We start from the raw sequence: 230686 nt of genomic DNA, 5'->3' as shown, positions 1-230686 counted from the left end.
AGCGACGGGCTCTGGTCCTGAGCCGGTGAGGGAAACGGGCTCAGACCTCGAGACCGTTCTCGACGCGCTTCAGGGAGTGCCGGGCCAGCGCCAGGTTGCTGCGGGAGCGGTCCAGCGCCAGGTAGAGGAAGAGCGAACCCTTGCTGCTGGTCAGCGGGCGGATCAGGTGGTACTGCCGGCCGAGGGTGATCAGGATGTCCTCGATCACGTCGTGCATGTCGAGCGAGGCCAGGGTGCGCATCTTGGAGCGCACCACCTCGGTGTTGCCGGCCGCCGCGAGTTCGAGGTCGAGGTGCTGGCCGCCGCCGAGAGTGCCCAGCGACATGCCGCTCTCGTAGTCGACCAGCGCGACGCCGATCGCGCCGTCGATCGTCATGGCTTCCTTGAGCGCGGTCTCGATGTTCATATTGCTGCCCCAATTCCTCAGTGCTGCTGACCGGTCACTGTCCGGCCAACTACGATCGAACGCGTGTGACTCACCGGTCACAAACATCAACTTTGTCGTGTGTTATGGAAGTTGGCGTTCAAAGTACTGTGCGGCGCGTGGACGTGGAGGGCGAATGGGGGGACTTGGGGAAAGGGAGTCGGCACTCCAGGCCTCCCTGGACCGGCTTCTCGACTCTCCCGGCGTCACCGGAGTCGCCCTGATCGACGCGGTCACGGGTCTGACCTACGCCGCGGCGGGCGACGCCACCCAGGCGGGGACCGGGACCGAGTGCTCCGATCTCGTCACCCTCATCTCCGAGCGGCTCGGCGCGGCGGGAGCCGAGGGGGAGCTGGAAAGCGTGGTCATGACCAGCAGGAGACGCCATCAGGTCCTGCTCTCCGTGGACCGGTCGGCCGGCGACCCGCTGCTGCTGGCTGCCGGTCTCGACCGGGACCGGGCGAATGTGGCCCTGGCCCTGCGCAGCCTCGGCGACCGGGCCCGAGAGGTGCTGGCGTGAAGACTCCCTCGGCGCGCAACGTACCCGCGCTTCTGCAGGCGCTGCACCAGGAGGGCTACACCGGTACGGTCCGGGTCTCCGGCTCCCCGGGGGGCACGATTCACCTGCGCGACGGTCTGGTCGGCGCGATCGAGACACCGGGCGCGCCGACCGCGACGTCCGCGCTGCTCGCCTCGGGCCGGATCGACGACGACGCCTGGCTGGCGGCCTGCGCGGCGGAACCCGACGCCGACCGGCTCGGCTTACACCTGGCGGCCGCCGATCTGATCGGTGCCGTCGAACTGGAGATCGTCTGCACGGCGGCCGTGTTCGACGGGGCCTTCGCGATGGCCCTCAGCCCACCCGGCGCATGGGAGCTGACCGAAAGGCAACCCACCCTCCTCGCCCGCCCCGGCGTCGAGCCCCGGCCGCTGGCCGAGGAGACCACCCGCCGTATGGCGCTGCTGTCCCGGCTGTGGGGGCCCGCGGGCGAACTGGCCCGCGTGCGGCCCGAACCGGTCACCGGTGGCCCCGGCACCCCGGAATTCGACGGCAGACTGACCCGACGTCACCGCGACCTGGTCGAGAGCGCCAACGGACGTCGTACGCCGCGTGACATCGCCTTCTCCCGGGGGCGCGGACTCTACGCGGTGATGCTGGACCTCATCCGTCTGGAGGCGCTGCAGGCCGTCCGATGGGAGACCGGGACCCCACCCGCCGGTCGGCCCAGCACCGCGCCCCGCTTCCCGCAGGGGCAGTCGGCGTCCGAACCGTTACCGAGAGCCGGTCCCCTGCCCAGACGCAGACCCGGTGGAGGTTCTCCCCACGGAGACCTCGGAGCGAAGGGCGGGTAGTGAGCCCCCACAAAGACCCGGCCCGCAAGCGCCGCATACGCAGCAAGGCCGCCCGCCTCCGACGGCGTTCGGTCCCGCCCGCAGTCGCGGACGACCGCCCGGTCCCGCCCGCAGTCGCGGACGACCGCCCGGTCCCGCCCTCCGAAGCCCCACCGCCCGCCGCACCCGTCCCCACGACCGCGGCACAGCCGCCGGCCGCCGAGCCCGAGGGCACGGCGGCCGCACCACCACCGTCCACCGCGTCCGGCAGCACGGCGGCCGCACCACCACCGTCCACCGCGTCCGGCAGCACGGCGGCCGCACCACCACCGTCCACCGCGTCCGGCAGCACGGCGGCCGCACCTCCACCGTCCGCCGAGCCCGGTGGCGCGGCCGCGGAACGGCCGTCGTACGCCGAGCCCGGTGGCGCGGCCGCAGCGTTGCCGCCGTTACCCGTGCGGGGCGCGGCACCGACTCCCGCAAGCGCCCGGGACGACGCGTCGGAGAACCCGGCCGTGCCGCCCCCCATCCCGCCCCTCACTCTGCTGTCGGCCGAGGAGATGCTCGCCGACCAACCCTCCGTCGACATGCTGCGGCGCGTCCGTCGCGGGCTGCGGGCGCTCCCCGAGTCCGACCGGCGCCTGTCCGACTGAGCCGCCCGGACCGCACACCCACCGCAGACGTCTGGACCAAGGAGCACGTTCCCATGACCGCACACGCATCGACCGAATCGCTGACCGGCATCCTGACTTCGCTGCGTGACCGGGTGATGGGCGTGGCCGAGAGTGTCCTGTCCACCGTGGACGGGCTCCTCGTCGTCGCCGACGTCGACAAGGTCCACCCCGAGTCCGTCGCCGCGCTCGCCGCCGCCACCCTCGGCGTCGGCCGCCGCATGGCCGACCAGTCCGGTGCCGGCGCGCTCCGCGAGGTCGTCGTCCGGTGCGGAGCCGGGCACGTCATCGTCGTGGCTGTCGGCGAACGCACCCTTCTGACCGTCATGGGCGACGACGGCCTCGACATCGCCGCCTTCCAGCGCGAGTCCCCGGCGACCGTGGAGCAACTCAACAAGGTGCTCGCCGCGGATGTGGCGCACTGAACGACGGGCCCGACGCCGGGTTCCCGGCCACGGATCTCTGCCGGCACCGGCTCCCGTGACCGCTTTCAGAACGGTCGTCACAGGAACGTCACTTCACTCGAAGGAGTTAATCCGGCCATCGTGGCCCCTTTGATTCACCCGTAGCCGCCCCCGCCCGCTCCGACCCGTCCTAGGCTCCGGAGCCTGAACTCGGGAGGGGTGCCATGGGGTCGGTGCCGACATGGGCACGTGTGTACGTCGCCTGTGTCGTCCTCGGCGCCCTGGCCTGTCTCGCGACGCTGCCGTACGTCCGCGTGCCGTGGCCGGCGGTGGCCCTGCTCGCGGCGCTGTACGCCGGGTGCGAGCAGATCACCCGGTGCCCCTTCCTGGGCCACCGCGCACCCAAGGACATGGGCACCTTCTTCCCGGTCCTGCTCGCCGGGGCCTTCCTGCTGCCGCCGGCCGCCGCCGCGCTCGTGGCCGTACCGGGGGCGTTGGCCGCCCGGGTCGAGCAGCGGCCACGAGGGCTGCGGCGGGTCTGGCGTGCGGGGCGCCTCGCCCTCGCGGTGGGGGCCGCCTCGTACACGCACGGGGCGCTCGGCGGCCGGGACGCGGTCACCGGCCCCGACTTCCCGTACGCGCTGCTGCCCGCCGGGGCCGCGGTGCTGGTGTTCTGCGCGGTGTCCACCCTGCTCGACGGCGGCGTCCTGGCACTCGCCGTGGGGGCACCTCCGACGCCCTTCAGGCAGTGGGGGAGGGTGCCCGTGCGGGGCGTTCGGCAGGGGCACTTCGCGCGGTCGCTGGCGCCCGTCGCCGTGCACGGGCTCGCCGGGCTGATGATGGCGGTGCTGTGGCGCAGTCCGTACGGGCCCGTCGCCGCGCTGCTCGTGCTGTTGCCGATGTACGTGTCCTGCTGGGTGTTCGCGCAGTACCACCGGGAACGGGTCGCGCACCAGGCGACCATCCGCGCGCTCGTCCAGGCCGTCGACATCAAGGACGGGTACACGCGCGGGCACAGCGAGCGGGTCGGGCAGGCGTCCCTGCTGATCGCCCGGGAGCTGGGCATGGACGACGAGCGGGCCGAGGTCCTCCGCTTCGCCGGGATCCTGCACGACGTGGGGAAACTCGGCGTCCCCACCCGGCTGCTGCGCAAGGACGGGCCGCTGACGCCGGAGGAGCGGCGGGTCGTCGAACTGCATCCCGAGTACGGCCACGAGATGGTGCGCGGGATCTCCTTCCTGGGGGAGGCCCGGGCGGCGGTCCTGCACCACCATGAGCGGCTGGACGGGAGCGGGTATCCCTACGGGCTGAGAGGCAGCCAGATCCCGGAGTTCGCCCGGGTCGTGGCGGTCGCGGACGCCTTCGACGCCATGACGTCCACCCGCTCCTATCGGCGGGCCCGCCCGGTCGCCGCCGCACTGGCCGAACTGGAGCGGTGCGCGGGGGCGCAGTTCGACCCGGTGATGGTGGGGGCGCTGACCCGGGCCTTGGACCGGAACGGCTGGCATCCGACGGTGACCGCCGACCCCTGCGGAAACGTACCGCCACCTGGGGCGTCCGGGGCCGGCCCGGTCGTAGGACAGACGGGGCCGGCACGGGCGGACGCGGCACAGATACCTGCGGGGCACGCGAAGGCCGGACATGAGCTTGCGGGGCAGGTGGACGGGGGACGAGCGCTTGCGGGGCAGGTGGACGGGGGACGAGCGCTTGCGGGGCAGGTGGACGGGGGACGAGCGCTTGCGGGGCAGGCAGGCGAGAGACGAGCGCTTGCGGGGCAGGCGGACGCGGGACGGACGACGGTGGGGCGGGCTGTCTCGGAGCGGGCGGACGCGGGGCAGGCGAGCGAGGCCCAGTCGAGCGCGAGCAGGGCGAATGCCGGGCGGGCGGACGCCGGGCGGGCGGACGTCGGGCGGGCGGACGCCGGGCGGGCGGACGTCGGGCGGGCGGATGTCGCCGGGAAGCGGGCCCCGTGGGCCTTCTGATCCTTCTCCGCTCCGTCGCCGTCCTCCTCAGCCTCCTCGCCCTCGCCCACACCCTCTGGTACGGCCTCGACGAACCCGGTGTCGCTCTCGCGTTCGGGGTCCTCGTGGTCGTGGGGGAGCTGTCGCGGTGGAGCGGGGCCGAGGGGCGGGAGTCGGCGCCGCTCGGGGCGGCCGGGGCGCTGGCGTACGCGCTGCTGGGGGAGAACGGCGGGCGGCCGACGGATCACGGGGTGCTCCAGGTGGTCGCCGTGGTCGTCGCGGCCGCGCTCCTCGGGTGCGTGCCGCATGTGGCCAAGCGGTGCGAGTCCACCGTCGATCACCTCACCCGGCGCGTGCTCATCGTCGCCTTCGCCGCCGTCTGCTTCCAGCCGCTGTACGACCGGGGCAGGCTGCTGGAGTGGAGCGGCCCCTCGTACGTACTGCTGCTCGTCGCGCTGCTCGTGCTGACCGCGCTGTGCGACGCCGTGCTGGCGGCGGCCATGGCGCACGCCCGGACACGGTGGCCGTTCGGTCCGTTGCTGAGGGAGGAGCTGTGGGCGATGCTGGGGATCGGGTCGGCGGTGTGCGCGACCGGGGTCGTCATGGCGCTCGCGGCCGGTGTCGTCGGGCTGTGGGCACTGCCGGTCTTCTCACTGCCCCTGCTGCTCACCCAGCTGTCGTTCCGGCGGTACGCGGCCGTGCGGACCACCTACCGGCAGACCATCGCCTCGCTCGCCCGGGCCACGGAGATCGCCGGGTACACCCCGGCCGGGCACGCCCGGCGCGTGGCCGCGCTCAGCCGCGAGGTGGGGCGGGAGCTGGGGATCGGTGAGCCGGAGCTGACCGTGCTGGAGTACGCGGCGCTGATGCACGACATCGGCCAGCTCAGCCTGGTCGACCCCGTGCCGGCCGGGGCCACCGCCGGACTCCCGGCGGCCGAGCAGCGCCGGATCGCGCTGCTGGGCGGCGCGGTCGTACGGCAGACCGGGGTGGACGCCGAGGTCGCCGTGGTGGTGGAGCGGCAGGCGGATCCGTACCGTGAGCAGCCGGTCGGCGCGCGGATCGTGCGGGCCGTGAACGCATACGACGAGAAGGCGCGGGCAGCAGGGCCCGGAGGACCGCTCAGGGCGCTGGAGGAACTGCGGCGGGGGACGGCACGGGACTATCACCCGGAGGTGGTGGAATCGCTCGCGAAGGTGCTCTCAAGAGCCGGTCTGACCTTGCCCTCAGTGGGGTAACCCATGGGTAATGAGCGGCCCTCCATCCGTCCATGGTTGGATGCGAGAGAGAGGGTGTACCGGGGGCGACGGCCAGCCCACTCCGATGGAACTGGCAGGCGGGAACCGTAACTGGCAGGCGGGAATCGTGAGGATCTTCGGCAAGGGACGGCATCGGCCCTCCGCCTCTTGGCGGCAGGCCACCGATCGTGCGTTCACGCTGATCGGCGACGGTCGGTACGAGGACGCGGGCGCGCTGCTGACACGTGCCGCGGACCTGGAGCCGTGGCTGTCCGAGTCCTGGTTCAACCTTGCCCTGCTGCACAAGTTCCGGCACGACTGGGAGCAGGCGAGGGCGGCCGGTCTCCGGGCCGTCGCGCTCCTGGACCGGGAAGCGGGGGCGCCCGACTGGTGGAACGTCGGCATCGCCGCGACCGCCCTGCAGGACTGGCCGCTGGCCCGCCGGGCCTGGCAGGCGTACGGGCTGCGGGTGCCGGGAGGCGCGGCCCGGCCGAGGCCCGGCGGCCCCGGCGACTCCGGGGAGCCGGTGGGCATGGATCTCGGCAGCGCGGCCGTACGGCTCTCGCCGGAGGGCGAGGCCGAGGTCGTGTGGGGGCGGCGGCTCGACCCCGCCCGGATCGAGGTGCTCTCCATTCCGCTGCCGTCGTCCGGGCGGCGCTGGGGCGAGGTCGTCCTGCACGACGGGGTGCCGCACGGGGAGCGGACCACGGCCGCGGGGCACGCGTATCCGGTGTTCGACGAGATCGAGTTGTGGGCGCCGTCGCCGGTGCCGACGTGGGTGGTGCTGCTGGAGGCCGCGACCGAGGCGGACCGGGACGCGCTGGAGCGGCTCGCGGCGGACGCCGGGTTCGCCGCGGAGGACTGGTCGTCGTCGGTGCGGTTGCTGTGCCGGCTGTGTTCGGAGTCGCGGATGCCTTCCGATGAGGGCGACGGGGACCATCTCGATCCGCACGATCACAGTGAGCCGGGGCATCCCGGGCCGTTGGGGCATGTCACGGACGGGCAGTTGTGGGCGCCGGAGCGGGAGTGCGGGATCGCCGCGCCGGCTTCGCTGGTGCGGGGGTTGCTGGACGGGTGGGTCGCGGACAGCCCGGATTCTCGTGACTGGCGGGATCTGGAAGAGGTTTGTTAGGGGCCTTGCCGTCGTGGGTCGACTGCGGGTGGGTGGGGGCTGGTCGCGCGGTTCCCCGCACCCCTTACGGGGCGCCCCTTGGGCGGCGCGCTCCCCGTACCCTGTATCAGCAACTTCACCCCGTTGTTGTTTTGAGGAAGGCGTACGTCTGTCATGGCCCAGCAGGACACCGATCAGCAGCACGTGGGCGTGCTCCCCGTCGATGACGAGGGGTTCGTCGTCGACACGGAGGACTGCGAGGAGCGCGAGCAGGCGTATCGGGAGCGTGGCACGTCGCTGCCGATCACCGTGGTCGGCAACCCGGTGCTGCACAAGGAGTGCAAGGACGTCACGGAGTTCGGCGACGAGCTGGCGAAACTGGTGGACGACATGTTCGCCAGCCAGCGCACGGCGGAGGGCGTGGGCCTGGCCGCGAACCAGGTCGGCGTGGATCTGAAGGTGTTCGTGTACGACTGCCCGGACGACGAGGGCAACCGGCACGTAGGTGTGGTCTGCAACCCCAAGCTGGTCGAACTGCCGGCCGAGACGCGCCGGTTGGACGACAGCAACGAGGGCTGTCTGTCGGTGCCGACCGCGTACATGCCGCTCGCCCGCCCCGACTACGCCGAGGTCACGGGACAGGACGAGAAGGGCAACCCGATCAAGGTGCGCGGCACCGGTTACTTCGCGCGGTGTCTGCAGCACGAGACCGACCACCTGTACGGCTACCTGTACATCGACCGGCTCTCCAAGCGCGACCGCAAGGACGCCCTGCGGCAGATGGCCGAGAACGAGCCCCGCTACCCCGTGGTCGCGAACGACTGAGACAGCGGACGGCAGCTGAGGCGCGAGCCTCGTCCGCGCCGGGTCCGCCCTCAGGCGGCCTCCGGGCCGCGGAACGTCCTGCGGTAGGCCTGCGGAGTCGTGCCCAGGGACCGTACGAACTGATGGCGCAGGGCGGCGGCGGTGCCGAAGCCGGTGCGCCAGGCGATCGTGTCCACCGTCTCGTCCGTCGCCTCCAGCAACCGCTGGGCCAGCAGTACCCGCTGGCGCAGGATCCAGCGGTACGGGGTGGTCCCGGTCTCCTGCTGGAAGCGGCGGGCGAACGTGCGCGGGGACATGTGCGCGCGGGCGGCGAGCTGCTCGACGGTGACCTCCTCGTCGAGGTGCTCCTCCATCCACACGAGCACCTCGCCCACCGTGTCGCACTGCGAGCGCGGCAGCGGCCGCTCGATGTACTGGGCCTGGCCGCCGTCGCGGTGCGGCGGTACGACCATCCGCCGGGCGATCCTGTTGGCGACGTCCGGCCCCTGCTCCTTGCGGACGATGTGCAGACAGGCGTCGATCCCGGCCGCCGTGCCCGCCGAGGTGATCACCGGGTCCGCGTCCACGTACAGCACGTCCGGCTCGACCACCGCCCGTGGATACTGCCGGGCCAGCTCCTCGGCGTGCCGCCAGTGCACCGCGCAGGGCCGCCCGTCCAGCAGGCCGGCCGCGCCGAGCACGAACACCCCCGAGCACACGCTCAGCACCCGGGCGCCCCGGTCGGCTGCCCGGCGCAGCGCGTCCAGCAGCTCGGCCGGGTAGATCCGGCGCACATAGCTCTCGCCCGCCGGTACGACGACGAGGTCGGCCTCGTCGAGGCGGTCCAGGCCGTACGGCGTGGAGATCGTGAACCCGGCGTGCGTCCGCAGGGTCGGGCCCTCCGCCGACGCGACCGCGAAGTCGTACACCGGCAGGCCCTCGTCGCTGCGGTCGAGGCCGAAGACCTCACAGACGACGCCCAGTTCGAAGGGATGCACACCGTCCATGAGGATGGCGGCCACATTCTTGAGCATGCTGCCAGTGTGCATGGGAAGTGGCAGTAATTCGAGGGGGGGCGGCAGTCCTGCCACTGTTTGTCAGGAGTGTTCGGCGCGACAGTGGTGTCCATGGATACGACACAGCTGCAAGGACTCATCGGAACACTGGCCGTTCTCGGGTTGCTCGCCCTGGTCGTGCTGCCCTCGATCATCGGCATCGTGCACGACCGGCGCATCGACCGGCAGCTCAGGCAGGCGGAGGAACGTGCCGCCACCCTCGACGGGCCCGGCCCGGAGCGCCACGTCCGCGGCACCTCCGCGCACGCGCACCGCATCGCCCGCGCCGCCTGATCGACGGGCAGCGCGGGGAAGCCGTCACGCTCAAGTGACCTCGGCGGTCTAGAAGTCCTCGTCCAGGTCGACGGTGCCCTCCACCGCGACCTGGTACGCGGACGGACGCCGCTCGAAGAAGTTGGTCAGCTCCTGGACGCCCTGCAACTCCATGAAGGAGAACGGGTTCTCGGAGCCGTAGACCGGCGCGAAGCCGAGGCGCGTCAGCCGCTGATCGGCGACGCACTCCAGGTACTGCCGCATCGACTCGGTGTTCATGCCCGGCAGGCCGTCACCGCACAGGTCGCGCCCGAACTGCAGCTCGGCCTCCACGGCCTCCTTCAGCATGTCCGTGACCTGCTGCTGGAGCCGGTCGTCGAAGAGCTCCGGCTCCTCCTTGCGCACGGTGTCCACCACCTCGAAGGCGAAGGACATGTGCATCGTCTCGTCGCGGAACACCCAGTTGGTGCCCGTCGCCAGACCGTGCAGCAGGCCCCGGCTGCGGAACCAGTAGACGTACGCGAAGGCGCCGTAGAAGAACAGGCCCTCGATGCACGCGGCGAAGCAGATGAGGTTGAGCAGGAAGCGGCGGCGGTCCGCCTTGGACTCCAGGCGGTCCAGCTTGTCCACCGAGTCCATCCAGGTGAAGCAGAACTCCGCCTTCTCGCGGATGGAGGGGATGTTCTCCACCGCCGCGAAGGCCGCCGTCCGGTCCTCCGGGTCGGGGAGGTAGGTGTCCAGGAGCGTCAAGTAGAACTGGACGTGCACGGCCTCCTCGAAGAGCTGACGGCTCAGGTACAGCCGCGCCTCGGGGGAGTTGATGTGCTTGTACAGCGTCAGCACCAGGTTGTTCGCCACGATCGAGTCGCCCGTCGCGAAGAACGCGACCAGGCGGCCGATCAGGTGCTGCTCGGCTGGGGAGAGCTTCGCGAGGTCGGTGACGTCCGAGTGGAGGTCGACCTCCTCGACGGTCCAGGTGTTCTTGATCGCGTCCCGGTAGCGCTCGTAGAAGTCCGGGTAGCGCATGGGGCGGAGAGTCAGCTCGAAGCCGGGATCGAGGAGATTCTGGTTGCTGGGCATTACTGGCAGGCCTCGCAGGACTCGGGGTTTTCCAGGGAGCAGGCGAGGGCCTCTTCGGAGGTCACCTGCTGGACGGGGATGGTCTTCTCAGGCTGGGTCTGGGTCTGGGCCTGTGCCGCGCGGGCGATGCGGGTCGCCGGGCGGGAGCGCAGGTAGTACGTCGTCTTCAGGCCCGACTTCCAGGCGTACGCGTACATCGAGGAGAGCTTGCCGATGGTCGGCGTCTCCAGGAACAGGTTCAGCGACTGGGCCTGGTCCAGATACGGCGTGCGGGCGGCGGCCATGTCGATCAGGCCGCGCTGCGGGATCTCCCAGGCCGTGCGGTACAGCGCCCGTACATCGGCCGGGATCCACGTGAACTCCTGCACCGAGCCGCCCGAGTCGCGCAGCGCCTCGCGGGTGCGGGCGTCCCAGACGCCCAGCTTCTTCAGGTCTTTCACCAGGTACGAGTTGACCTGGAGGAACTCACCGGACAGGGTCTCGCGCTTGAACAGGTTGGACACCTGCGGCTCGATGCACTCGTACACCCCCGCGATGGACGCGATGGTGGCCGTGGGCGCGATCGCCAGGAGCAGGGAGTTGCGCAGGCCGGTCGACGCGATGCGCTCGCGCAGGGCCGCCCAGCGCTCCGGCCAGGTGAACTCGACGCCGTAGTGGTCGGGGTGCAGCACACCGCGGGCCGTACGGGTCTTCTCCCAGGCCGGCAGCGGGCCGCCCCGCTCGGCGAGGTCGGCGGAGGCCTCGTACGCGGCGAGCATGACGCGCTCGGCGATCCGCGTGGAGAGGGCCTTCGCCTGGGGGGAGTCGAAGGGCAGGCGCAGCTGGAAGAAGACGTCCTGCAGGCCCATCGCGCCGAGGCCGACCGGGCGCCACCTGGCGTTGGAGCGGCCCGCCTGCTCGGTCGGGTAGAAGTTGATGTCGACGACACGGTCGAGGAAGGTGACGGCGGTGCGGACGGTCTCGTCCAGCCGCTCCCAGTCCATGTCGCCCGTCGCCCGGTCGACGAACGCGCCCAGGTTCACCGAACCCAGGTTGCAGACCGCCGTCTCCCCGTCGTCCGTGACCTCCAGGATCTCCGTGCAGAGGTTGGAGGAGTGGACGACATGGCCCGGCTCGGCCGTCTGGTTGGCCGTGCGGTTGGCCGCGTCCTTGAAGGTCATCCAGCCGTTGCCGGTCTGCGCGAGGGTGCGCATCATACGGCCGTACAGATCACGGGCCGGGATGGTCTTCTTCGCCAGGCCGTTCGCCTCCGCCTCGCGGTACGCGGTGTCGAACTCCTCGCCCCACAGGTCGACCAGCTCGGGCACATCGGCCGGGGAGAACAGGGACCACTGCTCGTCGGCGTTCACCCGGCGCATGAACTCGTCCGGGATCCAGTGCGCCAGGTTCAGGTTGTGCGTACGCCGGGCGTCCTCACCGGTGTTGTCGCGCAGCTCCAGGAACTCCTCGATGTCGGAGTGCCAGGTCTCCAGGTAGACCGCGGCCGCGCCCTTGCGCCGGCCGCCCTGGTTCACGGCGGCCACCGAGGCGTCCAGGGTCTTCAGGAATGGCACGATGCCGTTGGAGTGCCCGTTGGTGCCCCGGATCAGCGAACCGCGCGAGCGGATGCGGGAGTACGACAGACCGATGCCGCCGGCGTGCTTCGAGAGGCGGGCCACCTGGTGGTAGCGGTCGTAGATGGAGTCCAGCTCGTCCAGCGGGGAGTCGAGGAGGTAGCAGGACGACATCTGGGGGTGGCGCGTGCCGGAGTTGAAGAGGGTGGGGGAGGAGGGGAGGTAGTCGAGGCGGCTCATGAGCCTGTAGAGCGCGGCGACTTCGTCGACGGCACGGACGGTGTCGTCCTCGGCGAGGCCGGCGGCGACGCGCAGCATGAAGTGCTGGGGCGTCTCGATGACCTTGCGGGTGATCGGGTGCCGGAGCAGATAGCGGCTGTGCAGGGTGCGCAGGCCGAAGTAGCCGAAGCGGTCGTCGCCGGCCGGGTCGATCAGGGCGTCGAGACGCCCGGCGTGGACACGCGTGAACTCCGCCGTGCGGTCGGCGACGAGGCCTTCACGGTGGCCCACCGCGATGGACTCTGTGAACGTCGTGACGCCCTGCGAGGCGGCCTCGGCGCGGATGCCGATGGCCAGCAGCCGGGCGGCCAGCTTCGCATAGGCGGGGTCCTCGGAGATGAGGCCCGCGGCCGCCTCCGTGGCCAGCTCGCGCAGTTCCACGGCCATTTCGGCGGAGGCCGCACGCGAGGACCGGCCGCGCAGCGCGGCGGCGGCGACCCTGCCGGGGTCGGCGTCGGGGAGGTCGGCGGTCAGCTCGGTCAGGGTCCGCAGCAACGCGGTACCGGGACCGTCGGTCTCCGTCGCCGGGGCGGCTGAAGCCAGTTCGGCTGAAACCGGGTCGGCTGGCGCGATGGTCACGTGGGGGCTCTCCCTCGCTGAAGCAAGGGGCCTTGCGGAAGGCAGGCAGCAGCACACGAGCGCACCGGGGCGTCGCGTCCACCGGCCCATTCCACGAGGCCCGGACGTCAGGGCACCCGGACCGGACGGCCGGGCGCACTGTCGGCAGGTGTTCGGACTGAACAGGCGTGCGCGATGGAGATGAACGCACGCAAGTACACCGTTGCGGGACAGTTCCGGATTCGCACCGGATTCCCCTGCGACGACAGCGAGCATGAGCATACATCTAGTGCCGAGGCGCGGCGCCACCCCCACATGTTGTGTCGCATTCGGTTTCCCAGGGTGTCAGAGCGTCAACTCGTAGGTGATCAGCGTGAGGTCGAAGAGGTCGGGGAGGGGCTTCCAGTCGCGCTCGGGTGTGCGAGCGAAGCCCAGGCGTTCGTAGATGCGATGGGCGGCGTGCATGGTCCGCTGGGTCGACAGGACGACGCGTGCACAGCCCTCCACGGCCCGGGCGCGCTCCAGACAGGCCCGTACGAGCGCCTCGCCGGCACCCCGCCCACGCGCTTCCGGAGCGACTGCCAGCATCCGTATCTCGGCCTCTCCCGCACGGGCGATGTCGGCCATGGGGCCGCCCGCCGGGACGAAGGTCACCCCGCCGAGCACCCGGCCGTCCGCCACCGCCACGAGCACCTCGGCCGCGGCGGCCCGCTTCGCCACGTCACGCAACTCGCACAGATACTCGTCGCTCTCTCCGAAGTCCAGCAGTCCGTCGCCGAGGTAGGCCTGTGCGGTGATCTCGCCGAGCGTGGCGTACTCGTCGGGGGAGATCTGCCTGATGGTGATGTCCATGGCTCGCAGTCTGCCGCAGCGGTGGGAAAGCGGGTCCGAGGTTTTCCACAGGGGCGACGACTTGTCCGATGATCAGCCAGGTGCCGCCGCTCGGCAGCGAACCCGCTCAGCCCACCGCAGGCCACCGCGGCAGCGTCGCCACGAAGTCCTCGCTGAAGTCGCGGGTGCCCGGGCCCAGGGCGACGCGGCCGGTGGCGCGCAGGCGGGCGGTCAGGGCGGGGGACTCGGAGTAGTAGACGCGGCGGGCGGCGGCCGGGACGAACACGGTCTGGCCGCGCGTGAGTTCGCTCGCGCACTCCACGACGACGGCGCCCTCGGCGGCCTCGACGAACGCCTCGTCCCCGCAGACCCCCACGGCCAGCGGATCGTGCAGCGGGCAGGTGCCGTCTCCGCCGTGGCGGGTGTAGGCGTCCATGTAGGTGCGCATGAGCCGGGCGGCGAGGGCCGTGCCCGGGCCCGCGGCCTCCAGCGCGGCGAGGTCCGCGGGGCGGAACAGCCAGCGGTGCGAGGCGTCCAGGTCGACCATGGTGAACGGGATGCCGGAGGAGAGGACGATCTCGGCGGCGACGGGGTCGGCCCAGATGTTGAACTCGGCGACCGGGGTGAAGTTTCCCGGCACCTGGGCGGCGCCGCCCATGAACACGAACTTGCCGACGCGGCGGGCGAGGTCCGGGTCCTCCAGCAGTGCGATGGCCACGTTCGTGAGCGGGCCGGTGGCGCATACCGTCAGCTCGCCCTCGTACTCCCGGGAGAGCCGCAGCAGGGCCTGCGCGGACGATTCCGTGGGGTGCGGGGCCGACGAGTCGGGGAGGGTTTCGTGGCCGAGGCCTGCCGGGCCGTGGAAGGCGGAGGCCTCTCGGTAGGGGAGGCGGGACAGGGGGCGGCCCGCGCCTCGGTGTACCGGGACGTCGGCGTCGATGCGTAGGGCTCGGGCCAGGGCGCGGGCGTTGGTGTAGGTCGCCTCGGCGGGGAGGTTGCCGCCGACCGATGTGTAGGCCTTGAGGTCCCAGAGGCCGGTGCCGAGCAGGTACTGCAGGGCTACGGCGTCGTCGATACCGGGGTCGCTGTCCAGGACGATCGGTGTGCGGGCGGTCACATGGCCAGCGTAACCGGATGTCTTTCGCCCCCGCCGCCCCTACCCGTCCCATCCCAGGGGCTGCGCCCCTTCGACCCCCATCCGCGGGTCCGGTGGGGCTTCTCGCGCAGTTCCCCGCGCCCCTGAAAAGCAGGGGCTGCGCCCCGTGCTTTTCGGCCCGCAGGGGCCGTGTCTTTTCAGGGGCGCGGGGAACTGCGCGACCAGCCCCCACCCACCCGCACCCGACATCGCACCCCCTCGGGGTCGAAGGGGCAGCGCCCCTGGGGATGGGACGGGTAGGGGCGGCGGGGGCGAGGAAAGGCCCCGCGCCGCCCCGGAACCCGGCGACGACCTAGTGGCTCGCCCCCGCCGTCGCCGGCGGCAGTTCCACCTGGACGCCCGCGTCGCCCGCGTCCGCCGTGTAGTCCTCCGGCTTGGTCTCGTCGATGCCGTCGGGGGCCTTGGCAGCCCGCAGGACGAAGGTGAGGACCACCGTGACCACGAGGTTGAGGACGAAGGCCGTCAGGCCGATGTAGCCGATCTCGCCGATCCCGGGGATCTCCGCCGAGGAGCCGCCGAAGTGCTTCTGGGTGGGGGAGGCCACGCCGTACGCGGCGATCGTGCCGTAGAGCATGCCGACCGCCCAGCCGGCGATGAGGGCCCAGCGGTGGAACCAGCGGGTGAACAGGCCGCCGACGAGGGCCGGGAAGGTCTGGAGGATCCAGATGCCGCCCAGGAGCTGGAAGTTGATGGCGACCGTCTTGTCCATGGTGAGGACGAAGGCCAGCGCGCCCACCTTCACCAGCAGGGACACCAGCTTGGAGACCTTGGTCTCCTGCGCGGGCGTGGCGTCCGGATTGATGAAGTCCTTGTAGATGTTGCGGGTGAAGAGGTTCGCCGCCGCGATGGACATGATCGCCGCGGGGACCAGCGCTCCGATACCGATGGCGGCGAAGGCGACGCCCGCGAACCAGTCGGGGAACATCGTCTCGAACAGCTGCGGGATGGCGAGCTGGCCGTTCTGCACCTGGATCCCGGCCGCGATCGCCATGAAGCCCAGCAGGGCGAGCAGGCCCAGCATCAGCGAGTACAGCGGCAGGATCGTGGTGTTGCGGCGGATGACCTCGCGGCTCCTGGACGACAGCGTCGCCGTGATCGAGTGCGGGTACATGAAGAGCGCCAGCGCCGAGCCGAGGGCCAGCGTCGCGTAGGTCCACTGGTTGGCGTCGCCCGGGACGAGCGCGCCGCGCGGCTTGTCCGTCGCCGGGTTGGTCTGGCTGTACGCCTCGCCCGCCTTGGCGAAGATGTCGTCGAAGCCGCCGAGCTTGATCGGGATGTAGATGATCGCCACCGCGATGACGATGTAGATCAGGGTGTCCTTCACGAACGCGATCAGCGCGGGGGCACGCAGACCCGAGGAGTAGGTGTAGGCCGCCAGCACGCCGAAGGCGATCAGCAGCGGCAGGTCCTTGATGAACCAGTTGGTGTCCTCGCCGCCGCCGACACCCATCACGTCCAGCACGGCCTGGATGCCGACGAGTTGGAGCGCGATGTACGGCATGGTCGCGAGGATGCCGGTCACGGCGACCGCCAGGGACAGGCCCTTCGAGCCGAAGCGGCCGCGTACGAAGTCCGAGGTCGTCACATAGCCGTGCTTGTGGGAGACCGACCACAGGCGGGGCAGGAAGGTGAAGATCAGCGGGTAGACCAGGATCGTGTAGGGCACCGCGAAGAACCCGGCCGCGCCCGCCGCGTAGATCGCCGCCGGTACGGCGACGAAGGTGTACGCGGTGTAGAGGTCTCCGCCGAGCAGGAACCAGGTGACCCAGGTGCCGAACGACCGGCCGCCCAGACCCCATTCGTCGAGGCTGTGCTCGTTCTCGGCCTTGCGCCAGCGCGCGGCCAGGAAGCCCATGACCGTGACGGCCAGGAAGAAGAAGATGAAGACGGCGAGTGCCACGCCGTTCACGCCGTCCTTCACTGCGCGGCACCCCCACTCCGGGCCTCGGACGTGCGGGCGCGCTGGTCACGCTGCCACAGGACGTACGCGGTGGCGGTGAGCGCGGTGGAGATGAGCACCCAGGCCATCTGGTACCAGTAGAAGAACGGGATGCCGATGAACGCCGGGTCCGTCTTGGCGTACGAGCCGACCCAGAGCATCGCCGCGAACGGGGCGAGCAGGCACAGGGCGATGACCACCCGGACCGGTGTCACCACCGGTCTCGCCGGCGGCTTCACTTCAGGCGCGTCTGACATACCACGGCTCCGTCCCCTCACTGATGACCTGTGATCACGCGTGTAATGCGCAGGAAATCTAAGGGACGGTTCCGTCTTATGGAACCCCTGTCCGCATAACGGATGTGTGCTGGTTCCGGGGAGGAGCCGGGCCGCCGAACGGGATCCCTTCCCCGCTCAGCAGCAGCGGAACCCCTGCCGCGGATCCGTTTCCTGCCGGTCCGTCCGCATGCGCTCGAACTCGCGTCGTGACGGCACGGGCGCGTCGGGGTCGTGGTCGCGCAGATGCTCCACATAACGGTCGTACGCCGACTCGCCGGTCAGCTCACGTACGTACCAGCGCACGCCCCTGGCCGCACTAACGACCCCGAGCGCCGCCCTGCCCAGCACCGACCGCATCGCGCGCCGCCTCCTCCTTCTCCTCCTTGGTCGGGATCAGCCCGGCCGGGGCGACGATCTTCGACTCGACGTACGTGGCCTCGCTGAGCGTGGACAGCGCGGGACGGCGGACATGCCGTACGCAGACCCGGGCGGCGTCCGCGATCACCACGATGATCAGCAGGGCGAGGAGCGCCGACAGCACACCGTCGACCGTGGAGTTGGTGACGATGGTGTGCATGTCGTCCATGCTCTTGGCGGGGGCGATGACCTCGCCCCGGTCGATCCCGTCCTGGTAGACGTCGCGCTGCTTGAAGAAGCCGACGCGCGGGTCGCTGGAGAACACCTTCTGGTAGCTCGCGGTCAGGGTGACCGTCGCGTCCCAGGCCAGCGGAACGCCCGTGATCCAGGCCCACTTCAGCCGCCCCGACTTCACCAGCAGCGTCGTACAGACCGTCAGCGCGACCGCCGCCAGCAGCTGGTTCGAGATGCCGAAGACGGGGAACAGCTGGTTGATCCCGCCGAGGGGTTCGTGGACGCCCACCCACAGGAAGTAGCCCCACAGCCCGCACACGATCGCGCTGGTGATGACCAGGCCGGGCTTCCAGCTGATGTCCTTGAACGGCCGGTAGAGGTTGCCGAGGGTGTCCTGGAGCATGAACCGGCCCACGCGGGTGCCGGCGTCGAGGGCGGTCAGGATGAACAGCGCCTCGAACATGATCGCGAAGTGGTACCAGAAGGCGCGCAGCCCGTCGCCCGTGACCTGCGAGAAGATCTCCGAGACCCCGACGGCGAGCGTGGGCGCGCCGCCGGTCCTGGACAGCAGCGACGCCTCCTCGACGTTCTTCGCGGCGGCCGCCAGCTCCTCCGGCGAGATCGAGTAGCCCCAACCGCTCACCACCTGGGAGGCGTTCTGCACGGTGTCCCCGATGACCCCGGCGGGCGCGTTCATCGCGAAGTACAGCCCCGGGTCGATGATCGAGGCCGCGATCAGTGCCATCACGGCCACGGACGACTCCATCAGCATGGAGCCGTAGCCGATCATCCGGACCTGTGTCTCCTTCTGGATCATCTTCGGCGTCGTACCGGAGGAGATGAGGGCGTGGAAGCCGGACAGCGCCCCGCAGGCGATCGTGATGAAGACGAACGGGAAGAGCGAGCCCGCGAAGACCGGCCCGTCGCCGCGCGAGGCGAAGTCCGTCACCGCGTCCATCTTCAGCGTCGGCAGGGCGAAGACGACCCCCAGCGCGAGCAGCACGATCGTGCCGATCTTCATGAAGGTGGAGAGGTAGTCGCGGGGCGCGAGCAGCATCCACACCGGCAGGATCGAGGCGATGAACCCGTACGCCACCAGCCAGATCACAAGTGGCTCAGTCCTGCGGCCGCTTGAGCCTCGCCACGAACTTGTACCGGTCGCCTCGGTACACGGACCGCACCCACTCCACCGGCTGCCCGTCCTTGTCCAGCGAGTGGCGGGAGAGCATCAGCATCGGCAGGCCCACGTCCGTGCCCAGCAGGCCGGCCTCACGCGGGGTGGCCAGCGAGGTCTCGATGGTCTCCTCGGCCTCGGCGAGATGGACGTCGTAGACCTCGGCGAGTGCGGTGTAGAGGGAGGTGTACTTGACCAGTGACCTGCGCAGCGCGGGGAAGCGCTTGGCGGACAGGTGGGTCGTCTCGATCGCCATCGGTTCGCCGTTGGCCATGCGGAGGCGCTCGATGCGCAGGACCCGGCCGCCGGCGGTGATGTCGAGCAGCCCGGCGAGGGTGTCGTCGGCGGTGATGTAGCCGATGTCCAGCAGCTGCGAGGTGGGTTCGAGGCCCTGGGCCCGCATGTCCTCGGTGTACGAGGTCAGTTGCAGCGCCTGGGAGACCTTCGGCTTGGCGACGAACGTGCCCTTGCCCTGGATGCGCTCAAGGCGCCCCTCGACGACCAGCTCCTGCAACGCCTGCCGCACGGTCGTGCGCGAGGTGTCGAACTCGGCGGCGAGCGTGCGCTCGGGCGGCACCGGCGTGCCGGGCGGCAGCGTCTCGGTCATGTCGAGCAGGTGCTTCTTCAGGCGGTAGTACTTGGGCACGCGTGCGGTACGGACGGTCGCCCCGTTCTCGTTCTCCGCACTGCTGACGTCGGTGCTCATGCTCCGCCTTCCCGGCTCCTCGTGGCGTGATCCCTCTGTATACCTTCGCAGGCCCCGCTGGTCTAGTCCACGGTGCGATCCCCGTTGGTCTACTCCGCGAAGGTGCAGTGGTCTACCCGGAGAGTGTGGCTCAACCGCGCGGTTTTCGCTGGCTTATTACATAAAGGTTCTTGCATATGTAGGTCGCATAACGGCTGGTGGGAGGGGGTTCGAGCACCCTTGACAGAGTGAATGGTCTCAGCCAAGCTCCGGCGTACTGGTCTACACCATTGGTCCAGGTCCTGGCCCCATGGGCGGTACGTCTGTCACCGCGGGGAGCAGGGGGGTTTGTGGCATCCCTGAGCAATGGCATCCCTGAGGAGGGTGGCGTGAAGAGGAAGCTGACGACCGCGATCTGTGTCGCGGGCATGATGGTCTCCATCGCGGCGTGCGGGGGCGGCGAGAGCGGACGTGAGAGCTCGGACACGGGTGCGGACACCAAGGAGCTGACCGTCTGGCTCACCGTGGACGCGCAGAACAACTGGCCGGAGCTGGTCAAGGCCGCCGACGCGGCGATCGAGAAGAAGCACCCCGGGATCACGATCAAGCACGAGTACTACGGCTGGCCCGACAAGAACGCCAAGCTCGACGCCGTCCTCGCCACCGACAAGGCCCCCGACGTGGTCGAGATGGGCAACACGGAGATGCTCGCCTACATGGTCAAGGGCGCCTTCGCCCCTGTCGACCCGGCGAAGTTCGACGGCTCCGACGCCTGGCTGGACGGCCTGAAGGCCTCCGTCACCTATGAGGGCAAGACCTACGGCGTCCCGTACTACGCCGGCGGACGTGTCGCCAACTGGCGCAAGGACCTCTTCGCCGCGGCGGGCGTCAAGTCCGCCCCGAAGACGTACGAGGAGCTCACGGCCGCCCTCGACAAGGTCCAGAAGAAGCAGGGCGACAAGTTCAGCGCCTGGTACCAGCCCACCCGCGACTGGTACGCGGCCATGTCCTTCGTCTACGACGCCGGCGGCTCCATAGCGGTCGAGTCCGGCAGCGAGTGGAAGGCCAACCTCTCCTCCCCGGAGTCCATCAAGGGCCTGAACGAGTTCAAGAACGTCGTCGACACGTACATGCACGGCGACAAGACCAAGGACGAGTCCGACCGTTACATCGTCTACGGCCAGGGCAAGTCCGGCATGATCTTCGCCCCCGCCTGGGAGGGCGCGACCGCCGCGGCCAAGGAGAACGACAAGACCGGCAAGCTCGAAGGCAACGTCGAGAACTTCGTGATGCCCGGCCCGTCCGGCAAGAACCTGCCCGTCTTCCTCGGCGGATCGGACCTCGCCGTCCCGGTGAAGTCCGACGCGCAGACCGTCGCCGCCGAGTGGATCAACGCCTTCACCGGCTCCTCCGGCCAGAAGGGCCTGATCGAGAAGGGCAACCTGCCCAACAACAAGACCGACCTCGCCACCCTCAAGGACGACCCGGCGACGGCGGTCCCGGCCACCGCGGCCGAGTCCAACTGGTTCGTCCCGATGGCGCCCGGCTGGGGCCAGGTCGAGAAGGCGCAGATCCTGCAGACCATGCTGCAGTCCATCGGCACCGGCAAGCAGTCGGTCGAGGAGGCCGCGAAGGAAGCGGACGCCGAGATCGACAAGGTCATCAACACCAAGTGACGGTGACCTGCCGGTCGGGCCTGGCCGTGGTGGCCGGGCCCGACCGGGAGGTGCCGCGGTGGCCGGCCGGTGGGTGACATCGGTTCGGCCGGTGGTGATTTACGAAAGTGCCGCGATGGGGTGTCGGGTCGGTGCCGGTGCGTCGTGGCTGGTCGCGCAGTTCCCCGCGCCCCTCTGGGGGGCGCCTGCTGCCGGCCCCTCCTTTAGTTGCTTAGGAGCGCGATGAGTGCCGCAGACACGACTGCCCCTGCGAAGATGCCGCCCGCGCGGCCCGCACCCCCGCCACCGTCGGCGGCCCCGGAACGGCCGGGCAGAAAGCGGACTCCCGGCGGCGCCGCCGTCCCCTGGGCCCTCCTGGCCCCCTGCCTGCTGATCCTCGCCCTCGTCCTCGGCTATCCGCTGGTCCGGCTCGTCACCCTGTCCTTCCAGGAGTTCGGCCAGTCCCAGCTGTGGGGATTCAAGCCCGCGGAGTCGGTCGGCTTCGACAACTTCTCCAAGGTGCTGGGTGACAGCGAGTTCTGGACGGTCGTCGTCCGGACCATCGTCTTCGCCGCCGCCTGCGTCACCTTCACGATGGTCATCGGCATGGCGATCGCCCTGCTGCTCCAGCGGGTCTCCGGCTGGGTGAAGACGCTCATCAACATCGCCCTGGTGGCGAGTTGGGGCATGCCGATCATCGTGGCCACCACCGTCTTCAAGTGGCTCTTCGACTCCGACTACGGCGTCCTCAACGCGCTCCTCAGCAAGCTCCCCGGCGTCGACATGATCGGCCACAACTGGTTCGCCAGCGGCGCCGAGGGCCTGGCCGTCATCACGCTCCTCGTGGTGTGGGGCGCGGTGCCGTTCGTCGTCATCACCCTCAGCGCCGGACTCACCCAGGTGCCGAAGGAGTTGGAGGAGGCCGCCCGCCTCGACGGTGCCGGCGCGTGGGGCGTGTTCCGCTACGTCACCCTTCCCATCCTCAAGCCGATCATCGTGATGCTCACGACCCTGTCGGTCATCTGGGACATGGGCGTCTTCCCACAGGTCTTCGTGATGCGGGGCGGGCACCCGGAGGCCGAGTTCCAACTGCTCACCACCTACTCGTACGACAAGGCGTTCGTGGTCAACGACTACGCGCAGGGCTCGGCGATCGCCCTGCTGACCGTGCTGTTGCTGCTCGGCGTGATCGGGGTCTACATGCGTCAGATGCTGAAGATCGGAGAGGTCGAATGAGTACCGCCACTGTCTCCGGCCCCCGGAGGTCCAAGCTCGGCTGGAACCTCCTCGGTCTGTTCGTCTTCGTCACCGCGGGCTTCCCCGTCTACTGGATGCTGAACACGGCATTCAAGCCCGCCAAGGACGCGATCGACCCCGACCCCAGCCTGCTGCCGACGTCGATCACCTTCGCCAACTTCGGCCGGGCACTGGACATCGCCGACTTCTGGGGCCCGGTCGGCCGCAGCCTCGTCGTCTCCCTCACGGTCGTCGTGGTCGGCATCGTCGTCGGCATGCTGGCGGCCCTCGCCATCTCCCGCTTCGCCTTCCGCGGCCGCAAGGTGGTGATCGTCGGCATCCTGGCGGTGCAGATGGTCCCGCTGGTCGCGATGATCATCCCGGTCTTCCTGCTCCTGAACGACCTCGGCCAGTACGACCGCCTCAGCGGCCTCGTCCTCACCTATCTGACCTTCATCCTCCCGTTCACCGTGTGGACCCTGCGCGGCTTCATCGTCAACATCCCGCGCGAACTGGAGGAGGCGGCCATGGTCGACGGCTGCTCCCGCACCACCGCCTTCCTCCGTGTGGTCTTCCCGCTGCTCGCGCCCGGCATGGTGGCGACCTCGGTCTACGGCTTCATCCAGGCGTGGAACGAGTATCTGTACGCCCTGATGCTGATGAGCCAGGAGAAGCAGACCGCGACCGTCTGGCTCGGCAACTTCACCACCAAACACGGCACCGAATACGCCCCGATGATGGCCGGCTCCACCCTGATGGCCGTGCCGATCGTCGTCCTCTTCCTCCTCGTCCAGCGCAAGATGGCCGCGGGCCTCACCGCGGGCGCCGTGAAGGGATAACCCCACCCGATGACGACATTCGCCACTGGCCCGACCGGTTCACATTCGGGACAGGACGCTCTCACGCGCGACGCGCTGACGGTCCTCCAGCCCGGATTCACGGGCACCACCGCCCCCGACTGGCTGCTGCGCCGCCTCGGCGAGGGCCTCGCCTCCGTCGGCCTCTTCGGCCGGAACATCACCTCGCCCGAGCAACTGGCCGCCCTCACTGACCGGTTGCGCGCCGAGCACGAGGACGTCCTGGTCGCCATCGACGAGGAGGGCGGCGACGTCACCCGCCTGGAGGTCCGCACCGGCTCCTCCTTCCCCGGCAACCACGCCCTGGGCGCGGTCGACGACGTGGACCTGACCAGCAAGGTCGCCTTCGCGCTGGGCCACCGCCTGGCGGAGTGCGGCGTCAACTTCAACTGGGCCCCGTCGGCCGACGTGAACGCCAACCCCGCCAACCCCGTCATCGGCGTCCGCTCCTTCGGCGCCGACCCCGAGCTGGTCGCCCGTCACACGGCCGCCTATGTCACCGGCCTCCAGGCCGCGGGTGTCGCCGCCTGCACCAAGCACTTCCCGGGCCACGGCGACACCGCCGTCGACTCCCACCTCTCCCTGCCCCGCATCGACGCGGACCGCGCGCTCGTGGACTCCCGCGACCTGGCCCCCTTCCGGGCCGCCATCGGCGCCGGATCGCGCGCGATGATGAGCGCCCACATCCTGGTCCCCGCCCTGGACCCCGACCTCCCGGCAACGTTGTCCCGCGGCATCCTGACGGACCTCCTCCGCGGCGAACTCGGCTACGACGGCCTCATCGTCACCGACGGCATGGAGATGCGCGCCATCGCCGGCACCTACGGCATCGAACACGGCAGCGTCCTCGCCCTCGCCGCCGGAGCCGACGCCATCTGCGTCGGCGGCGGCCTCGCCGACGACGAGACCGTCCGCCGCCTCCGTGACGCCCTCATCACCGCCGTCCGCACCGGCGATCTCCAGGAAGAACGCCTCGCGGACGCGGCCGGCCGGGTCCGGGCCCTGGCGAAGTGGACCCGGTCGGCCGCCGGGGGAGCGCGGCGCGGCGCCGGGACAGACCACGAGGTCATCGGCGACACCGAGGAGGCCGCGAACCTCGGGGGAGTCGGCCTCGTGGCCGCCCGGCGCGCGCTCACGTCGACCTTCGCGGAGCCCTACGAGCCGCCCACCCAGCCCTTGTACGTCGCCGCCTTCACCCCCGTGGCGAACATCGCGGTGGGCGACGAGACCCCCTGGGGCGTCGGCGCGGAACTGGCCCGCCTCCTCCCGGGCACCGAGACGGGCACCTTCGCGGGCGACAGCGCCGGCGCCTCCGCGCTGGCGGTCGCCGGCACCCGCCGTATCGTCGCCGTCGTCCGCGACGAACACCGCCACCCCTGGATGACCACCGCCCTCGACACCCTCCTCAGCACCCGCCCCGACACCATCGTGGTGGAGATGGGCATCCCCCAGTCCCCACCCCGCGGCCCCCTCCACATCGCGACGCACGGCGCGGCGAGGGTGTGCGGAAGGGCGGCGGCGGAGGTCGTCGCGGGAGTGCGCTAGAGGATTCCCCGAAGTACACGTAGACGCCACGGCCCTCCCCAGGGCCGTGGCGCCTACGACGTACTCAGTAGCCCTAGATCCCCTGCCAGGCCGGCTTGTTGTCGTACGTGTGCCGGAAGTAGTCCGCCAGCTTCAGCTTCGACGCGGCTGCCTCGTCCACGACCACGGTCGCGTGCGGATGGAGCTGCAGCGCCGAGGCCGGGCACACCGCGGCCACCGGTCCCTCCACGGTCGCCGCCACGGCGTCCGCCTTCCCCTCGCCCGTGGCCAGCAGGATCAGGTGCCGGGCCTCCAGGATCGTGCCTATGCCCTGGGTGATGACGTGGTGCGGCACCTGCTCGATGTCGCCGTCGAAGAACCGGGCGTTGTCGATCCGGGTCTGCCGGGTCAGCGTCTTGATCCGTGTCCGGGAGGCCAGCGACGAGCACGGCTCGTTGAATCCGATGTGCCCGTCGGTCCCGATGCCGAGCACCTGCAGATCCACACCCCCCGCCTCCGTCAGCGCCCTGTCGTACGCCGCGCTCGCGCCCGCCACGTCCTCGGCGGTCCCGTCGGGCCCCATGAACGCGTCCATGCCGAGCCCCAACGGCTCCAGCACCTCCCGCCGCAGCACCGAGCGGTACGACTCGGGATGCTCGGCCGGCAGCCCCACGTACTCGTCGAGCTGCGCGACCCGCGCCCGCGAGGCGTCCACGGCACCGGACCGCACCTTCGCCGTCAGCGCCTGATAGATGGGCAGCGGCGTCGACCCCGTGGCCACCCCGAGCAGCGCGTCGGGCTTCCGCCGGAGCAACTCCGCCATCGCCTCGGCTATGAGCTCGCCACCCGCCTTGGCATCCGGAACGATGACAACTTCCACGCTGACCCCGCCGATCTGGGAAGAAGGACTCAAGAGGGCTCAACCGGAATCTACCGGGCTCAAGCACCTCCCATGTGGTGTAGACCAATCTACCAGGGGATGTCGCCGGCCCGGCCGGCATTCAGGCCCACCCCCGGACCGTAGCGGGCTACTCTGCGGGTAAGCCGTCGGCAGATGTCGGACGAGGGAACAACAACAAACATCCGCCAACGCATGGACACACGCAGTGGTCTAGTCAACAATGCGTAGTGGGGCATGTGATCGATCAGCGGCCCGGCCGCGGCCGATCACATACGAACGAGAAACCAAGCCTCCGCTTTCCCCGCACAGGAAGGCGGACCGAGGACCCGGCGCTCTCTGCCCTGACTGCTCCGGATCCTCATCCTTCGGCCGACCGGGACCGCACACCCCACGGCCGATGTTGCTCCGGGCTGCGGTGCCGGGAGGGCTGAGGGTCCCTCTCAGGCGCCGCGGCCCGCGGGTGTCCCCGGGGCCGTGCCGAGGCACGGGCGGCTGTTCCTGGCCGTGTCCGTACCGCCAGGTACGCTCGCACACGTGCCCTCCATGAACGAACTCGTCCGCCAGCACACCGCTCTCAGCGACTCCGACCTCGAGTGGCTGCATCTGCTGGTGTCGGAGTGGCAGCTTCTCTCCGACCTCTCCTTCGCCGACCTCGTCCTGTGGGTCCCCACACGCGACGGCACCCGCTATGTCTCCGTGGCCCAGATGCGCCCCAACACGGGCCCCACCTCGTACCAGGACGACATGGTCGGCCACCTGGTCCCCCGCGGCCGCCGCCCCCTTCTCGACGCCGCCCACGACGAGGGCCGCATCGTCCGCGAGGGCGACCCCGAGTGGCGCGAGGAGGTGCCCGTACGGGTCGAGTCCATCCCCGTGCGCAGGGAGGGCCGCGTCCTCGGTGTCATCGCGCGCAACACCAATCTGCTCACCGTGCGCACCCCGAGCCGCCTGGAGCTGACCTACCTCCAGAGCGCGTCCGACCTGGCCCAGATGATCGCCGCCGGCGCGTTCCCGTTCCCCGACCAGCAGGTCGACATGGACGCCTCACCGCGCGTCGGCGACGGCCTGATCAGGCTCGACGCCGACGGCATCGTCCAGTACGCCTCGCCGAACGCCCTCTCCGCGTACCACCGCCTCGGCCTCGCCGCCGACCTCGTGGGCTGCCACCTCGGCCGTACGACCGCCGAACTGGCCCCGTCCCGGGGTCCGGTGGACGAGGCACTGGCCAAGGTGGCGAGCGGGTGGGCGCCGCGCGAGTTCGAGATCGAGTCCGTCGACGGGGTGATCCAGTTCCGCGCGATCCCCCTCAAGCCCAAGGGCCCGCGCATCGGTTCGCTGGTGCTGCTGCGGGACGTGACGGAACTGCGGCGCCGCGAGCGTGAGTTGATCACCAAGGACGCGACCATCCGGGAGATCCACCACCGGGTGAAGAACAACCTCCAGACCGTCGCCGCGCTGCTGCGTCTCCAGGCCCGGCGCATCGAGTCCGAGCGCGGCCGGGAGGCCCTCGAAGAGGCCGTACGACGGGTCGGATCGATCGCCATCGTGCATGAGACGCTGTCCCAGAATCTGGACGAACGCGTGGAGTTCGACGAGATCGCCGACCGGGTGCTCGCCATGGTCGCCGAGATCTCACCCGGCAAGGTCATCGGCCGGCGCACCGGACGCTTCGGCATCCTGGACGCGGAGGTCGCGACCCCGCTCTCCATGGTCCTCACCGAGATCCTGCAGAACGCCCTCGAGCACGGCTTCCGTGAGGGCGACACCGGCAGCGTCGAGGTCTCGGCCGTACGTGGCGGCACCACCACCAAGGAGACCCGCCTCCTCGTCACCGTCCAGGACGACGGCATCGGCCTGCCCGAGGGGTTCGACCCGCATCGCTCGGGCAATCTCGGCCTGCAGATCGTACGGACGCTGGTGGAGGGCGAGTTGGGCGGCACCTTCGACATGGTCCCCGCCCCCGAGCGCGGCACCCAGGTGATCCTCGACATCCCGGTGCGCGCCCAGAAGTAGCGGTGGGGGAGACACCGGCCACCGGAATACGTCGGACGCATGCTTCGCGGTCACCGCGACCGGCGTAGGGAATTCGGCATCGCAAACAGCACCGAGCCCCGGACCATGGTGTGGTCCGGGGCTCGGGCTCGTGGCTGATTAAGCGCACCGGGGGCACTGCGCGCTGCGGCTCGGGGGCGGGAGAAGCGCACTCGCTGTGCGCGCCGCCAAGCTCAGGCTATTGCTGGGTGGGATGTCAGGCGGATGCCTGACGTGCCCGGTTGCGGGCGGCGCGGCGCTTCATGGCGCGGCGCTCGTCCTCGCTGAGACCACCCCAGACGCCGGAGTCCTGGCCGGACTCAAGCGCCCACTGCAGACACTGCTCGATAACCGGGCAGCGACGGCAGACAGCCTTGGCTTCCTCGATCTGCAGCAGCGCAGGACCGGTGTTGCCGATGGGGAAGAAGAGCTCGGGGTCTTCCTCGCGGCAAACGGCGTTGTGACGCCAGTCCATGGCTGCTACCTCTCCTTGGTATTACATGCACGTTGCTTGTGAATGTGAACGCTTTCACGAATCCCTCAACAAGTGAAGGGCCGATCACCAGACGGACTGGTGTGGTCCTGTGATTTGAGGAGGGGTTCCGGCGCTCTTTGCGGAGCCGATGTTGCGGGCTGTCCCGAGCGCCACGTAGAGACTCGCAAACCTCAGCGGCGGATACAACCCCTTCCGGAAAGTTTTTTTTGATTCCTCGGTGTCGACTGTGTCACAGCCGTACTTCCATGGGGTGGACCCTGGCCTAAACGTTCGAGTGGAAGGACTTTTGCCCGTTCCGCTCACACAATCACACGCAGTGCACGGCGTACGCCTGTGAACGTCACGCTCGTACGCAGTCCGAGGTGGTCGCCGTCCATCTGGAGGGGGAGGGGGGCCTTCGAATGCAAGGTGAAGTCGGTCAGGTCATGCAGAGTGGTGGCGTGCTTGCCGCGAGGTCCGCGCTCGGGGGACGAAGTGAGCAACTGTGTGCCATATCGGGCGACCGCGGGCGTCGACATGCGGCTGAGACCGAGCACGTCGAGGCCTTTATCGAACGAGGCCTTAGGCGACGCGTACACCGGGCGATTGCCCAGAAACGTCCACGGGGACGTGTTGCAGACTATGGACAGCACAAGATCGGAAATCGGTTCTTCGCCGGCCCGCTCCAAAGTGATCGTGCCGAGCCTGCGGTGGGGCTCCTCCAGGAACTGCCGGAATACCTGACGCAGGTAAAGAGCGTGTGTGGATTTCCGTCCGCGTTCCCGCTGTTGCTCGACCCGGCCGATCACACCCGCGTCGAATCCGAGGCCGGCGCAGAAGGTGAACCAGCGGGACGGCACCGCCTCGTCCTCCGTGCCCGGGGTGCCCGAGGCCATACCCAGGCCGACCGTGCGCTCCCGGCTCTCGCGCAGCGCGTCCAACAGGACGCCCGTGGCCTCCACCGCGTCGTTCGGCAGGCCGAGGGCGCGGGCGAAGACGTTGGTGGAACCGCCGGGGACCACGGCGAGACGGGGGAGGCGGTCGGGGTCGGGTCCGTGGTGCAGCAGGCCGTTGACGACCTCGTTGACCGTGCCGTCGCCGCCGAGCGCCACGACGAGCTCGATGTCGTCCTTGCCCTCCGCCGCCCGGCGGGCGAGGTCCCGGGCGTGACCCCGGTACTCCGTGGTGACCGCCTCGAGCTTCATCTCACTCGCGAGAGCGTGGATCAGCACATCGCGCGTACGTGCGCTTGTGGTGGTTGCCGCCGGATTGACCACGAGAAGTGCACGCATGGATTGCAGGGTACCTACTGGGTGGTACTCGCCCCATACCGAGGTGCGGATCAAGCGGGAGATCGGGTAGTGACGATGAGCACGTGAGGGCGCGCGGCGGCACCGTGTGTGCCGGGCGCCGGAGCGGGTACCGGGGCCGGGGCGGGCCCTCGGGCGACGGCTACCCTTCAGGGGTGAGCCCTGAGCAGAACCCCACACCGGACACCTCCGACGCCGAGCCCCGCCCCGGGCGGCTGACCGCCGCGGCCGCGCTGGCCGCGCTGGAGGGGGTGGCCCTGCTGGTGGGCGGCGGAGCGATGCTCGTCCTGGGCTTCACCGGCGACTCCGGCGACCTGAGCACCGGTGTCACCGGGGGCATCACGCTCATCGCGCTGGCCCTGCTGCCGCTGATCGCCGCCCGCGGGCTGCTGCTGCGGCGCGGCTGGAGCCGGGGGCCCGCCGTGATCACCCAGATCATGGCGCTGCCGGTGGCCTACAACCTGCTGCGCGCCGACAGCCTGTCGATCCCGGCGGGCATCGTGCTGGCCGCCGTCGCCGTCGCCGCACTGGTCCTGCTGATCAATCCCGCGACGACCCAGGCCCTCGGAATCCAGGGGCCGGGCCGGGCGGAGGAGACGAAGCGATAGCGCTCCGCCGGAGCGCGGCAGGGAAGCGGCGACCGTCGGTGGCTGCGCGCGCCCGCACGGTGGAGCCGCGCGCCGATACAGCCCCACGCCCCTGACGGGGCGGGGCCGCTACTCCTCCACCAGCAGCTTCTCGCGCAGCTGTGCCAGCGTCCTCGCCAGCAGGCGGGAGACGTGCATCTGGGAGATGCCGACCTCCTGCGCGATCTGCGACTGGGTCATGTTGCCGAAGAAGCGCAGGAGCAGGATGCGCTTCTCCCGGGGCGGGAGGTCCTCCAGCAGCGGCTTGAGGGACTCGCGGTACTCGACGCCCTCCAGTGCCTCGTCCTCGGCGCCGAGCGTGTCCGCGACGGCCGGTGACTCGTCGTCGGTGTCGGGGACGTCCAGGGACAGCGTGGAGTACGCGTTGGCCGACTCCAGGCCCTCCAGGACCTCCTCCTCCGAGATGGCCAGCTTCTCGGCCAGCTCGTGCACCGTCGGGGACCGGCCGTGCTGCTGGGACAGCTCGGCCGTGGCCGTGGTCAGCGCGAGGCGCAGCTCCTGCAGCCGGCGCGGCACCCGCACCGCCCAGCCCTTGTCGCGGAAGTGCCGCTTGATCTCGCCGACGACCGTGGGGGTCGCGTACGTGGAGAACTCCACGCCGCGGTCCGGGTCGAAGCGGTCCACCGACTTGATCAGGCCGATGGTGGCGACCTGCGTCAGGTCGTCCAGCGGCTCGCCGCGGTTGCGGAAGCGGCGTGCGAGGTGCTCCACGAGCGGCAGATGCATCCGGACCAGCCGGTTGCGCAGCTCCGCGTACTCGGCACTGCCGTCCGGCAGGGCACGCAGCTGTACGAACAGGGCTCGCGCCCCGCTGCGGTCCTGAGGGTCGTGCTGCGTGCTTCGCACGCTCTGCGCGCCCGCCTCGTCGTGTCGCTCGTGCTCGCTCATAGTCCCGCCCGCCGTCACCGTTCCCCCAGCTCTCGACTGTGCTCGAGCGGGGGAGGCCCCAGTCCGCCCTCGTGAGGACGTGGTGCTCCGTAGGGCACTCTCCGGATCCCGTTGCCCGTCGGAGAGCGCCTCGCGCTCCTCGCCGTCGGCCGGCTCCGCCCACCGAGACGCTCCGGCCGCCGCCGAGGAGTCGTCCTCCGGGTGCGGCCGGGCCTGCTCGGGGATGCCGTCGACGCCGTCCGCCAGATGCGCCGGTCCACTCGGACCGCCGTCATCCTCCGCGGGAAGTTCCCGTGTGCCGCGTTCTTCGTCCCGCACCGGACCGTCCCCGTTCCTCACGCCGGCCCGGGTCCCGCGCCGCGCTGTTTGTAGAGGCTGATCGAAACGGTTTTGTCGTCGGCGACCGCGGAGGAGACCTTGCCCGCCAGGGCCGACAGCACGGTCCAGGCGAAGGTGTCTCGTGCGGGGGCGTGGCCGTCCGTGGTGGGGGCCGACACCGTGACCTCCAGCGAATCGTCGATGAGGCGGAAGGTACAGCTCAGCACCGAGCCGGGCACGGCCTGCTGGAGCAGGATCGCGCAGGCCTCGTCGACCGCGATGCGAAGGTCCTCGATCTCGTCGAGGGTGAAGTCCAAACGGGCCGCGAGGCCGGCCGTCGCCGTACGCAGCACCGACAGGTAGGCACCCGCGGCCGGCAGCCGGACTTCCACGAAGTCCTGGGTCCCGGGCTCGCCTGCGATCTGGGACACCCTCACCTCCAAGGTGGTACAAGCTTCTTCGGGGGCCGAGGGTCGCCCCCCGGGTAATGCGCTACGTGGTTCAGCGGTGACGCTATCGCGCTCCCGAGTGCCGTGTCCTCAGGGTCCTGGAGACCCCACCCCATGCTGTCACTCATAGTAAGCCTATGAATACGCTCGGTGGCTAGAGGTCTGCGGGCCTCAAATAGGAAGAGCGCGCGCCGGATTGACGTACCCAGGCGTCGGACTGCCGAACCTTGTCACACGAGTACGTCGACGTGTCACGGGGTGACATGGTTCCGTCGTACGACGTCGCGGACGTGTTCGGAGGGGTCCTGTTCGGGTCCGATCGGCTCCTTCGGGTCATACGAGTACATGGTCGACGAAGCACCAGCGCCAGGACTCGCCCGCTTCGAAGGTGCGCATGATGGGATGGCCGCTCTCCTTGTGGTGCTCGGTCGCGTGCCGCATCGGCGAGGAGTCGCAGCAGCCCACGTGCCCGCACTCCAGGCACATCCGCAACTGCACCGGGTGGCTCCCGGCGGCCAGGCACTCCGGGCACGTCTCGCTCAGGGGTTCGGGCTCGGGGTGCGGCAGCGCGTCCGCGTGCGTGCACTGTTTCATGATTGCCAGGTTACGACGGGTGCGCGAAACCTCGCGCGGAAACGAAGACGGCGGGAAGCGATGCACTTTTTGCCCTTGCTGTTGCTGGTCGCGGGGAGCGCGACGGTTGCCGGAGCCGCCCGGCGTACGCCGGTGCCCGCCCCGCTGCTGCTGGTCGCGGTGGGGCTCGTGGTGTCGTACCTGCCCGGCGTGCCGCACTACGAGCTCGACCCCGAGATCGTCCTGCCGCTGATCCTGCCGCCACTGCTGTACACGGCCGCCGGCGACAGCTCCTACCTCGATCTGCGGGCCCAACTGAGGCCCGTGGCGCTGCTGTCGGTCGGCTACGTGCTCTTCGCCACCCTCTCCGTGGGCTGGGCCGCGTACATGATCGTGCCGGGGCTGCCGCTGACCGCCGCGCTGGTGCTGGGCGCGATCGTGGCGCCGCCGGACGCGGTCGCGGCGACGGCGGTCGCCCGGCGGGTGGGGCTGCCGTCGCGGATCACCACGATCCTGCAGGGCGAGTCCCTGGTGAACGACGCGACCGCGATCACCGCCTACCGGGTGGCCCTCGCGGCCGCCGTCGGCGAGGGCGCGAGCTGGACCGGCGGGATCGTCGAGTTCCTGGTGGCGGCGGTCGGCGGCGTCGCGGTGGGCCTGCTGCTGATGATGCCGATCCACTGGCTGCGCACGCACCTGAAGGAAGCGCTGCTGCAGAACACACTCTCCCTGCTGATCCCCTTCGTCGCCTACGGGCTCGCCGAGTGGGTGCACGCCTCCGGCGTGCTCGCCGTGGTCGTCGTCGGCCTGTATCTCGGCCACCGCAACTGGCAGGTCGACTTCGCCACCCGCCTCCAGGAGGAGGCCGTCTGGAAGATGGTCGCCTTCCTGCTGGAGTCCGCCGTGTTCGCCCTCATCGGACTGCAGCTCCAGGTCGTCCTCGAAGGACTGGGCGAGTACGAGGGGGTGCGCGCCGGCTGGTACGCCGTGGCCGTCTTCCTCGTCGTCGTCGCGTCCCGGTTCATATGGGTGTATCCAGCGACCTTCCTGCCCCGGATGCTGTCCCGGCGGATCCGGGAACGGGAGGGCAATCCCACCTGGAAGGGGCCGTTCGTCGTGGCCTGGGCCGGCATGCGGGGCGTCGTCTCGCTGGCCATCGCCTTCTCGATCCCGCTCACGGTGCACGGCGGGGAGGACTTCCCCGAGCGGAACCTGATCCTCTTCCTGACCTTCACGACGGTCATCGGGACGCTGGTCATCCAGGGGTTGACCCTGCCGCCGCTGATCCGGGTGCTGAAGCTGCCGGGACGCGACCAGCAGGCCGAGACGCTCGCCGAGGCCAACGCCCAGGCCCAGGCGTCCCGGGCCGCCGAGGCCCGCCTCGACGAACTCCTCGCGAACGAGAGCAACGAGCTGCCGCCGCCGCTCGTCGACCGTCTCCGTACGGTCCTGGAACGGCGCCGCAACGCGGTCTGGGAGCGGCTCGGCGCGGTGAACCCGGTGACCGGGGAGAGCGTCGACGACGTCTACAGCCGCCTCTCCCGGGAGATGATCGGCGCCGAGCGCGAGATGTTCGTGAGGCTGCGGGACGGCCGCTACATCGACGACGAGATGCTGCGCACGCTGCTGCGGAGACTGGACCTGGAGGAGGCCGCGGTCTACCGCGAGGCGTCCTAGAACGGGCGCCCTGTGATCACCGCGGTGATCGTCGTCCCGCGCGGGAAGACGCCTTCCGATGTGAGGGTGACAAGTCCGTGGAGCAACTTGGCGACATAGAGACGTTCCACGGGGAGGCCGTGGCGGGTCTCGAAGTCGGCGGCGAAGGCGTCCAGCTCGGGCGTGGTGCGGGCGTAGCCGCCGAAGTGGAAGCGCTCGTCGAGCCGCCAGTCGCCGCGCGGGCCGCCGAAGGCCTGGTCCTGGAGTCTTCGTATCTCCTCTTCGAGGAAGCCGCCCTTGAGGACGGGGATGCCGAGGGCGCGCTGGTCGGGGGCCAGACCGGCGGCCAGACCGGCGAGGGTGCCGCCGGTGCCGCAGGCGATGGCCACGACGTCGGCCCGGCCGCGCAGTTCCGTGCCGAGATCCTGGCAGCCGCGTACGGCGAGGGCGTTGCTGCCGCCCTCGGGGACGACATAGGCGTCCTCGGCGCCGGCGGCGCGGAGCACGGCGGCCAGGGTGGCCGGGTCGGTCTTGTGGCGATACGTCGATCTGTCGACGAAGTGGAGCCGCATGCCGTCGGCCGTGCAGCGGGCCAGGGACGGGTTGAGGGGGCGGTCGGCCAGCTCCTGGCCGCGGACCACGCCGATGGTGGGCACGCCCAGGAGGCGGCCCGCGGCGGCGGTGGCGCGCAGATGGTTCGAGTAGGCGCCGCCGAAGGTGAGCAGCGGACGGCCGGCCGCCGCGCGCAGACTGGGGACGAGCTTGCGCCACTTGTTGCCGATGAGCTGCGGATGGATCAGGTCGTCGCGCTTGAGGAGCAGCCGGACGCCGTGGCGGGCGAAGCGGTCGTCCGCGACCTCCTGGAGGGGGGACGGCAGCCGGGGGCGCAGGGCGGTGGCGGGGTCGGGGTCGGGGGCGCGGGGATGGCCGGTCATCCGCCCATTGTCGGACACATGACCGGCCGGCGCCGGGGGCCGCCCACGATCGGGTCCCTACTTCAGGCGGGCCCGTATTCGCTCTCTCATGGAGGCCATGGTGAAGCCCCGGGGGTCGACCTTGCCGGGCTGCCATTCGAGATGGCCGATGACGGACCGCTGGTTCCAGCCGTGGTGACGGCAGATGGCTGCGGAGACCCTCTCGATGGCGTCGAGTTGGGCCTTGGGCCAGGGATCCTTGCCGTCGCCGAGGTTCTCGCACTCGAAACCGTAGAAGTGCCGGTTGCCGTCGGTGTTGGCCTCGTTGTCCAGCGGGAGGGCCTTCTCGGCGATCACGGCCCGCAGGACGTCGTCGTCGCCGAAACCGGCGTGATTGGCGCGGCCGTAACCGACGAGGTGGACCCGGCCGTCCTTGGTGATGACGCCGTGGCACAACGGGCCCGGCAGGCCCGAGTAGCCGTCGCGGCAGATGCGGACGGTGCGTTCGCTGCCGGAGGTGACGGTGTGGTGGATCATCACGCCGTGGACGGGTCCCCAGGGGCCCTTGTGGTTGCGGTTGTGATGTTCCCAGTCGCCGACCTCGACGACCCGGACGCCCTCGTTCTTGAGGACGGTGAGAAATCTTCCCGCGGACATGGGTGGGGCCATGGCCGACTCCTTCGTACGGTGCGACGGCCGCTGGTCGTGGCCGCCTCGTACGCAGGCTTGTACTCCCAACGCCCGGTGGGAGCCAGTTGACGGTGGGACGTGCGAGTCGATCCGGTCAGATTCGGCGAGGAGCCCGCCCGGCGCGCGGATCGTCGACAAAGTCCCCTGATATGCCCAGACTTCTAAGATCCATTCCCGCTCTTTCGGGTAATAGCACCGGCACATTCCGCGGTGGGAGGCTGGGTCGCGAGATCGGTGACCGCGATATCAGTGCACCCGGAGGGGAATCCGTATGTCGGTAGGCGAAGAGGTTCGCTCGCAGCAGGACAGGCCGCAGCAGAGTCTCGGCACGGCCGCTGCCCGCAACCTGGCCACCACCACGAAGTCCACACCACAGATGCAGGAGATCAGCTCCCGCTGGCTGCTGCGCACCCTGCCCTGGGTGAACGTGCAGGGTGGCACATACCGGGTGAACAGGCGGCTCACCTACGCGGTCGGCGACGGCCGCGTCACTTTTGTGAAGACCGGCGACCGGGTCGCCGTCATCCCCGCCGAACTGGGCGAACTGCCGGCCCTGCGGACTTACGAGGACATCGACGTGCTGGGCGAGCTGGCCCAGCGGTGCGAGCAGCGGGAGTTCTCGCCCGGTGATGTGCTGGCCGAGTTCGGCAGCCATGCCGAGGAGGTGTTCCTGCTCGCGCACGGCAAGGTCGAGAAGATCGGCACCGGACCCTACGGCGACGACGCGGTCCTCGGTGTGCTGGCAGACGGGGCCTACTTCGGCGACCAGTCGCTGCTCGACCCCGACGCGATCTGGGAGTACACGGCCCGCGCGGTCACCGCGTGCACGGTACTGGTCCTGCCGCGTGCGGCCGTCGAGCAGATCTCGGAGCGCGCCGAGACCCTGAGCGAGCACCTTCAGGAGCAGCGTTCCATCCCGTCGCAGCGCACCAACAAGTACGGCGAGAAGGAGATCGACCTCGCCGCCGGCCACAGCGGTGAGCCGGACATCCCGCACACCTTCGTCGACTACGAGGCCGCGCCGCGCGAGTACGAACTGAGCGTCGCCCAGACCGTGCTGCGCATCCACACGCGCGTGGCCGACCTCTACAACCAGCCGATGAACCAGACCGAGCAGCAGGTCCGGCTGACCGTCGAGGCGTTGAAGGAGCGCCAGGAGCACGAGCTCATCAACAACCGCGAGTTCGGCCTCCTCCACAACTGCGAGTACGACCAGCGGCTCCAGCCGCACGACGGCGTGCCCAGCCCCGACGACCTGGACGAACTGCTCAGCCGCCGCCGGGGCACCAAGCTGCTGCTCGCCCACCCGCGCGCGATCTCCGCGTTCGGCCGCGAGCTCAACAAGCGCGGACTCGTCCCCGAGACCATCGACATCGCCGGGAACCGCATCCCGACCTGGCGCGGCGTGCCGATCTACCCGTGCAACAAGATCCCGGTGACCGAGGCCAGGACCACGTCGATCATCGCCATGCGTACCGGGGAGGAGGACCAGGGCGTCATCGGTCTGCGGGCCGCGAACATCCCGGACGAGATCGAGCCCAGCCTGTCCGTGCGCTTCATGGGCATCAACGAACAGGCGATCATCAAGTACCTCGTGACGGCCTACTACTCGGCCGCGGTCCTGGTCCCCGACGCGCTCGGCGTTCTGGAGAACGTCGAGATCGGCCGCTGGCGGTGACCTTGTCCGACCGGACGCCGTGTCCCCGCCCGTCAGGGCGGGGACACGGCGGGACTCTGCAAGGCGAGATCCCGGAAAGGCGGAGCCCCATCACGAGTCCCGCAGACCCGACGGGAGCGGTGGGCTCGGCGGGAGCGGCGCGATCGGCGGGAGTCGGTGAGCCGGCGAGGGCCGTGGATCCGGAGAGCGGCGGGGATTCGGCTGGAGTCGGTGAATCGGCGGAGGGTGGGGAGTCGGCCGATGCGGTGGGGCCGGTGATGCCAGGGGCTGCTGCCGGTGTTCGGGGGCCGGTCGGTCGGTCGGGGGCGGTGAGTGCGTTCGACGGGCAGGAGGCGGCGGAGATCCTGGAGCAGGCGCGGGTGTCCGTCGACCCCGAACTGCGCCGGGCCGTCGGGTCGTTGCCCGGCTCGATGCGCCGGGTCGCGCGCTACCACTTCGGCTGGGAGCACGCGGACGGCACACCGGCCGCGGGGAACGCGGGCAAGGCGATACGGCCCGCGCTGGTCCTGGCCGCGGTCGCCGCGCTCGGCGGCCGCGAGTCCGCCGCCGTACGGGCCGCCGCGGCGGTGGAGCTGGTGCACAACTTCACGCTGCTCCACGACGACGTGATGGACCGGGACACCACCCGCAGGCACCGGGCCACCGCGTGGACCGTGTTCGGGATCCCCGACGCGATCCTCGCCGGGGACGCGCTGCAGGCCCTGGCCCAGCAGCTGCTCGCTGAGGACCCGCATCCGGCGTCGGCGGCGGCCGCCGCGCGGCTCGCGTCCTGTGTCGTCGAACTGTGCGCGGGACAGCACACGGACACCGAGATGGAAGGACGCCGTCCGCAGGACGTCACCCTCGACGAGGTGCTCGCCATGGCCGAGGCGAAGACGGGCGCGCTGCTCGGCTGCGCCTGCGCGCTGGGGGCGTTGTACGCGGGGGCCGGTGAGGAGGACGTCCAGGCCCTCGACGCGTTCGGGCGGGAGGCCGGGCTGGCCTTCCAGCTCATCGACGACGTGATCGGCATCTGGGGGGACCCGAGCCGCACCGGCAAGCCGGCCGGGGCGGACCTCATGGTCCGCAAGAAGTCCCTCCCGGTGGTCGCCGCGCTCGCCTCCGGCACCCCGGAGGCCGCCGAACTCGCCGAGTTGTACGGGCTGCCGTACGAGGAGGGGGACCTGGAGCGTACGGCGCTGGTCGTGGAGCGGGCCGGTGGTCGTGACTGGGCGCAGATCCAGGCGGCCGATCGTATGGCCCGGGCCATGCACGAACTGTCCCGTGCGGTACCGGACCCGGAGTCGGCCGGCGGGCTTCTCGCGCTGGCCGAGTTCGTGACGCGTCGCAGCAGCTGAGGTGGGGCCGAGTGGCCTCCACGACCGCCGGTGGCGCGGGTGCGAACACCCGCCCGCTTGAGGCTCCGGAGGCGCTGGCGCGGTGCTGACCTGACCCGGTGCCGTGCCGGTGCCTTCGGATGGCCGGCGGGTCCCGCACATCCCCACGGTGTGCGGGGCCCGCCGGTTTTCGGGTTCGCCCCCGCCGCCCCTACCCGTCCCATCCCCAGGGGCTGCGCCCCTGCGACCCCCTTCCCCTTACGCCTCAGAGCTCGGGGGATGTGGGTTGTTCGGCGGGTGCGGGTGCGGGTGCGGGTGCGTTGTGGTTGCTCGCGCAGTTCCCCGCGCCCCTTTCGGGGCGTCAGTGCTCGGGGACGATCGATTCCACGATGCGTTCCATCAGGCCTTCGGGGGCGGGGACGCCGGGGAGGGCGTTGTCGAGGACGTCGGGCAGGGTGAGGTGTTCGAGGAGGAGGCCCTGCATGGCCAGGTAGAGGACCATGACGGTCTCGTCGCCTCCGGGGAGGCCCGCCTCGCGGTGGAAGCTCATCCCAAAATCCAGCTCTCCGCGCACCGACTCGGTGTACGAGGCGTGCAGGGCGGGGCGGCGGGTGGCTTCGAGGCGCAGTTCCAGATGCGCGAGATAGCCGGTGCGGTCCCCGGTCACACGGGCCAGTAGGTCGCGCATGAAAGCCATGACCAGGGAGCGGTCCTTCGGCGCCTTGAGCAGTTCCTCGACCACGGCCGGGTCGGGGGTCAGCCGCTCCTGCAGCCGGGTGTCGATCTGGTGGAGCAGGGCGTCGCGGTCGGCGAAGTAGTTGGACGCGGTGCCCACCGGCACGCCGGCCTCGGCGTCCACCGCGCGGAACGTCAGCCCGCGCGCTCCTTCCCGCGCCAGCACCGCCACCGCCGCGTCCAGCAGAGCGGCCCTGCGTTCCGGGTTCCTGACCATCCGCGCTCCTCAGTTCCTGGAGTATCTGAATCCCTTGCAACCACTACAGTTGAAGTACTATAACTGACGTGGTTGAGTGAGTGGCTCAGGAGCACTCACCTGTCGGACGAGGGAAAGAGACCGGTTTGCGCAAGTTGACGTACCTCATCGCCTGTTCGATCGACGGCTTCATCGGGGACGCGGACGGCGACGCGTCGTTCATGTACCCCTTCGTGGTGGGCGACTTCGCCGAGTACCTCAAGGCGGAGCACCCGGACACCAACCCGACCCAGGTGCGCCGGCTCATCGGCACCGACGGTCTGGCGAACAAGGACTACGACACGATCATCCAGGGCCGCGCCAGCTACGACGTGGCGCTGAAGGAGGGCATCACCAGCCCGTTCGCCCATCTGCGCGAGTACGTCGCCTCGCGCACGCTGAAGGAGTCGCCCGACCCGAACGTCGAGATCATCTCGGACGACCTGGTCGGCAAGGTCCGCGAGCTCAAGGCGGAGGACGGGGGACTCGGCATCTACCTGTGCGGCGGCTCGGCCGTCGCCGGCGCGCTGGTCGACGAGATCGACGAGCTGATCATCAAGACGTATCCGATCGTGCTGGGCACCGGTATGCCGATGTTCGGCTCCGGGTTCGCCGTCTCCGAGTTCACGCTCGACGAGGTGCGGAGCTTCGACAACGGGGTGCTGGTGCGGACGTACAGCAGGAAGCGCTGACGGGGCGGGGTCGCGTCGGCCGGCGGCCTGGGCGGCCCAGCGGCCGGGCGGGCGATGGTCGCCTGGCCGGTCGCCGATGGTCCGTGTGCGGCGGGGAGCGCCCTGGCGCCATCGGCAATACCCTGGACGCATGGGCATCGACGAACAGGTCTGCCCGGTCTGCGGACAGCCGGTGGCCACGGTCGTACGGCGGCACAAGACGCTGGGCGCGTGGGTACCCGTGTGGAGTCCGGGGCCGTGCAGAAACCCCAAATGTGAGGCGTACGTCGACGAGGCCGTCGAGGCCCAGACGGCCGCCGCGGAGAAGCCCCGGGCCGTGGCCCGGCGGACGCACGGAAGCCATGGCGCGCATGGTGGTCATGACGCGCATGGTGGTCATGACGTGCACGTGGGGGAGGCAGATAAGCAGGTCGAGGTGACCGCTGAGACCGCTGAGACCGCTGAGGCGAGCACCGAAAAGAAGGCCTGACGGGATCCGCCGGGGCGGGGTTGCCCCCGCTGGCGGCGCCCTACCCGTCCGCGTCACTCGGCCCTGGGTGGCAATCCGCCCGTTTCCGGGTCGCGGCCCGTCAGGCAGTATGTGCCGCCCGCCGGGTCTCGCATCACCGTCCAGTGCGGGTGGCCGGCCACGAACGTGGCGCCGAGGTGTTCGTGGCGGGTGCGGGTGGCGTCGATGTCGGCGCAGGCGAGGTCGAGGTGGGCGGAGGCGGGGCGGGGGGTGTCGAGGCGTTGGAGGAGGATGCGGATGGGGAGACCCGTCGGTGGGCGCAGGACGTGGAACTCCGGGAGGGAGCCCGCGCGGGAGTCCCAGCCCGACAGGGCCGCCCAGAACGCGACCTCGCCGTCGAACTCGGCCGGTGACACGTCCAGGCACACCTGATCCAGCCGGCTCCCCTCGACCACCGGCGTCCGTACCGACTCCCCGTGCCACGGCACCACGCAGAAGAGATGTCCGGCGGGCGAGCGCAGCACCGCCCAGCCGTCGTTCGGGGTGACCACCTCGGCGCCGAGCCGGACCGCCCGGTCCACGAGCGCGGGTACGTCCTCGGCGGCGAAGTCCAGATGAGCGCCGCCGTCACCGGACGCGACCCCTTGCGCCTTCACGCACGCGTCGCCCGTCTCGGGCAGCAGGGTCACGAACTCACCCCGCTCGCCTCGCGGTTCGGACAGCTTGGCCGCCGTGACGGCCGTCCAGAAGGCACAGGCCCGCTCGAACCCGGCCGCCGGCCGGTCGACGAAGGCGTACGTCCACCGGATCGCCCCGCCCGCCCCGTCCGCCGGGCTTCCACCCTCGCGCGCGTCCCCGTGACCGCTCCCGCTCACTCCACCCACAGCGCCGCTCCCTCTCGCACGGTCCAGCCCCTCCGACTGAACGACTCGTACGGTCTCCCGCCGCCCCGCCCCACGCAACGACGTTTCCGTCGGCCCGCCGGTCACCCCGGCCGGTGTCGGCTCAGGGCCGGCGTTCCATGAAGCGGAGCATGTTGCCCGCCGGGTCGCGGAAGGCGCAGTCGCGGACGCCGTAGGGCTGGTCCGTGGGCTCCTGGAGGACGTCGGCGCCGGAGGACTCGACGCGGGCGTAGAGGGCGTCGCAGTCGGTGGTGGTGAAGTTGACGCCGCGGAGGACGCCCTTGGCGAGGAGGGTGGCGATGGTCTCGCGGTCGGCGGGGGAGATGTCGGGGTCGGCGGCGGGTGGCTCCAGGACGATCTCGACGTCCGGTTGGAGCGGGGAGCCCACGGTCACCCAGCGCATCCCCTCGAAGCCGACGTCACCGCGGACCTCCATGCCCAGCACGTCGCGGTAGAAGGCGAGCGCCTTGTCGTGGTCGTCGACGGCCAGGAAGCACTGGGCGAGCTTCACATCCGGCGCCGGGAGTCTGGTCATAGCGTGGGGATCGTTCGTAGCCATGTGCTCACGCTAGGACGCTTCGCCGGGTTCCGCCGTGCGTATGCGGTGCCGGGCGGGCCGGGTCAGACGCTTCGCCACGCACGCGGGGATCACCGCGCTCTCGTCGTGCGAGCGCGCTCGGTACGCGCTCGGCGTCTCGCCGACCAGCTCCGTGAAGCGGGAGCTGAAGGAGCCCAGTGACGTACAGCCCACGGCCAGGCACACCTCCGTCACCGTCAGGTCGCCGCGGCGCAGCAGCGCCTTGGCGCGCTCTATGCGGCGGGTCATGAGATAGCCGTACGGGGTCTCGCCGAAGGCCGCGCGGAAGCTGCGCTGGAAGTGGCCGGGGGACATCAGCGCGGTCCGGGCGAGGGCGGTCACGTCCAGCGGCTCGGCGTACTCGCGGTCCATGCGGTCGCGCGCCCGCCGCAGCCGCACCAGATCGTCCCGGTTCATGCCCACAGCATCGCACCGGCCACTGACAATGGGTGGCCGATGGGGTCCGCCGAGGGAGGGTCGGCTCGCTGACCTGGCCCGATGAGCATCGAGCGTCGAGCCGACCTTCCTGTTCCCCGGGGCACCTCTCGCGACCGGGAGCCACCGGGAGCCACCGGGCCCCGGATGCGGGCCCTGCTCGTGCCCCTCGCGGACGATCCGCCCCCGTCGCCGGCCTCACTACCGCCCCCGCCCCCGTGCGCGGTCAGCCCTTCACCGCCGAGCTGGCCACCCCCTGCACGAACCACCGCTGGAAGAAGGCGAAGACGATCAGGACCGGCAGGACGAGGAGGACGCCGAAGGCGAGGATCTGGCCCCAGTCCGGGGGCTGCTGTCCCTGGAAGACACTCATCTCCAGCGGCAGCGGACGTACGGACGGGTCGGAGACCATCAGCACCGGCCACAGGAACGAACCCCACTGGGTGAGGAAGGTCAGGATCGCCACGGAGGCGAACGCCGGCTTCGACATCGGGACGATGATCGCGAAGAACGTGCGCCAGGGGCCCGCTCCGTCCAGCCGGGCCGCCTCCTCGATGCTCGGCGGGATCGAACGGAAGAACGTGTGGAACTGGTAGACCGAGAAGGCGTTGGCGACGAAGGGGAGCGCCTGTATGAAGAGCGTGTTCCGCTGGTCGTTGAACATGTAGAACAGCGGCACGGCCACCGACTCGAACGGCACCAGCATCAGCAGCAGGACGAGGGTGAAGACGGCCTCCCGGCCCCGCCACTTCAGGCGGGAAAGCCCGTATGCCGCCATCGAGTTGATGAAGAGGCCGCCCGTCACGACCACGAACGCCAGCAGCAGCGAGACGCCCATGAACTGCCAGAAGTAGCCCGTGCTGTCGGAGTTCAGGCTGTCCAGGACGGCGGAGTAGTTGTCGAAGGACAGATGGGTCGGCAGGAAGCCGGACAGGCCGTCCAGGACCTCGTCGGACGGCTTGAGGCTGCCGAGGAGGAGGTAGAGGACGGGCAGCGCGAAGACGAACGCCAGGACGGAGAGGACGGCGTAGTCGAGGAAGCGGCGCAGGGACCCGCGGGAGAGACCGGTGCTCGTGCTCGTACTCATGTCTGAGTCAGTCCTCGTTGTCGGGCCGTACGAGGCGGCGCTGGATCAGGGTCAGGACGACGACGATCAGGAAGAAGACGACGGTGATCGCGGACGCCTGGCCGATGTTGTTCTGGTCGAAGGCGGTGGTGACGGCCTGGTACATCACCGTGCGGGCGGCGTCCTCGTCGAGCCCGCCGCCCTTGACCAGGACGTAGACCTGGTCGAAGACCCGGAAGGACAGCACCGAGGTGAGCAGCGCGACGAAGACGAGCGTGCCGCGGATGCCGGGCAGCGTTACATGCCGGAACTGCTGCCAGGGGGACGCCCGGTCGAGCTCGGCGGCCTCGTAGAGCTCGCCCGGGATCTGCTGGAGTCCGGCGAGCAGGATCACCATCTGGAAGCCGACGCCCTGCCAGACGGAGAGCACGATGATCGAGGCCATCGCGGTCAGCCCGTCGCCGAGCCAGTCGAACGCGCCCCAGTTGCCGAAACTCACCGCGTCCAGCGCCGAGTTGAGCATGCCCTGGTCGCTGCGGGCGAGGATCAGCCGCCAGATCACGGCGACCAGGGCCATCGGGAAGACGACCGGCATGAAGAAGAGTGACCGGAAAAGACCGATCGCCTTCAGTTTTCGGTTCAGGAGGATCGCCAGGCCGAGGGCGAGGCCCGTCTGGAGGGGGACGACGACCACGGCGAAGGTCAGGTTGTTCAGCAGCGCCCGCAGGAACGGGCCGGACAGGTCGGGGTCGGTGAACAGCCGCCGGTACTGCTCCACGCCGAAGAAGGTGGGCTCCAGCGGGGAGCCGAGGCGCACGTTGTAGAAGGAGAGCACCACGGCGTAGCAGAAGGGGATGCCGACGAAGGCGATGAGCCCGGCGACGGCGGGCGCGGACATCAGCAGTCCGTGCAGCCACTCGCGGTTCCGGCGGGACGGCCGCCGGGCCGGTGCGCCGACGGGTGAGGCCTGCTTCCGGCCAGGGGCCGCTGCGGGCGCGGGTTCCACGGTTTTCACGGGGGGTCCTCTTCCCGGCGGGGCGGGCGGCCGCGGAGTGCGCGCCCGCCCCGGCCGATGGGTTCGACTGAACCCGATGGGTCCGATGGGTCCGATGGGTCCGATAGGTCCGACTGAACCCGACAGGTCCGACAGATCCGACAGGCTCGATGGGCCCGATGGGGCGCGTTCCTACGGGATCTCGTAACCGGCGTTGTCCGAGAAGTCCCGGTCGATGGCGCGGGCGGCCTCGGACAGGGCGTCCTTCGGGTCGGTGCCGCCGTAGATCGAGTTCACGGCCTCGCTGAACTTCGCGGTCACCACGGGGTATCCGGCAGTCACCGGGCGGGTGACAGCGACACACGACTCGCTGATGTCGCTGTCACCGCAGGGCTTGGCGAGCTGGTCGGCGAAGAGCTGGAGCGGGCCGCCCTGCTTGTACAGCTCGCTCGCGGCGAGCGCGGACTTGGTGGCGGGCGGGGCGCCGTTGGCCTTCGTCATCGCGCCGACGCTGGCGTCGTTCAGGAGGAAGTCCAGAAAGGTGCCCGCCGCCTTGGCGTTCTTGCTGGCCGCGCCCACACCCCAGGCCCACGAACCCTGGCCGGTCTTCGGCCCGTCGCCGAAGTCGGGCAGCGGCAGTACGACCAGGTCGTCGCCGAGCGCCTCGCTGTAGGCGGGGTACATCCAGTGCCCGACCCAGCTCAGGGCGACCCGGCCCTTGGCGAAGGCGTTGCCGTCGGTGTTGGCGTCCGTGTACGTCTTCCAGGACTGGAAGGTCTTCATGGCCGACACCACGGCCGGGGTGTCGAGGGCGCCTTCCGCCTTGCCGTCCTTCAGCAGGGAGCCGCCGGCCGACCAGACGATGGGGGCGAAGCCGTAGGTGCCCCACTCGTTGGCGTAGCCGGTGCCTTCCTGGAGGTCGATGACCTTGCCGTCGGAATCCTTCGCCTTCAGCGCCTTGAGCGCGGCGTCGAACTCGTCCGCCGTCCAGGCGTCGTCCACGCCCTTCGGGTACGTCACCCCGGCCGCGTCCAGCAGCTTCTTGCTGCCGTACATGCCGAGCCCGGAGTCGAACATGCCCAGGCCGTAGTGCTTGCCGTCGATCTCGCCCTGCGCCTTGCTCGCGTCGGTGGCGTTGTCGAGGGTCTTGGCGGAGACGTAGTCGTCGATGGCGGCGAGCTTCTTGTTGTAGACGAAGTTCGCCATGGTCGGGCCGTCGAACTCCAGTACGTCAGGCAGCTTGTCGGCGTCCGTGGCGGTGATCGTCTTGGTGTAGTCGGTCTCCGGTATCAGCTTCAGCTCGACCTTGACCTTGTCCTGCGAGGAGTTGAACGACTCCACCGCGCTCTGCAACGCCTCCGACTCGCTCTTCTGGCCCTGGTGGGCCCAGACGCTGATCGTGCCCTCGCCGCTGCCGGCCTCCGCGGAGGTGTCACCGTTCCCGCCCCCGCCGCAGGCGGCCAGTGCCGCCAGGGGAAGGACCAGGGCCAGGCTCGTACGGGCCGTACGGCGGAACCTTCCGCGGGCCGAGCTGTCGACCGAATTGCCGGTCGAATTGCCGGTCGAGCTGCCGGTCGAATTGCCGGTCGAATTGCCGGTCGAGCTGCCGGTCGAGCTGCCGGTCGAGCTGATGGTCGGGCTCATGGTCTGTGCCTCCGTGCGGACGAGGGTGCGGGGTGCTTTCCGGCGTGGGGGAGTGGAGCTCAAGAGAAGTGAGAGAACGGGGACTTAGGGGACTTACTGGGGCCCGCGCGGGCGCGGCGGCGCCGTCGTCTCGCGCAGGACGAGTCGGATGGGCATCTGCACATGGCCCGGCTGTTCGACGTCCGGCTCGTCCAGGCGGCTCAGCAGCAGCCGGGCGGCCTCCGCGCCCTGACCCGCGACCGGCTGGGCGACGGTGGTCAGCCCGACCACATCGGCGAGCTCGTGGTCGTCGAAGCCCACCACGGACACGTCGTCCGGCACCCGGAGACGGTGCCGCCTGAGCGCGCGCAACGCGCCCATCGCCATCTCGTCGGACTGGGCGAACACGGCGGTCGGCGGCCGGGACGCGGCCAGCAACTCGGTCATCGCCCGCTCGCCGCCGTCGACGGTGTAGTCGCCGTCCGCCACCAGCGCCGGGTCGTGCTCGATCCCGGCCTCGGCGAGGACGTGCAGATAGGCGGCGCGGCGGTCGACGGGCGTGGTCCAGTGCAGCGGACCGCTGGCCCCGGAGATCATGCCGATCCGGCGGTGGCCGAGGTTCACCAGATGCCGTACGGCGCTCTCCGCGCCCGCCCGGTCGTCGATGCCGACCACGGTGAAGCCGGGCCGAGGGCCCCCGACCGTGGAGGCCAGCGGCACCCCGAGCGAGCGCAGGGCGGCGGACTCGTCCTCGTCCGGGATCAGCAGCGACAGCACCGCGTCGACCCGCTTGCGCACCGGCAGCTTGGTGAAGAAACGCTTGCGCGCCTCGGCCGAGCCCAGGTTGTAGAGCAGCACGTCGTACCCGGCGGCGCTGAACACCTGCTCGGCGGCGTCCAGCACGGTGCCGAAGAACCAGCGGCCGATGTACGGGGCGACGACCCCGATCGTGTACGTGCGCCCACTGGCGAGGCTGGACGCCGAGCGGGACGCCGTGTAACCGAGTTGGGCGGCGACGGCCGCGATCTGGGTGCGCACCTCGTCCGAGACGCCCGGCCGGCCGCGCAGGGCGCGGGACACGGTGGACGCCGAGACACCGGCGGCGCGGGCGACATCGGTGATGCGAGCCGTCACGGCGGATTTCTCCCATCGGTTTCACGTCGGTGTGGTCTGTGGGGTGACGTGACCGTAAACCCGGCCTCCTTGTTGCGCAAGCGTTTGCGTTCAGTTTTACTGGCGCTGATTCTCAAGTGAGACCTTCCAGATTCATGGTCAGCGCACGCGTTTGGGCGCTGCGAGCCGACAGGACTGCTGCGCATGCGATACGCCCCGCCCGGCCTCTGCGTGAACGACTTCGCCCTGCTCCGCGACGACGACGGCACCTACACCGTGCTGCATCTCCAGGGCCCCTGGACCGCCGAGTTCGACCATCTGCGGATGGAGACCTCCTACGGCCGGGCCACCTCCGCCGACCTGGTCCACTGGCGGCCCGAGGGCACCGCCTTCGGCAACGGCCTGCCCGGCCGCTTCGACCAGCAGGCGGTCTGGACGATGCACCCCTTCCGCCACGGCACGGGAATGGCGATGTTCTACACGGGCGTGAGCGGACTGACGCCGGAGGGCTGGCCGCTCCAGTCCGTCGGCCTGGCGTACGCGGACCGCACCGACGGCACGGGGTGGCGGCGCCACGGCACCGGACCCGTCGTCGAGGCGGACGCGCGCTGGTACCGCACCGGTGAACGGATGGGCTGGCGCGACCCGTTCGTCGTACCTGACGACGAGTCGGACGGCTGGGTGATGGTGATCTGCGCCGCCGACGCCTCCCTCCCCGTCGAAGTCAGCGGCTGCGTCGCCCTCGCCACCTCCCCCGACCTGGAGCACTGGACGGTCCACCCGCCGCTGATCTCACCCGGCGACGTGGACGAGTTGGAATGCCCCGTCCTGGAACGCCTCGACGACGGCACCTGGCTCCTCCTCGGCTCCATCGGCGCGACGCGCGGCTTCGAGGCGTGGACGGCCCCGCGCCTGCGCGGCCCCTGGACCCGCCGTGGCCAACTCGGCCCCACGGGGGCGTACGCCCCCCGCGTGATCCCCGCGCCCGATGGCTCCCGGGTCGTCCTCCACACCACCCCCCGCCGTGTCGGCCTCACCGACACGGGCGACCGCTGCCGCGGCATGCTCGCCCAGCCCAAGTCCCTTGTCGTACCGGAGGATTCCGCCCCACACCTGGCCTGGTGGCCGGGACTGGAGGCCTGGCTGGGCGAGGAGACGATCGCCCCCACCCTCCACGCGGTCGGCGACCTGGAGGTCCCCGACCACCCCGTCGACATCACCCTGCGCGCCGCAGCGCCGGGCTCCGACCGCCCCGCCCTCACGGTCGCCTGCGACGGCAAGAACCTCCGGGTCACGGGCCCGGCCGGCACCCCTCTCGCCGAGACCGTCCTCCCCGAATCCCCCACGGCCCTGCGCATCCTGACCATCGGCGAGTACATCGAGATCTACGCCGACGGTATCTTCGCCCTGACCACCCTCTCCTACTCCGGCCACCCCACCCCCTGGACGGCGGTCACCGAGGGCCACCCCCGGACCGTCCCCGTCCGCCCCCTCCGCCTCCCGGACCCCGCCCGCGACGACGCGTCGGCGATCTGGCCGGGCCCGTCGCCGACCTGAGCCCCGCCGAACCGGTCGCCCTTCACTCCACATGGCCGCCAGGACGAGTTGGTCGTGCTGAACGGGCATGCGGTGCCCGAAGACAACCGCACCCGGCCCGCCACACCGCCGTACGGGACGGCGGCAAACGGACCGGGTGCGGTCGAGAGGGGCCGGGTCAGGCCTTCTTGGTCTCCTAGTAATGGGCCGGGTCGGTGACCTGCGGGGATCTTTCCTGTGGGTCGCTGACCTGGTTTCTTGGCGATTGGTGGCGATGGGGTGCGACGGTCTTGAGCGGGTGTCTTGCGGACTGTGTACGGACTGCCGCATCCCCACTGTGAGGGGAGTCAGTCAAGGAAGGCTCCCCGGACGAAGCGTTCGTCTGATGCCAGGGCATCGTAAGCCACGCCTTCCCACCCGTTCCGGTGTACCGCAAGGCGGGTGTGCGCCTCGGAAGCAAGATAGTCGCGGACCATGGTTTCGCCGCCAGCTCGGAATTGAGCAGTGAGAATTTGTCGGATGTTGGCCAAGGTCCTGTTGGCTTGTACGGCGTACAGACTTCCCAGTCTGAGGAGCGCGAAGTGATGGTCGACCCGCGACGACAGCAAGTCGTCCCATCCGGTGGGGGGAAGCGCGAAGAATTCCAGCCGCACTATTTCATCGTGAATCACCCGCGCGTGGAGCCATCTCTCGCTATCAATCCTGTCCACATATGGGTGTAGCAGGGTGTTTTCGGCGCATGTGGCCTCGTAGTCGCCTTTGAGGGTATTGCAGTCGCTGCAAGCTGGCACGAGGTTGAGAGGGTCGATGCAGAGCGTGGGGAACTTGCTCTTTGGCATGACGTGATCAAGCTGTCGGACAATTCCGTGCCCGCACATTGGGCAGCGCTCGTTGGTGGGTGCAGCCATGAGCTCGTCGTAAATCACGCGACAAGGGCCGCCCTTGCGTACCATCCCGTTGACGTATAGCCACTTCACGGCATCCCTTGCGTCCACTTCAGGGATCTGGAAGTCGGACGACTGGAGATCATGAAGCCTTCCGGAGAATGTGAAGTCGCGAAACGTCCTTGAAGATTCTTTGACTGTTTCGGCGGCTTCGATTAGCCTAGTTTTGCGTCTTTCCTCACCGAATTGACGGACCAGGGATATGCAGATTCTGTAGCTCTCTTCTCCAGTCCGTGAAGGTGGATCTAGGGGCCACATCAACGGCGTCCCGGGTTGCTGGCCTTCTCGGCAAGCAGGATTCGCACCAGCCCCTTTGCTTCCCCGCCAAGGTGCCCCCCGAAATGAGCCAGGACCTCTTCGTATGTGTTCAGCTCGTCTACAGCTTGTTCAATCTCGGCATGAAATCCGGACTCGCGGACTTCGAGTCCGAATATCTCGTGCGTAAGCACACCTACATTCTCGCCAAATGTTTCGATGCGCGGCCTTTGGGGTTGCGCGTAGGGGCGAATTATCTTCCAGACGCAAGAGCTCGGTACTTCCTGGAGGACCACGGGGGAGTGGGTGGCGACGATGGCGACGCCATTCCGGAGGTTCATTAGGTCTGACAGGGACCTAATGAATGCCGAAAGCAGTGGTGGATGCAAGTGGGCTTCCGGTTCATCCAACAGGACGAGGGACTGCTCGGCCACGGTCTCAACGAGTCGCGTGATGGTGAGCAGGACGATCGCGTGCCCGGAACTGAGCTCCGAAAAAAGCTGTCGGGCGAAGTTCTTTAGGTACTCGGAATCGGCATTTGCGTCGGTGAGTTGACTGGCAAGTTCGAGGACTGCGGAATCCGAGAACTGAGGGTCGCTGCGGAGTCGGTGAAGGGCGGAAAGCCAGTGCTTCATGAGCCCAGATGCGCGAATCTCGACGGCTGATCGAGCGAATTCGTGCCCAAGGTCGAATGGTGTCTTCCTACCGCCCGAGTGGCTACTGTTTCCGAGGCCGATGTAGACGTGGTTGACGCCGGAGCTTCCGCCGCTTGGGATGTTCATGAAGGGGTCGAAGGCGCTGAATGTGACAGATACCACGTTGACGAATCGTTCGCTGGCGATCCCGCCGTTGATGGGCAGATGGTCGATATTTCCAAAGACTGGCAGATGGATAGTCGGAGGCTTGACGGATGCCTGTGCAATGTTTTTCAGGAGCGTCGTCTTGCCGACGCCGTTTCTGCCTATTACGACGTGGATGTTGCTAGGTGGGTTAGAGTGTGGAACTACTTCAAAGTCGAAGAAAGAGGGCGCTCGTGAGGCTGAATTCTGATGCGAGGTGTACCGAAATCTGTAGCCAGTAAGTACCCGCCCCCCTCTTGCGGCTCGCCTAAATTGAGTTAGGACGGTTTGGGTCTCGATTCCTCTCAGGAGTGACGTCTCAGTTACTTGCTGAGTTGAGGCGGCCAAGAAAGCGTCGTGACTGAATGCAATATCCCCTAGACTCCCTAGGATGTCCTCCCTGACAGCGGGGCCGAGATGCTGCAGCCTTTCGTAGTAATCGAGATCGCCGACTGAAAACCACTGGGGTGGCTCGTCATGTGAATTGAGGGATCTGAATGCCACGCCCTGAAGGGGACTTGGGCCGGTCGGCTGTCCGACGCATGCGATCTTGACCTTGCCGATGTAGAGAGGAACACTCCCGTCGCCGCTGGTGAACCAGAGGTCGAAGGTAGTGCGGTAGCCGAAGTCGTCCCATGCGTCTGGAACGAGAGTCACGACACGTGGACCCACGGTTGAGGGAGTTCTTCCGTGATCCACGACCACGAATTGCATGGGACTCCTCGGCGTGTGCTGTTGTGGGGACGGCGGCGAGCATAGAAACCCTATCTCGCTTGCGCCAGAGTTAGTTGTTGCCGCTCGGCTACTTCCGCGGGGGCGGTCAGCTCACACCAATGTCTCGGCCGAGTCGCTCGATCTCGATGGCCAGAGCGCCTAGGGCTTCCTTCTCGGGGCCGTAGATCGTGCGGATGTTGGCAAGTTGTTGGTCGCGGGTGGCGGTGGGGTTGACGTTGGGCGGGCCCTCGCCGTCGAGGAGGGCTTCGAAGTCGGGGTACTCGGTGACGCGGAGGACCTGCACGTCGCAGGTCTCATCGGTGGCCTTGATGCGGAAACGGATGGTGTCGCCGGCGGCGAGGTCGGCGAGGCGCGGGTATTTCACCCGTACCTCGATGGTCTTGGTGCCCGCGGCCACGAGGTCGAAGTACTGGCGGTAGAGGTTGAGTTCGTAGACGCGGGCGGTGGTGTCGGTCATGGGGCGGGAACGCTCCTGGTGACTGGTGTGGGCATCATGCGGCCGATCTCGGAGGCCGAGTACGAGCGGAAGAAGTGCCGGGGGTCGGACAGCAAGGTATCGGTCACGGCCAGCAGTTGTTCGGCGTACTCCGGGACGGTGCCGGGCCACTCCCGGGTATCGAGCATCCACTCGGCGGCACCCTCGGGCAAGGAAGCGCGCCCCTCGCGGATCAGCGACTTGGACAGCTTGGCGCCGGTGTCGGTGACGACCTGCGGGCAGAACAGGCGGGCGGGGAGCTGGGCGCGGGTGAGACCGACGGCTTGGAGGGCTTCGTCGACCAGGTGGGAGCCGAAGACCCAGTCACCGCCCTTGACCATGATGTGCAGCGTGCCGTGGGGGTCGGACACGGAGAGTTCCTTGACCGCATTGCGGTACAGGGTGGCCAGGTCTAGGTAGGCGCCTCCGGATGGCGTGATCGTCGCCCGGTAGGGGCCGTGGTGGAGGCAGACGGCAGCGACTTGCACGGTCTCGCGGTCGGTGAGGTGGACTCGGGTGCGTTCGGCGTGTTTCTCGGCCCAGCCACAGTCGGGGTGCGAGCAAGGGATGCGCAGGTGTGGTGTGCCGGTGGAGGGGGCGAGCCACCAGCGGGCGGCGTCTAGGCGGGGCAGGAGGCGGAGCCAGGTGCGGCGGAAGTGTTCGCCGGCCTGCTGCTGGCTGTAGGTCTCAATCCGGTGAGGGATGCCCAGGCGTCGAGAGAGCGCGGTGAACAGGGGTTGGTAGAGGGCGGTGACGAGGTCGGTCAGGGCCTTGTGACCGAGGGCTTGAGCGTAGGCGCGCTGGTAGCGGTGGCCGCTGACCGGGTCGGTGGTCAGCTCGTAGGGGGCGTTGTCGAGGGCGCTGAAGAGGACCTCGGTGGGGATGCCGAAGCGGTCGCGCAGGCGGTCGGCCATGGCGAAGGCGAGGGACTGCACGAGCGAGGTGCCGATGTGTGGGGCGCCGTTGATCTGGGTGCCGACGGCCAGCACGATCCGTTCGGGTGGGGTGGCCAGGATGCGCGGGGTCAGGATGTCCTCGGCGTGGTGGAGGGCGTTGGCCAGGACGGTGTTCGGTGAGACAGGGTGGGGCGTCACGGGATGTCCCCCTGGGGTTGGTTGGGGCTCACTCAGATCGGGTGTGGCCGAAGAGGAGGCGTTGGCGGAGCGTGGCGCGGTCCAGGTAGGCGTCGATCTCTGCTGGTGTGGCGCTGCGGGAGAGCGGGTCGAGGCCCAGGACAAGGGCCACCGGGGTTCCTTGGTCGAGCAGCAGGGCCCATGCGCGGCCTGCGGGGATGCGCTTGCGATACGGGGTGCCGTCGAAGCGCAGGGCCACCTCGGTCGGGCTGAGTAGGCGCAGGCGTGGCCCGATGTCCGGCGGGGGGACGGTGCCCTGGCCCAGGCGCAGAGTTTCACCGACTGCACGCATGCGCTGCTCGATGACGGTCGGCGTCTCGTAGACGCTGCGGGGAGGTTGGGGCACCAGAAGGAGGAAGCACAGCGCAGCGCCGGTTGGGGTGGCGTCCAGCCATGTGGTGGTGGCCAGGGAGGCGATCAGACCGGCGGACGGCATGAACGACTCGGTGCGGGCAGGCGTCAGCATGCGGGCACTACCCCGTGATGGAAGGCGGCCCAGACGCATTTGCCGGGGCCCTGGCGTTCCTCCACGCCCCAGTGATCGGCGATGGTGGATACGAGCAGCAGGCCGCAGCCGTCGGCCGCTGTCTCCCGTGCCGCCCGCTTTTCAGGTCTGGCATTGCCGCCGTCGTGCACTTCGATGCGCAGCACGGTGGCGTGCAGTTCGACGCGTACGAGGACCTGACTGCCTGCAGAGGCTCCGTGCAGGACGGCGTTGGTGGCCAGTTCGGAGGTGCACAGCCGGATGTCGTCGAGGCGTTCCGTTCGGCCCCACTGGGTAAGGGCCTCGGCAACGAAGGAGCGGGCGGCGCTTGGAGCGGTCCGGCGCCGGTCGAAGAGCATCGTTTCGTGCTTGACGGCGCCGTCGAGGGCTTGGCCCGGTGCGAGGGTGTCCGGCTCGTCGGGCAGTGTGCTGGGCATGGCCAATAGCCAACCTCCGTCGCTCGTTCGGGTCGGGAGCCAGCGTGGGGGCCATATCGGGGGCCACTATGGGGGCCAGGGTTCAGCGCGCTCCGGGGAGAGGGATGGGCGACACGGGGATCGGCGCGTTGCTCGTTCGGCTGCGCACCACGCGCGGCTGGACACAGCAGCGAGTAGCTGACGAGTACAACGCCCTGGAGGGGCGTGCAGCCAAGACCGGCAAGGAGATTGGGCGTTACGAGCGCGAGGCGCGTATCCCGGTCCCGTACACCCGGAAACACCTGGCGCAGGTGTTCGGCGTCGATGTCACCGTCCTCGACCGCGCCGTGGCGGTTACCAAGAGCCGCCAGGGTGGGGACGGCACCACAGGGTCCTCGCCGACGCGGTCTGCGGTGCCTTCGAGCTCTGGTGCGGGTGCCGTCTCGGCGGACGCGGTGATGTCGGCCGACTTCGCTCGGTTCATCGCGCTGCGCAACGCCGACGAGTTCGTCGTCGAGCAGCTGGAAGCAGATGTGGGTCGGCTCGCCCGCGCCTACGTGAGCCATCCGCTGCTGGAGCTGTACGTCGAGATCAAGCGGTTGCGGGACGGTGCGTTCGAGTTGCTGCGCGGGCGTCAGCGTCCTCGGCAGACCGTCGATCTGTACGTCGCGGCCTCCCGGCTGTGTGGATTGTCCGCGCATGTGTGCTTGGACCTGGGCGACTACGACTCAGCGGCCACGCACGCCCGCACGGCCCGGGCGTGCGCGGAGGCGGCCGGGCACGAAGGGATGTTGGCCTGGGTGCGGGCCGTGGAGTCCCTGATCGCCTACTGGACCGGGCGGTACGAGCAGGCGGCGCGGCTGGCGCAGGCCGGCCGCCACTACCGGGCTCGCGGCAGCATCGGAGCCCGACTGGCGAGCCTGGAGGCGCGGGCGCTGGCCATAGTCGGAGACCGGGTGGGAGCGGTGGCCGCTCTTGCGGACGCCGAGCGTTTCCGCGAGGCGCTGACCGGCTACGACGAGGTGCCGGGCATCTTCGCCTTCCCGGCTGCCAAGCAGTTCGCGTATGCCGGGACGAGCCACTTGGCCGTGGGCGGGCGGGAACATGTCCAGCAGGCCATCGCCAGCGCGGACACGGCGATCCGGCTCTACCGCAGCGCCGAGGACGACGATCAGTCCGTCGGTGACCTGTTCGCCGCCCATGTCGATCTCGCCCGCGGCCATCTGCTCCTGGGTGACCTGGACGGCACCGAGGCGATGCTCGGCTTCGTCCTCGGCTCCGCTCCTGAGCGCATGTCGGCCAGCATCGTGCGTCGGCTTATCGCTCTCAGCCAGGAGCTGAGCGGGTCGCAGTACGGTGGAGCCGCGCAGGCCGTACACCTACGCGAACGCCTCCAGCACACGGCCGTCCTCGCGGCCTCACCCGCCGCCCACCCTCCGGAGCTGCCGACATGACCGAACTGTCTGCCGCACACGACGCCGCCGTCACCGACCGGGGCCGCCTCGCCGGGAGCGCCTACAACAGCGACCGGGACCTGGCCGCCCGCCAGTCGCTCTACCAGTGGCAGAGGCCGCGCTACGACCTGCCTGGCATCGTTGCCGAGCAGCTGCGCGGCGTGCGCGGGCGCGTGGTCGATGTCGGCTGCGGCAACGGCAAGTTCATCCAGCGGCTCCACGAGGACCGGCCCGATCTGGCCCTGCTGGGTCTGGACATCGCTCCCGGCATCCTCGCCGGGGTGCCCGGTCCCGTCGCCGTGGCGGACGCCACTCGCCTGCCGTTGGCGACGGCGAGCGTCGACGCTGCCCTGGCGCTGCACATGCTCTACCACGTCCCCGACATCTCCCAGACAGTCAGGGAGCTGTCCCGCGTCGTCGCCCGTGACGGGCTGGTGATCGCCTCCACCAACAGCGACCGGGACAAGGCAGAACTCGACGACCTGTGGCAGCGGGCGGCGGGTGATGTCCTCGGCACCGGACGAGGCCCGGCACGCATCTCGCTCAGCGCCCGTTTCTCTCTGGAGAAGGCCGTGGCCTTCCTGGGGGAGGAGTTCGGCCGCGTGGAGACGATCGAACTGCCCGGCACCATCACGGTGCACGATCCCGAGCCGGTCATCGCCCACATGGCTTCCTATCGGGCGTGGGCGGATCAGCACGATGTGCCGTTCGACGCGACGATCGAGCGGGCCCGTGCCATCCTCGGCGGCCACCTCGTGCGAAACGGGGCGTTCGAGATCCATTGCATGGGCGGCATCCTGGTCTGCCGTCGTTGAACAGCGGTGGCGGCCGCGGGCACGGGCCTTGTTCCTCCGTGGTACGGCCGCCGAAACACAACCGCACCCGACCCGTCACACCCCCGTACAAGACGGCGGCAAACGGACCGGGTGCGGTCGAGAGGGGCCGGGTCAGGCCTTCTTGGTCTCCCAGAAGATCTTGTCGATCTGGGCGATGTAGTCGAGCGCCTTCTGGCCCGTCGCCGGGTCGGTGGACGCCTTGGCGGCCGAGAGGGCCTTCAGGGTGTCGTTGACCAGCTGGTGCAGCTCCGGGTACTTCTCGAAGTGCGGGGGCTTGAAGTAGTCGCTCCACAGCACCGAGACGTGGTGCTTGGCGAGCTCGGCGCGCTGCTCCTTGATGACGGTCGCGCGAGCCTGGAAGTGCGGGTCGTCGTTGGCGGCCATCTTCTCCTGCACGGCCTTCACCGACTCCGCCTCGATGCGGGCCTGGGCCGGGTCGTACACACCGCAGGGCAGGTCGCAGTGTGCGCTGACCTTGACCTTGGGGGCAAACAGGCGGGAAAGCATGGAGCATTCCTTCCTCGTGATCGTCTTCTCAGGTGGGACATTACTCCCTGCGAGAGTGGTTTTCGCGAGTGCCCCCATGGGCTTAGGACAAAAGTCCGGGGTCAGACTGGACTGGTGGAGGAACGTACCGGGGAGGTGCCGGGTGATGCCGGAGCTGTCGCAGGAGAGCGAGCGGGGGAAGGTCCTCCTGCCCTTCGGGGTGGCCGAGGTCACGGGACCCTCCATGGTCCCGACGCTGCGCCACGGGGACCAGCTGCTCGTCCACTACGGGGCACGCCTCGGGGTCGGTGACGTGGTCGTGCTGCGGCACCCCTTCCAGCAGGACCTGCTCGTCGTCAAACGGGCCGCCGAGCGGCGCGACGGCGGCTGGTGGGTGCTCGGGGACAACGCGTACGCGGGTGGGGACAGCACCGACTACGGGGTCGTGCCCGACGAACTGGTCCTGGGGAAGGTGCGGTTCCGTTACCGGCCCCGGGCCGCCGGCGGTCAGCGCTCGCCGTTCGCGCTCGCCCGCTGGGCGCTCTCGGCCGCCCGTCCCGTGCTCGGCGACCGGTCCGCCTCCAGGCGTTTGCGGGCGCGGTAGGCCGCCACGTTGGCCCGGGTCGCGCAGCGGTCCGAGCAGTAGCGCCGGGAGCGGTTGGTGGAGGTGTCGAGGTAGGCGTTGCGGCACGGCGCGGCCTCGCACAGACCGAGCCGGTCCACGCCGTACTCGGTGAGGTGGAAGGCCAGGCCCATGGCCGCGATCGCCGCATAGCCCGCGGTCGCGTTCGAGGGATGGTCCGCCAGGTGCATGTGCCACAGCGGGCGGCCGTCGTCGTCCCGGAAGTCGTGCCCGGAGATCTGCGGGCTCACCGGGAACTCCAGCAGGAGCGAGTTCAACAGGTCCACGGCGAGTGTCTCGTCGCCGTCGTCCGCCGCCTCGAAGACCGAGCGCAGCCGGGCCCGCACCGAACGGAACCGGGTGACGTCGGCGTCCGTCGCGCGCCGGGCCGCCGACTGGTTTCCCCCGAAGAGATCGCGGACGGCGTCGACCGAGGTGAGCGCGTCCTTGCCCCGCGCCGGCTCCTCGGTGTTGACGAGGCGTACGGCGTAGTCCGAGTAATAGGCCAGTTCCACTTGTAGTCCTTACCGTGGCGCTCTATCGTCGTGGTGCGGGTCAGGTAACAGCTGCTCGTGCTTACAGGGTATTACGCGGTATGGGGAAGAAGCAGTACGCGGAGGAAGGGGCCTGTATGACCACCACGACCGGAACCGACTGGCACGCCTGGCAGGAGAGCTGGGACCGGCAGCAGGAGTGGTATCTGCCGGACCGCGAGGAACGGTTCCGCGTGATGCTGGACATGGTCGAGGCCTTCGCCGGCCCCGAGCCCCGCGTCCTCGACCTCGCCTGCGGTACGGGTTCCATCACGTCCAGGCTGTTCGAACGGTTCCCGAAGGCCGTCAGCACCGGCGTCGACCTCGACCCCGCGCTCCTCACCATCGCCGAGGGCACGTTCGAGGGCGACCGGCGGGTCACCTTCGTCACCGCCGACCTCACCGACCCCGACTGGACCACGCGGCTGCCGTACGACTCGTACGACGCCGTCCTGACGGCCACAGCCCTGCACTGGCTGCACAGCGAACCCCTCGCCGCCCTCTACGGTCAGGTCGCGGAGCTCGTCCGCGACGGCGGTGTCTTCATGAACGCGGACCACATGATCGACGAGTCGACGCCCCGGATCAACGCGGCGGAGCGCGCGCACCGCCACGCCGGCATGGAACAAGCCAAGGCGAGCGGTGTCGTCGACTGGGCCGAATGGTGGCAGCTCGCCGCCCAGGACCCCGTCCTCGGCGCGCCGACGGCCCGGCGGTTCGAGATCTACGGCGACCACGCCGACGGCGAATTCCAGAGCGTCGACTGGCATGCCCGCGTCCTGCGCGAGAAGGGCTTCGCCGAGGCCCGCGCGGTGTGGCGCTCGCCCTCCGACGCGATGGTGCTGGCGGTCAAGTAGACCGCCGGGCGCGGGAGCGGTGACGTAGGCCGGCCGGGCGCGAGTGAGGGGCGGTACGGGAATCCGTACCGCCCCTCACCCATGAAACGTTCCGTCAGGGGACCTTGGAGAGCGTCAGAGGACCTTGGAGAGGAACGACTGCGTCCGCTCTTCCTGCGGGTTCGTCAGCACGTCACGGGGGTTGCCGGACTCGACCACCACACCGCCGTCCATGAAGACCAGGCTGTCGCCGACCTCGCGGGCGAAGCCCATCTCGTGGGTGACGACGACCATGGTCATACCGGACTCGGCCAGGTCGCGCATGACGTCGAGGACGTCGCCGACCAGTTCCGGGTCGAGCGCCGAGGTCGGCTCGTCGAAGAGCATCAGCTTCGGCTCCATGGCCAGCGCCCGGGCGATCGCCACACGCTGCTGCTGGCCGCCGGAGAGCTGGGACGGGTAGTTGCCCGCCTTGTCGCCGAGGCCGACGCGTTCGAGCAGCTCACGGGCGCGCTCGCGGGCCTGGGCCCTGCTGACGCCCTTCACCTGGACCGGCGCCTCCATGACGTTCTCGGTGGCCGTCATGTGCGGGAACAGATTGAAGCGCTGGAACACCATGCCGATGTCACGGCGCTTGAGCGCGACCTCGTTGTCCTTGAGCTCGTACAGCTTGTCGCCCTTCTGGCGGTAGCCGACCAGCTCGCCGTCGACGTACAGCCGCCCGGCGTTGATCTTCTCGAGGTGGTTGATGCACCTCAGGAAGGTCGACTTGCCGGAGCCGGACGGGCCGATGAGGCAGAACACCTCACCTGTCTGCACCTCCAGGTCGATGCCCTTCAGGACCTCGACGGGACCGAAGGACTTGTGGATGCCCTCGGCCTTCACCATGGCGGTCATGCCGAGACTCCCTTCGGGCGGCGCACGGGCAGCACGGCCGCCTTGAAACGCTGGACCGGCGTCGGCGGGAGGGTCCGGGAGGAGCCCTTCGCGTAGTGCCTCTCCAGGTAGTACTGCCCGACGCTGAAGACGCTGGTCAGGATCAGGTACCAGGCGGCGGCGAGGAACAGCATCTCCACGATGGCGCCGGAGCCCTGGCCGATGTCCTGGGCCGCTTTCAGCAGGTCCACGTACTGCACCGTCGAGACGAGCGACGTGGTCTTCAGCATGTTGATGACCTCGTTGCCCGTCGGCGGCACGATCACGCGCATCGCCTGCGGGATCACGATCCGGCGCAGCGTCTTGGTGTGGCTCATGCCGAGCGCGTGCGACGCCTCGGTCTGGCCCTCGTCGACCGAGAGCAGACCGGCGCGGCAGATCTCCGCCATGTACGCGGCCTCGTTGAGACCGAGGCCGAGCAGCGCCGTCAGCAGCGGCGTCATGAACGAGGACCAGTAGTCCTTGTAGATCGGGCCGAGGTTGATGTACTCGAAGACCAGGCCCAGGTTGAACCAGACGAAGAGCTGGACCAGGACCGGTGTGCCGCGGAAGAACCAGATGTAGAACCAGGCGATCGACGAGGTCACCGGGTTCTTGGACAGCCGCATCACGGCGAGCAGGATGCCGCCGACGATGCCGATCACCATGGAGAGCACGGTGAGCAGGAGGGTGTTCAGGACGCCCTCGATGATGCGGTCGTCGAAGAAGTAGTCGGGGACCGCACCCCAGTTGATCTTCTTCGCCTGCGCGAACGCGTAGACGATCGCGCCGAGGAGAGCGAGCGCGATGGCCGCGGACACATAGCGCCCCGGGTGCCGGACCGGGATGGCCTTGATGGCCTCCGGTCCGGCGGGGGGAGTGTCCGAGGGACCGTCCGTCTTGCTGACGTCAACAGTCACAGGTGGTGCCTTTCAGAACCGAGCCGAGAATCAGGAACCGCCGTTGATCTTGGCCTCGGTGACGGAGCCGTCCTCGACGCCCCACTTCTTGATGATCTTCTCGTACTCGCCGTTGTCGATGATCGCCTGGACGGCGGCCTGGAGCGCGTCACGCAGCTCGGTGTTGTCCTTCGCCACGGCGATGCCGTACGGGCCCGCCTCGACCTGGTCGCCGACGATCTCGAAGTACTTGCCGCCACCGGAGGTCTTCACCGAGTACGCGGCGACCGGGTAGTCGGCGGAGACGACGTCCGCGCCCTTGGAACGCATCCGGGTCTCGGCCTCGGGGTTGGTGGCGAAGTCCTCGATCTTGAGTTCCTTCTTCTTGTCGTCCTTGCACTTCGTCGCCTGCTCCTTGGCGAGGTCGTGCGAGAACGTGTTGCGCTGCACGGCGATCGTCTTGCCGCACAGGTCGTCCCAGCTCTTGATGGACTGGTCGTCACCCGCGTTGGTGTACAGCGAGACACCCGCGGTGAAGTAGTCGACGAAGTCCACGCCGGCGCCGACCTTCTTGCCGGTGTCGGCGTCGACGCCCTCCTGGCGGTCCTTGGTGTCGGTCATGGCCGACATCGCGATGTCGTACCGCTTGGCCGCCAGACCACCGATGAGGGTGTCGAAGGTGGCGTTCTGGAACTTGAACTCCACACCGAGCTGCTTGCCCATCGCCTCGGCTATGTCGATGTCGATGCCGACGACCTTGCCGGAGCTGTCCTTGTACTCGACCGGGGCGTACGCGATGTCCGACCCGACGTTGATCACGCCCTTGTCCCGGAGCGCCGCCGGCAGCTTGTCGGCCAGCGGGGCCGCGCTGGTGGAGGCGGTGTCGGAACCGTTGTCCTTCTTGGTCTGGTCACCGCAGCCGGTGAGCAGCAGGGCGCCCGCGACCGCGATCGCTCCGACCGCGGCTGTCCGGGAGCGCAGGCCGGTCGTACGACAGGTGGTGCTTGCGGTCATGGTGGGTTCCTCCGGCGGGGTGGTGTGGAGTTGCCGACAGGTCGACGATTAACACGCGTCTTCGAGTGTGGCGACCTCGTGTGATTACGGCATCTTGCCATTCGTGCATGTGCATTCAGATGGCCCCCCATGTCAAAATCGGATAACGGGTGACCCCCGAATGGCCCCATGAACCGCTGCGGACGAGGTGATCACGCCGGATCTTGTGCGGGAATCCCCCCTTCCGGCCGGAAGATCTTCGGCGCATCTCAGGATGCGGTCGGCCGCGAACTCCGCACTCGCGCCTGTACCGGATTTGTCATGACGTGATCCGACTTGTCCCGTCATCCTTCGATGAGTCGAACCACCCGTGATCGTCTTCAATTGACCTTCGAGTTGTGACCTTCGAGGTATGAAGACGTGTGCACTCGTCGTCGATGCCGTCCGTCCGGTAAGAAGGTTCCTTACACCCCTCATCCGGGGCCCAGGGCGCGTGTGCGGCGCGCCCGTCGCGTCTGAGCCCGCAGGCGTCGCCGTACGTATCGGTGACCTGGGCCTTACGCGGTGCCCGCCCGCCCCCGAACCGGGAGCGGTCACCCTCAAACCATGAAGACCTAAGGGGTACAACAAGTGGCAGCGGAGATTGTCAATCCTCGCACCGAGAGCAGCGACGGCAGTACGGGTCAGGAAGGCGGCGGGGAGCCGCTCAATTCCGTCGACTCCTTCGACCCCTTCGACCCCGCTTTCGCGCTGCACCGCGGCGGCAAGATGGCCGTGCAGGCCACCGTGCCGATCCGTGACAAGGACGACCTGTCCCTGGCCTACACGCCCGGCGTCGCGCGCGTGTGCACCGCCATCGCCGAGCAGCCGGACCTGGTCAACGACTACACGTGGAAGTCGTCGGTCGTCGCCGTCGTGACGGACGGTACGGCGGTCCTCGGTCTCGGCGACATCGGCCCCGAGGCCTCCCTCCCGGTGATGGAGGGCAAGGCGATCCTCTTCAAGCAGTTCGGCGGCGTCGACGCGGTGCCGATCGCGCTCGCCTGCACGGACGTCGACGAGATCATCGAGACCGTGGTCCGCCTCGCGCCCTCCTTCGGTGGCGTGAACCTGGAGGACATCTCGGCGCCCCGCTGCTTCGAGATCGAGAAGCGGCTCCAGGAAGCCCTGGACATCCCGGTCTTCCACGACGACCAGCACGGTACGGCGGTCGTGACGCTGGCGGCTCTCCGGAACGCCGCTCGGCTGACCGGCCGTGGGCTCGGCGATCTGCGGGCCGTGATCTCCGGCGCGGGCGCGGCGGGCGTCGCCATCGCCAAGATGCTGCTGGAGGCCGGTCTCGGTGACGTCGCGGTCGCCGACCGCAAGGGCATCGTCTCCGTGGACCGCGAGGACCTCACGCCGGTCAAGCGGGACCTCGCCGAGCTCACCAACAAGGCCGGGCTCTCGGGCTCCCTGGAGGACGCCCTCGCGGGCGCGGACGTCTTCATCGGCGTCTCCGGCGGTACGGTCCCGGAGGCGGCGGTGGCCTCGATGGCCGAGGGCGCGTTCGTCTTCGCCATGGCCAACCCGAACCCCGAGGTGCACCCGGACGTGGCCCACAAGTACGCGGCCGTCGTCGCGACCGGGCGCTCCGACTACCCGAACCAGATCAACAACGTCCTCGCCTTCCCGGGCATCTTCGCGGGCGCCCTCCAGGTGCGGGCCTCCCGGATCACCGAGGGCATGAAGCTTGCGGCGGCCGAGGCGCTGGCGTCGGTCGTCGGGGACGACCTCGCGGCCGACTACGTCATCCCCTCGCCGTTCGATGAGCGGGTCGCTCCGGCGGTGACGGCGGCGGTGGCCGCGGCTGCTCGGGCGGAGGGTGTTGCTCGACGCTGACTCCGGGGGCGGTGCGGGGTGGTTTCTTCGCCCCCGCCGCCCCTACCCGTCCCATCCGCAAGCTGGGGGCTACGCCCCCAGGCCCCCAGGTGGGTTGGTTGTCTGCGGGTGGGTGGGGGCTGGTCGCGCAGTTCCCCGCGCCCCTTAAAAGCATGGGCTGCGCCCCGCTTCAAGGGGCGCGGGGAACTGCGCGAGCGACCACATCCGACCCGCACCCGCCGGACAGCCCCTCGCACCCGAGCTCGAAGGCGGAGCTGGAGAGGACGGGACGCGTGTCACAGCGCTCCCCCGTTCCATCGCCCCCGGCGTCCCCCTATGGTCAGGCGCATGTTCGCTGCCTATGCCGCCCGCATCGACCGTGACCAACCGCTCAACGGACTGGAGTTGGGCGACCGCCCGGCACCGGAACCGAGGCCCGGCTGGACGACCGTCAAGGTGAAGGCCGCCTCGCTGAACCACCACGACCTGTGGTCCCTGCGGGGCGTCGGCCTCGCGGAGGACAAGCTGCCCATGATCCTCGGCTGTGACGCCGCCGGTGTCGACGAGGACGGCAACGAGGTCGTCCTGCACTCGGTGATCGGCCAGACCGGCCACGGCGTCGGCCCCGAGGAACCCCGCTCGATCCTCACCGAGCGCTACCAGGGCACCTTCGCCGAACTCGTCTCCGTCCCCACCTGGAACGTGCTCCCCAAGCCTGCCGAACTCTCCTTCGAAGAGGCCGCCTGCCTGCCCACCGCCTGGCTGACGGCGTACCGCATGCTCTTCACCAACGCGGGCGTACGCCCCGGCGACTCCGTCCTCGTCCAGGGCGCCGGAGGCGGTGTCGCCACCGCCGCGATCGTGCTCGGCAAGGCGGCCGGTCTGCGGGTCTACGCCACCAGCCGGGACGAGGCCAAGCGGAAGCGGGCCCTGGAACTGGGCGCGGTGGAGGCGCTGGAGTCGGGGGCGCGGCTGCCGCACCGCGTCGACGCGGTCATCGAGACGGTCGGCGCCGCCACCTGGTCCCACTCGGTGAAGTCGCTGCGCCCCGGCGGCAGCCTCGTCATCTCGGGCGCCACCAGCGGAGACCGCCCCTCCCACGCCGAACTGACCCGCATCTTCTTCCTCGAACTCAAGGTTGTCGGCTCCACCATGGGCACCAAGGACGAACTGGAGGACCTCCTCTCCTTCTGCGCCGCGACCGGTGTCCGCCCCGTCATCGACGAGGTACTGCCCCTGGACCGTGCCCGCGAGGGCTTCGAGCGCATGGAGTCCGGCTCCCAGTTCGGCAAGATCGTGCTCACCAACCCCTGACAGATTCTTCCCTGACAGATTCTGTCGATACGACCTGACGGCCGGCCCGGTTCTCCGGGTCGGCCGTCGTCATGTCTCGGGGTCGGCCACCGTTATGTCAACCGGGGTTGACGTGCTGGCGATGTCAACGTAAGTTGACGTCATGACCGAAGCAACGGATCTCGCCGAGCGCGCGGGCGACCGTGACCCCCGGATCGGGCTGCGGGCCGTCGCCGCGCTGCGGAGGCTGCTGGAGCAGCTGGAGTCGGTGCAGGTGCGCAGCGCGCGCAACCAGGGCTGGTCGTGGCAGGAGATCGCCACCGAACTCGGAGTGAGCAGGCAGGCCGTGCACAAGAAGTACGGGAGGCATTGATGTTCGAACGGTTTACGAAAGACGCCCGCGCCGTGGTCCTGGGAGCGGTCGACCACGCCGAACGCTCCCACGCGAACGAGGTGAACGAAGAGCACCTTCTTCTCTCGCTGCTGGACCGCAAGGCCAGCCGCGCCTCGTTCGCCCTGGCCGCGCTGGGGCTGGCCGACCGCCGGGACTCCGTGCTGCGGGCCCTCGCCGAGGCGCGCCGCCGGGGTGGTCTCTCCCGCGCCGACATGGACGCCCTCTCCGGCCTCGGTATCGACCTCTCGCAGATCGTCTCCCGGGTCGAAGAGGCCCACGGGGTGGGTGCGTTGGAGTCGGGCGGGAAGGGCAACCGCAATGGCTGGGGGCTCCGCCTGGGCCATCGCCCTTTCACCCGCGACGCCAAGGACGTCCTCACCCGCTCCCTCCGCACCGCCCACGCCCACCGCGACCGGCACATCGGCGACGAACACCTCCTCCTCGCCCTCACCACCCGCCCCGGCGTCCTGGCCGAGGTCCTCGCGGACCATGGGGTGACGTATGAGGCGCTGGAGCGGGTCCTTTACGGCGCCGGGGAGGCCAAGGCGGGGTGAGGGGCTCCAGGGTGCGTCGTGCGTCAGGAGCCAGGCGTCAGGCGTCAGGCGTGGGCCTGGGCCTGGGCCTTGGAATGGCCGCGCCTGACCTCGGCTAGGCCTTGGGTACCCGCAGCACCGCTCCGATGTGGGCCGCCGCCGTCGACAGATGGCGGCGGGCGTCGCGGAGCTGGTCCTCTGTGACGCCGTGGTCGCGGGCCGCGTCGCGGATGTCGTCGCGGAAGCGGTCCAGAAGGCGGTCGAGATCGCGGGCCGGGTCACCCGTGGGGGTCTCATGCACCCAGGCGGGCTCGTAGTCGGCCGGGAAGTCCTCGGGAGTGGTCGTGTACTCGGGCTCCCCGACGCCCGCTCCTGCCCCCGCACCATCCTTCGCGGCGGTGGCTCCCGAGCCGGACTCCGCCCCCGTGCGGCCGAAGCCGAAGTCCTTGCCGAACTCCTTTCCGAAGTCCTTCCCGAACTCGCCGAACTCCTTGGCCAGTTCGGTCAGTCCCTCACGCACCCCGGTCGGCCAGTCGCCCCGGGTGAAGTGGTCCTGGACGTGGTCCTGAACCCGCTTGGCGATGCGCTGCAGCTCGTCCTGGGCCTGGGTGCGGGCCCGCTCCTGAGCCTCCTTGGCCTGGCGGCGGGCGCGCTGGGCCTCCTCGCGGGCCCGTCGGCTCTCGTCCTTCGCGCGCCGGGCCTGTTCCTTCCACTCCTGCTTGACGCGTCGCATCTCCTCCTTCGCGGCGCGCCAGGACTCCTTGTCGCCGTACTCCCCGAGCGGCCCCTGTTCGCCGTCACCCGTCCCGTTGCCCTTGCGGGCGTCGGAGGCCGCCGCCTGCATCTCGCGGCGCAGGTCGCCCGCCGCGCCCCGTACATCGGCCCGGATCTCGGCGGCCAGCTCGGCCACCGACTCGCGGATCTCCAGCTCCAGGTCGGCCAGCTCGCCGCTGCGGTCGGCCAGTTCGGCGCGGCCCGCGTCCGTGATCGCGTACACCTTGCGGCCGCCCTCGGTGGTGTGGGTGACCAGGCCCTCGGCCTCCAGCTTGGCCAGGCGGGGGTAGACAGTGCCGGCCGAGGGGGCGTACAGCCCCTGGAAGCGCTCCTCCAGCAGGCGGATCACCTCATAGCCGTGGCGCGGCGCCTCGTCCAGCAGCTTCAGCAGATAGAGCCGCAGGCGTCCGTGGGCGAAGACGGGAGGCATGTCAGAGCACCTTCTTGTCGGTCGTGCGAGCGGTCGTACCGCCGGAGCCGCCGTCGTCCGAACCGGCGCCCGAACCCTCCGGAGAGGTGTCGGCGGGCCCAGCGGGCGCCGCGTTGCGGAACCGAGGAGTCCGTGGACCACGCACTATCGCGTTTTTCACGATTCACGATATGTCGCGGTCACGGAAAGTCAAGACACCCGTTCTGGTGAACGGGTGAGGACGAGGCGATGCGCAACTTCGCCGCCCGCCTCGGCCTGGATCCGGTCCTTCGGCCTGGATCCGGTCCTCGACGCGCAGCCGCTGGACGCCCTCACGAAGCCCGACCCGGCGGCGGACGGCCGCGCCCGCCTGCTGGGCCTCCTCGCCGTCCTCACCCGCGCGGGAGTGAACGCTCCCCGCCGGCCTCACCCCGGGCGAACCCGTCGACCGGCTCCGCGAGGTCGCTCGCGTCCAGCCCGGCGTCCAGCGCATCGAACGGACCGGCCGGCGCGGAGCCGTCCGCGCAGAGCGGGAAGCCGTCGAACGGTGCCACCTCGGCCCCTGGCTCCCCTGGGCCGGCACCCCCAGTGCCCGCGCCCTGGCTACCGCCCAACTCCTCACGGGCCTACCGCTCACCGCCTGGGGCCTGTACCGCCGCAGCGGCGGCTGGCTCGTGGCCGGCGGTCTCCTGATCGCCCACGGCGCCGTCGGCCTGCTGTACGACCTGGCCCCCCTCGCGACTGACCAGCCCCGCCCGCGGCGGCTACTCGTCCTCGTCCTCGTCGTCCAGCCGCGCCAGCCACGTCGCCAGCCGCTCCACCGGTACCTCGAAGTCCGGATTCAGATCCACGAACGTCCGCAGCTGCTCGGCCAGCCACTCAAAGGTGACCTCCTCCTCGCCGCGCCGCTTCTCCAGTTCCTCGATGCCACGGTCCGTGAAGTACATGGGTCAAGGATAAGTGCGGGGAAACGGCCGGGCCGCACCCCCTGGAGGGGGTGCGGCCCGGTTGCGTACGGTCTTCGGGCGCTGTTACGCCTCGAACACCTCACGCACCAACTGCTCCTGCTCGGCCTGGTGCCGCTTCGCCGAGCCCACCGCCGGCGACGAGCCGTGCGGACGCGAGATGCGACGCAGGCGCTCGCCGTGGGGGACCTCCGCGCCGACCGCGAGGTCGAGGTGGTCGATCAGGTTGAGGGCGATGAACGGCCACGCACCCTGGTTCGCCGGCTCCTCCTGGGTCCAGAGGTACTTCTCGGCGTTGGGGTACTTGTTGACCTCCGCCTGGACCTCGGCGCCCGGCAGCGGGTACAGCCGCTCGATGCGGATGATCGCCGTGTCCGTGACGCCGCGCTTCTGGCGCTCGGCCTCCAGGTCGTAGTAGACCTTGCCGGCGCAGAAGACGACCTTCTTGACCGCGGCCGGGTCGACCGACGCGTCGCCGATGACCGGGCGGAACTGGCCGCTCGTGAACTCGTCCGCCTTCGACGCGGCGGCCTTGAGGCGCAGCATCGACTTCGGGGTGAAGACCACCAGCGGCTTGTGGTGCGGGTTGTGCACCTGCCACCGCAGGAGGTGGAAGTAGTTCGACGGGCTGGTCGGCATGGCGACCGTCATGTTGTTCTGCGCGCACATCTGGAGGAAGCGCTCCGGGCGGGCGGACGAGTGGTCCGGGCCCTGGCCCTCGTAGCCGTGCGGCAGCAGCAGGGTGACGCCGGACGTCTGGCCCCACTTCTGCTCCGCCGACGAGATGAACTCGTCCACGACCGTCTGGGCGCCGTTGACGAAGTCGCCGAACTGGGCCTCCCACATCACCAGGGACTCGGGGCGGGCGAGCGAGTAGCCGTACTCGAAGCCCATCGCCGCGTACTCGGAGAGAAGGGAGTTGTAGACGTTCAGCCGCGCCTGGTCCTCGGAGAGGTACATCAGCGGCGTGAACTCCTCGCCCGTCTCACGGTCGATGATCACCGCGTGACGCTGGCCGAAGGTGCCGCGCTGCGAGTCCTGGCCGGCCAGGCGGACCGGGGTGCCCTCCAGGAGGAGGGAGCCGACCGCGAGGGTCTCACCCATGCCCCAGTCGATCGTGCCGTCCTCGACCATGGCCGCCCGGCGCTGCAGCTGCGGCAGCAGACGCGGGTGGGCGGTGATGTGGTCCGGAACGTTGACCTGGGACTCGGCGATGCGCTTGACGGTCTCCGCCGTGATCGCGGTGTTCACCGCGACCGGGAAGCCGTCCTGCGGGTCGTGGACCTCGCCGGACGCCGGCTGCGAGGTGGCCTCGCGGACCTCCGTGAAGACCTTCTCCAGCTGGCCCTGGTAGTCCTGGAGCGCCTGCTCGGCCTCTTCCAGGGTGATGTCGCCGCGACCGATGAGGGACTCGGTGTAGAGCTTGCGCACCGAGCGCTTCTTGTCGATCAGGTCGTACATCAGCGGCTGGGTGAAGGCCGGGTTGTCCGACTCGTTGTGACCGCGGCGGCGGTAGCAGATGAGGTCGATCACCACGTCCTTGTTGAACGCCTGGCGGAACTCGAAGGCCAGACGGGCGACGCGGACGACGGCCTCGGGGTCGTCGCCGTTCACGTGGAAGATCGGGGCCTCGATCATGCGCGCCACGTCGGTGGCGTACATCGAGGAGCGCGACGACTCGGGAGCCGCCGTGAAGCCGACCTGGTTGTTGATGACGATGTGGACCGTGCCGCCGGTGCGGTAGCCGCGCAGCTGCGACATGTTCAGGGTCTCGGCCACCACGCCCTGGCCCGCGAAGGCCGCGTCGCCGTGGAGGGCCACCGGCAGGACGGTGAAGTCCGTGCCGCCCTTGTTGATGATGTCCTGCTTGGCGCGCGCGACGCCTTCCAGGACCGGGTCCACGGCCTCCAGGTGCGAGGGGTTCGCGACCAGGCTGACCTTGATCTGCTCGCCGTCGAGGCCGGTGAAGGTGCCCTCGGCGCCCAGGTGGTACTTCACGTCGCCGGAGCCGTGCATCGACTTCGGGTCGAGGTTGCCCTCGAACTCCCGGAAGATCTGCGCGTACGACTTGCCGACGATGTTCGCCAGGACGTTCAGGCGGCCGCGGTGGGCCATGCCGATGACGACCTCGTCGAGACGGGACTCCGCCGCGCTGTCGATGACCGCGTCGAGCAGCGGGATGACCGACTCGCCGCCTTCGAGCGAGAAGCGCTTCTGGCCGACGTACTTCGTCTGCAGGAAGGTTTCGAAGGCCTCCGCCGCGTTCAGCCGGCGCAGGATGCGCAGCTGCTCCTCGCGCTCCGGCTTGGTGTGCGGGCGCTCGATGCGGTCCTGGATCCACTTGCGCTGCTTCGGGTCCTGGATGTGCATGAACTCGATGCCGGTCGTACGGCAGTACGAGTCACGCAGGACGCCGAGGATGTCGCGGAGCTTCATCAGGGACTTGCCGGCGAAGCCGCCGACCGCGAACTCGCGCTCCAGGTCCCACAGGGTGAGCCCGTGCTCGGTGATGTCCAGGTCGGGGTGCTTGCGCTGGCGGTACTCCAGCGGGTCGGTGTCGGCCATGACGTGGCCGCGGACCCGGTAGGAGTGGATCAGCTCGAAGACGCGGGCGGCCTTCGTGACGTCGTCGTCGTGGCTGGCGTCGATGTCCTTGAGCCAGCGGACCGGCTCGTAGGGGATGCGCAGGGCCTCGAAGATGTCGTCGTAGAAGCCGTCCTCGCCGAGGAGGCGGTTCGCGACCATCCGCAGGAACTCGCCGGAGGCGGCACCCTGGATCACTCGGTGGTCGTACGTCGAGGTCAGGGTCATGACCTTCGAGATACCGAGCTTGTTGAGGGTGTCCTGGGACGTGCCCTGGAACTCGGCCGGGTAGTCCATGGAGCCGACGCCCATGATGACCGACTGGCCGGGCATCAGGCGGGGCACGGAGTGGACGGTGCCGAGGCCGCCGGGGTTGGTCAGGGAGACCGTCACGCCGGTGAAGTCGTCCATCGTCAGCTTGCCGTCACGGGCGCGGCGGACGATGTCCTCGTAGGCCTGCCAGAACTCGAAGAAGTTCAGCGTCTCGGCCTTCTTGATGCCCGCGACGACCAGCTGGCGGTCGCCGTTGGGCTTCACCAGGTCGATGGCGAGGCCGAAGTTGACGTGCGGCGGCTTGACGAGGGTGGGCTTCCCGTCCTTCTCCGCGTAGTGCCAGTTCATCGACGGCATCGTCTTGATGGCCTGCACCATCGCGTAGCCGATCAGGTGCGTGAAGGAGATCTTCCCGCCCCGGGCGCGCTTCAGGTGGTTGTTGATGACGATGCGGTTGTCGAACAGCAGCTTCACCGGGACGGCGCGCACGGACGTGGCCGTGGGCAGCTCCAGGGAGGCGTTCATGTTCTTCGCGACCGCGGCGGCGGGGCCGCGCAGCGTGATCAGCTCCGGGCCCTCGGCGGGCGCGGCCTGCTTCGCCGGGGCGGCAGCCGTCGGCTTGGCGGGCGCGGCGGCCGCGGGCTTCGCGGGAGCCGGGGCCGGCGCGGCGGCGGGCTTCGGGGCCGCCGGAGCGGGTGCGGCCGGGGCGGCCGGAGCAGCCTGGGCCGGGGCGGCCGGAGCCGCGGGTGTGGTGGTCGCTGCGGCCCCCGTGGCCGCAGCACCCGCCGGAGCCGGGGCGGCAGCTGCGCCCGGCTTGTAGTCGGCGAAGAAGTCCCACCAGGCTCGGTCTACCGAATTCGGGTCCTGGAGGTACTGCTGATAGATCTCGTCGACGAGCCACTCGTTCGGACCGAAGGCCGCGGCGGGGTTCTTACCCGCTTGGTCTGAGTCGGTCGAGATGCTCGAGTTACTGGGGGACTGTGGCGACACGGCGGCAACCGCCCTCTTCCGCTTCACAAGGTGATGGACAGCGGGAATAAAGGCTACGCCTCCGTGGCCGGGAAGGTCAGGCCGGGCCCGCTCTTCGTCGTGTAAGTCACATCGGAAAGCGGGTTTCGGGGGTGGAAATGGCGGGAAACAAGCGAGGTTCCGGGCCGGAATGGGTGTGGTGAGCATGTATCGGGCATGCGTCCGGCGGGGCCTGCGGTGATGCACACGCGGCCCAGTGGGCGAACGCACCTGATCACACGTGTCCGACTGTGCGGATCTGCCATGGATCTTGTGGCTCCGCTTCGAACTTTACGTCAACTTGGCAGAGAAGTAAGCCCCGAGAGGATGAGCGATATTCAGCAACGGCGGGGGGATTCAGCCAGGCACGATGTGGGTATCCCGTGATTTTTCGCCCCCGGCTGTGCGGATGGGCGTTCGGCTGCGGGCTGTGTGTGGTTGCTCGCACAGTTCCCCGCGCCCCTCAAGGGGCGCGGAGGGCACCCTGGGGCGGGATGCCCGGCAGAACCACCTGGATGCGGCAGCCCTTCGGGGACTCGGCCACGCCGATGCGGCCGCCGTGGAGGTCCACCGCCCAGCGGGCGATCGCCAGGCCGAGGCCGGTGCCGCCGTCGCTGCCGGGGCCGTGGGGGGAGCTGACCGCGCCTCGGTTGAAGCGCTCGAAGACGCGGTGCCATTCGGACTCGGGGATGCCGGGGCCCTCGTCAAGGACTTCGAGGTCCAGGGACTCGGGGGTGGGGCCCCGCCGGGCCTTCACCGTGACGCGGCCGTGGGCCGGGCTGTGCTTGACCGCGTTGTCGATGAGGTTGGCGACGACCTGGTGGATGCGTTCCGGGTCCGCGTTGGCCGTCAGCTCCGGCGGGTGGACGTCCAGATGCAGGTGCACGTCCGTACGCGTGTGCTTGCCGGAGTCCGAGGCGAAGCCGCCGCGCGCGGAGGCGACCATCTGGGCCTCCTTCAGGACGCCCGAGAGGTACGGCCAGACCTCGAAGCGGCGGCGGCGGAGCGGGACCACGCCGTTGTCCAGGCGTGAGAGGTCCAGGAGGGTCTCGACCAGGCGGCCCAGGCGTTCCGTCTGCTTCAGGGCCGTGCGCATCGTCTCGGGGTCGGCCTGGGTGACGCCGTCGACGATGTTCTCCAGGACGGCACGGAGGCCGGCGATGGGGGTGCGGAGCTCGTGGGAGACGTTCGCCACGAGCTCCTTGCGCTGGCGGTCCTGGGCCTCCAGCTCGTCGGCCATGAGATTGATCGTGTGGGCGAGGTCGCCCAGCTCGTCCCGGCGGTTCTCGCGGACCCGCCGGGTGTAGTCGCCGCGCGAGATGGACCGGGCGACGGCGTTCATCTCGTCCAGGGGGGCGGTGAGCGAATGCGCCACGAACTGCGTAATCAGGAGTGTGGCGATCATCGAGAAGACCGTGATGAAGCGCAGCTCGGTCTTGGTGTGCACCGCGATCATCGACAGACCGGTCGTGATCAGGACCGAGATGACGACGAGCGCGCCGAGCTTCGTCTTGATCGAGAAGGGACGCAGACCGCCGAGCGGTTCCGCCCCCTCCCGTGACTGCGCGTCACCGAGGTTCCGCGACCGTGGGTCACCGACTCCGCTCATCACGCCACCAGTCCCCTGTGTCTACGTGCCTGCGTATGCCCTCCGCACGCGAAGCGAGTGCCGGTGTCAGGGGGTCGGGGTCTCCAGGGCGTACCCGACACCGTGCACCGTGCGGATCCGCTCCGCGCCGATCTTCCGCCGCAGCGCCTTGATGTGGCTGTCCACGGTCCGCGTCCCGGACGCGTCCGCCCAGTCCCACACCTCGGCGAGCAGCTGCTCGCGCGAGAGTACGGCACGCGGGGTGTTCGCGAGGCATACGAGGAGGTCGAACTCGGTGGGAGTGAGGTGTACGTCCTCGCTGCGCACCCGGACGCGGCGCTGCGCGTGGTCGATCTCCAGCTCGCCGAGGCGCAGGATGCCCGAGCGCGGCGTGGTGGCGGCCAGCGCGGCCCGCTCCACCCGGCGCAGCAGGACATGCACGCGCGCGGCCAGCTCACGCATGGAGAACGGCTTGGTCATGTAGTCGTCGGCGCCGACGCCGAGCCCGACCAGCATGTCCGTCTCGTCGTCCCGGGCGGTGAGCATCAGCACGGGGACGGGCCGCTGGGCCTGGACGCGCCTGCACACCTCCAGGCCGTCGAAGCCGGGCAGCATGATGTCGAGGATCAGCAGGTCGGGCTGCCAGGCCTCCGCGGTGTCGACCGCGGCCGGCCCGTCGGACGCGGTCTGTACGACGAAACCCTCGGCGCGCAGGCGGGCCGCGATGGCGTCGACGATCGTCGGGTCGTCCTCGACCACGAGCACCCGGCGCTGTGCGCCAGGCGTGGCCGTCGTGCTGCTGTGGGAGGTGTGTGTCTGCTCCATCGCCCGCCCCTGAGTTGCTTTCCGGAATCCGTGGGGTGATCCCTTGACTGCGCGTGGCTGCGCATGACTGCGATTGACGCTTGAATGATCGGCGCCAGGCAAGCAGGGTACGGGCAGTCACCACGCCAGGGCTATCCAGGTCGGACCGCGAGGTGCACGACGTCCGGAACTCCCCGGGCAACCGGGATCTCTTCGGTACGCACCTGTTGGAACCCGGCATTCCCCAAGGTTTCCTCGAATTCCGCAGATGGCTGCGCGGACCACACGGCCAGTACCCCACCAGGGCTCAACACCCTTGCGCAGCTTGCCAGTCCGGCCGGTGAGTACAGGTTCTCGTTGCCCTCGGAGACCGTCCAGCCGGGCCCGTTGTCGATGTCCAGGCAGAGCGCGTCGAACGTGGCGGATGTCTCATTGACGTAGGCGACGAGGTCCGCTTCCACGATGTCCGTGCGAGGGTCCGCGAGTGCTTCGGCGGACACGGCGGCCAGCGGTCCCGTGCGGTGCCACTCGATGACGGAGGGTTCGCGTTCGACAACCGTGATCCGGCCCCAGCGTGGATCCGCTGCCGCGTGCGCGAGCGAGAAACCGACGCCCAGACCGCCGATCAGCACACTTGGCTGAGAACGGCCGGTCAGTGCGTCGAGGGCGGCGTCGACCAGCAGGCGCTCGGAGCGTCCGTCCGAAGTGTCCATCAGGAAGCACCCGTTGGCGATGATCTGCAACAGCTCTCCGTGCCGCCGCAGCACGACCTCGCCGTAGGGGCCCTCGCGCCGGTCGATGACTTCGGGTTCGTCGGTGATGGGCATACGCCCATTTTCACGTGTCCGTGACGTGAGGGAGGCCGAATGACGACCGCCCGGCGACGACTTGGCGTGATCAGAGCGCCAGGCCGTGGCCGTACGGGAAGACCGGGTCCTCGGTGTCGCCCGGCACGTCCGGGCGGGACGCCTCCACCGCCGCCATGGAACGCGGCAGTTCGAAGGGCAGCCGGCCCTCGGCCCGCGCCCGCCCGAAGGCGACGTCGAGCAGGGCCGTGTCGGAGGCCCCGTAGTCGGCGACGAGCGCCGCGGCCTTCGCGGCGATCTCCGGGAGTACGGCGGGCCGTTCCAGATTGACGCAGACCAGCGTGGGCACGGCCTCCAGCAGCGCCAGGATCTCCTTCAGCCGTTCCTCGCCGAACGCCAGCGACCCGGAGTGGAAGAACGACTCGAAGAACCCCGGCCGTTGCTCGTAGGGCGTGCGCAGCCGCAGTACGGCCACGTCCGCGTGGGCCGGATCGGCCACGACATTGCCGTAGAGGGACGCCGTCTGCGCGCCCACGCCCTCGACGTACAGGTTCGGGCGGTCGGTGAGGGGGAGCAGGGAGTGGTTGGTCAGGACGGTGAGCGAGCGGCGCTGGGCGGCTTCGCCGAGGGCGGTGAACTCGCTCGCGCCGACGGTCTCCTCGGCGCGGTTCGGGTCGACGTACCGGTGCTCGAAGAGGCCGAGGACGAACTTCTCGCGCAGGAGCCGGCGTACGGAGGCGTCGACGCGCTCCTCGGAGATCCGGCCGGAGCGGACGAGCTCCACGATCACCTCGGGGCACTGTTCGCCGCCGAACTGGTCGGCGCCCGCGTCCAGGGCCTTGGCCGCGCGTTCGGTGACAGTGAGATGTTCGACGCCCCAGGCGCGGGCCTGGTGCATCTCGTCGCCGATGGGGGAGTCGGTGAGCAGGCCCCAGTCGGTGCAGACGATGCCGTCGAAGCCGAGGCGTTCGCGCAACAGCCTGGTGAGGACGTCCCGGTTGAAGCCGAAGCCGACCTCCTCCCAGTCGTCCACGCCGATCGGCTGGCCGTAGGACGGCATCATCTGCGAGCAGCCGGCCTCGATCGCCGCCTTGAAGGGCGCGAGGTGGTGCTCGCGCATGCCGCCCGGATAGATCTGTTCCTTGCCGTGCGGGAAGTGCGGGTCCTCGCCGTCCTTCTGCGGGCCACCGCCGGGGAAGTGCTTGACCATGGCGGCGACGGAGCGATGGCCGAGCCGGCGTCCCTGCAGGCCGCGTACGTACGCCCGTACGAGCGCGCTCGTGACCTCGGCGGACGAGCCGAAGGTGCCGGACTGGCGGGACCAGCGGGGCTCAGTGGCGAGGTCGATCTGCGGGTGGAGGGCGACGCGGAAGCCGACGGAGAGATACTCGCGGCGGACGGTGTCGCCGAACTTCTCCACCAGCTCCGTCTCGCCGATCGCGGCCAGGCCCAGGGGTTCGGGCCAGGCCGAGAAGGCCCCGGAGCCGAAGGACGCGCCCGGGTTGTCGGTGAACGCGTGGCGCGGGTCGGTGGAGAGGGTGACCGGGATGCCCAGCCGGGTGTCCGCCGCGAGCGCCTGGAGCCGGTTGACCCACTCGGCCGTCTCCCGGACCCCGTACTGGCCGAGGAGGTTGAAGTGGGTCAGGTGCCCGTCCGTGACCAGATCGGTGGTGCCGCGCCGAGGGAACGGGCCGCCGGCCGCCTCGGCGAGCGTTCCGTCGCCGTTCATCGTCAGCACCGCGTGGAAGAGCTGGCCCGCCTTCTCCGCGAGGGTCATCCGGGCCAGGAGGTCTTCCACCCGTTCGTCGACGGGGCGGTTCGGGTCGCGGTACGGGAGCATCGGGGTTCCTTGTACGTGGGGCCGTGGGGCCGTGGGGGCCGGGGCGGGGCTACTTGACGGAGCGGACGAACTGGACGGCGACAGCGCCCACGATCGCGGCGGCGGCGCCGAAGAGGAAGAGGGCGCTGTAGTTGGAGCCGCTGCCGCCGATGGCCAGCAGGCCCGGGGCGATGATCGGGACGAGGGACTGGGGGTCGGGGGACGGAGCGGTCGCCTTGCCGAGCAGGCGAGTTCAGGGAAGCAGCAAAACCGAGTGGCTACTAGGTATTGGGCAAGTTGCCACAATCACGCGGCAGATGGCTTGAAAGAAGGGTGGGGTTGACTCGTGTAACCGCCGGTTCCGCACGGACCTGCGAGGGCACGCCGCAGGGGGGCGCAGGGCCGTTAGGGTGGCGGACATGGTGCGGAACCGGAGGTCGGAGGGGTCCGGCGGGCCCGAGCCGGATGGGGGCGGCACGCGGAGACCGGACGGGGTCGGTGCGCGTGGCTCGTACGCCGTCGGTGACGAGCGGCGACTGCGCATTCTCGACGCGGCCGTCGAGCACTTCGCCCAATGGGGCTTCCACGCCTCCTCGCTCGCCCGTATCGCCAAGGACGTCGGCATCACCCAGGGCGGGCTGCTGCATCATTTCCGCGGCAAGGAGGACCTTCTCGTCCAAGTGCTGGGGCGCATGGACGAGACCGACCGGGAACGGTTCTTCTCACGGGAGTTCGAGTCGGCGGCCCAGATGTTCGCGGCGCTCGTGAAACTCGCCGAGTTCAACAGCACGCGGCTCGGCCGCACCCGTATGTTCAACGTCCTGGCCGCCGAGGCGGGCGACCCCGGGCACCCCGCCCACGCGTACTTCGTCAAGCGGTACGCCGAGGTCGTGGACACCGTCGCCGGGGTGCTGCGGCGGGGCGTGGACACCGGTGAGCTGCGGGCCGACACGGATGTCGTGGCCGTCGCGCAGGAGCTGGCCGCCGTGATGGACGGGCTGCAGATCCAGTGGGTGCTGGATCCGAAGGGGTTCGACATGGCGGGGCGGTTCCGGGCGTATGCGGAGCGGGTGTCGCGGGGGATCGCGAGGAACGTGCGGGATCTTCCCTAGGGCTGTCAGGTTGCTGTGAATCGCGCAGAGGGTGGCGGGGGTCACAGACAGGGCGTACGGGGGCGTCGAGGGTGGGGTGAAACGGAGGGAGCACTTCACCGTGGATGCCGCCGAGCGTGTGGAGGCCCCGGAGGGGGGCGCCGGGGCCGACGTGACACCGTCGGTGGCCGGCCCCGTCCTCGACGGAATCCCACGGCAGCCGGGTGCGGCGCCCGTGCGGACGGAGGAGCGGGCGCCCGCGGGGCGGCTCGGCCACCACAGCCCTGCCCGGATCACCCACTCCCGCCTCCGGCGGCTGCTCCCCACCCCCCAGGGCACGCCCTTCACCTTCTTCTACGCCGCCGTCCTGGTGCTCACCTCGGTCGTCGCCGAGTACGCCGATCCCGCCCTGGTGCACGCCCTGCACCAGGGCTCCAGCACGGACGTGGCGCACCTCGTCCGGACCCCGGTGCTCGTGCTGTTCGCGAGCGCGCTGTGGGTCGCGGGCGGGGTCGGTTCGCCGTACGCCCTCGGGTTTCTGCTGGTGCTGACCGCGCTGGAACGCCGTATCGGCGGGTGGCGCACGGCCGGGGTCTTCCTGCTGGGGCATGTGCTCGCCACGCTCGCGACGGAGGTCCCGGTGGGCCTGGCCGTCCTGGCCGGCCACCTTCCCGACAGCTCTCTCCACCGCCTCGACTACGGCATCAGCTTCGGGGTGGCGGCGAGCGTGGGGGCGCTGGCGGGGCTGCTGCCGCCGTGGCTGCGGTGGCCTGTTCTGGTGGGGTTCGGGGGCATGCTGGTCGACGACCTGATCGCGTTCACAGACCCGATGACGAACTGGGGGCATCTGATGGCCTTGGCGATCGGGGTGGCGACGTGGCCGGTGGTGCGCGGGTGGTGGAAGGCGGCTCAGGTCGCCACGACCGCCGCGTAGCCGCCGGCTGCGTCGAGTGCGTCGAGCGGGCCGTGGAAGGCGACGCGGCCGGCCGACAGGACGGTGACGTCGTCGCAGGCGCCCTCGACGTCCTCCATGAGATGCGTGCACACGACCGCGCAGGCGTTGCGGCCCAACCGCCGTACCAGCGCGTGGAAGTCGGATCGCTGCCGCGGATCCAGCCCGGTCGTCGGCTCGTCGAGCAGGAGCAGCGTCGGTGAGTTGACGATGGCCTGCGCGATGCCGACACGTTGTTTCATGCCGCCGGAGAGGGTGCGGAGCTTGTGGCCGAGGCGGTCGTGGAGGTCGACGGCCTCGGCGGCCTTCTCCACCGCTTCCGGGATACGGCGGCCCGGCATCTCGCGCAGCCAGGCGGCGTAGGACAGGAACTCCCGGACCGTGTAGCTCCGGAACACACCGAATTCCTGGGGGAGGTAGCCCAGGCGGCGCCTGATCTCCAGGCGCTGGGCCGGGACGCGGGGGTCGCGGTCGAGGAGCGTCACCGCGCCTTCGGTCGGGGCGGTCGCGGTGGCGAGCACCCGGAGGAGGGTCGACTTGCCCGCGCCGTTGGGGCCGAGTACGGCGTGGACGCCCGGGCCGAGGGTGAGGGTGACGTCGTCGAGGACGAGGGCGCGACGGTGGCGTACGGAGAGACGGGTGGTGTGGATCATCGGGGGCCTCGGGGAGGGCGTCGGTCGCCGGGGGTGGGGGTGCTGAAGGCGTAGCGGCGGAGGAAGAGGAGTTCTACGAGGACGGCGGCGCCGATGGCCCAGACCGTTTGGGCGGTCTCGCCGAGAAGGTGGTTCAGCGCGCCGATCAGTTCCTTCGGGTGCAGGCCTGTCACGGGGTGCTTCTGGTTGTGCAGACGGGCGACCGCCGCGACGACGAGCAGCCATCCACAGCTGGTGGCCAGAGCCGCGGGCCGGCTGTCGACGTAAGAGCTGAGCAGCAGCGTCGTCAGGGTGAGGAACAGACAGGGGAGGAGCCAGCCGGCGGGAGCCACCTCGAGGTCGTCGTGCGTGGTTTCCTCGGCCCGGGACAGCGTGAACGTGGCGGCCGCCAGCAGGGGCACGCACAGCGCCAGTACCTGCCCGGTGCGGATCAGCAACAGGCGCAGCCCTCCCCCCGGCGTCGTCCGGGTCACCTCCACGAACGGATCCGCCCTTCCGCCGTAGCTCGCGGCCACGCAGAGCAGCGGCAGCAAGGGGGCGAGGAGGAGCAGTACGGGGAGGGTGTCGTCGTCGCTGTTGAGGTGGGCGAGCCCGACACCGGCCGCACACACGCCGAGCACGGCGAGCAGCCACGGCAGGCGCAGCCCGTGCACGGCGGCCAGCCAAGGGGGCTGTCGCCACGGTCGGCTGTCGCCTGGGGGCACAGGTCGCGGTGGGTCATCGGGTGGGGACCCGCCCAACCGGTTGAACAGGGCTCCGCGCATGGCGTCGAGGCGCATTCCGTGAGTTCCGTTCTGTACAGAGGAGTTGACGGCGGAGGCGCATCGGCGGCATGCGAGGAGATGAGCCTCCGTGTGGGTGAGGAGAGTGGAGGAGAGAGTGCCGTGGGCGTAGTCGGTGACCCAGGAGGGAGGCAGGTGGCGGTCGTCGGTGCGGGGGAGGGTGCGGGCCAGGGAGGAGCGGTCGGTCATCGGCTGCCTTCTGGGGGTTTGCGAGGGGGAAGCGTCTTTCACCGGGAGCTGTCCCATGCGGAGGCGGAGTGGAGGCCGTACGGCACGAACCAGGAGACGGTCAGGGCGGCGGTGAGGAGCACGGCACTTCGCCATCGCCGGGCGCAGAGCAGCAGGAACACGGAGGCGGCGAGGAGGTAGTGGGCGGCGACCAGGCAGTCCAGCAGCCGCTCCAGCACCACGGACCACCACGTGCCGTTCGAGGATCCTCGGACAGGGCCGGCGTACAGCTCCCATCCGCCGCGGAGGCCGACGGGGGGCAACAGCCAGGGGGAGAGGGACCACATCGCGAACGTCAGCAGGGGAGGTACGGCGCGCAGGGGGAGCACCCGCCCCACACTGAACCCCAGGGCACAGCAGGGGACCAGCTGGGCAGCGGACCAGAAGAGCAGCTGATACGTGACCAGGTCTTCGGGGTGCCCCGAGGAGGTCACCGACCACACGGCGAGGAGCAGTACGGCATTGCCTGCCAGGGCCCAGAGAGCCCCGGGCGACATGGCGAGCAGGATCACCGCGGGCCGTCGGCGTACGGACGTGTCCGCGAGCCACCGTGTACCCGAGCGCGATTCCGTGCTGCCGGACCAGCACGAGAATCCCATGGCCACGGCCGTGCCGACATCGGTGAGTACCTCCAGGCCCGCGTCGGAGACGCGGAAGTCGGTCAGGCCGGGTGTGATGCCGTACGCGACCAGTACGAGTGAGGCCACCACGAACACCAAGGCTCCCAGGGGCCCTGAGCCCTGACGCAACCGTGCCCGCAGCACCATCAGATGGCCCCGTTTCCGGAGCGGGCGCCCGGGTGGCGACCCCTCGTGCACCTCACGCGCGAGGGCTCGGAACCCGGCCCTTCGTGCCGCCACCACCGTCACCCTCCTCCCCGCCGTCCGGCTGCGCCAGCAACCACTGCCGCAACTGCGCACACCCCCGCGAAGCCCGTGCCTTGACCGTCCCCTCCGCCACGCCCAGCCGCTCGGCGGTCTCGCGGACGCTGTAGCGGTGGACGTACCGCAGCTCGATGACGTCCCGCTGCGCCGGCGGCAGCTCCGCGAGGGCGACCGCGACGGCGGTGTAACGCGGGGAGGAGGCGAGGAGGCAGTCCTCGGCGGAGGGGGCGATGGTGTCGGCAGGTGGCGCGGACTGGACGCGCTCGTCGAGGGCGGCGCGGCGGCCCTGTTCGCGCACCAGGTCGAGGGCCCGCCGGTGGGCGATCCGCATCAGCCACCCGATGGCGTTGCCCTCGTGGAACGACGACGCGCCCTTCCACGCGGACAGGAACGCCTCCTGTACCGCTTCCTCGGCGGTGTCGGGGGAGAAGCCGCGGTTCAGGAGGTACGCGAAGACGCTGCCCGCGTGGCGGCTGAAGAGTTCCGAGAGGGCTTCCCGGCTGCCTTCCGCCATGGCGTGCACGAGGTGGCTGTCACAGGGGGCGTCGTCCTCGGGGGAGGGCGCGGACGGCGGGTCGGTGCAGGACCGGCACCCGGGAAACGTGGTCATGCGGCCTCGTCGGTCGAACGGGCCGCGAGGTCCCCAGGAGCGGCCACCAGTGTCATCACGTTCAGTTCATCGGTTGATGCATTGCGTGAGGTTGCGTGGGTGGCGGTTGTCGCGTGGGGCAAGGAGGCGTGCCGGTGGCGCGAGCGGCGCCCGCGCGCCGGTCAGGGGTGCGTGGTGGGCGTGTGCGCCTTTATGTGGTCCAGGAGGGCTGTGAGTTGGGGACGGTGGGTGTGGAGTACGACGGTTGGGGTGTCGCTTTCGCGGAGGGCGAGGGTGGCGTAGGCGGTACCAAGTTCGACGCAGTTGTTGCCCCCTGAGCCGGAGTGGGACGACTTCCGCCAGGCGAGTTCGAGGCAGGAGGCGCCGTCTCCCTGACCGGAGAAGGACGACTTCAGCCAAGCTATTTCGGACATTCGGCTGCCTTCACAGACGCTGGGCCACGTTGTCGATGACGTTACGTGACTCCTCTGGGGAAAGCGCCACTTGGGCGGTGCGCTCCAGGACGCCCCGGTGGTTGGCCAGTTGGGCTTCCGCGTCGAGGAACAGAGAGCCATGGGCGGTGTCGAGTTGCACCGTGTCGAGCTGGGGTACGGCCCCGCAGGCATAGGTGACGGAGACCCCGGCGACGGGGAAGCTGCCGCTGCCGACGGGGATGACTTGGACGGTTACGTTCTTCCGCTCGGACGCTTCCGCGAGGGCGGCGAGCTGCTCCCGCATGACCGAGGGTCCCCCGACCTGCGTGCGCAGCGCGGCCTCGTGGAGGGTGAAGTGGCACTCCGGTGGCTCGTCCCGGTCGAGGATGTCCCGGCGTTTCATCCGGTGGGAGAGACGTCGGCGCAGTTCGGGGGGCGACCAGGGCGGTACCGCTTCGCCCAGTACGGCGCGTGCGTACGCCTCGGTCTGCAACAGGCCAGGAAGGAAGATGAGTTCCACGACGCTCAGGCGCGACGCGTGGTACTCCAGCTCGGCGAGGTCCAGGCCCCCGGTGGCGATGAGCCCCCGGTATTCCTCCCACCAGCCGGCCTTGCGGTCGCGGGTCATGTCCGCCAGCGCGTTGACGTATGACTGGTCAGGCGTGCCGTAGATCGACGCGAGGGTGCGGACGCGCTGCTCGCTCACCCCGAAGCGGGCCAGCTCCACGTTGGTGATGTGTGTGCGGTTCACGCCGAGGGCGGCGGCCGCGTCGCTGATGCTGAGCCCTGACTGCTCGCGCATACGTCGCAGTTCGGTTCCCAGGCGCAGCTGCCGCGCGGTTGGCGAAGTCCTCGGTGGCATGGGCGGCAGTCTCTTCCGTTACACACGAACGGGTCCATCTGTACCTGGAATTAGGTGAATCGGTAGTAGATGTTAGGCCTCTGCTCTACGGTTGGCGACAGGTCGGTCACGCGGCCCTCAACGCCTGTACGTCGTCCGGGCGTTGCCATGCATGAATCCCTGCCCCAGCCCCCCTTCGAGTGGGAGTACACCCTCCACGTGCCCCACGATCCCCTCGCTCCCGCCATCGCACGAGCCACCGTCAAACTCGTCCTCGATGGCCACGGACTACACGAACTCACCGAAAACGCAGTCCTGTTGACCTCTGAGCTGCTCACCAACTCCTGCGCTACGCCCCCGGCCCTGCCTTCGTGCGGCTGAAGTGGGCGGACAAGCGGCTCAGGGGAAGTGTGTGGGACACGGGTCCACTGCTCCCGCGCCCGGCGGGGTGCCCGGTGTCGCCTGATGCGCTCGGTGGCCGGGGGCTCACCCTGGTGGAGCTGTGCGCCGACGCGTGGGGGAGCTTCGCGCTCGGGCAGGCCTGCGGCAAGGTGGTGTGGTTCGAGTTGGCGGGCGTCGGGAGTGACGCGTTCACGGCCGCCCGGTGAGTCCACGGCTCGGCCATTGACCGATGAGCTCGATCGGCGGACTGCACGGCTCGACCAGGAGATCGCCGCCCGGCTCGCCGACGATGCGGGCTACTGGGTGATCCAGCAGATCGGCGGGGTCGGGCCGGTGCTGGGGCCGCGGCGTTCGTCACCGCCCGCACCTTGCGACCGCTGTCCCAGGGTGGAGCTCAGGTGGTCGGCTCCATGCGGTAGGCAGTGCGGGCCACGGTGACTGCGGCGGCGAGTTGGGCGGGGTCGGCGAGGGGTGCGTTGCGGGCGCGGTAGGGGCCGATGGCATCGGCGGCGGGGTCGCGTGTGATGAGGTCGCGCGGTATGCGGTACGGCCGGGACCGTCCGTACAGGCCGTCGTCGCTGACGACCCATTCCGTGTCGGCCAGTTCTATGACGGTGCCGAGGTCGCGGCCGTCGCCGGTGTGGGCCTCGACGGCGAGCCGGAGAAGGGCCGCGAGTTGATCGAGGGGAAGGCGCTGTATGCCGACGCCGTCCGCACCGAGCCCCTGGGCCACGGTGTTGAGCCGTCGGCATATACGCCGTTCGTTGTCGCCCGCCTTCCATAGTTGCCACGGCGATGCCGTCACCGTGTCGTCCGCTTCGGCCTCGATGCGAACGGCGACCACCGCCGGCGCGTCGTCCGCGACTCGGAAGCGCAGCCGGGCAGCGGTCGGGCCCTCCGCCCGCACCCGCACCCCGCCGGCGGAGACCGCGCCGATCGCGTGGGCATCGCGCAGGGCCTGCCGGATGGACTGCTGGTCGCGTCGGCTTTCGGCTGCCCGCAGCGCGGCCTCGCGCTCGTTGTAGCCGTCGTCGACCGTCATTCGGCTCAGGTGCCGCACCTGCTCGGCGGTGCGCCGCATCTGCTCGTTCATGCGGGCCAGGCCCTGGTTCAGGGCCTGGGTATTCTCTTCGGCGCGCTGCAGACGTCGCTCCAGCACGGCGATTGGGATCACCAGGAGCAGCGTCACGCCGACCTCCAGCAGAAAGCCGGGAGTGTAAGCCGCTCCGTCCATGAGCCAGCCGCCCGTGATCAGGCCGGCGCCGACTCCGCTGGCCGCCCAGACCACCCATTGCCGCCGCATCCTGTGCCCCCCGTACCTGTCCTGCTACCCGCTGTGCTCCTATCCTGGCACCGGGGGTCCATGCCGCAGTAGACCTCCCGGGGGCGGGGGAGGCGGGATGTCTGGGCCGGACGGCTTCGCGCGGCGCAGAAGGGCACGGACGCTCAACGAGCGTCCCGCGTTCGGGATCCACTCCTTCAAGGACCGCATGGAGGAACTGCTGCGCATCCGAGCCCTGCTCGCTGATCCGGCGGTGCGGATCATCACCCTGCTGGGGCGGCGCGGAATCGGCAAGAGCCTGTTGGCGGTCCGTGCCGCCAACAGCATGGCTGAGGGCGTATGGCCCGACGGTGCCCGCAGCGAACCGGTGGACGCGGTTGTGTACTTCGGACAGCGCACGACCGGGATCACCTTCGAACGGATCTACTTCGACTGTCTGCGCCTGCTCGACGACCAGGAGTCGGAGCGGCTGCACCGGATCTGGGCGAGCGGACGCCGGGCCGCAGACAAGGCGAGTGAATTGTTCGACGCACTGGCCCCGCTCCAGGTGCTGTTGCTGCTGGACAACCTGGAGGATCTGCTGGATGAGGAGGACAACTTCCGGGAACCGGAGGTGATGGCCATGGTGCGGGCCCTGCTCACCCACGAGGGCGGGCCCCGCCTGCTGATCACCAGTCAGGTACCGCTGGCTCTGCCCGCCGAGTTCGTCCGTGCCGAGCGCCGGATCGTCCTGTACGACGGGCTGCCCGAGCAGGACTCGGTCGCCCTGCTGCGGGAACTGGACCCCGACGGCCGGGGCGGGATACGAGACGCCGACGGCGCGCTGCTGGCGGAGACGGCCGAACGGGTCTATGGCGTTCCCAGGGGTCTGGAACTCATCGCCGGTGCGCTCCAGGACGACGCCAACATGCGCTCACTGCGCGAGTGGCTGCGCGACACCGCCGCCGTTACGGGCATTGTCGACGAACTGGCCCAGCGTCGCTACCAGCAGCTTGACGAGGACCAGCGGCTGGTGATGGACAGCCTGGCGGTTTTCGGCACCCCGGTCGTTCCCGAGGCCGTCGAATGGGTGCTCAGCCCCCTGGCCCCGAACCTTCAGGTGCGCTCCGTTCTGGTGGGCCTGGCTCGGGGCTTTCTGGCCAGGGCGGATCGCCGGACCCGTACGTACGCCCTGCTGCCGATGGACACCGACATCGCCTGCGCGGACCTCGCACGGCGTAATCCACGCCTTGCGAGACGGCTGCACCGCCGCGCCGCCGACTGGTACGCCCGTTCCGCGAAGCCCCGGGAGGAGTGGCGCAGTCCGCCGGACGTCGCCCCGCAGCGACACGAGTTGGAGCACCGCATGCGGGCTGAGGACTACGACGAAGCCGCCCTGCTCCTCGACCGCTTCGCGGCCTTCCTGGTGTGGCAGGGCTCGGCCGGCGCGGTGCTGTCGATCTGCACGAGCCTCACCGGGCGGTTGACGCAGCGTGAGGCCCGCCTGGCGAATCTGGTCGCCCACGGACACGCCTACGTCCTCATCGGGCCGCTGAGCAGGGCGGCCGAACTGCTTCGGGAAGCCGAGACGCTGGCCACCGGCCCGCAGGACGACGCATGTCTGCAACGGATCCTCTTCCTGCTCGGCGACATGGACCGCACCGAAGGACGCGTCGAGGACGCTGTCGGGCGGTACAGAAGGTCCGCCGACATCGCCGCCGGACTCGGCATGATCGAGGAGCAGGCCCACGCTCTTCTCGGCCTCAGCCTGTCCCACAGCTATGCCAACCGGCCCGAGCTCGGCCTCGACGTGGCAGCCGAACTGACCCGGCTGTCCCGCGATACCGGCCTGCCCATCGTCCGTGCCCGCGAGGGCGACGCTCTGGCCTGCGCCTATGTCACCATGCGGGACTGGCCGCGAGCGACGGACACCATCCGGGACGCGATCATCGCCTATGAGGAGTCCGGCGAGAGCGAGGCTCTGGGTTTCGCCTGGAACGGCCTCGGAATCGCTCGGGTCGGTACCGGTGACCTGGCTTCGGCCCTGGACGCCTTCGACACGGGCGTGGCCGTCAGCATCCAGGGCGACATGCCCCGCCCGGAGGCGCTGTGCTCCTTCAACCGGGCCTGGACGCTGTGGCGTACCGGCAGGTCGGCGGAGGCGGAGACCGCCGCCCGCCAAGCGCTCTCCGCCTACCGGCGCTGCGGCGCCAAGGACGAACTCGCCGCCGCCGCCCTGTGCGACGCCCTCGCGGCCGACCGGGCCGGCGACCAGGCGCTTGTCGCCCAGCATCTCGACAGCTGCGCGGCGCTGGTCGTCGGCAATTCCGACCTGTGTCCCCCGGAGTGGTTCCGTTCCGCAGCCGACCGGATACGCACTGCGGGGAGCCCTTCGACCAACAGCCCCTGAAGGGGCGGTCCCCGAGCGGAAGGAACCGACCATGCGCACCGCCGACGAGGCGTTCCACCAGTACACCCAGGCGTTGCGTGCCTTCACCGAAGGAAACTACCGGGACGCCGTGCGCGGCGCCCGGAATCTGCTGCCCAGCCTGCGCACGGCGCGGGACCCCGCCGTCGTTGAAGTCAGGCTGGAGACCATCCGCCTGCTGCTGGACGCTTCCGAGCTGTGGTGGTCCACCGGCAGCAGCAGTGGAACCGAGCCGGAACCGGCCCACGACGACCTGGTCGACGAAGCCCGCCAGGTCGCAGTGATCCTGGGCAACCAGCGGTCCCGGGCTGTCGCCGCCCTGCTCAGGGGCCGCCATCTGATCGGATCCAACGGCCTTGGACGGGCCGTCGCCGCCTTCGCCGAGGCCGCCCGGCTGGCCGAGGACGCCGGCGATGATCTGCTGCTCCTGGACGCCCTGACACTCCAGGGGCACCACACGGTCGGCCGGTCCATCACCAAGGGCGCCGCCCTGTTGGCGGAGGCCCAGCGAATCGCGGAACGGATTGCCGACCGCCGTGGCCCCGATGCGGCGGGCCCGGCCTTCGCACACTGGACGCTGCGGATCGCCAAACTCGACTGCGTACGTGGCGTGGCCGAGTTCGACCTCGGCCACTTCGACACCGGCGAGCGGCTGCTGCGCCAGGCCCTTGTCGTGGCCACTGCGGCGGACCTGCACGACCAGCGCGCCACGTCCACCAACTACCTGTGCCAGCTCCTCATCGCTGCCGGCCGCTTCGGCGAGGCGGAAGCCACCCTCACCCGGGAGATCGACCTCCTCGGCGGCTACGCGGCTGACAGCCCCCACCAGGCGTACAACCGCGCCCTGCTCGGCAAGACGCGGATCGAGGACGCCCGGCCCGACGACGCCGGCCCCGAGATCGAGATCGCCTGGGGCCTTTTGGAGAAGCGTCCGCACCACGGCATCCTCACCCTGGTCCGCAACTACCTGGCGGAGCTGTTGCTTCAGCCCCGCTACACGGGCCGCGACCTCGGCACTGCCGAAAACCTGCTGCGCGAATCGATCTGGGAGTGCCGCCGCACCGACTTCCAGCGCAGCGAGGTCGCAGCCCTGTGCCTGCTCTCCCTCGTCCGGCAGGAACTCGGCGACAGCGCGGCGGCGGTGCGCCACAGCGCCGGGGCCGTGGAGCTGCTGGAGGCGGCGGGCGGCACGATGCCCGCGCTCCGTACCGAGGAGGTCTACCACCGCCACTACGTGGCGCTCAGCGGCGTCGGCCGGGAGGTCGACGCGGCCGACGCTCTCCGAAAGGCCCGGCGGTGCATCCTCGCCAAGGCGGACAGCATCGCTGACCCGGGGCTGCGCACCACGTTCCTGCAGCGGGTGCCGCTCAACCGCGCCGCGCTCACGGAGGGGTGACCCCGGCGCGCTGGGCGGGTGGAGCGAGGCGCGGGCGACTCGCTGTACGCGGACGGAACCCTGCGCGCCGTACCGCGTGATCTCCAGGCGGCCAAACGCTCCTCTGCCTCCGCCACACGCTCGTTCAACGAGTCGATCTCATGCCCGGACTGGTCGTCGAGCCGGCCCGCGCTCCGCGGGCTGCTCGGGCGCTCCGGGACGTCTCCGGGCAGCGGACATCGGCGTCGGCTGCCGTGTGGACGATCGGCGTTGTCCGCGGCGGGGGCTGCGGCCTACGTGTCAACGGCAGCGGGCGGAACTCACGGCTCACGGACGCCCGTGAACCGCGCGCTCGTCAACGGCGCCACCACCCCCCACCCCAGCGACTCGTACAGCGCCCGCCCGTCCGGCGTTCCGCCCAGCACCCCCACCTCCGCGCCCTGGTCGAGGGCGGTGTGGGTGAGGGTCCGCATGACGAGGGTGCCGAGGCCGCGGCGGCGGTGGTCCGGGGACGTCTCTATCTGGTCGACGACCGCCGTCGCCCCGGTCGGGGCGATCTGGCCGCGCGCGGCCAGGGAGCCGTCCGGCGCGGCGACCATCACCCGGGTGACGCCACCGCGTGACCAGGTGCGCAGGCGGTAGCCGTCGGGCACGGCGGCCGGGGCCTCGTGGGACCTCAGCCGCACGGACATCAGGTAGCCCGGCTCGGGGTCGACCCACCAGCCCTCGCCCAGCCAGGGGGTCACCGTCGACGGCGCCGCGAAGACCTTGAGCCAGGTTCCGGCACCGGTGACGGCGCCCGCGACCTTGCGGACCGCCGCCTCCTCCACCTCGTCGTTCGTCGTGCCGAAGACATGGCGGGTGACGTGCTGGGCCATCCCCATGTCGATCGTGCACCCCCAGGGCTCCTCCACCGGCGGCGCCGCACCTCGCGACACGACCCATCCGTCGACCCAGGCCCGCACGACCGCGTCCACCGCAACCCCCGTGTTTGTAATAGGTGAGATTGCGATAAGACTATTACGGATGTCGGGGTGGGGGCGACCCCCGGTCGGTACTTCGGCGGGCGCCGTCGACGCTTCGCGGGGCGGGCGCGGGTCCTGCGGCGGCGCCGTGAAACCCTCGGACAGGTCCAGTGGGAAGGGGGCACCCGGCGCGTGCGGGTCCCAGCCGCCGGCGAGGGCCCGCCGGATCGCGTCCGCGACAGCCGACGGGAGCACGGGCCGCGCGGGCCGCCCGAACCAGTTCCCGGCGTGCGGCTGGTCCGTCGTGACCACCAGGGTGGCGCCGGCGTTCTCGGCGAGCGTCACCGCGTACGTGCACGGCGACCAGCACAGTGCCTGGCTGTACGTCGGCCTCCGACGCACCCGCCGGCGGTAGCCCACACCGTCGACCGTGATGAGCCGTGCCCCCTTCTCGCCGATCGCCAAACCCCTCCCTCGTGCCCTGCGGATGCCCTCCGCCCACTCCGGTGATCGCCCACAGCGAACGCCCCGCCCCTCGGGGAACATTCAGCGGCTCATGTGCATTGAGTCGGCATAGCTCAACTTGACTGCCGAGGGAGAGATCATGGCTTCGACGTCCGCACCGCTCACCCTGCCCGTACTGCCGCTCGACGAAGAGGTCGTGCTGCCCGGAATGGTGGTGCCGCTGGACCTCAATGACACGGATGTACGGGCCGCGGTGGAGGCCGCGCAGGCGGCGGCGCGGGCGGAGCCCGGGAAGCCGAAGGTGCTGCTGGTGCCGAGGATCGACGGGGCGTACGCGAGCACGGGTGTGCTCGGGACCGTCGAGCAGGTCGGAAGGCTGGCGGACGGAGACCCCGGCGCGCTCATCCGCGCACTCGGACGCGTGCGGATCGGGGCCGGGACCACCGGGCCCGGTGCCGCCCTGTGGGTCGAGGGGACACGGCTCGACGAGAGTGTTCCGGACCCACTGCCCGGCCAGGTCACCGAACTCGTCAAGGAGTACAAGGCCCTTGCCACCAGCTGGCTGCGCAAGCGCGGCGCCTGGCAGGTCGTGGACCGCGTGCAGGCCATCGACGACGTGTCCGCGCTCGCCGACAACTCCGGCTACTCACCCTTCCTCACCACCGAGCAGAAGATCCAGCTCCTGGAGACCGGCGACCCCGTCGCCCGGCTGAAGCTCGCCACCCAGTTGCTGCGCGACCACCTCGCCGAGCAGGACGTCGCCGAGACCATCGCCAAGGACGTCCAGGAGGGCGTCGAGAAGCAGCAGCGCGAGTTCCTGCTGCGGCGGCAGCTCGAAGCCGTCCGCAAGGAACTGCGCGAGCTGAACGGCGAGAAGGACGGCGAGGAGTCCGACGACTACCGGGCGCGCGTCGAGGCCGCCGATCTGCCGGAGACCGTACGGGAGGCCGCGCTCAAGGAGGTCGACAAGCTGGAGCGGTCGAGCGACCAGTCGCCCGAGGGCGGGTGGATCCGGACGTGGCTCGACACCGTCCTCGAACTGCCCTGGAACGAGCGGACCGTGGACGCGTACGACATCCAGGGCGCCCAGCGGGTGCTCGACGCCGAGCACGCGGGTCTCGAGGACGTGAAGGAGCGCATCACCGAGTACCTCGCCGTGCGCAAGCGGCGCGCGGAGCGGGGGCTGGGTGTCGTCGGCGGGCGGCGCGGCGGTGCCGTGCTCGCCCTCGTCGGGCCGCCCGGTGTCGGCAAGACCAGCCTCGGCGAGTCCGTGGCGCACGCCATGGGGCGCAAGTTCGTCCGGGTCGCGCTCGGCGGCGTACGGGACGAGGCGGAGATCCGCGGCCACCGGCGTACGTATGTGGGCGCCCTGCCCGGCCGTATCGTCCGCGCCATCAAGGAGGCGGGATCCATGAACCCCGTCGTCCTGCTCGACGAGATCGACAAGGTGGGCTCCGACTTCCGGGGCGACCCGGCCGCCGCGCTGCTCGAAGTCCTCGACCCCGCCCAGAACCACACCTTCCGGGACCACTACCTGGAGGTGGAGCTGGACCTGAGCGACGTCGTCTTCCTCGCCACCGCCAATGTGCTGGAGGCGATCCCGGAGGCGCTGCTCGACCGGATGGAGCTCGTCCGGCTGGACGGGTACACCGAGGACGAGAAGGTCGTCATCGCCCGGGACCACCTGCTGCCCCGTCAGCTGGAGCGGGCCGGGCTCGGCGCCGACGAGGTCACCCTCGACGAGAGCGCGCTGCGCAAGCTCGCCGGTGAGTACACGCGCGAGGCGGGTGTACGGAACCTGGAGCGGTCCGTCGCGCGGCTGCTGCGCAAGGTCGCGGCCCAGCACGAACTGGGGCAGCGGGACCTGCCGTTCACCGTCACGGACGGCGATCTGCGGGGTCTCATCGGGCGCCCGCACCATGTGCCCGAGGCGGCCCAGGACCCGGCGGAGCGGCGTACGGCCGTACCGGGTGTCGCGACCGGACTCGCGGTCACCGGTGCGGGCGGCGACGTCCTCTACGTCGAGGCGTCGCTGGCCGACCCGGAGACGGGCGCGGCGGGGCTGACCCTCACCGGCCAGCTGGGCGACGTGATGAAGGAGTCCGCGCAGATCGCGCTCTCCTTCCTGCGCTCGCACGGCGCCGAACTGGAGCTGCCCGTCGCCGACCTCAAGGACCGGGGCGTGCACATCCACTTCCCGGCGGGCGCAGTCCCCAAGGACGGCCCGAGCGCCGGAGTCACCATGACGACGGCCCTCGCCTCGCTGTTGTCCGGCCGGCTCGTCCGTACGGATGTGGCGATGACCGGTGAGGTCTCGCTGACGGGGCGCGTCCTGCCCATCGGCGGTGTGAAGCAGAAGCTGCTCGCCGCGCACCGGGCGGGCGTCACCACCGTCATCATTCCCAAGCGCAACGAGGCCGACCTCGACGACGTCCCCGCCGAGGTCCTCGACAAGCTCGACGTCCACGCGGTCACCGATGTCCGCCAGGTCCTGGAGCTGGCGCTGGCCCCGGCGGCGGTGGAGGTGCCCGTGGCCGCCTGACCCCGGGCGGCGGTTCCCCAAGGCTCCGGTGGTGGCGTGACGGACACCACCGGACGGAAGGCCCGGCTCCCGTGAGGGAGACCCGGGCCTTCCCCGCGCACGGACGCGCCCGCCGAGTACGGGCCGGACCGGGCGGGCGGTCGGCGCCGACCCGCGCCTGCGAAATACTGAGCGGCGCTGCCCGCAATGGCAGCCTTTGGCGGAAACCTTCAGGAACCCGGAATCGAAAATCAGGAGCGCTGACGTGCACGACGAGGGCGGAAACGGCGACCGCGGCGGTGCCGGGGCCGACATGCCGGCGAGTGGTATGGACCAGGCGTTCCTGGCGCTGGAACGGGAGCTGACGGTCCTGCTGCGGCGGGCCCGCGCCAAGTCCGGCGAGATGGCCCGGGCCGTCCACCCCGACCTGGAGTCCGCCGCCTACGGCCTCCTCGCCCGCCTCGACGAGACCGGCCGACTCCGCGCCACCGAACTCGCCGCCTACATCGGCGTCGGCAAGGCCACCATGTCCCGTCAGCTCCGCGCCCTCGAACACCTCGGCCTCATCGCCCGCGAACCCGACCCCGCCGACGGCCGCGCCTGGCTCGTCCACCTCACGGAGGAGGGCCGGGCCCGCTTCCGGGCGGTCCGGGACGCCCGGCGGGGGGCGTACGTACGGCAGCTGGCGGGATGGGACCGCGACGAGGTGGCCGAACTGGCGCGGCTGCTGCACCAGTTGAACCGGGGTGTGGAGGGCTGAGGAGGAGGAAGGGGAGCCCTCACAACTCCGCGAACACCACGCTCGCGTCGTCGTGCGTCTTGCTCCGGCCCAGGAACTCCCGCTCCGCATCGGCGCGTTCGAGTTCCCGCACCCGGTCCACCAGCGCCCCGGCCCCCTTCCTTCGTACGAAGGTGAAGCAGTCCTCCCAGTCGCCCTGCCGGAACGTGTCCACCCACCGGGTGGCGCCGTCCGTCAACGCGGCCAGTGCCCGGACCTTCTCGCGCGGGACGATCCCCGTCACCGCCCGCTCGGCCACAGCGGGATCCGCGGCCGCCGTCCAGAAGCCGCCCTCCTTGTTCCGGACCGTCGAGTCGGCGATCGCGGCCGTGGCGAGGGAGGCGCGCGGCAGCCTCGACAGACGGTCGTCCAGCACCGCCGTCACCACTCCGTCCGGCCCCTCGAACAGCAGCGCCGAGTCGGAGAGGACCAGGTACTCCACCGCCTCCGTCGACCAGCGGGCGAGGACCACTGTGGCCTGTGGTGTTCGCGGGTGAGAAAGGTCACAGGTTTGGGCGTGGGTCTGGGCGGTACGAGAAATGGCCTGTGAGAGGACGGTGACCAGCGGTGAATCCCCTTCCGAAACGGACAGTTCGGCCAGGTCGTGACCGAGGCGGGAAGAGAACCACGCGACCGAATGTCGACAGCCGTAGTCGGTGGGCGGCGGCGTCACGCCGTCGAGGAGGACGAGGGTGCCGCCCTGTCCTTTGGCGGTAAGGGCGAGCCGCGCGAAGTCCTCGTTGGGGCGGAGGGGGTCGCCGGGCTCCGAGACGAGTTCGGTGCGCATTCGGCCAGTCTGCACGAGCCCTTCCCGAGATCGACGAAAGGCCGACCATGGTTGCCGTACGACCCGGACCCTCCAGGCGAGGTGCCGGGTTTGGCATGGAATGATCGTGAGCGGTGAAGCGCGGCGGCGAATACTGTCAAAGCGCGTCGCCGACGTCCAACCGGCCCACCGCGCGGGACATCGGCGCGAGCCGGAGGAACTTGCCCGCCAACTCCTGGGGGATGTTCACTCCTTCGGGTGGCGGGACCGATGATGCGGGACCACCGCCCACCGGCACTGGGAGGGTCGGGAGCCGTACCGGGGGGACGCTCACAAGTTGACGGAACGTCACCCGGGCCCATGGGTACACGAGTCAGGAATGCGAGCACCGGTGCAGAAGACGCGGCCTCGGCGCACAGGCAAGCAGGCAGCTTCGAAGGCCTCCGCGGCCTCCCCGAACCAGCAGGGGACGGCACAGGCAGAGGCCCCCACCGTCGGCACCGGACGGAAGGCGCACGTACGCAACCGGCTCATCGTCGCCGTGGCCGTCGTCGCCGCCGCCATAGCGGGCGCGGGAGCCCCCTCGATCCTCGCCGCCTCGGAGCAACTGCACGACACCCAGAGCCTGGTCACGCTCGCCGGGCGGACCCAGGAGACGCTCACCCTCGCGCACGCGCTGGCCGACGAGCGCGACGAGGTCGTCGCGTACATCGCCGCCGGGCGGCCCGAATCGGCCGCGCCCAGCGAGCAGCGCGGTGACCGCGTCGACCGCCAGGTCGAGGAGCTGAGCGCGGACACCGACACCTCCGCCGCGCGGCGGGAGACCATCGAGAGCGCCCAGTCCATCGCCGGCGTACGGGAAGCGGCGCTCTCCGGGAAGAGCACCGCTCTCGAAGCGCACCGGGCGTACACCGCCGTCGTCACCGAACTCCACGCCCTCGCCGAGGAACTGGCCGAGCAACTGCCGCCCCGCGCGGGCGGCGGCGCGTACGCCCTCGCCGAGCTCGACACCGCCGTCCAGCAGGCCGCCGCAGCCCGCGGTCTGCTCGTCGCCGCGCTCAGCGTCCCGACGACCACCCAGACGGTCATCGACCCGGTCACCGGGCTGCCCGCCACCACGACCGGCGCCTCGGCCGCGGACGAGAAGCAGCGCGACGCGCTCACGGCCGCCGCGCAACAGGCCCGTGTCCGCTCCGACGCCGCCCTCGCCCACTTCCGCGAGACCGCGCCCGCCGCCACCCGCTCCTCGTACGACGCCACGGTCACCGGCCCCGAGGCCGACACCGCCGACACGTACCTGACGAACCTCACCGACCAGCCCACGCTCTCCGACAGGGAGGCGGGCACCAGCGCGAAGAAGGTCGACGCGGCGCTCTCCGCCCGCGTGGACCTGATGCGCGGCGCCGAGTCCTCCCTCTACGACCGGCGCACCAAGGACCTCGCCCAGCTGCGCGACGAGGACGTCACCGCGCTGGAGATCCGGATCGCCGTCCTCGGCGCCCTGATGCTCCTCGCCGTCGGCGTCGCCACCGGCATGGCCCGTTCCCTCACCCGCCCGCTCGCGGTGCTGCGCATCGGCTCCGCCCGGGTCGCGGGTGATCCGGCGGCCGAGGAACCGGTCAAGTTCACCGGGCGCAACGACGAGTTCGCGCAGGTCGTGCGCTCCGTCAACGCGCTCCACGCGCACGCCCTCGCGCTGCACGAGCGGCTCGCGCCCCTGGAGGGCGACCGCAAGCACCTCATCGGCCAGCGCCAGACCATGGCCGACGACCGCGACCGGCTGCGCGCCGAACTCGCCGAGGCCACCGCGCACCTGAAGAAGGTCCAGCACAGCGTCCACGCCACCTTCGTCAACCTGGCGCTGCGCACCCTCGGCCTCGTCGAGCGCCAGCTCGCCGTCATCGAGTCCCTGGAGGAGCGCGAGCAGGACCCCGACCGGCTCGCCACCCTCTTCAAGCTCGACCACTTCGCGACCGTCATGCGCCGCCACAGCGAGAACCTCCTCGTCCTGGCCGGCCACGAGCACGTCCAGCACCACGCCGGAGCCGTCCCGCTCGTCGACGTCGTCCGCGCCGCGGTCAGCGAGATCGAGCGCTACGAGCGCGTCCGCATCGCCGCGCTGCCGCCGGGCGCGCACGTCGCCGGGTTCGCCGCCGACGACCTCAGCCATCTCCTCGCCGAACTCCTGGAGAACGGCACCTCGTTCTCCCCGCCGGAGATGTCCGTCGAGGTCTCCGGCTGGCTGATGGAGAACGGCGAGATCACCCTCTCCGTCCAGGACGGCGGCATCGGCGTCGTCCCCGAACGCCTCGCGAAGCTCAACGCCCGCCTCACCGACTTCGACCCCGAGGCCCCCTACGACCAGGAGAACGGCGAGGGACTCGGCCTCGGCCTGTACGTCGTCGCCCGCCTCGCCCACCGGCTCGGCACCCCCGTACGGCTCCAGGAGCACGGCGCCGGCGGCACCGCCGCGGTCGTCGTCGTACCCAAGGGGCTGCTGGCCCCCACGCCCGCCGTACCCGTGGGCACGCCGGTCTCGATCACGCCCGCGCTGACCCTGCCGGGTGCCGACGCCGAGGCCAACTCGAACGTCCTGTCCGGCCGTTCCATCGCCGTACGCGAGCCGGAGGGCGACGGCGACCCGCTCATCGAGGCGGCCGAGCGGGCACTGCTGGCGAGGGAGGCCATGGGGACGGCCGCCGACGCGGCGGAGGCCGCCGGGACCGTCGCACCGGAAGACGACGCACCCCGGGGCCGGGCCGAGTCCGTGTCCGAGACGACGATGGAGCTCTTCGCTCCGGTGGCCCCGGGGACGGCCGCCGACGAGGACATCGCCGCGGAGGCCGCCGACGACCCGTACACGAGGGAACCCGACACCCACGAGCGCGCCGCCGACGAAGGCGACGCGGCGCGTCCGGCGGAGGTGTCACGGGCCGACGCCGAGGGGCCGCGGGCGGAGGAGCCCCCGCGTCTCACCGACAAGGGCCTGCCCAAGCGCACGCCCAGGATCACCGCGCCCACGCCCACGGCCCCCAGGCCACGGGCCGGGGGCGTCAACGCCGAGCAGCTCCGCCGACGGCTCGGCGGGTTCCACCGGGGGGCCAAGGAAGGGCGCCGCGACGTCGAGGCGGAGATCGCCGAGCAGTCGGGCGAGACGCGGATGCCCGTGACACATGAGTACCGGACAGAGGCAGTTGACACCACGGGGGGCACTTCCGAGGAGGAAAGCAGTTGACCGCGCCCATTACCTTCGGACTGAGCAGTGAAGCCCGCAATCTGCACTGGCTGCTGACCAACCTCGTCGAGGAGGTGCCGGGGCTGCTGTCGGTCGCGGTGGTCTCCTCCGACGGCCTGCTGCTGCTCTCCTCCGACCCCGGCAGAAACGCCGAGGTCCGCCAGGCCCCGGAAGAGCGGCCCCAGGGCCCCCGGGGCTCCGCCGCCGACCTGGCCACCATCGTCTCCGGCATCGGCAGCCTGACCATCGGCGCCGCCAAGCTGATGGAGTTCGGCGGGGTCAAGCAGACGATGGTCGCGATGGACGAGGGCAGCCTCTTCGTGATGTCGATCAGCGACGGCTCGCTGCTCGGCGTCCACGGCGCCCCCGACTGCGACATGAGCGTGGTGGCGTACCACATGGCGCTCTTCGTCGGCCGCGCCGGCCACGTCCTCACCCCGGAACTCCGCAGCGAACTGCGCAAGTCCCTGGAGGCCGAGTCCCAGAAGGAGACCGAGGCCGCCGGGAGCAGGCGATGAGCGGCCCGAAGAAGGCCGAGGGCGGCGCGAAGGGCGCCAGGGGCACGAGGGGGCTCCCCGTGCGCGGCGGCGACCGCAAGCCCGCCCGCGTACGCCCCTACTCGCTCACCGGGGGCCGTACCCGCTTCGGTCACGTCCTGCTGGTGGAGACGTTCGTCGCCGTACTCGAAGCCCCGGCCGAGCGGGCTCAGTTGGTGAATGGTTCACTCAACACCAAGGTGATGCCCGAGATGCGGGCCATCGTCGAACTCTGCCGCCGTATGCGGACGGTGGCGGAGATCGCCGCGCTGCTGAGAATGCCGCTCGGCGTGGTCCGCGTCCTCCTCAGCGATCTCGCGGACCAGGGAAAGATCCGTGTGTACGGAACAGGTCACGGACCGGGACAGCCGGACCGCGCTCTGCTGGAAAGGGTGCTGAGTGGACTCCGCCGTCTCTGACGCCGCCTCGCCTGGCGTCACCCCCGACGCCTCGCCCGGCGTCACCCCGGGCGTCGACGACGACGCCCCCCGCGTCGATGTCGACGCGGACGCTCCTCGTCTGGACGTGCCCTCTCCCCGGGCCGGCGTCCACGTCGACGTGGACGCCGGCCCGCCCGGGGCGGAGCCCGAGGAGGAGCTGAAACCCTGGCAGTCCGACCTGTCCCGGGCCCCCATCGCCACGAAGATCGTGGTGGCGGGCGGCTTCGGCGTCGGCAAGACCACCTTCGTCGGCGCGGTCTCCGAGATCACCCCCCTCAGGACCGAGGCGCTGATGACCGAGGCCGGCGCCGCCACGGACGACCTCTCCGCGACGCCGGACAAGCTGACCACCACCGTGGCCATGGACTACGGCCGCATCACCCTCGACGACGACCTCGTCCTGTACCTGTTCGGCACGCCCGGCCAGGAGCGGTTCTGGTTCATGTGGGACGACATGGTGCGCGGCGCGATCGGCGCGGTCGTCCTCGCCGACACCCGCCGCCTCGGCGACTGCTTCCCCGCGCTCGACTACTTCGAGAGCTGCGGACTGCCGTACGTCGTCGCGGTGAACGAGTTCGTCGGCAGCGTGCGCTACGAGCCGGAGGACGTTCGGGACGCGTTGTCCGTGCCCGAGCATGTACCTGTCATGATCATGGACGCACGCAAGCGGGTCTCGGCGATGGAGACCCTGCTGGCGCTGTGCGCGCACGCGATATCCGTCACCCCCGAGTAGTCCCTCCCAGCGGGACGACACGGACGAACCAGGAGACCTGTCCGGATGCGGAAGATTCTCGTCGTCGGAGCCGGCCAGTCCGGGCTGCACCTGGCCCTCGGACTCCAGTCGCACGGGTACGAGGTCACACTGATGTCCAATCGCACCCCGGACGAGATACGCGCCGGCCGGATCATGTCCACCCAGTGCATGTTCGACTCGGCCCTGCGCCACGAGCGCGACCTCGAACTGAACTTCTGGGAGTCCCAGGCCCCGAGGATCGAGGGCGTCGGGGTGTCCGTCGCCGGCCCGGACGGGGAGCGCGCCGTCGACTGGGTCGGAAGGCTGCGCGGATACGCGCAGGCCGTGGACCAGCGGGTGAAGATGGCCGGCTGGTTGGAGACGTTCGCCCGGCGGGGCGGCCAGCTGGTCATCCACGGCGCCGCGGTCTCCGACCTCGACTACTTCTCCCGCGTGTACGACCTCGTGCTCGTCACCGCGGGCAAGGGCGAACTGGTACGGATGTTCCGCCGCGACGCCTCCCGCTCGCCCTACACCGAGCCGCAACGCGCCCTCGCCGCCGTGTACGTGCACGGACTCGGCCCGCGCCCCGAGCACCCGGAGTTCGACGCGGCCCGCTGCAACCTGGTGCCCGGCCTCGGCGAACTCATCGTCCAGCCGGTCCTCACCACCTCCGGCCGGGCCGACGCCCTGTTCTGGCTGGGCCTGCCCGGCGGCCCGCTCGACGCGTTCCACGGCGTCCGGGACGCCGAGGGGCAGCTCGCCCTGACCCTGGAACTCATGCGGCGCCACGTCCCCTGGGAGTACGCGCGAGCCACCGGGGTGGAGGTGACCGACCCGGGCGCGGCGTTGACCGGCCGCTACACGCCGGTCGTCCGGCACCCCGTCGCACGGCTTCCCGGTGGCGGGCTGGTGCTGGGCGCCGGGGACGTCGTCGTGGCCAACGACCCGCTCACCGGGCAGGGGGCGAACTCGGCGACCAAGTGCGCGGCCGTCTACCTCGCCGCGATCCTCGATCACGGGGACGGGGAGTTCGACGAGGCGTGGATGCGGCGGACGTTCGAGCGGTTCTGGCGGATCGCCGGGCCCGTCACGAAGTGGACCAACACGATGTTGGCTCCGCCGGCTGAGCATGTGCTGGGGTTGATCGGGGCGGCTGAGGGGCTGCCGGTGGTGGCGGATCGTTTTGCCAATGGGTTTGATGATCCGGGGGATTTTGAGGGGTATTTCTACGAGGGGGAGAAGACGGCGGCGTATCTTTCGGAGGTTGCCGGGGGGTAGGGGGGCGTGGGGGTGCCTTCTCTTGGCTGTCGGGTGCGGGTTGTGTGTGGTTGTTCGCGCCCACGCGGCGGAGCCGCACATCGATACAGCCCCGCGCCCCTAAAGGCCTGTAGTGCTCGGGAGCTTCGGGGGGTTGAACTTCTTCAGGGGCTTTTCCTTCGGGTCTGGGCGTACCGCTCCCAGGATCGGGTTGGCGGCGATGGGGGAGACCTTGATCCTGGTGTCGGGGCGGGCGGCCTGGACGACCTTTCCCTCTCCCAGGTACAGGGCTACGTGGGTGGCCTTCTTGAAGTAGAGGACCAGGTCGCCGGGGCGGAGCTCGGCCAGGGGGACTCGGGGGAGTTGGGCCCACTGTTCCTGGCTGGTGCGGGGGATGGGGTGGCCCGCTCGGGACCAGGCCTGAGAGGTGAGGCCTGAGCAGTCGTACGTCTTCGGGCCCTCGGCGCCCCATTCGTAGGGCTTGCCGAGCTGGGCGACGGCGTGGCGCAGGGCCTTGGCGCCGGCGCGGGTCGGGGGGCGTACGGTGCTGAGCGCGCCGGAGGTGACGAGGTCCCGTTGGGCCTCGGCCGTGCGGTCCTGCTCCAACTTCTCGATGTCGGCGAGTTGTTCGGCGGTGAGGGAGGCGAGAAGCTTCTCCACCTCGTCGAGGCGCTCGCGTACGTCGTCGCGTTCCTTCTCGCGGCGCTCGGTGAGGGTGAGCTGCCGGTCGAGGGCCGCGCGGGCCGTGCGGGCGAGGGCGTCGGAGTCCTGCTCGCTGCCGACCAGCCGCTCCACCGTGTCGGCCCGTTCCCGGGCGACCTGGCCGATCACATGGCCCTGCTCCAGTGCCCGGTGCGGGTCGCGGGCGAGGAGGAGCCGTACGTACGGGGAGAGCGCGGTGCTGCTGTTCTGGTACTGCTGCCGGGCCAGCCGGCCTGCCGCGCCCCGGCTGTCGTGCAGGGAGAGGCGGGCCGCCACGAGCCGCCGGTCCAGCCTCGCCACCTCGGCGCGCTGCTCGGCCAGGTCCTCGTCGGTGGCGTTGTACGCCTCGGTGGCCTCCTCGGTCTCGCGGTAGAGCCGCTGGAGATCGGTGAGGAGGTCGGCGATCGAGCGGTTGTCGGGGGCGGCGGTCTCGGTGCCGGTGTCGGTGCCGGCGGGGGGTTCCGGTGCGGCCATGACCGGTGTGGGGGTCGTGGTGAGGAGGGCGCCGGCTGTGAGCGCCGTGACCGTTGCCGTACTGACCAGGCGCAGAAGCCTTCCTGACACGTCATCACCTCCGGTGCGGGGGTGGGCCGTCCACCTCGCATCGGCAGGATGGGGGGAGCGGGGGGCGGGCGCGCGCCGGGTGGACCGTTCGGCGCCCGGGGGTCACTCGTCGGTGGGGCGCGGCTGCGCGGGCGGCGTGGCGGATTGCCCGTCCGGGGTGTCCCGGGTGTCGGGACCGGTCGCGCCGTTCGGCTTGGACCAGGGCCACTTCAGGCGTCGGCCGGGGTCCGCGTCGGGGGCGTACTCGTACTTCCACAGCTGGTGCAGGAAGCCGCCCCGGCCGGCGTCGACCCGGCGGTAGACGAGGACGGTCGGGGGGCCGCCGGCCGCGTCGGGCACGGGGATCCGGTACGTCTTCGGGGGGTGCCCGGTGATGCCGAGCAGCACGGGCAGGACGCGCCCGTCGAGGGGGCCGCCCACGAAGGGGGTGTCTTGGCTCTTCACCCGACCAGTGTCACAGCAGGTGGGCGGCGTCGCCGACCACGGGGAGGACGCGGCGGGCCAGGGAGCCGACGGCGCCGGCGGAGGTCTCGACGGCGAGGGCGTGCCGTATGACGGCGGCGGTCTGGGGGTCGCGGCCGGCGGTGGCGAGGAGGCAGGCGACGAACTGTTCGACGAGCCAGTCGCGGAGTTCGCCGACGTCCGGCCGCTTGCCCTCGTCGAGCCAGATGAGGGAGGCCGCCTCGACGGAGGTGATCCACATACGGACGGTCATCCGCAGCCGGAGGCCGGGCTCGGTCACGTCCAGATGCCGGATGATGTGGTCCGCGGCGGCCCGCCGGACCCCGTCCACGATGGCGGTCGCCCGGGAGGTCTCCACGACGCTGCCGCCCTGGAGGAGGGCGCTGAAGCCGGTGTCGTGCTCGTCCACGAAGGTCAGATAGCGGTCGAGGGCGCGGGACAGGCGTCTGGTGAGGGGGCCCTCGGCCGGCTCGTCGAAGCACTGCTCCAGCTCCTCGGCGGCCGAGCGCAGGGCCGCCTCGTAGAGCTGCTGCTTGCCGCCGGGGAAGTAGCGGTAGACGAGGGGGCGGGAGACCCCGGCCGCCTCCGCCACGTCGTCGAGGGAGACGTCCTCCGGCGCGTTGTGCGCGAACAGTTCCAGCGCCGCGTTCAGCAGCTGGCTGCGCCGCTCTTCCACACTCAGTCGGCGGTACGCGCGGGTGGGGGCCTCGGACGTCATACCTCGGAGGGTAGTCGGGGGGCGTGGGGGTTGTCGGGTTGAGATCGCGTCAGGGGGTGGGGGTGCCTGTGTGTCGGCGGGTGCGGGTCCGGTGGGGCTTCTCGCGCAGTTCCCCGCGCCCCTGAAAAGCAGGGGCTGCGCCCCGTGCTTTTCGGCCCGCAGGGGCCGTGTCTTTTCAGGGGCGCGGGAAACTGCGCGAGCAACCACACACCACCCGCACCCGCCGACACACAGGCACCCCCACCCCCTGACGCGCCGGGCCGGGAAGGGCTACGCCAGCAACCCCGACGACCTCCACATACGCCGTCCGACACCCTGGAGGACCCCGATGTCGTCCAGGAAGTCCGTCAGCCGCTTCGCGCCGGTCTGCATGATGTCGCGGCGGTGGCCGCTGGCCCGTACCTGGGCGACAGCCACCCGCTGGTCGAGGCCGACGTTCGCGTAGACCTCCGGGTTGATGAAGGCGACGGCGAAGACGCGGGCGAACTCGCCGGAGGTGACGCGGGTGAAGCTCCGGGACCAGCGGGGGGCCGTCACCATCTGGCGGCGCAGCTCTTCACGGGCGTAGCGGACGTGCCGGGCCTCCTCGACGACATGGATGCGGGTGACGCCCCGGATGAGCGGCTGCACCCGCTCGTCGGGGAAGGTCAGCCGCTGCATCCAGTCGAGGATCTCCTCGCCGAGGAGGGTCGCGGTGAAGGAGCCGGGCGTCGTCGAGATCGTCTTGAAGAGGCGGCCCAGGTTGTGGTGCGGCCGGCTCACCGGGTAGTACGGGGTGTCGCCCTTGCTGATCAGCCGGGCGAACATCTTCGAGTGCCGGCACTCGTCCTCGATCTCGGTCAGCGCGTAGCGGACGTGCGCGCTGGTCGCGGCCTTGTCGTAGATGTGCCGTACGAGCAGTTGCATCAGGATGATCTCGAACCAGATGCCGAGGGAGGCCAGGGCCGCCGCCTCGTGCTGGGACAGCGCGATCCGCTGTTCCTCCGGCATCCGCCGCCACAGCGGCGTTCCGTACAGGGACACCAGCTCCGGCGGCCAGAACCACTTGCCCGCCTCGAAGGGCGCGTCCCAGTCCAGCTCCTCGTCCGGGTCGAAGGAGTGCTTCGCGGAGGAGACGAGCAGCCGCTCGGCCACCTGCTCCCGGTCCTTGAGGAGCCCGAGCGCGTCGCGCAGCACCTCCGCTTCGGACCGGGAGTCCGACGAGGTCACGGGGTTCACCGAGGGCACCGTAGTCATGGCTGTCGCAGCTCCTCGTACGGGAGTTCAGGGAGTTACCGGCGGTCACCGGTTATGAGACTACTTGTCAGCAAGGCCGTCAATCCCTTGCGCGGCACTTGTTGACGACCCGTCCACCCCGGCGGCGGGCCTACGTCGATACCGGGCGGCGGGCCCGTGCAGTAGCGTTCTGGCGTGTCCCTGCCTCAGCCTCCTGAGCCGCTCACCCCGCAGCCCCCGCTTCTGCCTGCGCCTGCGCCTCCGTCTCCGGCTCCGCCTCCGCCGAAGAGGAGCCGCGTCGGGATCGTTCTCGGGGTCGTGGGCGGGGTCGTCGGGCTGCTGGTCGTGGCCGCGACCGCGTGGGTGGTCGTCGGGGCGGACTCCGACAGCGGCTTCCCCGAGGCCGAGTACCGGCTGACGCTGCCCGAGACCCTGCTCGACGGCGGGTACGAGCTGACGCGGGACTTCTCCGACTCCTCCGGAAGCGGGCTGAAGGAGGAGGCCGAGAGCGGGTGGGGCGCCCGTGACGTCCGCGCCGCCGTCGCGACGTACGCTCCCGCGGACCGCGGGGGGCAACTCAATGTCTCGGGCGTCTACGGCCGCTTCACGGACAGCGACGAGGCGCGGGACACGATGATGAAGGGCGCCGCCGGCACCGACGGGCTCACCCTCGCCGTACCCCCCAAGGACTTCGAGCCGGCCGGGGCGGACACGACCGTCACCTGTCAGGTGATCACCATGGACAACGGGGGCGCGGAGGTCTTCGCGCCGATGTGTGGCTGGAACGACGGCAACACCGCGGCGATCATCGGGGAGATCACTCCCGGCAATGCCGCCGACAGCCCTGAGGACCTGGACCTGGCGGCCTTTGCCGAGCGCACCCTCCGGATCCGGTCCGAACTCAGGAAGCCGATCGGCTGACCGCGTCGGCCATCGGCTCCGCGACCGGCTCCGCGATTGGCTCCGCCGGTCCCGCCGGGAACGACGTGCGCAGGGTGAAGGCGTAGGGGGTCGGGCCGTGGGCCCGGAGGTGGAGGAGGCGTTCCTCCGCCTCGGCGACGGTGGGGTGGTGGCCGGCCGGTACCCACCACAGGGTGGTGACCGCCTCGGCCAGGCGCTCGAACCACTCCCGCCTGCGGGACAGCAGTTCCCGGTGCTGTCCCTGGTACATGAACGCCGTCAGAGCGTTGGCGTCGCGCCATACCGACATGTTGATGATCAGCCACTCGTCGCCGAGGACGGGGATGTCCGTGGCGTTGCCGGAGTCGCTCTTCAGGCGCCACACGAAGCCGTCCGAGGTGTCCGCCACCGCGTTCACCGGGTCCAGGGCGTCGACGAAGTCCTTCAACTGGGGGGAGTCCAGGGGGGCTTTGAGGCGGGCGATGTTGACCTGGGCGAGTTCGTACGTGGCGGGATTCATGGACCGAACGATAGGTCGGGAGGAGGTGTCGGCTGTATCCCTTATCTCAGTTTGTGGTCATGCCTCGCGCCGGTGGGGGCTGGTCGCGCCCACGCGGCGGAGCCGCATATCGACACAGCCCCGCGCCCCTTACGGGGCGCTGCACCTAGGGCCCTTCTGATGGATCTCCGCGGCGTCGCGACGCCCGGCACGCCGAGAGCACGCACCGAACGCCGCTCCTTCTCCCACGGAGATCCATCAGAAGGGCCCTAGTCGGCGGCCTTAAGTACCGCTCTCATCACCTCCCTCGCGATCGGGGCCGCGTCCCCGCCCCCGCTGATGTCCCCGCGTACCGCCTCCGCGTCCTCGACGACCACCGCTACGGCCACCTGGGGTTCGACCGCGTCGTCGGACTGGGCCCAGCCGATGAACCAGGCGTAGGGGGTGCCGGAGTTGCCGATGCCGTGTTGGGCGGTGCCGGTCTTGCCGCCGACGGTGGCGTGGCGGATGGCGGCGTTGGCGCCGGTGCCGTCCTCGACCACGGCGCGCATCAGCTCGCGCAGGCGCCTCGCGGTCGAGGAGGTCATGGCCTGGCGGAGGGTGTGTGCGCCGGAGGCGGAGACGGTGCGGCCGTCGGCCGTGGTGGTGCGTTCGACGAGGTACGGCGAGCGGACCGAGCCCCCGTTGGCGACGGCGGCCGTGACGAGGGCCATCTGGAGGGGGGTGGCGCGGGTGTCGTACTGGCCGATGGAGGAGAGGGCGAGCTGGGCCCGGTCCATGTCGGTGTTGAAGCTGCTGGGGGCGACGGAGAAGGGGATCCGGAGGTCCGAGTCGTTGAAGCCGAAGGCGCGGGTCGTGTCCGTCATGGCGCCCAGCCCGACGTCCACGCCCAGCTTCGCGAAGACCGTGTTGCAGGACCACTCGAAGGCGTAGCGCAGGGAGGCGTTCTCGCAGCCCTCGACCTCGTTGGAGAGGGACGTCGTGGTGCCCGGCAGGGTGTACGGGGCGGGGGAGCGGGTGCGGGCGTCGAGGTCCCTGACCACCCCGGCGTCCAGCGCCGCCGCGGCCGTCACCACCTTGAAGGTCGAACCCGGCGGATACGTCTGCCGCACCGCCCGGTTGAGCATCGGCTTGGCCGCGTCCCCGTTCAGCCGCGCCCACGCCTCGGCCACCGAGGGGCCGTTGCCGGAGAGCACTCCGGGGTCGTACGACGGCCTGGAGACCAGCGCCAGGACGCGCCCGGTGGCCGGTTCGAGCGCGGCGACCGCGCCCCGGCGGGCGCCGAGTCCCAGGTAGGCCGCGCGCTGGGCCGCGGCCTGGAGGGTCGTGACGACCTCGCCGCCGGCGTTCTGGTCGCGGGTGATGTCGTTCCACAGGGGGAGGAACGACAGCATGGGGCTACTGCCGTCGAGGACGGAGTCCTCCGCGTGCTCCAGGAACGACGTCCCGTACACCTGTGAGGCGAAGCCCGTGACCGGCGCGTACAACGGGCCGTCCCTGTACGTCCGTTCGAAGCGGAGCTGCTCCCCCGTGTCCTTGGAGCCGGTGACCGGGCGCCCCTCGACCATGATGTTCCCGCGCGGCTGGCCCCAACGGGCGATCGCCGGGCGGCGGTTGGCGGGGTTGTCGTCGTACGACCGGGACTGGAAGACCTGGACGCGGGTGGCGTTGACGAGGAGGGCGAGCAGGAGCAGGGCGCAGAGGGCGGCGGCGCGGCGGATGTACTTGGTCATGCGCCCCTCCGGACGTACATGGTCATACGCTCCTGTCCTCCGGGCCGTCGTGACGGTCGTACTGGCTGCGGGCGGAGTCGCTCAGCCGGATCAGCAGGGCCACGATGATCCAGTTGGTGACGACGGAGGAGCCGCCCTGGGCGAGGAAGGGCATCGCCATGCCGGTGAGGGGGATGAGACCGGTGACGCCGCCGGCGATGACGAAGACCTGGAGGGCGATGATCGAGGCGAGGCCGGTGGCCAGCAGGCGGCCGAAGGGGTCGCGCAGGGCGAGGCCGGTGCGGTAGCCGCGCTCCACCAGCAGGGCGTAGAGCAGGAAGATCGCGGCGAGACCGGCGAGGCCCAGCTCCTCGCCCGCCGTGGCCAGGATGAAGTCCGACTTGGCGGCGAAGCCGATCAGGATGGAGTGGCCGAGGCCGAGGCCGGTGCCCAGCAGCCCGCCGGCGGCGAACGCGAAGAGGGACTGGGCGAGTTGGCCCGGGCCCTGGCCCGCCTCGATCGACGCGAACGGGTGCAGCCAGTCCTCGACGCGGCTGTGCACATGCGGTTCGAGCCAGCCGACGGCCACCGCGCCCACGCACGCAAGCAGCAGCCCCACCGCGATCCAGCCGGTGCGGCCCGTGGCGACGTACAGCATGATCACGAACAGGCCGAAGAACAGCAGCGAGGTCCCCAGGTCCCGTTCCAGGACCAGGACCCCGACGCTCAGCAGCCAGATGGTGACGATCGGGCCGAGGACGCGCCCGGTGGGCAGTTGCAGGCGCTTGAACCGCCAGATCTGGCGCCCGGCGTACGCCAGCGCGTTGCGGTTCGCCGCGAGATAGCTGGCGAAGAAGAGCGCGAGCAGCACCTTCGCGAACTCGCCCGGCTGGAGGGAGAATCCGGCGATCCGCACCCAGATACGGGCCCCGTTGACCGGAGGGAAGAGGATCGGCAGCGCCAGCAGGCCCAGCGCGGCCACGACCGAGAGGTACGCGTACCGCTGGAGCACCCGGTGGTCACGCAGCAGGGCCACGACCGTGATGAACAGCGCCACCCCGAGCGTCGACCAGTTCAGCTGCGCGGGCGCCGCCCGGTCGGCCGGGGTCTCCAGGTCGAGCCGGTGGATCAGCACCAGGCCCAGGCCGTTGAGGAGCACCGCGATGGGCAGCAGCAGCGGATCGGCGTACGGCGCCCGCAGCCGCACCACCAGATGGGCCAGCAGCGCGAGCACCCCGAGCCCGGCACCGTAGTCGGCGGCGCCGGGCGGGACGGAGCCGTTCTTCGCCAGACCGACAGCGCAGTAGCCGTACACCGAGAGCAGAACGGCGACGACGGTGAGGGTGAACTCGACGCCTCGGCGCCGGAGCAGGCGTACGGCGGGCGGGGGCGGGTCCGAGGGATCCGCCGCCAGGGTCGGTCCGGCCTTGGTGGTCATGCCCGGAACTTACCTAAATGGGATGCCTTGTGTGCCTTGTCGCTCAGCTCAGCACCAGCGTGGCGTCTTCCAGGCGGCGATGTAGCGGGCCGAACCCCACGCCCAGGTGCCGTCGGTGAGCAGGTACCACTGCCGGTTGCCGTCGATGTTCTGGCTCAGGGTCCTGCAGTAGATCTGGACGATCTCGCCGTACTTCGCGACCCGGACGGCCGCGCCGCCGCGCGTCGGCGCGCTGCGCAGGACCAGACCGGCACGGGCGGTGACCTCGCCGTTGACGATGTACTTCTTCCCGGGGTCCTCCCGGTCGACGCCGATCGCGGGAGTCGTGGCCGCGAAGGCCACGAGAGCGCCACCGGCAGCGGCTATGCCGAACCGCATGAGCAGAATCCGCAGGGACATTGATGCTCCTCCAGAAGGGGGCGAACCTGACTGTTCGCCACATTAGGGGGAGGGGAGAGAGGGTGCCTTCTGCGATGGGCCATCAGGGATCGAGCCCCGAAAGAGGCGCGAGGCGGGGCGGCGGCCACGGCGACCGACGCGCCGGCGGCAGCCCGCGCGGGGTGGCTGGGGAACACAAGACTGCTGGGTGCGTGGGTAGGGGACGGGCGGGGGTCCCGGGCGGGCGAGTGTGGTTCCGTCCGCCCTACTCATGGCTGCCCATGCCTATCCGTGCCTATCCGTGCCTATGTGTGCGGAAGTATTACTCCCATGACGGCTCGGTCCCGCAGGCCACGCTACCGGGATTCATTCGCAGCGCATCGGGCTTCAGCCCGGCGGTGAAGCGCATCTGAGGGTGGCGAGGCGGAGCGTCGCCGCATCTGGTCGGGCGGAGCCGGGCAGGGCTTACACCGGCCGGTTCTGCTGCTCGATGCACTGCCTGACCGCCGAGAGCGGGGCGCCGCCGACGGTTCCGGCGAAGTAGGAGCCCGACCACAGTTTGTTGGCCCGCCAGTAGTGGCGTGCCAGGTCGAGGAATTCGCCCCCAGTCTTCGGCCGGGAGGTGCCCCAGGCGCAGGCGGCGTGAGGAGACGCCCTTGAGGCAGTTGACCAGCTTGGTGACGCGACCTTGGGCGGGAAGTTCACCAACAGGTTGGACATGGCCGGTCTCGCCGTTGAACTCCACCCGCTCGCACTTGAAGTCCGCACACGCCGACCGCATGATCTCCTCCATCCGCGCCAGGTGCTCTTCCGTGAACACGTTGTGCCTGAACTTGATCACGAAGACCAAGTGCACATGCATGGCAAAAACACAGTATCGACCAGTTCTGATCTCCCGAATATCTCCCATAGCCCAAGTATTTACTGTGGCTCTCATGCAGCTTCGGTACAGCTTTCGCCTGTACCCGAACCATGCCCAACGCGGTGCGTTGACTCGGGCGTTCGGGTGCGTCCGTGTCGTGTTCAACGACGCCGTGCGCGCCCGCGAGGACGCACGTGCGGCGGGCGCGCCGTTCCCGAAGGCCAGCGAGCTGTCCAAGCGTCTGATCACCGAGGCCAAGCAGACCGAGGCCCGCTCCTGGCTGGGCGAGGTCTCCGCGGTCGTGCTCCAGCAGTCCCTGCGCGATGCCGAGACGGCGTACAGGAACTTCTTCGCCTCCCTCAAGGGTGAGCGCAAGGGGCCCAAGCTGGGGGCACCGAGGTTGAAGTCCCGCAAGGACGCCCGGCAGTCGATCCGGTTCACCGCCAACGCCCGCTGGTCGATCACCGGCAGCGGACGGCTGAACCTGCCGAAGATCGGGGCGGTCAAGGTGAAGTGGTCGCGGACCCTGCCCACCACCCCCACCTCCGTCACCGTGATCCAGGACGCGGCCGGGAGGTACTTCGCCTCGTTCGTCATCGACACCAACCCGGACACCGACGCGGCCCGCATGCCCGACACCGGCCACACCGTCGGCATTGACCTGGGCCTGACGCACTTCGCGATCCTCGACGACGGCACGAAGATCGACTCCCCGCGGTTCCTGCGCCGTGCGGAGAAGAAACTGAAGAAGGCCCAGCGGGAGCTGTCCCGCAAACAGAAGGGATCCAAGAACCGGCAGAAGGCCCGCCTGAAGGTCGCCCGCGCGCATGCCCAGGTCGCCGACGCGCGCCGTGAATTTCACCACCAGCTCTCCACGAAGCTGATCCGCGAGAACCAAGCGATCGGCGTGGAGGACCTGGCGGTGAACGGACTGGCACGCACCGGACTGGCCAAGAGCGTGCACGATGCGGGCTGGTCGCAGTTCGTGGCCATGCTCGTCTACAAGGCCGAACGGTACGGGCGCACCCTGATCAAGATCGGCCGGTTCGTGCCGACCAGCCGGACCTGCTCGTACTGCGACCACGTGGACGGACCCAAACCCCTCCACATCCGCGAATGGACCTGCCCCGCCTGCGGAGCCCTCCTCGACCGGGACATCAACTCCGCACGCAACGTGAAAAAGGCCGCCGGACTGGCGGTATCAGCCTGTGGAGCGCCGGTAAGACCAGAACCCGTTCTGGCCCAGCGCGACGAAGCAGGAAGCCACGGATTCCCTCCCGAAGCCCGTGCCGCGTAGCGGCACAGCAACGAGAGGGAAGGCCACAATCCCCGGGCTTCAGCCCGAGGAGCAAGTCAATCGGCCAGCTCCTCAAGGAACCGGACCGTCGGCAGCCCCGTGTGCAGGTACTCCACGAACAGCTCGTTGTGCAGCGCCCACGGCGAACGGCGGGTGCGGATCAGCCGGATCGCCTCCTCCGCGGAGTGCCCGTCGCGGATCAGCGCGTGCGCCACGACCAGACCGGACCGGTTGTAGCCGCTGTAGCAGCGGACGAGGACCCGTTTGCCGTCCTCCAGCGCGTCGCACGCCGCCTGTGCCAGCCGCATCACACCCGCCAGCTGCGTACCGTCCAACGGCCCGTCCGGGATCGGCCACACATGGTGCTCGACGCCGTCGTCCGGCCCGTACCCCGGCAGTCGCAGCAGCGTGAGCACCAGATCGAACTCAGCGCGTACGACCGCGAATTCGATGTCGCCGGTACCGGTCCGCCCCGCGAACTCGTGCCCGCCCATCCACAGACCGGGCACGATCTCGCTCCACGGTTCGTCCGGAGCCGGAACATCGTGCTGGTTCCTGCGCGTCCGCAACGGCGCCTCCCCAAGTCACCCCAAAGGTAGCCGGGTTCTTGCCGATGGAGCACCCCGCCTGGTCCCATGGTCGTGGGGTGATGGTGCATGAACGGACTGCGCGTCATACCGACCTGGCGCCACGGACAGGAACGCCTGTACGTGTGCCGGACCGACGGGAGGAACATCGCCTGGTACGACCGTGAGGCGGGCCGGGTGAATCTCCTCAGCGAGGAGCGGAGAGAGGACGTGCTCGCCGTCCTCGGCCCGTTCATCTCCGGCCCGGTCACGGTGGGCCCGCCACCCGTGCCGACCCCCGCCGAGCTGGCCCGGCTGAGCCTCCATCCGGACGACGACCTGGCCCCCAACCGCCCCGGCGAGGCCCTCCTCATCGCCCTCGACCGCGCTCCCGGACCACCGCGCCGGCTGCGTCCCGACCCGCGCCGCCGCGCCCTGGCCGCCGAGCAGACGGTCGGCGACGCGCTGGACCGGCTGGAGGGCGCCGGCTGGCGCACCCTGCACTCCGTGCCCCTGCCCGGCGGCGACCGTATCCACCACCTCGTCATCGGCCCCGGGGGCCTGTTCTGCGTCCGGTCCCTCTACGCCCGCAGGCAGCGCGTCGTCGTCACCGACCCCATGGTCGCCGTCGGCCGCCACGAGCCCCGCGCGCTGCTGCGCAGGCTCCGCGCCGACGCCGACCGCGCCTCCTACGCCCTCACCGCCGAGGTCCGCCCCGTCCTCGCCCTCGCCGAACCGTCCGGCCTCGCCGTCACCACGCCCCTGCGGGAGGTCCGTGTCCTGCGGGACACGGACCTGTCGGAACTCGCCCGCGCGGGTGGCGTGCTGAAGCCGGCGGACGTGGAGGGGATGCATTCCGTGGCACGGGACCGGCGGACGTGGGCTCGGGTGTAGGCCGGCTTTCGGGCGCGGGTCGGTCGTGGTGACCGGCCCTGGGGGCTGCGCCCCCGGACGCCCCGTCGGCCTGCGGCCTCGTCCTCAAACGCCGGACGGCTGATTTGTTGCCTGGCCGGGCTGACTGACGATGTCTTACGGCAGCGGGTGCGCCGCGTCCACGTCGAGGAGGGGCGCCAGCAGATCCCCGTGGTCCTGGAGGCGGGCCGCGATGTCCTCGGCGTGGAAGGCCAGTCGTCCGGCGGAGGCGCACTCCTCGACCTCGGTCCAGGTGACCGGCGTGGAGACGGTGGGCTCGGGGCGGGCGCGGAGGGTGTAGGGCGTGGCCGTGGTCTTGCGGGCGGCGTTCTGGCTCCAGTCGACGAAGACCTTGCCGGGGCGCAGGCTGCGGGTCATCCGGTGGACGACCTGGCGGGGCAGGGCCTTCTCGGCCTCGACGGCGAGTTCCTTGGCGTACTCCGTCACCCGCTCGGAAGACGACCCGCGCACCGCCGCCAGCAGATGCAGCCCCTTCGACCCGGACGTCTTCGCGTACGCCTCGATCCCGTCCGCCGCGAGCCGCTCCCGCAGCCAGCAGGCGACCTCGCAGCACTCGACGACCGTCGCGGGCGCTCCCGGGTCCAGGTCGAAGACCAGCCGGTCGGCCTCGTCGGGGATGCTGACGGTCCACTGCGGCGTGTGGAACTCGGCGACCAGGTTCGAGGCCCACATCAGGCTCGCCAGGTCCTGGACCAGCACCATCCGCGCCGGGCCCTCCATCCGCCGTACCTCGGCGGTCGTGACCCAGTCGGGTGTGCCCGGCGGCACGTTCTTGGTGAAGAAGACCTGGCCGCCCGGCCCGTCCGGGTAGCGGAGGAAGGAGACCGGGCGGTCGCGCAGATGCGGCAGCAGGGCATCCGCGGTCGTGGCGTAGTAGTGCAGCAGCTCACCCTTGGTGAAGCCCGTCGCCGGGTGGAGGACCTTCTCCAGATTGGACAGGGCGACCCTGCGGCCCTCCACCTCGGTGATCGGTGTCATGGGACTCAGAATCCCATGGAATCCCATGATTTCGTGCGAAAGCGTGCGGAACTCCCGCCGGGTCAGGCACCCACGTAGGCGGCCAGGTGTTCGCCGGTGATGGTGGAGCGGGCCGCGACGAGGTCGGCCGGGGTGCCCTCGAAGACGACGCGGCCGCCGTCGTGGCCGGCGCCGGGGCCGAGGTCGACGATCCAGTCGGCGTGCGCCATGACCGCCTGGTGGTGCTCGATGACGATCACCGACTTGCCGGCGTCGACGAGCCGGTCGAGCAGGCCGAGCAGTTGCTCGACGTCGGCGAGGTGGAGGCCGGTGGTCGGCTCGTCAAGAACGTAGACAAGGCGGTCCCCGCCCTTGTCGCCCATGTGGGTCGCCAGCTTGAGCCGCTGCCGCTCGCCGCCGGAGAGCGTGGTGAGCGGCTGGCCGAGGCTGAGGTAGCCGAGCCCGACGTCGGCGAGCCGGTCCAGGACACGGTGCGCGGCCGGCGTGGCCGCCTCGCCCGAGGCGAAGAACTCCTCGGCCTCCGTCACCGACATCGCCAGTACCTCGCTGATGTCACGGCCGCCGAGGTGGTACTCCAGGACCGACGGCTGGAACCGCTTCCCCTCGCAGTCCTCGCAGGTGGTGGCCACGCCGGCCATCATCGCCAGGTCCGTGTAGATGACGCCGGCGCCGTTGCAGGTGGGGCAGGCGCCCTCGGAGTTGGCGCTGAACAGCGCCGGCTTCACCCCGTTGACCTTGGCGAACGCCTTGCGGATCGGGTCGAGCAGCCCGGTGTACGTCGCCGGGTTGCTGCGCCGTGAGCCGCGGATCGGCGTCTGGTCCACCGAGACCACGCCCGCCGGTGCCGGCACCGAGCCGTGGATGAGGGAGCTCTTGCCGGAGCCGGCGACACCGGTGACGACGCAGAGCACGCCGAGGGGGATGTCGACGTCGACGTTGCGCAGGTTGTGCCGGGTCGCGCCGCGGATCTCCAGCGTGCCGGTGGACTCGCGCACCGACTTCTTGAGGGCGGCCCGGTCGTCGAGATGGCGGCCGGTGATGGTGCCGCCGGAGCGCAGGCCCTCGACGGTGCCCTCGTAGCAGACGGTGCCGCCCGCCGTACCGGCGCCGGGGCCGAGGTCCACGACATGGTCGGCGATCGCGATGACCTCCGGCTTGTGCTCCACGACGAGCACGGTGTTGCCCTTGTCGCGCAGCCGCAGCAGCAGGTCGTTCATCCGCTGGATGTCATGGGGGTGCAGACCGATGGTGGGCTCGTCGAAGACGTAGGTGACGTCGGTGAGCGAGGAGCCGAGGTGGCGGATCATCTTGACGCGCTGCGCCTCACCGCCGGACAGGGTGCCCGCGGGCCGGTCGAGGGACAGATAGCCGAGGCCGATCTCCGTGAACGAGTCGAGGGTGTGCCTCAGCGCGGTCAGCAGCGGCGCCACCGACGGCTCCTCGATGCCGCGCACCCATGCGGCCAGGTCGCGGATCTCCATCGCACAGGCGTCGGCGATGCTGAGCTTGCCGATCTTCGAGGACCGGGCCCCCTCGCTGAGCCGGGTGCCGTCGCACTCGGGACAGGTGGTGAAGGTGACCGCCCGTTCCACGAACGCCCGGATGTGGGGCTGCATCGACTCCTTGTCCTTGGACAGGAACGACTTCTGGATCTTGGGGATCAGCCCCTCGTAGGTGAGGTTGATGCCGTTGACCTTGATCTTGACCGGCTCCCCGTAGAGGAAGGCCTGCATCTCCTTCTTGGTGTACTGGCGGATCGGCTTGTCCGGGTCGACGAAGCCGGACTGGGCGTAGAGCTGCACGGTCCACTGGCTGTCCGACTTCCAGCCGGGGATGGTGAACGCGCCCTCCGACAGCGACTTGGAGTCGTCGTAGAGCTGGGTGAGATCGATGTCGGAGACGCTGCCCCGGCCCTCACAGCGGACGCACATACCGCCGGTGCGCTCGAAGGTCGCTTTCTCGGCCTTCGTCTTCGCGCCCCGCTCGACGGTGATCGCCCCGCTCGCCCGCACCGAGGCGGTGTTGAACGAGTACGCGCTCGGCGGGCCGATGTGCGGCTTCCCCAGCCGGCTGAAGAGGATGCGCAGCATCGCGTTGGCGTCGGTGGCGGTGCCGACCGTGGAGCGTGGATCGCCGCCCATCCGCTGCTGGTCGACGGTGATCGCGGTGGTCAGCCCGTCGAGTACGTCGACCTCGGGCCGGGCCAGGGTCGGCATGAAGCCCTGTACGAAGGCGCTGTACGTCTCGTTGATCAGCCGCTGCGACTCGGCGGCGATCGTGTCGAACACGAGTGAGCTCTTGCCCGAGCCGGAGACCCCGGTGAACACCGTCAGCCGGCGCTTCGGGATCTCGATGCTGACGTCCTTGAGATTGTTCTCCCGCGCCCCGTGCACACGGATCAGATCATGACTGTCGGCGGCATGCGGCGCCGAAGACCGCGTGTCCGTTCTCGTGGCCCTGCTCATCGTGTCTCCCTCGTCGGGCGTTGCCGCCCTGGCGGCCTTCGTCGGCGACGCACTCGATCCCGGTCCGACGCCCGGTCCCGATCCAACCAGCGTCCGAGTGATACGTCCTGCGGTTTCCGTCCCGTCCCTTCCCTCCCGTGCCCTCCCGTCGGCGTCGGCGTCGGCCATGCCGTTCACGCTAGGTGCGGCCCGGGCACCGACGCTTCTCGAATCCTGACCGGTCCGGTCGCGATCCTGGGCTGTGGCTGTGGCTGTGGCTGTGGCTGTGACTGACCGGCCCGGTCAGTCACAGTGCCGACGCGCACGCGTGATCGGACCGGGTTACGGTGTGGACAACCCGGACCGAACGGGCGATCGGGGCGGGGAGGACAAGCCCAAGGAGCCCCACGAGCTGCGCGGCGGCCGAGGTCACCGCGCCGGGGGCACCGACCCGAAAGGTGCGTGCTGCTCGTGCGATCCATCTGGAACGGCGCCATCTCGTTCGGCCTGGTCAGCATCCCGATCAAGCTGGTGAACGCGACCGAGAGCCACTCCGTCTCCTTCCGCCAGATCCATCTGGAGGACGGCGGCCGCATCCGTTACCGCAAGGTCTGCGAGCTGGAGGACCGTGAGGTGACGCAGGGGGAGATCGGCAAGGCGTACGAGGACGCGGACGGCACGATGATCCCGATCACGGACGAGGACCTCTCGTCGCTGCCGATCCCGACCGCCAAGACGATCGAGATCGAGGGCTTCGTACCGGCCGAGAGCGTCGACCCGCTCCAGGTGGACGCCGCGTACTACCTCGCGGCGAACGGTGTCCCCGCGGCCAAGCCGTACACCCTCCTCCGCGAGGCGCTCAAGCGCAGCGGCAAGGTCGCCATCTGCAAGTTCGCCCTCCGGGGACGCGAACGCCTCGGCATGCTCCGGGTCGTGGACGATGTCCTCGCCATGCACGGGCTGCTCTGGCCCGACGAGATCCGTACGACCGAGGGGGTCGCCCCCGACGCGAGCGTCAGCGTCCGCGACAAGGAACTCGACCTCGCGGACGCCCTCATGGACACGCTCGGCGAGGTCGACCTCGAATCCCTCCACGACGACTACCGCGAGGCCGTGGAGGACCTGATCGCCGCGAAGGCCTCCGGCGAGGAGCCTCCCACCGCGCCCGCTCCGGCCGCGGGCGGCAAGGTCCTCGACCTCATGGCCGCCCTGGAGAAGAGCGTCCGCGAAGCCAAGGAGTCCCGGGGCGAGGACGTCGCCGACATCACCCACCTCCCGTCCCGCCCCACCCCCAAACAACCCACGGGCAAGAAGTCCACCACCACGACGAAAAAGGCAGCCGCCTCCCCGAAGAAGTCGACAGCCAGATCAACCCAGCCCGCGAAGAAATCCACCGAGAAGAAATCAACAGCCAAGAAGACCAGCACAACAAAAACAGCGGCAACAAAATCAGAGCCGACAAAGACAGAGCCGACAAAGACAGAGCCGACAAAATCGGCGGCGACAAAAACAGCGGCGCCAAAAACCACCGCGAAGAAGACCCCGGCAAAGAAGGCGACCTCCCGCAAACACTCCGCCTGACCGCCGGACTGCGTTCGTCCTCGTCCTCGTCGGAGCGGGCGCGGTGGTGGGTCGGCCTATGCCGCGCGGCGGAGCGCGAGGACCGCGTTGTGGCCGCCGAAGCCGAAGGAGTTGGTGAGGGCGAGGTTGCCGTCGGCGGGGAGGGGGCGAGGGGCGGTGGTGACGAGGTCGAGGGTGATGGCGTCGTCCTGGTCGGCGCAGCCGATGGTCGGGGGGATGAGCCCGTGGTGCAGGGTGAGGGCGGTGACGAGCGCCTCCACGGCACCGGCGGCCCCCTGAAGGTGCCCGAGGCTGCCCTTCAGCGCCGTGACGGGAACCCGGCGCCCCGACAGCACGGCGGCGAGCGCGTTCGCCTCGGCGAGATCGCCGTCGACCGTGGCGGTGGCATGCGCGTTGACGTGGACGACATCGGCGGGGGACGCCGCCGCGTCCCGCAACGCCCGGCGCAGCGCGAGCGCCACCCCCGCCCCCGACGGGTCCGGCGCCGCCATGTGGTGCGCGTCGGCGGACAGCCCCCAGCCCGCGGCCTCGCAGTAGATCCGCGCGCCCCGAGCCCTGGCATGGTCCTCCGCCTCCAGCAGCAGAAACCCAGCCCCCTCACCGTTCACGAACCCGTCCCGGTCCTTGGCGAACGGTCGCGACGGGCTCTGCCCACCGCCGTTCAGCCCGTGCCGCGACAACGCCCGCATCGCCGCGAACGACGCCATGATCGCCGGTGTCACCACCGCCTCCGCCCCGCCCGCGACGGCCACATCCACCCGCCCGTACCGGATACGGTCGACGGCCTGCCCGATCGCCTCGGTGCCGGAGGCGCACGCACTGGTCACGGTCCGCGCCTCCCCGGTGATACCGAGGTCGAGGGAGATCTGCGACGCCGCCTGCGAGGGCACGCACATCGGCGTGGTGAGCGGGGAGACACTCCGCGGCCCCCGGTCCCGTAGCTGCCGGTCGCCCGCCACGAGGACCGACGCGTCACCGAGGATCGCGCCGGCGGACACCCCGACCCGCTCCGGATCGAGCCCGCTCTCCGCCGTACCGGCGGCATTGAAACCCCCGTCCCGCCACGCCTCCCGCGCGGCCAGCACGGCGAAGCGCGCGGCCCGGTTCATACGCCGGGCCCGGGGCCGGGGCAGCAGGCCGGCGGGATCCACGGGCACGGTCCCCGCGACCCGCACGGGTAACTCCGCGAACTCCTCCCCTTCCAGCTCCCGTATCCCGCAACGCCCTTCCAGCAGCCCCTGCCACAGCTCGCCCACCCCCACACCGAGCGGAGTAACAGCCCCGAGCCCCGTCACCACCACCCGCCGCCCCGCCGAGTACGACATGAACCAGCCCCCAGTCCGTCCAGCCCCGTCCGACGCCTCCTGACCCCGAGATGGTTCCCGTTTCAACAGCCCGCTGCACCCCAGCCACGCATGACGCCTCCGAAAGCCGGAACCGAGGCACGGAAACGCGGCGCTGCGGCATCACGGCCCTGCGGCATCACGGCGCTGCGGCATGCGGCGCTACGGAAACGGCATCACGCCGCCGAGCCCGTCGCCCCACGCTGCCGCGCCCTTCGCTCCACGCTGCCGCGCCCTTCGCTCCACGCTGCCGCGCCCTTCGCTGAGCCCTGCCCCGTGAGCGCTGAGCCCTGAGCCCTACGGCGCCGAGGCCCAGCCGCCCGCCAAGGCCCCCACCCACCGGCCCCCTCAAAGCACCTTCGCGCGCACCAGAGCCGAGAGGACGAGCGTGCCCGGGAGCAGGGGAAGCCAGACGGTGAGGACGCGGTAGCCGATGACGGTCGTGGTCGCGAGGGTCGCCGGCGCGCCGAAGGCGACGAGGGTGAAGACGAGTGCCGCGTCCATGGGGCCGAGGCCGCCCGGCGCGGGCACCGCACCGGCCGCCGTACTGGCGACGAGGTAGGCGAACAGCATCTGCGGCCAGGACACCGGCAGCCCGAGCGACGACCCGACCGAGGCGAGGACGGCCCCCTGGCACAGCGGGAAGGCGGCGGCCCCGCCCCACAGTGCGAGCGCGCGTACGGGACGGCTGTGCACGAGCCGCGTGTCGTTGAGGGCGGTGCGCAACCCTCCGATGAGAGGCCGCCGCAACGGTCGTACGGTCGTGATCAGGGTGACCACGGCGGCGAGGCTGACGGCGGTGATCCCGCCGACCAGGGCGAGCGTGTCGCCCTCGGGGAGCAGTTCGGCCAGGCGGAGCGTGCCCGGGAAGGCGACGACGAAGGCGAGGATCACCAGCGTCTTGGCCACCGGTTTGACCGCCGAGTACAGGGCGAGCGAGGAGGTGGCCCGGGCGAGGGGTATGCCACGGCCGCGCAGAAAGCGCAGGACGACCGCGTGCGCCCCGATGTTGCCCGGCAGCGCGTGCCCCGCGGCCCCGGCGGCGAACTGTGTCGCCAGCAACTGCCCCGGCGGCAGCCGCTCCGGCGTCGCCCCCTGCCGTACGCAGGCGGAGGCCACCGAGCACAGGGCCGTGAAGAAGGCCCCGGCCAGCAGCCACCGGGGGTCGGCCGACGCGAGGCGCACGGCGCCGCCGTGGACCGTCCGCCAGTCGACCGCCGCCCAGACGGCGAGCAGCACCAACGGCAGGAGGGTGAGAGCGAGCCGGAGCCGGCGGGCGTTGCCGGGGGAGCGGGCGGGGAGGAACGCGTGGAGCCTGGCGGGGAGGAAGGCCGGGAAGCGGGTCGGGCGGGGGCCCGGCACGGGGCCCGGCACCGGATCACAGACGGCGGTGGAAGTGGGAGCCGGGGTGGCCGGTGTGAGGTCGGGAGCCGGCTCGGAGACCGCGGCAAGGCCGAGGTCTGTGGCCGGTACCGCGGTGAGGCCCGGGTCCGGGGCCGGACACGGAACCGCGGTGAGGTCGAGGGCCGGGGCCGGACCCTGAACGGGGATGAGGTCGAGGTCCGGGTCGCGGACCGCGCCGAGGTCGGGGAACGGTGTCGAGCCCGGGACAGGGGTGAGCGTGAGGGCGCGGGCCGAATCGGGGATAGCCGCGCCGAGGTCGGGGACCGAGGCCTGGCCCGGGACTTGGGTGAGGTCCGGGGCGGCGGCCGGGCTGGGTATCAGGGTGGTGGGGTCGGGGACCGGGGACGGGGTGGGCCGCGAGGGGGGCGGCGCGTCGAGCGGGAGCGGGAACAAAGGGCACGTCGTCCTTCCGCGTCGCGTCGGTACGGCGGGGGACCGCACCGACGGAGGCAGGGCAAGTCAAGAACGAAGGGAACCCCAGGACCGTTCCCATCCCAAATGACTCCCCGGTATGCGCCAACCGAACTCCTGCCACCGCGAGAACGACGACATCGCTCCCGAACAGCGGCTCCACCGCCGACGGCCGCCCTGCCCCTACTGCCCCATACCACCCCACATGAGACACAACTCACTCCCGACCGCGCCGCACGCGGGCCCGTCGACACTCCACCCGCGCCCGGCCCCGGTCCGGCCGACGCCCCCCACGCCCACCTCCCCCCCCACGCCCACCTCCCCCCCCACGCCCACCCCCCCCACGCCCACCTCCCCCCCACGCCCACCTCCCCCCCACGCCCACCTCCCCCCCCCCCCACGCGCACCTCCCCCCCCACGCGCACCTCCCCTCTCTTGCGCCCGAGGCCTCTCATGCCGCCCGAGGCCCCTCCAGCCCTCTGTTGTGATGTGCGTCACGCAAGGTCTAGGGTTGTAGCGCCTGGCAGGCGACCCCGGGGGCGCGTCGGGTGGCGGTGTGCCACAGGGCCGCCTCCAGGTGAGGGAAGTGATCCCGTTGTCCGTCGCCTGGGACAACATCGGCGGTCTCGTCGATGCCCATGAGCGCTTCCTCGCGGGTGCGCGGGTCGACTCGGATGTCCGGGACCCGGTGCTCGACTCCTGGAAGCGGTGCCGTTCCGCCGGCCTCGAACCGCACCGGCTGCTGATTCCCTACGCGCCCGACCTGGCCATGGAGGACCCCTTCCTGCGCGCCGCCGACCCGGTGCTCACACGGCTCGCCGCCTCGCTGGCGAACGTGAGCATGACCATCGTGCTCTGCGACAGCCAGGCCCGCATGGTCCAGCGGCACGGCGGCGACCGGCGGCTCCTGGCCCGTCTCGACGAGGTGAACTTCGCCCCCGGCTTCTGCGCCTCCGAGGCGGCCGCGGGCACCAACGGCGTCGGCACCGCCCTCGCCGAGCGCCAGCCCGTCTACGTCCTCGGTCGCGAACACTTCGCCGACTGCCTCTCCCCCTTCGCCTGCGCCGGCGCTCCCGTCCGCAACCCGCTGAGCGGCCGTGTCGAGGCCGTCCTCGACCTCACCTGTCTGCGCGACGACGGTGACCCCACCATGCTGCGACTGGTCCGCGAGGCCGCCCACGACATCGAGGCCGGGCTCCTGGAACAGGCCACGGAACGGGAACGGGCGCTCCTCGCCGCGTACCGCCGGGCCGCGGCCGGCGCCGACACCTGGCCCAGCCAGCCCGAGCACCCGCCCTGGGCGCAGGGCCATGACGGCCGGTACGGCGAGACCCTGGGCCGCGTCGACCTGGCCGTCCTCCGGGAGAAGGCCGAGGAACTCATCGCCTCACACCACCGCACCCTCGACGAGGTCTCCCTCTCCGGCGGCCGCGTCGCCACCCTCCTGCGCCGCCCGATCATGGGCGCTGCGGGCGAGACGGGCGTCGTCGTCGAGGCCCGCGTCCTGGGCGGCCCCCACCTGCGCCACACGGCACTGACGACGCTGCCCACACCACCGACTCCACCACCACCCACGACACCGGCCGGGCAGCCGCTGCCGACAGCGCCGCCGAGGCCCGTGCCTTCCGTGTCGGTCGCAGCTCCGACAGTCGAGGCCGCGACGGCGGTCAACGCCCCCACCCCCCTCCCCACCACCTCAACCGCGACCGTCGTCCTCCGCACCCTCGTACCCCCCTCCCCGCACCCACCGACACATCCCCCACCGCCCCGGCCCACGCCAGAAGGAACAGAAGGAACAGAAGGAACAGACGGAACAGACGGAACAGACGGAACGGGCAGAACCGACGGCACCGGCAGAACCGACGGCACCGGCAGAACCCGCAGCGCCACCCGTGCCACCCCTCCCATCCCTCCCACCCCACCCCCCGACTCCGCCGCCGACGCCTGGCTCCTCCTCATCGGCGAACCGGGAGTCGGCCGCCTCGCCGTACTCGCCCGCCGCCGCCTGGAACTGCTGCACGACGCCGGAGTCCGCATCGGCACGACCCTGGACGTCACCCGTACCGCCGAGGAGCTCACGGAGGTGACCGTCCCGAGGTTCGCCGACTTCGCGGCCGTGGACCTGCCGGACTCGGTCCTGCTGGGCGACGAACCGGAACCGCTCGGCGCGGGTATGTCACTGCGCCGGGTCGCGCTGGGCGCCGTACACCAGGAGTCGCATCTGTACGAGGTCGGGGACCCGGTGCGGTACGTCCCCTCCACACCGCAGGCCCGCAGCTGGGAGACCGGCCGGTCGGTGCTCGAACCCGTGCTGGCCGAGGCGGGCGGCTGGCTCGCCCAGGACCCGGCCAGGCTCGAACAGGCCCTCGCGGCGGGCATCCACTCCCTGATCACGGTGCCGCTGCGGGCGCGCGGCGCGACCCTCGGCGTCGTCAGCTTCTACCGCTCCGAGCAGCCCACCCCGTTCGAGGACGACGACCTCTCGCTGGCCCAGGAACTGGTCGGCCGCGCGGCGATCTGCATCGACAACGCCCGCCGCTACACCCGCGAGCACAACACCGCCCTCGCCCTGCAGCGCAGCCTGCTGCCACGCGGCCGGTCCGAGCAGAGCGCGGTCGAGGTCGCGTACCGCTACCTCCCCGCACAGGCGGGCGTCGGCGGCGACTGGTTCGACGTCATCCCGCTCTCCGGCGCCCGGGTCGCGCTGGTCGTCGGCGATGTCGTGGGCCATGGTCTGCACGCCGCCGCGACCATGGGGCGGCTGCGCACCGCCGTGCACAACTTCTGCGCCCTCGACCTGCCCCCGGACGAACTGCTCACCCAGCTCGACGACCTGGTCGGGCGCCTCGACCGGGGCGAGGGCTGGGCCGTTGAGAACACCCACCAGGACTCCGGCATCATCGGCGCGACCTGCCTGTACGCCGTCTACGACCCCGTGTCCCGCCGCTGCACCCTCAGCCGAGCCGGCCACCCCATGCCCGCCGTCGTCGGCCCGGACGGAAAGGTGGACTTCGTCGATCTGCCCTCAGGGCCGCCGCTGGGCCTCGGCGGCATGCCCTTCGAGACCGCCGAACTCGAACTGGCCGAGGGCAGCCAGCTGGTCCTCTACACCGACGGCCTGGTCGAGGACCGGCACCGCGACATCGACACCGGCCTGGACCAGCTCCGTACGGTCCTGGCCCGAGCCGACCGCGCCCCCGAGGACACCTGCGAGGCGGTCCTCGACGCCCTGCTCCCGGCCCGGCCGAGCGACGACGTGGCGCTCCTCGTCGCCCGTACACACGCCCTGGGTCCGGAACGGGTCGCCCAGTTCGAGCTGCCCAGCGACCCGGCGGTCGTCTCCCGTGCCCGGGTGGCCGTCACCGGGCAACTGGCCGCCTGGGGACTGGACGAACTGGCCTTCACCACCGAGCTGGTGGCCAGCGAACTCGTCACCAACGCCATCCGCCACGCCACCGGCCCGGTCCAGCTCCGCCTCCTCCGCGACCGCGCCCTGATCTGCGAGGTCTACGACGGCAGCGGCACCTCACCCCGCCTGCGCCGCGCCCGCACCGAGGACGAGGGCGGCCGCGGCCTCTTCCTCGTGGCCCAGCTCACCGAACGCTGGGGCACCCGCTACACCCCCCACGGCAAGACCATCTGGACGGAGCAACCCCTGCCCCGGCCGTGACCCCGTCGCCCCCCTCAGTCGTCCCGAACGCCCGCCCGGCTCAGCGCCGGCACCGTGTCGGGAGCGCCCGTACGACGTGCGGCACTCGGCGCCGTCCACCTGGCTGTGTGCGGGCGCCGACCCGGTTGAGGTCGCCCAGCGCGCCGGTAACAGCGTCGAGGTCCCTGCTGTCGCGGTACGCGAAGTGCCTGTACGACCGGCAGTCCATCAACAACCAGCGCATCGAAGGCTCCTGAGCGCCTACGACCAGCCGCCTGAGCCTGATGAGCAGTTAGAGGCGTAGCTCCCCGCGCCCGAGCTGACGCGGGCGCGGGGGGACCCGCCAGGTTCACCTCGAAGGGCTGGATGCTCCTTGCCAGCGCCTCGACCGGGACGTAGCCCGTCACCGAGCCGCCGCCGACGGTGCATTTGGCCCCTGCGGCCTTCACCGACTGTCGCGCGGCCGGTGCCGCGCTGGACGCGCAGGGTGCTCTGCGCCGGAGACCCTGAGTGCCACGAGACCGTCGAGTGGGCGGACATCGACGACGTGCAACGGCCCGTCAGCGAATCCGCATCGACCGCTGGGGGGTCTTCATCTCTCTACCGTCACAGTGCACGCTCTGGCGGCCCCATGTCAGGCCGTGCGTCCAAGGGCTTCGGGCCAACTGCTGTTTGGTGACGAGTTCATGGGAAACCCGCTAGGCGATCGGAGACAAGGAGAAACTCTGCTATGGGCATCATCGCGTGGATAGTCATCGGTCTGCTCGCGGGGGCTATTGCCAAGGCGCTCATGCCGGGCAAGGACCCGGGCGGAATCATTGTCACCATGCTCATCGGTATCGCCGGAGGTCTGCTCGGAGGCTTCCTCGGTAAGGTGATCTTCGGAGTGGAATCGATCGACGGTTTCTTCGATCTGTCCACCTGGATCGCTGCCATCGTCGGGTCCGTCATCCTCCTCGCGCTGTACCGGCTGTTCACCAGCCGCGGACACGGGCGCGGACACCGACGGGGGCACGTCCACGCATAACCGGCCCGAGCCCGAGTGGCCGACGTGGCCGAGTGCACAACGAAATGAAGTGAAATCGCGAGCGCCCCCGCCTTCAGGCGAGGGCCTCTCGCAAGTCTGGCGGATGCGGCTCGCGTTGCCCTTGCACGTCGCGTCCTTCTGCGACGCGGACGCCGCCTAACGCGGGTGCGCGACGAGCCGTTGGCCCACGTTCCCGCCCGCGTTCCTTTGTCCGAGCCGCTTGGACGGCGGGCGACGGTCACTTTCCTGGCTGACTGGCGGATGTCCCATCTGCCGCCCGACACCCGGCCGCTGCCCTCGGTGGCTCCCTATGACCAGCTTTCACAACACCGCCGACGGGGCGGTGACACCGCCAGCCAGACCGTACAACTCCAAGTCTACGAGCAGCGGGACGGCACCGAACTGGCGCCGGTGTTCACCTCGCACGCGCGCATGCGGCAGGCGTTCCCGCAGAGCACAGAGCACAGAGCACAGAGCATCAGAGGATGCCACTCGGTACGCTCGGCCCATGGCTGGCCGTCCGACGTAGCGGCACCGGTCATGGACGCCGGCACACCGGAGGAACTGGCACTGACGGCTCAGCAGGTCAGGGACCTGCTTGACCGCAGCGTCGCCTGAGCCGTACAGCTACGTCCAGCTATGACCCGCCGGCTACGGCTTTCCGGTGCACTGTGCAACGCCGACCGCGGGCCATGTCCGCCCGCTGTTGACGGGTCCAGGCGTCGCCGTTACCACGGCCGTGCGACGGGAACTCGCTCCCCGGGGCAGTTACACCGAAGAGGTGAGTCACATGCCCGGACGACAGGAACTCCCGTCGACTCTCGAACGGTCCTCCGAGGAGGCCCAGCGTACGTGGATCAAGGCGCACGACTCCGCCGTCGAACAGTACGGCGAGGGCGAGCGGGCACACCGAGTCGCCTTCGGCGCGCTCAAGCACACGCACGAGAAGGTCGGCGACCACTGGGAGCGCAAGGAAGGCGGGCGTAAGGGCCCGTCCGACCCGCGGTCGGCCAGGCCCCGGCAGCAAGGAGGGCGCAGCGGCGAGGGCGTCGACGAGCACGCCACGAAGGAGCATCTCTACGATCTCGCGCGGCGCATGGACATCGGCGGACGATCACGGATGTCGAAGTCCGAACTGCTCGACGCGATCCGTAAGGCCAACCGCTCCCGCACGCGCGCATCCCGTGCACGCTGACTGGAGGTAACCCAGGAGCCGGTCTTGGTAGTTGCGCTCGGACAGGCTTTCCGCAGCCGGGACGCACGAGTAAGGCCTCGCCGTTCGGGAGGCGTCCGGCGGGAAACGCCGGAGAGGGAGAAATGACGTCACTGGCATTCCATGCGTCCGGGTACCCGCGCCGCAGAAGGATGCCGTCAGCGGAAGTAGGGGTCCGGCAGGGCTTACCGGCGCGCCCATTGTCTCCGTTTCGGACGCCGAACGCGAAGTAACTGCGCCCCGCCGGGTGTGCTCGGCAGCCGCCGTGCTGTTCAGCCGGGCCCGGCGGTCACGCGGCCATCATCAGCAGCATCGCGGACATGGTCCCGCCCATGCCGATGTGCGCCGCGAGCGCCGCGTCCGGTGCCGCCCCCAGCTTGCGGCGTCGGCCGTGGCCGCGCCGCTCCGACGTCCTGGTCCTGTCCCACACCGAGACCGTCAAAGACGCCAGGAAGACGAACACGGTGTCCGGCATGGCCAGCAGCCAGCGCCCCAGGCTGAACCCGGAGCCGGCGCTGCGGCCGCCCCTGCCGGTACCCCGTGCCCTCGCCCACACGGACGCCCCGATGGACAGCAGGAAGTAGACGGCGAGCGCCGCGATCACGAACCGCCACACAGCGCCGGACCCGGCAGAGGAAGCGGTGCCGGCCGCGGTATGCGTCACGCCCTGCATGTCCATCCCGTGCAGGGCACCCGTCCCGTGCATGTCCATGCCGCCGGTGTGGTGCGTGTCCGCCGTGCTCGCCGTGTTCTCCATGCCCGGCATGTGCGCCATGGAATGCCCGCCGCCCAGCGCGAGGACCGGTCCGGATGACGTGCTCGTCATGGCGAGCGTCATGATCACCATGCCCGCGCTGCCGACGATGAGGTGGACCCAGTGACGGCGGCGCTTCCACCCGCCCTCGCGCGTGTGCCTGACCGCCACCGCCACACCCCCGAGCTGGCGAGTCTTCTGGCCGAACGCTACCGGGTCGTACTGCCGGACGTGCGCGGGTATGGCCGGTCGGTCTGTGCTGATCCGGCCCTCCACACGTGGTCCCGATACGCCGACGACGTCCTTGCGCTGATGGACCATCTCGGACTGCAACGGGCCGCGGTCGGCGGTACGGGTCTGGGCGGCACCATCGCATTGCGCGCCGCCGCGGCCCACCCCGAGCGGATACGGGCGGCACTGGTGATCAGCCTGGAGGACATCGAGGACGACGAGGCCAAGCAGGCCGAGGCCGAGATGCTGGAGCGGTTCGCCGCCCGTGTGCGGTCCAGTGGGCTCAGCGCCGCGTGGAGTGATCTACTGCCGTCCCTGGCCCCCGGCATCGGGAACCTCGTACGCGAGGCCATTCCCCGCGCCGATCCCGCGAGCATCGTGGCCGCCTGCGCCATCGGCCGTGACCGCGCGTTCCGCAGTGTCGACGACCTGAGGGCCATCACCGTCCCGACCTTGGTCGTGCCGGGCGCCGACGCGCGACATCCCGGCGAACTCGCCGCGGCCGCCGTCCAGATCCTGCCCCACGGCGAACTCGCGCCCGCGGCCCCGTTCGACACGGTGGAGACTGCCGAGGGCCTCGGACTGGCACTCGCTCCGGCCCTCAGAGCCTTCCTCGATTCCTACATGCTGGCCTGAACAGGCAGTTGTCCCCTGCCGTGCGAAGGTCTGCGGAAGCGGTACCGGTGAGCGGGGTACTGCTCCGGCCGGTGCTGGGGCTGTGTTTTCGGCTGAGTGTCCGGCTGTCCGGCGACTGTCCTTCGGGCAGGATGCGTTGATCCCTCGCCCGTCAGGGGTGTCACGACGCGAGCGGCGCGAGTTCCGTGAAGGTCTTGCCGCCGTCGCGGGACTCGTACACACCCGTCTGTGTCGCGGCGAGGACGTGGTCGGCGTTGACGGCGGTCAGGGCCTGGGGCTGCCCACCGGGCACGGCCGTGAGCTGCTTCCAGGTTTTTCCGCCGTCCTCGCTGCGGCTCAGCTTCCCGGACGGGCCGATGCCGAACAGGGACTTCTCGGTGGGCCAGGACAGAAACGCCTGCACCGGCCCGGCGCCCTTGGCGAAGCTGCGCCCGCCGTCGGTGCTGGTGACGACGCCCTCCGCGGTGGTGGCCAGCAGCGTGTCGCCATTGGGGCTCACCGCGAGGTCGAAAGCTTCCAGCGTCGCCCGGTCGTCCCAGCTCTTGAGGTCGCTGCTGACCCGGATGCGACCGCCCTCGTATCCGTAGACGACGCCCTTGGCCGAGTCCAGGGAATGGAAGTCGGCTTCTCCCGACAGCGACCGGGATGTCCAGGTGGTGCCCGCGTCCTTGGTTTCGATGAGGCCGACGTTGCCGGGACGGTCGCTGCCCGGGGCCCCATGTCCGCTGGCGACGAAGGCGCTGTCGCCGGTCACGGTGAAGCCCATGAAGTCGTCCTTGCGGTCGCCGACGAGCTTCGGCTTCTGCCCTTTGGCGACCGTGTGGAGGCCGTTGTGGGTCGCGACGTACACGCGCTCGTCGGCCGGGTCGACGCCCAGGCCGTGCACATGGGACAGCGACGTCGACTCCTCCGAGGCGGCGGCCCCCGTGTCGGAGGACCCGCTTCCGCAGGCGGCGAGGGCGAGGGCAGCGAGCGCGGTGCCCGTCGCGGCGAACAGGGTGCGGGTGGCCGGGCGTGCGGTCACGGAAAGTCCTCGGGTGGTACGGGTGTTGGCGCTCAGGGCCTGCTCGCGGCGAAGAACGGCATGCTGTCGAGGGGGACGATCTCGATGTTCTTGCCGGTGCGGGGTGCGTGGATGGCCTTGCCGTTTCCGACGTACATGCCGTTGTGCTGGTTGTCGTTGTACCAGTAGATGATGTCGCCTGGCTGCAGGTCCGACCTGGCCACCTGGCGGCCGGCGTCGTACATCTGCTTGACGGTGCGGGGGAGAGAGACGCCCGCCGAGCGCCAGGCCGCGCCCACCAGCCCTGAGCAGTCGTAGGAGTTGGGGCCGGTGGAACCCCACTCGTAGGGCTTGCCGAGCTGGGCGTACGCGAACTCGACGGCGGTCCTGGCACGACCACTGGCCGGACCGTTGTAGCTGGCCGGCGCGTCGCTGCTGCCCGAGGCGGTATCCGCGCGCTCCTGGTCGGCCTCCATCTTGGCGCGCTGCTCGGCGGTGAGGCTGTTGAGGAGCTTGCGGGCCTCTGTGAGCTTGCCCTGGACCTCGTCCTTCTTCTTACCGGCCTTGGTGCGCGCCTCCTCAAGGGCCTTCAGCCGCTGGGTGGCGGTCGCACGCTCCTGAGCGAGCTCGCGCTGCTTGCTCTCCAGCGCCCGCAGGGCGTCGGCCTGTCGGTCGCTCGTACGGCCGAGCATCTCGGCCTTGTCGAGGTAGTCGTCCGGGTCACCGGACAGGAAGAGCTGCACGCTCGGGTCGATGCCGCCGTCGCGGTACTGCGCTGCCGCCAACGGGCCTATCTTCTCGCGCAGTTCGTTGATCTCCTGCTGCTTGCCGGCCAGCCGGTCCTGTGCGCTGTCCACCTCGCCCTGGAGCTTCTTCTCCTTCTCGCGGACTTCGTTGTACTCCTCGGTGGGAGCCTCGGCCTCCTCGTAGAGCTTCTCCACCTGCTTGCGCACCTCGTCCACCGTGGGCTCGGGAGCGGCCTGGCTCTGCGTCGGCAGGAGGCTGACGGCGCCGGCGGCCATGCCGAGGGTGGCTATCCGGGCACGGCTGGGCGGCTTCGGCCGTCGGTGCGTTCCCATCGTGGAGTAGCTCCTCTGCGCGTCTGTGGACCAGCGACGGGCTCCGGCCGTCGAGCCGACGCCGCGGCGTGTCAGGTGTCAGCGGTCCAAACGCGTTAGAACTTAGTAGCTTCGTAGTTCGTATCGCAAGCAAGTCCGCGTCACACCGGTCTCACAAGTGATCGGGTCAGCCGAGCGCGGGCGGGCAGGCGACCAGCAGCGGCAGCAGCGGTACGGCCGCGGCCACAGCGGCGACAACGCCCCGGAGAGCGGGATGAGGAGCCTTGCGCGGGCCGAGAACCCGCTTCACGCGGATCACGACCGTGTGCCCGCCCGCCGCGAGCGCACCCCTGGGCGTGCGGGCCGCCGCCATCTCGTACATGGCCGTGGCCAGCACCTCGCGGGACTGGCTACGCAGAGCGCGATCGTCCGCGATCATCTCCAGCAGCAGCGCCGTCTGCTCCCGGACATGCCGGGCCAGCGGCAGCCACCGGAACACCGAGTGGAACGCCTCCACGGCAGCCAGAACCAGGTGGTGGCGCCCCGCGATATGCGCCTGCTCGTGCTCCAGTACGGCGTCGAGCTGCTCCGGCGTCAGGTGGTCCACGGCCGCGTCACTGATCACGATCCGGGGGTGGCGGCCGGGCAGACAGTACACAGCCGGTACGTCGTACGGCATGACAGTGGCGCACAGCCGCGCCGAATGGCGGCCCACCAGATCCACGGCCTCCCGGTGCCGCTCCCGGGCCCGCCGGGCTCGTACAACATGGAAGGAGAAGCTGGCGAGGAGGGCGATTCCGATGACGGCGGGCACACCGAGAGCGAGCCGGTCCGCCGTGTCCGGGTCGGGGTGACCCGCGCCCGTACCCAGTCCGCAGGAGTGCAGCAGACCCACGAGGCCCGCGTGCAGGTGCTCGGCCGGCATGGCCAGGTTGTACGCGGCGAGCGCGGCCCCGATCGAGAACGACACTGCCAGGGCGTGCCACACGGCTGCCGCGAGGGCGGGGGCCCGGTGCGGCCAGCTGCTGCGCAGCATGACCTGGGGCGCGACGAATCCCACCGCTGCCGTGTAGCCGATGAGGACGGGGGCCGCGTTCACGACTTCGCCTGTCGTCCTACGTTCCGCAGGGCCTTGCGCAGGGCGGCGACCTCTTCCTCGGACATGTTCTCCACGAAGTGGACCAGCGCGGCCGGACGGTCCTTGCTTTCCCCCAGGCCGTCCTCCATGAGGGCGGCGGCGTACGCCTCACGGCTGCGGACCGGGGTGTAGAGCCAGGCGCGGCCCTGTTTGCCGCGCAGCAGCCAGCCCTTCGTGTACAGGATGTTGGTGACGGTCATCACCGTGGTGTACGCGATGGGGCGGGTCTTGTTTATGTCGTCGACGACCTCACGCACCGTCGCCGGCCGGTTCCACGTCCAGAGACGATCCATGATCTCCGCCTCGAGATCCCCCAGCCGCCGCATGCCCCCGACTTCCTTTCGCCACCGAATACGCAAGGCCATAGTAGGCGGCTCGTCGCTCAGGATTTCGGGACGGAAGGGAAACGCCGCACTTGCCCCGTGAGTTCGCGGCCCGCCTTGTCGATCGCCTCGTGCACCAGAGCATTCGTCAAGCGGGCGGGGGACGCCACGTGAGCGTCCTTCACGGCGTTCTCGCAGTGGCTGCATGGCATGCCGGACACGCGATGGACGGTGGTCAGTGGCGTGGGGTGTGATTCCTCCCGGCGGGGTCCGTATACCCCAGCATGGACAAACTGGAGAAAGCCTCCGGCACCGAGTTCGACAAGATGTTCCTCGAGATGATGGTCGAGCACCACGAGGGCGCCATCGAGATGGCCAAGACCGAGAAGGCGGACGGCAAGTACGGTCCCGCCACCAAGCTCGCGGACGACGTCATCACCGCCCAGACCGCCGAGATCGAGCAGATGAACGAGATGCTCGGCAAGAACTGACGTTTCGCCCAGGACGGTAGGCCCGACTGGACAAGACCCCGTCGGCCTACCGTTCCGATGCTGTTCAGGGGTGGGTGAGCTGTTTGCAATCAGCGAAGTGCCCAGCGATTCCTGGCGGTTGGCCCTACCTGGTGGCGGGCCTGTGCGCACATGGCTTGTTCACGTGGTGTTCCCGGAGCCCTGAGTGCAGGGCCTTGTGGATCAGGTTAGGATCACGGCGTGATTACGGCCTGGTCTCCCTCTGGCGTTCAGCGGAGCCGCTCATCAGCGGCTCTGTGGCGTGTGCTGGGACTGGGCCTGTTCCTCTTCGGCCTGCTGTATACGCATGCGGTCAGCCCTGATGCGACGGTGAGTCACGTCACTTCCGGGAAAGCTGCCGCCGTGTCGGACGTTCTGATCGAGTCCGCTGCTGAGCCCGAGAAGGTTGCAAGTGCCACGCAGGCCCTGTCGCCGAGTGACTCTTCGGAAGACCATCACCATGGCCACGGGGAGCACCTGACCTCAGGGGAATGCGCACTGGGGCAGCCTTCACAGGGCCCTGGTGTGGGGATGCCCACCCTCTGGCCCCTGAGTGCCACCACGGACGACAGCATGGTCGTCCCCATGCACGCCCGTCCCTGCGCGGCATGGGACTTCGCGGTGCCGCTAGCGCATCATGCGGCGGAAACCGCGGTTCTTCGCATCTAGGTCAGCGCCCTCACGAACCGGTCGATACTGCCCGGGGACGCACCGACTCGGCCCGAAGCCACAGTCGTGCCCACTCTCCGGTTGGTCGGTTCATCGGCGTCTGACCTCCTGCGCATGGCCCCCACAGCGCGGCGCGGGGTGGTCGACGGCCCTCCACCACCCCCCCACTGATCGCTGCCCCGTGCCGTGAGTCTTCCGGCGAGGGCGGCTGCCGCGCGGAGGATCTGTGCCGCCTTGCCCTGCCACATCTCGTGTTCCTGCCCCAGGGGCGGGTTCGTTTCGAAAGAACGGACTCGTCCGCACCACGCTCTGCTTCTTGTTGTTTCTGGTGTCGGTGTGCGTCGGCGACCAGCACCATGCCTCGGAGCGGTCGTACGGTCACTCGGCCGCCGTGTCGAGTGACGTCCCGTTATCGGCGGCGAGCTTCGAGGAGGACGTCCTCGAAGCCGCCGAATCCGCGGACCGCTGCCATGGTTCCGGTCCTGGAGCTGCCGCGGTCGCGCCGTCGGCCGCTCGCGTTCTGCCGCCCGCTGCCCTCACCGCCGTGTCGTCGCCGGACATGGCGGACAACGTCACACGCGCGCCCTCCCAGGCGACGCGAAGACTGCCGCTGATCGGCGGCCGGTCCGCTCTCATCGCCATCTGCCGGTGGCGCGTATAGACGCCGCCCCGGCGGTCGGCCCCGTCCGATCCGCCGCGCACCGCGCCATTCCGACGGTGCGCGAGATGAGCATCCGCACGCGTCCACACCGAATGAGAGCGAACAGAGATGCACTCCTTGACCACGAGTGATTCCACCCCCGCCGGCTCCACCCTCCAAGGGCTGGTCGGCAACACCCCACTTCTGCAGGTCTCCCAGCCCTTCACACCGGCCGACCGCGGCTTCTGGGCCAAGCTGGAGGGCTTCAACCCCGGCGGCATCAAGGACCGCCCCGGACTGCACATGGTCGAACGGGCCCGTAGCCGGGGGGACTTGCGGCCGGGACGCCCGATCATCGAGTCGACCAGCGGCACCCTCGGCCTCGGCCTCGCCCTGGCGGGGATGGTCTACGCACATCCCGTCACCCTCGTCACCGACCCGGGCCTGGAACCGTCGATGACCCGGCTGCTCACCGCCTACGGCGCCACCGTCGACATGGTCTGCGAACCACACCCCACCGGTGGCTGGCAGCAGGCCCGCCGCGACCGCGTCGCCGAACTGCTGGCGCAGCAGCCCGACGCCTGGTGCCCCGACCAGTACAACAACCCCGACAACGTCACCGCCTACACCCCGCTCGCCCTCGAACTCGCCTCCCAGATGGGCCACATCGACATACTGGTCTGCAGCGTCGGCACCGGCGGGCACTCCGCGGGCATATCGCGCGTCCTGCGCCAGCTGTACCCCGGGATGCGGCTGGTGGGCGTGGACACCGTCGGCTCGACCATCTTCGGCCAGCCCGCCCGGCCCCGCCTCATGCGCGGACTCGGCTCCAGCATCTACCCGCGCAACGTCGCGTACGAGAACTTCAGCGAGGTGCACTGGGTGGCACCCGCCGAATCCGTCTGGGCGTGCCGACAGTTGGCCGCATCGCACTACGCCACCGGCGGCTGGAGCGTCGGAGCGGTCGCGCTCGTGGCCGGCTGGCTCGCCCGTACGGCCCCTCCGAGCACCCGCATCGCGGCGATCTTCCCCGACGGACCCCAGCGATACCTGGAGACCATCTACGACGACCAATACTGCGCCCAGCACGGGCTGTTGGAGGCGCCCCCCGCCCCCGAACCGGAAGTCATCGGACGCCCCGACGAAAAGGAAGTCATCCGCTGGACCCGCTGCGCGACGGTCGGCGACCCGCTCTCCCTGCCGGCCGAGACGTCCGGTGCCGAAGGCGAGGCGCTGTGAAGGCGACACTCACGCAGGTCCGCTCCTACGACCGAAGCGTCCAGCTGCTGATGGTCAACCAGTTCACCATCAACCTCGGCTTCTACATGCTGATGCCGTACCTGGCCGCCCACCTGTCCGGAACCCTCGGCCTGGCCGGCTGGCTGGTCGGGCTTGTCCTGGGCGTACGGAACTTCAGCCAGCAGGGCATGTTCCTCATCGGCGGCACCCTCGCCGACCGGCTCGGCTACAAGCCCCTGATCGTCGCCGGTTGCGTGCTGCGGACCGTCGGCTTCGCCACGCTCGGGTTGGTCGACTCGGTTCCGGCGCTGCTCGCCGCCTCCGCGGCGACCGGTTTCGCGGGGGCGTTGTTCAACCCGGCCGTCCGCGCCTACCTCGCGGCCGACGCGGGTGAGCGCCGGGTCGAGGCGTTCGCGCTGTTCAACGTCTTCTACCAGGCGGGCATTCTGCTCGGCCCGCTGGTGGGGATGCTGTTGACCGGCGTCGACTTCCGGATCACCTGCCTCGTCTCGGCGGTGATCTTCGCCCTGCTGAGCGTTGTGCAGATCCGGGCTCTGCCAGCTCGCCGAGCGGACGACGCGACGAGCGCGAACCGCGGTGAGCGGGTGCGGGTGCTGTCCCAGTGGGGCGGGATCCTGCGCAACCGCGCCTTCCTGCTCTTCTCCACGGCCATGATCGGCTCGTACGTTCTGTCCTTCCAGGTCTACCTGGCGCTGCCACTGGAGGTACGACGCCTCGGAGGCGAGGGGGAATTCGGGACGGCTGCCGTCGCGCTGCTCTTCGCCGCGTCCGGTCTCGCCACCATCTTCGGCCAGACCCGGGTGACGGCGTGGTGCAAGGCGCGGTGGGAGCCCGGACAGGCCCTCGCCTGGGGGCTGCTGAGCATGGGGCTGGCGTTCGTGCCGCTCCTCGCGGCGACGGCTCTGCCCGTGCCCGACGAGGGGATCGGACGCCGGCTGCTCGCCGCCGTCCCGCCGACGCTGGCCGCACTGCTGCTGGCCCTGGGCACGATGATCGCGTACCCCTTCGAGATGGACACGATCGTCCGGCTCTCCGGTGACCGTCTCGTCGCCACCCATTACGGGCTCTACAACACCATCTGCGGTGTCGGCATCACCCTGGGCAACCTGCTCACCGGAGCCGCCCTTGACGCCGCCCGGGCGGCCGGCATGTCCGCGCTGCCGTGGCTGACGCTGCTCGTCCTCGGCGTGGCCTGCGCCGGGTCCCTGTACGGGCTTCACCGGGCCGGTCGGCTGACACCCAACGCTGCTGAACCCGAGCCTGTCATGGCCTGACCGAACACCCTTGAGGGGGCGAGCTACCTGATGGCGGCTCGCCCCCTCCCCGAGGCCCCAAAGGCTCTGTGGAATGGCCGCCCCGCTACCCGCCCGGGAGTCGGTGCCCTGTAGCGATGGCCTTGATGGCCGGGCTCATCCTGGCAGCAGACCTTGCGGCGATCGCCGTCCGTGAGTCACGCAACACTGACCCATGTCATGTCAGGCCGCGGACGGGTCCGTCGCCGTACAGCGCAGCGATGTCGACCAGGAGAACATCGCGGCGGCGCCCGGCGGCGTCGATGACGTCGGAGTGGAAGCCGTGCAGGGAGAACAGGGCCAGAACCGCGTCATCGGGCCGGTGCCCCTGGTCGGTGAGGAGGACCCGGATGTGTTCGAGGCGCTCGAGGTCCTTGAGCCCGCGGGGCTGGACGGTGGCCTTGGCCTCCCCGATCAGGGCGATGGCGGCCCGCGGGCTTTGCGGGCGCTCGCCGGGGGTTAGGGCGAGCTTGACCTCGTGCTTGGTCCGGGCGGCCGGGTCGGCGATCTCCGCCGTGCCCATCGCACCGAGCGACAGTCCCGTCTCGTCGATGGCGAAGGAGCGGGCCCATTCGCGCGTGGTCTCCTCGAAGTGCGGGCCGAGGATCTTCGAGTGGTATGTCGGCAGGGACGACTGCCACACCTGGGATCCGCGCCGCCGCTCCACCAGGTCCACCGTGGGCAGGGTGATCAGCTGGTTGAAGCGGATCACCGGGTCCGCGACGCTGATGACGGGGTGCCGTGCCTTCAGCAGGTCCTGTTCCTTGCGGACGTAGCCGGTGGACTCGAGCACCTCCAGCGGAGCGACCATGGCGGAGCGGGAGCGCTCCAGCATCGAGCCGACCTTCGCCGGGGTCGAGGCGCCCCGTGCGACCGCGGACAGTACGTCGTAGTACAGGGTGCGGTGGGTGATCCGCGGGTCCTCGCGCAGCAGGTACTCCGCCTCCACCCGGGAGTAGAGGGCCCGTCCCGGGTCCAGCAGGGTGCGTTCGACCCAGGGAGCGAACTCCGCCTCGCTCTGCGGCGCCGGCCCCACAGTCAGCGGCCGGTAGCCGGGGGCGCCGCCCAGCACAGCATCGACCTGCAGCGCCATCGCCGGGTTCTCGATCCCCCAGTGGGTGCGGGCGGTGCGGTAGTCGAAGGCCGGCAGGCGCAGGTCCAGCACGGCGCGGCCGCGCAGCGGCTTGGTGCCGGACAGCAGCTCGGACATCACGCTCATGGCCGAGCCGCACAGCACGATGCGACCGCCGGGCGCCTTGCCCGACTGCGACTGGTCGTACAGCAGTTGCAGGAATCCAGGGATCTCCGGGGAGTGCTGGAGCAGGTACGGCAGTTCGTCGATGACGATCAGCGGCGCCCCCGGTGCCCGGTTCACCACCTCCAGCGCGGCGGTGAGCACATCCCGCCAGTCATCCAGCCGCATCGCCCCGGGCCGCACTCCCGCATGCGCGGCGATCGCCTCGGTGAACCGGTGCAGCGCGGGCACCCGGCCTTCCTCCTGCACGGCGGTCAGGTACAGCCCGCCCACCGCCTCGGTGAGTGCCTCCAGCAGGAACGACTTCCCGTTCCTCCGGCGCCCCGAGACGATGGCCAGTCGCAGCTCGGGGGCTGGATCGGCGAGGAAGTCGTTGAGCAGTGCCCATTCATGGTCACGGTCCAGTAGCCGCTCCGGTTTGCCTAGCCGTCCACCCATGCCTTCTCCGAATCCGTTCAGCTCAGCCCTAACTAATTCCGTATACCTGAACCTAACCTATGTGCGGCCGTGAGCGTAACGCTGGGGGTGGGTCACTCCTGCGGATTCGTCTCGCTGACGGTGTCGCCGCTCCGCATGGGCTCCGGCCGGAGCAGGTCACAGACCGGGGGACGAGGTGCGGTGGCGGCGGCAGTCCCACCGCACCGGCAGGCCGGGCGCCTGACGGAGTTGGCGGACGGCAAGAGCCGGAATCTCGGGTGAGTCACCGTTCTCGGGCGGCAGCCGAGGATCGTGAACTCCATGAGACCGGGGGAGGGGAGTGTGACCCGCCGACGACCCCTGGCACCGGCCGAGTTGGAGGTCAAACCCACCGAAGTTGTCGGCTCGCGCTCTCGGGCTCCCTAGGCTGGCGGAGTATCAACTCCACGACCACAGCAGGGCGGACAAGAATCATGCGCGGCCTCACCGAGGCGAACCTCAAGACGCTGGCCGGTGCCCGTTCCTTCGAGCGCGGCCTCGGGTATCTCGACGCGGTGTCCGGGGTCGAGGTCGGTGACGGCTGGGTCACCGCGAGCGTCCACGGCACAGAACGGTACGAGGTGGAGCTGACCCTGGACGGGCCCGGCGGGCTGTCCGGCGAGTGCGACTGCCCATACGGCCTGGAAGGCAACTTCTGCAAGCACCTGGTCGCCCTCGGCCTGACGGTGCTCGCCCAGCGGGAGAGCCTGCCGCGGCAGCGGAAGGCGGCCCGCGAGCGCGCGCAGGACCTCGACGGGTGGCTGTCCGCCCTGTCCAAGGCCGAGCTGCTCGCTCTGCTGCAGGAACAGATCGACGAGGACCGACAGTTGCGGCGGCGCCTGGAGTTGCGGGCCGCGAGCGCCCGCGGTGACCTTGCCGTGGTCCGGGGCCGTATCCGCGATCTGCTCGACATCGGCCCCTTCGCGCAATACGGGTACGTCGAGTACGCCGATGCCCGCTCCTACGCCGACCAGGCCGGGCAGGCGGTGTCCGCGATCGGCGCGCTGACCGGCTCGGGCCGGGCCGCCGACGCGATCATCCTGGCGCGGGAGGCGATGCGGCTGCTGGCCGAGGCGGTGGAGAGCGTCGACGACTCCGACGGCTGGCTCGGGCAGATCGGTACCGACCTCGCAGCCGCCCACCTCGACGCGTGCCGCGCGGCACGCCCCGACCCTGCGGAGCTCGCGTGCTGGCTGGTCGGCCATGCGCTCGGCGATCTCGACGATGGCCTGTCCGATGTCGATCCGCTCGACTACGACGATGTCCTCGGAGAAGAAGGCATGACCGTCCTGCGGAAGTCGGCAGTCGAGGCGTGGCGGAACAACCGCCGCGGCTGGGCGGAGAAGTACCTGATGGAGCGTCTGGCCAAGGCCGGAGGTGACGTCGACACGGTGATCGCCGTGCACGCGGCCGACCTCGCACCCAACGGCCACACGCACCTGGTCATCGCCCGAGAGCTGGATGCCGCCCGGCGCCCCGACGAGGCCCTGGACTGGGCGGAACGCGGCATCCGCGACGCCCGGGAACTCTCCGCCGTCGACACCGCCCTCGTCGACCATCTCTGCGACCGCTACGCGCAGGCGGGCCGGCTCGCCGACGCCCTCGCCCTGCGCCGCGACCATTTCGGTGCCCGCCGCTCTCTTCTCGCATACCAGCAGCTGCGCGCCGCCGCGCGGGCCGCGGACAGCTGGCCGGCTGAGCGCGAGGGAGCCCTCGCCCTGCTGCGTGCCGACGCGGAGCGCCCGCAACAGAGCTGTTATGGCGGCCCCGTCCTGGTCGACGCCCTGATTGACGACGAGGACGTCGACGCAGCCTGGCAGGCCGCCACCCGAACCGGCGCCGATGACGGGCAGTGGCTCACCCTTGCCGACCAGGCGCGGGCCACCCGCCCCGCCGACGCGCTCAGCGTCTACCTGCGCCTGGCCGAGCCGCTGGCCAAGCAGACCGGCAACACGGTCTACGAGCAGCTCGTCGGCCTGCTGCTGAGCATCCGCGACTGCCACCGCCGCCTGGGCGCCGAGGAGGAGTTCGCCGTTTACGTCACCGCCCTGCGCACCGCCCAGAAACGTAAGCGAAACCTGATGCGCCTGATGGACGAACACGGTCTGTGATCCAGACGGCGTCTCGCATCCCTCCCGCCAGATTGGCCACCGTCGTACAACGAAACCCCTGCGGTCGCAGACCATCCTGTCGGCATCAATGCGGTCCCGAAGCGCCGCGACTCTTCCACCTCCCGCGAGCGGGCATCGCCACGGTGCAGGGTATGGAGAGTGAGTCGGAGAGAACCGCCCAAGGTCGTCATCGAGTACGTCGTTGTGGATGGGCCCGAAGGTGAGCAGCTGGCGAAGAGGCAGGGTGAAGCCATCCGCCAGGTCCTCGCATGGCTGCACACGCACCACGGCTCCGCGGAACGCAACAAGGAACCAGACGGCAACACAGAGTCACCGCCCCGCCCCTCGGGTCCGAGCGCATAAATCAGCGCGTCAAGACGCGCGAAAGCAGCGTTCCCATGTCCTGGGCACCCCCGGGGTACCCACCTGCGCGGAAACCCGGACCGGCCCCGACCTGCGCAAAAGCGGAACAGCTGAGGGTCAGTCAGGAAAACCTGACTGAACCTCAGCTGTCGAGTTGCTTCAAAAGCACACTGACCTGCACTTATGCCGCGCAGGCGAGTGCCCCCGGCAGGATTCGAACCTGCGCACACGGCTCCGGAGTGATTGCGTCGATCGAGCCCTGCACCCCCTCTGACCTGCGCGGGAGCCAGTCCGTCGCGACACGGGGACACAAAGTGTGTCGGAGCTGTGTCGCAGGGGCCCTCAGTTGGCCGCGGCCGGGCACTGCGCCGGCCGCTCTTCCCGTGCGGGCTGGATGCGTTGAGCGCCATGGGGCAGGGACTGCTTTGTCCCGAAGCAACTTAGGTAGGGGCGCTGCCTTGGTCCGGAGCGGCTCTGAGCTGCGCTGATCGTCCGCTGGTGTGCGCGATCGTCCGCCGGTGTTCGTTGGCGTTGTCACGCAGTTAGACACTCACCCGCTGCTGCCGCTGCTCGTGCTTGGGGCGGCAGGGCGGGGGAGGCGCTGGGCCCAGGTGCCTGTCTCCACTGCGGCGATGTTCTCCACGCGTACGGCAAGAATTCCTGGGGCGGCGGCTTCGTCGCCGTACTCATCCAAGGCTTGCTTGTAGCGAACCACCTCGGTTTCGATCTGCAGATTCGCCTGGGCGAAAGAGATCCAGTCTCCTTGAGGGTCGAAGACATGGCGCATCCCTGTAAGTAGGGAGGTAAGGGAGCATGCATCACGCGTTGGCTGAACGCCGGTGTACCCATCGCTGAGGTGGCCCGCCGCGTCGGAAATTCTCCAGAGGTAATCCACCGCCGTTACCACGGCTGTATTGACGGTCATGAAGAAGCCGCCAATTCTAAGATCGCGAAAGCCTTGAGAGAGGAGGGTGACTCGACATAGCAACCCGTCCTAGAGGGGCCACTCTGGGCCCCTCTAGGGTCCCTTTAGGTATTCAGTCAGCCGTGGAACTGACAAGGTCAGGCTGAAATTATCGCGCAAAGGCCTGCGCCGGTATTTGATCACTAGGAGATCTTGTCTGGCAAGATTGGCGATCGTTCGGTTGAATTCTTTCTCGGAACACTCTTCGGGTCGAGGGATGCAGGGAGCCTGCACGTCTCGACCGCCAGCCTCGGCTATACCAGCAAGAATTTTTATCTCATCCGCGTTGCAATTTCGAAGTAGTCGGGGGAAGAAGGACTGGTCTAGCCGGTCTTGGACCTGCCTCAGGGCCTCACGCATGACATTTGCAGTTACCGGAGACTCCTTCGCGACTTCCCAAGCTGCCTCTCCCGTGAACTGGATAAGCCATGGGTTTCCTTGGCAGAACTGAATTGTCTCGTTAAGGGCCTCCTCGGTGAACGAGACTCCTTCACTCTCCGCGGGTGCTAGAAGTGCAGCACGAGCTTCGCGGAAGCTAAGTGGATCAAGGCGCACATAACTCAGAGTGTCGCTTCGAGCTGCATAAGAAGAAGTGATTGACGGATCAAGTTCTTCATTCCCTGACGGCTGCCACGATGGGAAAAGTCCCGCTCCCAAGAAAGCAACCGGCAATTGACGCTGTGCTGTCCCATGAAGTGCTGAATCGATAATAGAGAAGTCGTCTCTGTCAAGAGTATGGGCCTCGTCCAAGGCGAATATAACCCCTATCGATTGCAGCTTTGCTATCTCTCCAATCTCTACGAAGAGACGACGCAGATCGAGTTCAAGGATTCCTGTATCCGCGGTTCCGGTGACCGCTTCAGTGTTAATTTCGAGGCTCACGCCTGCGACGGAGACTGCTGAGAATGCTTTGAGTATCCCGAGCGCTCTCTTTACGCGCTCGGCAAATCGGTGTCGCGAACTCATCTGCATCAGGACATCCTGGGACAGGATCGCAATCAACGCGGAGAGTGGGGTGCCTGGGAGAGCTTCCTCTGCTCCCACAAACCACCCGCGATCCCTGGCCCTACGCAGCAGAGTGTTGAACAGAACAGTTTTCCCTGAGCCTCGCGACCCTGTGATTAGGGGAGTATGCGCCGACTTCCCCGCCTCCAATCGGTCCAGAGCCACGTCGAATCGATCAAGAATTTCTTCGCAGCCCGCAAGGACGGCTGGCTCAACGCCGGCACCCGGGGTGTATGGGGATGACCGGAGGTCCATGTGTTCAGCCTACGTAGGCTGCGGGATATTGTCCTGGCCTGCTCGGAGGCCACGTGGACCGTCCCGCAGCGAGGCGAGTGTCCATGGAGCTCGGTCCCCCCGAATGTGCCGAAACCACGGGCAGTCGTACGTCACCGGGTCTCGAAGTGTGTCGGAGGTGTGTCGCGAACGCTGAGAGACAACGAGAGAGGGCGGGAGTCAGTGAGACTGACTCCCGCCCTCTTCTGTCGGCATCCGCGCAGGTCACCTAACACTTTTCGTAGGTGGTCTGGCGAGTGCCCCCGGCAGGATTCGAACCTGCGCACACGGCTCCGGAGGACGTGGGCTTCCCAAGCGTTTTCCCAGTTCAGCACCATGGCTGACAAGTCGTCAGGCCCGCCGTCCCACAAATAGCCCACGGATTGGAAATGCCCTAAATCTGCGCTCTGTCGGGATTGCTTAGCCGAGATGGTGGCCTGTGGTGTGTGGTGGACGGGCGGGGTTGCTCCTGCCCGGCCGTGATGTCGGTGTAGGCGATCAGGTCGACCTTGGCGGGATCTCTCGTGGTCATCACCTTGGCTCTTTTGGTAGTACAGATCAAGATCTGGGTGGCGCTGAGGTATCGGGGGAATGTGGGCTGGCAGGAAGAAGTCGTCACGGCGCTGGACGCCTGGGTGGCGCACGAGGGTGTGCCAGCGCGAGAGCCGCGTTGGCGAGCCCTGGGACGGGCAGTCAAGGGCCAAAAGTCTGGAGAATATGTCGTCGACGTGCGAGGTTCCGACATAGCGACGGACCAGCTTCAAGGCGACAGTTTGAGGCTGGCAGGGCCGGATGAGAGCGGGATCGACGCGGGCCACGCTGTGCTCGACGTGTTCAAGGACGGTACGGCGCTGCGCGTGCGTGTCGCTGAGTTCGCGGATCCCCGCGACCCTCATCTATGGATGAAACCGCAGCCCACCGGGTTCCTGGTGAAGGCCCTTCGGGAGGGCATGGCTGCGTTGACCAACGCCCCGCTGGCACACCTCATGGCACGGGGGGAAGCGGGGGCGGGAAAGCTCGCGCCGACCGGAGCGCCGCTGGGCGTGCTCTTGCCGGCGCAGGATCGCGCCTACCGTGCCTGCACGGGCGAGGGACTGTGGCTGGTCTGGGGGCCGCCCGGCACGGGAAAGACAACGGTTCTCAAGCGGTCCATCGGCGATCTCACTGCGCGGGGCAAGCGAATTCTGCTGGTCTCGGCGACCAACATCGCCGTGGACAACGCTCTATGGGGCGTGGTGAAGGAGCGGCGGCACGCCGACGGCGAGATCGTCCGGGTGGGGCCGCCGCACCTGCGTGAAGTCGCCGAGGACGCGAGTGTCTGTCTGACGCTGATGGTCCGCGAGCGGCTCGCAGACGCCGACGAACAGCGCCGGGCTGTGGCTGCGCAGCTCGTTGACGCACGGGAGCGGGCACGTCGCCTGAAGGATCTGGATCGGAGTCTTACGGGTTTCGACGCCGTGGCGTATGAGGCAGATCGCGCCCGTCTCGATGATCCCGCCCGCACCTGCGAGGCCCTGACGCGAGTACGCGACCAGGTTCGCCACGAGGTGCATTCCGCAGGAGAGCGCATCGCGCAACTCGAACAGGCAAGAGCGACGGCAGTCGACGAGGTGCGCGCGACGGAGCAGGCGCAGGCCGATTGGACGGCGCATGACGATGTACAGGCGCAGTTCGCCGAGATGCGGGAGGCCGTGACCGGCTTGGAGGGGAAGGCTCTGCTCGCCGAGGGCAGGCGTGATGCTGCGGAGCAGCGACTCAATGACCTGGAACAGCTCAAGGGCTTCGCGAAGCGCCGGGCTAAGCAGGATCTCGCGACGGCCCGGTCTGACGTGGAGAAGACGCATCAAGCAGCCGAGGACGCGAAGCAGAAGGCAGCAAATGCCCGTGATGTGCTCGCACGCGCCCACGAGCAGTTGAGGCAGCAGATCGCCGATCTCCGGGCGACGATTCCCTTCAGCAAGGAGGAGATCGCGCGCAGACAGCAGTCCTTGCGTGTCCTGGAGACAGATCTCCAGGACACTCGGCGCACCGCGGACGCACTCAGCGCACGGCTCCTCCCCCTCGACAAGGAGCTAGGCCTGTCGAAGGCGGCGGAAGCACGCGTAGCGGAGGCGGTTCGTCTCGGCCACCCGCAACGCAACTCAGTGGCATCGGGGTTGAGGCCCCAGGTCGCTGCGGACGAGAAGAACCGACCTTCCCTGGAACGCCGCCATCGCGAGTTGCAGGAACAGTACGACAAGCTCGCTCGGGACGCCCAAGGGGAGATCATCCGTGGCGCGAAGGTCGTGGCGACCACACTTGCCAGGTTCCGCACCACCAAGGCGGTCTTCGAGGGCGAGTACGACGTCGTCCTGATCGACGAGGCCGGCGCGGCGACGCTACCCGAAGTTCTCCTCGCGGTGGGCAAGGCCAAGACCACCGCCGTACTGCTCGGCGACTTCATGCAGCTTGGACCCGTCCTCCCGAAACTGGACGCGGAGAAACGCCCCGATGTCGCGCGCTGGATCCTGCGCGACGTCTTCGAACACTTCGGCATCGACTCTCCGGCAGCCGCCGTGAACCACCAGGGCTGTGTTGTCCTCGACGTCCAGCACCGCTTCGGCCACGACGTGATGGGCCTCGCCAATGCCCTGGCGTACGACGGTGTCCTGAAACCCGGCCCTGGCGTCGAGCGGCGCGCCGCGCTGCGGAAGCCGGACGACCCCGAAATCGTGATCATCGACACCGACGGATTGCAAAGCCTGGCCCAAGCGCGCCGAACCGGCCGCCGCAAAGGGTGGTGGCCAGCCGGTTCCCTGCTCGCGCGGGCGTTGATCGATTTGCATGATGAAGAGGGCGAGACGGCCGGGGTGGTCACGCCATACCCCGTGCAGGCGGAGGCCACCTTGGAGGCCCTCCGCGATATCGAAGGCAGCGACGGGGGCCGGCTGGCCGAAGTGGGCACTGCTCACCGCTTCCAGGGCCGCGAGTTCCCTGTGGTGGTCTTCGACATGGTGGAGGACGACTACGGTGACGGTTTTTGGATGGCCCACGCCTCCCGTTCTCCAGAGGCGACGACTTGGGCGCGTAACGGCGTGCGACTCTTCAACGTTGCGGTCACTCGCGTACAGACCAGGCTGTACGTCATCGGAAGTCGAAGCCGCATCCTGGCCGCAGGTGAAGACACCCCCATGGGAGTGTTGGCGGAGCTTATCCGTACACAGCGTGCCCGTTCCGTCCCTGCAACCAGGCTCATCGCCCCCAACGCCCAAGTTCCACCAGACCTGGGCCAGTTCAGCTCCCGCCTCGCGGATGTACTCTCCCGCCACGTCGAGGTCTCCGATATTGACGACGAGATCTCCTTCTACGACACCTTCGCTGACTGCCTCGCCGAGGCCCGAACATCGCTGTGGATCTGGTCCCCCTGGACTGCGAAGCGACTGATCGGCCTGCTGCCGGTACTGGAAGACGCCGTACGCAGGGGAGTCCGGGTGACGGTCTTCGTCCGCGACCCCTACGACACTGGTCAGAAGAAGCAGACCGATCTGGTCAGGGAGTTGCGGAAAGTCGTGCCGACCGTCGTCTCAGTCAACGTCATGCATCAGAAGATCGTCGTCATCGACGAACACACAGTCCTGCTCGGCAGCCTCAACTCCCTGTCGCAGAGTCGCTCGCGCGAGGTCATGCTGACGATCAAGGGCGGCCACTTCGCCCGCAAGATCCTCGCTCACGAGCATGCTGAGGACTTTGCGAGACCGCCCCGGTGCGGCGCGTGCAAGGGGGATGACGTGGACTTGCGTCGCCGAGGTAATGGAGCCTGGTACTGGCGGTGCTTCAACCGGGCGTGCTCGGGGCGGAAGGGACACACAGCGTGGGAGGCACCCGTACGGTTTTCTCGAGGAGCGGGACGCCGATGAGGCGACGAACCGATGCGGCCACGCTTGCCAGGTGTTCACGTGAGCGTGACTGCTTCTCTTCGGTTCAGCCCCGAAGCGCTGCCCGATAGGTGTTCAGTTCATTGTTGTAGCGCCGTTCGCGTGACATGAAGGCTTCAGTCCCGCCTTCGAGGATGTCTTGGATATCTCGTCGCACGCGGGTTACTTCGATAGGGCCTGAGTGCTCGACCTCTTGCAGAGCGCCAACGGTTTTCTGCTCTGTGCTGGTCTTTACGCGGATGGAGGTCCCGTCGTTATCAAGTACGATAACGCGCTCGGCGTCGGCATTGACAGGGATGTTGGCGTTGTGTGTGATGACGATGACCTGGCGCTTCCAGCGACTCTTGCGGATCTCCGGGACGATGAGCTGAGAGATCCATGCCGTGTCGAGGTCGTCCTCTGGTTGATCGAGTACGAGCGGTTCGGTGCCGTGGTGGAGTACGAAGCTCAACATCGCGGCGCTCCGCTGTCCAGGAGAGCCGGTGGTGACGGGTTGCCAGTCGCGTGAGCTCTCTCGTTTCCCGCCGTCGCGCAGGAAGTACATGATCACCACATCGTCGGGGCAGATCATGGCGAGGCGGATACGTTGCGTCGGTTCGAGTTTCGTGAGCTTGTTCCACCAGCCGGCCTTGCAGCTGACCAGTTGTTTTATCTCTCCAAACGCTCCATTGAGGACGCTGCACCGCCAGAGGGCCAGGCGATCTGATTGGGACTCTGATGGACCCTCCCAAAGCCATGTGGCGAGAGCGGGAACATCCTCGACGTAGCCGTCAGAACGGATGCCAAGGAGTTCACGGACCTCTCTGCACCAGCCGCTGGCATTCCCATAGGGAATGATCTCGAAGCGCAGGGAGCCGCTGCGGTGTTCCACCTCGAGCAAGAGCCTTTCGCGGCGGCGGCGACGACGCTCGTGAACGTTCTGCAATTCGGCCCAGGCTGATTCTTCGGCCTCTCGGAGTCCGTTGAGTACGCGGGCGGTGTCTTCGAGAGAACGTAGGTTCTCAGAGACCCCGTTCAATGCCTCAGTGAGGGTGAGATACCCCGTTGGATCGATCCCCAGGTGGTTCATTCGCTCCTGGAAATCAAGGATCTCCTGCTCTGCTGCGGCGACGGTTGATGCCCACTCTCCTCTTTGCTGATTCGCGCGGGCAGCGTCGAGAACGTGGATCGCCTCGGTGACGATCGCCTGCAGGCGGTTCTCCAGCTGAGTACGAATCTGCTCAAGTTCGGCGTAGAAGGGAGCGACTGCCTCGGTCGGCGGTGACGAGGAGGTCGGGAGTGCGGATCTCAAACGCTTTGCGGCAGCGGCCAGCAACTCGTCGAGAGCCTGGTTGAACCGTGACGTTGTCGCCGCGAGCTGCGCGTGCTCCCTTACGACTGCTTCACTCGCATGGCGCTTGCCTTGGCTTTCGGTGTCACCGAAGGCGGCAACCTGCTTCGACAGCTCTGTGTGCCGTGCCTCGAGAGCGGGGCGCTGAGATAGGCGGGATTCGGCATTGAGTCGCTCGGCCACGCTGGTCAGACAGTTGGTCAGTGCTGACTCCAACTCTGTCTCGTACGCGTCGGGAGAGTCGGCGTTTGCCTTCAGGGCATCATCGACCAGGCTGAACAGGTGCCGCGAAGCCGCGAATCGATCATGACGGTCGTGCGCCGTACGTTCAAAGAGCTCCTTCTGACTGAAGATACGCATGGGAAAACGCGTGGGAAGCGGTCGGTCGGCGAGTGGTGTCTGGGAGCCGCTGGAGAATGTCCATCTCGCCGTGTGCTGCTCCCGAGAGATCGCAATGCGATGGTCGGCGGACAACTCGGCTGCGCTGAAGACGCCTTCAACGAAGGCGCGTGCCTCCTGCTCGATACCGGGAGGCAGTCCGTCCAGACGCCCGTACAGCTGACGCAGTGCCGCCACGAGTGTCGACTTGCCCGATCCGCGCCCTCCGATCACGACGTTCAGCCGAGGGTCGAATGACACATCGAGGGGTGTCGCCGAGTTGCCGAGAATGCCACCCAGGTTGACCCGTTCGACCCACGCATGGTCGACGACGTTGGGATCCGGGTTTGCCGTAAGACGTGCATCCCAGCTGGGGATGATGCGCGCTTCGTGGTCGAGGAAGGCTTGACGCAGGGCCTCTTTCGAGGGCTGGTCCATCCTGATCCAGGTGAACCTACGTCCCAAATGCTCCAGGCAGTAAGCGTCGGATGTGGCGACGAAGGGCAGGCGACTCAGGCACGGTAGATGGTCGAGAGCGCGGCTGAGGAACCGTGCATTCCAAGATCCGGACCGCAAGCGTTCGGGCTGGACGTTGCCGGGGTCGATTGCGCCGAGCCTGTCGTGGTGCAGAGCTTTCCAGCGGAGGTCGCCTTTGAGTGTCTTCTCAGACGCGATGCCGTTGTCCGTGAGGGCATGGGGAGCGATCGCAAGCCACTGGTCCGGTAGATCATCAAGGATCTGGCAGAGGGTGTGCCCTGCTGATGCGGGCTGATTGGTTGCAGGGTTGAAGCGGGGGTGGTCGTCATTGAACCCGCACGTTTGGGCGAGTAGCGTGTCGATGTCCCGCGCCGTTCGATCGAGATCACCGATGAGGATGAGGTGTGCTCCATCGGCGCCAGAAGCGGTCGTAACTTCGACACCGGGGAAGACCACGACACCGTGGCGGTCTCCCGCGGCCTGCATGTCCGGTAGCCAGTCGCCGGTGTTGTGGTCGGCGAGGGCGATCACTTCGATGCCCTGTTCACGCAGGCGGGTCATATAACGATCCGCGAAGTCGGCACGATCTTCCGGCGAGGAGAAGTCAAAGCTACTTCCAGCCGGCAACCGAAACTCGTGTGCGGGCGTCGCGACCTGAAGGTCGCACTTGTACCACCGAGACGCCGTAATCACCACTCTCAACCGGGTGCCGCGAACTCTTCAGCTCGCGGTCGTAGTTGAGAAGGATTCTGGTACATGCGAGACCGAGGAGTCATCTGTTTTGCGGATTGGCACCCGTTTCTTCTTGTGGTCTGCGTAGCCGTTCAACGAGCGCCCTGCATTATCGAATCCTTGTTCGCAACCTACTTTTGGGTGCTGGTCAAATCTTGATGACGGTGGCGTGTCCGCTGCAGAGGGCGGTGAGGTCCTCCGGGTCGGAGGTCAGGATCGTGACTGGGTCGGGGGCGGCGAGGGCAGTGGCGCTGAGCATGGCGTCGATAGCGTATTTGTGGCCGTGCAGGCCGGCGTCGGCGAGGAGAGCGGCGGCGTGGCGGGCGATCGGCTCGGTGACCGGTTCGACGACAAGGCGGGACAACGTCCACTCCAGGGCCGGCCGGTTGATTCGGGGGTGGACCACCTCGACGAGGGTTGCCGCAGAGGTGATCACGCGCAGGTCGTCGGTGCGTGCGAGGGCGAGCCAGCCGGTGACTGTGCGATCGCGTAGCACGGCCTTGGCCAGCCCTTCGCTGTCCAGGACGAGGGTGCCACCGGGGACGGCGGGAGAGCGGGTCACGCGGCGTTCGCCCCGTCCTGTGTCTGCTCCTGTCGGGCCTGGTGGAGCTGGTCGCGGAGAGTCTGGATCTCCTCGTCCGTGACGGGCCCGTGTTCGGCCTCGGCGACCTGGATGAGCTCGTTCAGATTGTCGCGTTCGATCTGACGGGCCACGGCGGCGGCCACGTAGGCGGACAGTCCGGAGGGGCCGCTACGGGCCTTGGCGGCCTCGGCGATGTCGCGCGGCATAGTGATGGAATACTTGCCGGTAGGCTCACTCATGCTACTCATCCTACCCCTCATCCTCTCTGTGGGCGTCGGAGTCCCACCTTGCAGAGAGATCCCGGATGGCTCGCTTTGTTGACTTGTGCGTTACCTGGCATGCACAGCGAGGAAGCCGAGGGCCCCACTCAACCTGAGCCCAAAGTGTCCCCTGGCCAGAGAGGTGGTGGACGTCATGAGGAGTTCGGGATCGCAGACACACGGCGTTCCCAGACGGAGAAGTGGTGGCAAGACCGTGATCGCGGCGCGGGCCGGCAGAGGCACTTCCGCGGGAAGTGCGACGGAAGTCAGGGCGCTAGCGGACGAGCTCGGCGCCGCGCTGGTCCGAGCGGTCCGACTGGGCGCCGCTGACGAGTCGGTCTCTGCGGGGACAAGCCACGGCTCGGTCTCCACCAGCTGGTATGACTTTGCGCTCGGCTATCTGGAGATGCGCTGGCCGCAGGTCGCGGCGAAAACCCGCAACGAGACCAACGATGCACTGTGCGCGATCACCCAGGCGATGCTCCGGAACGTGCGAGGCCGCCCCAATGACGAGTTGCTGCGGCAGGCGCTGCGGGACTGGGCGTTCGTCGTGCCCCGGCCGGACCCGCGTACGGCGCCCGCCGACGTGCGGCTTGCTCTGCGCTGGGTGGAGAGGGCGTCACGCCCCTTGGTCGACTTGATGGACCCGGTCGTCATGCGGGCGGTGATGCAAGCCCTGCAGCTGAAACAGGACGGCATGATCGCAGCCGCCGAGACCCAGAGACACAAGCGCATGACCCTCGTGAACGCAGTGCGGTACGCGATCGAGCAAGGCGGACTCCGCACCGACCCGATGGCCCCCATCAACTGGCGGATCACCAAGACCGTAAAGCAGGTCGACCCACGGGTAGTCGCCAACCCTACCCAGGCGCGCTCCCTGCTGTGCGCTCTCTCGTACGTCGGTGGCTACCGGCGTGCCCGCGGACGGCGGTTGGTCGGCTTGTTCGCTGGCATGTACTACGCCGGATTGCGGCCTGCGGAGGCGGTTGCAGTGTGCCTGCCGGACTGCGTTCTGCCTACGGAGGGTTGGGGCAGGGCGATCCTGCACGTCACTCGACCCCAGGCAGGCAAGAAGTGGACCGACACCGGACGTCTCCATGACGAGCGCGGTCTGAAGAGCCGCCCGCCGGGCGACACCCGACCGGTGCCGCTGCCGCCCGAGCTGGTGATGCTGTGGCGAGAGAGCATCCAGACCTTCGGCACTGCGGAGGACGGACGGCTGTTCTTCAACGAGCACGGCGGCATCGTAGGCTCCAGCACCTACTACGGCGTCTGGCATGAAGCCCGTGACCTTGCCCTCCCGCCGGATGTGGCGGACTCACCGCTCGCGGCCCGCCCGTACGACCTCCGCCACTCGGCCCTGTCTACCTGGCTGAATGCCGGAGTAGATCCCACCGAGGTCGCCGAACGCGCTGGCAACAGCGTCGAGGTCCTCATGACCCGATACGCCAAGTGTCTGTATGGACGACAAGCGGTCGCTAACCAGCGCATCGAGGCGCTGCTCAACGAGTACCGATAGAGCCCAAAGAACGCGTGCATTCGCTGACTCGTCGCGGTCAACAGTCCGAGTTTCCGATCCGGTGACGCTCACCAGGTACGGAGGAGCGCGGGAAGGGGCCCGGTGCGGGCGGCTTGCCCCGGAGCCGGAGCAACTTTTCCGGGTACGGGGCGTACGTCAGTAGCGAGGTGTAGAGATGTCCCACACCGTGGCTGGTGCTCGACCCCTACTTGGGGCGTCGTTTCGGAGGCACCGGCCCCGGGATGACATCGAGGTTCATGTGCTCCTTGAACAGGTGCACCAGGTTGGCTCCGTCGAGGAGTTCGAGGCGCCCGTGTTCGTTGGCGAATGCCTCGCTGGCTCGGCCGAACCAAGAGGTTGTCACCAGGATGCCTTTGGCAGCCCGCTTGTGTTCCACGACGCCGGCGAGTGCGGAGACGGTCTCGAACGGGACCACGTTCTTGGTGCGTTTGGCCTGGATGATGCACAGGCCCTTCATCACGGGGTCAGTGTTCATGGCGACCGCATCCACACCCTCGTCCTTCGAGGGCTGGGTGTTCACGCTGTCCAGACCGATGGCTTCGAACAGTTGCCTAATGAGGTGCTCGAACTCCGTGGGTGTCAGGTCGATCAGTACGGGGCGGCTGTCCAGGCCCGCCACGACGTCCAGGCTGTCCATGATGCGGAACTTGGACAGGTCGAACGTGACGAGCGGCCGCACCGGCTCCAATTCGTACGGGTTCGGCGAGATCAGTGACCGCAGTCGTTTCAGGCAGGCCCGTGGATCCACTTGGGTCAGGACCAGCTGACTGAACTCGTCCCGGTCTGTCTGGAGTGTGATCAAGCACGGGTGGACGTCCCGCCCGGTGGCGCGGTCGATGGTGGCCACATGCCCGTTCAAAGCGATGGACTGGATCACGCCGTCGGTGTCGGCGGCAAAGAGTTCGTGCACGGTGCGCAGAGCTGTTTGAGCCAGGACTGACGCGTACAACTCCTTGCGCTCTTTCTCCGGACGCGGAACAGGCGTGATCTCGTCACGCGTCTTCACGTACCGGTATGAGCGTGCCGCTGGGACCACGCCCTCCAGTGGCAGGTCGATCTCAACCAGAAGGTCACCCGTATCCGCCTGGTACGAGACCTGGTGGGCCTTGGGGAAGCCGTGCGGGTACACGGAGGCGGCCAAGACCTGGTCGGCGAACCACTCGACGGCCTCCACGTCTCTGTCCCGGTACGCGCTTCGTCGCTGTTCGAGGTCGGTATTCCATGCCTCGACCCGGGTGGCTTCTTCCTGGTTGCGCTCCTCGTGTTGGGCGCGAGCCTTTTCCAGCTTCTCGACGCGCTTCTTTTCGTCGCGCGCATGGTCTCGCAGTGCTCTGTCGAACCGCTTGCGGGCGGCTTCGACCTCGGCGTCGTAGCCGCCCGCACGAAACCGAGAGCGCTGAGCAGCCCCCGCGGTGCCTCCGGCTCGTACTCCTCCCAGCGCGGCACGGGTGCGGCTTTCGTACGTCCCTTGGGTGGCACGAACAAGGAGGGAACAAACTCCTGCTTCAGCCGATCGAACGTCAGCGGTTGTCCCTCCAGTACGGCTGTCCGTAACAGCTTGGAGAGTTGCTCGGCATCGTTCTCGGCAACGCTGGTCCGGTCGACGGCTTCCTGGGCGCGGGCCGCTTCATGGGCGAGCTTCTCCTCACGGGCCTTCCGCTTGGCCTCGGCCTCGGCGGCCTTCCGAACTCGCTCCCGTTCTCTGGCCTGCCGCGCGAGCTCCCGTGCGTAAGGATCGTTCCCGCCCGCCACTGTTTCCCCCAGCTCAGTGCATGATCGTCAGTCGGAACCTTCCGCAGTATCTCTCACCGGGTCGGCGACGTCAGCAGGTACTTGCCGAAGGCATCCTCTGCCATGAACTGCCCCAGCTGATCCAGGGGTTAACCTGCGCGATCAGCTCCAGCCGGAACATTGGCCGGTCCAGGCGGGCTGCAGTAATGACCCCCTGAGCGCGACCGATGCGAACTCCGACCCAGGAAAGCGAAACGGCCTGCTGCGCCGGGTGCGCTTCTCGCCGTCTTGGCTGCAAACAGGCAGGTGAGGAGAGGGGCTTCTCTTACAGGAGCTTCGCTTATTCACGTTCGCCCCACGCATGTCCCGCTCGGAGCGATTCCATGGGATCGGACAAATGGGAATTCGCCGGTTCGGTGCTGTGAAGCCCCAGATCAGCGTCCCAGGGCGTCGGGCGATCACGGCCAAGTTGGCCGTTGCAGTTTTGGCATGCACAAGAAAGGCGCTGATCTGCATTTCTGCAGTTCAGCGCCTTAATCCGGAGTGCCCCCGGCAGGATTCGAACCTGCGCACACGGCTCCGGAGGCCGTTGCTCTATCCCCTGAGCTACGGGGGCGTGTCGGGCGCCTTGTTCGGCGGCGACGGGTAGAACCCTACCAGCTCTCCGAGGGAGATCATGAACGGGTTTTGTGGGCGGAGGACGGGGCTGAGCTGGGGGAGACCGCCCGCAGGGGGCGGAAGTGGGGAAAACCCGGACGCGGCGGTGGGTGCGGACCTACTCTCGAGTTGTGCCAGGCGCGTCCGGTCGGGTGCTTGTTGTGGACGACAACAAGGTCATCCGGCAGCTGATCAGGGTCAACCTCGAGCTGGAGGGCTTCGAGGTGGTGACCGCGGCCGATGGTGCCGAGTGTCTGGACGTCGTTCATCAGGTGCGGCCCGACCTCATCACTCTCGACGTGGTGATGCCTCGGCTGGACGGCCTCCGCACCGCCGCCCGGCTCCGCGGTGACCCCCGGACCCGGCGCCTTCCGCTCGCCATCGTCAGCGCCTGCAGTCAGTACGAGGTCGAGGCCGCGCTCGACGTCGGCGTCGACGCCTTCCTTGCCAAGCCCTTCGAACCGACCGAACTCATCGCGCTGGTAAGGCAGTTGGTGGAACGGCGGGAGACCGGGAGTGACGATGCCGCGCCGTTCGGCGTCGGCGCCGGTGGGCCTGCACCCGTCCCCTCCCCCGCCAGTGCCCCAGTCGGCGGGGCGGGAAGCGGGAGCGAGCACACGGATCGTGCCCAGCGCGTCGGCCGTACTGGTGGCTGACCGCCATCCCCAATGCCGGGAGTCCTCCGGGGAGACCCCGGACCCGAGCATCCGACACTCAGCGCCGAGAGCTCAGCACTGAGCTCTCAGGACGCGGGGGTTGGATCCAGGACAAGGCTTCGCAGTCTGGCTCCGCCTGGCGGCATGCCCCGCGTGGTCCGACTCCCCTTCACCGAGCCTCCGCCTGCGCACCCTCCCCTCCCCTCCCCTCCCCTCCGCCCCGCCCTCGCCGCGCGTGGATCCAGCCCTCCCCCCCCTGGCGGCACGGCTCCCGGCGTACCCGCCGTCCGTCTCGGTGTCCCGTCGCCGCCACCGGCGCCGTCCACATCCCGGACCCCGCGGTAAACCGGCTCGCATACCCACCCCCCTCCTCCCCTACGCTTGTCCCCGTGACCCCCGTCGAGCTCTCCCGCACCGTGCTGCGCGCGGTGCGTCGTGCTGTGGACGAGGGGGAGCTGAGCGTGGCGGTGCCCGCACGGGCCGTGGTCACTCCGCCGGGGCCCGGTGGGAGCGGGGACTACGCGACGAACATCGCGTTGCAGCTGGCCCGGCCCGCGGGGCGGCCGCCGTTGCAGATCGCCGAGATACTGCGGCCCCACCTCAGCAGGACCGAAGGCGTCGCCTCCGTCGAGATCACCGGGCCCGGGTTCCTCAACATTCACCTCGACCGGGCCGCCGTCACCGCCCTCGTACGCCGGATCCGAGGAGCCGAACACGGCGAAGGCGGCGAAGGAGCCCAAGAAGTCCAAGGGGCCCAGGGCGCCGGGGACGGGCAAGGCACGCACCCCCTCCCGTACGGCCACAGCGACACCCTCGCCGGGCAGGTCGTCCGGCTGCGGATCCCGTACGACATCCGCGCCGAGGTCGTCGCCGACGCGCTCGTACGGATCGTCGCCAGCCAGGGCGGTCGCGTCGAGGTCCACCACGCCCGGTCCGACGACCCCGACTGGCGCGACGAGCCCAACAAGGCCGGGCGGATCGGCCGAACCGGCCGCTCCGGCGGACCCAGCCGGCCCGGTGAGTCCGACGAACCCGTCGACCTCCGCCCCGTCCCCGCCCCGGAAGACCCCGCCCCCCTCGGTCCCGACGCCCTCCGCTGGGCCCTCCTGCACCCGGCCGCACACGACCGCCCCCGGATCACCGCGGACCTCCTCGTGCAGCGCGCCGGCAACCCCCTCTTCCGGGTCCGTTACGCCCACGCCCGAGCCCGCGCACTCACCCGCAACGCGGCGGCCCTCGGCTTCACCGGCACCCCGGGCAACCTGGACACCCCTGACGCCCCGGGCATTCAGCACACCGCCGACACCCCGGGCATCCAGCAGACCGCCCGCACCCCGGGGATCCGGAACGCCGCAACCACCCCCATCACCACCACGACCCCCATCGCCACCCCCGACATCCCCACCCCCCTCATCACCGCCCTCACCGAATACCCCTCCACCCTCGCCCGAGCGGCCACGCACCGCGCTCCCGATCGTCTCGCCCGGCACCTGGTCGTCATCGCCGACGCCCTGCTCGCCTTCCAGCACACGGTGCTGCCGCGCGGCGACGAGAAACCCTCGGCCGCCCACCGGGCCCGGCTGGCGCTCGCCGAAGCCGCCGGGACGGTGCTGGCCGGCGGCCTGTCCCTGCTCGGCATCGACGCACCCGAATACCTCTGAACGAGCCGGCGGAGCCCAAAGCCCAAAGCTCACAGCCCAAAGCCCAAAGCCCAAGGCCCAAGGCCCAAGGCCCAAGCGCGAAGCCGAAGCCATAGCGCGAAGCCCCGCCCGCAGAGCCCAGAGAGACACGAGAAAGCCGTACAGACATGAGCCGTTCCGCACATCCCGCCGGGCCCCGTCACGCCGACGTCCTTCCCGAGGGGCACTACGCCGCCCCGCCCGCCGACCTGAACACGCTCGACCCGAAGGTGTGGGCGCAGACCGTCACCCGTACGGCCGACGGAGTCGTCAGCGTGGGCGGGATCGATGTGAAGGCGCTCGCGGAGGAGTTCGGTACGCCGGCGTACTTCGTCGACGAGGCCGACTTCCGGGCCCGGGCGCGTGCCTGGCGCACGGCGTTCGGGCAGGACGCCGACGTCTTCTACGCGGGCAAGGCGTTCCTCTCCCGCGCGATCGTCCGCTGGCTGCACGAGGAGGGGCTCAACCTCGACGTCTGCTCGGGCGGCGAGCTCGCCACCGCCCTCTCCGCCGGGATGCCCGCCGACCGCATCGCCTTCCACGGCAACAACAAGTCCACCGACGAGATCCACCGTGCCATCGAGGCCGGCGTCGGCCGTATCGTGCTCGACTCCTTCCAGGAGATCGTGCGGGTCGCGCACATCGCCCAGTCGCTCGGCAAGCGGCAGAAGGTGCAGATCCGCGTCACCGTCGGCGTCGAGGCACACACGCACGAGTTCATCGCCACCGCGCACGAGGACCAGAAGTTCGGGATTCCGCTCGCGGGTGGGCAGGCCGCGGAGGCCGTGCGGCGGGCCCTCAAGCTCGACGGGCTCGAACTCATCGGTGTGCACAGCCATATCGGGTCGCAGATCTTCGACACCTCCGGCTTCGAGGTCGCCGCCCACCGCGTCGTCGGGTTGCTCAAGGAGATCCGTGACGAGCACGGCGTCGAGCTGCCCGAGATCGACCTCGGGGGCGGCCTCGGCATCGCCTACACCAGCGACGACGACCCCCGCGAGCCGCACGAGATCGCCAAGGCGCTCACCGAGATCGTCAACCGGGAGTGCGAGAGCGCCAAGCTGCGCACGCCCAGGATCTCCGTCGAGCCCGGCCGCGCCATCGTCGGGCCGACCGCCTTCACGCTCTACGAGGTCGGCACCACCAAGCCGCTGGACGGGCTGCGGACCTATGTCTCCGTGGACGGCGGCATGTCCGACAACATCCGGACCGCGTTGTACGACGCCGAGTACAGCGTCGCGCTCGTCTCCCGTACGTCCGACGCCGAGCCGATGCTCGCCCGCGTGGTCGGCAAGCACTGCGAGAGCGGGGACATCGTGGTCAAGGACGCGTTCCTGCCGGCGGACCTGGCACCGGGTGACCTGATCGCCGTACCGGCCACCGGCGCGTACTGCCGTTCGATGGCGAGCAACTACAACCACGTGCTGCGCCCGCCGGTCGTCGCCGTCAATGAGGGAGAGGCCCGGGTCATCGTCCGGCGGGAGACGGAGGAGGATCTTCTCCGTCTCGACGTCGGATGACCCGCGTACACGCACAAAAGGAACTCCAGGCCGAAAGATCTCCGTCTTCGGGCCCTGAGAAAATGAAATAGATGTCTCACGATCCGGACGAGGGATAGAAACTCCCGTCCGGTGAGTGAGACTGGTCCCACCGTATTCGGTATGTGAGGAAACGAGGTCGGATGATGCGTACGCGTCCGCTGAAGGTGGCGCTGCTGGGCTGTGGGGTTGTCGGCTCAGAGGTGGCGCGCATCATGACGACGCACGCCGATGACCTCGCGGCCCGGATCGGTGCCCCCGTCGAACTCGCCGGAGTGGCCGTCCGGCGGCCCTCCAGGGTCCGTGAGGGCATCGACCCCGCCCTCGTCACCACCGACGCCACCGCGCTCGTCAAACGGGGCGACATCGACGTCGTCGTCGAGGTCATCGGGGGTATCGAGCCCGCCCGCTCCCTCATCACCACCGCGTTCGAGTACGGCGCCTCCGTCGTCTCCGCCAACAAGGCCCTCCTCGCCCAGGAGGGCGCCGCGCTGCACGCCGCCGCCGGCGACCACGACGCGGACCTCTACTACGAGGCCGCCGTCGCCGGTGCCATCCCGCTGATCCGGCCGCTGCGCGAGTCCCTCGCCGGCGACAAGATCAACCGGGTGATGGGCATCGTCAACGGGACGACCAATTTCATCCTCGACAAGATGGACAGCACGGGCGCGGGATATCAGGAGGCTCTCGACGAGGCCACCGCCCTGGGATATGCGGAGGCCGACCCGACCGCCGATGTCGAAGGGTTCGACGCCGCCGCCAAGGCCGCGATCCTCGCCGGTATCGCCTTCCACTCGCGTGTCCGCCTCGACGACGTGTACCGCGAGGGCATGACCGAGGTGACGGCGGCCGACTTCGCCTCCGCCAGGAACATGGGCTGCACCATCAAGCTGCTCGCCATCTGCGAGCGGGCCGCGGACGGCGGTTCCGTCACCGCGCGCGTGCACCCCGCGATGATTCCGCTGACCCACCCCCTCGCCTCCGTGCGCGGCGCGTACAACGCCGTGTTCGTGGAGTCGGACGCCGCCGGTCAGCTGATGTTCTACGGGCCGGGCGCGGGCGGTGCCCCCACCGCCTCCGCCGTGCTCGGCGACCTCGTGGCCGTGTGCCGCAACCGGCTCGCGGGCGCCACCGGACCCGGCGAGTCCGCCTACGCCGCCCTGCCGGTCTCGCCCATGGGCGAGGTCGTCACGCGCTACCACATCAGCCTCGACGTCGCCGACAAACCGGGAGTTCTCGCCCAGGTGGCGACCGTGTTCGCTGAGCACGGGGTGTCGATCGATACCGTTCGGCAGCAGGGCAAGGACGGCGAGGCCTCTCTCGTCGTCGTCACTCACCGTGCCTCCGACGCCTCCCTCAGCGGGACCGTCGAGGCGCTGCGCAACCTCGACACCGTGCGGGGTGTCGCCAGCATCATGCGGGTTGAAGGAGAGTAACCAGCAATGACCCACCAGTGGCGCGGAATCATCGAGGAGTACCGGGACCGGCTGCCCGTCTCCGACAGCACGCCGGTCGTGACGCTCCGCGAGGGCGGCACGCCCCTCGTGCCCGCGCAGGTGCTCTCCGAGCGCACGGGCTGCGAGGTCCACCTCAAGGTGGAGGGCGCCAACCCGACCGGGTCCTTCAAGGACCGCGGTATGACCATGGCCATCACCCGGGCGAAGGAAGAGGGCGCGAAGGCCGTCATCTGTGCCTCCACGGGCAACACCTCTGCCTCGGCGGCCGCCTACGCCGTCCGCGCGGGCATGGTCTCGGCCGTGCTCGTCCCGCGGGGCAAGATCGCGCTGGGCAAGATGGGCCAGGCCCTGGTGCACGGTGCGAAGATCCTCCAGGTCGACGGCAACTTCGACGACTGCCTCACCCTCGCGCGTGAATTGAGCGACAACTACCCGGTGGCGCTGGTCAATTCGGTCAACCCGGTGCGTATCGAGGGCCAGAAGACCGCCGCCTTCGAGATCGTGGACATGCTCGGTGACGCCCCCGACATCCACGTCCTGCCGGTGGGCAACGCGGGCAACATCACGGCGTACTGGAAGGGCTACAAGGAGTACGCCGCCGACGGCATCGCCGCCAGGACGCCCCGCATGTGGGGCTTCCAGGCCTCCGGCTCGGCGCCGATCGTGCGCGGCGAGGTCGTCAAGGACCCGTCGACGATCGCCACCGCGATCCGTATCGGCAACCCCGCGTCCTGGCAGTACGCCCTGGCCGCGCGGGACGAGTCGGGCGGCTTCATCGACGAGGTGACGGACCGTGAGATCCTGCGCGCCTACCGGCTGTTGGCCGCGCAGGAGGGTGTCTTCGTGGAGCCCGCCTCCGCCGCCTCCGTGGCCGGTCTGCTGAAGGCCGCCGAGAACGGCAAGGTCGACCCGGGCCAGACCATCGTCTGCACGGTCACCGGCAACGGCCTGAAGGACCCCGACTGGGCCGTCGCGGGCGCCCCGCAGCCCGTCACGGTCCCGGTGGACTCGGCGACGGCGGCCGAGCGCCTCGGTCTCGCGTAGCGCTCGCGTATTCTCTCGTCCAGCCGTTCGGAAAGGCCTGGGAGTCGCGCGTAGACGCCGATTCTCGGGGGATAACCCTGACAGGACCCGACAGGGGGTGCACGGGGGGCTTACGACACGCATCGTGCGCCGCCTGTGCGCCCTATGTCGCCACAGAACCTACCTTCGATAGGCTGTAGTGAACCCGCCCGCCGCATATGCCCCGCAAGGGTGCGGCGCCGCGCCGTCTCGAGCGGCCCAGGGTTCCTCGCATGTATCGAATGTCATTCGACAATCGTCAATCTCGCAGCTCAAGGAGAGTCATCGAGCGATGGCCGGTCCAGCGTTCCGCGCCGCCGCCGTACGGGTGCGCGTCCCCGCCACCAGCGCCAATCTCGGCCCGGGCTTCGACGCCCTGGGCCTGTCGCTGGGGCTCTACGACGACGTGGTCGTCCGGGTGGCCGACTCCGGCCTGCACGTCGACATCGCGGGGGAGGGCAGCGAGAACCTCCCGCGTGACGAGAAGCACCTCCTCGTACGGTCCCTGCGCACCGCCTTCGATCTGCTGGGCGGGCAGCCCCGCGGTCTCGAGATCGTGTGCGCCAACCGCATTCCGCACGGCCGCGGCCTCGGCTCCTCCTCCGCCGCCATCTGCGCCGGCATCGTCGCCGCCCGCGCCGTGACCATAGGCGGCGACAACCGGCTCGACGACGCCGCGCTGCTCGAACTGGCCACGGAGATCGAGGGCCACCCCGACAACGTCGCGGCCTGTCTGCTCGGCGGCTTCACGCTCTCCTGGATGGAGGGCGGTGCCGCGCGGGCGATCAGGATGGATCCCGACGATTCCATCGTTCCGGTGGTTTTCGTTCCCGGAAAGCCGCTTCTGACGGAGACGGCGCGCGGACTGCTCCCGCGCACCGTCCCGCACGTCGACGCAGCCACCAACGCGGGCCGGGCGGCCCTCCTCGTGGAAGCCCTGACCAGGCGCCCCGAGCTGCTGCTGCCCGCCACCGAGGACCGGCTGCACCAGGAGTACCGGGCGCCCGCCATGCCGGAGAGCGCGGCCCTGGTCGAGCGACTGCGGGCCGACGGCGTCCCGGCGGTCATCTCCGGCGCCGGACCCACGGTTCTGGCCCTGGCCGACGAGGCCAGTGCCGACAAGGTGGCCCACCTCGCGGGCGAGGGCTGGGCCGCCAACCGGCTGGACCTCGACGCCCGAGGGGCGTGCGTCCTGCCGCTCACCACCACCGTCGCCGAAACCGGCGCCGTCCACGGCGACGCGTAGGGGCGCACGGTCGCCGGATTTCGAGAGGGGGAATGTTTGTTGGATCCGGTAGTGTTAACCTCAAGTCTGCACCTGCCCCAGCCATGGCGAGGTGCTTATCGTCCCCGTCCGGGACAACCATTCTTCCGGGAGTCTCCCAAGCCGCACTGTGCTTCGTACGTCAAGCTGTACGCCGTACGCAGGCACTGAGCGGTCTGCCGAGCAGGCCCCGGAACCGGCGTGGCCGAGCCGCGTGACACAGACACTTCAGTGCCACGGCCCGGAAAGCGCCGAATCATCAGAAATTTTCCTCCGCCGCCTTTGGCGGACCACCGCCCCGGCACGGTCCACCCGAACAGGGCCGAAGCCGGACAGCACAAACGGTCGCCGAGCCAGAAGGCCGACGTCCGCTCCAGGGAAGGACCCTTCGTGAGCGACACCACCGATCTGATGGGCGCACGTGTCGAGGACACCGCTGCCGCGCCCGCCACGGACGCCGCGCCTGCCAGCGGTGCCGGCTCCCGGCGGCGCCGTGGCACCGGCCTCGAGGGCATGGTGCTGGCCGAGCTGCAGCAGGTCGCATCCGGCCTCGGCATCAGGGGCACCGCGCGTATGCGCAAGAGCCAGCTGATCGAGGTCATCAAGGAGGCGCAGGCGGGAGGGGGTGCCCCGGCGAAGGCCGAGGCAGCCACCGAGACCAAGCCGAAGCGCCGCACCACCTCGAAGGCGCGTACCGGCGAGGACGCCGCCCCGGCCGAAAAGGCCGCCGCCAAGAAGGCCGAGGCGCCCGCCGACAAGGCCGAGAAGGCCGTGGCCCAGCAGCAGATCGAGATCCCCGGCCAGCCGGCCGGTGGTGACGAGGCGCCCACCGAGCGCCGTCGTCGCCGTGCCACCGCCGACGCGGGCAGCCCGGAGACGGTCACCGCCGAGGCGAAGAGCGAGCCCAAGGCCGAGACGCCGGCCCCCGCCGCCGAGGCCAAGGCCGACGCCGGTGACCAGGGCGCCGAGGGCCGCCAGGGCCGTCGCGAGCGCGGCCGTGACCGCGGTGAGCGTGGCGACCGCGGCGAGCGCGGTGACCGTGGCCGCCGTGGCAAGGGCGACGAGCAGCAGGGCGGCGGTCCGCAGCGTGACCGCGGCCAGCAGGGCCAGCAGCAGAGCGGCGGCCGTCAGGACCGGCAGGACCGTCAGCGTGACAGCGGTCCGCAGGACGACGACGATTTCGAGGGCGGCCGTCGTGGCCGTCGCGGCCGCTACCGGGACCGTCGTGGCCGTCGCGGCCGCGACGAGATGGGCGGCCCCGAGCCGACGCTCGCCGACGACGACGTCCTGATCCCCGTCGCGGGCATCCTGGACATCCTCGACAACTACGCGTTCATCCGCACCTCCGGCTACCTGCCGGGCCCGAACGACGTGTACGTCTCCCTCGCCCAGGTCCGCAAGAACGGCCTGCGCAAGGGTGACCACGTCACCGGTGCCGTGCGTCAGCCCAAGGACGGCGAGCGCCGCGAGAAGTTCAACGCGCTGGTCCGCCTCGACTCCGTCAACGGCATGGCGCCCGAATCCGGGCGCGGGCGCCCGGAGTTCAACAAGCTGACGCCGCTGTACCCGCAGGACCGCCTCCGCCTGGAGACGGACCCGGGCGTGCTGACCACCCGCATCATCGACCTCGTCGCGCCGATCGGTAAGGGCCAGCGCGGTCTGATCGTGGCCCCGCCGAAGACCGGCAAGACCATGATCATGCAGGCGATCGCCAACGCGATCACGCACAACAACCCCGAGTGCCACCTGATGGTCGTCCTCGTCGACGAGCGTCCGGAAGAGGTCACCGACATGCAGCGGTCGGTGAAGGGCGAGGTCATCTCCTCGACCTTCGACCGCCCGGCCGAGGACCACACGACGGTCGCCGAACTCGCCATCGAGAGGGCGAAGCGGCTCGTCGAGCTGGGCCACGACGTCGTCGTGCTGCTCGACTCGATCACGCGTCTGGGCCGTGCGTACAACCTCGCCGCCCCGGCCTCCGGCCGCATCCTGTCCGGTGGTGTCGACTCGACGGCGCTGTACCCGCCGAAGCGCTTCTTCGGTGCGGCCCGGAACATCGAGGACGGTGGCTCGCTGACCATCCTCGCCACCGCGCTGGTGGACACCGGGTCCCGCATGGACGAGGTGATCTTCGAGGAGTTCAAGGGCACGGGCAACGCCGAGCTGAAGCTCGACCGGAAGCTCGCGGACAAGCGGATCTTCCCCGCGGTGGACGTCGACGCGTCCGGTACGCGTAAGGAAGAGATCCTGCTCGCCCCCGACGAGCTCGCCATCGTCTGGAAGCTGCGCCGGGTGCTGCACGCGCTCGACCAGCAGCAGGCGGTCGAGCTGCTTCTCGACAAGATGAAGCAGACGAAGTCGAACGCCGAGTTCCTGATGCAGATCCAGAAGACGACGCCGACGCCGGGTAACGGCGACTAGCCCGACCTACGCGAAAGCGCCGGGGCCACCCTCTTTGTGAGGGTGGCCCCAGTTTTTGTGTGAGACACGTGTACGATCACGGTCTTCACGTTTGATCAACGTTTGATTCCCAGGGGGGACTTGAGTGGCTAGACCCTTGTCCGGAGCCATTGCCGCCGCGATAGCCGGGACGCTGTTGATGTCGTCCGCGAGCGGGGCCACCGCCGAGACCTCGTCGACAGCCGACGTACTGGATGTGCGGGTCGCCAAGGCGATGGCGGCGGACGACACCGCCGGTGTGGCGACGCGTGAGCCGTCGTCGAGCACGAGTTCCGACAGTGGCCTGGAGCAGTCCGCCCAGATCATCGGCGGCTCGGAGACCACGATCGGCTCGGCGCCGTGGATGGCGCAGCTCTGGTACTACGACGCGAGCCTGGACCTCGGCTTCTTCTGCGGCGGCACGGTCGTCTCGCCGACGAAGATCCTCACCGCCGCGCACTGCGTCGACAAGGACTACTACGACTGGGCCGCCAACGGCGCCATCGTCACCGGCACCGACCAGCTGCCCACGGCCGTCCTCGACGACGAGGGCAACTACGTGAGCACGGACTACCACGGCGGTACCGTCACCGCGGTCTCGCGCCAGTGGAACCACTCCTCGTGGAACGAGGACACGATCGACAACGACGTCGCCGTCCTGACGCTGGCGTCACCGGTCAAGGCCACGCCGATCAAGATGACGACGTCGGACGACACCACGTCGTACACGGCCGGCACCAAGGCCAAGGTCTACGGCTGGGGCCGTACCAGCTCCACCAGCCAGGACATCTCGCAGACGCTGAAGACGGCCACGCTGCCGATCGTCAGCGACACGACCTGCGGGAACACCTGGGGCAGCTACTTCGTCAAGGGGCACATGGTCTGCGCGGGTCCGCCCGCCGGCGGCAGCGACGCCACGACCACCGCCACCTGCAACGGTGACTCCGGCGGCCCGCTCGTCGTCAACAACAAGGTCATCGGCGTCGTCTCGTGGGGCGTCACGGACTGCGTGTACGAGGGTGCCTACCCGGTCTTCGCCAAGGTCAGCAAGTACGCCGGTGTGACCTACCCGCGCGTCGACGACACCGCCATCACGCGGGACGGCAAGGCCGACGTCTTCCTGCGCAACAAGGAGACCGGCACCGGTTACGTCCGCGCCTCCAACGGCTCCTCGCTCGGCGACCGCCAGTCGCTGAACTCCTACGGGAGCTGGAAGGGCTACAACCTGGTCCAGCAGACCGACCTGAACCGGGACGGCCACCAGGACTTCGTGCTGCGCCGTTCCTCCGACGGTGACGTCTTCTGGCGGCGGTACGTGCCCTCGTCCAAGACCTGGACGACCACGCAGATCTTCGACAACTGGAAGACCCGCACCCGGATCCTCACCCCCGGTGACGTCACCGGCGACGCCCTGCCCGACCTGCTCTCGGTCGACTCGGCGGGCGCCCTGTGGATCTACCCCGGCAAGGGCAACGGCACCTTCGGTACCCGCGTCAAGGTCGGCACGGGCTGGAACACGTACAACGCGGTGCTCGGTCACGGCGACTTCACCGGCGACGGCAAGGCCGACCTGATCGCGCGCACCAAGACCGGCTCGAACGTCTACCTCTACAAGGGCACCGGCAAGTCCGGCACGGGCGCCTTCGCCTCCCGCGTCAAGGTCCGGTCCGACTGGGCCGGCTTCAACGCGCTCATCACTCCCGGTGACGTCAGCGGCGACGGCAGGGCGGACCTCCTGGCCCGCACGACCGGCGGCACGCTGTACCTCTACAAGGGCACCGGCAAGGCCACGAGCGAGATCTTCAGCACACGGGTCTCGGTCGGCACGAGTTACGCCCAGTACGACCTGCTCGGCTGAAACACCAGGTGAGACCGGTCCCGCCGGTCTCATCCGTCACACACGGTGCCCATCGCTCTTTGCGCGATGGGCACCGTTCGTTGTGCAACCCTTTCCCGGGTTATCCCGTCTGACCGGACGGAGTGGCCATGGGGCGTTATGGCCACATCCGACCCGACAGGCCTGGGCCTGAGCGCAGGGGGTAACCGACCGGAAAGAGAACGAGGAGCAGATGTCCGCCGAGAGCACGCCGGAATCCGACACCCCGGGGAAGACCGGCACCACCGGCCCGCGCCACCGCGCGGCCAAGGGCCGCCGTCGCACGTCACGCGAGGGGCACAGTAGGGCGGCGCTCGCCGTCGTCTGGACCGCCGCGGGCGTCCTGGTGCTGGGTGGCACCGGCATCGGCTACCTGTACTTCAAGCTCAACGGCAACATCAAGAGCGTCGACATCAACCAGGCCCTCGGCACCGACCGGCCCCTCGACGTCGACAACGGCTCGCAGGACATCCTCGTCCTCGGCTCCGACACCCGCTCGGGCAGCAACAAGAAGCTCGGCGGCGGCACGGACGACGGCAGCGCCCGCTCCGACACGGCGATGGTCGTGCACGTCTACGAGGGCCACAAGCGGGCCAGCGTGGTCTCCATACCCCGGGACACCCTGGTCGAGCGTCCCGAGTGCACGGACGCGAAGGGCAAGACGTACCCGGCGGCGGACATGGCGATGTTCAACTCGGCGTACACCACCGGTGGTGCCGCGTGTGCGGTCAAGACCGTGGAGTCCATGAGCGGCATCCGCATGGACCACTACATCGAGGTCGACTTCGCGGGCTTCGAGAAGCTCATCGATGTCCTCGGCGGGGTCGACATCACGACGACGAAGGACATCGAGGACCCCGACAGCCACCTGGACCTGAAGGCCGGGGAGCACACCCTCACGGGCAGGCAGGCGCTGGGCCTCGTCCGTACGCGGCACGGGGTGGGGGACGGCTCGGACCTCGGCCGTATCCAGCTTCAGCAGGCCTTCATCAAGGCCCTCATCGAGCAGGTGAAGGAGGTCGGCATCCTCTCCAGCCCCAAGAAGCTCTACGACCTCGCCGAGACCGCCACGGACGCCGTCACCACCGACTCCGACCTCGACTCCGTCAAGGACCTCGCCTCCTTCGCGGGCGGCCTCAAGGGCATCAGCTCCAAGAACATGACCATGGTCACGATGCCGGTCCGGTACGACCCCGCCGACCCCAACCGGGTGCTCGTGGCCGAGAAGAAGGCCGACCAGGTCTGGGCAGCCCTCAAGGCTGACAGGACCATCCCGAAGTCGGCGACGAAGGGTACGGCCACGGGGACGGCGGACGGGGTCGTGGCTGCCTCCTGAGGGTGACTGGGGGCTTTTTGCTTTCAGGGGCGCAGGGAACTGCGCGACAAGTTACGACGGACCCGCAGCCGCCCACCCCGCTGAAAAGGCACCCCATAGCGCGTGCTGAGCGGGGCCAGGTCACGCGGCCCGGCGCTCACGGGGTCGCCGCGCCCACCCGTGCCGCCCCAGCGGCACGACTGCCCGCAGCTGGGTGGGCGGGCGAGAGGTACGCGCCCGGCGGTTGGGTGGGCGGGCGAGAGGTACGCGCCTGGCGGTTGGGTGGGCGGGCGAGAGGTACGCACCCGCAGCCGGGTGGGCGGCGGGAGAGGCATGCACCCGGCGGCTGGGGGAGGCGGAATTGGCATGCGCCCCGCGGCTGGGCCGCTGCGGAGGCAGCTGGGCGTGTTTGTGGCGGCAGCCGCCGTGGCGCGGGAATACCTGAGCGCACCCCCCGGTTTTGGGAGATACGGCCAGTCCTGGCAGACTGGTACGTCGGCTCCGGTTCACGCTCCCGCATCCCGCGGATGCGACCCGGCGCCCTCCCGAAACTAGGAGACACCTTGAAGCGCGACATCCACCCCGAGTACGTCGAGACGCAGGTCAGCTGCACCTGTGGCGCGTCGTTCACCACCCGTAGCACGATCGAGAGCGGCACCATCCGTGCCGAGGTCTGCTCCGAGTGCCACCCGTTCTACACGGGCAAGCAGAAGATCCTCGACACCGGTGGCCGCGTGGCCCGCTTCGAGGCCCGCTTCGGCAAGGCTGCCGCTAAGAAGTAGCGAGCCCCCAGCGCCGGTCCGCGGTGCCCCCCTCGGGGGCGTCGGGACCGGCGCTTTGCGGTGCAGCGCACAGGCGCGGCCCATGGGTGCGACCCACGGGCGCAGCCCACTCACAACGTCGTACAGGGAGCCGGAGAGATGTTCGAGGCGGTCGAGGAACTGGTCGGGGAACACGCCGACCTGGAGAAGAAGCTCGCCGACCCGTCGGTCCACGCGGACCAGGCCAACGCGCGCAAGCTCAACAAGCGCTACGCGGAGCTGACCCCGATCGTCGGCACGTACCGCTCCTGGAAGCAGACCGGCGAGGACATCGACACGGCTCGTGGATTCATCGCGGACGACCCGGACTTCGCCGCCGAGGTCAAGGAGCTGGAGAAGCAGCGCGAGGAGTTGACGGAGAAGCTTCGGCTGCTCCTCGTCCCGCGCGACCCCAGCGACGACAAGGACGTCATCCTGGAGATCAAGGCGGGCGCCGGCGGCGACGAGTCCGCCCTCTTCGCCGGTGACCTCCTGCGCATGTACCTCCGGTACGCCGAGCGGGTCGGCTGGAAGACCGAGATCATCGACTCCACCGAGTCGGAGCTCGGCGGCTACAAGGACGTCCAGGTCGCGGTGAAGACCAAGGGCGGCCAGGGTGCCACCGAGCCCGGCCAGGGCGTCTGGGCCCGGCTGAAGTACGAGGGCGGCGTGCACCGCGTACAGCGCGTGCCGTCGACCGAGTCGCAGGGCCGGATCCACACCTCGGCCGCCGGTGTCCTTGTCACGCCCGAGGCCGAGGAGGTCGACGTCGAGATCCACGCGAACGACCTGCGGATCGACGTCTACCGGTCCTCCGGGCCCGGCGGGCAGTCCGTCAACACCACCGACTCCGCCGTGCGCATCACGCACATTCCCACCGGAGTCGTCGCCTCCTGCCAGAACGAGAAGAGCCAGCTGCAGAACAAGGAGCAGGCGATGCGTATCCTGCGCTCCAGGCTGCTCGCCGCGGCGCAGGAGGAGGCGGAGAAGGAAGCCGCCGACGCCCGCCGCAGCCAGGTCCGTACCGTCGACCGCTCCGAGAAGATCCGCACGTACAACTTCCCGGAGAACCGCATCTCGGACCACCGCGTCGGCTTCAAGGCGTACAACCTGGACCAGGTCCTGGACGGTGAACTCGACGCGGTGATCCAGGCCTGCGTCGACGCGGACTCGGCCGCGAAGCTGGCAGCCGCGTAAGGCACGTACGAGCACGAAGAGTACGACGGAGGACTTGCGTGCAGCATCATCTTGGGGGGCGACCCCCAAACCCCCGCGGCTTGCTGCTCGCGGAGGTGGCCCAGGCCACCCAGCGCCTGGCCGACGCCGGTGTGCCCTCGCCGCGCAACGACGCGGAGGAGCTCGCCGCGTTCGTGCACGGCGTCAAGCGGGGCGAGCTGCACACCGTCAAGGACTCCGACTTCGACGCCCGGTACTGGGAGGTCATCGCCCGCCGCGAGGCCCGCGAGCCGCTCCAGCACATCACCGGACGCGCGTACTTCCGCTACCTCGAACTGCAGGTCGGGCCAGGGGTGTTCGTGCCCCGGCCGGAGACCGAGTCCGTGGTCGGATGGGCCATAGACGCCGTCCGCGCGATGGACGTCGTCGAGCCGCTGATCGTCGATCTGTGCACCGGCTCCGGCGCCATCGCCCTCGCCCTCGCCCAGGAGGTGCCGCGTTCGCGCGTGCACGCCGTGGAGCTGTCCGAGGACGCCCTGACGTGGACCCGTAAGAACATGGCGGGCTCCAGGGTCGACCTGCGCCAGGGCAACGCCCTGGACGCCTTCCGCGACCTCGACGGCCACGTCGACCTGGTCGTCTCCAACCCGCCGTACATCCCGCTCACGGAGTGGGAGTACGTGGCACCCGAGGCCCGCGACTACGATCCCGAACTCGCCCTGTTCTCAGGGGAGGACGGCCTGGATCTGATCCGAGGCCTCGAACGCACAGCGCATCGGCTCCTCCGTCCCGGCGGTGTCGTCGTCATCGAGCACGCCGACACCCAGGGCGGCCAGGTGCCCTGGATCTTCACCGAGGAGCGGGGCTGGGCCGACGCGGCCGACCACCCGGACCTCAACAACCGGCCGCGGTTCGCGACCGCCCGCAAGGCGCTGCCCTGATGAGCACGCGCCCGACGACAGTTTTTCCGGAAGCCGAGCAGTACGTGTACGAGGAGGCCCGCTAGATGGCACGGCGATACGACACCAATGACGCGACCGACCGCGCCACCGGTCTGCGCGAGGCCGCGTCCGCCGTCCGCCGGGGCGAGCTCGTGGTGCTGCCGACGGACACCGTGTACGGCATCGGCGCGGACGCGTTCACCTCCGAGGCCGTGGCCGACCTCCTGGAGGCCAAGGGCCGGGGCCGCAACATGCCCACCCCCGTGCTCATCGGCTCCCCGAACACGCTGCACGGCCTCGTCACCGACTTCTCCGAGATGGCCTGGGAGCTCGTCGACGCGTTCTGGCCGGGGGCGCTCACGCTCGTCGCCAAGCACCAGCCGTCCCTCCAGTGGGACCTGGGCGACACCCGCGGCACGGTCGCCGTGCGCATGCCGCTGCACCCGGTCGCCATCGAGCTGCTGACCGAGGTCGGCCCCATGGCGGTCTCCTCGGCCAACCTGACCGGCCACCCGGCGCCGGAGAACTGTGACGCCGCGGAGGCGATGCTCGGCGACTCCGTCTCCGTCTACCTCGACGGCGGCCCGACCCCCGGCAACGAGCCGTCCTCGATCGTCGACGTCACGGGCAAGGTCCCGGTCCTGCTGCGTGCGGGCGCCCTGTCGGCGGAGGAGCTGCGCAAGGTCGTACCCGACCTCGAGGTGGCGAATTGACGGCCCCTGACGCGGGGCGTGGCATATGGGACGGGGAAGAGACGCGAACCTTCACGGGGCTGCCGCGAGACACCTTCCGCATCCTCCACGTCAGCACCGGCAACGTGTGCCGCTCGCCGATCACCGAGCGGCTGACCCGGCATGCCCTGGCGGACCGGCTCGGGGACCCGCTGTGGGGCGGTCTGGTCGTCGAGAGTGCCGGGACCTGGGGACACGAGGGCGCGCCCATGGAGGCCAACGCGGAGGCGGTCCTCGCGGACTTCGGCGCGGACGCCTCCGGCTTCACGGGCCGTGAACTGCTGGACGAGCACGTCATCCGCGCCGACCTGGTCCTGACCGCCACGCGCGACCACCGGCAGCAGGTCATCTCCATGGGCCACTCCGCCGGCCTGCGCACCTTCACCCTGAAGGAGTTCACCCGTCTCGTCCGGGCCATCGACCCGACCACCCTCCCTCCCCTGGAGGAGGGCATGGTCGTACGCGCGCGTGCGCTGGTCCGCGCCGCGGCCGCTCTACGCGGGTGGCTCCTGGCCCCGACGGCCGAGGCGGACGAGGTCTACGACCCGTACGGGGCCCCGCTGCCGTTCTTCCGCTCCGTGGGGGACGAGATACACCAGGCGCTGGACCCGGTCGTGACGGCGCTGACGGGGGTGCCCGCTCGGGCGTGACGCCGGGCGGCGGAGACGAGTCGGGGATCGGGCCGGGGGCGCCCGCTCGGGTGTAACACCGGGCGGGCTCGGTGGTGCGGGCCTACATTGGTCCTACGTCACCGTCGACGCCCCGGAGCCCACCATGTCGGTCACCCCTGTCCTAGAGGCCGATGTCCTGCGACGGCAGGACCCCGAGCTGGCCGACATCCTGCTCGGCGAGCTCGATCGGCAGTCGACGACGCTCCAGCTCGTCGCCGCCGAGAACTTCACGTCGCCCGCCGTGCTGGCCGCGCTGGGGTCCCCCCTCGCGAACAAGTACGCGGAGGGCTATCCGGGGGCACGCCACCACGGCGGCTGCGAGATCGTGGACGTCGCCGAGCGGCTGGCCGTGGAGCGGGCCAAGGCGCTGTTCGGGGCCGAGCACGCCAACGTCCAGTCCCACTCCGGCTCTTCGGCCGTCCTGGCCGCGTACGCCGCCCTGCTGCGCCCCGGCGACACGGTGCTGGCGATGGGGCTGCACTTCGGCGGCCACCTCACCCACGGGTCGCCCGCGAACTTCTCCGGCCGCTGGTTCGACTTCGTCGGCTACGGCGTCGAGGCGGAGTCGGGGCTCGTCGACCGCGAGCAGGTGCGCACACTGGCCCGTACGCATCGCCCCAAGGCCATCGTGTGCGGGTCGATCTCGTATCCCCGGCACATCGACTACGCGTTCTTCCGCGAGGTCGCCGACGAGGTGGGCGCGTATCTGATCGCCGACGCGGCCCATCCGATCGGGTTGGTCGCCGGGGGAGCGGCGCCCAACCCCGTGCCGTACGCCGACATCGTGTGCGCCACCACACACAAGGTGCTGCGCGGGCCGCGCGGCGGGATGCTGCTGTGCGGGAGCGAGCTGGCCGAGCGGGTGGACCGGGCGGTGTTCCCGTTCACACAGGGCGGCGCGCAGATGCACACCATCGCCGCCAAGGCCGTCGCGTTCGGGGAGGCGGCAACACCGGCGTACGCCGCGTACGCCCATCAGGTGGTCGCGAACGCGCGCGTGCTGGCCCAGGGGCTGGCCGAGGAGGGCCTCGCCGTCGTCACCGGCGGCACCGACACCCACCTCCTCACCGTCGATACCGCGCCACTCGGCGTCGACGGCCGCAGCGCGCGCGGACGGCTCGCGGCCGCCGGGATCGTCCTCGACTGCTGTGCCCTGCCCCACGGTGACGCCCGTGGCCTGCGGCTCGGCACGGCCGCGCTGACCACGCAGGGCATGGGCGAGGCGGAGATGGCACGGCTCGCCGTCCTGTTCGCGGGGGTGCTGCGGGACGGCGGCGACGGCAGGCGGACGCGTGAAGAAGTGCGGGATCTGGCCGGAAGATTTCCGCCGTATCCGCGCTGAGGTGGGGTAGACGCACCCCTGCACACAGCATCACGTGCAACCATCGTCGCTACCCGGAAGTCCCCAACCATATGCGCGCATCGCTAGGGTGTGGGGCTGTGATGGCCAGCGAGACCTGTGGGGAAGCCCGTGCGTGAATACCTCCTGACGCTCTGCATCACGGCCGCGGTGACGTACCTGCTGACAGGGCCGGTACGGAAATTCGCGATCGTGGCCGGAGCCATGCCGGAGATCCGTGCGCGCGACGTCCACCGAGAACCCACGCCCCGGCTCGGCGGCATCGCGATGTTCTTCGGCCTCTGCGCCGGTCTGCTGGTCGCCGACCACCTGACCAACCTCAGCGAGGTCTTCGCCGAGTCCAACGAACCGCGCGCGCTGCTCTCCGGGGCCGCGCTGATCTGGCTCATCGGCGTCCTGGACGACAAGTTCGAGATCGACGCCCTGATCAAGCTGGGCGGCCAGATGATCGCCGCCGGCGTGATGGTCATGCAGGGTCTGACGATCCTGTGGCTGCCCATCCCGACCGTCGGCATCGTCGCGCTGACCCAGTGGCAGGGCACGCTGCTCACGGTCGCCCTGGTCGTGATCACCATCAACGCGGTCAACTTCGTCGACGGCCTCGACGGTCTCGCGGCCGGCATGGTCTGCATCGCCTCCGCCGCGTTCTTCATGTACGCCTACCGCCTCTGGTACAGCTACGGCATCGAGGCCGCGGCCCCCGCCACCCTCTTCGCGGCGGTCCTGATGGGCATGTGCCTGGGCTTCATGCCGCACAACATGCACCCCGCGCGGATCTTCATGGGCGACTCCGGCTCGATGCTGATCGGCCTGGTGCTGGCGGCCGGCGCGATCTCGGTCACGGGCCAGGTCGACCCGGACGTGATGGGCCTGTACGGCTCGGAGCGCAACACGGTCTACTCGATGGTGCCGGTCTACATCCCGCTGCTGATGCCGCTCACCATCATCGCGATCCCGGCGGCCGACCTGATCCTCGCGATCGTGCGCCGCACCTGGCGCGGCCAGTCGCCGTTCGCCGCCGACCGGGGCCATCTGCACCACCGGCTCCTGGAGGTCGGGCACTCGCACAGCCGGGCCGTGCTGATCATGTACTTCTGGTCGGCGGTCATCGCCTTCGGCACCCTCGCCTACACCGTGAACGCGGCGTCCATGTGGATCGTCCTGGCGATCGCCATGCTCAGCGGTGTCGGCCTCTTCCTGCTCCTGCTGCCCCGCTTCACCCCGCGCGCCCCGCGCTGGGCCGAGGCCTTCGTCCCGCCCCGCTACCGCCGCCGTCGGGTGGCGGTCCCCGAGGCGGCCCTCGACCCCACCCGGGACTGGACCCCCTCCCTCAACGGCGCCACCGCCATCGGCGGCCGGACCAAGGACGAGCAGCCCAGCCCGGCGGGCGCCCGGCGCTGAGCGGCGCCTGATACCCCTCCCTTTCGGGTACCTCACGCAAGGTCGACACCCTGCCGGGTCGATCCAGGCGGCCGGGGGCCGTGTGCACACGCTGCACACGGCCCCCGGCCGTTCCGTCGTGCGGGCGCACCGCCGGGGCCCAGCGCTGACAGCAAGGTAAGAATCTGACTAACACTTTGCCGATGGCATGCAAGGGCCTGGGGGAGCAAAGCGGGCTTATACCAGACAAGTCGGCGTGGTTTCTGCACAGACGGGCGGGTTCACTCTCATGTGTGACACCGGGCACACCATTCAGGTAAAGACCTCATCAAATAGTTTGTGATACGGTTCACGAGAACCCGGGATGGAGCCGAAGGGCCGCAATGAGACGGTCCATCGGCGGTCCGTCGGCGTGAGATTTCCGCTCGCCCCCGGGGACTACGCTCGTCCATGACGACACCCTGCCCCCTTAAGCAAGCGGAGTTGCCGCCATGCCGTCCAATGACGCCCGGATCCTCCTTCAGGCAGCCGTACCCACGGCAGCCGCCGGCGCCATCGCCGCTGTCATCAGCGGTGTGGTCGTCGGAGGCAAGGGGGCTGTCGGCGCCATGGTCGCGGCGGTGATCACCGTTCTCTTCATGGGGATCGGGCTCTACGTTCTGCAGCGCACTGCCAAATCGCTTCCTCATCTGTTCCAGGCGATGGGCCTGATGCTCTACGCGGCACAAATTCTGCTGCTGTTCATCTTCCTGGCCGCGTTCAAGAACACCACGCTGTTCCACCCACGGGCCTTCGCGTTCACGCTGGTCGCCACCACCCTCGTGTGGATCGGCGCACAGACCCGCGCACACATGAAGTCCAAGATCCTCTACGTCGAACCCGATTCCTCGACGGGCAACAAGCCCGAAAAATCGGGGCACTCGTCGTGAGGAGTAGGGCCGGGATAAGCGTTCGCGGGAGACCCTGCTATCGTCCGGTGCCAACTGCGGCATCGCGGGCGCGGGCAATCGAGCTGACGCCTGCCCTAGTGCGAGGCTCGATGCCCCACAGCCGCCCTCACATCCGTAACACCAGTCCAGTGCCGACCCGCGGCTGTGCGCCGCGCCGACACAACGAGGTTGCCGTACCCATGCGCCACGCTGAAGGAGCCCGCGGTGAGTGCTGACCCGACGCAGGTGCTCGCCTTCGACACCGACTGCCACATCTTCGACGGCTGTGGTTTCGCCGAGGTTTCCCCCGGCCTGCATTCGTTCATGTTCGAGCCCCTGCTGGGCCACCATGACGACGCCATCTACTTCAACAAGACGATGCTGCTGGCGCTGCTCGGCTCGATCATCGTCATCGGGTTCTTCTGGGCCGCCTTCCGCAAGCCGCAGGTCGTCCCGGGCAAGCTCCAGATGGTCGCCGAGGCGGGCTACGACTTCATCCGGCGCGGTGTCGTCTACGAGACCATCGGCAAGAAGGAAGGCGAGAAGTACGTCCCACTCGTCGTCTCCCTCTTCTTCTTCATCTGGATGATGAACCTTTGGTCGATCGTCCCGATCGCCCAGTTCCCGGTCACCTCGATCATCGCCTACCCGGCAGTGCTCGCGGCGATCGTCTACATCCTGTGGGTCAGCCTGACCTTCAAGCGGCACGGCTTCGTCGGTGCGTTCAAGAACATCACCGGCTACAGCAAGGAACTGGGCCCGGTTCTGCCGCTGGCGATGTTCATCGAGTTCATCTCGAACCTGGTGGTCCGCCCCTTCACGCACGCGGTGCGACTGTTCGCGAACATGTTCGCCGGCCACACCCTGCTGCTGCTCTTCACGATCGCCAGCTGGTACCTGCTCAACGGCATGGGCATCGCCTACGCGGGTGTCTCTTTCATCATGGTCATCGTGATGACGGCCTTCGAGCTCTTTGTGCAGGCCCTTCAGGCGTACGTCTTCGTACTTCTGACCTGCACCTTCATCCAGGGCGCGCTCGCCGAGCACCACTGAGTACCCGCGCTCTCACCCACCCTGAAGACGTCCGGTGGCCAACCCCCACCGGTCCTTGAAAGAGAAGGAAGAACTGGCATGTCTACTCTTGCCGCTGTCACCGGTGACCTCAAGGCCCTCGGCTCCATCGGCTACGGTCTCGCCGCCATCGGCCCCGGCGTCGGCGTCGGCATCATCTTCGGTAACGGCACCCAGGCCCTGGCCCGCCAGCCCGAGGCCGCCGGCCTGATCCGTGCCAACCAGATCCTCGGCTTCGCCTTCTGTGAGGCGCTCGCCCTGATCGGTCTGGTTATGCCGTTCGTCTACGGCTCCTGACTCCTTCAGGCTGACGACCGACCCAGACGAAAGGCAACGACATGAGCCAGCTGCTCATTCTGGCGCAGACCGAGGGGGAGCATCTCGAAAACCCCCTCATCCCGCCGATCCCTGAGCTCGTCATCGGCCTCCTCGCCTTCGTCATCGTCTTCGGCTTCCTCGCCAAGAAGCTCCTCCCGAACATCAACAAGGTTCTGGAAGAGCGCCGCGAGCAGATCGAGGGCGGTATCGAGAAGGCTGAGGCCGCTCAGACCGAGGCCCAGAGCGTGCTCGAGCAGTACAAGGCTCAGCTCGCCGAGGCCCGGCACGAGGCCGCGCGACTGCGCCAGGAGGCGCAGGAGCAGGGCGCGACGCTCATCGCCGAGATGCGCGCCGAGGGCCAGCGGCAGCGTGAGGAAATCATCGCCGCCGGTCACTCGCAGCTCGAGGCCGACCGCAAGGCCGCCTCTTCGGCGCTGCGTCAGGACGTCGGCAAGCTCGCCACCGACCTGGCCGGCAAGCTCGTCGGTGAGTCCCTGGAGGACCACGCCCGGCAGAGCCGCGTCATCGACCGCTTCCTCGATGATCTCGAGGAGAAGGCCGAGGCCGCACGATGAACGGAGCGAGCCGCGAGGCCCTGGCAGCCGCACGTGAGCGTCTCGACGCGCTGACGGACTCCACGTCCGTGGACGCGGCGCAGCTCGCCGACGAGCTGGCCGCCGTCACCGCGCTGCTCGACCGCGAGGTGTCGCTGCGTCGGGTCCTGACCGACCCGGCGCAGGCCGGCGAGGCCAAGGCCGAACTGGCCGGCCGCATCCTCGGGGGCCAGGTCGGCGCGACCACCGCCGACCTGGTGTCCGGTCTGGTGCGCTCCCGCTGGTCGCAGTCCCGCGACCTGGTGGACGCGCTGGAGCAGCTGGCCGCCGTCGCCGACCTCACCGCCGCGCAGCAGTCGGGCACGCTCGACGACGTCGAGGACGAACTGTTCCGGTTCGGCCGGATCGTCGCCTCGAACACCGAGCTGCGGTCCGCCCTGACCGACCGTGCCGCAGGCGCCTCGGCCAAGGGTGAGCTGCTGCGCAGCCTGCTCGGCGGCCGCGCCAAGGCCACCACCGAGCGTCTGGTGACGCGCCTGGTGACCGCGCCGCGTGGACGTAGCCTGGAAGCGGGACTCGAGTCCCTGTCCAAGCTCGCCGCCGAGCGCCGGGACCGCATGGTCGCCGTCGTCACCTCGGCGGTCCCGCTGAGCGACCCGCAGAAGCGACGCCTCGGCGCCGCCCTGGCGAAGCTCTACGGCCGTGCCATGCACCTCAACCTCGACGTGGACCCAGGCGTCCTCGGCGGGATCAGGGTCCAGGTCGGTGACGAGATCATCAACGGCTCGATCGCGGACCGACTCGAGGACGCCGGCCGCCGCCTGGCGAGCTAGCACAAACTTCATAGCAGTACGTACGTGTACCTACGGCCCGGTTGGGCCGTGCAGAGGATTCACCTCGTTCAGGGGGGAGTCCCCATCCCCCCAAGTGAAACTTCGGGCCCAACAAGGAGAGCAGGGAACCCAGATGGCGGAGCTCACGATCCGGCCGGAGGAGATCCGGGACGCGCTGGAGAACTTCGTCCAGTCGTACAAGCCGGACGCGGCCTCGCGCGAGGAGGTCGGTACGGTCACCCTTGCCGGCGACGGCATCGCGAAGGTCGAGGGACTTCCCTCGGCCATGGCCAACGAACTGCTGAAGTTCGAGGACGGCACCCTCGGCCTCGCGCTCAACCTGGAAGAGCGCGAGATCGGCGCCATCGTCCTCGGTGAGTTCAGCGGCATCGAGGAGGGTCAGCCGGTCACCCGTACCGGCGAGGTCCTGTCGGTCGCCGTGGGCGAGGGCTACCTCGGCCGCGTCGTCGACCCGCTCGGCAACCCGATCGACGGCCTCGGCGAGATCGAGACGTCCGGCCGCCGCGCCCTCGAGCTGCAGGCCCCGGGCGTCATGGCCCGTAAGTCGGTGCACGAGCCGATGGAGACCGGCTACAAGGCCGTCGACGCGATGACCCCGATCGGCCGCGGTCAGCGTCAGCTGATCATCGGTGACCGCCAGACCGGCAAGACCGCCCTGGCCGTCGACACGATCATCAACCAGCGCGACAACTGGCGCTCGGGCGACGTGAACAAGCAGGTCCGCTGCGTCTACGTCGCCATCGGCCAGAAGGGCTCGACCATCGCCTCCGTGCGTGGCGCCCTCGAAGAGGCCGGCGCGCTGGAGTACACGACCATCGTCGCCGCCCCGGCGTCCGACCCGGCCGGCTTCAAGTACCTGGCGCCGTACACCGGCTCGGCCATCGGCCAGCAGTGGATGTACGAGGGCAAGCACGTCCTGATCATCTTCGACGACCTGTCGAAGCAGGCCGACGCCTACCGCGCCGTGTCGCTGCTGCTGCGCCGCCCGCCGGGCCGTGAGGCCTACCCGGGTGACGTCTTCTACCTGCACTCCCGTCTGCTGGAGCGCTGCGCGAAGCTCTCCGACGACCTGGGTGCCGGCTCGATGACCGGTCTGCCGATCGTCGAGACGAAGGCCAACGACGTCTCGGCGTTCATCCCGACCAACGTCATCTCCATCACCGACGGCCAGTGCTTCCTGGAGTCGGACCTCTTCAACGCCGGTCAGCGCCCCGCGCTGAACGTCGGTATCTCCGTCTCCCGAGTCGGTGGTTCCGCCCAGCACAAGGCGATGAAGCAGGTCTCCGGCCGTCTGCGCCTCGACCTCGCCCAGTACCGTGAGCTGGAGGCGTTCGCCGCCTTCGGTTCCGACCTGGACGCCGCGTCGAAGTCGCAGCTGGAGCGCGGTCAGCGGCTGGTCGAGCTGCTCAAGCAGCCTCAGTACCAGCCGATGCCGACCGAGGACCAGGTCGTCTCCGTGTGGGCCGGTACCACCGGCAAGATGGACGACGTACCGGTCGCCGACGTCCGCCGCTTCGAGAAGGAGCTGCTTGAGTACCTGCACCGCAAGGAGCAGGGCCTCATGACCTCCATCAAGGAGGGCGGCAAGATGTCGGACGACACGCTGACCGCTGTCGCCGACGCGATCGCCGACTTCAAGAAGCAGTTCGAGACCGCCGACGGCAAGCTGCTCGGCGAGGACGCTCCGGCGGCCGTCAACGTCTCCAAGTGACGTAAGGAAGGGACCTGACTCATGGGAGCCCAGCTCCGGGTCTACAAGCGTCGCATCCGATCCGTCACCGCGACCAAGAAGATCACCAAGGCGATGGAGATGATCGCCGCTTCGCGTGTCGTCAAGGCACAGCGCAAGGTGGCGGCCTCCGCGCCGTACGCGACCGAGCTCACCCGCGCGGTCACGGCGGTCGGAACCGGTTCGAACACCAAGCACCCGCTGACCACGGAGGCGGAGACGGCGACCCGTTCCGCGGTGCTGCTCCTCACGAGCGACCGCGGACTGGCCGGCGCCTTCAACTCCAACGCCATCAAGGCCGCCGAGCAGCTCACGGCGCGTCTTGAGGCGGAGGGCAAGGAGGTCGACACGTACATCGTCGGCCGCCGCGGTCTGGCCCACTACAACTTCCGCGAGCGCAAGGTCGTGGAGTCGTGGTCGGGCTTCACCGACGAGCCCAGCTACGCGGACGCGAAGAAGGTGGCGGCTCCGCTGATCGAGGCCATCGAGAAGGAGACGGCTGACGGCGGCGTGGACGAACTCCACATCGTCTTCACCGAGTTCGTCTCGATGATGACGCAGACGGCGCTCGACGCCCGTCTGTTGCCGCTCCGTCTCGACGAGGTGGCGCAGGAGTCGGCGCCGAAGGGCGAGATCCTTCCGCTGTACGACTTCGAGCCGTCGGCGGAGGACGTCCTCGACGCCCTGCTGCCGCGCTACGTCGAGAGCCGTATCTACAACGCGCTGCTCCAGTCGGCTGCCTCCAAGCACGCCGCAACGCGCCGTGCGATGAAGTCGGCGACCGACAACGCGGGAGATTTGATCAACACGCTCTCCCGCCTTGCCAACGCGGCCCGCCAGGCCGAAATCACCCAGGAAATCAGCGAGATCGTCGGTGGCTCCGCAGCCTTGGCCGACGCGACCGCGGGGAGTGACAGGTAATGACGACGACAGTTGAGACGGCCGTTGCCACGGGCCGCGTCGCCCGGGTCATCGGCCCGGTCGTCGACGTGGAATTCCCCGTCGACGCCATGCCGGAGATCTACAACGCCCTTCACGTCGAGGTGGCCGACCCGGCCCAGGACGGCGCGAAGAAGACGCTGACCCTGGAGGTCGCCCAGCACCTGGGTGACGGCCTGGTCCGCACGATCTCGATGCAGCCCACCGACGGTCTGGTCCGCCAGGCCCCGGTCACCGACACCGGCACGGGCATCAGCGTCCCGGTCGGCGACTTCACCAAGGGCAAGGTGTTCAACACCCTCGGTGAGGTGCTGAACACCGACGAGCAGTACGAGGGCGAGCGCTGGACCATCCACCGCAAGGCCCCCAACTTCGACGAGCTCGAGTCGAAGACCGAGATGTTCGAGACCGGCGTCAAGGTCATCGACCTTCTCACCCCGTACGTCAAGGGTGGAAAGATCGGCCTGTTCGGCGGTGCCGGCGTCGGCAAGACGGTGCTCATCCAGGAGATGATCTACCGCGTCGCCAACAACCACGACGGTGTCTCCGTGTTCGCCGGTGTCGGTGAGCGCACCCGTGAGGGCAACGACCTCATCGAGGAGATGGCGGAGTCGGGCGTCATCGACAAGACCGCCCTGGTCTTCGGTCAGATGGACGAGCCCCCGGGCACCCGTCTGCGTGTGGCCCTGGCCGGTCTGACCATGGCGGAGTACTTCCGCGATGTGCAGAAGCAGGACGTGCTGTTCTTCATCGACAACATCTTCCGCTTCACCCAGGCCGGTTCCGAGGTGTCGACCCTGCTCGGCCGTATGCCCTCCGCGGTGGGTTACCAGCCGAACCTGGCCGACGAGATGGGTCTCCTCCAGGAGCGCATCACCTCGACCCGTGGTCACTCGATCACCTCGATGCAGGCGATCTACGTCCCCGCGGACGACCTGACCGACCCGGCCCCGGCCACCACCTTCGCCCACCTCGACGCGACGACGGTTCTCTCCCGTCCGATCTCCGAGAAGGGCATCTACCCGGCCGTGGACCCGCTGGACTCCACGTCCCGCATCCTGGACCCGCGCTACATCGCGGCGGACCACTACAACACCGCCATGCGCGTCAAGACGGTGCTGCAGAAGTACAAGGACCTCCAGGACATCATCGCGATCCTCGGTATCGACGAGCTGGGCGAGGAGGACAAGCTCACCGTCCACCGTGCCCGTCGCGTGGAGCGCTTCCTGTCCCAGAACACCCACGTCGCCAAGCAGTTCACCGGCGTCGACGGGTCGGACGTCCCGCTGGAGGAGTCGATCACCGCGTTCAACGCGATCATCGACGGCGAGTACGACCACTTCCCTGAGCAGGCGTTCTTCCTGTGCGGTGGTATCGAGGACCTGAAGAAGAACGCGAAGGAGCTCGGCGTCTCCTGACGCCCGGCGACTCGTGAACAGTGGGGGGCGAGACCACACCGCATGGGGTGCGTCCCGCCCCCCTCTGTACGCCCACTAGAATTGACCCAACACCCGGCGGAAGCGCCGGGTGGTGACCCGAGGAGCCACCTTGGCTGCTGAGCTGCACGTCGCACTGGTCGCGGCCGACCGAGAGGTCTGGTCGGGCCAGGCCACCCTGGTCGTCGCGCGCACCACGTCCGGCGACATCGGCGTCATGCCCGGTCACCAGCCGCTGCTCGGTGTGCTGGAATCGGGCCCGGTGACCATCCGTACGAGTGAGGGCGGCACTGTCGTCGTCGCTGTGCACGGCGGTTTCATCTCGTTCGCGGACAACAAGCTGTCCCTGCTGGCCGAGGTCGCCGAGCTGGCCGACGAGATCGACGTCCAGAGTGCGGAGCGCGAGCTGGAGCGCGCGAAGGCGGAGGGCGATGCCGCCGCCGAGCGCCGCGCGGATGTACGACTGCGTACGGCGGGTGCGCGCTGAGCGCGGACGCCGTGTGATGCTGTACCTCAGCCGCGGCTGGGTCTGGATGTCTTCATCCTGATCCGGCCGCGGCTGAGGCAAATGTGGGTGTTTTTTACGTTTCATTACCTAGCAGTTCCATTACCTAGGAGACGAGGAGGTCGGTGTCGATGGTCCTCGCTCTGACTGTGTGCGGGTCGGTGATCGCGCTCGTGGTGGTGGGGCTCTTCGTCTTCGGGCTGCGCCGCCGTCTCATCCAGCGTTCCGGCGGCACCTTCGACTGCAGCCTCCGCTGGGAGGCCCCCGAGAAACCCGGCGACGAGAACGGCAAGGGCTGGGGCTACGGCGTCGCCCGCTACAACGGCGACCGCATCGAGTGGTACCGCGTCTTCTCGTACTCCCCCCGCCCCCGCCGCGTCCTGGAGCGCTCGTCGATCGAGGTGGCCGGGCGCCGCACCCCCGACGGCGAGGAGGAGCTGGCGCTGCTCTCCGACGCCGTGATCCTCGCGTGTCTGCACCGCGGGACCCGTCTTGAGCTGGCGATGAGCGATGACGCGCTGACCGGTTTCCTCGCGTGGCTGGAGGCAGCCCCGCCCGGACAGCGAGTGAATGTGGCGTAGCCACATTCACTCGCTGGGTGGGGGTCCCCCCGGACGAAGTCTGGGGGAGCGTCAACGTGGCGCAGCCGCTACTTGAGCCCGTTGCTGATCGCGCTCACCAGCTCTCCGCCGCTGGTGTCGCCGCTGAACTCCCAGAAGAACGCGCCGCCCAGGCCCTGGTTCTTGGCCCAGGTCATCTTCGTGCCGATGGTGGCGGGGGTGTCGTAGCTCCACCAGTTGGTGCCGCAGTGCGCGTAGGCCGTGCCGGCGATGGTGCCGGTGGCCGGGCAGGAGTTCTTGAGCACCTTGTAGTCCTCGATGCCGGCCTCGTAGGTGCCGGTGGCGGCGCCGGTCGCCGTGCCGCCGGGGGCGGACTGGGTGACGCCGGTCCAGCCGCGCCCGTAGAAGCCGATGCCGAGCAGCAGCTTCGAGGCCGGGACGCCCTTCGACCTCAGCTTGGCGATCGCGTCGGCGGAGTTGAAGCCGGCGGTCGGGATGCCGGAGTACGACGTTAGCGGGGAGTGCGGGGCGGTCGGGCCGGTGTTCGCCCAGGCGCCGAAGTAGTCGTACGTCATCACGTTGTACCAGTTCAGCGAGGCCGCGGCGCCGCCGTAGTCGGCCGCGTCGATCTTGCCGCCGGAGGAGCCGTCGGCGGTGATGGCCGCGGTGACCAGGTAGTTCGAGCCGAACTCGGTGCGCAGCGCCGACATCAGGTTCTTGAAGGCCGCCGCACCCGAGGTGTCGCAGGTCAGGCCGCAGGCGTTCGGGTACTCCCAGTCGATGTCGATGCCGTCGAAGACGTCGGCCCAGCGCGGGTCCTCCACGACGGCCTTGCAGGACTTGGCGAAGGCGGCCGGGTTCTGCGCGGCCTGGCCGAAGCCGCCGGAGTAGGTCCAGCCGCCGAACGAGTACAGCACCTTGATGTGCGGGTACTTCGCCTTCAGCTGGCGGAGCTGGTTGAAGTTGCCGCGCAGCGGCTGGTCCCAGGTGTCGGCGGTGCCGCTCACGGACTGGTCGGCGGTGTACGCCTTGTCGGTGGCCGCGTAGGCGTCGTCCAGCACGCACTGGCCGTTCTTGACGTTGCCGAAGGCGTAGTTGATATGGGTGATCTTCGCGGCGGAGCCCGAGGTCACCAGGTTCTTCACGTGGTAGTTGCGGCCGTAGACGCCCCACTCGGTGAAGTAGCCGAGGTTGATCTTCGAGGCGGGGTTCGGGTTCGTGCCGCCCGTGGTGCGTACGGCCGCCGCGCCGCTCACCGGTCCGGTCTGGTCGGCGGTGTCACGGGCCTGGACGGTGTACGAGTAGTCGGTGCCGGCGGTGAGGCCGGTGTCCGTGTAGGTCGTGCCGGTGACGGTGGCGACCTTGGTGCCGCCGCGCAGGACGTCGTAGTTCTTGATCCCCTTGTCGTCGGTGGCCGCGCTCCAGCCGAGCTTCACCGAGGTGTTGGTGACGTCGGAGGTGGTCGGGGTGCCGGGGGCGGAGGGCGCCGCGTCACCGGGGACGGACGGGCCGCCGTCGCAGCTTCCGCCGTTCAGCTTGCAGTTGGCCGGGGAGCCTGAGCCGCTCCCGTTGAAACCGAAGGAGACGGAGGCGCCCGGGGCGAGGGTGCCGTTCCAGGACTTGTTCTTGGCGGTCCAGTGGGTGCCGGAGGACGTGACGTCCGCGTCCCAGGCCGAGGTGATGGACGTGCCGGAGGGGAAGTCCCACTCGACGGTCCAGGAACTGAGGGTCGTGGTGCCGGTGTTCTTCACCGTCCACTTGCCTTCGAAGCCGGTGCTCCAGTCCTGGGTCTTGGCGTAGGTGGCGGTCGCCTCCGTGGCCGCTTGCGCGGGGGTGGCGAGACCGACCAGACCGGCGAGGGGGAGGAGAAGGGTGGCGAGACCCGCTATGGCTCTGTGCCTGAAGCGCATGTGCGCCTCCTTGTGGGGTGTCGTGAGCATGAGCATGACGTGGCGCAGTGCGCCGAGAATAGAAAGGTCTGGACCATAGGTCAATGGGTCTGGACCAGTGCGCTCACGCGGGGCAACCCCGATGGGTCAGACCCCCAACTCCTGGGCCAGCACGGCCGCTTGGACCCGACTGCGTAGATCGAGCTTCCCCAGCAGGCGGCTGACGTGCGTCTTCACCGTCGCCTCGGCCATGTCCAGCCGCCGGGCGATCTCCGCGTTCGACAGCCCCTCCCCGAGACAGGAGAGCACCTCCCGCTCGCGCCGGGTGAGCGCGTCGAGGACGGACGGATCGGCGGTGGACTCCCGTACGGGCCTGCCGGCGAACTCGGCGATCAGCCGCCGGGTGACGGCCGGGGCGATCAGACCCTCGCCGCGCCCCACCGCCCGTACGGCCTCGATGAGGTCCTTCGCCTCCGTGTTCTTGAGCAGGAAACCGGCGGCACCGGCCCGCAGCGCCCCGAAGACATACTCATCGAGGTCGAAGGTGGTGAGCACGAGCACGTCGGCCAGCCCCTCGGCGACGACCTGCCGGGTCGCCGACACCCCGTCCAGCCGCGGCATCTGCACGTCCATCAGCACCAGGTCGGGTCGTAGCTCCCGTGCGAGCGCCACCGCCCGCTCCCCGTCCGCCGCCTCCCCGACCACCTCGATGTCCGGCGCGCTGCCCAGGATGAGCACCAGCCCGGCCCGTACGGCGGCCTGGTCCTCGGCGATGACCACACGGATCATGCGGGTTCTCCTTCGGTGACGGGGAGGGTGGCGCGGACGCTCCAGATCTTGCCGTCTCCCGAGCTCTCGGGGCCCGCCTCGAAGGTGCCGCCCAACAGGGCGACCCGCTCCCGCATCCCGACCAGACCGGCGCCTGAACCGGGCGCGCTGGGGCCGTCGCGATCGCCGTACGGGCTGGTCACGGCGATGTCGAGGGAGCCGTCCGACTGCCGTACCGCCACGGTGACCCGGCCGGGGGAGGCGTGTTTGAGGGCGTTCGTCAACGACTCCTGGACGATGCGGTAGGCCGCCAGTTCGACGGGGACGGGCAGGGAGTCACCGTGGTCGGCGTCCAGCGAGACGTCGAGACCGTTGGTGCGGGCGCCCTCGACGAGCGGGCCCAGGCCGTCGAGCGTGGGCGCGGCGGACGGCTCGGTGTCGTCGCTCGCATCCCGCAGGATGCCGATCAGCCGGCGCATCTCGGCCAGCCCCTCGACGCTGTTCTCGCGGATGACCCCGAGGGCCTGCCGGGAGGTGTCCGGGTCGTCGAGGGAGAGCGCGGCCGTGGAGTGGATCGCGATCGCGGACAGGTGGTTGGCCACCATGTCGTGCAACTCCCGGGCCATGCGCGCCCGTTCGGACACGACGGCCTGGGCCCGGTCCATCTCCGCGAGCAGCGCGGTCTGTTCGGCACGCAGCCGGGCGGCTTCGGCGGCGTCGCGGTGGTTGCGGACGATCCAGCCGGTCATGGCGGGCATGAGGGCGACCAGTCCGACGACCAGACCGATCAGCAGGGCGTCCGGCTTCCGGAAGGCCCCGAGGGGCACCACCGTGAAGGCCACGGTGGCCAGTCCGGCGATCCAGGGGACCCGGCGGGCCGTGGCGGGCGGACCGTACAGCACGGCCGCGTACACCAGGTCGGTGAACATCAGCACCGTGAGCAGGTTGCCCTGGGTGATGGTGTCCAGAGTCAGGGCGGCCCACCCGACCAGCAGGGCCGTGCGCGGCGTGGTGCGGCGCAGCGCCTCGCAGCCGGCGGTCACGACGAGTGGCAGCAGGATCCACCAGCGGCCGTCGAGCACCACGATCCCGTCGCGGGCCGTGCGCGTGCCGAGGTCCAGGCCCCACAGCAGCAGACCGCCGAGGAGTCCGGCGACGGCGATGTACACGTCCATGCGGTGCGGGCGGGGCAGTCGTACGGCCATGCCTCACATCCAACACGGGCCGTGGGCTCCGCGCCTGATGCCCACGAACGGTCCTGGACTGCATCTTTCGATGTACCGCGACTTCGTCACCGCCGACGACGCGTCGGGGGCCCGCCGCCGGGAGCCTGGAAGGGTGACCGAGAGGAGCGAGTCGTGATCGTCGCGTTGATCATCGCCTGTGAGGTCGGCTTCTGGGTGCTGCTGGCACTGGCCCTGGCCGTCCGGTACCTACTGAAGAAGCGCCGGGCCAGTGTCGTGCTGCTGCTCTGCGAGCCCGTGCTGGAGCTGGTGCTGTTCGTCGTGACCGCGATCGACCTGAAGAACGGCGCCGAGCCGAGCTGGGAGCACGGCCTGGCGGCGCTCTACATCGGCTTCACCGTGGGCTACGGCCACTACATGATCAGCTGGCTCGACGGCCACGCGGCGCATCGCCTGGGCGGCGGGCCCAAGCCGGTGGGCCCGCCGAAGTACGGCCTGGCCAGGGCCCGCCATGAGGGCAAACTCTGGGTGCGGACGCTGGTGGCGGCGGGCGTCGCGCTCGTGCTGCTCCAGGGCGCCGTCTGGTACGTGGGCGGCGACGGGAACGTCGAGTCGCTGCGGTCGTTCCAGTGGGCGGCGCTCAGGGCCGCCGGTATCCATGGGCTGGTCGCCCTCGCGTACACGATCTGGCCGAAGAAGGAGCCGGTGCCGGAGACGACCCCGGTGCCGGAGAAGGCCCCGGCACCGGAGAAGGGCTCCCGCTGACCCGAACGCGTCAGCGTTCCCCTCCCGGCACCCACAGCACATCCCCGACCTCCTTGTTCGCCGTCCGCGCCAGGATGAACAGGAGGTCGGAGAGGCGGTTGAGGTAGGTCGCGGTGAGGGGGTTCATGTCGTCGCCGTGGACCTCCAGGGCCGCCCACGTGGAGCGTTCGGCCCGGCGTACGACCGTGCAGGCCTGGTGGAGGAGGGCCGCGCCGGGCGTGCCGCCGGGCAGGATGAAGGAGCGGAGCTTCTCCAGCCGCTCGTTGAAGTGGTCGCAGTCCGCCTCCAGCTTGTCGATGTAGAACTGCTCGACGCGGAGGGGCGGGAACTCGGGGTTCTCGACGACCGGGGTGGAGAGGTCGGCCCCGACGTCGAACAGGTCGTTCTGGACGCGGGTGAGGACCTTGACGACCTCCTCGGCCAGCCCGCCCAGGGCGATCGCCACCCCGATCGCCGCGTTGGCCTCGTTGGCGTCCGCGTACGCCGAGATCCGCGGATCGGTCTTGGGCACCCGGCTCATGTCGCCGAGGTTGGTGGTGCCCTTGTCGCCGGTCCTGGTGTAGATGCGCGTCAGATTGACCATGTGACCAGCGTAGTTACGCTCCGGCCGTCCGGACGACACGTGTGCCCACCGTCACGGCGAGCGCCGTGCGGCCGACGGCGACCGGATCCCCCCGATGGTCCCGCCGACGACTCCCTGCCCGCCCTGATCGCCGGTCAGATCGACGGGGTGCACCGGACGGTGACGGCCGTCACCGGGCGCGAGACGCTCGCCCGGCGCAATCCGGACGAAGTGCCCCGAGAGGTGCTTCGGCTTCTGGACGGGACGGAGGGCCTGTTGACCGAGAAGGTCCTCAACTGCGCCGTACGACCCTCCGAGTGAGCGCTGCCGGTGTGATGTCCGTCCCTTGAGACGTGACTCGCGTTACTAAGCGGTCACACAGCCCCTCACGAGCGCTAGTGTCCGGCCGAGAGGTAACCCATCGACAGCGCGTACCAGGGGAGTCGCACAGTGGCACGGAAGCTCGCCGTGATCGGAGCCGGGCTCATGGGGTCCGGTATCGCCCAGGTGTCCGCGCAGGCGGGCTGGGACGTCGTCCTGCGTGACGTCACCGACGAGGCGCTGAACCGTGGCATCGGCGGCATCACGGCGTCGTACGACAAGTTCGTGAGCAAGGGGAAGTTGGCGGCCGAGGACGCCGAGGCCGCGCTGGGGCGGATCACCGCCACCACCGACCTCGACGCGGCGGCCGACGCGGACATCGTCGTCGAGGCCGTCTTCGAGAAGCTCGAAGTGAAGCACGAGATCTTCAGGGCGCTCGACAAGGTCGTCCGCGAGGACACCGTCCTCGCCTCGAACACCTCCGCCATCCCGATCACCAAGATCGCGGCCGCCACCGAGCGGCCCGAGCGGGTCGTCGGGGTGCACTTCTTCTCGCCGGTGCCGATGATGCAGCTGTGCGAACTGGTGCGTGGCTACAAGACGAGTGACGAGACACTCGCCACCGCACGGGAGTTCGCCGAGTCGGTCGGCAAGACCTGCATCGTCGTCAACCGTGACGTCGCCGGCTTCGTGACGACCCGTCTCATCTCCGCCCTCGTCGTCGAGGCCGCGAAGCTCTACGAGTCGGGCGTCGCCACCGCCGAGGACATCGACCTCGCCTGCAAGCTGGGCTTCGGCCATGCGATGGGACCGCTGGCCACGGCCGACCTGACGGGCGTCGACATCCTGCTGCACGCCACCAGCAACATCTACACCGAGTCCCAGGACGAGAAGTTCGCCCCTCCGGAGCTGATGCGCCGGATGGTGGACGCCGGTGACATCGGACGCAAGAGCGGGCAGGGCTTCTACACCTACTGACGGCGGCGCGCGTCACGGGCGGCACTTCCCACGCATGTGAACGCATGAGCCTCTCGGGCCTCACCCCTTGAGGTGAATTCGGTATCGGTTCGCTCACAGACGGCAACCTGACGGTGTCAAAAGCCGTCAGACGTTGCATCACCCACATCACGGAGTACGAGACGCACTCACGGGGAGCGCTTATGTACATCAGGGGCGACCACGCCGAGCTGGTCGTCGGGGGCCGCCTCGACGTACGCAGCGCGGCGGACGCCCGTACGGTCCTGCACTCGGCCGTCGACGACGGAGCCGGCGACCTGGTGCTCGACCTGTCAGAGCTGGACTCCTGGGACGCCACCGGACTCGGGGTGATCATGGGAGCCCACCGGCGGGCGGGACGGTGCGGACGGCGGCTGGTGCTGCGCGATGTACCACCGCAGATGCAGCGGCTGCTCGTGGCCACCCGGCTGCACCGCATCCTGGCGATCGAGGGCGGCATCGGACTGGAGTCATTGCCCAGAGTGTGAACGCGTGTGCGGAGCCGTACGTATGGCTCGGTGTGTGCGGGACACCCGGTCGGCATGGCCGCTTCCGGTCGTCATGAGGCCAAGGGGACCATGGGGACCATGGGGGCGAAACGCACCACACGCCCAATCCTCACGAGACTGTGACGTCTCGGACGGCGCGGTACCCCGGACTGTCGGAGATACTGTGCGAAGGTTTAGGGTTCGGCTGCCCGCTGCCAGCTACCCTCGAGCGGGTTCCGGACCAGAAGCGACAGCGCGGTGTGCGGCAAGGCCGGGAGGGGCTCCAGCACACGAGACGCTTTTGGGGGGCTAGAACCGATGGACCCGAACAACCGGGGACCCGCAGAGTACGGCCACGACGACGAACAGGCGCAGAGCAAGCGTCCACCACGTGACGCCCTCACCCAGGATTTCGACCGGCACGCCCCGTCACTCGCCCGCACCGTCCAGCTCGTCTCGGGTGACTTCCTGCTCACCGTCAACCCCGTCGACGGCAGCGAGATAGAGAACTGCCCACCGGGCGAACTGCCTGGTCCGCCCGTCAAGCACACGCCCGTCGAGCGCGCCGAGATCGACCGCGCCGCCCGGCCGCCGGTGCCCCCGGGCCCCTCGCTGCCCCGGCTGCCCCTGCTCCAGCGCGACGACGAGAGGGAGCGGCTCGTACGGCTCCTCGCGCGCGGCCGCTCCGTCCGCCTCACCGGCGCACCCGGCTCCGGCCGCACCACACTCCTCGACGCGGTCGCCGAGGACTGCGCGGACCTGGCGCCCGACGGCGTCGTACGACTGAGCGGCTTTGGGCGTACGGTCGACGATCTGCTGCATGAGTTGTTCGCAGCCGTGTACAGCACACCGCTGTTCCGGCCCGCCCGGCAGCAGATCCTCGACGTCGTGCGGGACATCGGCGCGGTCGTCGTCCTCGACGACCTGGAGTTCGGCGGGGCCGCGCTCGACGAACTGCTCGACGCGACCCCCGAGTGCGCCTTCCTGATCGGCGCCACCCACGACACCCCTCTGCCGTCCGCCGACGCACCCCTGGAAGAGATCGTGCTCGGCGGCTTCGACCGGGCCGGCAGCGAGCAGCTGCTGGAGCGCGCCGTCGGGCGGGCGCTCACCGAGGAGGAGTCGAACTGGGCCGGTGACCTCTGGTTCGAGTCCGAGGGGCTGCCGCTGCGGTTCACCCAGGCCGGGGCGCTGCTCAGGCAGCTGGACCGGCAGCGGGCCGGCGCGGACGCCGTCGACGAGTTCGGGGTCTTCCAGGAGTCGCCGCCCGTCGACCCCACCTTCGAGTCGCCCGCGGACGCGCACGACCTGCCCCTGCCGTCGCTCGCCGAGGGAGCCGCGCCCGCCGCGCTGCTCGCGTCCCGGCTGAGCGCCTCGGCCCGCGAGACCCTGCGGTTCGCGGTCGCGCTCGGCGGGGAGGTCCCGCACCAGGCGCATCTGCCCGCCCTGGTGGGCGACACCCACGCCGACGCGGCCCTCGGCGAACTGGTCGGCTGCGCCCTGGTGACACCTGTCGGCGCCCGCTACCGTCTCGCGGCCGGGGTGCGGACCCAGCTGGAGGCCGCCGGGTACGCCGACGACGTCGAGGCACGGGCCGGGACCGCCGCCCAGCACTACGCCTGGTGGGCCGGGCACCCCTCGGTCACCCCCGAGCGGGTCTCCGCCGAGGCGGACGCCGTACTGGCCACCCTGAGCGCGCTCGTAGCGGGGACGACACCGCCCGGCGAGGACGAGGAGAGCGTCTCGGTTCAGCTGGCCCGGCAGGCGGCGCCCGCGTTCGCCGCGGGGCTGCGCTGGAGCGCCTGGGAGCGGGCGCTCAGGTACGGCGCGGAGGCGGCCCGGCTGGCGGAGGAGGTCGGCGAGCAGGCCTACTTCCACCATGAGCTGGGCGTCCTGGCGCTGTGCACCGGGCAGTTGGACCGGGCCCGGGCCGAGCTGGAGGCGTCCATCGGGCTGCGGGGCGCCCTCGCCGACAAGCGCGGCACGGTCGCCGGCCGCAGGGCCCTCGCCCTGGTCGCCGACCGCTCCGGGGCGACCCCGCCCGGCGGGCGTACGGCGGCGGGGGAGGAGGTGCCGGACGCCCGGCACGAGGAGTCGGCCTCACCGCCCGGGGGCGTGCCCTCCGGGTACACACCGACGGGCTTCGGCGCGGTCGGCTTCGGGACGACCGGGTCCGGCGTCCCCGCGCCGACCAACGACACGACGCTCGTCACGCAACGGCCCGGCGGCTCCCCCGCGCACAAGCTCAGCGGCCTCAGGAGCCTCGTCGGCGGCGCACGGCGCAACCTCGTCGCCGCGGGCGCCGGCGCGCTCCTCGCCGCCGTCCTCGGCACCGTCGTGACCCTCGGCGCGACCTCCGACGGCAACGGCGACACCCCGGCCGAGAAGGTCGGCGTCAACCCGTCCGCCAGCGAGGGCGTCGACGACGGCGGGCTCAGCGCGGACCGTCCCAAGGCCGGCGACGACGACAACGCGCCCGGGGTGGTCCCCGAGCCGAGCGATCCCGGACCCGACGGGACGTACGGCACGGCGGACGACCCGACGCCGTCCGACACGGCGGCGCCGTCGGACGACGTCGAGCCGTCTCCCTCGGGCTCGTCCAGCTCGTCGGACGGCGGGACGACCGGGGGCTCCACGGGTGGTGGGTCCACGGGCGGTACGGACGGCGGGACGACCGGCGGAACGACGGGTGGGTCCACGGGCGGCACCACGGGCGGGACCGACGGCGGCACGACCGGCGGGACCACCGAGGGGACCACCGGCGGGACCGACGGCGGCACCACCGGCGGCACCACCGAGGGAACCACCGGCGGAACGGACGGCGGGACCACGGACGGCACCACGGGTGGTGATACCGACGGGGGGACCACCGAGGGAACCACGGACGGTGGGACGACCAGCGAGGGAACGACAGGCGGCGACGACGGCGGGACGACCGAGGGAACCGCGGGCGGCACGTCGCCGTCCAACAGCATCTCGGCGAGCGCCTCGGAGAGCGGCGGCGAGACGTCCGGCACGGCGGCCTGACGACGCCGGCCCGCTCGGCAGCACGTGTCCGCCGCTACGGCTCACCGTAGCGGCGGACAGAAAAGGCGGGCACGCGTATCGGACGGGCCGTCGTCAGAACAGCCGCAGCTTGTCGTCCTCGATGCCGCGCAGCGCGTCGTAGTCGAGGACGGCGCAGCCGATGCCGCGGTCGGTGGCGAGGACGCGGGCCTGGGGCTTGATCTCCTGGGCCGCGAAGATGCCGCGGACCGGCGCGAGGTGCGGGTCGCGGTTCAACAGCTCCAGGTAGCGGGTGAGTTGCTCGACCCCGTCGATCTCACCGCGCCGCTTGATCTCGACCGCGACGGTCGCGCCGTCGGCGTCCCGGCACAGGATGTCGACGGGCCCGATGGCCGTCATGTACTCGCGGCGGATGAGGGTGTAGCCCTCGCCGAGGGTCTCGATGCGGTCGGCGAGGAGTTCCTGGAGGTGCGCCTCGACGCCGTCCTTGATCAGGCCGGGGTCGACGCCCAGTTCGTGCGAGGAGTCGTGGAGGACTTCCTCCATCGTGATGATGAGCTTCTCGCCCGCCTTGTTGATGACGGTCCAGACGGCCGCCGTGCCCTCGGAGTCTCCCGTGTCCTCCTTCAGCGTGCAGGGCGGCGACATCCAGTTGAGGGGCTTGTAGGCCCGGTCGTCCGCGTGGATCGAGACGCTGCCGTCCGCCTTCACCAGGATCAGGCGGGGAGCCGAGGGGAGATGGGCGGTGAGCCGGCCCGCGTAGTCGACGGAGCAGCGGGCAATGACGAGACGCATGGTCGGCAACGCTACTCGACGCCGACCGGTGCGCGCGATTCGACCACCGGAATCCCTCCGCGACGGAACCTGGCGATCGTCGGCACACCCGCCGGGAACCGTTCGACGCCCCGGCGTCCCCGGTCGGTGACTGTCGCCCTCCGTCACGTTCCCCCGCGCCCTCTCGTGGGCCTTCGTCGTCCTCCGGCATGTGCCACTGTCAACTCCTGTTCGGCATTGGCTGATTGTGTGCGTCCCGCGCCTCGTCGGTGCGCGCAATCTCCTGGTGCGGTCACGTTCGGTTGCTTACCGTAGAAACTGGAGGTCGCGAAGCGTGCACTCTGCGTGTTCGCCGACCCGGTCTCCGCCCTTGTCCGTCAACCCCTGTTGTTGTGGGGGTGCGAGAGGAGAACCCATGTCGCTCGACGTCTCACCGGCCCTACTCGAACAGGCCGAGCGAGGCGAGGTCGACGAAGCCGCCTTCGTCGACTGCGTCCGGACCTCCCTGCCCTTTGCGTGGGAGATGATCAGCTCCCTGGTGGCCCAGCTGAAGGTCGACGGCGGAGAGTTCGCCGACAACCAGACGCCCCCGCCGGACGAGCAGGCACGCGGACAATTGCTGCGCGCGCTCGCCAGTGACGCGATTCGTGGCGCGCTGCAGCGGCACTTCGGTGTCCGGCTGGCCTTCCAGAACTGCCACCGTGTGGCGGTGTTCCCGCTGGACCCGTCCGTGGACGACAGGCTGGCCCGCTTCACCTCGATCCGCGGCCAACTTCTCAACCAGTCCCCGGAACTCCGGGACTGCTGAGGACGTGACGCACCACGGCTTGCCGCTCCAACCGCGGGAGGTGCATCAGTAACCGGGGCGGCAAGCTCCCCGCAGTGGCTCAGCCGAGGTGGGGCAGCACCTCGGCACCGAGTCGCCGTACGTTCTCCTCCGTCGCCGCCAGATCGCCGGAGCCCTCGACGAGCAGGGCGAAGCGGGAGATGCCCGTCCGCTCGCTGGTCGCCGCGAGCCGGTCGGCGCACAGCCGCGGGGTGCCCACCGGGTGGAGCCCACAGAGCAGTTCTGTGTAGGCCAGCGGGTCCCGCATGGCGCGGGCGCGGCCGTCGACGGTCACATGGGCGTCGAGGCCGTGCTTGAGCCAGCCGGGCATCGCCTTGGTGAGCGCCTCGACGGCGTCGGTGCGGCGGTCCGCGATCTGGCACACGCCGGCCGAGACATGGGCCGCGCCGGAGATCTCCTCCGGCGAACGGCCCGCCGCCCGGGCGTACGTGCGCCACAGCGTGACCATCTCGGCCTTCTCCTCGTCTCCGACGTGCATCCCGAGGAGCATCGAGAGCCCGCGCTCGGCGGCCAGCCGTACGCTCGCCGGCGAGGTGCAGGCGACGACGACCTCGGGCCCGGGCGTCTCGTCGAGGTTCTCCGACGGGCGCGGTACGACGGGGACTTCACGGAAGCTGAATCGTTCCCCCGACGCCGCCACCGAGGGCTCCCGCAGCCAGCGCACCAGCAGATCGAGTGATTCCGGGAACCCCTTCTCGTACGCCTCGAGTCCGGCGCCGAACACTTCGAGGTCGACCCACGGACCGCCGCGCCCGACGCCCAACGAGAAGCGTCCGCCGGACGTGACATGCAGCAGCGCGGCCTGTTCGCCCAGGGCGACGGGGTGGACGGTGGGCAGCACGCTGACCGCCGTGCCGACGCGGATGCGCCGGGTGCGCCCCAGCAGTAACGCGGCGAGGGTGATCGCCGAGGGGCAGGTGCCGTACGGCACGAAATGGTGCTCGGCCAGCCAGACCGCGTCCAGCCCGGCCTCTTCGGCCACTTCCGCCGTCCGCACCGCCCGGTGGAGCGCTTCCCCCTGGCCCTGGCCGGGGAACTGGGCTCCCAGTACAAATGTTCCTACGTGCATGGCTCTTCCTGTTTCCTCGGCTCCGACTCGGGAGCTCCCCCACCGGCATAACCGCGTGACACGTGCCGAAGACACGGCTCGCGGCGAGATTTGCGGATTGTCTGCAGAATGTGCCGGGCGGAGGGTGATCTGAGGTGTTTGGTGACGTACGCATACCCCCACCGGGCCCGCGTAGGCTGGACGCCAACCCTGCTCCCTGTATAGCCCCGTGAGGTGTCCCGTGTCCCCGCGTCGCAACCGCCCCAAGGGTGATGGTTCGTCGGGTCCGTCAGGCCGCAGCGCAGAGGAAGACCGGTCGGACCGGTACGGCGGCTGGCAGACCAGCGAGCCCTGGCGGGGCGAGGAGTGGAGCGTGCGGCATGTGGCGGGCGCGAGCGCGGTCGGCAAGACCTACCGCTGCCCCGGCTGCGACCAGATGATCTCCTCCGGGGTCCCGCATGTCGTCGCCTGGCCCGAGCACTCGGGCGTCGACGAGCGCCGGCACTGGCACAAGGCGTGCTGGAACGCGAAGGACCGCCGCACCACGAGGGTGCAGCGGTCCCGTAACGCGCCGAGGTTCTGAACCTCGCGGTCTGTCGGTCACACGTCGCGCTGCTCCAGCAGGGCGTAGGCGCCGACGAACGCGGCCGCTGTCAGGCCGAGCATGATCCACAGCGGGTCCCAGCCGGACGGGCCCGCCTGGCTGAGCTCCGCGCCGTAGAAGACGCTCAGCTGGCTCGGGATCGAGTACTCCAGCAGGAACTCCTGCACCTCCCGCAGCGACTCCGAGAACATGAAGATCGCGATGACCAGCGGGGCGAGGAAGACGCCGAGCATGATGGTGATCGCGCCCGCCGAGTGCCGGATCAGCGAGCCCATCAGCAGCGCCAGCAGCCCGAAGAGGGCGAGGAAGAGGCTCACGCCGACCGTGGCCTTGAGCCACTCATCGGTGTCGGGGTTCACCACGCCGTTGCCCTCCAGGATCGCCACCTGGGCGAAGCCGACGAACGCGGTGAGGACCAGGGTGACGGTGAACGTGAGCGCGAAGAAGACGATCGCCTTCGCGACCAGCACCCGGCCACGGCTCGGGCACGCGGTCATCGTGGTCCGGATCATCCCCGTGCCGTACTCGGAGGCCGTGGTCAGCACCCCGAGCGTGATGATGCAGACGCTGCCGATCATCAGCCCGAACAGACCGAGGCCCAGCGGGGACTCGCCCTCCAGGTTCATGTCCGTGGAGGCGGCGATCAGGGCGAAGAGCAGACCGAGGCCGATCACCAGGAGGACGAAGACGCCCAGCGTCCACATCGTCGAACGGACCGACTTGATCTTCGTCCACTCGGAGGAGATCGCGTGCCCGAGGTGGGTGCGCACCACCGGGATCGGCGAGGTGTACGAAGTGCCCGGCGCGCCCTGCCAGTTGGGGGCGGGCGGCTGTTGGGTGAGGGGCGGCTGGGGCGTGCTCATCGGGCGTCCTCGGACTTCGTCAGGTCGGCGGCGGGCGCGGCCGCGGGGGCGGGCTGTGCGGGGGCCTGGGACGCGGCCTGGGCGTACGGGTTCGGCTGCGGCTGACCGGGAGCCGGAGCCGGGGCGGCGGGCGCCGGAGCCCCGTACGGACCGGCCGGCGGCTGGCCCTGCGGCATCGGCTGACCCTGCGGGGCGTACGGCTGGCCGGCCTGCTGCGGCCCCGGCGGGGCGTACCAGCCCGGCTGGCCCTGCCCGGGCACCGGCATCGGCGGCTGCACGCCGGGCGGCAGGGGCTGCTGGAGACCGGCCTTCTGGTCGGTCGTCGAGCGGTAGTCGACGGCACCCTGCGTCATCCGCATGTACGCCTCCTCCAGCGAGGCCTGGTGCGGCGACAGCTCCCACAGACGTACGTCGGCGTCGTGCGCGAGGTCGCTGATGCGGGGGAGCGGCAGCCCCATGACGCGCAGCGCGCCGTCCTGCTCGGGCAGCACCTGGCCGCCCGCCTCGGTCAGCGCGGTCGACAGCTTCTCGCGCTGCTGCGGCTCGGTGTCCGGGGTCCGTACGCGCGCGAAGTCGGCGGAGTTCGCCGAGATGAAGTCCTTGATGCTCATGTCGGAGAGCAGCTGCCCGCGCCCGATCACGATGAGATGGTCGGCGGTGACCGCCATCTCGCTCATCAGGTGCGAGGAGACGAAGACCGTACGGCCCTCGGCGGCGAGCGCCTTCATCAGGTTGCGGACCCAGAGGATGCCCTCGGGGTCGAGGCCGTTGACCGGCTCGTCGAAGAGCAGCACCTGGGGGTCGCCGAGCAGGGCGGCGGCGATGCCGAGCCGCTGGCCCATGCCGAGGGAGAAGCCCTTGGAGCGCTTTTTGGCCACATCCTGGAGGCCGACCACGCCCAGCACCTCGTCCACCCGGCGGGCCGGGATGCCCGACAGCTGAGCCAGGGACAGCAGGTGGTTGCGGGCGTGCCGGCCGCCGTGCACCGCCTTGGCGTCGAGGAGGGCACCGACCTGCCGGGCGGCGTTCGGCAGCTTGCGGTACGGGTAGCCGCCGATCGTCACCTGCCCTGACGTGGGGTTGTCCAGGCCGAGGATCATCCGCATCGTCGTCGACTTGCCCGAGCCGTTGGGGCCCAGGAAGCCGGTGACGGCCCCCGGCCGCACCTGGAAGGAAAGGTTGTACACGGCCGTCTTGGCGCCATAGCGCTTCGTCAGGCCGACTGCCTCGATCATGCTCCGCACCCATCGAACGGTTCAGGACGTCTCAGGACGTCGGGGCACCCGCCCCCGTAAGGATTAGGAGCTTATCGGGGCGTTGACGGTTCCGCCCAAGAGGAAGTAAAACCACGCAGGTCATGGGCGCCCCGGCTTGGCATGTACGTACCCGCTGGTCAGCTGCCTGATCACGCGTCACGCTTCTTCATCACCAGGTACCCGCCGAGCAGGGCCGCGACCACCCACAGCACCATGATGGCGAGGCCGCCCCAGGGACCGTACGGCGTGTCGTCGTCCACCGGGGTGACCACCTGCATGATTCTGCTGCCGGCCTGGTCGGGCAGGTACCGGCCGATCTTCTCGGTGGCGTCGACGTTCCCCAGGATGTTGGAGATCAGGAAGAAGAACGGCATCAGGATGCCGAGCGACAGCATCGGGCTGCGCAGCATCGCCGCGACGCCCATCGAGAACACGGCGATGAGGGTCATGTAGAGCCCGCCGCCGAGGACCGCACGCAGGACGCCCGGATCGCCGATCTCGGCCCGGTGCTCGCCGAGCATCGCCTGCCCCAGGAAGAACGCCACGAAGCTGGTCGCGAGCCCCACCACGAAGGCGAGCCCGGTGGCCACCGCGATCTTGCTGAAGAGGAAGGTGCCCCGCTGCGGCACGGCGGCCAGCGACGTCCGGATCATGCCGCTGCTGTACTCGTTCGACACCACCAGCACCCCGAACACGATCATCGCCAGCTGTCCGAGGCTCATCCCCGCGAAGCTGATGAACGTCGGGTCGAACGAGAGCCGGTCCGCGCGGCTCAGACTGTCGAACTCCTGCTTCGACAGCAGCGAGATCAGCACGCCGAGCGCGATCGTGACGACCACGGCCAGCGACAGCGTCCACACCGTGGACGCCACCGACCGGATCTTGGTCCACTCCGAGCGGACGACCTGGGTGGCGGCCATGCGTCAGCCCTCCCTCTTCCATCCGCCGCCCCACGCCTCGGCGGGCGTGTCGCTGTGCGCGTGGTACTCCACCGACTCGGCCGTCAGCTGCATGAACGCCTCCTCCAGCGAAGCTTGTTGAGGACTCAGCTCGTGCAGGACGAGCTGATGCTGCGCGGCCAGCTCGCCGATCTGCTCGGGCTTCCCGCCGTCCACCTCCAGCGACCCGTTGCCCGTCTCCACGACCGTGACGCCGGCGGCGTACAGCACGTCCAGCAGCCGTTCCCGCTGCGGCGTGCGAATCCGTACGTACGACCGTGAGTTGCGCTGGATGAAGTCCGCCATCGAGGTGTCGGCGAGCAGCCGCCCCTGCCCGATCACCACGAGGTGTTCGGCGGTCAGTGCCATCTCGCTCATCAGATGCGACGACACGAAGACGGTCCGCCCCTGCTCCGCGAGGGACTTCATCACATTCCGGATCCAGTGAATGCCCTCCGGGTCCAGCCCGTTGACCGGCTCGTCGAACATCAGGATCCGCGGGTCCCCGAGCAGCGCGCCGGCGATCCCGAGCCGCTGCCCCATCCCGAGCGAGAACCCCTTCGCCTTCTTCCGCGCCACCGACGTCAGCCCGACCGTGTCCAGCACCTCGTGCACCCGCGCCTTGGGGATGCCATTGCTCTGCGCGAGACAGAGAAGGTGATGGAAGGCGCTACGGCCGCCGTGCACGGCCTTGGCGTCCAGCAGGGCGCCGATGTACTTCAGGGGGTCCCTGAGGGCGTCGTAATGCTTCCCGTCGATCCGCACGTCCCCGGCCGTCGGCCGATCGAGCCCCAGAATCATCCGCATCGTCGTCGACTTCCCGGCCCCGTTCGGCCCGAGGAACCCGGTCACGATCCCGGGCCGGACAGCGAACGTGAGGTTATTGACCGCGACCTTCTCGCCGTACCGCTTGGTCAGTCCCTCGAGCTCGATCATGCGGCCACGCTAAAACGCCCCCCGAGCGCCTGCCACCGGAAGGGCGAAGCCCCTTCAGGGGCGCGGGAACTGCGCGACCAGCCACGTAGCACTGGCAGCCGCGATACGACGGAAGCCCGGCGCTACGAGGTGCCGCCTGCGCCCACCCGTGCCGCCCCAGCGGCACGACTGCCCGCAGCTGTGCGGGGCGGGCGGGGCGGCACGGCGGCCCCGCAGCTGGGTAGGGCCGTGGGAACGGCGAAGGCCCGCACCCCCGAAGGGATGCGGGCCTCAGTTGCCTCTCCGGACGCTGCCGTCAGGCGAGGGTGTTACCGGGACTGCTGCGCCGGGACCCCACGCGAGATGGGCTCGTCGTCGGTCGCGGGCGTGCCGGCGGCGGCCACAGCCGCGCCCGTGAGCGTCGCCAGCATCTCGCGCACGTTCGTGAGCTGGGCGTTGATCGAGTCGCGGCGGTTCGTGAGAGCCGCCAGCTCGCGCTCGGATTCCGAACGGATCCGGTCCGCCTTGGCGTTCGCGTCCGCGACGATGTCCTCGGCCTGACGCTGCGCGGTCTCCACCGTCTGGCGGGCGCGGCGCTCGGCGTCGGTGCGCAGCTTCTCGGCCTCCAGGCGGAGCTGCTCCGCGCGGTGCTCGATCTCGGCGAGACGCTTCTCGGCCTTCTGCTGACGCGACGCCAGGTCGCGCTCGGACTGCTCGCGGCGCTTGGCGAGGTTCGTCTCGAAGTCGGCGGCGGCCTGCGCGGCCTTCGCGCGGGTCTCCTCGAAGAGGGCGTCCGCCTCCTCGCGCTTGGACTGCGCGTCCTTCTGCGCCTCCTGGCGCAGCTGCGAGGCGTCGCTCTTGGCCTTCTCGACGATCCGGACGCCCTCGTCCTCCGCCTTGGCCTTGCGGTCCGCAGCGAACGACTCGGCGTCGTTGCGCACCTGCTGGGCCGCCGACTCGGCGAGCTCGCGGTGCTGCTCGGAAGCGCGACGGGCCTCCTCGCGCAGGTCCTTCGCCTCCTCCTCGGCGAGGCGGAGGATCTTCTCGACGCGTGCGCCGAGACCCGCGTACGACGGCTCTGCGTCGGTGACCTGGGCCTGGGCGTTCTGCGTCTCGAGGTGAAGCTCCTCGATGCGCTTTTCCAGAGCGGTGATGCGGGCGAGAGCGGAGTCACGGTCGGAGACGAGCTTGGAGATACGTTCGTCCACCTGAGCGCGGTCGTATCCACGCCGCACAAGCTCGAAGCCGTAGGGGGAAGTGTCGCTCATGGGGTTCCTGTCGAATGAGACCGGTGAGGTGATAGGTGGAATCCTAGGGGGCGAAGCGGCGTGTCATCGAGCAGATGCACGTTTGATCTGGAGAATGACACCCCTTTTGAGTAGCCGACCATCGGAATACTTGCCAGAAACTTTGCATAAGGGCCCTGACAAGCACAGAACGAGCACAAATTGGTGTCTGTAGCGCCGCAGGCGGTGCGGGAAGATACCCGTAACGATCCGGCACCGCTAGCCGTCTGACGACTTGCCACCCGATCGGGTCGCACCCGCCGCGGCACCCGCCTTGACTCCACCGTCCTTGCCGCCCGACGGGGCCTCAAAAGACTCCAACGCCTCCAGGACGTCCTGGACACGGGAAATCTCCGCATTGATGTCCTCGCGGCGGCGGACCAGCACCTCCAGCTCGCGCTTGCCCTCCTCGACCGTACGGCGGGCCTCACGGATCGCCTCGGCCTTGAGTTCCTCGGCCTCGCGGACGAGCGTGGACTTCTTCTGCTCGGCCTCTTTCAGGAGTCCTTCGGCCTTCTTCACCGCGGCGATACGGACCTTGCCGGCCTCGGAGTTCGCCTCGGAAACGATCTCCTTGGCCTTAGCCGTCGCCTTCTCCAACTGCTCCTCGGCGGCCTTGATGAGCGCGTCGCAGCGGTCGCCGGTGGATTTCATCGTCTCGGCGGCCTCGCGGCGGGCCCGCGTGTGCAGCGCCTCGATCTCGGCCGTGATGCGGTCGCGCAGTTCCTCCGCCCGCTCCCTGATCGCGGTCGCGTCCCGGCGCGCCCCGACCAGCAGCTCGTCGGCGTCCGTACGGGCCTTCTCCACCGTGGAGTTGCCCTCGACGGTCGCCTCGGAGACCAGCCGGTCGGCCTCCTGGCGGGCCGCGCCGACCATGGAGTCGGCCTGACCTTCGGCGTCCGCCGTCATCTTCTGCGCCTGGGCCTGCGCCTCGGTGAGCAGCTTGTCGGCTTCGGCCGCCGTCTCCGTGATGAGCTTGTCGACCTGCTCGGCGGCCTCGGAGCGCCGCTTGTTGGCGGCCGTACGGGCCTCGTCGAGGGTGCGGTCGGCCTCCTCGCGGGCGTGTGCCATCAGCCGGTCGGCCTCCGCCTCCGCCTCGGCCCGCGCGCGCTCGGCGTCGGCCCGTACCCGCTCGGCGTGCTGCCGCGCGGAGCCCACCGTCTCGGCGGCCTCGGCCCGCAGCCGCTCGGCCTCGTCGGTGGCCTCGCCGACCAACTGATCGGCCTTGGCGACGGACTCGGCCCGTACGCGCTCCGCCTCCTCGTTGGTCTCCCGCGTCAGCCGCTCCGCCTCGGCCGTCACCTCGGTGATGAGGGTGTCGGCCTGGGTGGCCGCGTCCGAACGGATGCGGTTGGCGTCGTCCCGGGCCTCCGCCCGGGTGCGCGAGGCGTCCTGGTCGGCCCGCGCGACGGTGTCCGAGGCCTCCGTACGGACCCGCTGGGCGTGCTCGGAGGCGTCCGAGCGCACCCGCTCCGCCTCGGCGATGGCCTCCGCGACCGTGCGCTCGGCGAGCGCCTTGGCGGCGTCCGTCTCGTCCCGGGCCTCGCGGCGGACACGGTTGGCGTCCTCCGTGGCCCGCTCCCGCTCCGCGTAGGCGTCGGCGCGGACCCGGTCGGACTCCTCCTCCGCCTCCCTGCGCATACGGTCCGCCACGTGCTCGGCCGTGTTGCGCAGCCCGGCGATCTCCTCCTGGGCCTGCTCGTGCAGCCCGGCGACGGACTCCCGCACCTGCTGGGCGTGCTGTTCGGCGGCCGACACCATCTCCATGGCGCGCCGCTCGGCCTCCTCGACCAGCCGTACGGCCTCGGTCTGGGCCTCCTCCACGCGCTTGCGCGCCGAGGCCAGCAGCTCCTCGCTCTGCTCGCGGGCCTGCCGGCGCTCCTGGTCGGCCTCCTGCCGGGCCGCGCCGAGCAGTTCCTCGGCCTCGCGGCGGCGCCGGAGGGCCTCCTCCTGCGCGGCGGCCAGCGTCTCCGAGGCCTCCGTGGCGAGGCGCTCGGCCGCGGCCTGTGCCTCCGCCCGGACCCGGTCGGCGGTGTCCTGCGCCTCGGACTTCAGCCGCTCCGCCTCGGCCGCGGCCTCCGACCGCAGACGTACGGCGATGGCCTCGCCCTCGGCGCGGGACGCCGACGCGTCGGACGCGGCCTCGTCGCGCAGCCGCTCGGCCTCGGCCTCGGCCTGCGCCTGGAGCGTCCGGATGCGCTCGGCGGCCTCGGAACGCAGCCGGTCGGTCTCCTCGGCGGCCTCGCGGCGGATCCGCTCGGCCTCGGCGCGGGCGTCGGCGAGCGCCTCCTCGGCCGAGGCGAGGCGGGTCTCCGCCTCGGTGTGCAGCCGGGCCAGCTCCTCGGCGGCCTCCGCCTTGCGGGCCTCTATGGCGCGCTCGGTCTCCTCCCGCACCTCGCGGACGGCACGCTCGGCCTCGGCCTTCAGCTCCTCGGACTGCTCGGCGGCCTCGGCGCGGTACCGCTCGGCCTCCTTGCGGGTGCGCTCCAGGGTCTCCTCGGCCTGCCGACGCAGCGTCGAAGCGCGTTCGATGGCCTCCGTGCGGACCTTCTCGCTGTCCGTGGTGGCCGACTGCCGCAGCTCGTCGGCGTCCGTCCGCGCCTTGGCGAGCAGCTCCTCGGCGGTCTTGGCGCCCTCCTCGATCTGCTGGACGGCCTCGCGCCGGGCCTCGGCCCGGATCCGCTCGCCCTCGGCCACCGCGTCGGAGCGCAGCTGCTCGGCCTCGCCGCGCAGCCGGCGGGCCTCCTCCTGCAGCTCGACCGTCTTGGCGCGGTACTCCTTGGTGTCGTCCTTCGCCGTGCCCTTGAGCTGTTCGGCGATGTCGTGGGCCTCGGCCCGCAGCCGGTCCGCCTCGGCCTCGGCCTCGGCGCGGATGCGCTCGGCCTCCTCGGCGGCGGCCTTGGTGGTGTTCTTGGCCTCCTCGGACGCCTTGTTCAGCACGTCCTCGGCGGTCTTGGCCGTCTTGGCGAGCTGGGAGGCGGACTCCTCCGCGGTGATCGAGCGGGCCTTCTCGGCCGCCTCGGCCAGCAGCTTCTCCGCCTCGGCCCGGGCGTCCGCGACGACTTCCTCGGCGGCCGACTTGGTGGCCTCGGCCTCCTTCGTGGCCTCCTCGACCAGCCGGGCGACCTGCTCCTTCGCCGTACGCGTGCGCTGCTCGTTGGTCGACTCGGCGCTGGAGAGGGCCTTGGCCGCGTTCTCCTTCGCCTCCGTGACCAGCTTCTCGGCCTCGGCGCGCGCCTCCCGGAGCGCCGCCTCGGCCTCCGTCATGCGCTGCTCGGCGGCCCGGCTCAGCTCGGAGGCCTGGCGGCGGGCGGAGTCCGACTCGGTGGCCGTGGAGGAGCGCAGCTGCTCGGCGTGCTCGGTGGCCTCCTGGGCCTGCGTCGACGCCGCGTTCAGCAGCCGCTCGGCCTCGGCGCGGGCACGGCGCAGGATCTGGTCGGCCTCGGAGCGGGCGGCCTCGGAGTCGCTCTGCAGCCGCTGCCGGGCCTCATTGGCCAGCCGCTCGGCCTCGGCGCGGGCGGCGGCCAGCGCCTGCTCGGCCTCCGCGCGCGACTCGTCGACCAGGCGGCGGGCCTGCTGCTCGGAGCGGGCCCGCAGCTGCTCGGCCCACGCCACGTTCTCGTTGACGTGCGACTCGACGGTCTGCCGGCGCTCGGACAGCTCCTGGTCGAGCTGCTGGCGGCGGGTGACCGCCTCCTGGTGCAGCTCCGCCTGGAGCCGCGCGGCCTGCTCGGCGTGTTCCTGGAGGATCCGCTGGGTCTGCGCCCGGGCCTGGCTCAGCTCACGCTCGGCGTCCGCGCGCAGCTGGTCGGCCTGCATCTGGGCCTGGCGGAGCATCTGCTCGGCCTGGTACCCGAGGTCGCCCCCGTCGTAGGCGGGCCGGGACATGAGGGTGCGGCGCGCCTCGTGCAGCTTGGCGCGCAGCACCTCGACCTGGTAGCCGAGGTCCTCGGCGTGCTGAATCGCCTTTTCCCGCTCGGTCTTCAGCCGCTCCATCTCGGCCTCGAACCGAGAGAGGTGGTCGACGTCAGCCGCCGGCTCTCGCTCCTGGCGTTCGTAGCCCCGCACTGCGCGGTCCCATCCGTCCCCTGGTCGCAACCTCTGGCAAATGAGCTCCGTCCAACCGGCGAACGGGGCTCCCGGGGAATGGTGTCAGATCAACGGCGGAGCACGGGCTGCCGCCCTCACCCTCGTCCCCCGAAACCTGGACCCCGGCCCTAGGGCGACCGCTGATGGATCTCCGCGACGCCCTTGGATCCCGCTCCTCGGAAGGCGGCAGGACCCGGGCCGTCCCCCTCGAAGGCGACGGCCGACCCCAACCCTACCGGCCCATATGTACGGGGGTCAGTGCTCAGGTGACTCAACTGGCGCCGAAGTGACCAGTTCTGTCAGTACGCCATGGCAATCCTTGGGATGCAGAAACGTGATCCGTGACCCCATGGAACCGACTCGCGGCTCCTCGTACAGGACACGTACGCCCTTGTCCTTGATCGCGGCCGCCTCGCCGTCGACGTCTGCCGTACCGAAGGCGATGTGGTGGACCCCCTCGCCGTTCTTGGCCAGCCACTTCGCGACGGTGGAGTCCTCGCGGGTCGGCTCCAGGAGTTGCAGGTAGGAGGCGCCGCCGTCGTCCGTGCTGTTGATCTTGAGCATGGCCTCGCGCACGCCCTGCTCCTCGTTGACCTCGGAGTGGTACACCTCGAAGCCGTAGGTGGCCCGGTAGAACTCGACAGTCCTGTCGAGGTCGAAGCAGGCGATCCCGATGTGGTCGATTCGCGTCAGCATGGTGTCAGTGCACCGCTCCGCGCATGGTTACGCAACGTGCCAGCGATCACACTGACAGCCCGGTGACGGCACGGAGTGCCACTCAGTACATTCGAAGTAAACCCTCGTTCACTCCTCGGCTGTGCAAGCTGGAAGGGGATCGCACCTCATGACTGGATCCAACGGCAGGACCTCGGTGATCGTCGCCGGTGCCCGTACGCCCATGGGACGGCTGCTCGGTTCGCTGAAGTCCTTCTCCGGAGCCGACCTCGGTGGCTTCGCGATCAAGGCCGCCCTCGACCGTGCGGGGATCGGTGGCGACCAGGTGCAGTACGTGATCATGGGCCAGGTGCTCCAGGCCGGGGCGGGGCAGATCCCGGCGCGCCAGGCCGCGGTCAAGGCGGGCATCCCGATGAGCGTGCCCGCGCTCACGATCAACAAGGTCTGTCTCTCGGGCCTCGACGCCATCGCCCTCGCCGACCAGCTGATCCGTGCCGGCGAGTTCGACATCGTGGTGGCCGGCGGTCAGGAGTCCATGACCAACGCCCCCCACCTGCTCCCGAAGTCCCGTGAGGGCTACAAGTACGGGGCGATCCAGATGCTCGACGCCATGGCGTACGACGGGCTCACGGACGCCTTCGAGAACATCGCCATGGGCGAGTCCACCGAGAAGCACAACACGCGTCTCGGCATCCTGCGCCCCGAGCAGGACGAGATCGCGGCCCTGTCCCACCAGCGGGCCGCCGCCGCCCAGAAGAACGGCCTCTTCGACGCCGAGATCACGCCGGTCGAGATCCCGCAGCGCAAGGGTGAGCCGGTCGTTTTCAGCCAGGACGAAGGCATCCGCGGTGAGACGACCGCCGAGTCGCTGGGCAAGCTGCGGCCGGCCTTCACCAAGGACGGCACGATCACGGCCGGTTCCGCCTCGCAGATCTCCGACGGCGCGGCGGCCGTGGTCGTCATGAGCAAGGAGAAGGCGGAGGAGCTCGGCCTTGCGTGGCTGGCCGAGATCGGCTCCCACGGCAACGTGGCCGGACCGGACAACTCTTTGCAGTCGCAGCCGTCGAACGCGATCCAGCACGCCCTGAAGAAGGACGGCCTGGACGTGGCGGACCTCGACCTCATCGAGATCAACGAGGCCTTCGCCGCGGTCGCCGTACAGTCAATGAAGGACCTCGGCGTGTCCTCCGAAAAGGTGAATGTCAATGGTGGGGCGATCGCCCTCGGGCACCCCATCGGTATGTCCGGCGCCCGTCTCGTCCTCCACCTCGCCCTGGAGCTGAAGCGGCGCGGCGGAGGTGTCGGCGCGGCCGCGCTGTGCGGTGGCGGCGGGCAGGGTGACGCGCTGATCGTGCGGGTACCCAAGGCCTGAGGCCTTCAGTTCTCAGGTGTACGTGGCTACTCGGAACGGAGCTGTGATGCAGGACGTCCCCACGCTGGTGGCACAGGCCAGGGAAGGGCGGCCCCGGGCCGTCGCCCGGCTGATCTCGCTGGTGGAGGGGGCGTCCCCGCAGCTCCGCGAGGTCATGGCGGCGCTGGCTCCGCTCACGGGCGGGGCGTACGTCGTCGGCCTCACCGGTTCGCCCGGCGTGGGCAAGTCCACGTCCACGTCGGCGCTGGTGACCGCGTACCGGCGGGCCGGGAAGAGGGTGGGGGTGCTGGCGGTGGATCCGTCGTCGCCCTTCAGCGGTGGTGCCCTGCTCGGCGACCGGGTCCGGATGTCGGAGCATGCCTCCGATCCCGGTGTGTACATCCGTTCGATGGCGACGCGCGGCCATTTGGGTGGGCTGGCGTGGGCCGCCCCGCAGGCGATCCGGGTGCTGGATGCCGCCGGGTGTGACGTCGTGCTGGTCGAGACGGTCGGTGTCGGCCAGTCGGAGGTGGAGATCGCCTCCCAGGCGGACACGTCCGTGGTGCTGCTGGCGCCGGGCATGGGTGACGGCATCCAGGCGGCCAAGGCCGGGATCCTGGAGATCGGTGACGTGTATGTGGTCAACAAGGCCGACCGGGACGGGGCCGACGCGACCGCGCGGGAGCTGAACCACATGCTGGGGCTGGGTGAGTCCCGTGGTCCCGGTGACTGGCGGCCGCCGATCGTCAAGACGGTGGCCGCGCGGGCGGAGGGGATCGACGAGGTCGTCGAGGCGCTGGAGAAGCACCGGGCGTGGATGGAGGAGCGTGGGGTCCTCGCGGAGCGCCGCCGTTCCCGGGCCGCGCATGAGGTGGAGACCATCGCGGTCACCGCGCTCCGTGAACGCATCGGGGACCTCCATGGCGACCGCCGCCTCAGCTCTTTGGCCGAGCGGATCGTGGCGGGGGAGCTGGATCCGTATCGGGCGGCGGACGAGCTGGTGGCGGGTCTGACGGAGGGGTGAGCGCGACCAGCCCCCACCCACCCGCACCCGTCCACGAACTTCACCCCCCTGGCTCTATCGCGGGCTGCTAATTTGGCGGCGTGTTCCATCACTTTGCGTAGAGGGCGAACGCTCCCGCGGCCGGTCGGCACGCGGGACTTCGGTGTCCCCTTATCCCCTCCACGTGAGGAACCTTTCGCATGTCCGCGACCTCCCCGCGGCCCTCGTACGCCGCGGTGCTCCGCATCCCGTACGCCCGCCGCACCTTCGCCGCCGTACTCGTCGGCCGGCTCTCCTACGGCATGGTGCCGATCGCCGTACTGCTCGCCGTGACCCGTACGACGGGCTCGTACGCCGTCGCCGGCACCGTCATGGCCCTGTTCGGGGCCACCAGTGTCTTCCTGTCGCCGGCGAGGGCGGCGCTCGTCGACCGGTACGGCCCACGCCGGGCACTGCCGCCGATGGCCTCGCTCTACGCCGTGCTGCTCGGCACCCTGGCGGTGGCGAGCTGGCGGCCGGGGGCGTCGGGCCCGGTGCTGGGGGCGGTCGCGGTGGCGGCGGGCGCCTGCACGCCTCCGCTCGGGCCGACGATGCGAACGGTGTGGAGCGAGATCGCCGTGGACCGGGGGCTGTTGCGGCGCGCGTACAGCCTCGACGGGGTCGCGGAGGAACTGCTGTTCGTGTCGGGGCCGTTGGTGGTGGGCGGGGTGGTGCAGTTCGCCGCTCCGGCCGCCGCCGTGCTCATGGGCGCCGTGCTGGTGGTGGCGGGGACCTTCGGGTTCGTGACCTCCCCGGCCGTGGCGCGTATGCCGGGCCGCGTCCCCGCGCCGAAGGAGGCGACCGGCGTACGGAAGCCGCGCGTGGTGGCCGGGATCGTGTCACCCGTCGTCGCGGCCGGCGGGGTCGGGCTGTCGCTCGGGGCGCTCGACCTGCTGGTGCTGGCCTTCGCCGAACAGCGGGGGCACGGTGACGACGTGGTGGCCTGGATCTTCGCCGCGCTGTCCGCCGGGAGCGCCGTGGGCGGCCTGCTGTACGGCGTGGTCGAGTGGCGCTCCGGCGCCCGCGTACGGCTGTCGCTGCTGACGGCGGGCCTCGGCCTGGCCCTCGTCGGCGCCGGACTCGCCCCCGACCTCGCCACTCTCACCGGCGCCATCGTCTGCGCCGGCCTCTTCGTCGCCCCGGCCCTGACCACCGCGTACCTCGTCGCCGACGCATCCGCCCCCTCCGGCGCCCGCACCCAGGCCGGTGCCTGGGTCAACACGGCCGTGAACGCCGGAATATCGGCGGGTGCGGCCACCTCGGGCCTCCTGGTCGCCCACTTCTCGCCGCCCCTCGGCTTCGCCCTCGCGGGCGCGACCGCCCTGCTCGCGGCGACCGCCGTGGGGCTGGGGAGGCGGCGGAGCCGCGCGGTGGGGCCGGAGGAGAGCACGGTGGAGGGAGCTCGCGAACTGCGATGAGCGGGTCCCGACCGACTCGTACAGGCGGCCATGAAGCGGCAGTCGGAATCGTGGAACGCCGGTAGGGGCACCCGGTGTCGGGTGCCCCTACCTGTGGGGGTGGGGAAGGCTGGTGGTTCGGCGGGTCTGCGGCCTGCGAGGGGGTCAGTCGTTCGAGCGGTCGGCGGTGACCTTGGCGGAGTCCGGGTTCACCCTCCAGTCGCTGCCGGTGCCGTCGGCGGCGGTGGTGTCGACCTCCCAGGCCTTGTCCTCGCTCTCCTCGTCGAGGTCCACGGAGGTCACCGTGCCCTGGGCGGCTGCGGCCTCGGCGGCCTCCGCGGCGGTCACGGAGCTGCCCTTCAGGGCGGCCCGGATCTGCTCGGTCTCTGCGGCGTCGTCACCGTCGTCGTCCCGGTCCGCGTGCGAGCCGAGGACCTTGCCGGTGCCGGGGTCGATCTGGACGCTGTACCACTTGCCGCCGTTGGTCAGGATGTCGACGTCCCACACCAGGTTCGTGCCCTCGTCGTCGAGGTCGGCGGAGACCGCCGTACCGGCCCGGTGCTTGAGCGCGGCGTTTATGGCGTCGGCGGCCGTGACGTCCGCGGCCTTCGCCTCGGCGGAGTCCTCGGCCTTGTCGTCCGCGTCGTCCGCGTCGTCTGTGTCGTCCGCGGAGTCCCGGGCGTCCGTGCCGGTGTCGTCGTCGTCCGCGTCGTTCTTGTCCTCGTTCTTGCCGCCGGTCTCGCCGTCGGTGTCGTCCGCGGCCTCGTTCCTCTCATCGTCCGACACCTGCACGCCGGCCCGCTTCACCGGCGCCTCGTCGTCGCCCGTGACCGCGAGGGCGGTCGCGGTGCCGCCGCCGATCAGGGCCGCGACCGCGACGGTGGCGATGACGATGTTGCGCTTCATGGGTTTCCTCCAGATGACGACTGATAGAGACCGGCTTGTCAGCTGCCGGGTGCTTTCGACGGGAACCAATCTGCCCGACCGACTCTGAAGCCGGCCTGAAGGCCCCTGAAGCCGTCTTCAGGTTGGGTTTGCCAAGCTGTGCGCATGCGCCTGTTGATCGTGGAAGATGAGAAGCGGCTCGCGGTGTCGCTGGCCAAGGGGCTGACGGCCGAGGGGTACGCCGTGGACGTCGTCCACGACGGGATCGAGGGCCTGCATCGGGCGAGCGAGGGGTCGTACGACCTCGTGATCCTCGACATCATGCTGCCCGGCATGAACGGCTACCGCGTGTGCGCCGCCCTGCGTGCCGCCGGGCACGACGTGCCGATCCTGATGCTCACCGCCAAGGACGGCGAGTACGACGAGGCCGAGGGCCTCGACACGGGCGCCGACGACTACCTGACCAAGCCGTTCTCGTACGTCGTCCTCGTCGCCCGTGTGAAGGCCCTGCTCCGGCGCCGGGGCCCGGCCGGCGGCGCCTCGCCCGTGCATGTCGTCGGCGACCTGAAGCTCGACACCGCCGCCCGCCGCGTCTTCCTCACCGAGGACGAAGTCGCCCTCACCACCAAGGAGTTCTCGGTCCTGGAACACCTCGTCGTGCGCGCCGGTGAGGTCGTGTCCAAGGCCGACATCCTCGAACACGTCTGGGACTTCGCCTACGACGGCGACCCCAACATCGTCGAGGTCTACATCAGCACCCTGCGCCGCAAACTCGGCGCCGGACTCATCAAGACCGTACGCGGCGCCGGTTACCGCCTGGAGGCCCGGCCATGAAGCGCTTCTTCGGCTCGGTCCGGGCCCGCGCGACCTTCGCCGCGACGCTGGTCGTCGCCATCGCCCTGGTCGCGGCGGGCGCGGCCGTGCTGCTGTCGCTGCGGTCCAACCTGATCGGCCAGGCGAACACCCATGCGAAGTCCGATGCCCTTGAGGTCGGGCGGCAGGTGGCGGGCAGCATCGCGTACGCCGATCTGGACCTGGACGACGGCGACGAGACCCCCGTCAAGATCGTGGACCAGCGGGGGAAGGTGGTCGCGGCGGGCGAGGAACTGGAGAACATCGTCCTTCCGGACAGCGCGGAGGCCCGGGCGGGCGCCCTGTCCACCACGGACGACGACGAGGACGACGAGGAGTCGTCCGGAGGCGGCATTCCCGCCGTCGGCCTGCTCTCCGAGCCCGTGCTGCTCGGCGAGGGCACCGCGACCACCGACGGGGAGACCGAGGAGTACCGGTTCGCCGCGGTGAAGGCGACCACCCGCGCCGACGTCACCCTGACCATCTACGCGGGTTCGCCCCTGTCCGCCGAGAAGGACGCCGTCAGCACCGCACTCACGACCATGCTGATCGGCTTCCCCCTGCTCCTGCTCACCGTCGGCGGAGCCACCTACGTCGTCACGGGCCGTGCTCTGCGCCCCGTCGAGGGCATCCGTTCCGAGATGGGTGCGATCACCGCCTCCGAGGATCTCTCGCGCCGCGTCCCCGAGCCGGACACGCACGACGAGATCGCCCGGCTGGCGCGGACGACCAACGAGACGCTGGCGGCGCTGGAGACCTCGGTGGAGCGGCAGCGCGCGTTCGTCGCGGACGCCTCGCACGAGCTGCGCAGCCCGATCGCGTCCCTGCGGACCCAGCTCGAAGTGGGCGCGGCGCACCCGGAGTTGCTGGATCTGGAGGGCGCGGTCGAGGACACCGTGCGACTGCAGAGCCTCGCCGCCGACCTGCTGCTGCTCGCCCGCCTGGACGCGGGGGAGCGGCCACCGCCCAACGCGCGCTTCGACCTGGCGAAGGTCGTACGGGAAGAGGTGTCGTCCCGCGGCGGAGTGACCCTGGACAGCGTCGAGTCCGTGGAACTGCGCGGCTCGCGCAACCAGATCTGCCGCGTCCTCGGCAACCTCCTGGACAACGCCGGCCGCCACGCCCGCGACCGGGTCGCCGTCACCCTGCGCACCGACGCCGAGGGGGCCGTCCTCCAGGTCGCCGACGACGGCTCGGGCGTCCCCCAGGCCGACCGCGACCGCATCTTCGAACGCTTCGTCCGCCTCGACGAGTCCCGGGCGAGGGACGACGGCGGCGCGGGCCTGGGCCTGGCCATCGCCAGAGACATCGCCACCCGTCACGGAGGCACCCTGACGGTCGGGGACGCCCCCGGCGGAGGAGCCCTGTTCGAGCTGAGGTTGCCTCTGCACCCCCCGAGCACTTGAGGGGCGCGGGGAACTGCGTGACCAGCCACGGTCGACCCGCAGCCGAAAACCGATCCGCAGTCCCCCGGCGCTACTCCGGCCAACCCAGCGGAGCGCTACGGTTTACCGCGGTGGCTCCGGAGGTGCTCCGCGATCGGCGCCAGCGACTTGTGCAGCTCCTCCAGCGCCTCCTCCGGCAGCAGATCGATGAAGTGCCGCCGCACGGACGCCACATGGTGCGGCGCGACCCGCTGCATCGTCTCCATGCCGTGCTCCGTCAGCACGGCGAACAGTCCGCGCCGGTCGGACTCGCAGTTCTCCCGGCGCACCAGGTCCGCGTTCTCCATGCGGGTGATCTGGTGCGAGAGGCGGCTCTTGGACTGGAGGGTGGCAGCGGCGAGGTCGCTCATCCGCATCCGCCGGCCCTCCGACTCGGAGAGGTTCACCAGGATCTCGTAGTCGTTCATTGTCAGGCCGAACGGCTGCAGATCCCTTTCGAGCTGATGCGTCAGCAGCCTGTTGACGTCCAGATGGGTGCGCCAGGCGCACTGCTCCGCATCGGTCAGCCAGCGCGTGGCCGTTTCGGTCTCCATGAATGAAGTCTACCTAAAATGTTGAAAGGTGAACTAGTGAGGGTTGTGATGGTGCGGTCGTACGGACAGGACGGGTCGTGCACGTAGGGCGTCTTACGGGTTGGAGCATGACAACGTGCACACGTTCGATGTCACACTCCGCAGACTACCGCTCACAGCCCGAAGCGACGCTGGAGGTCCCCCAGCTGTCCGGGAAGGCGCGGTGCGCCCGCCGGCTGTCCGTGGTGACCGGGTACCCCACCGCCGCCGGGTACGCCCGGCTCGTGCGGGACCATGCCCGTGGCCTGCTCGGCCATGAGGGTCTCGGACGACTGGAGCAGGACCGTGCCCGCCCCGACGAACTCGAACTGGTGCTCCTCGCCGGAGGCGCCGCCGACCCCCGTCATCGCACGTAGGCCGCCCATCAGCCCCGTCATGTACCCGTGGTCGTAGTGGTGGCACGGCGAGGGGCAGTCGGCCCACCCGACCAGGGCCTGCGGGTCGACCCGGATGGGGGGTTCCATGAACACCACCGGGCCGTTGGAGGCCGCCACGAACTTGCCCGTTCCGATCAGGGTCAGGAAGCCCGGAACGATCGACTGCTTCAGCGCGAGACTTGGCTGAAACGCGAGGAGGTTGCCCGAGCGAATGGTCAGGTTGCCCTCTTCGAGGTCGTACGAATTGACGTCGAAGGCCCGGTCGGCGAGGAGCATCTTGCCGGAGCCCTCGGCGACGACCCAGTCGCTCGCGTGCAGAGGCGAATGGAACGACGTACGGACGAGACGGTCGAGACGGCCGTGTCCGATGCCGTTGAAGTCCATCTGGCCGTAGTAGGCGATCATCTTGCCCTTCTGCAGGAACCACTGGCTCCCCTTGAGCTCCACGCAGAAGGTGTAGTTGTTGACGTTGTCGTCGGACGGCAGCGTCATCGGGTCGAAGACGGTCGGGCTGGCGCCCGGAGCCCCGTACATGCTCACAGCTTCTCCTCCGAGGCCTGGACGTACACCGCACCACTGCCGCTCAGCTCCAGCTGGAACGCCTCGCCGGAGCCCCGGCCCACCATGTCGCGCCAGCCGAGCGCGGTGGACAGCTTGTTGCGTACGTCGCCGTGGTGCGCCACGTACGCCTGCGGGTCGACGTGGACCGGGCGCTGGGGGGTGATGGGGACCTCGATGACCCCGCCGTGCGCCATGACCGCGACCGCTCCGTGTCCCTTCAGGGTGGTGGTGAACAGGCCCTGGCCCGTCACCTGGCCCCGGACCATGCCCATGACGCCGCCCTGCGAGCCCATGAACATCGTGCCCTGCTGGAGGGTGCCGTCGAAGGCCAGCAGGCGGTCGGCCTCGACGTAGAGCGTCTCGCCGGTCAGGTTGATCACCTGGATGTGGTGACCGCCGTGCCCGAACAGGACCGTGCCGCTGCCCTCGACGGTCATCAGCGGGGTCGCCTCGCCCGCCACCCGGCGGCCGATCATCGACGCGATGCCGCCCTGGCCGCCCTGCATGTTGGGCGTGAAGGACACCTCGCCCTTGTAGGCGAGCATCGCGCCGCGCTGGCTGAACAGCCGCTGGCCCGGCATCACGGTCGCCTCGATCATCTTCGAGTTGATCTCACGGAAGGCCATCTCACACGTCTCCCGCCACCGTGTTGCGCTCGCTGGGCTGGACATAGACGAGTCCGTCGCCCTCGAAGCGGATCTGGAAGGCCTCGCCGCCGCCCTCGCCCATGAACGTGCGGAACGTCACACCGGACTGGAAGGACTGCTGGAGATCGCCCTGGTGCGCGATGTACGCCCCCGGGTCCACCGTCAGCGGGTACTGGCGGCTCACCCGCAGCACCGCCGCCGGGCCGTCGGACATGATCGCCGCCTGGCCGTGGCCCTCGATGGTCGTGGTGAACAGGCCGTTGCCCTGCGAGGCGCCGCGCAGCCCCGTGAAGCTCGTGCCCGTCCGCAGCCCGGAGTCCGTCGCGAGCAGATTGCTCGACTCCACGTACAGCTTGTCCCCCTGAAGATTCACGAGGTTGATCTCGGAGGCCCGGTCCGCGAACCAGCAGGTCCCTTGCCCCGTCACCTCCATCAACGTCATCTGTTCGCCGGTGAGGCGCCGCGTCACCATCCCGCGCAGGCCCTCACCGCCGCCGCTCAGCTTCTTGAACGTCATCTGGCCGTCGTAGGCGACCATCGAGCCGTTCTTCGCCTTCACGGCGTCCCCGGTCATGTCGACGGCCAGCACTTTGCTGCCTTGAAGTCGGAACATTGCCACGGGGTGACGGTAACCGTCCGATGGGTGGACGGAACAGGTCCCAGAGGGGGATCTCGACCCTGAAGGGACCCCTAGGACGTTCGGGAGGTTGACGGATGCCAGAATGGACAGCGCTTGTGCTTCCGTTCACAAAGACGGACGGGTGAAGCACCGGCAAGCGATGCGACGACTCGCCTCCCCACCAACCCCACCGAAGGTGACCCGTGGACATAAAGACCGTCTCCGCCCTCCGCCGCCTGCGCCTCGTCTCGGCCCCCGAGGCCGTCTCCTTCCTGCTGCTGCTCGTGTGCTCGGTGCTGAAGCGCACCACGGAGTTCAACGCGGTGCCCGTGATGGGCTGGGTCCACGCCATCCTCTTCATCCTGTACGTCGTCTTCTGGGCCGATGCCTGGAACCGCACCAAGTGGTCGCTGAAGACAGCCGCGTTGTACTTCGCCCTCTCCGTCCTGCCCACCGGCGGCTTCTTCGCCGACCGCAAGCTCCGCCGCGAGGCCGAGGCCGCGGTGATCGCGTCCCGCGGCCGCAAGCAAGGGATCGTGAACGCGTGATCGTCGCCTTCTCCGTGACCCCGCTGGGCGTCGGTGAAGACGTGGGGGAGTACGTCGCCGACGCCGTACGGGTCGTCCGCGAGTCCGGCCTCCCCCATCGCACCGACGCCATGTTCACCTCCATCGAGGGGGAGTGGGACGAGGTGATGGACGTCGTACGGCGGGCCATCGCCGTGGTCGAGGAACGGGCACCCCGGGTCTCCCTCGTCCTGAAAGCGGACATCCGCCCGGGTGTGACGGACGGCCTCACGTCGAAGGTGGAGACGGTGGAGAGGTTTCTCGGGGGCGCCTGAGAGCTCGGGGGGTGCGGTTGTCGGGTGACCGCGGGTGGTTCGTGGTTGTTCGCGCAGTTCCCCGCGCCCCTGGCAAGCAGGGGCTGCGCCCCGTGCCTTTCCCCTGCTTTCCCCGGCGATCCGTCCCGAGCCGACCGATGGGCGAGACGGGGCTGACCGGCATATGACCGGCCGGTAAGGTCGTTTCCGTGCCGAAGCCGCTCAGCCTCTCCTTCGATCCCATCTCGCGCGCCGACGAGCACTGGAAGCAGCGCTGGGGAAACGTGCCGTCCATGGCCGCGATCACCTCGATCATGCGCGCCCAGCAGATCCTGCTGGCGGAGGTGGACGCGGTCGTCAAGCCGTACGGTCTGACCTTCGCGCGCTACGAGGCGCTCGTGCTCCTCACCTTCTCCCAGAAGGGCGAGCTGCCGATGTCCAAGATCGGCGAGCGACTCATGGTGCACCCCACGTCCGTGACGAACACGGTCGACCGCCTGGTGAAGTCGGGCCTCGTCGACAAGCGCCCCAACCCCAACGACGGCCGCGGCACCCTCGCCTCCATCACCGACAAGGGCCGCGAGGTCTGCGACGCCGCCACCCGCGACCTCATGGCCATGGACTTCGGCCTCAGCGTCTACGACGCCGAGGAATGCGCCGAAATCTTCGCGATGCTCCGCCCGCTGCGGGTGGCCGCGGGGGATTTCGAGGAGAGCTGACCGACGTCCGTCAATGATCGGCGGCCGGTCGGCTGCCGCTTGCCGGTGGGTTTGTCGCCGGCGACCCGCGTAGATGCTTGACCTCGCGTTTTTCGCTGCCATCCTGTCGGTCGACCATCAACGGGATGATCGAAACCGCATGCTTGTCGCCGGTGGTGCGGCCGTTTTCGCCGCCGCGGTGACTCCGGGGGCGGCGCCCCGACCCGCGCATGCCATGTCAGCGGCAGGTCGCGTGCCGTTCAGTGCCACCACGCCCGAGGTCAGGCCGCGGCGGTCTCCGGGGCCGATTCCTTGATGATCAGCGGCTCGACCTCGCGGCTCACCTTGCGTTCGACGAAGAAGGCGGCCGTGGGGACGGTGCCGGCGAGCAGCACCCAGGCGAGGCGCCCCAGCGGCATCTTCGCCTTGTTGCCGAGGTCGAAGGCGAAGACCAGGTACAGGACGTACAGCCAGCCGTGCGCGAAGCCGACCACGGTGACGAAGCTGTCGAAGCCGTCCAGCCCCAGCAGACGCTTCCCGATCACGCCTGCCGTCAGCAGGATCAGCAGTACGGCGGTGACATAGGCCATCACCCGGTAGCGGGTCAAGACGCTCTTCTTCATGACGTTGAGCGTAACGGGTGCTTCCTGGCGCCCTGCGCGCGCGTCCTGACCTGCATCGCTATCCCTTACTAGGACGTCCTAGTAAATTGGCTGTCATGGACGCTGACGCCATCGAAGAGGGACGCCGACGCTGGCAGGATCGTTTTGATGCCGCTCAGAAGCGGGAGGCGGACTTCACGACGCTTTCCGGGGATCCGGTGGAGCCTGTGTACGGGCCCCGGCCGGGGGACGTGTATGAGGGGTTCGAGCGGATCGGGTGGCCGGGGGAGTACCCGTTCACGCGGGGGCTGTATCCGACGGGGTACCGGGGGCGGACGTGGACGATCCGGCAGTTCGCGGGGTTCGGGAACGCGGAGCAGACGAACGAGCGGTACAAGATGATCCTCGCCCATGGGGGCGGGGGGCTGTCCGTCGCGTTCGACATGCCGACGCTGATGGGGCGGGACTCCGACGATCCGCGGTCGCTCGGTGAGGTCGGGCACTGCGGCGTCGCGATCGACTCCGCCGCCGACATGGAGGTGCTGTTCCAGGGCATTCCGCTGGGGGACGTCACCACCTCCATGACGATCAGTGGGCCCGCTGTTCCTGTCTTCTGTATGTATCTCGTCGCCGCCGAGCGGCAAGGTGTCGATCCCGGAGTGCTCAACGGCACGCTCCAGACCGACATCTTCAAGGAGTACATCGCACAGAAGGAGTGGCTCTTCCAGCCCGAGCCGCATCTCCGGCTCATCGGCGACCTCATGGAGCACTGCGCGGCCGAGATCCCCGCGTACAAGCCGTTGTCCGTCTCCGGCTATCACATCCGCGAGGCCGGGGCCACGGCCGCGCAGGAACTGGCGTACACGCTCGCGGACGGGTTCGGGTACGTGGAGCTGGGGCTCAGCCGGGGGCTGGACGTCGATGTGTTCGCGCCCGGGCTGTCCTTCTTCTTCGACGCGCATCTCGACTTCTTCGAGGAGATCGCCAAGTTCCGTGCGGCGCGCCGGATCTGGGCGCGGTGGATGCGGGACGTGTACGGGGCGCGGACGGACAAGGCGCAGTGGCTGCGGTTCCACACGCAGACCGCCGGGGTCTCGCTGACCGCGCAGCAGCCGTACAACAACGTGGTGCGTACGGCCGTGGAGGCGCTGTCGGCGGTGCTCGGCGGGACCAACTCCCTGCACACCAACGCGTTGGACGAGACGCTGGCGCTCCCGAGTGAGCAGGCCGCGGAGATCGCGCTCAGGACCCAGCAGGTGCTCATGGAGGAGACCGGGGTCGCCAACGTGGCCGATCCGCTGGGTGGTTCCTGGTACGTCGAGCAGCTGACGGACCGTATCGAGGCGGACGCGGAGAAGATCTTCGACCAGATCAAGGAGCGGGGGCTGCGGGCGCACCCGGATGGGCGGCATCCCATCGGGCCCGTCACGTCCGGGATTCTGCGGGGGATCGAGGACGGGTGGTTCACCGGGGAGATCGCGGAGTCGGCGTTCCGGTACCAGCAGGCGCTGGAGAAGGGGGAGAAGCGGGTCGTCGGGGTCAACGTCCACCAGGGGTCCGTGACCGGGGATCTGGAGATTCTGCGGGTCAGTCATGAGGTGGAGCGGGAGCAGGTGCGGGTGCTGGCGGGGCGGAAGGCCGCGCGGGACGACTCCTCGGTGAGTCGGGCTCTGGACGCCATGCTCGTCGCCGCGCGGGAGGGGGCCAACATGGTGGGGCCGATGCTGGATGCGGTGCGGGCCGAGGCGACGTTGGGGGAGATCTGTGGGGTGCTGCGGGACGAGTGGGGGGTGTATACGGAGCCGGCGGGGTTCTAGGCGCTCCGTTGGCCCGGGGCGGCGTCGGGATTTTTTCGCCCCCGCCGCCCTTACCCGTTCCCATCCCCAGGGGCTGTGCCCCTTCGACCCCCTCTGGGGGCTGCCGCCCCCAGGCCCCTGCCTCAACTCCGCTCAGTTCGCCGTCGTCTGGTGTCGCGCCGTCGGGGCTTGTCGCGCAGTTCCCCGCGCCCCTTACGGGGGCGGTTCTGCCGAGCCCCTCAGGCCCAGCAGCAGCAGTCTTGTGAAGTCGCGTACCCATTGCTCGTCCGCTGGTTGGGCGCTGACGAGGGTGCGGTGGACCACCGCGCCGGCTACGACGTCGAAGATGAGGTCGGTGGTGTGGGTGGCGGTGGAGGGGTTGGGTTCCGGGGGGAGTTCGCCGCGGGTCTGGGCGCGGGCGCGGCCCTCCAGGACGAGGCGTTTCTGGCGGTCGACGATGGAGGCGCGGATGCGTTCGCGGAGGGCGTCGTCGCGGGTGGACTCGGCGATGACGGCCATGAGCCCGCTCTTGGCCTCCGGGCGGGCCAGGATCGCCGCGAACTCCAGCACCACGCCCTCGATGTCGGCGGCCAGGCTGCCCCGGTCGGGGAGGCGGAGTTCGTCGAAGAGGGCGGCCACCGCGTCCACGACCAGTTCGTTCTTGCCGGCCCAGCGGCGGTAGAGGGTCGTCTTCGCGACGCCGGCCCGCGCGGCCACCTCCCCCAGGGTCAGCTTGGACCAGCCCAGGTCGACCAGCGCCTCCCGCGTCGCCGCCAGGATCGCGGCGTCCGCTGCGGCGCTGCGCGGGCGGCCCCCCGGGGCGCGGGAGGCGGGGGTGCGGCTCTGCATCCGCCGACCATATCCGGCCGTTCCCGAAGTTCTCCGGGGAGTCGTGAGGCAGATCACTGGGGAGTGGGTACGGAGGGGGGTACAGCGAAGTCACCCGCGACAGTTACGCTACGGCTCGTAGCGAAAGCTGGTCCGGTGGTAGGTGCCGAGAGGGGACCCGGCGCCACCCGGGAAACGGACCGGGTCGGCTTTCTGGACGCTTTTCACGTGCGTGCTCGGAAGGGGGAGGATGTACTCATGCAGCCACGGAACATGTCCATGAGCGGAGTCGTCGACCTCGCCGCGGTGAAGGCGGCCCAGGGGGCCAAGGCGAAGGCGGAGCAGGCGCGCGCCGAATCGGCCCGACAGGGCGGGGGAGGGGCGGTCTCCCCGGCCGACCTGGTCATCGATGTCGATGAGGCCGGGTTCGAGAGCGAGGTCCTGCAGCGGTCCACCGAAGTGCCCGTCGTCATCGACTTCTGGGCCGAGTGGTGTCAGCCCTGCAAGCAGCTCAGCCCGGTGCTGGAGCGGCTCGCCGTCGAATACAACGGCAAGTTCGTCCTCGCCAAGATCGATGTCGACGCCAACCAGATGTTGATGCAGCAGTTCGGGATCCAGGGGATTCCGGCTGTTTTCGCTGTGGTCGCGGGGCAGGCCCTTCCCCTCTTCCAAGGGGCCGCCCCCGAGCAGCAGATCCGCGCCACCCTCGACCAGCTCGTCCAGGTCGCCGAGCAGCGCTTCGGTCTCACCGGCCTGGTGGTGGACCCGGACGCCCAGTCCGACGCCCCGGTCGAAGCGGCCCCGCAGGTACCGGCCGGCCCCTACGACCATCTGCTCGAAGCCGCCGTGCAGGCCCTGGACGCGGGCGACTTCGGCGGCGCGGTGCAGGCGTACAAGAACGTGCTGAGTGACGACCCGGGCAACAGCGAGGCCAAACTGGGCCTCGCGCAGGCCGAGTTGCTACAGCGCGTGCAGGGCGCGGACCCGCAGGACGTACGCAAGGCGGCCGCGGAGAACCCGGCCGACGCTCAGGCCCAGATCGCTGCGGCGGACCTCGATCTCGTCGGCGGACATGTGGAGGACGCGTTCGGTCGACTCATCGACACGGTGCGGCGCACGGCAGGGGACGAACGGGACGCCGTACGGCTGCGGTTGCTCGAGCTCTTCGAGGTGGTCGGCGGCGACGATCCGCGGGTGGCCGCGGCGCGGCGTGCGTTGGCGCGGGCGTTGTTCTGACGCGCCCTTTGAACCCTTGCCCCGGCTGAGTGTTGGCTGTGGCGGGCGGGGGCCCGGGGCTCCGGGGCCGACCGGTCCCGGAGTGCTGGGACATGTGTGGCCTGAGTGAGGGAATTGGCGACACAGCGACACCGCGGCCGCGCTTTACCAAATCTTGGTAAACGCGGCCGCTGTTACTGGCAGTAAGAGAAAGTCGTCCTTCTGTCGGACTCTGTCCAACTGTCAACCGATGTGTCGGCTCACTCGACGCCACCCAGGGTCGCTGGCCGATGCCGATGGGTCGTTGTTCGGTTATCCGTCCGTTACTAGCCAGTAACGACCCCCCTTGCGGGGGCGGCGAGAATGCACCACGATCGGCGACGCTCGGTCCGTTCCCGCACCCCGCCAGCCAGTCGGGTCAACGGGTTTTCTGGGTCCCCACCGAGTAGAGCGGGCGACAGTGGCGCCGGCTCTTGGGCAGGGGGGTCTCCGCTCAACGGCGGAGCCTGTCCAGCAGGTTGTGCGTGATGCGTGTCAGGCGCGACCAGTGGTTGTCGCTCGGGGGTGATCGCCGGTGATTCGGGCGCTTTTCGCGCGACCGGGCGCGGGCGCTCTCCTTACCGAGGACGTAGCACTTCTCCCATCCCTGCCCGGCTGAGCCGCCGTTCCAAGGGGCGAACCGGTGTCAGGAGATGTACGTCCGAGAAGGAGGAAATATGGAGTCCCAGGTGCGTGGCGGGACCAGATGGAAGCGGTTCGCTGTGGTCATGGTGCCCAGCGTCGCCGCCACAGCAGCGATAGGTGTCGCCCTCGCGCAGGGTGCTCTCGCGGCGTCGTTCAGCGTGTCGGGCCAGTCGTTCAAGGTGACGGCTGACCTGATCGAGGGTACGGGCTTCTCGCAGTACGGGGCGCTCGACGAGGGCTACACCCTCAAGGGCGAGAAGACGGTTCACCCCGTCGCCGTCTCCGCGTTCGAGAACGCGAAGATCACCAACATGTGCCAGTCGGTCGTCACCCCGAACGTCCCGATTCTCGGTAGCGTCAGCCTCCAACTGACCGCCGGTACCGGTGGCAAGAAGGTCGAGGCCGAGAAGCTCTACATCGACGTCGAGGAGCTTGAGGGCGACGCCGTCTTCACGAACATCGACATCGGTGTGGCGGCCAAGGACGCCAACAAGGGTCCGGGCATGAAGGGCGGCTCGGAGCAGGCCAACCCCTACGGGTTCGGCCAGCAGGCCGAGGTGGCCACGCTGACCGACGTGAAGCAGACGGCGTGGGCGACCACTGCCGGAACCTTCAAGCTGAGCAATCTGAAGATGTCGCTTCACAAGGGCAAGGTGGAGTGCTACTAGGCACTCCCTGGGCGGGTGAGGGGGCCTGCGCTTCTTCGCCCGCCCGTCTTTCTCGCCGTGCGCTCCGTCGCGCACGCGCATCCGTACGTGAATTCCGTACGCGCGCTTCGTACGTGTCGTACGTGAACTTCTCATAGCAACACCGTTCCAGGGAGCTGTTGTCCATGAGCGCCGAGTCAACGGGGCAGAACGAGGACTATCTGCGCGCCTTCCGGCGGCGCTTCCGCGACTGGAGGGGCTCTCGTCCCTTCTGGGCGGGCCTGTTGGTACTGCTCGGCGGTTTCCCGATCATGTACCTGCCGTACGCGGAGCTGCAGATCGGCCATCTGACGCTCGCCATGTCGACGACGGGCGGCGCCGGATCCCTCATCATCGGCGTGCTGTTGGTGGTGCTCGGGATCAGTCTGTGGTTCCAGCGGCATGTACGCACCTTCGCCGGTACGGCGGCGATCCTCCTGGCGCTCGTGTCCATCCCGGTCTCCAACCTGGGCGGCTTCGGTGTCGGTTTCCTGCTCTCCCTGGTCGGAGGTGCGCTGGCCATCGCCTGGGCGCCCGGTTACCAGGAGGCGGCGGTGCCGTCCACCTACAAGACCCCGTCGCGGACTCCGGCTCCCCAGGACACGGCCCCTCAGGACACGGCACAGCAAGGTGCGGTCCCCCTGCACAAGGGCGACGCCCCGGAACCCGCGACCGCGGGCTCGGCGAACGGGGCGACGAACGGCGAGGGCGACGACCTGTCAGGTACCACCCCCACGAACGGGACGAACGGGAGGCACAGTGCCGGCTGACGAGGTGACCCACGGGACTTCGGTGGGAGAGTCCCGTGCGAGATCCGGACCGCGGCACGCGGCGCCCAAGAAGCCCCTTCTCACCCGGCTGAACATGCCGGCGGGCAAGGCGATAGCCCTGGCGGCCATGCCGACGGCGGTCCTCATGGGCATGGGCTTCACGCCCACCCTCGCCCGCGCCGAGGACCCGGCGAAGCTGAGCCTGACGGCGGACGAGTACAAGGACTGCGTGGAGGCCCTGGAGGCCGCCGAGGAGGGCACGGACACCTCCGCCTCGCCGACCCCGACGCCGACCGCCTCCACCCCGGAGAGCGACGACACCCCGGACGACGAGCCCACGGACGAGCAGCCCACGGACGAGGAGACGTCGTCCGACGACAGCTCCACCGGCGACTCGGCCTCCGACGACACGTCCTCGGACGACTCCTCTTCGTCGGATTCAGGTTCCGACGACAAGGACACGGCCGACGACTCCACGTCGACGGACACCACCGACAAGAACGCCACCGACGCCACGGCCACGCCGTCGGCCACCGCCTCCGGGAGCGGCAGCAACGTCCTGGACGACATCGGCAACGCGATCGAGGACCTGTTCACGCCGGAGGACCAGGAGACGGCCGGCCCCACGCCGTCCGGGTCCACCAGCCCGTCCCCGTCGCCCTCCGCGTCTCAGGACGCCTCCGGCTCGGGCGAGAAAACGGACTCGGGCTCGGACTCCGGCAAGGACGCGCAGGACACCGCGGGCGACGCCACCGACAAGGTCGAGGACGCGGCGAAGGACATCACCGACACCGCCGAGGACACCGAGGACGAGGCGAAGGACACCACCGACGCCACCTCGACGCCGAGCCCGTCCGCGAGCGAGAGCACGGACACGGACGGCTGCCCGGTCGCCACCGACGACGAGAGCGGTGTCGAGAAGGGCATCCCGGCGCTGCCCGACGACCCGTGGTACCTGGACGCCAGCTCGCTGCTGCTGAAGGGCGCCGACTACCAGGGCATCGTCAAGGTCAAGACCGCCAACGGCACGGTCAAGGAGGTCCTGAAGTACGTCGTCTCCGACGGCTCGGACATCGGTGACCTGCACCAGACGGTCAAGGACAAGCAGGCCGGCGTGACCTATCACGTGCAGGCAGGCAAGGGCACGACGTCCACGATCCGCGACGGCCGGACGGTCATGTACACCGAGAGCATCTCCGGCAACCTGCTCGGGCTGATCCCGGTGACCTTCGACCCGAAGCACCCGCCGCCGCTGAACATCCCGCTGATCTACTTCACCAATGTGAAGGTCGTCCAGGCGGGCCAGTTCGGCGGAACGCTCACCGTGCCGGGCATGCGGCAGTACATGACCGACTGAGCCCGGTCCATGACCGACTGAGCAGCCGGTCACCCCCCAGAACCCGTTCGGGAGCCGCACATACCGAGGGCGCACCTGGATTTCCAGGGGCGCCCTCGGTGCTGTCGTACGGGTGTGACGGCGGCGTCAGTCGCGGGCGCCGCTGCCCAGGTGGTGCACCCGGACCATGTTCGTGGTGCCCGGGACGCCGGGGGGTGAGCCGGCGGTGATGACCGCGATGTCGCCCTCCTGGAAGCGGTTGAGCCTGACCATCTCCTGGTCGACCAGGTCGACCATCTCGTCGGTGCTGTTCACGAACGGCACGACGTGCGACTCGACACCCCAGCTGAGCGACAGCTGGTTACGGGTGGACTCGTCGGTCGTGTACGCGATGATCGGCTGGGACGCGCGGTAGCGGGACAGCCGGCGGGCGGTGTCACCGGACTGCGTGAAGGCCACCAGGGCCCGGCCGCCGAGGAAGTCGGCGATCTCGCAGGCGGCACGGGCGATCGAACCGCCCTGCGTCCGCGGCTTCTTGCCCGGGACGAGCGGCTGCAGACCCTTGGAGAGGAGCTCCTGCTCGGCCGCCGTGACGATCTTCGACATCGTACGGACCGTCTCCAGCGGGTACGCGCCCACGCTGGACTCCGCCGACAGCATGACCGCGTCCGCGCCGTCCAGGATCGCGTTGGCCACGTCGGAGGCCTCGGCGCGCGTGGGGCGCGAGTTGGTGATCATCGACTCCATCATCTGGGTCGCCACGATCACCGGCTTGGCGTTGCGGCGGCACAGCTCGATGAGGCGCTTCTGCACCATGGGGACCTGCTCGAGCGGGTACTCGACGGCCAGGTCGCCGCGGGCGACCATCACACCGTCGAACGCCATCACGACGTCCTCCATGTTCTCGACCGCCTGCGGCTTCTCCACCTTGGCGATGACGGGGACCCGGCGGCCCACCTCGTCCATCACCTTGTGGACGTCCCGCACGTCATCGGCGTTCCGGACGAAGGACAGCGCCACCAGGTCGCAGCCCATCCGCAGCGCGAACCGCAGGTCCTCGACGTCCTTCTCGGACAGCGCCGGCACGTTCACGGCCGCGCCGGGCAGGTTGATGCCCTTGTGGTCGGAGATGACACCGCCCTCGATGACCTCCGTCCGCACCCGCGGACCGTCGACCTCGAGGACCTTCAGCTCGACGTTGCCGTCGTTGATCAGGACCTGGTCGCCGGGGCCCACGTCACCGGGCAGACCCTTGTACGTCGTACCGCAGATCTGCTTGTCGCCCGGCACGTCCTCGGCGGTGATGGTGAACTCGTCACCGCGCACCAGCTCCACCGGACCCTCGGCGAAGGTCTCCAGACGGATCTTCGGGCCCTGCAGGTCGGCGAGGACACCGATGGCCTTGCCGGTCTCCACGGACGCGGCCCGGACCCGGTCGTAGCGGCCCTGGTGCTCGGCGTGGCTGCCGTGGCTGAAATTGAAACGGGCCACGTTCATGCCGGCCTCGATGAGGGCGACCAGTTGCTCGTGGGAGTCGACCGCGGGGCCGAGAGTACAGACGATTTTCGAACGGCGCATGGGGCGATCCTATCGGTTTGTTTCGCTACGGAATATTCCGTCTGGTGGAATATGCAAATGGGCGGCTATGCGCTCAGCCGTGTTACCGGGGTGTATTACTCGACTGTGCTCGACTGCTCTTTTGCTCATTTGTCGACCAGGGCGTACGTCTGTGCTGCGATCTCCAGTTCCTCGTCCGTCGGCACCACCGCGACCGCGACCCGTGCGCCGGCCGGCGAGATCAGCCGCGGCCCGTCGCCCCGTACGGCGTTCAGCTCGCCGTCGACCGCGAGGCCCAGGCCTTCCATACCCGCCACGGCGGCCTCCCGCACGGGCGCCGCGTTCTCGCCGACACCCGCGGTGAACGCGACCGCGTCCACCCGGCCGAGCACCGCGTAGTAGGCACCGATGTACTTCTTCAACCGATGAATGTAGATGTCGAAGGCCAGCTTCGCCTGTTCGTCGCCCTCGTCGATACGCCGGCGTATTTCCCGCATGTCGTTGTCGCCGCACAGCCCGATCAGACCGCTCTTCTTGTTGAGGAGAGTGTCGATCTCGTCCGTGGACATTCCGCCAACGCGCATCAAATGAAAGATGACGGCCGGGTCCATGTCTCCGGACCGCGTACCCATCACCAACCCCTCCAAAGGCGTCAGCCCCATGGAGGTGTCCACGCACCGGCCGCCCTCGACCGCCGACGCGGACGCTCCGTTGCCGAGGTGCAGCACGATGACGTTGACGTCCTCCGGCGCCTTCCCCAGCAGCTCGGCGGTCGCCCGGGACACATACGCGTGCGAGGTGCCGTGGAAGCCGTAGCGCCGGATGCGGTGCGCGTCGGCCGTCTCGACGTCGATCGCGTAGCGGGCGGCGGACTCCGGCATCGTCGTGTGGAAGGCCGTGTCGAACACGGCGACCTGCGGGAGGTCGGGCCGCAGGGCCTGGGCGGTCCGGATCCCGGTCAGATTGGCCGGGTTGTGCAGCGGCGCCACCGGGATCAGCCGCTCGATCTCGGCGAGCACGGCGTCGTCGACGACGGTCGGGTGCGTGAAGCTCTGCCCGCCGTGCACCACACGGTGCCCGATGGCGGCCAGCTCCGGGGAGTCGAGGCCGAGCCCGTCCGCGGCCAGCTCCTCGGCGACGGCCTTCAGGGCGGCCTCGTGGTCGGCGATCGGGCCGGTGCGCTCGCGGGAGTCGCCACCGTCGCTCAGCGGGGTGTGCTTCAGCCGGGAGTTCCCCTCACCGATGCGCTCGACCAGGCCCACGGCCAGACGGCTGCTGTCGCGCATGTCGAGCAGCTGGTACTTCACCGACGAGGAGCCGGAGTTGAGGACGAGGACGCGGGTCGCGGTCACGATGGGCTTCCTGTGGGGGTTCACTTGGCGGGGGTCTGGGCCTGGATCGCCGTGATGGCGACGGTGGTGACGATGTCCTGGACGAGCGCGCCCCGGGACAGGTCGTTGACCGGCTTGCGCAGCCCCTGCAGCACCGGTCCGACCGCGAGCGCGCCGGCCGAGCGCTGCACGGCCTTGTAGGTGTTGTTGCCGGTGTTGAGGTCCGGGAAGATCAACACCGTTGCCTGGCCGGCGACTTCGGAGCCCGGCAGCTTGGTCGCCGCGACACTGGGCTCGACGGCGGCGTCGTACTGGATCGGCCCCTCGATCTTCAGATCGGGCCGCCGGGAGCGCACGATCTCGGTGGCCTCCCGCACCTTGTCGACGTCGGCGCCCGAGCCGGACGTACCCGTGGAGTACGACAGCATCGCGATCCTCGGCTCGACCCCGAACCGCAGGGCCGTCGCGGCGGACTGGATGGCGATGTCGGCGAGCTGCTCGGCGTTCGGATCCGGATTGACCGCGCAGTCGCCGTAGACCAGCACCTTGTCGGCGAGGCACATGAAGAAGACGGACGAGACGATGCCGGCGTCCGGCTTGGTCTTGATGATCTCGAAGGCGGGCCGGATGGTGGCGGCGGTGGAGTGCACCGACCCCGACACCATGCCGTCGGCGAGCCCCTCCTGGACCATGAGCGTGCCGAAGTAGTTCACATCGGACACGACGTCGTACGCCAGCTCGATACTGACGTTCTTGTGGGCACGGAACTGGGCGTACTTCTCGGCGAACATGTCCCGCCACTCGGAGGTCGCCGGGTCCACCAGCTGACTTTCGCCGAGGTCGATGCCCAGGTCGGCGGCCTTCTTGCGGATCAGCTCGACGGGGCCGAGGAGGGTGAGATCGCAGACCCCGCGCCGCAGCAGCACCTCGGCCGCGTGCAGCACGCGCTCCTCGGTCCCCTCGGGCAGGACCACCCGGCGCCGTTCGGACCGGGCCTGCTCCAGCAGCGTGTGCTCGAACATCATCGGCGTGACGCGGTCGCTGCTCGGCGCCGAGACCCGGTTGCGCAGCTCGGTGGTGTCGACGTACCGCTCGAACAGCCCGAGCGCGGTCTCCGCCTTGCGTGGCGTCACCGCGCTCAGCTTGCCCTCCATGGAGAAGAGTTCGGAGGCGGTGAGGAAGGAGCCGGTCTCGACGGCGACCACGGGGGTGCCGGGGGCGAGGCGGGCGGCGAGGGTGAGGACCTCGTCGCTGGGCCGCTCGTTGAGGGTGAGGAGGACGCCGGCGATGGGCGGGGTCCCGGCACTGTGGGCGGCCAGCGCCCCCACGACGAGGTCCGCGCGGTCGCCGGGGGTGACGACGAGACAGCCCGGGGTCAGCGCGTTGAGGAAGTTCGGGAGCATGGCGCCGCCGAAGACGAAGTTCAGCGCGTCGCGGGCGAGGCCCGAGTCGTCGCCGAGCAGTACCTTGCCGCCGAGCGCGTGGGTGATCTGGGCGACGGTGGGCGCGGAGAGGGCGGGCTCGTCGGGAACCACGTAACAGGGCACGGGCAGCGGGAGCCGGGAGTCGCCGAGGCGCTCCGCTATCCCGGCGCGGTCGGCGGGCGCGACCCGGTTGACGACCATGGCGAGGACGTCACAGCCGAGGCCCTCGTACGCGCGGTACGCGTTGTGCGTCTCGGCGGCGACGGACTCGGCGGTCTGCTTCCGCCCGCCGACGACGGAGATGACGGAGGCGCCGAACTCGTTCGCGAGCCGTGCGTTGAGGGCCAGCTCGTCCGGGAACTGGGTGTCGGCGAAATCCGTACCC

At 69.8% G+C, this 230686-nt stretch carries 202 protein-coding genes, 1 tRNA gene, 7 pseudogenes and 1 riboswitch (1 of these 211 running past the window's edge); of the genes and pseudogenes, 105 read left to right on the top strand and 105 right to left on the bottom strand.

The genetic code is table 11. The features are described from left to right. Positions 1 to 40: 40 nt before the first annotated feature. Positions 41 to 406: a hypothetical protein gene (locus JIX56_RS14485; protein ID WP_257540814.1), complete on the bottom strand. Its 366-nt coding sequence runs from the start codon at positions 404 to 406 to the stop codon at positions 41 to 43. Positions 407 to 602: 196 nt separating this feature from the next. Between JIX56_RS14485 and JIX56_RS14480 the strand changes: the two genes are divergently transcribed. From JIX56_RS14480 to def, 8 genes and pseudogenes are all read left to right on the top strand, one after another. Next, on the top strand, positions 603 to 944 hold the full coding sequence (locus JIX56_RS14480; RefSeq protein ID WP_257550860.1) for a hypothetical protein: 342 nt from the start codon (positions 603 to 605) through the stop codon (positions 942 to 944). Further along, entirely contained in the window at positions 941 to 1777 is an 837-nt protein-coding gene (locus JIX56_RS14475; RefSeq protein WP_257540812.1) for a hypothetical protein, read from the top strand. The genes JIX56_RS14480 and JIX56_RS14475 overlap by 4 nt, the downstream gene beginning before the upstream one ends. Further along, positions 1777 to 2409, top strand: coding sequence for a hypothetical protein (locus JIX56_RS14470; protein ID WP_257551550.1), 633 nt, complete (start codon positions 1777 to 1779; stop codon positions 2407 to 2409). Before JIX56_RS14475 ends, JIX56_RS14470 begins: the two co-directional genes overlap by 1 nt. Before the next feature lie 53 nt (positions 2410 to 2462). Then, on the top strand, positions 2463 to 2852 hold the full coding sequence (locus JIX56_RS14465; RefSeq protein ID WP_257540810.1) for a roadblock/LC7 domain-containing protein: 390 nt from the start codon (positions 2463 to 2465) through the stop codon (positions 2850 to 2852). Positions 2853 to 3055: 203 nt separating this feature from the next. Then, positions 3056 to 4429: pseudogene (locus JIX56_RS14460) on the top strand (HD-GYP domain-containing protein); the annotation flags it as partial. A 371-nt stretch (positions 4430 to 4800) separates the two neighbouring features. Further along, the gene (locus tag JIX56_RS14455) at positions 4801 to 6030 is read left to right on the top strand and encodes an HD-GYP domain-containing protein (RefSeq protein WP_257540808.1); all 1230 of its coding nucleotides are present in this window, start codon (positions 4801 to 4803) and stop codon (positions 6028 to 6030) included. A gap of 127 nt (positions 6031 to 6157) precedes the next feature. Further along, positions 6158 to 7162: a tetratricopeptide repeat protein gene (locus JIX56_RS14450; protein ID WP_257550858.1), complete on the top strand. Its 1005-nt coding sequence runs from the start codon at positions 6158 to 6160 to the stop codon at positions 7160 to 7162. A 153-nt stretch (positions 7163 to 7315) separates the two neighbouring features. Continuing rightward, a complete protein-coding gene (def, locus tag JIX56_RS14445) occupies positions 7316 to 7966 on the top strand; it encodes a peptide deformylase (RefSeq protein WP_257540806.1) in 651 nt (216 codons plus the stop codon). A gap of 50 nt (positions 7967 to 8016) precedes the next feature. Here the strand turns inward: def and JIX56_RS14440 are convergent, their stop codons facing one another. Further along, on the bottom strand, positions 8017 to 8979 hold the full coding sequence (locus JIX56_RS14440) for a GlxA family transcriptional regulator (RefSeq protein ID WP_257540804.1): 963 nt from the start codon (positions 8977 to 8979) through the stop codon (positions 8017 to 8019). Positions 8980 to 9072: 93 nt separating this feature from the next. Here JIX56_RS14440 and JIX56_RS14435 point away from each other — a divergent pair, with 93 nt between their 5' ends. Next, entirely contained in the window at positions 9073 to 9294 is a 222-nt protein-coding gene (locus tag JIX56_RS14435; RefSeq protein WP_257540802.1) for a hypothetical protein, read from the top strand. Positions 9295 to 9342: 48 nt separating this feature from the next. Here JIX56_RS14435 and JIX56_RS14430 read toward each other — a convergent pair whose 3' ends face one another. From JIX56_RS14430 to JIX56_RS14390, 9 genes and pseudogenes are all read right to left on the bottom strand, one after another. After that, complete coding sequence (locus JIX56_RS14430; RefSeq protein WP_257540800.1) at positions 9343 to 10353, bottom strand: ribonucleotide-diphosphate reductase subunit beta; 1011 nt, start codon at positions 10351 to 10353, stop codon at positions 9343 to 9345. Further along, positions 10353 to 12764, bottom strand: a complete 2412-nt coding sequence (locus JIX56_RS14425; RefSeq protein ID WP_257540799.1) for a ribonucleoside-diphosphate reductase subunit alpha — start codon at positions 12762 to 12764, stop codon at positions 10353 to 10355. The genes JIX56_RS14430 and JIX56_RS14425 overlap by 1 nt, the downstream gene beginning before the upstream one ends. 126 nt (positions 12765 to 12890) lie before the next feature. Next, positions 12891 to 13025, bottom strand: a riboswitch (cobalamin riboswitch). A gap of 63 nt (positions 13026 to 13088) precedes the next feature. Further along, on the bottom strand, positions 13089 to 13595 hold the full coding sequence (locus JIX56_RS14420; RefSeq protein ID WP_257540797.1) for a GNAT family N-acetyltransferase: 507 nt from the start codon (positions 13593 to 13595) through the stop codon (positions 13089 to 13091). 106 nt (positions 13596 to 13701) lie between these two features. Then, a complete protein-coding gene (locus tag JIX56_RS14415) occupies positions 13702 to 14691 on the bottom strand; it encodes a nucleoside hydrolase (RefSeq protein ID WP_257540795.1) in 990 nt (329 codons plus the stop codon). 331 nt (positions 14692 to 15022) lie between these two features. Then, on the bottom strand, positions 15023 to 16651 hold the full coding sequence (gene mctP / locus JIX56_RS14410) for a monocarboxylate uptake permease MctP (protein WP_257540793.1): 1629 nt from the start codon (positions 16649 to 16651) through the stop codon (positions 15023 to 15025). Continuing rightward, positions 16648 to 16926 carry a DUF3311 domain-containing protein gene (locus tag JIX56_RS14405; protein WP_257540791.1) on the bottom strand — a complete coding sequence of 93 codons (279 nt, stop codon included), beginning with the start codon at positions 16924 to 16926 and terminating at the stop codon, positions 16648 to 16650. The genes mctP and JIX56_RS14405 overlap by 4 nt, the downstream gene beginning before the upstream one ends. Before the next feature lie 156 nt (positions 16927 to 17082). Beyond that, entirely contained in the window at positions 17083 to 17304 is a 222-nt protein-coding gene (locus tag JIX56_RS14400; protein ID WP_257540789.1) for a YbdD/YjiX family protein, read from the bottom strand. Then, positions 17264 to 18652: pseudogene (locus tag JIX56_RS14395) on the bottom strand (carbon starvation CstA family protein); the annotation flags it as partial. The pseudogene JIX56_RS14395 and the gene JIX56_RS14400, both read right to left, overlap by 41 nt. 1 nt (position 18653) lies before the next feature. Next, positions 18654 to 19418, bottom strand: coding sequence for a GntR family transcriptional regulator (locus JIX56_RS14390; RefSeq protein ID WP_257540787.1), 765 nt, complete (start codon positions 19416 to 19418; stop codon positions 18654 to 18656). 368 nt (positions 19419 to 19786) lie between these two features. On the opposite strand from JIX56_RS14390, the gene JIX56_RS14385 reads away from it, so the two are divergent. The 4 genes from JIX56_RS14385 to JIX56_RS14370 all read left to right on the top strand — a co-directional run bounded on the left by JIX56_RS14385 (position 19787) and on the right by JIX56_RS14370 (position 24690). After that, positions 19787 to 21073 carry an extracellular solute-binding protein gene (locus tag JIX56_RS14385; RefSeq protein ID WP_257540785.1) on the top strand — a complete coding sequence of 429 codons (1287 nt, stop codon included), beginning with the start codon at positions 19787 to 19789 and terminating at the stop codon, positions 21071 to 21073. A gap of 222 nt (positions 21074 to 21295) precedes the next feature. Further along, complete coding sequence (locus JIX56_RS14380; RefSeq protein ID WP_257540784.1) at positions 21296 to 22288, top strand: carbohydrate ABC transporter permease; 993 nt, start codon at positions 21296 to 21298, stop codon at positions 22286 to 22288. Then, a complete protein-coding gene (locus JIX56_RS14375) occupies positions 22285 to 23127 on the top strand; it encodes a carbohydrate ABC transporter permease (protein ID WP_257540782.1) in 843 nt (280 codons plus the stop codon). Before JIX56_RS14380 ends, JIX56_RS14375 begins: the two co-directional genes overlap by 4 nt. 9 nt (positions 23128 to 23136) lie before the next feature. Then, positions 23137 to 24690: a glycoside hydrolase family 3 protein gene (locus JIX56_RS14370; RefSeq protein ID WP_257540780.1), complete on the top strand. Its 1554-nt coding sequence runs from the start codon at positions 23137 to 23139 to the stop codon at positions 24688 to 24690. Positions 24691 to 24763: 73 nt separating this feature from the next. Here JIX56_RS14370 and nagB read toward each other — a convergent pair whose 3' ends face one another. Further along, positions 24764 to 25549, bottom strand: coding sequence for a glucosamine-6-phosphate deaminase (gene nagB / locus JIX56_RS14365; RefSeq protein ID WP_257550856.1), 786 nt, complete (start codon positions 25547 to 25549; stop codon positions 24764 to 24766). A gap of 555 nt (positions 25550 to 26104) precedes the next feature. Between nagB and JIX56_RS14360 the strand changes: the two genes are divergently transcribed. After that, on the top strand, positions 26105 to 27583 hold the full coding sequence (locus tag JIX56_RS14360; protein WP_257540778.1) for a sensor histidine kinase: 1479 nt from the start codon (positions 26105 to 26107) through the stop codon (positions 27581 to 27583). Between the two features lie 235 nt (positions 27584 to 27818). Here JIX56_RS14360 and JIX56_RS14355 read toward each other — a convergent pair whose 3' ends face one another. Both JIX56_RS14355 and JIX56_RS14350 read right to left on the bottom strand, forming a co-directional pair. Continuing rightward, complete coding sequence (locus JIX56_RS14355; RefSeq protein ID WP_003992873.1) at positions 27819 to 28076, bottom strand: WhiB family transcriptional regulator; 258 nt, start codon at positions 28074 to 28076, stop codon at positions 27819 to 27821. A 320-nt stretch (positions 28077 to 28396) separates the two neighbouring features. Further along, a complete protein-coding gene (locus JIX56_RS14350; protein ID WP_257540776.1) occupies positions 28397 to 29368 on the bottom strand; it encodes a diacylglycerol/lipid kinase family protein in 972 nt (323 codons plus the stop codon). A gap of 173 nt (positions 29369 to 29541) precedes the next feature. Between JIX56_RS14350 and JIX56_RS14345 the strand changes: the two genes are divergently transcribed. Then, positions 29542 to 29994, top strand: coding sequence for a hypothetical protein (locus tag JIX56_RS14345; protein WP_257540774.1), 453 nt, complete (start codon positions 29542 to 29544; stop codon positions 29992 to 29994). A gap of 108 nt (positions 29995 to 30102) precedes the next feature. On the opposite strand, the gene JIX56_RS14340 is transcribed toward JIX56_RS14345, so the two are convergent. From JIX56_RS14340 to JIX56_RS14330, 3 genes are all read right to left on the bottom strand, one after another. Then, positions 30103 to 31260 (bottom strand): SigB/SigF/SigG family RNA polymerase sigma factor, encoded by a 1158-nt coding sequence (locus tag JIX56_RS14340; protein WP_257540772.1) that lies wholly within the window; start codon positions 31258 to 31260, stop codon positions 30103 to 30105. Further along, complete coding sequence (locus tag JIX56_RS14335; RefSeq protein WP_257540770.1) at positions 31257 to 31670, bottom strand: anti-sigma regulatory factor; 414 nt, start codon at positions 31668 to 31670, stop codon at positions 31257 to 31259. Before JIX56_RS14335 ends, JIX56_RS14340 begins: the two co-directional genes overlap by 4 nt. A 351-nt stretch (positions 31671 to 32021) precedes the next feature. Next, positions 32022 to 32282 carry a UBP-type zinc finger domain-containing protein gene (locus tag JIX56_RS14330; RefSeq protein WP_257540769.1) on the bottom strand — a complete coding sequence of 87 codons (261 nt, stop codon included), beginning with the start codon at positions 32280 to 32282 and terminating at the stop codon, positions 32022 to 32024. Between the two features lie 60 nt (positions 32283 to 32342). On the opposite strand from JIX56_RS14330, the gene JIX56_RS14325 reads away from it, so the two are divergent. Then, positions 32343 to 33938 carry a Na+/H+ antiporter gene (locus tag JIX56_RS14325; protein WP_257540767.1) on the top strand — a complete coding sequence of 532 codons (1596 nt, stop codon included), beginning with the start codon at positions 32343 to 32345 and terminating at the stop codon, positions 33936 to 33938. Here JIX56_RS14325 and JIX56_RS14320 read toward each other — a convergent pair. Continuing rightward, positions 33935 to 34852, bottom strand: coding sequence for a 1-aminocyclopropane-1-carboxylate deaminase/D-cysteine desulfhydrase (locus tag JIX56_RS14320; RefSeq protein ID WP_257540766.1), 918 nt, complete (start codon positions 34850 to 34852; stop codon positions 33935 to 33937). The two genes, JIX56_RS14325 and JIX56_RS14320, sit on opposite strands and share 4 nt — an antisense overlap. Positions 34853 to 34909: 57 nt before the next feature. After that, a complete protein-coding gene (locus JIX56_RS14315) occupies positions 34910 to 35500 on the bottom strand; it encodes an N-acetylmuramoyl-L-alanine amidase (protein WP_257540764.1) in 591 nt (196 codons plus the stop codon). A 292-nt stretch (positions 35501 to 35792) separates the two neighbouring features. On the opposite strand from JIX56_RS14315, the gene JIX56_RS14310 reads away from it, so the two are divergent. Continuing rightward, positions 35793 to 37199, top strand: a complete 1407-nt coding sequence (locus tag JIX56_RS14310; protein WP_257540762.1) for a family 2B encapsulin nanocompartment shell protein — start codon at positions 35793 to 35795, stop codon at positions 37197 to 37199. A gap of 257 nt (positions 37200 to 37456) precedes the next feature. Then, on the top strand, positions 37457 to 38536 hold the full coding sequence (locus JIX56_RS14305; protein WP_257540760.1) for a family 2 encapsulin nanocompartment cargo protein polyprenyl transferase: 1080 nt from the start codon (positions 37457 to 37459) through the stop codon (positions 38534 to 38536). Between the two features lie 340 nt (positions 38537 to 38876). Here JIX56_RS14305 and JIX56_RS14300 read toward each other — a convergent pair whose 3' ends face one another. Further along, entirely contained in the window at positions 38877 to 39467 is a 591-nt protein-coding gene (locus JIX56_RS14300; RefSeq protein ID WP_257540759.1) for a TetR/AcrR family transcriptional regulator, read from the bottom strand. A gap of 125 nt (positions 39468 to 39592) precedes the next feature. Here JIX56_RS14300 and JIX56_RS14295 point away from each other — a divergent pair, with 125 nt between their 5' ends. Together JIX56_RS14295 and JIX56_RS14290 are read left to right on the top strand one after the other, a co-directional pair. Beyond that, a complete protein-coding gene (locus JIX56_RS14295) occupies positions 39593 to 40177 on the top strand; it encodes a dihydrofolate reductase family protein (RefSeq protein ID WP_257540757.1) in 585 nt (194 codons plus the stop codon). 130 nt (positions 40178 to 40307) lie between these two features. Further along, a complete protein-coding gene (locus JIX56_RS14290) occupies positions 40308 to 40646 on the top strand; it encodes a hypothetical protein (protein ID WP_257540755.1) in 339 nt (112 codons plus the stop codon). A 53-nt stretch (positions 40647 to 40699) separates the two neighbouring features. Here JIX56_RS14290 and JIX56_RS14285 read toward each other — a convergent pair whose 3' ends face one another. The 7 genes from JIX56_RS14285 to JIX56_RS14255 form a co-directional block, all read right to left on the bottom strand. Continuing rightward, on the bottom strand, positions 40700 to 41434 hold the full coding sequence (locus JIX56_RS14285) for a VOC family protein (protein ID WP_257550854.1): 735 nt from the start codon (positions 41432 to 41434) through the stop codon (positions 40700 to 40702). 196 nt (positions 41435 to 41630) lie between these two features. Further along, entirely contained in the window at positions 41631 to 42086 is a 456-nt protein-coding gene (locus JIX56_RS14280; protein ID WP_443031817.1) for a VOC family protein, read from the bottom strand. A 9-nt stretch (positions 42087 to 42095) separates the two neighbouring features. Further along, positions 42096 to 42521, bottom strand: a complete 426-nt coding sequence (locus tag JIX56_RS14275; protein ID WP_257540751.1) for a helix-turn-helix transcriptional regulator — start codon at positions 42519 to 42521, stop codon at positions 42096 to 42098. A 244-nt stretch (positions 42522 to 42765) separates the two neighbouring features. Then, entirely contained in the window at positions 42766 to 43626 is an 861-nt protein-coding gene (locus JIX56_RS14270; RefSeq protein ID WP_257540749.1) for a carbohydrate ABC transporter permease, read from the bottom strand. Between the two features lie 7 nt (positions 43627 to 43633). Further along, entirely contained in the window at positions 43634 to 44620 is a 987-nt protein-coding gene (locus tag JIX56_RS14265; RefSeq protein ID WP_257540747.1) for a carbohydrate ABC transporter permease, read from the bottom strand. A 171-nt stretch (positions 44621 to 44791) separates the two neighbouring features. Beyond that, entirely contained in the window at positions 44792 to 46243 is a 1452-nt protein-coding gene (locus tag JIX56_RS14260; RefSeq protein WP_257540745.1) for an ABC transporter substrate-binding protein, read from the bottom strand. A 93-nt stretch (positions 46244 to 46336) separates the two neighbouring features. Further along, a complete protein-coding gene (locus tag JIX56_RS14255) occupies positions 46337 to 47356 on the bottom strand; it encodes a LacI family DNA-binding transcriptional regulator (RefSeq protein WP_257540743.1) in 1020 nt (339 codons plus the stop codon). A 183-nt stretch (positions 47357 to 47539) separates the two neighbouring features. On the opposite strand from JIX56_RS14255, the gene JIX56_RS14250 reads away from it, so the two are divergent. Continuing rightward, positions 47540 to 48892 (top strand): mucin-1, encoded by a 1353-nt coding sequence (locus tag JIX56_RS14250; RefSeq protein ID WP_257540742.1) that lies wholly within the window; start codon positions 47540 to 47542, stop codon positions 48890 to 48892. 326 nt (positions 48893 to 49218) lie between these two features. Here the strand turns inward: JIX56_RS14250 and JIX56_RS14245 are convergent, their stop codons facing one another. The 6 genes from JIX56_RS14245 to JIX56_RS14220 all read right to left on the bottom strand — a co-directional run bounded on the left by JIX56_RS14245 (position 49219) and on the right by JIX56_RS14220 (position 54173). Next, positions 49219 to 50073 carry an HNH endonuclease gene (locus JIX56_RS14245; RefSeq protein ID WP_257540740.1) on the bottom strand — a complete coding sequence of 285 codons (855 nt, stop codon included), beginning with the start codon at positions 50071 to 50073 and terminating at the stop codon, positions 49219 to 49221. Further along, entirely contained in the window at positions 50073 to 51623 is a 1551-nt protein-coding gene (locus JIX56_RS14240; RefSeq protein WP_257540738.1) for an ATP-binding protein, read from the bottom strand. The genes JIX56_RS14245 and JIX56_RS14240 overlap by 1 nt, the downstream gene beginning before the upstream one ends. 106 nt (positions 51624 to 51729) lie before the next feature. Beyond that, entirely contained in the window at positions 51730 to 52101 is a 372-nt protein-coding gene (locus tag JIX56_RS14235; protein ID WP_257540736.1) for an ASCH domain-containing protein, read from the bottom strand. Further along, on the bottom strand, positions 52098 to 53213 hold the full coding sequence (locus JIX56_RS14230) for a hypothetical protein (RefSeq protein WP_257540735.1): 1116 nt from the start codon (positions 53211 to 53213) through the stop codon (positions 52098 to 52100). The genes JIX56_RS14235 and JIX56_RS14230 overlap by 4 nt, the downstream gene beginning before the upstream one ends. A gap of 28 nt (positions 53214 to 53241) precedes the next feature. Next, positions 53242 to 53718, bottom strand: coding sequence for a hypothetical protein (locus JIX56_RS14225; protein WP_257540733.1), 477 nt, complete (start codon positions 53716 to 53718; stop codon positions 53242 to 53244). Then, positions 53712 to 54173, bottom strand: coding sequence for an ATP-binding protein (locus JIX56_RS14220; protein ID WP_257540731.1), 462 nt, complete (start codon positions 54171 to 54173; stop codon positions 53712 to 53714). The genes JIX56_RS14225 and JIX56_RS14220 overlap by 7 nt, the downstream gene beginning before the upstream one ends. A gap of 104 nt (positions 54174 to 54277) precedes the next feature. On the opposite strand from JIX56_RS14220, the gene JIX56_RS14215 reads away from it, so the two are divergent. Together JIX56_RS14215 and JIX56_RS14210 are read left to right on the top strand one after the other, a co-directional pair. Continuing rightward, positions 54278 to 55606, top strand: a complete 1329-nt coding sequence (locus JIX56_RS14215) for a helix-turn-helix domain-containing protein (protein ID WP_257540729.1) — start codon at positions 54278 to 54280, stop codon at positions 55604 to 55606. Beyond that, positions 55603 to 56421: a class I SAM-dependent methyltransferase gene (locus JIX56_RS14210; RefSeq protein WP_257540727.1), complete on the top strand. Its 819-nt coding sequence runs from the start codon at positions 55603 to 55605 to the stop codon at positions 56419 to 56421. The genes JIX56_RS14215 and JIX56_RS14210 overlap by 4 nt, the downstream gene beginning before the upstream one ends. Before the next feature lie 132 nt (positions 56422 to 56553). Here the strand turns inward: JIX56_RS14210 and sodN are convergent, their stop codons facing one another. Continuing rightward, positions 56554 to 56949 (bottom strand): superoxide dismutase, Ni, encoded by a 396-nt coding sequence (sodN, locus tag JIX56_RS14205; protein WP_020136639.1) that lies wholly within the window; start codon positions 56947 to 56949, stop codon positions 56554 to 56556. A 145-nt stretch (positions 56950 to 57094) separates the two neighbouring features. Here sodN and sodX point away from each other — a divergent pair, with 145 nt between their 5' ends. Beyond that, positions 57095 to 57532, top strand: coding sequence for a nickel-type superoxide dismutase maturation protease (gene sodX, locus JIX56_RS14200; RefSeq protein WP_257540725.1), 438 nt, complete (start codon positions 57095 to 57097; stop codon positions 57530 to 57532). Here sodX and JIX56_RS14195 read toward each other — a convergent pair. After that, positions 57436 to 58065: a CGNR zinc finger domain-containing protein gene (locus tag JIX56_RS14195; protein ID WP_257540723.1), complete on the bottom strand. Its 630-nt coding sequence runs from the start codon at positions 58063 to 58065 to the stop codon at positions 57436 to 57438. The two genes, sodX and JIX56_RS14195, sit on opposite strands and share 97 nt — an antisense overlap. Positions 58066 to 58181: 116 nt before the next feature. Here JIX56_RS14195 and JIX56_RS14190 point away from each other — a divergent pair, with 116 nt between their 5' ends. Next, positions 58182 to 58940, top strand: a complete 759-nt coding sequence (locus JIX56_RS14190) for a class I SAM-dependent methyltransferase (protein WP_257540722.1) — start codon at positions 58182 to 58184, stop codon at positions 58938 to 58940. A gap of 114 nt (positions 58941 to 59054) precedes the next feature. On the opposite strand, the gene JIX56_RS14185 is transcribed toward JIX56_RS14190, so the two are convergent. Genes JIX56_RS14185 through JIX56_RS14175 form a run of 3 tightly spaced genes read right to left on the bottom strand, consistent with a single transcriptional unit; the run spans position 59055 to position 61747 of the window. Then, complete coding sequence (locus JIX56_RS14185; RefSeq protein ID WP_306819848.1) at positions 59055 to 59816, bottom strand: amino acid ABC transporter ATP-binding protein; 762 nt, start codon at positions 59814 to 59816, stop codon at positions 59055 to 59057. After that, a complete protein-coding gene (locus JIX56_RS14180; RefSeq protein WP_257540720.1) occupies positions 59813 to 60754 on the bottom strand; it encodes an amino acid ABC transporter permease in 942 nt (313 codons plus the stop codon). Before JIX56_RS14180 ends, JIX56_RS14185 begins: the two co-directional genes overlap by 4 nt. 30 nt (positions 60755 to 60784) lie before the next feature. Next, positions 60785 to 61747, bottom strand: a complete 963-nt coding sequence (locus JIX56_RS14175; protein ID WP_257540718.1) for an ABC transporter substrate-binding protein — start codon at positions 61745 to 61747, stop codon at positions 60785 to 60787. A gap of 609 nt (positions 61748 to 62356) precedes the next feature. Between JIX56_RS14175 and JIX56_RS14170 the strand changes: the two genes are divergently transcribed. The 4 genes from JIX56_RS14170 to JIX56_RS14155 all read left to right on the top strand — a co-directional run bounded on the left by JIX56_RS14170 (position 62357) and on the right by JIX56_RS14155 (position 65827). Continuing rightward, positions 62357 to 63607: an NAD(P)-dependent malic enzyme gene (locus JIX56_RS14170; protein ID WP_257540716.1), complete on the top strand. Its 1251-nt coding sequence runs from the start codon at positions 62357 to 62359 to the stop codon at positions 63605 to 63607. 327 nt (positions 63608 to 63934) lie between these two features. Further along, positions 63935 to 64900, top strand: a complete 966-nt coding sequence (locus JIX56_RS14165; protein WP_257540714.1) for a zinc-binding dehydrogenase — start codon at positions 63935 to 63937, stop codon at positions 64898 to 64900. 142 nt (positions 64901 to 65042) lie between these two features. Beyond that, positions 65043 to 65252 (top strand): HTH domain-containing protein, encoded by a 210-nt coding sequence (locus JIX56_RS14160; protein WP_055513588.1) that lies wholly within the window; start codon positions 65043 to 65045, stop codon positions 65250 to 65252. After that, complete coding sequence (locus JIX56_RS14155) at positions 65252 to 65827, top strand: Clp protease N-terminal domain-containing protein (RefSeq protein ID WP_257540712.1); 576 nt, start codon at positions 65252 to 65254, stop codon at positions 65825 to 65827. The genes JIX56_RS14160 and JIX56_RS14155 overlap by 1 nt, the downstream gene beginning before the upstream one ends. A gap of 94 nt (positions 65828 to 65921) precedes the next feature. Here JIX56_RS14155 and JIX56_RS14150 read toward each other — a convergent pair whose 3' ends face one another. After that, complete coding sequence (locus tag JIX56_RS14150; RefSeq protein WP_257540711.1) at positions 65922 to 67010, bottom strand: PadR family transcriptional regulator; 1089 nt, start codon at positions 67008 to 67010, stop codon at positions 65922 to 65924. 213 nt (positions 67011 to 67223) lie between these two features. On the opposite strand from JIX56_RS14150, the pseudogene JIX56_RS14145 reads away from it, so the two are divergent. Continuing rightward, a pseudogene (locus JIX56_RS14145) lies at positions 67224 to 67720 on the top strand (hypothetical protein); the annotation flags it as partial. 33 nt (positions 67721 to 67753) lie between these two features. Here the strand turns inward: JIX56_RS14145 and JIX56_RS14140 are convergent. From JIX56_RS14140 to JIX56_RS14115, 6 genes are all read right to left on the bottom strand, one after another. Beyond that, complete coding sequence (locus JIX56_RS14140) at positions 67754 to 67936, bottom strand: DUF6104 family protein (RefSeq protein WP_003961784.1); 183 nt, start codon at positions 67934 to 67936, stop codon at positions 67754 to 67756. An 84-nt stretch (positions 67937 to 68020) separates the two neighbouring features. Then, complete coding sequence (locus tag JIX56_RS14135) at positions 68021 to 71800, bottom strand: multifunctional oxoglutarate decarboxylase/oxoglutarate dehydrogenase thiamine pyrophosphate-binding subunit/dihydrolipoyllysine-residue succinyltransferase subunit (protein ID WP_257540709.1); 3780 nt, start codon at positions 71798 to 71800, stop codon at positions 68021 to 68023. A gap of 481 nt (positions 71801 to 72281) precedes the next feature. After that, positions 72282 to 73427, bottom strand: a complete 1146-nt coding sequence (locus JIX56_RS14130; protein WP_257540708.1) for a HAMP domain-containing sensor histidine kinase — start codon at positions 73425 to 73427, stop codon at positions 72282 to 72284. A 66-nt stretch (positions 73428 to 73493) separates the two neighbouring features. Continuing rightward, the gene (locus tag JIX56_RS14125; protein WP_009341146.1) at positions 73494 to 74231 is read right to left on the bottom strand and encodes a response regulator transcription factor; all 738 of its coding nucleotides are present in this window, start codon (positions 74229 to 74231) and stop codon (positions 73494 to 73496) included. 131 nt (positions 74232 to 74362) lie between these two features. Then, positions 74363 to 75037, bottom strand: a complete 675-nt coding sequence (locus tag JIX56_RS14120) for a spermidine synthase (RefSeq protein ID WP_257540706.1) — start codon at positions 75035 to 75037, stop codon at positions 74363 to 74365. A 70-nt stretch (positions 75038 to 75107) separates the two neighbouring features. Then, the gene (locus JIX56_RS14115) at positions 75108 to 76856 is read right to left on the bottom strand and encodes a glycoside hydrolase family 3 protein (RefSeq protein WP_257540704.1); all 1749 of its coding nucleotides are present in this window, start codon (positions 76854 to 76856) and stop codon (positions 75108 to 75110) included. 398 nt (positions 76857 to 77254) lie between these two features. Between JIX56_RS14115 and JIX56_RS14110 the strand changes: the two genes are divergently transcribed. Then, on the top strand, positions 77255 to 77947 hold the full coding sequence (locus tag JIX56_RS14110) for a TetR/AcrR family transcriptional regulator (protein ID WP_257540702.1): 693 nt from the start codon (positions 77255 to 77257) through the stop codon (positions 77945 to 77947). Positions 77948 to 78218: 271 nt separating this feature from the next. Continuing rightward, entirely contained in the window at positions 78219 to 78860 is a 642-nt protein-coding gene (locus JIX56_RS14105) for a rhomboid-like protein (RefSeq protein ID WP_443032037.1), read from the top strand. On the opposite strand, the gene JIX56_RS14100 is transcribed toward JIX56_RS14105, so the two are convergent. From JIX56_RS14100 to JIX56_RS14075, 6 genes are all read right to left on the bottom strand, one after another. Then, the gene (locus tag JIX56_RS14100) at positions 78836 to 79531 is read right to left on the bottom strand and encodes an ATP-binding cassette domain-containing protein (RefSeq protein ID WP_257540698.1); all 696 of its coding nucleotides are present in this window, start codon (positions 79529 to 79531) and stop codon (positions 78836 to 78838) included. The two genes, JIX56_RS14105 and JIX56_RS14100, sit on opposite strands and share 25 nt — an antisense overlap. Next, positions 79528 to 80502, bottom strand: a complete 975-nt coding sequence (locus JIX56_RS14095) for a hypothetical protein (RefSeq protein WP_257540696.1) — start codon at positions 80500 to 80502, stop codon at positions 79528 to 79530. The genes JIX56_RS14100 and JIX56_RS14095 overlap by 4 nt, the downstream gene beginning before the upstream one ends. Positions 80503 to 80540: 38 nt before the next feature. Continuing rightward, positions 80541 to 81251 (bottom strand): hypothetical protein, encoded by a 711-nt coding sequence (locus JIX56_RS14090; protein ID WP_257540695.1) that lies wholly within the window; start codon positions 81249 to 81251, stop codon positions 80541 to 80543. A gap of 109 nt (positions 81252 to 81360) precedes the next feature. Continuing rightward, the gene (locus tag JIX56_RS14085; protein WP_257540693.1) at positions 81361 to 82035 is read right to left on the bottom strand and encodes an RNA polymerase sigma factor; all 675 of its coding nucleotides are present in this window, start codon (positions 82033 to 82035) and stop codon (positions 81361 to 81363) included. Between the two features lie 161 nt (positions 82036 to 82196). Next, complete coding sequence (locus tag JIX56_RS14080) at positions 82197 to 82448, bottom strand: DUF397 domain-containing protein (protein ID WP_257540691.1); 252 nt, start codon at positions 82446 to 82448, stop codon at positions 82197 to 82199. 10 nt (positions 82449 to 82458) lie between these two features. Continuing rightward, positions 82459 to 83310 carry a helix-turn-helix domain-containing protein gene (locus JIX56_RS14075; RefSeq protein WP_257540690.1) on the bottom strand — a complete coding sequence of 284 codons (852 nt, stop codon included), beginning with the start codon at positions 83308 to 83310 and terminating at the stop codon, positions 82459 to 82461. 434 nt (positions 83311 to 83744) lie between these two features. Here JIX56_RS14075 and JIX56_RS47640 point away from each other — a divergent pair, with 434 nt between their 5' ends. Continuing rightward, complete coding sequence (locus tag JIX56_RS47640) at positions 83745 to 83897, top strand: hypothetical protein (protein WP_306819847.1); 153 nt, start codon at positions 83745 to 83747, stop codon at positions 83895 to 83897. Between the two features lie 188 nt (positions 83898 to 84085). Here the strand turns inward: JIX56_RS47640 and JIX56_RS14065 are convergent, their stop codons facing one another. Beyond that, entirely contained in the window at positions 84086 to 84994 is a 909-nt protein-coding gene (locus JIX56_RS14065; protein ID WP_257540688.1) for a hypothetical protein, read from the bottom strand. Positions 84995 to 85091: 97 nt separating this feature from the next. On the opposite strand from JIX56_RS14065, the gene JIX56_RS14060 reads away from it, so the two are divergent. Together JIX56_RS14060 and JIX56_RS14055 are read left to right on the top strand one after the other, a co-directional pair. Continuing rightward, positions 85092 to 87362: a tetratricopeptide repeat protein gene (locus JIX56_RS14060; RefSeq protein WP_257540686.1), complete on the top strand. Its 2271-nt coding sequence runs from the start codon at positions 85092 to 85094 to the stop codon at positions 87360 to 87362. 31 nt (positions 87363 to 87393) lie between these two features. Next, entirely contained in the window at positions 87394 to 88776 is a 1383-nt protein-coding gene (locus JIX56_RS14055) for a hypothetical protein (RefSeq protein ID WP_257540684.1), read from the top strand. A 299-nt stretch (positions 88777 to 89075) separates the two neighbouring features. On the opposite strand, the gene JIX56_RS14050 is transcribed toward JIX56_RS14055, so the two are convergent. Then, positions 89076 to 89732 (bottom strand): GNAT family N-acetyltransferase, encoded by a 657-nt coding sequence (locus tag JIX56_RS14050; protein WP_257550850.1) that lies wholly within the window; start codon positions 89730 to 89732, stop codon positions 89076 to 89078. A gap of 592 nt (positions 89733 to 90324) precedes the next feature. Between JIX56_RS14050 and lon the strand changes: the two genes are divergently transcribed. Next, positions 90325 to 92727, top strand: coding sequence for an endopeptidase La (lon, locus tag JIX56_RS14040; protein ID WP_257540682.1), 2403 nt, complete (start codon positions 90325 to 90327; stop codon positions 92725 to 92727). Between the two features lie 244 nt (positions 92728 to 92971). Continuing rightward, positions 92972 to 93466, top strand: coding sequence for a MarR family winged helix-turn-helix transcriptional regulator (locus JIX56_RS14035; RefSeq protein WP_257540680.1), 495 nt, complete (start codon positions 92972 to 92974; stop codon positions 93464 to 93466). Between the two features lie 19 nt (positions 93467 to 93485). Here the strand turns inward: JIX56_RS14035 and JIX56_RS14030 are convergent, their stop codons facing one another. Then, complete coding sequence (locus tag JIX56_RS14030; RefSeq protein WP_257540679.1) at positions 93486 to 94271, bottom strand: protein phosphatase 2C domain-containing protein; 786 nt, start codon at positions 94269 to 94271, stop codon at positions 93486 to 93488. A 370-nt stretch (positions 94272 to 94641) separates the two neighbouring features. On the opposite strand from JIX56_RS14030, the gene JIX56_RS14025 reads away from it, so the two are divergent. From JIX56_RS14025 to JIX56_RS14005, 5 genes are all read left to right on the top strand, one after another. Continuing rightward, the gene (locus JIX56_RS14025; RefSeq protein ID WP_257540677.1) at positions 94642 to 97485 is read left to right on the top strand and encodes a sensor histidine kinase; all 2844 of its coding nucleotides are present in this window, start codon (positions 94642 to 94644) and stop codon (positions 97483 to 97485) included. Beyond that, positions 97482 to 98003: a roadblock/LC7 domain-containing protein gene (locus JIX56_RS14020; RefSeq protein WP_257540675.1), complete on the top strand. Its 522-nt coding sequence runs from the start codon at positions 97482 to 97484 to the stop codon at positions 98001 to 98003. The genes JIX56_RS14025 and JIX56_RS14020 overlap by 4 nt, the downstream gene beginning before the upstream one ends. Continuing rightward, complete coding sequence (locus JIX56_RS14015; protein WP_257540674.1) at positions 98000 to 98440, top strand: DUF742 domain-containing protein; 441 nt, start codon at positions 98000 to 98002, stop codon at positions 98438 to 98440. Before JIX56_RS14020 ends, JIX56_RS14015 begins: the two co-directional genes overlap by 4 nt. Positions 98441 to 98579: 139 nt before the next feature. Then, positions 98580 to 99194 carry a GTP-binding protein gene (locus tag JIX56_RS14010; protein WP_257550848.1) on the top strand — a complete coding sequence of 205 codons (615 nt, stop codon included), beginning with the start codon at positions 98580 to 98582 and terminating at the stop codon, positions 99192 to 99194. Between the two features lie 45 nt (positions 99195 to 99239). Then, complete coding sequence (locus JIX56_RS14005; protein WP_257540672.1) at positions 99240 to 100475, top strand: styrene monooxygenase/indole monooxygenase family protein; 1236 nt, start codon at positions 99240 to 99242, stop codon at positions 100473 to 100475. A 99-nt stretch (positions 100476 to 100574) separates the two neighbouring features. Here the strand turns inward: JIX56_RS14005 and JIX56_RS14000 are convergent, their stop codons facing one another. The 4 genes from JIX56_RS14000 to JIX56_RS13985 all read right to left on the bottom strand — a co-directional run bounded on the left by JIX56_RS14000 (position 100575) and on the right by JIX56_RS13985 (position 104136). Continuing rightward, positions 100575 to 101720: a C40 family peptidase gene (locus JIX56_RS14000; protein WP_257540670.1), complete on the bottom strand. Its 1146-nt coding sequence runs from the start codon at positions 101718 to 101720 to the stop codon at positions 100575 to 100577. Between the two features lie 102 nt (positions 101721 to 101822). Next, complete coding sequence (locus JIX56_RS13995) at positions 101823 to 102164, bottom strand: hypothetical protein (RefSeq protein ID WP_257540669.1); 342 nt, start codon at positions 102162 to 102164, stop codon at positions 101823 to 101825. A gap of 10 nt (positions 102165 to 102174) precedes the next feature. Continuing rightward, positions 102175 to 102900 carry a TetR/AcrR family transcriptional regulator gene (locus JIX56_RS13990; RefSeq protein WP_257540667.1) on the bottom strand — a complete coding sequence of 242 codons (726 nt, stop codon included), beginning with the start codon at positions 102898 to 102900 and terminating at the stop codon, positions 102175 to 102177. 270 nt (positions 102901 to 103170) lie between these two features. Beyond that, positions 103171 to 104136: an AurF N-oxygenase family protein gene (locus tag JIX56_RS13985; RefSeq protein WP_257540665.1), complete on the bottom strand. Its 966-nt coding sequence runs from the start codon at positions 104134 to 104136 to the stop codon at positions 103171 to 103173. Positions 104137 to 104433: 297 nt separating this feature from the next. Between JIX56_RS13985 and JIX56_RS13980 the strand changes: the two genes are divergently transcribed. Then, complete coding sequence (locus JIX56_RS13980) at positions 104434 to 105036, top strand: hypothetical protein (protein WP_257540663.1); 603 nt, start codon at positions 104434 to 104436, stop codon at positions 105034 to 105036. Here the strand turns inward: JIX56_RS13980 and JIX56_RS13975 are convergent. The 6 genes and pseudogenes from JIX56_RS13975 to JIX56_RS48000 form a co-directional block, all read right to left on the bottom strand. Further along, positions 105017 to 105535 (bottom strand): DUF3291 domain-containing protein, encoded by a 519-nt coding sequence (locus tag JIX56_RS13975; protein WP_257540661.1) that lies wholly within the window; start codon positions 105533 to 105535, stop codon positions 105017 to 105019. The genes JIX56_RS13980 and JIX56_RS13975 overlap by 20 nt on opposite strands. A gap of 248 nt (positions 105536 to 105783) precedes the next feature. Next, positions 105784 to 107247: a penicillin-binding transpeptidase domain-containing protein gene (locus JIX56_RS13970; RefSeq protein ID WP_257540660.1), complete on the bottom strand. Its 1464-nt coding sequence runs from the start codon at positions 107245 to 107247 to the stop codon at positions 105784 to 105786. Between the two features lie 22 nt (positions 107248 to 107269). Further along, positions 107270 to 108664 carry an FtsW/RodA/SpoVE family cell cycle protein gene (locus JIX56_RS13965; RefSeq protein ID WP_257540658.1) on the bottom strand — a complete coding sequence of 465 codons (1395 nt, stop codon included), beginning with the start codon at positions 108662 to 108664 and terminating at the stop codon, positions 107270 to 107272. Positions 108665 to 108712: 48 nt separating this feature from the next. After that, positions 108713 to 109063 carry an SH3 domain-containing protein gene (locus tag JIX56_RS13960; protein WP_257540656.1) on the bottom strand — a complete coding sequence of 117 codons (351 nt, stop codon included), beginning with the start codon at positions 109061 to 109063 and terminating at the stop codon, positions 108713 to 108715. Between the two features lie 444 nt (positions 109064 to 109507). After that, positions 109508 to 109762 carry a transposase gene (locus JIX56_RS48005; protein WP_443031816.1) on the bottom strand — a complete coding sequence of 85 codons (255 nt, stop codon included), beginning with the start codon at positions 109760 to 109762 and terminating at the stop codon, positions 109508 to 109510. Next, positions 109728 to 109904: pseudogene (locus JIX56_RS48000) on the bottom strand (transposase); the annotation flags it as partial. The gene JIX56_RS48005 and the pseudogene JIX56_RS48000, both read right to left, overlap by 35 nt. Before the next feature lie 73 nt (positions 109905 to 109977). Between JIX56_RS48000 and JIX56_RS13950 the strand changes: the two are divergent. Next, positions 109978 to 111201 (top strand): RNA-guided endonuclease InsQ/TnpB family protein, encoded by a 1224-nt coding sequence (locus tag JIX56_RS13950; RefSeq protein WP_257540654.1) that lies wholly within the window; start codon positions 109978 to 109980, stop codon positions 111199 to 111201. 56 nt (positions 111202 to 111257) lie between these two features. On the opposite strand, the gene JIX56_RS13945 is transcribed toward JIX56_RS13950, so the two are convergent. Beyond that, a complete protein-coding gene (locus tag JIX56_RS13945; protein ID WP_257540652.1) occupies positions 111258 to 111770 on the bottom strand; it encodes a protein-tyrosine phosphatase family protein in 513 nt (170 codons plus the stop codon). Between the two features lie 87 nt (positions 111771 to 111857). Between JIX56_RS13945 and JIX56_RS13940 the strand changes: the two genes are divergently transcribed. After that, positions 111858 to 112661, top strand: coding sequence for a nuclease-related domain-containing protein (locus JIX56_RS13940; RefSeq protein ID WP_257540651.1), 804 nt, complete (start codon positions 111858 to 111860; stop codon positions 112659 to 112661). A gap of 135 nt (positions 112662 to 112796) precedes the next feature. On the opposite strand, the gene ligD is transcribed toward JIX56_RS13940, so the two are convergent. Both ligD and JIX56_RS13930 read right to left on the bottom strand, forming a co-directional pair. Continuing rightward, a complete protein-coding gene (gene ligD, locus JIX56_RS13935; protein WP_257540648.1) occupies positions 112797 to 113678 on the bottom strand; it encodes a non-homologous end-joining DNA ligase in 882 nt (293 codons plus the stop codon). Between the two features lie 62 nt (positions 113679 to 113740). After that, positions 113741 to 116143, bottom strand: coding sequence for an excinuclease ABC subunit UvrA (locus tag JIX56_RS13930; RefSeq protein ID WP_257540647.1), 2403 nt, complete (start codon positions 116141 to 116143; stop codon positions 113741 to 113743). Positions 116144 to 116593: 450 nt separating this feature from the next. On the opposite strand from JIX56_RS13930, the gene ku reads away from it, so the two are divergent. Continuing rightward, on the top strand, positions 116594 to 117703 hold the full coding sequence (ku, locus tag JIX56_RS13925) for a non-homologous end joining protein Ku (RefSeq protein ID WP_443031815.1): 1110 nt from the start codon (positions 116594 to 116596) through the stop codon (positions 117701 to 117703). Positions 117704 to 117759: 56 nt separating this feature from the next. Here the strand turns inward: ku and JIX56_RS13920 are convergent. Beyond that, positions 117760 to 119010, bottom strand: a pseudogene (locus tag JIX56_RS13920) (beta-ketoacyl-[acyl-carrier-protein] synthase family protein); the annotation flags it as partial. A gap of 384 nt (positions 119011 to 119394) precedes the next feature. Further along, positions 119395 to 120420: a lysylphosphatidylglycerol synthase transmembrane domain-containing protein gene (locus JIX56_RS13915; RefSeq protein WP_257540643.1), complete on the bottom strand. Its 1026-nt coding sequence runs from the start codon at positions 120418 to 120420 to the stop codon at positions 119395 to 119397. A 1027-nt stretch (positions 120421 to 121447) separates the two neighbouring features. Between JIX56_RS13915 and JIX56_RS13910 the strand changes: the two genes are divergently transcribed. The 5 genes and pseudogenes from JIX56_RS13910 to JIX56_RS13890 all read left to right on the top strand — a co-directional run bounded on the left by JIX56_RS13910 (position 121448) and on the right by JIX56_RS13890 (position 126732). Beyond that, positions 121448 to 124531, top strand: coding sequence for a SpoIIE family protein phosphatase (locus tag JIX56_RS13910; RefSeq protein WP_257540641.1), 3084 nt, complete (start codon positions 121448 to 121450; stop codon positions 124529 to 124531). Positions 124532 to 124589: 58 nt separating this feature from the next. Continuing rightward, positions 124590 to 124814, top strand: a pseudogene (locus tag JIX56_RS13905) (tyrosine-type recombinase/integrase); the annotation flags it as partial. Positions 124815 to 125240: 426 nt separating this feature from the next. After that, complete coding sequence (locus JIX56_RS13900) at positions 125241 to 125537, top strand: GlsB/YeaQ/YmgE family stress response membrane protein (protein ID WP_257540639.1); 297 nt, start codon at positions 125241 to 125243, stop codon at positions 125535 to 125537. A gap of 165 nt (positions 125538 to 125702) precedes the next feature. Continuing rightward, the gene (locus JIX56_RS13895; RefSeq protein ID WP_257540638.1) at positions 125703 to 126155 is read left to right on the top strand and encodes an SseB family protein; all 453 of its coding nucleotides are present in this window, start codon (positions 125703 to 125705) and stop codon (positions 126153 to 126155) included. A gap of 172 nt (positions 126156 to 126327) precedes the next feature. Further along, positions 126328 to 126732, top strand: a complete 405-nt coding sequence (locus JIX56_RS13890) for a ChaB family protein (protein WP_257540636.1) — start codon at positions 126328 to 126330, stop codon at positions 126730 to 126732. Positions 126733 to 127039: 307 nt separating this feature from the next. Here the strand turns inward: JIX56_RS13890 and JIX56_RS13885 are convergent, their stop codons facing one another. Beyond that, complete coding sequence (locus JIX56_RS13885) at positions 127040 to 127675, bottom strand: DUF5134 domain-containing protein (protein ID WP_257540634.1); 636 nt, start codon at positions 127673 to 127675, stop codon at positions 127040 to 127042. Between JIX56_RS13885 and JIX56_RS13880 the strand changes: the two genes are divergently transcribed. Then, entirely contained in the window at positions 127661 to 128371 is a 711-nt protein-coding gene (locus tag JIX56_RS13880) for an alpha/beta fold hydrolase (protein ID WP_257540632.1), read from the top strand. The two genes, JIX56_RS13885 and JIX56_RS13880, sit on opposite strands and share 15 nt — an antisense overlap. Positions 128372 to 128531: 160 nt before the next feature. Here the strand turns inward: JIX56_RS13880 and JIX56_RS13875 are convergent, their stop codons facing one another. The 4 genes from JIX56_RS13875 to JIX56_RS13860 form a co-directional block, all read right to left on the bottom strand. Continuing rightward, a complete protein-coding gene (locus JIX56_RS13875) occupies positions 128532 to 129395 on the bottom strand; it encodes a F510_1955 family glycosylhydrolase (protein ID WP_257540630.1) in 864 nt (287 codons plus the stop codon). Positions 129396 to 129427: 32 nt separating this feature from the next. Further along, positions 129428 to 130453: a C40 family peptidase gene (locus JIX56_RS13870; protein ID WP_257540628.1), complete on the bottom strand. Its 1026-nt coding sequence runs from the start codon at positions 130451 to 130453 to the stop codon at positions 129428 to 129430. Between the two features lie 166 nt (positions 130454 to 130619). After that, positions 130620 to 131531 carry a M56 family metallopeptidase gene (locus tag JIX56_RS13865; RefSeq protein WP_257540626.1) on the bottom strand — a complete coding sequence of 304 codons (912 nt, stop codon included), beginning with the start codon at positions 131529 to 131531 and terminating at the stop codon, positions 130620 to 130622. Continuing rightward, positions 131528 to 131896, bottom strand: a complete 369-nt coding sequence (locus JIX56_RS13860; RefSeq protein WP_257540624.1) for a BlaI/MecI/CopY family transcriptional regulator — start codon at positions 131894 to 131896, stop codon at positions 131528 to 131530. Before JIX56_RS13860 ends, JIX56_RS13865 begins: the two co-directional genes overlap by 4 nt. A gap of 281 nt (positions 131897 to 132177) precedes the next feature. Here JIX56_RS13860 and JIX56_RS13855 point away from each other — a divergent pair. The 4 genes and pseudogenes from JIX56_RS13855 to JIX56_RS13840 all read left to right on the top strand — a co-directional run. Continuing rightward, positions 132178 to 132384 (top strand): annotated as a pseudogene (locus tag JIX56_RS13855) (DUF305 domain-containing protein); the annotation flags it as partial. Positions 132385 to 133387: 1003 nt separating this feature from the next. Then, positions 133388 to 133732 carry a hypothetical protein gene (locus JIX56_RS13850; protein ID WP_257540622.1) on the top strand — a complete coding sequence of 115 codons (345 nt, stop codon included), beginning with the start codon at positions 133388 to 133390 and terminating at the stop codon, positions 133730 to 133732. A gap of 108 nt (positions 133733 to 133840) precedes the next feature. After that, positions 133841 to 134950 (top strand): PLP-dependent cysteine synthase family protein, encoded by a 1110-nt coding sequence (locus JIX56_RS13845; protein ID WP_257540621.1) that lies wholly within the window; start codon positions 133841 to 133843, stop codon positions 134948 to 134950. Beyond that, a complete protein-coding gene (locus JIX56_RS13840) occupies positions 134947 to 136245 on the top strand; it encodes an MDR family MFS transporter (protein WP_257540619.1) in 1299 nt (432 codons plus the stop codon). Before JIX56_RS13845 ends, JIX56_RS13840 begins: the two co-directional genes overlap by 4 nt. 196 nt (positions 136246 to 136441) lie before the next feature. On the opposite strand, the gene JIX56_RS13835 is transcribed toward JIX56_RS13840, so the two are convergent. Next, the gene (locus tag JIX56_RS13835) at positions 136442 to 137956 is read right to left on the bottom strand and encodes an AAA family ATPase (RefSeq protein WP_257540617.1); all 1515 of its coding nucleotides are present in this window, start codon (positions 137954 to 137956) and stop codon (positions 136442 to 136444) included. Positions 137957 to 138408: 452 nt separating this feature from the next. On the opposite strand from JIX56_RS13835, the gene JIX56_RS13830 reads away from it, so the two are divergent. Further along, on the top strand, positions 138409 to 140085 hold the full coding sequence (locus tag JIX56_RS13830) for an SWIM zinc finger family protein (protein ID WP_257540615.1): 1677 nt from the start codon (positions 138409 to 138411) through the stop codon (positions 140083 to 140085). A 913-nt stretch (positions 140086 to 140998) separates the two neighbouring features. Here JIX56_RS13830 and JIX56_RS47995 read toward each other — a convergent pair. Both JIX56_RS47995 and JIX56_RS13820 read right to left on the bottom strand, forming a co-directional pair. Next, positions 140999 to 141373, bottom strand: coding sequence for a hypothetical protein (locus tag JIX56_RS47995; protein WP_443031814.1), 375 nt, complete (start codon positions 141371 to 141373; stop codon positions 140999 to 141001). A 93-nt stretch (positions 141374 to 141466) separates the two neighbouring features. Continuing rightward, the gene (locus JIX56_RS13820; RefSeq protein ID WP_257540613.1) at positions 141467 to 142672 is read right to left on the bottom strand and encodes an ATP-binding protein; all 1206 of its coding nucleotides are present in this window, start codon (positions 142670 to 142672) and stop codon (positions 141467 to 141469) included. A 542-nt stretch (positions 142673 to 143214) separates the two neighbouring features. On the opposite strand from JIX56_RS13820, the gene JIX56_RS13815 reads away from it, so the two are divergent. Beyond that, on the top strand, positions 143215 to 146586 hold the full coding sequence (locus JIX56_RS13815; RefSeq protein ID WP_257540611.1) for an AAA domain-containing protein: 3372 nt from the start codon (positions 143215 to 143217) through the stop codon (positions 146584 to 146586). A gap of 64 nt (positions 146587 to 146650) precedes the next feature. Here the strand turns inward: JIX56_RS13815 and JIX56_RS13810 are convergent, their stop codons facing one another. From JIX56_RS13810 to JIX56_RS13800, 3 genes are all read right to left on the bottom strand, one after another. Beyond that, entirely contained in the window at positions 146651 to 149482 is a 2832-nt protein-coding gene (locus tag JIX56_RS13810; RefSeq protein WP_443032036.1) for a TrlF family AAA-like ATPase, read from the bottom strand. Positions 149483 to 149669: 187 nt separating this feature from the next. Beyond that, positions 149670 to 150083 (bottom strand): PIN domain-containing protein, encoded by a 414-nt coding sequence (locus JIX56_RS13805; RefSeq protein ID WP_257540609.1) that lies wholly within the window; start codon positions 150081 to 150083, stop codon positions 149670 to 149672. Then, positions 150080 to 150343, bottom strand: a complete 264-nt coding sequence (locus tag JIX56_RS13800; RefSeq protein ID WP_257540608.1) for a CopG family transcriptional regulator — start codon at positions 150341 to 150343, stop codon at positions 150080 to 150082. Before JIX56_RS13800 ends, JIX56_RS13805 begins: the two co-directional genes overlap by 4 nt. A 235-nt stretch (positions 150344 to 150578) precedes the next feature. Here JIX56_RS13800 and JIX56_RS13795 point away from each other — a divergent pair, with 235 nt between their 5' ends. After that, the gene (locus JIX56_RS13795; protein ID WP_257540606.1) at positions 150579 to 151883 is read left to right on the top strand and encodes a tyrosine-type recombinase/integrase; all 1305 of its coding nucleotides are present in this window, start codon (positions 150579 to 150581) and stop codon (positions 151881 to 151883) included. Between the two features lie 205 nt (positions 151884 to 152088). Here JIX56_RS13795 and JIX56_RS13790 read toward each other — a convergent pair whose 3' ends face one another. Then, the gene (locus JIX56_RS13790; RefSeq protein WP_257540604.1) at positions 152089 to 153078 is read right to left on the bottom strand and encodes a restriction endonuclease; all 990 of its coding nucleotides are present in this window, start codon (positions 153076 to 153078) and stop codon (positions 152089 to 152091) included. Positions 153079 to 154179: 1101 nt separating this feature from the next. Beyond that, positions 154180 to 154251: transfer RNA gene (locus JIX56_RS13785), tRNA-Arg, on the bottom strand. A 193-nt stretch (positions 154252 to 154444) separates the two neighbouring features. Between JIX56_RS13785 and JIX56_RS13780 the strand changes: the two genes are divergently transcribed. The 26 genes from JIX56_RS13780 (at position 154445) to JIX56_RS13655 (ending at position 183553) form a co-directional block, all read left to right on the top strand. Next, on the top strand, positions 154445 to 154948 hold the full coding sequence (locus tag JIX56_RS13780; RefSeq protein ID WP_257550847.1) for a response regulator: 504 nt from the start codon (positions 154445 to 154447) through the stop codon (positions 154946 to 154948). A 389-nt stretch (positions 154949 to 155337) separates the two neighbouring features. Then, positions 155338 to 156609 (top strand): ArgS-related anticodon-binding protein NrtL, encoded by a 1272-nt coding sequence (nrtL, locus tag JIX56_RS13775; protein ID WP_257540602.1) that lies wholly within the window; start codon positions 155338 to 155340, stop codon positions 156607 to 156609. Positions 156610 to 156755: 146 nt separating this feature from the next. After that, the gene (lysA, locus tag JIX56_RS13770) at positions 156756 to 158147 is read left to right on the top strand and encodes a diaminopimelate decarboxylase (RefSeq protein WP_257540600.1); all 1392 of its coding nucleotides are present in this window, start codon (positions 156756 to 156758) and stop codon (positions 158145 to 158147) included. A 161-nt stretch (positions 158148 to 158308) separates the two neighbouring features. Beyond that, positions 158309 to 159601, top strand: a complete 1293-nt coding sequence (locus tag JIX56_RS13765; protein ID WP_257540599.1) for a homoserine dehydrogenase — start codon at positions 158309 to 158311, stop codon at positions 159599 to 159601. A 6-nt stretch (positions 159602 to 159607) separates the two neighbouring features. Further along, the gene (thrC, locus tag JIX56_RS13760; protein ID WP_257540597.1) at positions 159608 to 160666 is read left to right on the top strand and encodes a threonine synthase; all 1059 of its coding nucleotides are present in this window, start codon (positions 159608 to 159610) and stop codon (positions 160664 to 160666) included. 310 nt (positions 160667 to 160976) lie between these two features. Next, entirely contained in the window at positions 160977 to 161930 is a 954-nt protein-coding gene (gene thrB, locus JIX56_RS13755; RefSeq protein ID WP_257540596.1) for a homoserine kinase, read from the top strand. Between the two features lie 408 nt (positions 161931 to 162338). Further along, positions 162339 to 164369, top strand: a complete 2031-nt coding sequence (rho, locus tag JIX56_RS13750) for a transcription termination factor Rho (RefSeq protein ID WP_257540595.1) — start codon at positions 162339 to 162341, stop codon at positions 164367 to 164369. Positions 164370 to 164547: 178 nt separating this feature from the next. Then, entirely contained in the window at positions 164548 to 166245 is a 1698-nt protein-coding gene (locus JIX56_RS13745; RefSeq protein WP_257550845.1) for a trypsin-like serine protease, read from the top strand. Between the two features lie 211 nt (positions 166246 to 166456). Next, a complete protein-coding gene (locus tag JIX56_RS13740) occupies positions 166457 to 167599 on the top strand; it encodes an LCP family protein (protein WP_257540593.1) in 1143 nt (380 codons plus the stop codon). A 542-nt stretch (positions 167600 to 168141) separates the two neighbouring features. Next, positions 168142 to 168360 carry a 50S ribosomal protein L31 gene (gene rpmE, locus JIX56_RS13735; RefSeq protein ID WP_079311057.1) on the top strand — a complete coding sequence of 73 codons (219 nt, stop codon included), beginning with the start codon at positions 168142 to 168144 and terminating at the stop codon, positions 168358 to 168360. A gap of 138 nt (positions 168361 to 168498) precedes the next feature. Next, positions 168499 to 169575 carry a peptide chain release factor 1 gene (prfA, locus tag JIX56_RS13730; protein ID WP_257540591.1) on the top strand — a complete coding sequence of 359 codons (1077 nt, stop codon included), beginning with the start codon at positions 168499 to 168501 and terminating at the stop codon, positions 169573 to 169575. A gap of 80 nt (positions 169576 to 169655) precedes the next feature. Further along, positions 169656 to 170495: a peptide chain release factor N(5)-glutamine methyltransferase gene (gene prmC / locus JIX56_RS13725; protein ID WP_257540589.1), complete on the top strand. Its 840-nt coding sequence runs from the start codon at positions 169656 to 169658 to the stop codon at positions 170493 to 170495. 65 nt (positions 170496 to 170560) lie between these two features. Further along, positions 170561 to 171208 (top strand): L-threonylcarbamoyladenylate synthase, encoded by a 648-nt coding sequence (locus tag JIX56_RS13720; protein ID WP_046705585.1) that lies wholly within the window; start codon positions 170561 to 170563, stop codon positions 171206 to 171208. Further along, positions 171205 to 171876: an arsenate reductase/protein-tyrosine-phosphatase family protein gene (locus tag JIX56_RS13715; protein WP_257540587.1), complete on the top strand. Its 672-nt coding sequence runs from the start codon at positions 171205 to 171207 to the stop codon at positions 171874 to 171876. The genes JIX56_RS13720 and JIX56_RS13715 overlap by 4 nt, the downstream gene beginning before the upstream one ends. A 124-nt stretch (positions 171877 to 172000) precedes the next feature. Then, positions 172001 to 173239, top strand: a complete 1239-nt coding sequence (gene glyA / locus JIX56_RS13710; RefSeq protein WP_257540585.1) for a serine hydroxymethyltransferase — start codon at positions 172001 to 172003, stop codon at positions 173237 to 173239. Positions 173240 to 173368: 129 nt separating this feature from the next. Further along, positions 173369 to 174658 carry an MraY family glycosyltransferase gene (locus tag JIX56_RS13705; RefSeq protein WP_257540584.1) on the top strand — a complete coding sequence of 430 codons (1290 nt, stop codon included), beginning with the start codon at positions 173369 to 173371 and terminating at the stop codon, positions 174656 to 174658. 470 nt (positions 174659 to 175128) lie between these two features. Then, a complete protein-coding gene (locus tag JIX56_RS13700) occupies positions 175129 to 175566 on the top strand; it encodes a hypothetical protein (RefSeq protein WP_257540582.1) in 438 nt (145 codons plus the stop codon). A 225-nt stretch (positions 175567 to 175791) separates the two neighbouring features. Beyond that, a complete protein-coding gene (atpB, locus tag JIX56_RS13695; protein ID WP_257540580.1) occupies positions 175792 to 176619 on the top strand; it encodes a F0F1 ATP synthase subunit A in 828 nt (275 codons plus the stop codon). Positions 176620 to 176697: 78 nt separating this feature from the next. Then, a complete protein-coding gene (locus JIX56_RS13690; RefSeq protein ID WP_030042676.1) occupies positions 176698 to 176934 on the top strand; it encodes an ATP synthase subunit C in 237 nt (78 codons plus the stop codon). Between the two features lie 41 nt (positions 176935 to 176975). Further along, positions 176976 to 177530 carry a F0F1 ATP synthase subunit B gene (locus JIX56_RS13685; RefSeq protein ID WP_257540578.1) on the top strand — a complete coding sequence of 185 codons (555 nt, stop codon included), beginning with the start codon at positions 176976 to 176978 and terminating at the stop codon, positions 177528 to 177530. Continuing rightward, on the top strand, positions 177527 to 178342 hold the full coding sequence (locus JIX56_RS13680) for a F0F1 ATP synthase subunit delta (RefSeq protein ID WP_257540576.1): 816 nt from the start codon (positions 177527 to 177529) through the stop codon (positions 178340 to 178342). Before JIX56_RS13685 ends, JIX56_RS13680 begins: the two co-directional genes overlap by 4 nt. A gap of 133 nt (positions 178343 to 178475) precedes the next feature. Continuing rightward, positions 178476 to 180074 (top strand): F0F1 ATP synthase subunit alpha, encoded by a 1599-nt coding sequence (gene atpA, locus JIX56_RS13675; protein WP_257540574.1) that lies wholly within the window; start codon positions 178476 to 178478, stop codon positions 180072 to 180074. Positions 180075 to 180095: 21 nt separating this feature from the next. Next, positions 180096 to 181013 (top strand): F0F1 ATP synthase subunit gamma, encoded by a 918-nt coding sequence (locus JIX56_RS13670; protein ID WP_257540572.1) that lies wholly within the window; start codon positions 180096 to 180098, stop codon positions 181011 to 181013. Further along, entirely contained in the window at positions 181013 to 182449 is a 1437-nt protein-coding gene (gene atpD, locus JIX56_RS13665) for a F0F1 ATP synthase subunit beta (protein ID WP_257540571.1), read from the top strand. Before JIX56_RS13670 ends, atpD begins: the two co-directional genes overlap by 1 nt. Before the next feature lie 130 nt (positions 182450 to 182579). Beyond that, positions 182580 to 182954: a F0F1 ATP synthase subunit epsilon gene (locus JIX56_RS13660; RefSeq protein WP_257540569.1), complete on the top strand. Its 375-nt coding sequence runs from the start codon at positions 182580 to 182582 to the stop codon at positions 182952 to 182954. 149 nt (positions 182955 to 183103) lie between these two features. Continuing rightward, positions 183104 to 183553 carry a DUF2550 domain-containing protein gene (locus tag JIX56_RS13655; protein WP_257540567.1) on the top strand — a complete coding sequence of 150 codons (450 nt, stop codon included), beginning with the start codon at positions 183104 to 183106 and terminating at the stop codon, positions 183551 to 183553. A gap of 68 nt (positions 183554 to 183621) precedes the next feature. Here the strand turns inward: JIX56_RS13655 and JIX56_RS13650 are convergent, their stop codons facing one another. From JIX56_RS13650 to JIX56_RS13640, 3 genes are all read right to left on the bottom strand, one after another. Then, positions 183622 to 185442 carry a glycoside hydrolase family 18 chitinase gene (locus tag JIX56_RS13650; protein ID WP_257540565.1) on the bottom strand — a complete coding sequence of 607 codons (1821 nt, stop codon included), beginning with the start codon at positions 185440 to 185442 and terminating at the stop codon, positions 183622 to 183624. A 126-nt stretch (positions 185443 to 185568) separates the two neighbouring features. Continuing rightward, entirely contained in the window at positions 185569 to 186210 is a 642-nt protein-coding gene (locus JIX56_RS13645; RefSeq protein ID WP_257540563.1) for a response regulator, read from the bottom strand. Then, complete coding sequence (locus tag JIX56_RS13640; RefSeq protein ID WP_257540561.1) at positions 186207 to 187394, bottom strand: sensor histidine kinase; 1188 nt, start codon at positions 187392 to 187394, stop codon at positions 186207 to 186209. Before JIX56_RS13640 ends, JIX56_RS13645 begins: the two co-directional genes overlap by 4 nt. A gap of 153 nt (positions 187395 to 187547) precedes the next feature. On the opposite strand from JIX56_RS13640, the gene JIX56_RS13635 reads away from it, so the two are divergent. Beyond that, a complete protein-coding gene (locus JIX56_RS13635) occupies positions 187548 to 188138 on the top strand; it encodes a hypothetical protein (protein WP_257540559.1) in 591 nt (196 codons plus the stop codon). Between the two features lie 10 nt (positions 188139 to 188148). On the opposite strand, the gene JIX56_RS13630 is transcribed toward JIX56_RS13635, so the two are convergent. Then, a complete protein-coding gene (locus JIX56_RS13630) occupies positions 188149 to 188721 on the bottom strand; it encodes a cob(I)yrinic acid a,c-diamide adenosyltransferase (RefSeq protein ID WP_257540558.1) in 573 nt (190 codons plus the stop codon). Here JIX56_RS13630 and JIX56_RS13625 point away from each other — a divergent pair, their 5' ends adjacent. The 4 genes from JIX56_RS13625 to JIX56_RS13610 all read left to right on the top strand — a co-directional run bounded on the left by JIX56_RS13625 (position 188722) and on the right by JIX56_RS13610 (position 193532). Beyond that, positions 188722 to 189021 (top strand): hypothetical protein, encoded by a 300-nt coding sequence (locus JIX56_RS13625; RefSeq protein WP_306819846.1) that lies wholly within the window; start codon positions 188722 to 188724, stop codon positions 189019 to 189021. It abuts the gene before it with no gap. A gap of 129 nt (positions 189022 to 189150) precedes the next feature. Next, positions 189151 to 189999 (top strand): 3-hydroxyacyl-CoA dehydrogenase family protein, encoded by an 849-nt coding sequence (locus JIX56_RS13620; RefSeq protein WP_046917269.1) that lies wholly within the window; start codon positions 189151 to 189153, stop codon positions 189997 to 189999. A gap of 182 nt (positions 190000 to 190181) precedes the next feature. Next, positions 190182 to 190505: an STAS domain-containing protein gene (locus JIX56_RS13615; protein WP_033526497.1), complete on the top strand. Its 324-nt coding sequence runs from the start codon at positions 190182 to 190184 to the stop codon at positions 190503 to 190505. Positions 190506 to 190823: 318 nt separating this feature from the next. Next, positions 190824 to 193532, top strand: a complete 2709-nt coding sequence (locus JIX56_RS13610) for an ATP-binding protein (RefSeq protein WP_257540556.1) — start codon at positions 190824 to 190826, stop codon at positions 193530 to 193532. Between the two features lie 93 nt (positions 193533 to 193625). On the opposite strand, the gene nucS is transcribed toward JIX56_RS13610, so the two are convergent. Beyond that, positions 193626 to 194306: an endonuclease NucS gene (nucS, locus tag JIX56_RS13605; RefSeq protein WP_257540554.1), complete on the bottom strand. Its 681-nt coding sequence runs from the start codon at positions 194304 to 194306 to the stop codon at positions 193626 to 193628. Between the two features lie 394 nt (positions 194307 to 194700). On the opposite strand from nucS, the gene JIX56_RS13600 reads away from it, so the two are divergent. Next, complete coding sequence (locus JIX56_RS13600; protein ID WP_086760468.1) at positions 194701 to 195093, top strand: SCO5389 family protein; 393 nt, start codon at positions 194701 to 194703, stop codon at positions 195091 to 195093. A gap of 79 nt (positions 195094 to 195172) precedes the next feature. Here the strand turns inward: JIX56_RS13600 and JIX56_RS13595 are convergent, their stop codons facing one another. Continuing rightward, entirely contained in the window at positions 195173 to 196201 is a 1029-nt protein-coding gene (locus tag JIX56_RS13595; protein WP_257540552.1) for an LLM class flavin-dependent oxidoreductase, read from the bottom strand. Positions 196202 to 196421: 220 nt separating this feature from the next. Between JIX56_RS13595 and JIX56_RS13590 the strand changes: the two genes are divergently transcribed. Further along, positions 196422 to 196763 (top strand): ATP/GTP-binding protein, encoded by a 342-nt coding sequence (locus JIX56_RS13590; protein WP_257540550.1) that lies wholly within the window; start codon positions 196422 to 196424, stop codon positions 196761 to 196763. A 17-nt stretch (positions 196764 to 196780) separates the two neighbouring features. Here JIX56_RS13590 and JIX56_RS13585 read toward each other — a convergent pair whose 3' ends face one another. The 7 genes from JIX56_RS13585 to mce all read right to left on the bottom strand — a co-directional run bounded on the left by JIX56_RS13585 (position 196781) and on the right by mce (position 206827). After that, positions 196781 to 197647 (bottom strand): ABC transporter permease, encoded by an 867-nt coding sequence (locus JIX56_RS13585; RefSeq protein WP_257540548.1) that lies wholly within the window; start codon positions 197645 to 197647, stop codon positions 196781 to 196783. Further along, on the bottom strand, positions 197644 to 198882 hold the full coding sequence (locus tag JIX56_RS13580; RefSeq protein WP_257540544.1) for an ABC transporter ATP-binding protein: 1239 nt from the start codon (positions 198880 to 198882) through the stop codon (positions 197644 to 197646). Before JIX56_RS13580 ends, JIX56_RS13585 begins: the two co-directional genes overlap by 4 nt. Positions 198883 to 199052: 170 nt before the next feature. After that, a complete protein-coding gene (locus JIX56_RS13575; RefSeq protein ID WP_257540542.1) occupies positions 199053 to 199823 on the bottom strand; it encodes an ABC transporter permease in 771 nt (256 codons plus the stop codon). A gap of 3 nt (positions 199824 to 199826) precedes the next feature. Then, entirely contained in the window at positions 199827 to 200777 is a 951-nt protein-coding gene (locus tag JIX56_RS13570; RefSeq protein WP_257540541.1) for an ATP-binding cassette domain-containing protein, read from the bottom strand. Positions 200778 to 201085: 308 nt separating this feature from the next. Further along, positions 201086 to 202024 carry a cellulose-binding protein gene (locus JIX56_RS13565; RefSeq protein WP_257540539.1) on the bottom strand — a complete coding sequence of 313 codons (939 nt, stop codon included), beginning with the start codon at positions 202022 to 202024 and terminating at the stop codon, positions 201086 to 201088. A gap of 237 nt (positions 202025 to 202261) precedes the next feature. Beyond that, entirely contained in the window at positions 202262 to 206110 is a 3849-nt protein-coding gene (gene scy / locus JIX56_RS13560; protein ID WP_257540537.1) for a polarized growth protein Scy, read from the bottom strand. 276 nt (positions 206111 to 206386) lie between these two features. Then, a complete protein-coding gene (gene mce, locus JIX56_RS13555) occupies positions 206387 to 206827 on the bottom strand; it encodes a methylmalonyl-CoA epimerase (protein WP_257540535.1) in 441 nt (146 codons plus the stop codon). A 148-nt stretch (positions 206828 to 206975) separates the two neighbouring features. Between mce and JIX56_RS13550 the strand changes: the two genes are divergently transcribed. From JIX56_RS13550 to JIX56_RS13540, 3 genes are all read left to right on the top strand, one after another. Then, positions 206976 to 208178, top strand: a complete 1203-nt coding sequence (locus tag JIX56_RS13550; RefSeq protein WP_257540533.1) for an acetyl-CoA C-acetyltransferase — start codon at positions 206976 to 206978, stop codon at positions 208176 to 208178. A 46-nt stretch (positions 208179 to 208224) separates the two neighbouring features. Beyond that, a complete protein-coding gene (meaB, locus tag JIX56_RS13545; RefSeq protein WP_257540531.1) occupies positions 208225 to 209181 on the top strand; it encodes a methylmalonyl Co-A mutase-associated GTPase MeaB in 957 nt (318 codons plus the stop codon). Positions 209182 to 209360: 179 nt separating this feature from the next. Continuing rightward, positions 209361 to 210617 (top strand): MFS transporter, encoded by a 1257-nt coding sequence (locus JIX56_RS13540; RefSeq protein ID WP_257540529.1) that lies wholly within the window; start codon positions 209361 to 209363, stop codon positions 210615 to 210617. Positions 210618 to 210761: 144 nt separating this feature from the next. Here JIX56_RS13540 and JIX56_RS13535 read toward each other — a convergent pair whose 3' ends face one another. After that, positions 210762 to 211502: a PepSY domain-containing protein gene (locus JIX56_RS13535; protein ID WP_257540528.1), complete on the bottom strand. Its 741-nt coding sequence runs from the start codon at positions 211500 to 211502 to the stop codon at positions 210762 to 210764. Between the two features lie 144 nt (positions 211503 to 211646). Here JIX56_RS13535 and JIX56_RS13530 point away from each other — a divergent pair, with 144 nt between their 5' ends. Both JIX56_RS13530 and JIX56_RS13525 read left to right on the top strand, forming a co-directional pair. Further along, on the top strand, positions 211647 to 212315 hold the full coding sequence (locus tag JIX56_RS13530) for a response regulator transcription factor (RefSeq protein WP_257540526.1): 669 nt from the start codon (positions 211647 to 211649) through the stop codon (positions 212313 to 212315). Then, the gene (locus JIX56_RS13525; protein ID WP_257540525.1) at positions 212312 to 213739 is read left to right on the top strand and encodes a sensor histidine kinase; all 1428 of its coding nucleotides are present in this window, start codon (positions 212312 to 212314) and stop codon (positions 213737 to 213739) included. Before JIX56_RS13530 ends, JIX56_RS13525 begins: the two co-directional genes overlap by 4 nt. A 95-nt stretch (positions 213740 to 213834) precedes the next feature. Here the strand turns inward: JIX56_RS13525 and JIX56_RS13520 are convergent, their stop codons facing one another. From JIX56_RS13520 to JIX56_RS13505, 4 genes are all read right to left on the bottom strand, one after another. After that, entirely contained in the window at positions 213835 to 214311 is a 477-nt protein-coding gene (locus tag JIX56_RS13520; protein WP_257540523.1) for a MarR family winged helix-turn-helix transcriptional regulator, read from the bottom strand. 152 nt (positions 214312 to 214463) lie between these two features. Beyond that, complete coding sequence (locus JIX56_RS13515; RefSeq protein WP_257550843.1) at positions 214464 to 215261, bottom strand: AIM24 family protein; 798 nt, start codon at positions 215259 to 215261, stop codon at positions 214464 to 214466. A 2-nt stretch (positions 215262 to 215263) separates the two neighbouring features. Then, on the bottom strand, positions 215264 to 215914 hold the full coding sequence (locus JIX56_RS13510; protein ID WP_033529327.1) for an AIM24 family protein: 651 nt from the start codon (positions 215912 to 215914) through the stop codon (positions 215264 to 215266). 1 nt (position 215915) lies between these two features. Next, positions 215916 to 216548, bottom strand: coding sequence for an AIM24 family protein (locus JIX56_RS13505; protein ID WP_257550841.1), 633 nt, complete (start codon positions 216546 to 216548; stop codon positions 215916 to 215918). A 209-nt stretch (positions 216549 to 216757) separates the two neighbouring features. Here JIX56_RS13505 and JIX56_RS13500 point away from each other — a divergent pair, with 209 nt between their 5' ends. The 3 genes from JIX56_RS13500 (at position 216758) to JIX56_RS13490 (ending at position 218093) form a co-directional block, all read left to right on the top strand. Continuing rightward, positions 216758 to 217102, top strand: coding sequence for a DUF3817 domain-containing protein (locus tag JIX56_RS13500; protein WP_257540521.1), 345 nt, complete (start codon positions 216758 to 216760; stop codon positions 217100 to 217102). Beyond that, complete coding sequence (locus JIX56_RS13495) at positions 217099 to 217395, top strand: MTH1187 family thiamine-binding protein (protein WP_257540519.1); 297 nt, start codon at positions 217099 to 217101, stop codon at positions 217393 to 217395. The genes JIX56_RS13500 and JIX56_RS13495 overlap by 4 nt, the downstream gene beginning before the upstream one ends. A gap of 188 nt (positions 217396 to 217583) precedes the next feature. Then, entirely contained in the window at positions 217584 to 218093 is a 510-nt protein-coding gene (locus JIX56_RS13490; RefSeq protein ID WP_149828772.1) for a MarR family winged helix-turn-helix transcriptional regulator, read from the top strand. A 260-nt stretch (positions 218094 to 218353) separates the two neighbouring features. Here the strand turns inward: JIX56_RS13490 and JIX56_RS13485 are convergent, their stop codons facing one another. Then, entirely contained in the window at positions 218354 to 218695 is a 342-nt protein-coding gene (locus JIX56_RS13485) for a DUF3817 domain-containing protein (protein ID WP_257540517.1), read from the bottom strand. Between the two features lie 95 nt (positions 218696 to 218790). Here JIX56_RS13485 and JIX56_RS13480 point away from each other — a divergent pair, with 95 nt between their 5' ends. Further along, positions 218791 to 220491, top strand: coding sequence for an acyl-CoA mutase large subunit family protein (locus JIX56_RS13480; RefSeq protein WP_257540515.1), 1701 nt, complete (start codon positions 218791 to 218793; stop codon positions 220489 to 220491). Positions 220492 to 220683: 192 nt separating this feature from the next. Here the strand turns inward: JIX56_RS13480 and JIX56_RS13475 are convergent, their stop codons facing one another. After that, on the bottom strand, positions 220684 to 221319 hold the full coding sequence (locus JIX56_RS13475; protein ID WP_257540513.1) for a TetR/AcrR family transcriptional regulator: 636 nt from the start codon (positions 221317 to 221319) through the stop codon (positions 220684 to 220686). A 237-nt stretch (positions 221320 to 221556) separates the two neighbouring features. Between JIX56_RS13475 and JIX56_RS13470 the strand changes: the two genes are divergently transcribed. The 4 genes from JIX56_RS13470 (at position 221557) to JIX56_RS13455 (ending at position 226010) form a co-directional block, all read left to right on the top strand. Continuing rightward, complete coding sequence (locus tag JIX56_RS13470) at positions 221557 to 222534, top strand: tetratricopeptide repeat protein (RefSeq protein WP_257540512.1); 978 nt, start codon at positions 221557 to 221559, stop codon at positions 222532 to 222534. A 695-nt stretch (positions 222535 to 223229) separates the two neighbouring features. Further along, positions 223230 to 223865 (top strand): DUF6230 family protein, encoded by a 636-nt coding sequence (locus JIX56_RS13465; protein ID WP_257540510.1) that lies wholly within the window; start codon positions 223230 to 223232, stop codon positions 223863 to 223865. Between the two features lie 164 nt (positions 223866 to 224029). Continuing rightward, positions 224030 to 224653, top strand: coding sequence for an efflux RND transporter permease subunit (locus tag JIX56_RS13460; RefSeq protein WP_257540508.1), 624 nt, complete (start codon positions 224030 to 224032; stop codon positions 224651 to 224653). After that, positions 224643 to 226010, top strand: coding sequence for a hypothetical protein (locus JIX56_RS13455; protein WP_257540506.1), 1368 nt, complete (start codon positions 224643 to 224645; stop codon positions 226008 to 226010). Before JIX56_RS13460 ends, JIX56_RS13455 begins: the two co-directional genes overlap by 11 nt. Positions 226011 to 226136: 126 nt before the next feature. Here JIX56_RS13455 and pyk read toward each other — a convergent pair whose 3' ends face one another. The 3 genes from pyk to pta form a co-directional block, all read right to left on the bottom strand. Continuing rightward, on the bottom strand, positions 226137 to 227567 hold the full coding sequence (pyk, locus tag JIX56_RS13450) for a pyruvate kinase (protein ID WP_257540504.1): 1431 nt from the start codon (positions 227565 to 227567) through the stop codon (positions 226137 to 226139). 125 nt (positions 227568 to 227692) lie between these two features. Then, the gene (locus JIX56_RS13445) at positions 227693 to 228898 is read right to left on the bottom strand and encodes an acetate kinase (protein ID WP_257540502.1); all 1206 of its coding nucleotides are present in this window, start codon (positions 228896 to 228898) and stop codon (positions 227693 to 227695) included. Positions 228899 to 228918: 20 nt separating this feature from the next. Then, positions 228919 to 230686, bottom strand: the 3' portion of a protein-coding gene (gene pta / locus JIX56_RS13440) for a phosphate acetyltransferase (RefSeq protein WP_257540500.1). It continues 317 nt past the right edge of the window; the window shows 1768 of its 2085 coding nt (coding positions 318–2085); the start codon falls outside the window, past its right edge; it ends in the stop codon at positions 228919 to 228921.

Source organism: Streptomyces sp. CA-210063 (genome assembly GCF_024612015.1).
In the GTDB taxonomy this organism is placed as follows: domain Bacteria; phylum Actinomycetota; class Actinomycetes; order Streptomycetales; family Streptomycetaceae; genus Streptomyces.
Note: the sequence above shows the minus strand (reverse complement) of the source record. Positions and strands in the feature narration are given on the sequence as shown.

Coding starts and splice junctions, on each gene's coding strand:
- JIX56_RS14485 (WP_257540814.1), bottom strand. CDS start 406: ATGAACATCGAGACCGCGCTCAAGGAAGCCATGACGATCGACGGCGCG.
- JIX56_RS14465 (WP_257540810.1), top strand. CDS start 2,463: ATGACCGCACACGCATCGACCGAATCGCTGACCGGCATCCTGACTTCG.
- def (WP_257540806.1), top strand. CDS start 7,316: ATGGCCCAGCAGGACACCGATCAGCAGCACGTGGGCGTGCTCCCCGTC.
- JIX56_RS14440 (WP_257540804.1), bottom strand. CDS start 8,979: ATGCTCAAGAATGTGGCCGCCATCCTCATGGACGGTGTGCATCCCTTC.
- JIX56_RS14435 (WP_257540802.1), top strand. CDS start 9,073: ATGGATACGACACAGCTGCAAGGACTCATCGGAACACTGGCCGTTCTC.
- JIX56_RS14430 (WP_257540800.1), bottom strand. CDS start 10,353: ATGCCCAGCAACCAGAATCTCCTCGATCCCGGCTTCGAGCTGACTCTC.
- JIX56_RS14420 (WP_257540797.1), bottom strand. CDS start 13,595: ATGGACATCACCATCAGGCAGATCTCCCCCGACGAGTACGCCACGCTC.
- JIX56_RS14405 (WP_257540791.1), bottom strand. CDS start 16,926: ATGTCAGACGCGCCTGAAGTGAAGCCGCCGGCGAGACCGGTGGTGACA.
- JIX56_RS14400 (WP_257540789.1), bottom strand. CDS start 17,304: ATGCGGTCGGTGCTGGGCAGGGCGGCGCTCGGGGTCGTTAGTGCGGCC.
- JIX56_RS14390 (WP_257540787.1), bottom strand. CDS start 19,418: ATGAGCACCGACGTCAGCAGTGCGGAGAACGAGAACGGGGCGACCGTC.
- JIX56_RS14380 (WP_257540784.1), top strand. CDS start 21,296: ATGAGTGCCGCAGACACGACTGCCCCTGCGAAGATGCCGCCCGCGCGG.
- JIX56_RS14375 (WP_257540782.1), top strand. CDS start 22,285: ATGAGTACCGCCACTGTCTCCGGCCCCCGGAGGTCCAAGCTCGGCTGG.
- JIX56_RS14370 (WP_257540780.1), top strand. CDS start 23,137: ATGACGACATTCGCCACTGGCCCGACCGGTTCACATTCGGGACAGGAC.
- JIX56_RS14355 (WP_003992873.1), bottom strand. CDS start 28,076: ATGGACTGGCGTCACAACGCCGTTTGCCGCGAGGAAGACCCCGAGCTC.
- JIX56_RS14350 (WP_257540776.1), bottom strand. CDS start 29,368: ATGCGTGCACTTCTCGTGGTCAATCCGGCGGCAACCACCACAAGCGCA.
- JIX56_RS14330 (WP_257540769.1), bottom strand. CDS start 32,282: ATGAAACAGTGCACGCACGCGGACGCGCTGCCGCACCCCGAGCCCGAA.
- JIX56_RS14325 (WP_257540767.1), top strand. CDS start 32,343: ATGCACTTTTTGCCCTTGCTGTTGCTGGTCGCGGGGAGCGCGACGGTT.
- JIX56_RS14320 (WP_257540766.1), bottom strand. CDS start 34,852: ATGACCGGCCATCCCCGCGCCCCCGACCCCGACCCCGCCACCGCCCTG.
- JIX56_RS14315 (WP_257540764.1), bottom strand. CDS start 35,500: ATGGCCCCACCCATGTCCGCGGGAAGATTTCTCACCGTCCTCAAGAAC.
- JIX56_RS14310 (WP_257540762.1), top strand. CDS start 35,793: ATGTCGGTAGGCGAAGAGGTTCGCTCGCAGCAGGACAGGCCGCAGCAG.
- JIX56_RS14305 (WP_257540760.1), top strand. CDS start 37,457: ATGCCAGGGGCTGCTGCCGGTGTTCGGGGGCCGGTCGGTCGGTCGGGG.
- JIX56_RS14300 (WP_257540759.1), bottom strand. CDS start 39,467: ATGGTCAGGAACCCGGAACGCAGGGCCGCTCTGCTGGACGCGGCGGTG.
- JIX56_RS14290 (WP_257540755.1), top strand. CDS start 40,308: ATGGGCATCGACGAACAGGTCTGCCCGGTCTGCGGACAGCCGGTGGCC.
- JIX56_RS14280 (WP_443031817.1), bottom strand. CDS start 42,086: ATGGCTACGAACGATCCCCACGCTATGACCAGACTCCCGGCGCCGGAT.
- JIX56_RS14275 (WP_257540751.1), bottom strand. CDS start 42,521: ATGAACCGGGACGATCTGGTGCGGCTGCGGCGGGCGCGCGACCGCATG.
- JIX56_RS14270 (WP_257540749.1), bottom strand. CDS start 43,626: ATGAGTACGAGCACGAGCACCGGTCTCTCCCGCGGGTCCCTGCGCCGC.
- JIX56_RS14260 (WP_257540745.1), bottom strand. CDS start 46,243: ATGAGCCCGACCATCAGCTCGACCGGCAGCTCGACCGGCAGCTCGACC.
- JIX56_RS14250 (WP_257540742.1), top strand. CDS start 47,540: ATGCGATACGCCCCGCCCGGCCTCTGCGTGAACGACTTCGCCCTGCTC.
- JIX56_RS14245 (WP_257540740.1), bottom strand. CDS start 50,073: ATGTGGCCCCTAGATCCACCTTCACGGACTGGAGAAGAGAGCTACAGA.
- JIX56_RS14240 (WP_257540738.1), bottom strand. CDS start 51,623: ATGCAATTCGTGGTCGTGGATCACGGAAGAACTCCCTCAACCGTGGGT.
- JIX56_RS14235 (WP_257540736.1), bottom strand. CDS start 52,101: ATGACCGACACCACCGCCCGCGTCTACGAACTCAACCTCTACCGCCAG.
- JIX56_RS14225 (WP_257540733.1), bottom strand. CDS start 53,718: ATGCTGACGCCTGCCCGCACCGAGTCGTTCATGCCGTCCGCCGGTCTG.
- JIX56_RS14220 (WP_257540731.1), bottom strand. CDS start 54,173: ATGCCCAGCACACTGCCCGACGAGCCGGACACCCTCGCACCGGGCCAA.
- JIX56_RS14215 (WP_257540729.1), top strand. CDS start 54,278: ATGGGCGACACGGGGATCGGCGCGTTGCTCGTTCGGCTGCGCACCACG.
- JIX56_RS14210 (WP_257540727.1), top strand. CDS start 55,603: ATGACCGAACTGTCTGCCGCACACGACGCCGCCGTCACCGACCGGGGC.
- sodN (WP_020136639.1), bottom strand. CDS start 56,949: ATGCTTTCCCGCCTGTTTGCCCCCAAGGTCAAGGTCAGCGCACACTGC.
- sodX (WP_257540725.1), top strand. CDS start 57,095: ATGCCGGAGCTGTCGCAGGAGAGCGAGCGGGGGAAGGTCCTCCTGCCC.
- JIX56_RS14190 (WP_257540722.1), top strand. CDS start 58,182: ATGACCACCACGACCGGAACCGACTGGCACGCCTGGCAGGAGAGCTGG.
- JIX56_RS14185 (WP_306819848.1), bottom strand. CDS start 59,816: ATGACCGCCATGGTGAAGGCCGAGGGCATCCACAAGTCCTTCGGTCCC.
- JIX56_RS14175 (WP_257540718.1), bottom strand. CDS start 61,747: ATGACCGCAAGCACCACCTGTCGTACGACCGGCCTGCGCTCCCGGACA.
- JIX56_RS14165 (WP_257540714.1), top strand. CDS start 63,935: ATGTTCGCTGCCTATGCCGCCCGCATCGACCGTGACCAACCGCTCAAC.
- JIX56_RS14160 (WP_055513588.1), top strand. CDS start 65,043: ATGACCGAAGCAACGGATCTCGCCGAGCGCGCGGGCGACCGTGACCCC.
- JIX56_RS14155 (WP_257540712.1), top strand. CDS start 65,252: ATGTTCGAACGGTTTACGAAAGACGCCCGCGCCGTGGTCCTGGGAGCG.
- JIX56_RS14150 (WP_257540711.1), bottom strand. CDS start 67,010: ATGCCTCCCGTCTTCGCCCACGGACGCCTGCGGCTCTATCTGCTGAAG.
- JIX56_RS14140 (WP_003961784.1), bottom strand. CDS start 67,936: ATGTACTTCACGGACCGTGGCATCGAGGAACTGGAGAAGCGGCGCGGC.
- JIX56_RS14130 (WP_257540708.1), bottom strand. CDS start 73,427: ATGAGCGGAGTCGGTGACCCACGGTCGCGGAACCTCGGTGACGCGCAG.
- JIX56_RS14125 (WP_009341146.1), bottom strand. CDS start 74,231: ATGGAGCAGACACACACCTCCCACAGCAGCACGACGGCCACGCCTGGC.
- JIX56_RS14120 (WP_257540706.1), bottom strand. CDS start 75,037: ATGCCCATCACCGACGAACCCGAAGTCATCGACCGGCGCGAGGGCCCC.
- JIX56_RS14115 (WP_257540704.1), bottom strand. CDS start 76,856: ATGCTCCCGTACCGCGACCCGAACCGCCCCGTCGACGAACGGGTGGAA.
- JIX56_RS14110 (WP_257540702.1), top strand. CDS start 77,255: ATGGTGCGGAACCGGAGGTCGGAGGGGTCCGGCGGGCCCGAGCCGGAT.
- JIX56_RS14100 (WP_257540698.1), bottom strand. CDS start 79,531: ATGATCCACACCACCCGTCTCTCCGTACGCCACCGTCGCGCCCTCGTC.
- JIX56_RS14095 (WP_257540696.1), bottom strand. CDS start 80,502: ATGACCGACCGCTCCTCCCTGGCCCGCACCCTCCCCCGCACCGACGAC.
- JIX56_RS14085 (WP_257540693.1), bottom strand. CDS start 82,035: ATGACCACGTTTCCCGGGTGCCGGTCCTGCACCGACCCGCCGTCCGCG.
- JIX56_RS14080 (WP_257540691.1), bottom strand. CDS start 82,448: ATGTCCGAAATAGCTTGGCTGAAGTCGTCCTTCTCCGGTCAGGGAGAC.
- JIX56_RS14075 (WP_257540690.1), bottom strand. CDS start 83,310: ATGCCACCGAGGACTTCGCCAACCGCGCGGCAGCTGCGCCTGGGAACC.
- JIX56_RS14065 (WP_257540688.1), bottom strand. CDS start 84,994: ATGCGGCGGCAATGGGTGGTCTGGGCGGCCAGCGGAGTCGGCGCCGGC.
- JIX56_RS14060 (WP_257540686.1), top strand. CDS start 85,092: ATGTCTGGGCCGGACGGCTTCGCGCGGCGCAGAAGGGCACGGACGCTC.
- JIX56_RS14055 (WP_257540684.1), top strand. CDS start 87,394: ATGCGCACCGCCGACGAGGCGTTCCACCAGTACACCCAGGCGTTGCGT.
- lon (WP_257540682.1), top strand. CDS start 90,325: ATGGCTTCGACGTCCGCACCGCTCACCCTGCCCGTACTGCCGCTCGAC.
- JIX56_RS14030 (WP_257540679.1), bottom strand. CDS start 94,271: ATGCGCACCGAACTCGTCTCGGAGCCCGGCGACCCCCTCCGCCCCAAC.
- JIX56_RS14015 (WP_257540674.1), top strand. CDS start 98,000: ATGAGCGGCCCGAAGAAGGCCGAGGGCGGCGCGAAGGGCGCCAGGGGC.
- JIX56_RS14005 (WP_257540672.1), top strand. CDS start 99,240: ATGCGGAAGATTCTCGTCGTCGGAGCCGGCCAGTCCGGGCTGCACCTG.
- JIX56_RS13990 (WP_257540667.1), bottom strand. CDS start 102,900: ATGACGTCCGAGGCCCCCACCCGCGCGTACCGCCGACTGAGTGTGGAA.
- JIX56_RS13985 (WP_257540665.1), bottom strand. CDS start 104,136: ATGACTACGGTGCCCTCGGTGAACCCCGTGACCTCGTCGGACTCCCGG.
- JIX56_RS13975 (WP_257540661.1), bottom strand. CDS start 105,535: ATGAATCCCGCCACGTACGAACTCGCCCAGGTCAACATCGCCCGCCTC.
- JIX56_RS13970 (WP_257540660.1), bottom strand. CDS start 107,247: ATGACCAAGTACATCCGCCGCGCCGCCGCCCTCTGCGCCCTGCTCCTG.
- JIX56_RS13965 (WP_257540658.1), bottom strand. CDS start 108,664: ATGACCACCAAGGCCGGACCGACCCTGGCGGCGGATCCCTCGGACCCG.
- JIX56_RS13960 (WP_257540656.1), bottom strand. CDS start 109,063: ATGTCCCTGCGGATTCTGCTCATGCGGTTCGGCATAGCCGCTGCCGGT.
- JIX56_RS48005 (WP_443031816.1), bottom strand. CDS start 109,762: ATGTCCAACCTGTTGGTGAACTTCCCGCCCAAGGTCGCGTCACCAAGC.
- JIX56_RS13950 (WP_257540654.1), top strand. CDS start 109,978: ATGCAGCTTCGGTACAGCTTTCGCCTGTACCCGAACCATGCCCAACGC.
- JIX56_RS13940 (WP_257540651.1), top strand. CDS start 111,858: ATGAACGGACTGCGCGTCATACCGACCTGGCGCCACGGACAGGAACGC.
- ligD (WP_257540648.1), bottom strand. CDS start 113,678: ATGACACCGATCACCGAGGTGGAGGGCCGCAGGGTCGCCCTGTCCAAT.
- JIX56_RS13930 (WP_257540647.1), bottom strand. CDS start 116,143: ATGAGCAGGGCCACGAGAACGGACACGCGGTCTTCGGCGCCGCATGCC.
- JIX56_RS13900 (WP_257540639.1), top strand. CDS start 125,241: ATGGGCATCATCGCGTGGATAGTCATCGGTCTGCTCGCGGGGGCTATT.
- JIX56_RS13890 (WP_257540636.1), top strand. CDS start 126,328: ATGCCCGGACGACAGGAACTCCCGTCGACTCTCGAACGGTCCTCCGAG.
- JIX56_RS13870 (WP_257540628.1), bottom strand. CDS start 130,453: ATGGGAACGCACCGACGGCCGAAGCCGCCCAGCCGTGCCCGGATAGCC.
- JIX56_RS13860 (WP_257540624.1), bottom strand. CDS start 131,896: ATGCGGCGGCTGGGGGATCTCGAGGCGGAGATCATGGATCGTCTCTGG.
- JIX56_RS13845 (WP_257540621.1), top strand. CDS start 133,841: ATGCACTCCTTGACCACGAGTGATTCCACCCCCGCCGGCTCCACCCTC.
- JIX56_RS13835 (WP_257540617.1), bottom strand. CDS start 137,956: ATGGGTGGACGGCTAGGCAAACCGGAGCGGCTACTGGACCGTGACCAT.
- JIX56_RS13830 (WP_257540615.1), top strand. CDS start 138,409: ATGCGCGGCCTCACCGAGGCGAACCTCAAGACGCTGGCCGGTGCCCGT.
- JIX56_RS47995 (WP_443031814.1), bottom strand. CDS start 141,373: ATGACCGTCAATACAGCCGTGGTAACGGCGGTGGATTACCTCTGGAGA.
- JIX56_RS13820 (WP_257540613.1), bottom strand. CDS start 142,672: ATGGACCTCCGGTCATCCCCATACACCCCGGGTGCCGGCGTTGAGCCA.
- JIX56_RS13800 (WP_257540608.1), bottom strand. CDS start 150,343: ATGAGTGAGCCTACCGGCAAGTATTCCATCACTATGCCGCGCGACATC.
- lysA (WP_257540600.1), top strand. CDS start 156,756: ATGAGCCGTTCCGCACATCCCGCCGGGCCCCGTCACGCCGACGTCCTT.
- JIX56_RS13765 (WP_257540599.1), top strand. CDS start 158,309: ATGATGCGTACGCGTCCGCTGAAGGTGGCGCTGCTGGGCTGTGGGGTT.
- thrC (WP_257540597.1), top strand. CDS start 159,608: ATGACCCACCAGTGGCGCGGAATCATCGAGGAGTACCGGGACCGGCTG.
- thrB (WP_257540596.1), top strand. CDS start 160,977: ATGGCCGGTCCAGCGTTCCGCGCCGCCGCCGTACGGGTGCGCGTCCCC.
- JIX56_RS13745 (WP_257550845.1), top strand. CDS start 164,548: ATGTCGTCCGCGAGCGGGGCCACCGCCGAGACCTCGTCGACAGCCGAC.
- JIX56_RS13740 (WP_257540593.1), top strand. CDS start 166,457: ATGTCCGCCGAGAGCACGCCGGAATCCGACACCCCGGGGAAGACCGGC.
- prfA (WP_257540591.1), top strand. CDS start 168,499: ATGTTCGAGGCGGTCGAGGAACTGGTCGGGGAACACGCCGACCTGGAG.
- JIX56_RS13720 (WP_046705585.1), top strand. CDS start 170,561: ATGGCACGGCGATACGACACCAATGACGCGACCGACCGCGCCACCGGT.
- glyA (WP_257540585.1), top strand. CDS start 172,001: ATGTCGGTCACCCCTGTCCTAGAGGCCGATGTCCTGCGACGGCAGGAC.
- JIX56_RS13700 (WP_257540582.1), top strand. CDS start 175,129: ATGCCGTCCAATGACGCCCGGATCCTCCTTCAGGCAGCCGTACCCACG.
- JIX56_RS13690 (WP_030042676.1), top strand. CDS start 176,698: ATGTCTACTCTTGCCGCTGTCACCGGTGACCTCAAGGCCCTCGGCTCC.
- JIX56_RS13685 (WP_257540578.1), top strand. CDS start 176,976: ATGAGCCAGCTGCTCATTCTGGCGCAGACCGAGGGGGAGCATCTCGAA.
- JIX56_RS13680 (WP_257540576.1), top strand. CDS start 177,527: ATGAACGGAGCGAGCCGCGAGGCCCTGGCAGCCGCACGTGAGCGTCTC.
- atpA (WP_257540574.1), top strand. CDS start 178,476: ATGGCGGAGCTCACGATCCGGCCGGAGGAGATCCGGGACGCGCTGGAG.
- JIX56_RS13670 (WP_257540572.1), top strand. CDS start 180,096: ATGGGAGCCCAGCTCCGGGTCTACAAGCGTCGCATCCGATCCGTCACC.
- atpD (WP_257540571.1), top strand. CDS start 181,013: ATGACGACGACAGTTGAGACGGCCGTTGCCACGGGCCGCGTCGCCCGG.
- JIX56_RS13655 (WP_257540567.1), top strand. CDS start 183,104: ATGGTCCTCGCTCTGACTGTGTGCGGGTCGGTGATCGCGCTCGTGGTG.
- JIX56_RS13650 (WP_257540565.1), bottom strand. CDS start 185,442: ATGCGCTTCAGGCACAGAGCCATAGCGGGTCTCGCCACCCTTCTCCTC.
- JIX56_RS13645 (WP_257540563.1), bottom strand. CDS start 186,210: ATGATCCGTGTGGTCATCGCCGAGGACCAGGCCGCCGTACGGGCCGGG.
- JIX56_RS13640 (WP_257540561.1), bottom strand. CDS start 187,394: ATGGCCGTACGACTGCCCCGCCCGCACCGCATGGACGTGTACATCGCC.
- JIX56_RS13630 (WP_257540558.1), bottom strand. CDS start 188,721: ATGGTCAATCTGACGCGCATCTACACCAGGACCGGCGACAAGGGCACC.
- JIX56_RS13615 (WP_033526497.1), top strand. CDS start 190,182: ATGTACATCAGGGGCGACCACGCCGAGCTGGTCGTCGGGGGCCGCCTC.
- JIX56_RS13610 (WP_257540556.1), top strand. CDS start 190,824: ATGGACCCGAACAACCGGGGACCCGCAGAGTACGGCCACGACGACGAA.
- nucS (WP_257540554.1), bottom strand. CDS start 194,306: ATGCGTCTCGTCATTGCCCGCTGCTCCGTCGACTACGCGGGCCGGCTC.
- JIX56_RS13600 (WP_086760468.1), top strand. CDS start 194,701: ATGTCGCTCGACGTCTCACCGGCCCTACTCGAACAGGCCGAGCGAGGC.
- JIX56_RS13595 (WP_257540552.1), bottom strand. CDS start 196,201: ATGCACGTAGGAACATTTGTACTGGGAGCCCAGTTCCCCGGCCAGGGC.
- JIX56_RS13585 (WP_257540548.1), bottom strand. CDS start 197,647: ATGAGCACGCCCCAGCCGCCCCTCACCCAACAGCCGCCCGCCCCCAAC.
- JIX56_RS13580 (WP_257540544.1), bottom strand. CDS start 198,882: ATGATCGAGGCAGTCGGCCTGACGAAGCGCTATGGCGCCAAGACGGCC.
- JIX56_RS13575 (WP_257540542.1), bottom strand. CDS start 199,823: ATGGCCGCCACCCAGGTCGTCCGCTCGGAGTGGACCAAGATCCGGTCG.
- JIX56_RS13570 (WP_257540541.1), bottom strand. CDS start 200,777: ATGATCGAGCTCGAGGGACTGACCAAGCGGTACGGCGAGAAGGTCGCG.
- JIX56_RS13565 (WP_257540539.1), bottom strand. CDS start 202,024: ATGAGCGACACTTCCCCCTACGGCTTCGAGCTTGTGCGGCGTGGATAC.
- mce (WP_257540535.1), bottom strand. CDS start 206,827: ATGCTGACGCGAATCGACCACATCGGGATCGCCTGCTTCGACCTCGAC.
- JIX56_RS13550 (WP_257540533.1), top strand. CDS start 206,976: ATGACTGGATCCAACGGCAGGACCTCGGTGATCGTCGCCGGTGCCCGT.
- meaB (WP_257540531.1), top strand. CDS start 208,225: ATGCAGGACGTCCCCACGCTGGTGGCACAGGCCAGGGAAGGGCGGCCC.
- JIX56_RS13540 (WP_257540529.1), top strand. CDS start 209,361: ATGTCCGCGACCTCCCCGCGGCCCTCGTACGCCGCGGTGCTCCGCATC.
- JIX56_RS13535 (WP_257540528.1), bottom strand. CDS start 211,502: ATGAAGCGCAACATCGTCATCGCCACCGTCGCGGTCGCGGCCCTGATC.
- JIX56_RS13530 (WP_257540526.1), top strand. CDS start 211,647: ATGCGCCTGTTGATCGTGGAAGATGAGAAGCGGCTCGCGGTGTCGCTG.
- JIX56_RS13525 (WP_257540525.1), top strand. CDS start 212,312: ATGAAGCGCTTCTTCGGCTCGGTCCGGGCCCGCGCGACCTTCGCCGCG.
- JIX56_RS13520 (WP_257540523.1), bottom strand. CDS start 214,311: ATGGAGACCGAAACGGCCACGCGCTGGCTGACCGATGCGGAGCAGTGC.
- JIX56_RS13515 (WP_257550843.1), bottom strand. CDS start 215,261: ATGTACGGGGCTCCGGGCGCCAGCCCGACCGTCTTCGACCCGATGACG.
- JIX56_RS13510 (WP_033529327.1), bottom strand. CDS start 215,914: ATGGCCTTCCGTGAGATCAACTCGAAGATGATCGAGGCGACCGTGATG.
- JIX56_RS13505 (WP_257550841.1), bottom strand. CDS start 216,548: ATGTTCCGACTTCAAGGCAGCAAAGTGCTGGCCGTCGACATGACCGGG.
- JIX56_RS13485 (WP_257540517.1), bottom strand. CDS start 218,695: ATGAAGAAGAGCGTCTTGACCCGCTACCGGGTGATGGCCTATGTCACC.
- JIX56_RS13480 (WP_257540515.1), top strand. CDS start 218,791: ATGGACGCTGACGCCATCGAAGAGGGACGCCGACGCTGGCAGGATCGT.
- JIX56_RS13475 (WP_257540513.1), bottom strand. CDS start 221,319: ATGCAGAGCCGCACCCCCGCCTCCCGCGCCCCGGGGGGCCGCCCGCGC.
- JIX56_RS13470 (WP_257540512.1), top strand. CDS start 221,557: ATGCAGCCACGGAACATGTCCATGAGCGGAGTCGTCGACCTCGCCGCG.
- JIX56_RS13465 (WP_257540510.1), top strand. CDS start 223,230: ATGGAGTCCCAGGTGCGTGGCGGGACCAGATGGAAGCGGTTCGCTGTG.
- JIX56_RS13460 (WP_257540508.1), top strand. CDS start 224,030: ATGAGCGCCGAGTCAACGGGGCAGAACGAGGACTATCTGCGCGCCTTC.
- pyk (WP_257540504.1), bottom strand. CDS start 227,567: ATGCGCCGTTCGAAAATCGTCTGTACTCTCGGCCCCGCGGTCGACTCC.